This is a genomic window from Candidatus Pseudoscillospira sp. SGI.172, from assembly GCF_050313575.1.
Taxonomy (GTDB): Bacteria; Bacillota; Clostridia; order Oscillospirales; family Oscillospiraceae; genus Vermiculatibacterium.
This window is the reverse complement of record NZ_JBNPLQ010000001.1, coordinates 55097-232565: the sequence shown is the minus strand read 5'-3', so window position 1 is coordinate 232565 and position 177469 is coordinate 55097. Positions and strand designations below refer to the sequence as shown.

General features: G+C 60.2%; 194 protein-coding genes, 3 tRNA genes and 2 pseudogenes (1 of these 199 only partly in view). 105 read left to right on the top strand and 94 right to left on the bottom strand.

Features of this window, described 5'->3' with window-relative positions:
* Nucleotides 1-274: 274 nt before the first annotated feature.
* From metA to ACQRD3_RS01250, 8 genes are all read left to right on the top strand, one after another.
* On the top strand, nucleotides 275-1192 hold the full coding sequence (metA, locus tag ACQRD3_RS01285) for a homoserine O-acetyltransferase MetA (protein WP_080906071.1): 918 nt from the start codon (nucleotides 275-277) through the stop codon (nucleotides 1190-1192).
* A 520-nt stretch (nucleotides 1193-1712) separates the two neighbouring features.
* Nucleotides 1713-2051 (top strand): DRTGG domain-containing protein, encoded by a 339-nt coding sequence (locus ACQRD3_RS01280; RefSeq protein WP_427779316.1) that lies wholly within the window; start codon nucleotides 1713-1715, stop codon nucleotides 2049-2051.
* Nucleotides 2048-2785: a PHP domain-containing protein gene (locus ACQRD3_RS01275; protein WP_427779314.1), complete on the top strand. Its 738-nt coding sequence runs from the start codon at nucleotides 2048-2050 to the stop codon at nucleotides 2783-2785. The genes ACQRD3_RS01280 and ACQRD3_RS01275 overlap by 4 nt, the downstream gene beginning before the upstream one ends.
* Nucleotides 2786-2889: 104 nt before the next feature.
* Nucleotides 2890-3384 carry an NADH-quinone oxidoreductase subunit NuoE gene (nuoE, locus tag ACQRD3_RS01270; protein WP_080906074.1) on the top strand — a complete coding sequence of 165 codons (495 nt, stop codon included), beginning with the start codon at nucleotides 2890-2892 and terminating at the stop codon, nucleotides 3382-3384.
* Nucleotides 3381-3917, top strand: a complete 537-nt coding sequence (locus ACQRD3_RS01265) for an ATP-binding protein (protein WP_427779312.1) — start codon at nucleotides 3381-3383, stop codon at nucleotides 3915-3917. The genes nuoE and ACQRD3_RS01265 overlap by 4 nt, the downstream gene beginning before the upstream one ends.
* Before the next feature lie 13 nt (nucleotides 3918-3930).
* The gene (locus tag ACQRD3_RS01260) at nucleotides 3931-4299 is read left to right on the top strand and encodes a (2Fe-2S) ferredoxin domain-containing protein (protein WP_080906076.1); all 369 of its coding nucleotides are present in this window, start codon (nucleotides 3931-3933) and stop codon (nucleotides 4297-4299) included.
* A 13-nt stretch (nucleotides 4300-4312) separates the two neighbouring features.
* On the top strand, nucleotides 4313-6115 hold the full coding sequence (locus ACQRD3_RS01255; RefSeq protein WP_427779310.1) for an NADH-ubiquinone oxidoreductase-F iron-sulfur binding region domain-containing protein: 1803 nt from the start codon (nucleotides 4313-4315) through the stop codon (nucleotides 6113-6115).
* A gap of 15 nt (nucleotides 6116-6130) precedes the next feature.
* Complete coding sequence (locus ACQRD3_RS01250; protein ID WP_427779308.1) at nucleotides 6131-7897, top strand: NADH-dependent [FeFe] hydrogenase, group A6; 1767 nt, start codon at nucleotides 6131-6133, stop codon at nucleotides 7895-7897.
* A 107-nt stretch (nucleotides 7898-8004) separates the two neighbouring features.
* Here the strand turns inward: ACQRD3_RS01250 and ACQRD3_RS01245 are convergent, their stop codons facing one another.
* Nucleotides 8005-8433 carry a flavodoxin gene (locus ACQRD3_RS01245; protein WP_080906079.1) on the bottom strand — a complete coding sequence of 143 codons (429 nt, stop codon included), beginning with the start codon at nucleotides 8431-8433 and terminating at the stop codon, nucleotides 8005-8007.
* A gap of 34 nt (nucleotides 8434-8467) precedes the next feature.
* On the bottom strand, nucleotides 8468-9049 hold the full coding sequence (locus tag ACQRD3_RS01240) for a DUF3793 family protein (RefSeq protein ID WP_427779307.1): 582 nt from the start codon (nucleotides 9047-9049) through the stop codon (nucleotides 8468-8470).
* Between the two features lie 260 nt (nucleotides 9050-9309).
* Between ACQRD3_RS01240 and ACQRD3_RS01235 the strand changes: the two genes are divergently transcribed.
* From ACQRD3_RS01235 to ACQRD3_RS01200, 8 genes are all read left to right on the top strand, one after another.
* Nucleotides 9310-10032, top strand: coding sequence for a hypothetical protein (locus tag ACQRD3_RS01235; protein ID WP_080906081.1), 723 nt, complete (start codon nucleotides 9310-9312; stop codon nucleotides 10030-10032).
* A 73-nt stretch (nucleotides 10033-10105) separates the two neighbouring features.
* Nucleotides 10106-10342, top strand: coding sequence for an acyl carrier protein (locus tag ACQRD3_RS01230; protein WP_080906082.1), 237 nt, complete (start codon nucleotides 10106-10108; stop codon nucleotides 10340-10342).
* A 5-nt stretch (nucleotides 10343-10347) separates the two neighbouring features.
* Nucleotides 10348-11004 (top strand): MBL fold metallo-hydrolase, encoded by a 657-nt coding sequence (locus ACQRD3_RS01225; protein ID WP_080906083.1) that lies wholly within the window; start codon nucleotides 10348-10350, stop codon nucleotides 11002-11004.
* Nucleotides 10994-12064, top strand: coding sequence for an acyl-protein synthetase (locus ACQRD3_RS01220; protein ID WP_427779304.1), 1071 nt, complete (start codon nucleotides 10994-10996; stop codon nucleotides 12062-12064). The genes ACQRD3_RS01225 and ACQRD3_RS01220 overlap by 11 nt, the downstream gene beginning before the upstream one ends.
* Nucleotides 12054-13241 (top strand): acyl-CoA reductase, encoded by a 1188-nt coding sequence (locus tag ACQRD3_RS01215; RefSeq protein ID WP_427779302.1) that lies wholly within the window; start codon nucleotides 12054-12056, stop codon nucleotides 13239-13241. Before ACQRD3_RS01220 ends, ACQRD3_RS01215 begins: the two co-directional genes overlap by 11 nt.
* Before the next feature lie 75 nt (nucleotides 13242-13316).
* Nucleotides 13317-14750 (top strand): AMP-binding protein, encoded by a 1434-nt coding sequence (locus ACQRD3_RS01210; RefSeq protein WP_080906086.1) that lies wholly within the window; start codon nucleotides 13317-13319, stop codon nucleotides 14748-14750.
* Nucleotide 14751: 1 nt separating this feature from the next.
* Complete coding sequence (locus tag ACQRD3_RS01205) at nucleotides 14752-15879, top strand: iron-containing alcohol dehydrogenase (RefSeq protein WP_427779300.1); 1128 nt, start codon at nucleotides 14752-14754, stop codon at nucleotides 15877-15879.
* A 125-nt stretch (nucleotides 15880-16004) separates the two neighbouring features.
* Nucleotides 16005-16409 (top strand): NifB/NifX family molybdenum-iron cluster-binding protein, encoded by a 405-nt coding sequence (locus ACQRD3_RS01200; protein WP_080906088.1) that lies wholly within the window; start codon nucleotides 16005-16007, stop codon nucleotides 16407-16409.
* Between the two features lie 78 nt (nucleotides 16410-16487).
* Here the strand turns inward: ACQRD3_RS01200 and ACQRD3_RS01195 are convergent, their stop codons facing one another.
* From ACQRD3_RS01195 to ACQRD3_RS01185, 3 genes and pseudogenes are all read right to left on the bottom strand, one after another.
* On the bottom strand, nucleotides 16488-16832 hold the full coding sequence (locus ACQRD3_RS01195; RefSeq protein ID WP_080906089.1) for a DUF134 domain-containing protein: 345 nt from the start codon (nucleotides 16830-16832) through the stop codon (nucleotides 16488-16490).
* A 122-nt stretch (nucleotides 16833-16954) separates the two neighbouring features.
* Nucleotides 16955-17398: a stage V sporulation protein AC gene (gene spoVAC / locus ACQRD3_RS01190; RefSeq protein WP_080906090.1), complete on the bottom strand. Its 444-nt coding sequence runs from the start codon at nucleotides 17396-17398 to the stop codon at nucleotides 16955-16957.
* A 126-nt stretch (nucleotides 17399-17524) separates the two neighbouring features.
* A pseudogene (locus tag ACQRD3_RS01185) lies at nucleotides 17525-18903 on the bottom strand (TrpB-like pyridoxal phosphate-dependent enzyme).
* A 486-nt stretch (nucleotides 18904-19389) separates the two neighbouring features.
* On the opposite strand from ACQRD3_RS01185, the gene ACQRD3_RS01180 reads away from it, so the two are divergent.
* The gene (locus ACQRD3_RS01180) at nucleotides 19390-20592 is read left to right on the top strand and encodes a DNA polymerase Y family protein (RefSeq protein WP_427779297.1); all 1203 of its coding nucleotides are present in this window, start codon (nucleotides 19390-19392) and stop codon (nucleotides 20590-20592) included.
* Nucleotides 20593-20595: 3 nt separating this feature from the next.
* Here ACQRD3_RS01180 and ACQRD3_RS01175 read toward each other — a convergent pair whose 3' ends face one another.
* The 4 genes from ACQRD3_RS01175 to rpoB form a co-directional block, all read right to left on the bottom strand.
* Nucleotides 20596-21102, bottom strand: coding sequence for an O-acetyl-ADP-ribose deacetylase (locus ACQRD3_RS01175; protein ID WP_427779295.1), 507 nt, complete (start codon nucleotides 21100-21102; stop codon nucleotides 20596-20598).
* Nucleotides 21103-21118: 16 nt separating this feature from the next.
* Nucleotides 21119-22198 carry a DUF3048 domain-containing protein gene (locus ACQRD3_RS01170; protein WP_427779293.1) on the bottom strand — a complete coding sequence of 360 codons (1080 nt, stop codon included), beginning with the start codon at nucleotides 22196-22198 and terminating at the stop codon, nucleotides 21119-21121.
* 154 nt (nucleotides 22199-22352) lie between these two features.
* On the bottom strand, nucleotides 22353-26150 hold the full coding sequence (gene rpoC, locus ACQRD3_RS01165; protein ID WP_080906094.1) for a DNA-directed RNA polymerase subunit beta': 3798 nt from the start codon (nucleotides 26148-26150) through the stop codon (nucleotides 22353-22355).
* 18 nt (nucleotides 26151-26168) lie between these two features.
* Nucleotides 26169-29867: a DNA-directed RNA polymerase subunit beta gene (rpoB, locus tag ACQRD3_RS01160; RefSeq protein ID WP_427779291.1), complete on the bottom strand. Its 3699-nt coding sequence runs from the start codon at nucleotides 29865-29867 to the stop codon at nucleotides 26169-26171.
* A gap of 337 nt (nucleotides 29868-30204) precedes the next feature.
* Here rpoB and ACQRD3_RS01155 point away from each other — a divergent pair, with 337 nt between their 5' ends.
* Nucleotides 30205-31545: a glycosyltransferase 87 family protein gene (locus ACQRD3_RS01155; RefSeq protein ID WP_427779289.1), complete on the top strand. Its 1341-nt coding sequence runs from the start codon at nucleotides 30205-30207 to the stop codon at nucleotides 31543-31545.
* Nucleotides 31546-31600: 55 nt separating this feature from the next.
* On the opposite strand, the gene ACQRD3_RS01150 is transcribed toward ACQRD3_RS01155, so the two are convergent.
* Nucleotides 31601-32881 carry a glycosyltransferase family 39 protein gene (locus ACQRD3_RS01150; protein ID WP_080906097.1) on the bottom strand — a complete coding sequence of 427 codons (1281 nt, stop codon included), beginning with the start codon at nucleotides 32879-32881 and terminating at the stop codon, nucleotides 31601-31603.
* 160 nt (nucleotides 32882-33041) lie between these two features.
* On the opposite strand from ACQRD3_RS01150, the gene ACQRD3_RS01145 reads away from it, so the two are divergent.
* Together ACQRD3_RS01145 and ACQRD3_RS01140 are read left to right on the top strand one after the other, a co-directional pair.
* The gene (locus ACQRD3_RS01145; protein WP_080906098.1) at nucleotides 33042-33335 is read left to right on the top strand and encodes a hypothetical protein; all 294 of its coding nucleotides are present in this window, start codon (nucleotides 33042-33044) and stop codon (nucleotides 33333-33335) included.
* Nucleotides 33336-33381: 46 nt separating this feature from the next.
* On the top strand, nucleotides 33382-34293 hold the full coding sequence (locus tag ACQRD3_RS01140; protein WP_080906099.1) for a C40 family peptidase: 912 nt from the start codon (nucleotides 33382-33384) through the stop codon (nucleotides 34291-34293).
* A gap of 152 nt (nucleotides 34294-34445) precedes the next feature.
* On the opposite strand, the gene ACQRD3_RS01135 is transcribed toward ACQRD3_RS01140, so the two are convergent.
* Nucleotides 34446-34838 carry a serine proteinase gene (locus ACQRD3_RS01135; protein WP_080906100.1) on the bottom strand — a complete coding sequence of 131 codons (393 nt, stop codon included), beginning with the start codon at nucleotides 34836-34838 and terminating at the stop codon, nucleotides 34446-34448.
* 201 nt (nucleotides 34839-35039) lie between these two features.
* Here ACQRD3_RS01135 and ACQRD3_RS01130 point away from each other — a divergent pair, with 201 nt between their 5' ends.
* A complete protein-coding gene (locus ACQRD3_RS01130; RefSeq protein ID WP_427779286.1) occupies nucleotides 35040-35843 on the top strand; it encodes a CotA family spore coat protein in 804 nt (267 codons plus the stop codon).
* A gap of 30 nt (nucleotides 35844-35873) precedes the next feature.
* On the opposite strand, the gene ACQRD3_RS01125 is transcribed toward ACQRD3_RS01130, so the two are convergent.
* Nucleotides 35874-36761 (bottom strand): radical SAM protein, encoded by an 888-nt coding sequence (locus ACQRD3_RS01125; RefSeq protein WP_427779285.1) that lies wholly within the window; start codon nucleotides 36759-36761, stop codon nucleotides 35874-35876.
* A 160-nt stretch (nucleotides 36762-36921) separates the two neighbouring features.
* On the opposite strand from ACQRD3_RS01125, the gene ACQRD3_RS01120 reads away from it, so the two are divergent.
* Entirely contained in the window at nucleotides 36922-38142 is a 1221-nt protein-coding gene (locus tag ACQRD3_RS01120) for a dicarboxylate/amino acid:cation symporter (protein ID WP_080906103.1), read from the top strand.
* 54 nt (nucleotides 38143-38196) lie between these two features.
* On the opposite strand, the gene ACQRD3_RS01115 is transcribed toward ACQRD3_RS01120, so the two are convergent.
* The 13 genes from ACQRD3_RS01115 to ACQRD3_RS01055 form a co-directional block, all read right to left on the bottom strand.
* Nucleotides 38197-39573 carry an MATE family efflux transporter gene (locus tag ACQRD3_RS01115; protein ID WP_427779282.1) on the bottom strand — a complete coding sequence of 459 codons (1377 nt, stop codon included), beginning with the start codon at nucleotides 39571-39573 and terminating at the stop codon, nucleotides 38197-38199.
* A 4-nt stretch (nucleotides 39574-39577) separates the two neighbouring features.
* Nucleotides 39578-40453 carry a radical SAM protein gene (locus tag ACQRD3_RS01110; protein WP_427779280.1) on the bottom strand — a complete coding sequence of 292 codons (876 nt, stop codon included), beginning with the start codon at nucleotides 40451-40453 and terminating at the stop codon, nucleotides 39578-39580.
* 68 nt (nucleotides 40454-40521) lie between these two features.
* On the bottom strand, nucleotides 40522-40785 hold the full coding sequence (locus ACQRD3_RS01105) for an HPr family phosphocarrier protein (RefSeq protein WP_080906106.1): 264 nt from the start codon (nucleotides 40783-40785) through the stop codon (nucleotides 40522-40524).
* A 167-nt stretch (nucleotides 40786-40952) separates the two neighbouring features.
* Nucleotides 40953-43325, bottom strand: a complete 2373-nt coding sequence (locus ACQRD3_RS01100) for an endonuclease MutS2 (RefSeq protein WP_427779278.1) — start codon at nucleotides 43323-43325, stop codon at nucleotides 40953-40955.
* Between the two features lie 25 nt (nucleotides 43326-43350).
* On the bottom strand, nucleotides 43351-45408 hold the full coding sequence (gene feoB, locus ACQRD3_RS01095; protein ID WP_080907175.1) for a ferrous iron transport protein B: 2058 nt from the start codon (nucleotides 45406-45408) through the stop codon (nucleotides 43351-43353).
* Between the two features lies 1 nt (nucleotide 45409).
* A complete protein-coding gene (locus ACQRD3_RS01090) occupies nucleotides 45410-45625 on the bottom strand; it encodes a FeoA family protein (RefSeq protein WP_427779276.1) in 216 nt (71 codons plus the stop codon).
* A gap of 61 nt (nucleotides 45626-45686) precedes the next feature.
* On the bottom strand, nucleotides 45687-46445 hold the full coding sequence (gene recO, locus ACQRD3_RS01085) for a DNA repair protein RecO (protein ID WP_080907173.1): 759 nt from the start codon (nucleotides 46443-46445) through the stop codon (nucleotides 45687-45689).
* Between the two features lie 223 nt (nucleotides 46446-46668).
* Nucleotides 46669-47562, bottom strand: a complete 894-nt coding sequence (gene era, locus ACQRD3_RS01080) for a GTPase Era (RefSeq protein WP_080907172.1) — start codon at nucleotides 47560-47562, stop codon at nucleotides 46669-46671.
* A gap of 9 nt (nucleotides 47563-47571) precedes the next feature.
* The gene (ybeY, locus tag ACQRD3_RS01075; protein ID WP_427779273.1) at nucleotides 47572-48114 is read right to left on the bottom strand and encodes an rRNA maturation RNase YbeY; all 543 of its coding nucleotides are present in this window, start codon (nucleotides 48112-48114) and stop codon (nucleotides 47572-47574) included.
* On the bottom strand, nucleotides 48114-49085 hold the full coding sequence (locus tag ACQRD3_RS01070; protein ID WP_080907170.1) for a PhoH family protein: 972 nt from the start codon (nucleotides 49083-49085) through the stop codon (nucleotides 48114-48116). Before ACQRD3_RS01070 ends, ybeY begins: the two co-directional genes overlap by 1 nt.
* A 38-nt stretch (nucleotides 49086-49123) precedes the next feature.
* Nucleotides 49124-50323, bottom strand: coding sequence for a sporulation protein YqfD (locus ACQRD3_RS01065; RefSeq protein WP_427779270.1), 1200 nt, complete (start codon nucleotides 50321-50323; stop codon nucleotides 49124-49126).
* A gap of 12 nt (nucleotides 50324-50335) precedes the next feature.
* Nucleotides 50336-50614 (bottom strand): YabP/YqfC family sporulation protein, encoded by a 279-nt coding sequence (locus ACQRD3_RS01060; protein WP_427779269.1) that lies wholly within the window; start codon nucleotides 50612-50614, stop codon nucleotides 50336-50338.
* A 48-nt stretch (nucleotides 50615-50662) separates the two neighbouring features.
* The gene (locus ACQRD3_RS01055) at nucleotides 50663-51670 is read right to left on the bottom strand and encodes a tRNA nucleotidyltransferase (RefSeq protein ID WP_080907167.1); all 1008 of its coding nucleotides are present in this window, start codon (nucleotides 51668-51670) and stop codon (nucleotides 50663-50665) included.
* Between the two features lie 119 nt (nucleotides 51671-51789).
* Between ACQRD3_RS01055 and murC the strand changes: the two genes are divergently transcribed.
* Complete coding sequence (gene murC / locus ACQRD3_RS01050; protein ID WP_427779266.1) at nucleotides 51790-53166, top strand: UDP-N-acetylmuramate--L-alanine ligase; 1377 nt, start codon at nucleotides 51790-51792, stop codon at nucleotides 53164-53166.
* 96 nt (nucleotides 53167-53262) lie between these two features.
* Here murC and ACQRD3_RS01045 read toward each other — a convergent pair whose 3' ends face one another.
* The 12 genes from ACQRD3_RS01045 to pyrE form a co-directional block, all read right to left on the bottom strand.
* Entirely contained in the window at nucleotides 53263-53865 is a 603-nt protein-coding gene (locus tag ACQRD3_RS01045) for a hypothetical protein (RefSeq protein WP_143476619.1), read from the bottom strand.
* 92 nt (nucleotides 53866-53957) lie between these two features.
* A complete protein-coding gene (locus ACQRD3_RS01040) occupies nucleotides 53958-54983 on the bottom strand; it encodes a rod shape-determining protein MreB (protein ID WP_080907164.1) in 1026 nt (341 codons plus the stop codon).
* Between the two features lie 130 nt (nucleotides 54984-55113).
* Nucleotides 55114-55761, bottom strand: coding sequence for a ComF family protein (locus ACQRD3_RS01035; protein WP_427779264.1), 648 nt, complete (start codon nucleotides 55759-55761; stop codon nucleotides 55114-55116).
* Nucleotides 55748-55936 carry an Arc family DNA-binding protein gene (locus ACQRD3_RS01030; protein WP_080907162.1) on the bottom strand — a complete coding sequence of 63 codons (189 nt, stop codon included), beginning with the start codon at nucleotides 55934-55936 and terminating at the stop codon, nucleotides 55748-55750. Before ACQRD3_RS01030 ends, ACQRD3_RS01035 begins: the two co-directional genes overlap by 14 nt.
* 453 nt (nucleotides 55937-56389) lie before the next feature.
* Nucleotides 56390-58603, bottom strand: a complete 2214-nt coding sequence (gene recD2, locus ACQRD3_RS01025; RefSeq protein WP_427779262.1) for an SF1B family DNA helicase RecD2 — start codon at nucleotides 58601-58603, stop codon at nucleotides 56390-56392.
* A gap of 70 nt (nucleotides 58604-58673) precedes the next feature.
* The gene (locus ACQRD3_RS01020) at nucleotides 58674-59021 is read right to left on the bottom strand and encodes a hypothetical protein (protein WP_080907160.1); all 348 of its coding nucleotides are present in this window, start codon (nucleotides 59019-59021) and stop codon (nucleotides 58674-58676) included.
* 51 nt (nucleotides 59022-59072) lie between these two features.
* On the bottom strand, nucleotides 59073-59558 hold the full coding sequence (locus ACQRD3_RS01015; protein WP_427779261.1) for a COG2426 family protein: 486 nt from the start codon (nucleotides 59556-59558) through the stop codon (nucleotides 59073-59075).
* Nucleotides 59559-59635: 77 nt separating this feature from the next.
* Nucleotides 59636-62473, bottom strand: a complete 2838-nt coding sequence (uvrA, locus tag ACQRD3_RS01010; RefSeq protein ID WP_427779259.1) for an excinuclease ABC subunit UvrA — start codon at nucleotides 62471-62473, stop codon at nucleotides 59636-59638.
* 66 nt (nucleotides 62474-62539) lie between these two features.
* On the bottom strand, nucleotides 62540-63553 hold the full coding sequence (locus tag ACQRD3_RS01005) for an aldo/keto reductase (RefSeq protein ID WP_080907158.1): 1014 nt from the start codon (nucleotides 63551-63553) through the stop codon (nucleotides 62540-62542).
* A gap of 196 nt (nucleotides 63554-63749) precedes the next feature.
* Nucleotides 63750-65717, bottom strand: a complete 1968-nt coding sequence (gene uvrB, locus ACQRD3_RS01000; protein ID WP_080907157.1) for an excinuclease ABC subunit UvrB — start codon at nucleotides 65715-65717, stop codon at nucleotides 63750-63752.
* 74 nt (nucleotides 65718-65791) lie between these two features.
* Complete coding sequence (locus ACQRD3_RS00995; RefSeq protein ID WP_080907156.1) at nucleotides 65792-66469, bottom strand: JAB domain-containing protein; 678 nt, start codon at nucleotides 66467-66469, stop codon at nucleotides 65792-65794.
* A 26-nt stretch (nucleotides 66470-66495) separates the two neighbouring features.
* Entirely contained in the window at nucleotides 66496-67167 is a 672-nt protein-coding gene (gene pyrE / locus ACQRD3_RS00990) for an orotate phosphoribosyltransferase (protein ID WP_427779255.1), read from the bottom strand.
* 220 nt (nucleotides 67168-67387) lie between these two features.
* On the opposite strand from pyrE, the gene ACQRD3_RS00985 reads away from it, so the two are divergent.
* The 64 genes and pseudogenes from ACQRD3_RS00985 (at nucleotide 67388) to ACQRD3_RS00670 (ending at nucleotide 111321) form a co-directional block, all read left to right on the top strand.
* Nucleotides 67388-67648: a helix-turn-helix domain-containing protein gene (locus tag ACQRD3_RS00985; RefSeq protein ID WP_427779254.1), complete on the top strand. Its 261-nt coding sequence runs from the start codon at nucleotides 67388-67390 to the stop codon at nucleotides 67646-67648.
* A 1-nt stretch (nucleotide 67649) separates the two neighbouring features.
* Entirely contained in the window at nucleotides 67650-67865 is a 216-nt protein-coding gene (locus ACQRD3_RS00980; protein ID WP_427779253.1) for a hypothetical protein, read from the top strand.
* Complete coding sequence (locus ACQRD3_RS00975) at nucleotides 67862-68719, top strand: DNA-3-methyladenine glycosylase family protein (protein WP_427779251.1); 858 nt, start codon at nucleotides 67862-67864, stop codon at nucleotides 68717-68719. Before ACQRD3_RS00980 ends, ACQRD3_RS00975 begins: the two co-directional genes overlap by 4 nt.
* The gene (locus ACQRD3_RS00970; RefSeq protein ID WP_427779249.1) at nucleotides 68716-69105 is read left to right on the top strand and encodes a hypothetical protein; all 390 of its coding nucleotides are present in this window, start codon (nucleotides 68716-68718) and stop codon (nucleotides 69103-69105) included. The genes ACQRD3_RS00975 and ACQRD3_RS00970 overlap by 4 nt, the downstream gene beginning before the upstream one ends.
* A gap of 4 nt (nucleotides 69106-69109) precedes the next feature.
* Nucleotides 69110-69295: a hypothetical protein gene (locus ACQRD3_RS00965; RefSeq protein WP_427779248.1), complete on the top strand. Its 186-nt coding sequence runs from the start codon at nucleotides 69110-69112 to the stop codon at nucleotides 69293-69295.
* Nucleotides 69292-69462 (top strand): hypothetical protein, encoded by a 171-nt coding sequence (locus tag ACQRD3_RS00960; protein ID WP_427779246.1) that lies wholly within the window; start codon nucleotides 69292-69294, stop codon nucleotides 69460-69462. Before ACQRD3_RS00965 ends, ACQRD3_RS00960 begins: the two co-directional genes overlap by 4 nt.
* A complete protein-coding gene (locus ACQRD3_RS00955) occupies nucleotides 69459-69674 on the top strand; it encodes a hypothetical protein (protein WP_427779244.1) in 216 nt (71 codons plus the stop codon). Before ACQRD3_RS00960 ends, ACQRD3_RS00955 begins: the two co-directional genes overlap by 4 nt.
* Nucleotides 69671-70078, top strand: coding sequence for a hypothetical protein (locus ACQRD3_RS00950; protein WP_427779242.1), 408 nt, complete (start codon nucleotides 69671-69673; stop codon nucleotides 70076-70078). Before ACQRD3_RS00955 ends, ACQRD3_RS00950 begins: the two co-directional genes overlap by 4 nt.
* Nucleotides 70075-70389 carry a hypothetical protein gene (locus ACQRD3_RS00945; RefSeq protein WP_427779240.1) on the top strand — a complete coding sequence of 105 codons (315 nt, stop codon included), beginning with the start codon at nucleotides 70075-70077 and terminating at the stop codon, nucleotides 70387-70389. The genes ACQRD3_RS00950 and ACQRD3_RS00945 overlap by 4 nt, the downstream gene beginning before the upstream one ends.
* Nucleotides 70389-71117, top strand: coding sequence for a DUF6273 domain-containing protein (locus ACQRD3_RS00940; protein ID WP_427779238.1), 729 nt, complete (start codon nucleotides 70389-70391; stop codon nucleotides 71115-71117). The genes ACQRD3_RS00945 and ACQRD3_RS00940 overlap by 1 nt, the downstream gene beginning before the upstream one ends.
* 447 nt (nucleotides 71118-71564) lie before the next feature.
* Nucleotides 71565-72377, top strand: coding sequence for a hypothetical protein (locus ACQRD3_RS00935; protein ID WP_427779236.1), 813 nt, complete (start codon nucleotides 71565-71567; stop codon nucleotides 72375-72377).
* Between the two features lie 58 nt (nucleotides 72378-72435).
* The gene (locus ACQRD3_RS00930; protein ID WP_427779234.1) at nucleotides 72436-72759 is read left to right on the top strand and encodes a hypothetical protein; all 324 of its coding nucleotides are present in this window, start codon (nucleotides 72436-72438) and stop codon (nucleotides 72757-72759) included.
* A 16-nt stretch (nucleotides 72760-72775) separates the two neighbouring features.
* Nucleotides 72776-73381: an HD domain-containing protein gene (locus ACQRD3_RS00925; RefSeq protein ID WP_427779232.1), complete on the top strand. Its 606-nt coding sequence runs from the start codon at nucleotides 72776-72778 to the stop codon at nucleotides 73379-73381.
* On the top strand, nucleotides 73378-73929 hold the full coding sequence (locus ACQRD3_RS00920) for a DUF2786 domain-containing protein (protein ID WP_427779231.1): 552 nt from the start codon (nucleotides 73378-73380) through the stop codon (nucleotides 73927-73929). Before ACQRD3_RS00925 ends, ACQRD3_RS00920 begins: the two co-directional genes overlap by 4 nt.
* The gene (locus ACQRD3_RS00915) at nucleotides 73926-74522 is read left to right on the top strand and encodes a Holliday junction resolvase RecU (protein WP_427779229.1); all 597 of its coding nucleotides are present in this window, start codon (nucleotides 73926-73928) and stop codon (nucleotides 74520-74522) included. Before ACQRD3_RS00920 ends, ACQRD3_RS00915 begins: the two co-directional genes overlap by 4 nt.
* Before the next feature lie 109 nt (nucleotides 74523-74631).
* Nucleotides 74632-75309, top strand: coding sequence for a DNA-methyltransferase (locus ACQRD3_RS00910; RefSeq protein ID WP_427779227.1), 678 nt, complete (start codon nucleotides 74632-74634; stop codon nucleotides 75307-75309).
* A 130-nt stretch (nucleotides 75310-75439) separates the two neighbouring features.
* Nucleotides 75440-75739 carry a hypothetical protein gene (locus ACQRD3_RS00905; RefSeq protein WP_427779225.1) on the top strand — a complete coding sequence of 100 codons (300 nt, stop codon included), beginning with the start codon at nucleotides 75440-75442 and terminating at the stop codon, nucleotides 75737-75739.
* An 83-nt stretch (nucleotides 75740-75822) separates the two neighbouring features.
* Entirely contained in the window at nucleotides 75823-75981 is a 159-nt protein-coding gene (locus tag ACQRD3_RS00900; RefSeq protein WP_427779224.1) for a hypothetical protein, read from the top strand.
* Between the two features lie 2 nt (nucleotides 75982-75983).
* Complete coding sequence (locus ACQRD3_RS00895) at nucleotides 75984-76220, top strand: hypothetical protein (RefSeq protein WP_235255262.1); 237 nt, start codon at nucleotides 75984-75986, stop codon at nucleotides 76218-76220.
* A pseudogene (locus ACQRD3_RS00890) lies at nucleotides 76217-76333 on the top strand (DNA N-6-adenine-methyltransferase); the annotation flags it as partial. The gene ACQRD3_RS00895 and the pseudogene ACQRD3_RS00890, both read left to right, overlap by 4 nt.
* A gap of 85 nt (nucleotides 76334-76418) precedes the next feature.
* On the top strand, nucleotides 76419-76685 hold the full coding sequence (locus ACQRD3_RS00885) for a DNA N-6-adenine-methyltransferase (RefSeq protein ID WP_427779222.1): 267 nt from the start codon (nucleotides 76419-76421) through the stop codon (nucleotides 76683-76685).
* A complete protein-coding gene (locus ACQRD3_RS00880) occupies nucleotides 76682-77170 on the top strand; it encodes an ASCH domain-containing protein (protein WP_427779221.1) in 489 nt (162 codons plus the stop codon). The genes ACQRD3_RS00885 and ACQRD3_RS00880 overlap by 4 nt, the downstream gene beginning before the upstream one ends.
* On the top strand, nucleotides 77167-77634 hold the full coding sequence (locus ACQRD3_RS00875; protein WP_427779219.1) for a hypothetical protein: 468 nt from the start codon (nucleotides 77167-77169) through the stop codon (nucleotides 77632-77634). The genes ACQRD3_RS00880 and ACQRD3_RS00875 overlap by 4 nt, the downstream gene beginning before the upstream one ends.
* A complete protein-coding gene (locus ACQRD3_RS00870; RefSeq protein WP_427779217.1) occupies nucleotides 77550-78227 on the top strand; it encodes a hypothetical protein in 678 nt (225 codons plus the stop codon). The genes ACQRD3_RS00875 and ACQRD3_RS00870 overlap by 85 nt, the downstream gene beginning before the upstream one ends.
* Nucleotides 78208-78939 (top strand): DUF5131 family protein, encoded by a 732-nt coding sequence (locus ACQRD3_RS00865; RefSeq protein WP_427779216.1) that lies wholly within the window; start codon nucleotides 78208-78210, stop codon nucleotides 78937-78939. Before ACQRD3_RS00870 ends, ACQRD3_RS00865 begins: the two co-directional genes overlap by 20 nt.
* Nucleotides 78940-79068: 129 nt before the next feature.
* On the top strand, nucleotides 79069-79575 hold the full coding sequence (locus tag ACQRD3_RS00860; RefSeq protein ID WP_427779214.1) for a hypothetical protein: 507 nt from the start codon (nucleotides 79069-79071) through the stop codon (nucleotides 79573-79575).
* Between the two features lie 45 nt (nucleotides 79576-79620).
* Complete coding sequence (locus ACQRD3_RS00855) at nucleotides 79621-80391, top strand: ParA family protein (RefSeq protein WP_427779212.1); 771 nt, start codon at nucleotides 79621-79623, stop codon at nucleotides 80389-80391.
* Nucleotides 80388-80603 (top strand): hypothetical protein, encoded by a 216-nt coding sequence (locus tag ACQRD3_RS00850; RefSeq protein ID WP_427779210.1) that lies wholly within the window; start codon nucleotides 80388-80390, stop codon nucleotides 80601-80603. The genes ACQRD3_RS00855 and ACQRD3_RS00850 overlap by 4 nt, the downstream gene beginning before the upstream one ends.
* A 33-nt stretch (nucleotides 80604-80636) precedes the next feature.
* Complete coding sequence (locus tag ACQRD3_RS00845; RefSeq protein WP_427779208.1) at nucleotides 80637-81929, top strand: ParB N-terminal domain-containing protein; 1293 nt, start codon at nucleotides 80637-80639, stop codon at nucleotides 81927-81929.
* A 10-nt stretch (nucleotides 81930-81939) separates the two neighbouring features.
* On the top strand, nucleotides 81940-82293 hold the full coding sequence (locus ACQRD3_RS00840) for a hypothetical protein (RefSeq protein WP_427779206.1): 354 nt from the start codon (nucleotides 81940-81942) through the stop codon (nucleotides 82291-82293).
* 22 nt (nucleotides 82294-82315) lie between these two features.
* Nucleotides 82316-82795 carry a sigma-70 family RNA polymerase sigma factor gene (locus ACQRD3_RS00835; RefSeq protein WP_427779204.1) on the top strand — a complete coding sequence of 160 codons (480 nt, stop codon included), beginning with the start codon at nucleotides 82316-82318 and terminating at the stop codon, nucleotides 82793-82795.
* A 197-nt stretch (nucleotides 82796-82992) separates the two neighbouring features.
* Nucleotides 82993-83937 carry a phage terminase small subunit gene (terS, locus tag ACQRD3_RS00830; protein WP_427779202.1) on the top strand — a complete coding sequence of 315 codons (945 nt, stop codon included), beginning with the start codon at nucleotides 82993-82995 and terminating at the stop codon, nucleotides 83935-83937.
* Between the two features lie 153 nt (nucleotides 83938-84090).
* The gene (locus tag ACQRD3_RS00825; protein ID WP_427779200.1) at nucleotides 84091-84585 is read left to right on the top strand and encodes a hypothetical protein; all 495 of its coding nucleotides are present in this window, start codon (nucleotides 84091-84093) and stop codon (nucleotides 84583-84585) included.
* A complete protein-coding gene (locus ACQRD3_RS00820) occupies nucleotides 84566-86386 on the top strand; it encodes a phage terminase large subunit family protein (RefSeq protein WP_427779199.1) in 1821 nt (606 codons plus the stop codon). Before ACQRD3_RS00825 ends, ACQRD3_RS00820 begins: the two co-directional genes overlap by 20 nt.
* The gene (locus tag ACQRD3_RS00815) at nucleotides 86387-86623 is read left to right on the top strand and encodes a DUF6148 family protein (RefSeq protein WP_427779198.1); all 237 of its coding nucleotides are present in this window, start codon (nucleotides 86387-86389) and stop codon (nucleotides 86621-86623) included.
* 18 nt (nucleotides 86624-86641) lie between these two features.
* Nucleotides 86642-88186, top strand: a complete 1545-nt coding sequence (locus tag ACQRD3_RS00810; RefSeq protein ID WP_427779196.1) for a phage portal protein — start codon at nucleotides 86642-86644, stop codon at nucleotides 88184-88186.
* Nucleotides 88146-89288 (top strand): head maturation protease, ClpP-related, encoded by a 1143-nt coding sequence (locus ACQRD3_RS00805; RefSeq protein ID WP_427779194.1) that lies wholly within the window; start codon nucleotides 88146-88148, stop codon nucleotides 89286-89288. Before ACQRD3_RS00810 ends, ACQRD3_RS00805 begins: the two co-directional genes overlap by 41 nt.
* A 12-nt stretch (nucleotides 89289-89300) precedes the next feature.
* The gene (locus tag ACQRD3_RS00800) at nucleotides 89301-89624 is read left to right on the top strand and encodes a hypothetical protein (protein ID WP_427779192.1); all 324 of its coding nucleotides are present in this window, start codon (nucleotides 89301-89303) and stop codon (nucleotides 89622-89624) included.
* A gap of 16 nt (nucleotides 89625-89640) precedes the next feature.
* The gene (locus ACQRD3_RS00795; protein WP_427779190.1) at nucleotides 89641-90696 is read left to right on the top strand and encodes a major capsid protein; all 1056 of its coding nucleotides are present in this window, start codon (nucleotides 89641-89643) and stop codon (nucleotides 90694-90696) included.
* Entirely contained in the window at nucleotides 90696-91037 is a 342-nt protein-coding gene (locus tag ACQRD3_RS00790) for a hypothetical protein (RefSeq protein WP_427779188.1), read from the top strand. Before ACQRD3_RS00795 ends, ACQRD3_RS00790 begins: the two co-directional genes overlap by 1 nt.
* Nucleotides 91034-91600 carry a phage tail protein gene (locus tag ACQRD3_RS00785; RefSeq protein WP_427779187.1) on the top strand — a complete coding sequence of 189 codons (567 nt, stop codon included), beginning with the start codon at nucleotides 91034-91036 and terminating at the stop codon, nucleotides 91598-91600. Before ACQRD3_RS00790 ends, ACQRD3_RS00785 begins: the two co-directional genes overlap by 4 nt.
* 3 nt (nucleotides 91601-91603) lie before the next feature.
* Nucleotides 91604-92092, top strand: coding sequence for a hypothetical protein (locus ACQRD3_RS00780; protein ID WP_427779185.1), 489 nt, complete (start codon nucleotides 91604-91606; stop codon nucleotides 92090-92092).
* Nucleotides 92083-92832, top strand: a complete 750-nt coding sequence (locus ACQRD3_RS00775) for a hypothetical protein (RefSeq protein WP_427779183.1) — start codon at nucleotides 92083-92085, stop codon at nucleotides 92830-92832. The genes ACQRD3_RS00780 and ACQRD3_RS00775 overlap by 10 nt, the downstream gene beginning before the upstream one ends.
* Before the next feature lie 3 nt (nucleotides 92833-92835).
* Nucleotides 92836-94263 carry a phage tail sheath family protein gene (locus ACQRD3_RS00770; RefSeq protein WP_427779181.1) on the top strand — a complete coding sequence of 476 codons (1428 nt, stop codon included), beginning with the start codon at nucleotides 92836-92838 and terminating at the stop codon, nucleotides 94261-94263.
* Nucleotides 94264-94277: 14 nt separating this feature from the next.
* Nucleotides 94278-94796, top strand: a complete 519-nt coding sequence (locus tag ACQRD3_RS00765) for a phage major tail tube protein (RefSeq protein WP_235255268.1) — start codon at nucleotides 94278-94280, stop codon at nucleotides 94794-94796.
* Nucleotides 94797-94881: 85 nt separating this feature from the next.
* Nucleotides 94882-95292 carry a phage tail assembly protein gene (locus ACQRD3_RS00760; RefSeq protein WP_427779179.1) on the top strand — a complete coding sequence of 137 codons (411 nt, stop codon included), beginning with the start codon at nucleotides 94882-94884 and terminating at the stop codon, nucleotides 95290-95292.
* Between the two features lie 165 nt (nucleotides 95293-95457).
* A complete protein-coding gene (locus ACQRD3_RS00755) occupies nucleotides 95458-98766 on the top strand; it encodes a phage tail tape measure protein (protein ID WP_427779177.1) in 3309 nt (1102 codons plus the stop codon).
* On the top strand, nucleotides 98759-98968 hold the full coding sequence (locus ACQRD3_RS00750; RefSeq protein WP_235255276.1) for a tail protein X: 210 nt from the start codon (nucleotides 98759-98761) through the stop codon (nucleotides 98966-98968). Before ACQRD3_RS00755 ends, ACQRD3_RS00750 begins: the two co-directional genes overlap by 8 nt.
* Nucleotides 98947-99999: a phage late control D family protein gene (locus tag ACQRD3_RS00745; protein WP_427779175.1), complete on the top strand. Its 1053-nt coding sequence runs from the start codon at nucleotides 98947-98949 to the stop codon at nucleotides 99997-99999. Before ACQRD3_RS00750 ends, ACQRD3_RS00745 begins: the two co-directional genes overlap by 22 nt.
* The gene (locus ACQRD3_RS00740; protein ID WP_427779174.1) at nucleotides 99999-100331 is read left to right on the top strand and encodes a hypothetical protein; all 333 of its coding nucleotides are present in this window, start codon (nucleotides 99999-100001) and stop codon (nucleotides 100329-100331) included. Before ACQRD3_RS00745 ends, ACQRD3_RS00740 begins: the two co-directional genes overlap by 1 nt.
* Before the next feature lies 1 nt (nucleotide 100332).
* Nucleotides 100333-100734 (top strand): phage tail protein, encoded by a 402-nt coding sequence (locus ACQRD3_RS00735; RefSeq protein ID WP_235255283.1) that lies wholly within the window; start codon nucleotides 100333-100335, stop codon nucleotides 100732-100734.
* Between the two features lie 11 nt (nucleotides 100735-100745).
* Complete coding sequence (locus ACQRD3_RS00730) at nucleotides 100746-101072, top strand: hypothetical protein (protein WP_427779172.1); 327 nt, start codon at nucleotides 100746-100748, stop codon at nucleotides 101070-101072.
* The gene (locus ACQRD3_RS00725; protein ID WP_427779170.1) at nucleotides 101053-102183 is read left to right on the top strand and encodes a baseplate assembly protein; all 1131 of its coding nucleotides are present in this window, start codon (nucleotides 101053-101055) and stop codon (nucleotides 102181-102183) included. The genes ACQRD3_RS00730 and ACQRD3_RS00725 overlap by 20 nt, the downstream gene beginning before the upstream one ends.
* Nucleotides 102176-102859: a phage tail protein I gene (locus tag ACQRD3_RS00720; protein ID WP_427779168.1), complete on the top strand. Its 684-nt coding sequence runs from the start codon at nucleotides 102176-102178 to the stop codon at nucleotides 102857-102859. Before ACQRD3_RS00725 ends, ACQRD3_RS00720 begins: the two co-directional genes overlap by 8 nt.
* A gap of 3 nt (nucleotides 102860-102862) precedes the next feature.
* Nucleotides 102863-103744 (top strand): phage tail protein, encoded by an 882-nt coding sequence (locus ACQRD3_RS00715; RefSeq protein WP_427779166.1) that lies wholly within the window; start codon nucleotides 102863-102865, stop codon nucleotides 103742-103744.
* Between the two features lie 220 nt (nucleotides 103745-103964).
* On the top strand, nucleotides 103965-104393 hold the full coding sequence (locus ACQRD3_RS00710) for a hypothetical protein (RefSeq protein ID WP_235255293.1): 429 nt from the start codon (nucleotides 103965-103967) through the stop codon (nucleotides 104391-104393).
* A 375-nt stretch (nucleotides 104394-104768) separates the two neighbouring features.
* Complete coding sequence (locus ACQRD3_RS00705; protein ID WP_427779164.1) at nucleotides 104769-105890, top strand: reverse transcriptase domain-containing protein; 1122 nt, start codon at nucleotides 104769-104771, stop codon at nucleotides 105888-105890.
* On the top strand, nucleotides 105890-107608 hold the full coding sequence (locus ACQRD3_RS00700; RefSeq protein ID WP_427779162.1) for a DUF6273 domain-containing protein: 1719 nt from the start codon (nucleotides 105890-105892) through the stop codon (nucleotides 107606-107608). Before ACQRD3_RS00705 ends, ACQRD3_RS00700 begins: the two co-directional genes overlap by 1 nt.
* Nucleotides 107605-108093 (top strand): hypothetical protein, encoded by a 489-nt coding sequence (locus tag ACQRD3_RS00695; RefSeq protein ID WP_235255299.1) that lies wholly within the window; start codon nucleotides 107605-107607, stop codon nucleotides 108091-108093. The genes ACQRD3_RS00700 and ACQRD3_RS00695 overlap by 4 nt, the downstream gene beginning before the upstream one ends.
* Nucleotides 108090-108563, top strand: a complete 474-nt coding sequence (locus tag ACQRD3_RS00690) for a putative ABC transporter permease (RefSeq protein WP_427779159.1) — start codon at nucleotides 108090-108092, stop codon at nucleotides 108561-108563. Before ACQRD3_RS00695 ends, ACQRD3_RS00690 begins: the two co-directional genes overlap by 4 nt.
* A gap of 6 nt (nucleotides 108564-108569) precedes the next feature.
* Nucleotides 108570-108881: a hypothetical protein gene (locus tag ACQRD3_RS00685; protein ID WP_427779157.1), complete on the top strand. Its 312-nt coding sequence runs from the start codon at nucleotides 108570-108572 to the stop codon at nucleotides 108879-108881.
* Between the two features lie 15 nt (nucleotides 108882-108896).
* Nucleotides 108897-109265: a hypothetical protein gene (locus ACQRD3_RS00680; protein WP_235255305.1), complete on the top strand. Its 369-nt coding sequence runs from the start codon at nucleotides 108897-108899 to the stop codon at nucleotides 109263-109265.
* A 14-nt stretch (nucleotides 109266-109279) separates the two neighbouring features.
* Nucleotides 109280-110896 carry a glycoside hydrolase family 73 protein gene (locus ACQRD3_RS00675; RefSeq protein ID WP_427779155.1) on the top strand — a complete coding sequence of 539 codons (1617 nt, stop codon included), beginning with the start codon at nucleotides 109280-109282 and terminating at the stop codon, nucleotides 110894-110896.
* Nucleotides 110897-110910: 14 nt separating this feature from the next.
* Nucleotides 110911-111321 (top strand): hypothetical protein, encoded by a 411-nt coding sequence (locus ACQRD3_RS00670; RefSeq protein WP_427779154.1) that lies wholly within the window; start codon nucleotides 110911-110913, stop codon nucleotides 111319-111321.
* A 64-nt stretch (nucleotides 111322-111385) separates the two neighbouring features.
* Here the strand turns inward: ACQRD3_RS00670 and ACQRD3_RS00665 are convergent, their stop codons facing one another.
* The 3 genes from ACQRD3_RS00665 to ACQRD3_RS00655 form a co-directional block, all read right to left on the bottom strand.
* Nucleotides 111386-111574, bottom strand: coding sequence for a hypothetical protein (locus ACQRD3_RS00665; protein WP_235255310.1), 189 nt, complete (start codon nucleotides 111572-111574; stop codon nucleotides 111386-111388).
* 407 nt (nucleotides 111575-111981) lie between these two features.
* A complete protein-coding gene (locus tag ACQRD3_RS00660) occupies nucleotides 111982-112428 on the bottom strand; it encodes a hypothetical protein (protein ID WP_427779152.1) in 447 nt (148 codons plus the stop codon).
* A 49-nt stretch (nucleotides 112429-112477) separates the two neighbouring features.
* Nucleotides 112478-113035: a hypothetical protein gene (locus tag ACQRD3_RS00655; protein WP_427779150.1), complete on the bottom strand. Its 558-nt coding sequence runs from the start codon at nucleotides 113033-113035 to the stop codon at nucleotides 112478-112480.
* Between the two features lie 288 nt (nucleotides 113036-113323).
* Between ACQRD3_RS00655 and ACQRD3_RS00650 the strand changes: the two genes are divergently transcribed.
* Nucleotides 113324-113524 (top strand): hypothetical protein, encoded by a 201-nt coding sequence (locus ACQRD3_RS00650; RefSeq protein WP_235255314.1) that lies wholly within the window; start codon nucleotides 113324-113326, stop codon nucleotides 113522-113524.
* Between the two features lie 44 nt (nucleotides 113525-113568).
* Here ACQRD3_RS00650 and ACQRD3_RS00645 read toward each other — a convergent pair whose 3' ends face one another.
* Complete coding sequence (locus tag ACQRD3_RS00645) at nucleotides 113569-114264, bottom strand: hypothetical protein (RefSeq protein WP_427779149.1); 696 nt, start codon at nucleotides 114262-114264, stop codon at nucleotides 113569-113571.
* Nucleotides 114265-114424: 160 nt separating this feature from the next.
* On the opposite strand from ACQRD3_RS00645, the gene ACQRD3_RS00640 reads away from it, so the two are divergent.
* Nucleotides 114425-114673 carry a helix-turn-helix domain-containing protein gene (locus tag ACQRD3_RS00640; RefSeq protein ID WP_427779147.1) on the top strand — a complete coding sequence of 83 codons (249 nt, stop codon included), beginning with the start codon at nucleotides 114425-114427 and terminating at the stop codon, nucleotides 114671-114673.
* 122 nt (nucleotides 114674-114795) lie between these two features.
* A complete protein-coding gene (locus tag ACQRD3_RS00635) occupies nucleotides 114796-115839 on the top strand; it encodes an IS30 family transposase (protein ID WP_427779145.1) in 1044 nt (347 codons plus the stop codon).
* A 169-nt stretch (nucleotides 115840-116008) separates the two neighbouring features.
* On the opposite strand, the gene ACQRD3_RS00630 is transcribed toward ACQRD3_RS00635, so the two are convergent.
* Together ACQRD3_RS00630 and ACQRD3_RS00625 are read right to left on the bottom strand one after the other, a co-directional pair.
* Complete coding sequence (locus tag ACQRD3_RS00630; RefSeq protein WP_080907154.1) at nucleotides 116009-116476, bottom strand: hypothetical protein; 468 nt, start codon at nucleotides 116474-116476, stop codon at nucleotides 116009-116011.
* Nucleotides 116477-116495: 19 nt separating this feature from the next.
* Nucleotides 116496-116948: a hypothetical protein gene (locus tag ACQRD3_RS00625; protein ID WP_080907153.1), complete on the bottom strand. Its 453-nt coding sequence runs from the start codon at nucleotides 116946-116948 to the stop codon at nucleotides 116496-116498.
* Nucleotides 116949-117120: 172 nt separating this feature from the next.
* Here ACQRD3_RS00625 and ACQRD3_RS00620 point away from each other — a divergent pair.
* Both ACQRD3_RS00620 and ACQRD3_RS00615 read left to right on the top strand, forming a co-directional pair.
* Nucleotides 117121-117197: transfer RNA gene (locus ACQRD3_RS00620), tRNA-Pro, on the top strand.
* Nucleotides 117198-117246: 49 nt separating this feature from the next.
* A tRNA-Gly gene (locus tag ACQRD3_RS00615) sits at nucleotides 117247-117320 on the top strand.
* A 112-nt stretch (nucleotides 117321-117432) separates the two neighbouring features.
* Here ACQRD3_RS00615 and ACQRD3_RS00610 read toward each other — a convergent pair.
* Together ACQRD3_RS00610 and ACQRD3_RS00605 are read right to left on the bottom strand one after the other, a co-directional pair.
* A complete protein-coding gene (locus tag ACQRD3_RS00610; protein ID WP_080907152.1) occupies nucleotides 117433-118260 on the bottom strand; it encodes a hypothetical protein in 828 nt (275 codons plus the stop codon).
* Between the two features lie 98 nt (nucleotides 118261-118358).
* Complete coding sequence (locus ACQRD3_RS00605) at nucleotides 118359-118715, bottom strand: winged helix-turn-helix transcriptional regulator (protein WP_143476618.1); 357 nt, start codon at nucleotides 118713-118715, stop codon at nucleotides 118359-118361.
* A 130-nt stretch (nucleotides 118716-118845) separates the two neighbouring features.
* On the opposite strand from ACQRD3_RS00605, the gene ACQRD3_RS00600 reads away from it, so the two are divergent.
* Nucleotides 118846-119334, top strand: coding sequence for an NAD(P)H-dependent oxidoreductase (locus tag ACQRD3_RS00600; RefSeq protein WP_080907151.1), 489 nt, complete (start codon nucleotides 118846-118848; stop codon nucleotides 119332-119334).
* Between the two features lie 48 nt (nucleotides 119335-119382).
* Here the strand turns inward: ACQRD3_RS00600 and ACQRD3_RS00595 are convergent, their stop codons facing one another.
* From ACQRD3_RS00595 to ACQRD3_RS00435, 33 genes are all read right to left on the bottom strand, one after another.
* Entirely contained in the window at nucleotides 119383-119904 is a 522-nt protein-coding gene (locus ACQRD3_RS00595; protein ID WP_427779142.1) for a GNAT family N-acetyltransferase, read from the bottom strand.
* A gap of 12 nt (nucleotides 119905-119916) precedes the next feature.
* The gene (gene cls, locus ACQRD3_RS00590; protein ID WP_427779140.1) at nucleotides 119917-121458 is read right to left on the bottom strand and encodes a cardiolipin synthase; all 1542 of its coding nucleotides are present in this window, start codon (nucleotides 121456-121458) and stop codon (nucleotides 119917-119919) included.
* 28 nt (nucleotides 121459-121486) lie between these two features.
* Entirely contained in the window at nucleotides 121487-124972 is a 3486-nt protein-coding gene (locus ACQRD3_RS00585; RefSeq protein WP_080907149.1) for a DNA polymerase III subunit alpha, read from the bottom strand.
* Nucleotides 124973-124989: 17 nt separating this feature from the next.
* Nucleotides 124990-125430 (bottom strand): hypothetical protein, encoded by a 441-nt coding sequence (locus tag ACQRD3_RS00580; protein ID WP_080907148.1) that lies wholly within the window; start codon nucleotides 125428-125430, stop codon nucleotides 124990-124992.
* Between the two features lie 32 nt (nucleotides 125431-125462).
* Nucleotides 125463-126359 (bottom strand): DNA-binding protein WhiA, encoded by an 897-nt coding sequence (whiA, locus tag ACQRD3_RS00575; RefSeq protein ID WP_080907147.1) that lies wholly within the window; start codon nucleotides 126357-126359, stop codon nucleotides 125463-125465.
* Between the two features lie 64 nt (nucleotides 126360-126423).
* Nucleotides 126424-127434, bottom strand: a complete 1011-nt coding sequence (locus ACQRD3_RS00570) for a gluconeogenesis factor YvcK family protein (RefSeq protein ID WP_080907146.1) — start codon at nucleotides 127432-127434, stop codon at nucleotides 126424-126426.
* Entirely contained in the window at nucleotides 127434-128297 is an 864-nt protein-coding gene (rapZ, locus tag ACQRD3_RS00565; RefSeq protein ID WP_080907145.1) for an RNase adapter RapZ, read from the bottom strand. Before rapZ ends, ACQRD3_RS00570 begins: the two co-directional genes overlap by 1 nt.
* Nucleotides 128282-129226: a UDP-N-acetylmuramate dehydrogenase gene (gene murB, locus ACQRD3_RS00560; RefSeq protein WP_080907144.1), complete on the bottom strand. Its 945-nt coding sequence runs from the start codon at nucleotides 129224-129226 to the stop codon at nucleotides 128282-128284. Before murB ends, rapZ begins: the two co-directional genes overlap by 16 nt.
* 86 nt (nucleotides 129227-129312) lie before the next feature.
* Nucleotides 129313-131010: a DNA repair protein RecN gene (gene recN, locus ACQRD3_RS00555; RefSeq protein ID WP_427779138.1), complete on the bottom strand. Its 1698-nt coding sequence runs from the start codon at nucleotides 131008-131010 to the stop codon at nucleotides 129313-129315.
* A gap of 61 nt (nucleotides 131011-131071) precedes the next feature.
* Nucleotides 131072-131524, bottom strand: a complete 453-nt coding sequence (argR, locus tag ACQRD3_RS00550) for an arginine repressor (RefSeq protein WP_080907142.1) — start codon at nucleotides 131522-131524, stop codon at nucleotides 131072-131074.
* Between the two features lie 3 nt (nucleotides 131525-131527).
* On the bottom strand, nucleotides 131528-132394 hold the full coding sequence (locus ACQRD3_RS00545) for an NAD(+)/NADH kinase (RefSeq protein WP_080907141.1): 867 nt from the start codon (nucleotides 132392-132394) through the stop codon (nucleotides 131528-131530).
* Nucleotides 132391-133200 (bottom strand): TlyA family RNA methyltransferase, encoded by an 810-nt coding sequence (locus ACQRD3_RS00540; protein ID WP_080907140.1) that lies wholly within the window; start codon nucleotides 133198-133200, stop codon nucleotides 132391-132393. Before ACQRD3_RS00540 ends, ACQRD3_RS00545 begins: the two co-directional genes overlap by 4 nt.
* On the bottom strand, nucleotides 133166-135037 hold the full coding sequence (dxs, locus tag ACQRD3_RS00535; protein WP_427779135.1) for a 1-deoxy-D-xylulose-5-phosphate synthase: 1872 nt from the start codon (nucleotides 135035-135037) through the stop codon (nucleotides 133166-133168). Before dxs ends, ACQRD3_RS00540 begins: the two co-directional genes overlap by 35 nt.
* Nucleotides 135038-135070: 33 nt before the next feature.
* Complete coding sequence (locus ACQRD3_RS00530; protein ID WP_080907138.1) at nucleotides 135071-135532, bottom strand: divergent PAP2 family protein; 462 nt, start codon at nucleotides 135530-135532, stop codon at nucleotides 135071-135073.
* A 10-nt stretch (nucleotides 135533-135542) separates the two neighbouring features.
* Complete coding sequence (locus ACQRD3_RS00525) at nucleotides 135543-136385, bottom strand: polyprenyl synthetase family protein (protein WP_080907195.1); 843 nt, start codon at nucleotides 136383-136385, stop codon at nucleotides 135543-135545.
* Nucleotides 136386-136417: 32 nt separating this feature from the next.
* Nucleotides 136418-136654: an exodeoxyribonuclease VII small subunit gene (gene xseB, locus ACQRD3_RS00520; protein ID WP_080907137.1), complete on the bottom strand. Its 237-nt coding sequence runs from the start codon at nucleotides 136652-136654 to the stop codon at nucleotides 136418-136420.
* Between the two features lie 48 nt (nucleotides 136655-136702).
* Nucleotides 136703-137890: an exodeoxyribonuclease VII large subunit gene (gene xseA / locus ACQRD3_RS00515; RefSeq protein ID WP_080907136.1), complete on the bottom strand. Its 1188-nt coding sequence runs from the start codon at nucleotides 137888-137890 to the stop codon at nucleotides 136703-136705.
* 1 nt (nucleotide 137891) lies between these two features.
* A complete protein-coding gene (locus ACQRD3_RS00510; protein ID WP_080907135.1) occupies nucleotides 137892-138827 on the bottom strand; it encodes a DNA-binding protein in 936 nt (311 codons plus the stop codon).
* A gap of 2 nt (nucleotides 138828-138829) precedes the next feature.
* Nucleotides 138830-139324, bottom strand: a complete 495-nt coding sequence (gene nusB / locus ACQRD3_RS00505) for a transcription antitermination factor NusB (RefSeq protein ID WP_080907134.1) — start codon at nucleotides 139322-139324, stop codon at nucleotides 138830-138832.
* 201 nt (nucleotides 139325-139525) lie between these two features.
* Entirely contained in the window at nucleotides 139526-139918 is a 393-nt protein-coding gene (locus tag ACQRD3_RS00500; RefSeq protein ID WP_080907133.1) for an Asp23/Gls24 family envelope stress response protein, read from the bottom strand.
* A gap of 103 nt (nucleotides 139919-140021) precedes the next feature.
* Nucleotides 140022-140597, bottom strand: a complete 576-nt coding sequence (locus ACQRD3_RS00495) for a SpoIIIAH-like family protein (RefSeq protein WP_080907132.1) — start codon at nucleotides 140595-140597, stop codon at nucleotides 140022-140024.
* A 10-nt stretch (nucleotides 140598-140607) separates the two neighbouring features.
* On the bottom strand, nucleotides 140608-141120 hold the full coding sequence (locus ACQRD3_RS00490; RefSeq protein WP_427779131.1) for a stage III sporulation protein AG: 513 nt from the start codon (nucleotides 141118-141120) through the stop codon (nucleotides 140608-140610).
* Complete coding sequence (locus ACQRD3_RS00485) at nucleotides 141117-141596, bottom strand: hypothetical protein (RefSeq protein WP_080907130.1); 480 nt, start codon at nucleotides 141594-141596, stop codon at nucleotides 141117-141119. Before ACQRD3_RS00485 ends, ACQRD3_RS00490 begins: the two co-directional genes overlap by 4 nt.
* Nucleotides 141593-142684, bottom strand: coding sequence for a stage III sporulation protein AE (locus tag ACQRD3_RS00480; RefSeq protein ID WP_080907129.1), 1092 nt, complete (start codon nucleotides 142682-142684; stop codon nucleotides 141593-141595). Before ACQRD3_RS00480 ends, ACQRD3_RS00485 begins: the two co-directional genes overlap by 4 nt.
* Nucleotides 142685-142737: 53 nt before the next feature.
* Nucleotides 142738-143121: a SpoIIIAC/SpoIIIAD family protein gene (locus tag ACQRD3_RS00475; RefSeq protein ID WP_427779129.1), complete on the bottom strand. Its 384-nt coding sequence runs from the start codon at nucleotides 143119-143121 to the stop codon at nucleotides 142738-142740.
* Nucleotides 143122-143127: 6 nt separating this feature from the next.
* Nucleotides 143128-143322 carry a stage III sporulation protein AC gene (gene spoIIIAC / locus ACQRD3_RS00470; protein WP_080907127.1) on the bottom strand — a complete coding sequence of 65 codons (195 nt, stop codon included), beginning with the start codon at nucleotides 143320-143322 and terminating at the stop codon, nucleotides 143128-143130.
* 13 nt (nucleotides 143323-143335) lie between these two features.
* Entirely contained in the window at nucleotides 143336-143848 is a 513-nt protein-coding gene (locus ACQRD3_RS00465) for a stage III sporulation protein AB (RefSeq protein WP_080907126.1), read from the bottom strand.
* Complete coding sequence (locus ACQRD3_RS00460; RefSeq protein ID WP_080907125.1) at nucleotides 143842-144741, bottom strand: stage III sporulation protein AB; 900 nt, start codon at nucleotides 144739-144741, stop codon at nucleotides 143842-143844. The genes ACQRD3_RS00465 and ACQRD3_RS00460 overlap by 7 nt, the downstream gene beginning before the upstream one ends.
* 146 nt (nucleotides 144742-144887) lie before the next feature.
* Nucleotides 144888-145889, bottom strand: a complete 1002-nt coding sequence (locus ACQRD3_RS00455; protein WP_427779127.1) for an NAD(P)H-dependent glycerol-3-phosphate dehydrogenase — start codon at nucleotides 145887-145889, stop codon at nucleotides 144888-144890.
* Nucleotides 145890-145970: 81 nt separating this feature from the next.
* Entirely contained in the window at nucleotides 145971-146678 is a 708-nt protein-coding gene (locus tag ACQRD3_RS00450; protein WP_427779126.1) for a glycerol-3-phosphate acyltransferase, read from the bottom strand.
* A gap of 4 nt (nucleotides 146679-146682) precedes the next feature.
* Entirely contained in the window at nucleotides 146683-148011 is a 1329-nt protein-coding gene (gene der, locus ACQRD3_RS00445) for a ribosome biogenesis GTPase Der (RefSeq protein ID WP_080907123.1), read from the bottom strand.
* 191 nt (nucleotides 148012-148202) lie between these two features.
* The gene (rpmF, locus tag ACQRD3_RS00440; protein WP_080907122.1) at nucleotides 148203-148397 is read right to left on the bottom strand and encodes a 50S ribosomal protein L32; all 195 of its coding nucleotides are present in this window, start codon (nucleotides 148395-148397) and stop codon (nucleotides 148203-148205) included.
* Nucleotides 148398-148436: 39 nt separating this feature from the next.
* Nucleotides 148437-148958: a YceD family protein gene (locus ACQRD3_RS00435; protein WP_427779123.1), complete on the bottom strand. Its 522-nt coding sequence runs from the start codon at nucleotides 148956-148958 to the stop codon at nucleotides 148437-148439.
* Nucleotides 148959-149126: 168 nt separating this feature from the next.
* On the opposite strand from ACQRD3_RS00435, the gene ACQRD3_RS00430 reads away from it, so the two are divergent.
* The 12 genes from ACQRD3_RS00430 to ACQRD3_RS00375 all read left to right on the top strand — a co-directional run bounded on the left by ACQRD3_RS00430 (nucleotide 149127) and on the right by ACQRD3_RS00375 (nucleotide 162147).
* A complete protein-coding gene (locus ACQRD3_RS00430; protein WP_427779122.1) occupies nucleotides 149127-150101 on the top strand; it encodes an RluA family pseudouridine synthase in 975 nt (324 codons plus the stop codon).
* 130 nt (nucleotides 150102-150231) lie between these two features.
* The gene (locus ACQRD3_RS00425) at nucleotides 150232-151356 is read left to right on the top strand and encodes an ABC transporter ATP-binding protein (protein WP_080907119.1); all 1125 of its coding nucleotides are present in this window, start codon (nucleotides 150232-150234) and stop codon (nucleotides 151354-151356) included.
* Nucleotides 151346-152155 carry an ABC transporter permease gene (locus tag ACQRD3_RS00420; RefSeq protein WP_080907118.1) on the top strand — a complete coding sequence of 270 codons (810 nt, stop codon included), beginning with the start codon at nucleotides 151346-151348 and terminating at the stop codon, nucleotides 152153-152155. Before ACQRD3_RS00425 ends, ACQRD3_RS00420 begins: the two co-directional genes overlap by 11 nt.
* Nucleotides 152152-153006 (top strand): ABC transporter permease, encoded by an 855-nt coding sequence (locus tag ACQRD3_RS00415; protein ID WP_427779120.1) that lies wholly within the window; start codon nucleotides 152152-152154, stop codon nucleotides 153004-153006. Before ACQRD3_RS00420 ends, ACQRD3_RS00415 begins: the two co-directional genes overlap by 4 nt.
* Before the next feature lie 63 nt (nucleotides 153007-153069).
* Complete coding sequence (locus ACQRD3_RS00410) at nucleotides 153070-154137, top strand: polyamine ABC transporter substrate-binding protein (RefSeq protein ID WP_080907116.1); 1068 nt, start codon at nucleotides 153070-153072, stop codon at nucleotides 154135-154137.
* Nucleotides 154138-154421: 284 nt separating this feature from the next.
* Nucleotides 154422-157772, top strand: a complete 3351-nt coding sequence (locus ACQRD3_RS00405; protein WP_080907115.1) for an S-layer homology domain-containing protein — start codon at nucleotides 154422-154424, stop codon at nucleotides 157770-157772.
* A 118-nt stretch (nucleotides 157773-157890) separates the two neighbouring features.
* The gene (locus tag ACQRD3_RS00400) at nucleotides 157891-158286 is read left to right on the top strand and encodes a thioesterase family protein (RefSeq protein ID WP_080907114.1); all 396 of its coding nucleotides are present in this window, start codon (nucleotides 157891-157893) and stop codon (nucleotides 158284-158286) included.
* Nucleotides 158286-158759 (top strand): YbaK/EbsC family protein, encoded by a 474-nt coding sequence (locus tag ACQRD3_RS00395; RefSeq protein ID WP_080907113.1) that lies wholly within the window; start codon nucleotides 158286-158288, stop codon nucleotides 158757-158759. Before ACQRD3_RS00400 ends, ACQRD3_RS00395 begins: the two co-directional genes overlap by 1 nt.
* Before the next feature lie 13 nt (nucleotides 158760-158772).
* On the top strand, nucleotides 158773-159315 hold the full coding sequence (locus tag ACQRD3_RS00390; protein WP_427779116.1) for an HdeD family acid-resistance protein: 543 nt from the start codon (nucleotides 158773-158775) through the stop codon (nucleotides 159313-159315).
* Nucleotides 159316-159340: 25 nt separating this feature from the next.
* The gene (locus ACQRD3_RS00385; protein ID WP_080907111.1) at nucleotides 159341-160018 is read left to right on the top strand and encodes a TIGR00266 family protein; all 678 of its coding nucleotides are present in this window, start codon (nucleotides 159341-159343) and stop codon (nucleotides 160016-160018) included.
* Nucleotides 160019-160102: 84 nt separating this feature from the next.
* Nucleotides 160103-160176: transfer RNA gene (locus ACQRD3_RS00380), tRNA-Gln, on the top strand.
* 207 nt (nucleotides 160177-160383) lie between these two features.
* Entirely contained in the window at nucleotides 160384-162147 is a 1764-nt protein-coding gene (locus tag ACQRD3_RS00375) for a CvpA family protein (RefSeq protein WP_427779115.1), read from the top strand.
* A gap of 180 nt (nucleotides 162148-162327) precedes the next feature.
* On the opposite strand, the gene ACQRD3_RS00370 is transcribed toward ACQRD3_RS00375, so the two are convergent.
* The 16 genes from ACQRD3_RS00370 to ACQRD3_RS00295 all read right to left on the bottom strand — a co-directional run.
* Nucleotides 162328-162843, bottom strand: coding sequence for a hypothetical protein (locus ACQRD3_RS00370; RefSeq protein ID WP_427779114.1), 516 nt, complete (start codon nucleotides 162841-162843; stop codon nucleotides 162328-162330).
* The gene (coaD, locus tag ACQRD3_RS00365; RefSeq protein ID WP_080907109.1) at nucleotides 162843-163340 is read right to left on the bottom strand and encodes a pantetheine-phosphate adenylyltransferase; all 498 of its coding nucleotides are present in this window, start codon (nucleotides 163338-163340) and stop codon (nucleotides 162843-162845) included. The genes ACQRD3_RS00370 and coaD overlap by 1 nt, the downstream gene beginning before the upstream one ends.
* 32 nt (nucleotides 163341-163372) lie before the next feature.
* Nucleotides 163373-163924 carry a 16S rRNA (guanine(966)-N(2))-methyltransferase RsmD gene (rsmD, locus tag ACQRD3_RS00360; protein WP_080907108.1) on the bottom strand — a complete coding sequence of 184 codons (552 nt, stop codon included), beginning with the start codon at nucleotides 163922-163924 and terminating at the stop codon, nucleotides 163373-163375.
* Nucleotides 163921-165777 carry an excinuclease ABC subunit UvrC gene (gene uvrC / locus ACQRD3_RS00355; RefSeq protein ID WP_427779111.1) on the bottom strand — a complete coding sequence of 619 codons (1857 nt, stop codon included), beginning with the start codon at nucleotides 165775-165777 and terminating at the stop codon, nucleotides 163921-163923. The genes rsmD and uvrC overlap by 4 nt, the downstream gene beginning before the upstream one ends.
* A gap of 47 nt (nucleotides 165778-165824) precedes the next feature.
* Nucleotides 165825-166394, bottom strand: a complete 570-nt coding sequence (locus ACQRD3_RS00350; RefSeq protein ID WP_080907106.1) for a thymidine kinase — start codon at nucleotides 166392-166394, stop codon at nucleotides 165825-165827.
* A 28-nt stretch (nucleotides 166395-166422) separates the two neighbouring features.
* Complete coding sequence (mutY, locus tag ACQRD3_RS00345; protein ID WP_080907105.1) at nucleotides 166423-167457, bottom strand: A/G-specific adenine glycosylase; 1035 nt, start codon at nucleotides 167455-167457, stop codon at nucleotides 166423-166425.
* Nucleotides 167458-167638: 181 nt separating this feature from the next.
* Nucleotides 167639-168397, bottom strand: coding sequence for an NYN domain-containing protein (locus tag ACQRD3_RS00340; protein WP_427779108.1), 759 nt, complete (start codon nucleotides 168395-168397; stop codon nucleotides 167639-167641).
* Between the two features lie 11 nt (nucleotides 168398-168408).
* On the bottom strand, nucleotides 168409-169215 hold the full coding sequence (locus tag ACQRD3_RS00335; protein ID WP_080907103.1) for a M55 family metallopeptidase: 807 nt from the start codon (nucleotides 169213-169215) through the stop codon (nucleotides 168409-168411).
* Nucleotides 169212-169964, bottom strand: coding sequence for a sugar phosphate nucleotidyltransferase (locus ACQRD3_RS00330; RefSeq protein WP_080907102.1), 753 nt, complete (start codon nucleotides 169962-169964; stop codon nucleotides 169212-169214). Before ACQRD3_RS00330 ends, ACQRD3_RS00335 begins: the two co-directional genes overlap by 4 nt.
* A 245-nt stretch (nucleotides 169965-170209) precedes the next feature.
* Nucleotides 170210-170746, bottom strand: coding sequence for a ribosome hibernation-promoting factor, HPF/YfiA family (gene hpf, locus ACQRD3_RS00325; protein WP_080907101.1), 537 nt, complete (start codon nucleotides 170744-170746; stop codon nucleotides 170210-170212).
* Between the two features lie 113 nt (nucleotides 170747-170859).
* A complete protein-coding gene (locus ACQRD3_RS00320; protein ID WP_080907100.1) occupies nucleotides 170860-171702 on the bottom strand; it encodes a fumarate hydratase in 843 nt (280 codons plus the stop codon).
* 198 nt (nucleotides 171703-171900) lie between these two features.
* Nucleotides 171901-173232 (bottom strand): S1C family serine protease, encoded by a 1332-nt coding sequence (locus ACQRD3_RS00315; RefSeq protein WP_427779105.1) that lies wholly within the window; start codon nucleotides 173230-173232, stop codon nucleotides 171901-171903.
* Between the two features lie 25 nt (nucleotides 173233-173257).
* Nucleotides 173258-174706 (bottom strand): sensor histidine kinase, encoded by a 1449-nt coding sequence (locus ACQRD3_RS00310; RefSeq protein WP_080907098.1) that lies wholly within the window; start codon nucleotides 174704-174706, stop codon nucleotides 173258-173260.
* Entirely contained in the window at nucleotides 174703-175395 is a 693-nt protein-coding gene (locus ACQRD3_RS00305) for a response regulator transcription factor (protein ID WP_080907097.1), read from the bottom strand. Before ACQRD3_RS00305 ends, ACQRD3_RS00310 begins: the two co-directional genes overlap by 4 nt.
* Nucleotides 175396-175478: 83 nt before the next feature.
* Nucleotides 175479-176648 (bottom strand): cation diffusion facilitator family transporter, encoded by a 1170-nt coding sequence (locus ACQRD3_RS00300; protein ID WP_080907096.1) that lies wholly within the window; start codon nucleotides 176646-176648, stop codon nucleotides 175479-175481.
* A 168-nt stretch (nucleotides 176649-176816) separates the two neighbouring features.
* A protein-coding gene (locus ACQRD3_RS00295) for a sensor histidine kinase (RefSeq protein WP_427779103.1) crosses the window boundary here: on the bottom strand, nucleotides 176817-177469 show its 3' portion. 118 nt of this gene lie beyond the right edge of the window; only the last 653 of its 771 coding nucleotides appear in the window; its start codon lies beyond the right edge, outside the window; the stop codon is at nucleotides 176817-176819.

Below are 177469 nucleotides of genomic sequence, written 5' to 3'. Positions count from 1 at the left end.
AGCTTTCCGAATCCAGTCTTTGACGCTTCAGACGCAACTTTGATAGTCTATCACAGCTCGTCCGCTTTGTCAACTACTTTTTTCAGCCCTTCCGGACCCTTCCGATCCCTCGACTCGTTCCCGCCCTGCTCAACAGGTGCTCGAATAATATATCAAAACCACACCCGTTTGTCAACGCTTTTTTCGCATTTTCTCAAAAAACCCATTTTGCTTGCGCAGAACGTCGATATACATTATAATAGGAAAAATCTTTTCTCCAGGGAGGTCCGTTCCTATGCCCATCCGAATCCCAGACTCTCTTCCGGCCCGCTCGGTGCTGGACAGCGAAAACATCTTTGTCATGACGGAATACCGGGCCGTCCACCAGGACATCCGGCCGCTGAACGTGCTGATCCTCAATTTGATGCCCACTAAGATCGTCACGGAGACGCAGCTGCTCCGCAAGCTGTCCAACACGCCGCTGCAGATTCAGGTGGAACTGCTGCGGACCGCCAGCTACCAGTCCCAGCACACGGATGAAGATCACCTGGAATCTTTCTATACCACATTTCAGGCGGTCAAAGGACGGAATTTCGACGGTCTCATCATCACCGGTGCTCCTGTGGAGAATCTGGATTTTGACCAGGTGGACTATTGGGAGGAGCTGCTGGAGATCATGGAATGGTCCAAGCACCACGTTCACTCTACCCTCCATATTTGCTGGGGGGCCCAGGCCGGCCTCTACTTCCACCATGGCATTCCCAAATATGAGCTCCCCCGCAAACTTTCCGGCGTCTTTGAACACCGGGTGCTCAAGCCCTCTTCCCCGCTGTTTCGCGGCTTTGACGACCGCTTTTACGCCCCGCACTCCCGCTATACCGAGGTGCGCCGCAGCGACATTCTGGCTGTTCCCGGACTGGAACTGATCGCGGATTCCCCGGAAGCCGGGGTATTTGCAGTCAAAACCGAGGATTCCAGGCAGTTCTTCATCATGGGTCACCCAGAGTATGACCCCGACACCCTTGCCAGGGAGTACCGCCGGGATTTGGAGAAAGGGCTGGAGATTCCTGTCCCCGCCCATTACTTCCCAGACGACGATCCCGCTCAGGCACCCGTGGTGCGCTGGCGAAGCGCCGGACAGCTGCTCTACACCAACTGGCTCAATTACTATGTTTACCAAACCACGCCCTACGATCTGCGGACGCTCCTTTGAGCCGGGTTCCAAAACCGTCGCAAAAACACCAACCCCCCGGCCATCCGTTGTGACCGGGGGGTTACTGCTGAGTAGGGTCTACCAAATTGAATACCTCTTCTTTCTACAGGATGTTCGCTCCGCTGTGATCTGAACGCGGGATCAATTCTTCGCCTTGCAGTTACCTTGGAACCCTTGATGCGCTTCATTCTCCCTGCATCGACGAACCGTCGCTTCCGCAGGAGTGGCTGGAGCTGCGTTCTCACACGTGTGAGCCAGTTCGGAATCTGCTGTGCTGAATTGCCAATCCAGATCTCGCTTTGCCGAGAAGCCTTTGGCTTCCCCTTCCAGAAAGGGTTTCTGGCCGGACCTCCTAGCCCATTGGATTCACCTCTTTCTTTCTGTCTGTATTGTACAACGATGCAGCGTTTTTGTCAACTGTTTCTATGCAGATTTTCCGCTCTTTTTCTTTCCTCCTTTCTATTCCATTTGTTTTCACAATGTGTTATTATAAAAATAATTGGCGAAAGAAGGGGCTTTTATGACCGTAAGCGCGCTTATTTCCTCGCTCTCTCTCCATGTTTTCCACCTGGCCGATGCAGAGCGCTCCGTCACCGGCGGCTACTGCGGCGATCTGTTGTCTTGGGTCATGGGCCGAGCCCCGGCTGGGGCCGTATGGATGACCATTATGTCCAACGGAAACGTCGCTGGGGTGGCTTCTCTTTCGGATGTGGCCTGTGTCCTGCTCACCGAGGGGGTGGCCCCGGATCCGGATCTTCTGTCCAAGGCCAGCGAGCACGGCGTCACCATCCTGGGCTGTGCCGCCGGAACTTACGAGGCAGCCGGACGGGTGGCTGCCGCAATCGAGGGAACACGATGAGACTCTCCTTCGACCTGCATCTGCACTCCTGCCTCTCTCCCTGTGGCGGAGCGGAGAACACGCCTGCCGATCTGGCCGCCATGTGTGCGCTGGCCGGACTGGATGTTGTTGCGCTCACCGACCACAACACCGCAGGAAACTGCGGTGCTTTTCTCCGGGCGGCGGAGCGCCACGGCCTGCTGGCTCTTCCCGGAATGGAGCTGACCACCCGGGAAGAGGTACATATTGTCTGCCTCTTTCCGGACCTGCCCTCCGCTGTCGGCTTTGATGCCCGGATCAAACCGCTTCTCCCGCCCATCCCCAACAATCCCGGCTTTTTTGGCCCTCAGCTCCTTATGGACGACACTGACCGGATCCTGGGGGAAGAAAGCGCCTTCCTCGCCGGTGCCGCCGAGATTGGCATCTACGAGGTTGCAGGATTGACCGCGCAGTATGGTGGAACGGCGTTTCCGGCCCACATCGACCGCCCCGCCTTTTCCCTTCTGTCCAACCTCGGCTTCTGGGATGCAAACATGAACTTCCCTCTGGCCGAGCTGTCCCCGCACAGTCCCCCCGCGCTTCTTCTTCGGCCCGATTTATCAGGTGTAACACGAATCACAAACTCCGACGCGCACTATCTGGATCAGGTCATGGACGCCCACCAGTACATGGACCTGCCTCAGCGTTCCCCCAAGGCCGTAATCCACTGGCTGAAAACGGCCCAAAACAGCGATGTCTTTTTCAGACGCACTTGAAAAATTTTCGGACTGAAAGCGTATAAATCATTTATACTGGAGAGTTCATTTTCTCAAGGCGTGAGAGATCGTCTATTCCATTATTTGAAGGAGGAACCCCAGACATGCCCAATGTCAAAACCGCTGTCCCGTATTGCGGAACACCCGAGCAGGAGGAAAAGCTTCGTCAGGTGATCGCCGCGCACAAAGGCCAGCCCGGCGCCACTATGCCGGTGCTCCAGGCCGCCCAGGAAATCTTCGGGTATCTGCCGGAAGAGGTCCAGATCATGATCGCGGAGGGGCTGGATCTGCCTCTGTCCGAGATCTACGGCGTCGTATCCTTCTACACCCAGTTCAGCCTGAACCCCAAGGGCCGCTACCAGATTTCCGTCTGCCTGGGCACCGCCTGCTACGTCAAAGGCGCCGGCGACATTCTCCAGGCCGTAGAGCAGAAGTTGGGGATCGCCCCCGGCGGGATCACACCCGACGGGAAGTTCTCTCTGGATGCCTGCCGCTGCATCGGCGCCTGCGGTCTGGCCCCCGTCATGATGATCAATGAGGACGTCTATGGTCGTCTCACGCCGGCACAGGTCGCCCCCATTTTGGACATGTATAAATGAAAGAGCTCGCCCTTTACTTTTTGGATATTGTGAAAAACTCCACCGCCGCCGGTGCCCGCCATGTGAATCTGTCCCTCTCGGAATGTGAGGACGGAACGCTTACCGCGGTGATCTCCGACGACGGAAAAGGGATGTCCCCCGACCTGCTGGCTGCGGTATCAGACCCCTTTACCACCACCCGCACCACCCGGAAGGTCGGCATGGGGATTCCCCTCTACCGCATGGCCGCGGAGCAGACCGGAGGCTCGCTCTCCCTGGAGAGTACGCTTGGCGCGGGAACTACCATAACAGCGGTCTTTCATCGGGACCATCTGGACTGCCCTCCCCTGGGAGATCTGCCGGGTGCGGCAGCGCTGATGGTCCAGGGCAGTCCCCAGGTGGATTTCACTTTGGTCCATACCACAGTAAAAGGGAGCTATACCTTTCAAACGGAGCAGATTCGGGACCTGCTGGGGCCCGAGGTTCCCCTGGATACGCCGGAGGTCTTTCTCTGGATCAGGGAGTTCCTGGCCGAGCAGGAAGCCAACATTTGAAGGAGTGACAACTTTGAAGAGCCTGGAAGAACTGAAAGCCATCCGGGAAAAAATGAAGCAGCAGATGGACATCCGTGACCAGAGCGGCGACAACATCCGTGTGGTAGTGGGTATGGCTACCTGCGGCATCGCCGCGGGCGCGAAGCCCGTGCTGACCGCATTTCTGGATGAGATCCAGCGCCGCGGCCTGCGCAACGTCACCGTGGCCCAGACCGGCTGTATCGGCGTATGCCGTTTGGAGCCCATCGTGGAGGTCTATATCCCCGGTGAAGAGAAAGTCACCTATGTAAAGATGAAGCCCGATATGGTCCCCGTTGTGGTGAACGAACACCTGGTCAATCGCCGGGTCGTGACCGAGTACACCATCGGGGCCGCAGAATGAGGAGGCGGGGAACATGAGTCGAATTCGGTCCCATGTCATGGTCTGCTGCGGCACAGGCTGCACCTCCTCGGAAAGCCCCAAGATCGCCGAGGCTTTTGAAAAGCAGCTCAAGCTGTCGGATCTGGACAAGGAGGTCAAGGTGGTCCGTACCGGCTGCTTCGGTCTGTGCGCCATCGGCCCCATTGTCATGATCTTCCCGGAGGGGGCCTGTTACAGCCGGGTCACCGCTGAGGATGTCCCCGAGATCGTTCAGGAACACCTGGTCAAGGGCCGCATCGTCAAGCGCCTGCTGCATATGGAGAGCGACGCCGGCGATGCCGTCACCTCTCTCGCCGAGACCAAGTTCTATAAACATCAGCAGCGCATCGCCCTGCGCAACTGCGGCGTCATTGATCCCGAATCCATTGACGAATACATCGGCGTCGACGGCTATCTGGCGCTCAGCCGCATCCTGGAAAATCACGTGGACCCTCAAACGATCATCGATACGATCAAGGCGAGCGGTCTGAGAGGCCGCGGCGGCGCCGGGTTCCCCTCCGGGAACAAGTGGCAGTTCACCAAGGACGCGGTCAGCCCCGACGGGGTGAAATACGTCTGCTGCAACGCCGATGAGGGCGACCCGGGCGCTTTCATGGACCGCTCCGTGCTGGAGGGCGACCCCTTCTCCATACTGGAGGCCATGACCATCGCCGCCTATGCCATCGGCGGCACCCACGGTTACATCTATGTCCGCGCCGAGTATCCCATCGCCGTCAAGCGTCTGCAAAAGGCTATTGAGCTGGCCCGGGAGTACGGTCTGCTGGGCCAGGACATCCTGAACTCCGGCTTCTCCTTCGATATCGAGCTTCGGCTGGGCGCCGGCGCCTTCGTCTGCGGCGAGGAGACCGCTTTGATGACCTCCATTGAGGGGCACCGGGGCGAGCCCCGTCCCCGTCCTCCCTTCCCCGCGGTGAAGGGCCTGTTCCAGCGCCCCACCCTTCTCAACAACGTGGAGACCTACGCCAATATCACCTGGATTCTCAATAACGGCGCGGACAAATTTGCCGCCATCGGCACCGAGAAGTCCAAGGGCACCAAGGTCTTTGCTCTGGGCGGCAAGATCACCAACACCGGCCTTGTGGAGATCCCCATGGGCACCACCCTGCGGACCATCATCGAGGACATCGGCGGAGGCGTGCCCGGCGGCAAAAAGTTCAAGGCGGCCCAGACCGGCGGCCCCTCCGGCGGCTGCATCCCCGCCTCCCTCATTGACACCCCCATCGACTACGACTCTCTGCTCTCCATCGGCTCCATGATGGGTTCCGGCGGGCTGATCGTCATGGATGAGGACAACTGTATGGTGGATATCGCCAAGTTCTTCCTCTCCTTTATCGTGGATGAATCCTGCGGAAAGTGCACCCCCTGCCGCATCGGCACCAAGCGGCTCTACGACCTGCTGTGCAAAATTACCGACGGAGAAGGCACTTTGGAGGATCTGGACACCATTGAGGAGCTGTGCTACCACCTCAAGGATTCCGCCCTGTGCGCCCTGGGTCAGTCTGCGCCCAACCCCGTGCTCTCCACGCTGAAATACTTCCGGGACGAGTATGTGGCCCACGTGGTGGAAAAGCGCTGCCCCGCCGGCGTGTGCAAGAACCTGATCCGCTATATCATCACGCCAGACAAGTGCCGCGGCTGCACTCTGTGCGCCCGGAACTGCCCGGCCGGTGCCATTACAGGAGCGATCAAGGCACCCCACGTCATCGATACCACCAAGTGCATCAAATGCGGCGTCTGCCTGAGCAACTGCCGCTTTGACGCCATCGTGAAAATGTAAAGGGGGCGGAACACTATGGAAAAGAAAATGGTCCATCTCACCATCGACAGGATTCCCGTCACCGTCCCCGAAGGCACCACTGTGCTGGAGGCCGCCCGGAGCGCCGGAATCAAGATCCCCACGCTGTGCTTCCTGAAGGACGTCAACGAGATCGGCGCCTGCCGCATCTGCGTGGTGGAAGTCAAGGGTGCCCGGAGCCTGATGGCCTCCTGCGTTTACCCCGTGTCCGAGGGCATGGAAGTCCTCACCAACACCCCCAAGGTCCGCCATTCCCGTCAGCTGACCCTGGAGCTCATCCTTTCCAACCACCGCATGGACTGCCTCACCTGCTCCCGCAACGCCCACTGCGAACTGCGGCAGCTGGCCGCCGACCTGGGCATTGACGCGGTGCGCTACGCCAACGACAAACTGCCCCCCCGCCTGGAGACCACTGCGCTCCATCTGGTGCGGGACAACTCCAAGTGCATCCTCTGCCGCCGCTGTACCTCCATGTGCCGCAAGATCCAGGAAGTCGGCGTCATCGGCTGCAATGACCGCGGCTTCTCCACCCATGTGGGCTGCGCCTTCGACCGGGACCTGTCCGAAGTAGACTGCATCTCCTGCGGCCAGTGCATCGTGGCCTGCCCCACCGGCGCTCTGGCCGAGCAGGACAACACCGCTCAGGTGATGGCGGCCCTGATGGACCCCAGCAAGCACGTGGTGGTCGGCCCCGCCCCCTCCGTCCGCGTAACGCTGGGCGAGTGCTTCGGCCTGCCTGTTGGTACCAACGTGGAGGGCAAGATGGTCACCGCTCTCCACCGGCTGGGCTTTGACAAGGTTTTCGACGTGGACAGCGCCGCCGACTTCACCATCATGGAGGAGGGTACCGAGTTCCTCCACCGGCTGGAAAAAGGCGGACCTCTCCCCCTCATCACCTCCTGCTCCCCCGGATGGATCCGCTACTGCGAGCAGCACGCCCCCGAGCTGCTGCCCAACGTCTCCACCTGCAAATCCCCCCAGCAGATGTTCGGCTCCCTGGTAAAAAGCTACTACGCCCAGCAGGCGGGCATTGATCCCAAGGATATCGTAGTGGTATCCGTCATGCCCTGCACCGCCAAGAAGTACGAGGTTCAGCGCCCCGAACAGCGGATGTCCAACGGCTGCATGCCGGTGGATATCTCCCTCACCACCCGGGAGCTGGCCCGCCTCATCACCCAGTCCGGCATGATGTTCGACCATCTGCCCGACGGGGAGTTTGATCCCCTGCTGGGTATCTCCACCGGCGCTTCGGTCATTTTCGGCGCCACCGGCGGCGTCATGGAAGCCGCCCTGCGCACCGTCTCCGAGATTCTCACCGGCGGCGAGGTCAAGATGGTGGAGTTCACTCAGGTCCGGGGCATGAAGGGCGTGAAGGAGGCCAGCTACGAACTGGCCGGCCGTACCGTCCGGGTGTGCGCCGCCTCCGGCCTGTCCAATGTGAAGAAGGTCATCGACGGCTTGAAGGACGGTTCCCTCCAGTACGACTTCATTGAGTTCATGGCCTGCCCCGGCGGCTGCATCAACGGAGGCGGTCAGCCCCTCCACTCCTCCGACACCCGCTCCTTCACCGATCTGGCCGGGCTGCGCGCCAAGGCTCTGTATGACCAGGACAAAGAGATGCCCATGCGCAAAAGCCACGAAAATCCCGTGGTGAAAAAGATTTACGACGAGTATCTGGGCGAGCCCGGCGGGCGCAGAGCTCACCAGCTCCTCCACTGCACTTATGTCCCCCAGAAGCGTTACCGCACCGAAAACAACATCTGATCCAAGCCTGCGGCGAAGAGCCGGACACATGATGTGTCCGGCTCTTCGCCGTGTTTGAAGAAAGTCTGTGGAACAAGATGAAAGGTGAGTCTTTACAATAGAGCAGTTTAGCCGGCCAGCGCCGCGCCCAGATTCCGGCAGGCAGCCAGGCCGGCATCGTCGGGGACCTCATTGACCATGAGGCCCCCGGGGCCGCAGAGAGCGGCCCCGGCATTTTCCGCCCGCTCGTACCAATCCCGCATCCACTGCCCGTCCCCCCAGCCGTAGGAGCCGAACAAAGCGGTCTTTTTCCCGGAGATGCGGCGCTCCAGCGCCGAGAAGAAGGGCTCAAATTCCGCCTCCTCCAGCGTCTCAGCCCCCATGGCCGGGCAGCCCAGAGCCAGCGCGTCATACCCAAGCGCCGCCTCCGGTGTCATTTCTGAGACATTGAAGAGTTCCGCGGCGGCTCCGGCGGCTATGGCGCCTTCCGCCACCGCCCGGGCCATTGCCTCGGTGTTGCCGGTTCCCGACCAGTAAATCACAGCAATTTTGCTCATTGTGTTGTCCTCCTGTTTTTCATGTATTTTTTCTTCAGGCCGTTTTAGGTCCAGCCCCCATCATGCGGATCAGGGAATCTCCCCGTTCCAGCCTCGCCCACAGCAGGTCTCTGCACTGACGAAACTGACGAAACCTTCTCCGGGCCCCTTCCGCGTCGTGATAAACCTTCCAGCAGCCGCAGAGCCGGCATCCCCTACCGCCGGGGTCATTCAAGAAGCCCTCCACATCCTCCGGAGGGTAACCCAGAAAAAGGCCGATCTCGTGCGGAAACTCCTCGGCCGTCTCCATTCGCTCCATAAGCCGTCCCAGCAGGCGGGGTAGCGGTTCCCCCACCGGATACCCGGCCCTGTGCAGAATGGCACAGGCCGCCGGACACTCCAGGGCCCGCGCCAGGGGCTCCTCCCGGTAGACCAACAAAAGACGGCGGCTGCCACAGCGGCACAGAGGCAAAAAGCGCAGGCCATTTCCAGCCAGCAAAACATTGTATTTTCCCGCCATCTCGGGCAGCATTCCCCCATTCTCCATCGTCAGAGAGAGCAGCCCTGCCGCCTTCAGTCCCACCAAAACAGGCGCACAGTGCCAAACCAGCGCCCGCTCAAAGTCCGTCTGCCGCATTGCTCCACCCTCCTTTTAGTTAGCTAAGACTAACTCATTTTTAAAAAAACGGGCTCCTCGGCGGGAGCCGTATTTCAGTGCAGGAGTTAGTTATTGCTAACTCCTGCACAAAAGATACCACAGCCAGCTTCTTTTGTCAAGCCGTATTTTTTCCTGTCCTTCTCATTTTTCTACACTGATCCGTGGGGGAAAGTCTGGACAATGAACATACGGCATGTTAAAATGATACTAAACTCTGCGTATGGTAGGTGTTTGATATCATGTCCGAAAAGCCTCAGATCGGTGTGCGCTACTGCGGCGGCTGCAACCCCCGCTACGACCGGGTCTCTCTGGTCAAACGGCTCCAGGCCTCTCTGCCTGATCTGGAATTCGTTCCGGCGGAAGACGGCGTCCCCTACGCCGCGGCCCTCATTGCCAACGGCTGCACCAATCGGTGCACTACTGTCTCCGGGCTTGCGGTGCCGGAGGCCCGGCAGGTGGCCCTGTCCGGGGATATCGACTTTTTCCCCGCGCAGGAGAAACTGAAGGATCTGGTGTTTGGCGGCGAGGTCCGGAGTTTGACCCACGAAGAGGTACTGGGAGTTCTGCCCCACCGCCCTCCCATGCTGCTGATCGACACGGCCAGCCGGCTGGTTCCCGGACGGGAAGCGGCAGCCTCTCTCTACGTCGATCCTCAGTGGGATATTTTCCGCGGCCATTTCCCCGACCATCCGGTACTTCCCGGAGTCTATGCCCTGGAGGCCATGGCCCAGTGCGCCGACCTGCTGCTTCTCTCCGCAGAGCAGTACGCCGGGAAAGCGCCTCTCCTGGCCGGGAGCGACAAGGTCAGCTTCCGCCGCCCCATCGCCCCGGGAGACACCGTGGAGCTCCACGCCAGCCTGCTCAGTGAGCGGCCGGAATTCGGCATGGCCGTCTGCAAGGGCCGCGCCTTTGTGGGCGACGCCCTGTGCGCCGAGGCCGAGATCACGCTGGCCCTGCGGTAACGAAAACAGCGACCATCCGGGAGAACATTTCTCCCTTTGGAAATGAAAAGGATTATTGAAGGAGGCCCCCCCCATGAGCAATTTAGAGAAATATGACAAACTTTTTCTGAGCAGCTTTCGTGTCAAGCCCGAAGATCTCCCCACCCTGACCTACCGCGGCATCCCGGCCTGGGATTCCGTAGGACATATGGAGTTCATGAGTGAAATGGAAGAGACTTTTAAAATCAGCCTGAGCACCCTGGATGTGCTGGACTTCTCCTCCTATGAGAAGGGCAAGGAGATCCTTGCCAAATACGGCGTGACGCTGTAATTTCCATGATGGACATCCTGCGCTGGACCGATCCCCTTGCCGAGGGCAACTGCTACGTCTGCGCCGAAGGGGACAGGGCGGTGGTCATTGATCCCTGTCATCCCGAAGGCCCCGCTTCTCTTTTGGAGGAGCGGGGTCTTGTCCCGGAATGGATCCTACTCACCCATGAGCACTGCGATCACATGCTGGGCCTGGAGCCCCTGCGGCACAAATATCCCGAAGCCATCGTTCTCTGCTCCGCTCCCTGCGATGCCGGGATGCAGAACAAGTACCTCAACATGTCCGCCATGATGGAGGTCTACCTGACCTTCAAGGGCAAACCGGGCGCACACTACCCTCCGCTGGTCTGCTCCCCGGCGGATCAGACCTTTGCGGAAGAACACACCATGACTTGGCGGGGGCACACCCTCCGGCTCACCCCCCTGCCCGGCCACACGCCGGGCAGTACTTGTATCCTTCTGGACAGGGACACCCTTTTTACCGGCGACTACCTCATCCCCGGCGAGGCAGTCATCACCCGCCTGCCCGGCGGGAACACCGAGATCTACGAGCGCGTGGCCAGGCCCTGGCTGTCTGCCCTGCCGCCGGGGCTGCGCATCTGCCCCGGGCACGGCGAACCCTATGCACTCACTCAGGAGGTGAAAGATACCTATGGACTATGACACCCTGCTCACCAAAGAGCCCTTTTCCCTCTCCCGGGCGGAGAAGCGGACCGTCTTTTCCGACGGTCTCACCGAATTGACCCGCTATCACCGGGAGCACTGCCCGCCCTACGCTGCCCTGCTGGATCGGCTGGGCGTGCCTGACGGCCCTCTGGCTCCTGAGGACGTCCCCTTCCTGCCGGTCTCGGTCTTTAAGGATCTGGAGCTCAAAAGTGTACCGGACGGCCAAGTCTTTAAGACCATCACTTCCTCCGGCACCACCGGCCAGCGGGTCTCCCGGATCTTTCTGGACGCCGGAACCTCTGCCAACCAGCAGAAGACCCTCTTCCGCATCACCTCCGCGCTGGTGGGCAATGACCGGCTCCCCATGCTGGTCATCGACTCCAAAAAGGTGCTTCGGGACCGGGCCATGTTCTCCGCCCGGGGTGCGGGCATCCTGGGCTTCTCCATCTTCGGATCCCCCATGCGCTACGCCCTCAACGACGACATGGAACTGGATCTGGAGGCTGTGGAGGCCTTTCTGGAGCAGTACCGGGGCCGGAAGATCCTGCTCTTCGGTTTCACCTTCATGATCTGGAAGCACTTCTGTCAGGCTCTCCGGGAAAAGGGGATCACCCTGGACTTTGGGGACAGCGTTCTCATTCACGGCGGCGGCTGGAAAAAACTCGTCAATGAAGCGGTCTCACCGGAGGAGTTCAACCAGACCCTCCGGGAGGTGGCGGGCATTCGCCAGGTGGCCGACTACTACGGCATGGCGGAACAGACCGGCTGCATTTACCTGGAGTGCCCCCAGGGCCACCTCCACGCCAGTGCCTATTCCGACGTTCTCTTTCGCCGCCCCGCCGACCACGGGCTCTGCACCGTGGGAGAACCCGGCGTCATTCAGGTTCTCTCGCTCCTGCCCCGCTCCTACCCGGGCCACTCCCTGCTCACTGAAGACATGGGAGTTCTCCTGGGGGAGGATGACTGTCCCTGCGGCTGGAAGGGGAAATATTTCTCCATCACCGGCCGCATTCCAAAAGCTGAGGTAAGGGGGTGCAGTGATACTTATGGAGGCTGATACGCTGCGGGTTCTGGCCGGTTCCGCCCACCCGGAGGCCGCCCCCTGGCCGGTCTTTGACCCCCGGGTGCTGGATTTTCTTTCTGATCTCTCCACCGCACTGCGCGCTTCCCCCCTGGGAACCGACGCAGAGGCCGTCTCCTTCGCCTTTTGGTGCCGCCGTTCCCGGCTGGAGGCCCTGAAAAAACAGTATGAGGGTCCGATCCGCCTGGGCCGGGGCCTGCTCTTCCACATTCCCCCCGCCAACGTCCCCCTGCTCTTCGCCTACTCTCTGGCGGTGGGGATGCTCGCCGGATGCGCCAACCTGCTGCGGATGTCCTCCCGGCTGGAGGAGCGGGGGCGGATGTTCTGCGCCGTGCTGGACGAGGTGCTCTCCCGCCCCAAACACGCCGCGCTGAAGGCCCGCACCGGACTCATTTCCTACCCCCGGGAGGAGGAGGACCGCACCGCCGCCCTTCTCTTGGAGTGCGACGGCCGGCTGGTCTGGGGCGGCGACGCCACCGTGGAGGCCATGCGCCGGTTTCCCGCCCGTCCCGGCGGGGTGGAACTGGTCTTTCCCGACCGCTGGTCCCTGTGCCTCATGAGCGAGGCCCATGTGGCCGCCCTCTCCGCATCCGAGTTGGAGCTGCTGGCCCACCGGTTCTACAACGACACCTACCTCATGGATCAAAACGCCTGCTCCAGCCCCCGGTTGGTGCTGTGGGAGCAGGACTGCCCGGACGGCGCTTCCGCCCGTGATCGCTTCTGGGCCGCGCTCTGCCGGAAGGCAGAGGATACCTACGAGCTGACCCCCTACAAAGCGGCCCGGAAATATGAGGCCCTCTGCGAACTGGCCATGACCGAACCAGCTCTGGGTCCTGTCCGCCGGGAGGGGAACCTGCTCTATCGGGTGTCCCTCACCGCCCCCCCCGCCGACCCCGATGCCCTTCACCTGGCTTTCGGCTCCTTCCTGGAATATGAGATCACGTCTTTGGGGGAGCTTTCCGCCTTTGTCACCCGACGAACCCAGACTCTGACCTGCGCCGGGATCGCCCCGGATGAAGCGGCCCGGACTGTGGCGGCTCTGGGTCTGCCCGGGATCGACCGGGCGGTCCCCGTGGGGCAGGCCATGGAGTTCGACGTGGAATGGGACGGAAAAGACCTGATTGCCTCCCTCTCCCGGGTCATCCGCTGCTGACCCTCTCTATCCTGAACCTTCAAAACAGGCAAACACGCCGACTGCTGTGCGCCATGAGAAAAAGGAGTGACTGAAATGGCACTGTTTACCGCCGAATCCGGCTGGGCCGGGCGGACTCTGTGTATCTCCGACAGCGGTCTCACCCTCACCTACGGAGACCTGGACACCTTTGCGGACCGCTTTGCCGCCGGTGTGGGCGAGCGCTCCCTGGGCTTCCTCCTGTGTGAAAACATTCCCGGCGTTCTGATGGCCTATCTCTCCTGCCTGCGCTGCGGCGCAGTGCCGCTGCTGCTGGCCGCAGACATTGACCCCGCCCTTCTCTCCCAGCTCGTGGAGACCTACTCCCCCGCCTGGGTCTTCCGCCCTGACGCCCTCCCGGCGGAGACCTCCGCCGCCCTCGGCTCCACCGAACCCCTGCTGGCGGAATACGGCTGCACTCTGGAGCGCCGGATCGGCGCAGTCTCTCCTGCGCTCCACCCCGACCTGGCCATCCTCCTCACCACCTCCGGCTCCACGGGAAGCCCCAAGCTGGTGCGGCAGAGTCGGGCCAACATTGAAGCCAATGCCCGCTCCATTGTGGAGTACCTGGAGCTGAACGAGACTGAGCGCCCCATCACCACCCTTCCCATGAACTATACCTATGGTCTGTCGGTGATCCAGAGCCACGCCCTTGTGGGCGCAACGATCCTGCTCACCACCCGCGGTGTGCTGGAGGGCGACTTCTGGCGCTTCTTCCTGAAAGAAGGGGCCACCTCCCTGGCAGGGGTCCCCTATACCTACAAAATGTTCCACCGCCTGCGCCTGCCCACCATGGATTTGCCCACCCTGCGCTATCTCACCCAGGCGGGAGGCAAGCTCCCCGAGGAGCTCCACGAGACATTTGCCCGCTGGTGTGCCGAGAGCCGACGCCGGTTCTACGTCATGTATGGGCAGTGTGAAGCCACTGCCCGTATGGGGTACCTGCCTTACGCCCGCTCTGTGGAAAAACGGGGCAGCATGGGCATTGCCATCCCCGGCGGCTCCTTCACTCTGGAGGACGACGACGGCCAAGAGGTACCCGAGGGCGCCGTGGGCGAACTCATCTACCGGGGAGCCAACGTCACTCTGGGATACGCCACCTGCGCCGCCGACCTGGCCAAGGCCGACGAATGGCACGGTGTGCTCCGCACCGGCGACATGGCCCGCCGGGATGACGACGGCTATTATTACATCGTGGGCCGGAAAAAGCGCTTCATCAAGATCTTTGGCAACCGGGTGGGACTGGACGAATCCGAACGGCTGCTGGCCGCCCGCTTCCCGGAGGCAGAGTTTGCCTGTACCGGTCGGGACGACCTCATGACCATCTTCACCGACGGCAGGGACCCCGCCCTCCCTCAGGCCGCCGTGGACTATCTCTCCGGGGTGACCCGGCTCTCCCACACCGCCTTCTCTGTAACAGTGGTGGATGCCATCCCAAAGAACGATGCGGGAAAGACCCTCTATATCAAGCTCACGCCCAAGGAGGGATAACATGATCGGCTTTACCCACTACTTCCCCACAAAGCTGCTCTTCGGCGAAGGCCAGCTCCGGCGGCTGGGCCGTCAGACGCTCCCCGGCAAGCGCGCCCTGCTGGTAACCACCAAGGGACAGTCCCGACGGGGCGATGCCCTGCCGGAAACTCTGGCCCAACTGGAAAAAGCAGGGGTGACCGTCTCGATTTTTGATGCCGTCTCCCCCAACCCTACCGCCGCCCAGGCCTCCGCCGCCGCAGAGCAGCTCAAGGCCGAAGGCTGTGACTTTCTGGTGGCGCTGGGCGGCGGAAGCTGCATCGACACCGCCAAAGCCGCGGGACTCCTCGCAGTCAACGGCGGTGTCTGGAGCGACTACGTCGGCGGAAAGAGCTTCCCTGGGCCGGGCCTCCCGGTCGTCGCCATTCCCACCACCGCCGGCTCCGGCTCCGAGGTCAGCCCTTGGGCTGTGGTCACCGATGAAGCCACCGGGATCAAAGCTGGGCTGGGGCGGCAGGACGGGGCTCCCGTCCTGGCCGTAGTGGATCCCTCCCTCACCGTCTCTCTCCCGCCCCGGCAGACTGCTTTCCAGGGCTTCGACGCCCTGTTCCACGCCATCGAGACCGTCATCAACCGGGGCGGCAACCCCATGGCCGAGATGTACGCCCTGAAGGCCGTGGCGCTTCTGGCTCAGGGCCTGCCCCATGCGGTGGCGGACGGAGCCGATCCGGAGGCCCGGGCTCAGGTCTCTCTCGGAGCCGTCCTGGCGGGCTGTGCCATGCGCTCCTGCTCTGCCCACGCTCTGGAGCATGCGTTGAGCGGACACCACCCTTCCCTTCCTCACGGAGCCGGTCTGCTGGCTCTGGCCCTGCCCTACTACCAGCACTTCGCCGACCGCCATGCCTGTGACGACGCCTTTGCAAAGCTGGACACCGCCCTGGATCGCGGCCATTTCCCCAAGGCGCTGGGACGGCTGATGGATCAGTGCGGGATGGGAGCAATCAAGCTCAGCGACTACGGTGTGACCTTGGAGGAACTCCCCTCACTGGCTGCGGAAGCTCGGCAGACCGCCCCCCTCCTCTTCTTCAACGATCCTGTTTCCCTGACGGAGGAGGAGACCGTGGCGATCTTGCAGGCAGCCTATCGCTGATTTTCCCTTTCAAGCCGCGGCATCCTCTCCCTCTTTTGGAGAGAGGATGCCGATTCTTTTTATCTTATTATTGACATATGCCAATAATAAGATTAGAATAGATTCATAAAAAGGAGGCGCTTTCCATGAAAATTGCGGTAACTTATGAAAATAGCCAGGTGTTCCAGCACTTTGGCCATTGCGGACAGTTTAAACTGTATAAGATTGAAAACGGGGCGGTCCAGTCGGCGCAGGTCGTGGACACCATGGGCAGCGGCCACGGGGCCCTGGCCGGTTTTCTGGTCGGGCACGGCGTGGACACCCTGATCTGCGGCGGGATCGGCGGAGGCGCACGGACGGCTTTGGCCGAGGCCGGTATCCGCCTGTATCCCGGCGTATCCGGAGATGCCGACGCCGCGGTGACAGCGCTGTTGAGCGATTCCCTGATTTTTGATCCGGATACTGTCTGCGCCCACCACCACGAGGGCGGACACACCTGCAGCGACCATGCCTGCCACGAGGATAAGGCAGGCTGTTCCGGAAACCACTGATCTCCCAAAAAGCCGACGGCGGGAAGTGCATGCACTTCCCGCCGTCGGCTTTTGACCGTTTGTTTGAAACCGGGGCACTCAGATCCCCTCCCCCCGGCGGCAGCATTTCTTTCCCGGGCACTGTCTCCCCTTGGGGCAGATCTGGTACACCCCGCCCTCTACCCGCAGGCGCTTCCCCTCCACCAGGGCGGCGGCCAGCTTTTTCCGGGCCGCCTCATACATATTTTGGATGGTCGCCCGAGAAACTTCCATTCCCGCTGCCGCCTCCTCCTGAGACAGCCCCAGATAATCGATCAGTCGGATGGCCTCATACTCGTCCACGCGCAGCTCGATATACTCATCCCCGAGCATCCTGCCGGCGGGAATGAATTCCCGAAACTCGGGCATCGCGCATACCCGCCTGCATTTCACCGGACGTGCCATCTTCCTCACCACCTGGTTTTTTCTCCATTTTACCCAGTTTTTCTTCTCAAGTCAAGCATCCCCGGACAGCAGAGCGGCAGCCGGGAAATCCCCGGCTGCCGCTCCTGTCCGCCTTATCGCCTTCAGGTCAGGCCGAAAAGCACCAGGACAATTCCATAGAGTACGCTGGCCACAGTACCGAACACGATGACCGGCCCCGCCACCACAAACATTTTGGAGGCGGTGCCCATAATCAGCGTCTCGCTTTTGAATTCCAGCGCCGGAGATACCATGGCATTGGCAAAACCCGTGATCGGCACCAGCGTCCCGGCGCCGGCGTGTTTGGCAATGTTGTCGAAATAACCCAGTCCGGTCAGAAGGGCCGCCAGAAAGATCAGGCTCACCGAAACCGCCGTGGCGGCGTCCTCCTTTTCCAGACCCCATCCCCCGTAAAGGTTCATGAGCCCCTGTCCCAGTGTGCAGATCAGTCCCCCCACCAGGAACGCCCAGACGTCGTTTTTCCAGCAGGGCGAGGGCTTGGATTTGGAATTGACATACTTGCCGTATTCTTGGTTTGTCATGTCCATCCTTCCCACCTCCTTTTCCGAAGTAGTTTATCCGGTCCGGCACAAAAAATACACATGGCTTTTTGACAGAAAAACGGAGCCCATCCCCCAGGGACAAACTCCGCTTTTTTGCCTTTCCGGCGGCATTTATCGATTCTGAGGAATGTCCGGCAGCGAGTCAAACCCCTTTTGCAGCTCCTCGTCGGTGGGCACATGATCGGTCATTCTGCCATCCAGATAGGCCGCATAGGCCGTCATGTCAAAGTATCCGGTCTCGGTCAGACCGAAGAGGATGGTCTTGGCCTCACCTGTCTCCCTGCACTTGAGGGCCTCGTCCATCGCGCCCTTGATGGCGTGGGCCGACTCCGGGGCGGGCAGAATGGTCTCCAGCTTGGCAAACTGCACCGCCGCCTCAAATACCTCGGTCTGCTTATCACTCACTGCCTCCATATAACCCTCGTGATAGAGCTTGGAGAGAATGGGGCTCATGCCGTGGCAGCGAAGGCCCCGGCGTGATTGGCGGAGGGGATGAACCCGGCGCCCAAAGTATACATCCGCGCCATGGGGGTGACTTTTCCCGTGTCGCAGAAATCATAGGCGTAACGCCCTCTGGTCAGCGAGGGACAGGAGGCAGGCTCTACGGCCACAAACCGGGCCCCTGTATGCTTTCCCGTGAGCTTATCCCGCATGAAGGGCGCGATCAGGCCGCCCAGATTGGAGCCGCCGCCCGCGCAGCCCACCACAATGTCAGGGTACTCCCCCAGCTGCTCCATGGTGGTTTCGCTCTCCAAACCGATGATAGACTGATGGAGCAGCACCTGATTGAGCACCGAGCCCAACACATACCGGCTGTTTGGATGGGACACAGCCGACTCCACCGCCTCGGAAATGGCGCAGCCCAGGCTGCCGGTGGTCTCGGGATCCATCGCCAGGATCTTCTTTCCCACCTCGGTGGTCATGGAGGGAGACGGGGTCACCCGGCCGCCAAAGACCCGCATCACGTCTTTGCGGAAGGGCTTTTGCTCATAGGAGCACTTGACCATGAACACATCCAGGCCGGGGCCGAAATAGGAACATACCTCGCTCAGGGCCGTGCCCCACTGGCCGGCGCCGGTCTCCATGGTGAGCCGGGCGATCCCCTGGGTCCTGGCATAATAGGCCTGGGCCACGGCGGAGTTGAGCTTGTGGGAGCCGGAGGTGTTGTTGCCCTCAAATTTGTAGTAGAGCTTGGCGGGTGTGCCCAGCGCCCTCTCCAAATGATAGGCCCGGACCAGAGGAGAGGGCCGGTACATCTTGTAGACCTCCCGGATCTCCTCCGGGATCTCCACAAACTCGGTGCTTCCATCCATCTCCTGATGGGCCAGCGCCTCACAGAAAATAGGATAGAGTTCCTCCTCCTTCACCGGCTGGAGGATACCCGGGTTGAGCATGGGATCCGGCTGCTCCGGCATGGCGGAACGGAGATTGAAATAGTGTGTGGGGATCTGATCCTCGCTCAGGTACAGGCGATGCGGAATGGTTTTCATATCAAATGCTCCCTTTCTCGTTGAGATGGGTTTGAGAAAAGGGGTGCAAAAAAAGCCCCTGTATCCCAAACAATTTCTGTTTTGGGACAAAGGACTTGCCTCTGCGGTACCACCCAAATTGACGTCCCGCGACGCCCACTCGTCTCCACACATCCATCGAATGTGCGCTCCCCTGATAACGGGCGGAGTCCCCGTCTGACTACTCGGTCACCCTTTCGCCCTCGCCCTCGGAAGCCCATTCCCTGCACCGTTTCCTGCCGCGATCCCACCGCCCGCGGCTCTCTGAAAGAAAACATCTGTCCGGGTACTCCACTTCGTCATCGGTTTTTCCCTTTGAAATTGTGCTCATTATAGACCTCCCTCATTCCCATGTCGAGAAGATATGAGAAAATTTCCAATTTTTTATTGCTATTTTTTCTCACTATTTCCGTCTTGCTTTTGTGGAACAAACGTGCTATTCTTTTGTAAGAAGGGGGTGGGACCGGCATGGAACGGGTCATTTTACATTGCGATCTGAACAGTTTTTACGCTTCGGTGGAGCTGCTGGACCACCCGGAACTAAAGGATGCCCCCGTGGCGGTTTGCGGCGACCCCGAAAGCCGCCACGGCATCATCCTGGCCAAAAACGAAGGGGCCAAGGCCTTTGGCGTCAAAACCGCCGAGACCATCTGGCAGGCCCGGAAAAAGTGCCCGGGCCTGGTCCTTCTCCCCGCCCATCACGAGAAATACCACCGCTATTCCCGCCTGGTCAACGATGTCTATGAGCGCTATACCGACCTGGTGGAGCCCTTTTCCATCGATGAGAGCTGGCTGGATGTGACGGGGAGCCTCCATCTCTTCCGCACCGACGGAAAGGGGCTGGCCGATCGTCTGCGGCGGGAGGTCCGGGAAGCGTTGGGGCTGACCATTTCGGTGGGAGTGTCCTTCAACAAGATCTTCGCCAAGATGGGAAGCGATTACAAAAAGCCGGACGCCACCACCGTCATCACCCGGGAAAATTTTCAGGCGCTGCTGTGGCCCCTCCCGGTGGACGCACTTATTTTTGTGGGGGCCGCCGCCGCCCGGACGCTCAGCGGATACGGGATCCGCACCATCGGGGATCTGGCCCGTTTCGACCGCGCAGCCCTCATCACCATTCTGGGCAAGCAGGGGGCCGTGCTCCATGACTATGCCGTCGGGACCGAATGTGCTCCCGTAATCCCCGCCGGCGAGCTCCCCCCGCCCAAATCTGTGGGAAACGGTCTCACCTTCCCAAAAAACCTGCTGGGCTGGGAAGAGCTGGGGGCGGGCGTGGCCCTCCTCTCCGACGAGGTGGCCGCCCGTCTGCGGCGGCTCGACATGAAGTGCGGCACCGTTCAGATCACGGTGAGGGACCCGGCCTTTCATGACATCTCCCGCCAAAAGGGGCTGGAGATCCCCACCTATCTGGCCCGGGAGATCACCGGAACCGCCCTGGAGCTGCTGCGCCAGTCCTGGAATCCCAGATCCCCTGTGCGGGCGCTCACCGTGACGGCCCAGAATCTGCTTCCCGCCGGGGAGGCTGTGGAGCAGCTGGACCTGCTGTCGCCCCAATCCGCGCCGCGGCGGGAGAAAGTGGAGCGGCTGGAGCGCGCCGTGGATGGGATCCGTGGGAAATACGGAAAGGACGCCATTCTCTCCGCCCGGCTGAAAAAACCGCCTTCCCCCTGAGCGTCACAGTTCCGTCAGCGCCGCCTGATAGACAGCCCAGTCCGGCTCGGAAAAGCATACCATGGTGACTTCCTCCACCTGACGGCACTCCGGAAGTCTCTCCCGGAGCGTTTTCAGGGCAATGGCCGCGGCCCGGCGGATGGGAAAATGATAGACCCCTGTACTGATGGAGGGGAAGGCCACCGTTTTACAGCCGTGTGCTTCCGCCAGCAGGAGGCTGTTCCGGTAGCAGTTTGCCAGCAGCTCCGCCTCGCCGTGCCTCCCACCCCGCCACACCGGTCCCGGGGTGTGGATCACATATCGGGCCGGAAGGCGGTAGGCCTTTGTGATCCTTGCCTCCCCGGTGGGGCAGCCCCCCAGGCCGCGGCACTCCTTCAGCAGTCCCGGCCCCGCGGCGCGGTGAATGGCCCCGTCCACCCCACCCCCACCCAGCAGGGTGGTGTTGGCCGCATTGACGATGGCGTCGCAGGGGAACTGAGTGATGTCCCCCTGAATAATACGGATCGGCATACCGCTTCTCCCTCTTTCACGAAAATTCCACCGCGCTGCCGGTGGGCACGATACAGACATAGCTACGCCCCTGTCCCAAGAGAAGGGGCCGACCATCCTCCGTTTGATAGCGCAGCTGGCCGTCGGGCGCTTCTTTCTCCCAGCGGATGGGCACGGATCGGCCGCCGCAGGCAAACCACCCCTCGCCCCCCTCAAGATCCACGGTGATGCGGCCGTAAGCGTCCCCGGGAATATTGGAACAGCGGGTTCGAAGGATGAGAAGATTGGTGACCGCCACCTGTTCGCCGGTATTTCCGTCCACATAGGGCTTTCCATACTCAGAAACCAGATAGGTTCCGGTCTCCGGCTCATAAGTAAAGACTCCGGTCTTATACTGAGAAAAGGGAACCTTGACCTCAGCGGCCGTCCGTCCGCCCTTCGGTGTCCCGTCCTGGGAAAAGGACATTTCATAGGTGTAGCCGGAGGCATGCCGCTTTCGGAAGGCGTAACCGGGGAAGAGCGTGGTGATGGTCTCCCCGGAAGTGATGACGCTGTGCTCATAGCCCAGATTTCTTCTCCGCCAGGCGTCCCGCCAGAACAGGGTCCCCTCGTAGGGTCCGTTGACGCAGTCGAGGGCCGTGACGTTCCACGCCCGGATCTTGGCATAGGCATCCGGGCTCCCTCCGGCGTGGAGATAGACCGCATCATGTCCCAGTGCGAGCTCCAGATAATAGGGCCGGGAAGAGCGCACAGAGCCGATGTTCCCCACGCCCTCCACACTCTGATAGATCCCCAGCATCCGGGTGATCCCGCCCTCGGCCAGCAACTCATAGATGATGTCGGCCCGGGAAACGCCGAGCTGGGGCAGGGCCCCCTTCAAATTGTTCAGCATAATGGCAATGGGACGATCCTCCGGGGTGCCGGACAGCAGCGGCAGCCCGGTCAGCGGGTTGATCGGCCCGTCATAGGGTGTAGGAGTTGGCTCCGGGGTGGGGGCTGCAGTGGGCACAGGCTCCGGACTCGGGTCAGGCGCAGGGGACCCCTCTGCCGTTCCGCCTCCGCAGCCCGAGAGCATCAGGGTCAGTATCAGCAGCAGGGTCAGCTTTTTCCGGGACATCCCGATCCCTCCTTTTGTTCCATCATACCCCGGCAGCCGCAGGACTGTCAAGGCGGACCATCCCCACCTGCCGAATCCATCCTCGTCAAAAAACAGCGCCCCCCTGCCTGGCCGCAGCTTGCGGTTCGGCAGGGGGGCGCCATTTTAAAAACGCTTATTCTTCGGGCTCGTTGTAGTCGTCCAGCAGGCCCTCGGCCTCCACGGGCTCCGGGAGATCCTCAGGCAGGACGGCGGGCTGCTCCTCCACGGGCTCCTCGGGAGGCTGCACCTTGTCGTACTTGCGGTACTGGGTCAGGCCGGAACCGGCGGGGATGAGCTTACCGATGATAACGTTCTCCTTCAGGCCCAGCAGGTGGTCCACCTTGCCCTTGATGGCGGCCTCGGTGAGGACCTTGGTGGTCTCCTGGAAGGAGGCGGCGGACAGGAAGGAATCGGTGGCAAGAGATGCCTTGGTGATGCCCAGCAGCAGACGGGTGGCCACGGGCTCGATCAACTCGCTGCCGTCCTCCCGCTTCTCGCCAGCCGCAACGCGCTTGCGGACCGCGTCCCGAGCATCCAGGAACTCCACCAGCTCAACGGTGGAACCGGAGAGCAGGTCGGAATCGCCGGCTTCCTCCACGCGGACCTTGCGCATCATCTGACGGGCAATGACCTCAATGTGCTTGTCGTTGATGTCAACGCCCTGCTGGCGGTAAGGCTTCTGAACTTCCTGAATGAGGTAGTTGTAAACGGCGTGGATGCCACGCACCCGCAGGACGTCCTGGGGATAGAGCGCGCCGTCGGTGAGGGCCAGGCCCTTCTCCACCGTGTCGCCGCTCTGGACCCGGATGCCGGCGCTGTGGGGCAGCGCGTAAGTGACGGTCTCGCCGTCGTCGGCCACAATGGTGACGTTGTAAAGGCTGCCGCCCTTCTTGGCCTCCTCCACCGTGACCTTGCCGCTGATCTCAGCCAGCTGGGCCATCTTCTTGGGCCGGCGGGACTCGAAGAGTTCCTCGACACGGGGAAGACCCTGGGTGATATCGCCGCCGGCGACACCGCCGGTGTGGAAGGTACGCATGGTCAGCTGGGTGCCAGGCTCACCGATGGACTGAGCCGCGATGATACCAACGGTCTCGCCCTCGCCCACCGGCTCACCGATGGCCAGGTTCACGCCGTAGCACTTGGTACACACGCCGCTGCGGGCCTCGCAGGTCAGCACGGAGCGGATCATCACCTCGTGGATGCCGTGGGCCTCCAGCAGGTCGGCAGTGGCGGGAGTCATCATGGTGTCGTGGCTCACCAGCAGCTCGCCGGTGGCGGGATCCACCACGTCCTCCACGGGATAGCGGCCCTTGAGCCGCTCGCCGAAGGTCTCAATGACCTGGCCGTTCTCGCTGATCTCGGAGACCAGGATACCGTCGTGGGTGCCGCAGTCGTGCTCGCGGATGATGACCTCCTGGGCCACGTCCACCAGACGGCGGGTCAGGTAACCGGAGTCGGCGGTCCGGAGGGCGGTATCGGCCAAGCCCTTTCGGGCGCCTCTGGCCGAGATGAAGTATTCCAAAACGGACAGGCCCTCACGGAAGTTGGCCTTGACGGGGATCTCAATGGTACGGCCCGCCGTATCGGCCATCAGGCCGCGCATACCGGCCAGCTGACGGATCTGTGCAATAGAACCGCGGGCGCCGGAATCCGCCATCATCCAGATGGGGTTGTAGCGGTCCAGGTTCTCCATCAGCGCGTCGGCCACTTCCTTGGTGGTCTTTTCCCAGGCCTGGACCACCAGGCGGTAGCGCTCGTCGTTGGTGATAAAGCCGCGCTTGTACTGGCGCTCGATCTTCACGATCTCCTGCTCGGTGGCGGCGATCTTCTCCGGCTTGCTGGGGGGCACTGTCATATCGTAGATGGAGACGGTGAGGGAGCCCACCGTGGAATAGTGGTAGCCCTTGGCCTTGATGGTGTCCAGCACCCCGGCCGAGACGGTGAAGCCGTGCTTGGCGATGCACTTGTCGATGATCTTGCCCAGCTGCTTTTTGCCGGTGATGAAATTGATCTCGGGCTCAAAGACCTTCTCAGGATCGCTGCGGTCCACAAAGCCCAGATCCTGGGGGATCCCCTCGTTGAAGATCAGGCGGCCCACGGTGGTGCGCACCAGCTTGTGCCGCTCCACGCCGTCCACCACCGCCGTGCGGCGGACCATGATGGGCACGTGGAGATCCAACTCTCCCTCGTCATAGGCCAGACGGGCCTCTCCGTCGTCGGAGAAGGCATGGAGGATCTCACGGGGCAGCTCGCCCGCGGGGGTCTGGGCAGCCACGCCGGCATAGGTGGGGATGTCGTCCAGGCTGCCCGGGTTCTTCACCCAGATATAGCAGTCCTCGTCGATGTCCCCGGCGGCCAGGGCCTCCCGGACAGCGTCGCAGTCGTCATAGGTCTCGCCCTCGGTGTGATCGGCGTACTTCTCATAGGTGAGGTAGTAGGAACCCAACACCATGTCCTGGGTGGGGACGGTAACGGGGCCGCCGTCCTGAGGCCGCAGGAGGTTGTTGGCGGAGAGCATCAGGATACGGGCCTCGGTCTGGGCCTCGGCGGACAGGGGGACGTGGACGGCCATCTGGTCGCCGTCGAAGTCGGCGTTGAAGGCGGTACACACCAGGGGATGGAGCTTGATGGCGCGTCCCTCCACCAGCACCGGCTCGAAGGCCTGGATGCCCAGGCGGTGGAGCGTCGGGGCCCGGTTGAGCATGACCGGGTGGTCCTTGATGACAAACTCCAGGGCGTCCCACACCTTGGGGTTGCCCTTATCCACCATCTTTTTGGCGGACTTGATGTTGTTGGCGGTGCCGTCCTCCACCAGCTTCTTCATGACGAAGGGCCGGAAGAGCTCGATGGCCATCTCCTTGGGCAGGCCGCACTGGTAGATCTTCATCTCGGGGCCGACTACGATGACGGAACGGCCGGAATAGTCCACGCGCTTGCCCAGCAGGTTCTGGCGGAAGCGGCCCTGCTTGCCCTTGAGCATGTCGGACAGAGACTTGAGGGCCCGGTTGTTGGCGCCGGTCACCGCCCGGCCGCGGCGGCCGTTGTCGATGAGGGCGTCCACCGCCTCCTGGAGCATCCGCTTCTCGTTGCGGACGATAATGTCGGGGGCGTTGAGCTGGATCAGCCGCTTGAGACGGTTGTTGCGGTTGATGACCCGGCGGTAGAGGTCGTTGAGGTCGGAGGTGGCAAACCGGCCGCCGTCCAGCTGGACCATGGGCCGCAGCTCGGGGGGAATGACCGGCAGCACGTCGATGACCATCCACTCCGGCTTGTTGCCGGAGAGCCGAAAGGCATCCACCACTTCCAGGCGCTTGACCACGCGGGCCTTCTTCTGGCCGCTGGCGTCCTTGAGCTCGTTGCGCAGAGAGACGGACAGCTCTTCCAGATCGATCTGCTGGAGCAGTTTCTTCACGGCCTCGGCACCCATGCCGGCTTCAAAGTCGTCCTCGTACTTCTCCCGCATATCCCGATACTCCTTCTCGGAGAGGATCTGATTCTTGGCCAGCGGGGTATAGCCGGGATCGGTGACGATATAGGAGGCAAAGTAGAGCACTTTCTCCAGGATGCGGGGGCTGATGTCCAGCAGCAGGCCCATCCTGGAGGGGATGCCCTTGAAATACCAGATATGGCTCACAGGGGCGGCCAGGGCGATGTGGCCCATGCGCTCCCGGCGGACCTTGGCCCGGGTGACCTCCACGCCGCAGCGGTCGCAGACCTTGCCCTTGTAACGGATCTTCTTATATTTGCCGCAGTGGCACTCCCAGTCCTTGGTCGGCCCAAAGATGCGCTCGCAGAACAGTCCGTCCCGCTCCGGCTTCAGGGTGCGGTAATTGATGGTTTCCGGCTTCTTCACTTCGCCGTAGGACCACTCCAGGATCTGTTCCGGGGAGGCAATGCCGATGCGGATGGCGTCAAACTCAGCGTAACTCATAGTCTCGTCCTCCCTTTCTTATTCGTCGTCCTCGGACTCGTCATCGGTATCTGCCAGATCGGCGTCCTCGTCGCCGGCGTCCGCGGCCAGGTCATCCTCGTCGCTGTTCTCCTTGAGGGTGTAACCGGCGGAGGCGAACTCGTTCTCGTCCCGATACTGGTAGAAATCGTCGTCCTCCCGGACGCGGTCGGGGGGATAGGTGTCCTCATCATCTTCCTTGAGCTCGATGACGTCGCCGTTCTTGTCCAGCACCTGGATGTCCAGACAGAGGGACTGCAGCTCCTTGACCAGCACCTTGAAGGCCTCGGGCACACCGGGGGCGGGGACGTTATGGCCCTTGACAATGGCCTCATAGGTCTTGACACGGCCGGTGACATCATCGGATTTGACGGTGAGCATCTCCCGCAGGGTATAAGCCGCACCGTAGGCCTCCAGGGCCCACATTTCCATCTCGCCGAAGCGCTGGCCGCCGAACTGTGCCTTGCCGCCCAGAGGCTGCTGGGTGACCAGAGAGTAGGGGCCGGTGGAGCGGGCGTGGATCTTATCGTCCACCAGATGGTGGAGCTTGAGGAAGTAGACGTAGCCGGTGGTGACGCGGTTGTCGAACTTCTCGCCGGTACGTCCGTCATACATATCGCTCTTGCCGTCGGGAGCCAGACCGGCCAGCCTCAGGCACTCGGTGATGTCCTTTTCGTTGGCGCCGTTGAAGATGGGGGTGGCCACCTTCCAGCCCAGGGCCTTGGCGGCGTAGCCCAGATGGACCTCCAGAACCTGACCGATATTCATACGGGAGGGCACGCCCAGGGGGTTCAGCACGATGTCCAGGGGGGTGCCGTCAGGCAGGAAGGGCATATCCTCCTGGGGCATGATGCGGGAGACAACGCCCTTGTTGCCGTGGCGGCCGGCCATCTTGTCGCCCACGGAGATCTTCCGCTTCTGGGCGATGTAGACCCGCACCACCATATTGACGCCGGGAGAGAGCTCATCGCCGGCCTCCCGGGTGAACACGTCCACGTTGACGATGATGCCGCGCTCGCCGTGGGGGACCTTGAGAGAGGTGTCCCGGACCTCCCGGGCCTTCTCACCGAAGATGGCCCGGAGCAGCCGCTCCTCGGCGGTGAGGTCGGTCTCGCCCTTGGGGGTGACCTTGCCCACCAGGATGTCGCCGGCAGATACCTCGGCGCCCACGCGGATAATGCCGCGTTCGTCCAGGTCCTTCAGGGCATCCTCGCCCACGTTGGGGATATCGCGGGTGATCTCCTCGGGGCCCAGCTTGGTGTCACGGGCCTCGGTCTCGTACTCCTCGATGTGGATGGAGGTGAACACATCCTCCTTGACCATGCGCTCGTTGAGGAGGATGGCGTCCTCGTAGTTGTAGCCTTCCCAGGTCATGAAGCCCATAAGGATATTCTTGCCCAGGGCCACTTCGCCGTTGGAGGTGGACGGGCCGTCCACGATGACCTCGCCCTTCTTCACCCGCTGGCCCACGTTGACGATGGGTCGCTGGTTGATGCAGGTGGTGTGGTTGGAGCGCTGGAACTTGATGAGCTTATAGTCCTTGACCTCGCCGTTGTCGTAGCGGACGGAGACATAGTCGGCGGAGACCCGGGTGATCTCGCCGTCGGCTTCAGCCAGAATGACCACCTCGGAGTCGATGCAGTTCTTATACTCCTGACCGGTGGCCACGATGGGGGCCTCGGTCGTCAGCAGTGGCACGGCCTGCCGCTGCATGTTGGCTCCCATCAGGGCGCGGTTGGCATCGTCGTTTTCCAGGAAGGGGATCATGGCGGTGGCGATGGAGACCATCATCTGGGGAGAGACATCCACATAGTCCACCTGGCTGCGGTCCACATCGATGGTCTCGTTGCGGTGACGGCAGGTGATACGGGAATTGATCAGGCAGCCGTTCTCATCCACAGGCTCGGTGGCCTGGGCGACGGTGAACTGATCCTCCACGTCGGCAGTCATATAGTGGATCTCATCGGTGATCCTGCCGGTGGCCTTGTCCACCTTGCGGTAGGGCGTCTCGATAAAGCCGTAGCGGTTGACTTTGGCATAGGAGGCCAGGTAGGAGATCAGGCCGATGTTGGGTCCTTCCGGGGTCTCAATGGGGCACAGACGGCCGTAGTGGGAGTAGTGGATATCACGCACGTCGAAGGAGGCGCGGTCCCGGGACAAGCCGCCGGGGCCCAGGGCGGAGACACGGCGCTTGTGGGTCAGCTCGGCCAGAGGGTTGGTCTGGTCCATGAACTGGCTCAGAGGGGATGAGCCAAAGAACTCCTTGATGGCGGCGGTGACGGGCCGGATGTTGATGAGGGACTGAGGGGTGACGATATCCAGGTCCTGGATGGTCATCCGCTCCCGGATCACCCGTTCCATCCGGCTGAAGCCGATGCGGAACTGATTCTGGAGCAGCTCGCCCACGCAGCGCAGGCGGCGGTTGCCCAGATGGTCGATGTCGTCGGCGGTGCCCACGCCGTTGGCCAGACAGTTGAGATAGTTGATGGAGGCCATGATGTCGTCGACGATGATGTGCTTGGGCACCAGGTCATCCACATGCTCGCTGACCAGTTCCTTCAGGGTCTCCTCGTCGCCGGCGGCCTGCTCCAGCAGGTCCCGAAGCACGCTCCAGCGCACCCGCTCGGTGATGCCGCACTCTTCGGGATCAAAGGAGACGAAGTGCTCCATGTCCACCATATGGTTGGCAAAGACCTTGACCATCGTTCCCTCCACATCCAGGACGGCGTCGTTGACGCCCTTGTCCTGGAGCTCCCAGGCTCTCTCCCGGGTGAGGGTCTCCCCGGCCTCGGCCAGGATCTCTCCGGTGGCGGGATCCACCACTGGCTGAGCCAGCGTCTGCCCGGACAGGCGGGCGGCGATGGCCAGCTTCTTGTTGAACTTGTAGCGGCCCACGGCGGACAGGTCATAGCGCCGGGCGTCGAAGAAGAGGGCATTCATCAGGCTCTCGGCGGAGTCCACCGTGGGGGGCTCGCCGGGACGGAGTTTGCGGTAGATCTCCAGCATGGCCTCTTCATAGGTCTTGCAGGTGTCCTTCTCCAGGGTGGAGAGGATACGGGTATCCTCTCCGAAGAGCTCGAGGATCTCCCCGTCGGTGCGGGGTCCCACCGCGCGGATCAGGCAGGTGATGGGGATCTTGCGGTTCTTGTCGATCCGGACCCAGAACACGTCGGACAGGTCGGTCTCGTACTCCAGCCAGGCGCCGCGGTAGGGGATGACCGTGGTCGCGTAGGAGAGGTTGTCGGCCTTGTCGGCGTTCTTGGAGTAATAGATGCCGGGGGAACGGACGATCTGGGAGACAATGACCCGCTCGGCGCCGTTGATGACGAAGGTGGCCCCCTTGGTCATCAGGGGGAAGTCGCCCATGAAGATCTCCTGCTCCTTGATCTCCTCGGTCTCCTTGTTGCGCAGGCGCACCCGGACCTTGATGGGGGCGGCGTAGGTGGCGTCCCGGGCCTTGCACTCGTCCACGTCGTACTTGGGGGGCTCATCCATCGTGTAGTCGATGAAGGACAGCTCCAGATTTCCGGCGTAGTCGGTGATGGAGGCCACGTCCTTGAATACCTCCCGCAGTCCCGTGTCCAGGAACCACTGGTAGGAGTTCTTCTGGATCTCAAGGAGATTGGGCATCTCCAGAGGTACCTGGTGCCGGGCGAAGCTCTTACGCAGGGTCTTGCCGTAGTAGACGTCCTTGACCATGTAGAAATCACACCTCGTTTTCTGTATTTTTGGCAGTCCGGGCTCCCCGCCGGGGCCCCCTTCTCCGCCGTCTGTCGCACTTTTTTCGTCAAATCGCACAACCGTCGGCGCCTTTCATTTTTGAAACGCACGAGGCAGTTGTCATTTTGCGGCCCATTGGTCTTGCGCGCGGGCCCCGCCTGTGATAAACTGAATCCACCGTGGGAGGGTGGCAGAAAATGGTCTCCCGTGGATAGTAGCGTTTTAGTATACCATGTAAATAGCTGGAAGTCAACTGTAATTTTGTCTTTGATCTGGAGAAATCCAGATTTTTTTCATGTTCGGGGGGATTTCTGCCTTGAAAAAAGATCTGACGCGGCCCTGCGCCGTTTTGGGGCTCCTTCTGGCCGGTCTGGCCGCTCTGCGCTGCTTCACATTGCCGGGCAACACACTTTTGGGCCGTATCTTTCTCCCTCTGGCCCTGCTGGCTGTCGGGGCGCTGGCGGTGGTCCTTCTGGCGCGGACCGGATATAATCGCGACACCCTGGCCATCCTGCTGCTGCCCATCGGCCTGGCACTTTTTCTTCGGGCCTTCCTCCTCCCGCACTCCACCCTGGACTATCAGGACTTTCTCTCCCAATGGGTGGAGCATTTCCGGCAAAACGGCGGTTTTGCCGCTTTGAAAGACCCTGTAGGCAACTACAATATGCCCTATCTCTATCTGCTGGCTCTGATCTCCTATCTGCCCATTCCCGATCTTCCGCTCATCAAGCTCTTCTCCATTCTCTTCGACGTACTGCTGGCCTGGGGCGGTCTTCGGCTGACCCGGCAGCTGGCGGGGGCGGGCGGAAAAGCGCCGCTTGTCTGCTTCTGCGTTCTGCTCCTTCTCCCCACCGTTGTCCTGAACGGAGCCTGCTGGGGCCAGTGCGACGCCGTCTACACCGCACTGTGCCTCCACGCGCTGGCCTGCGCGCTGGAGAAGCGGCCCAAGAGCTCTCTGGCCCTGCTGGCCCTGGCTTTCTCCTTCAAGCTCCAGGCAGTCTTTCTTCTCCCCCTCTGGTGCGCCCTGTGGTTTTCCGGGCGGGTCAAGTTCCGCCATTTGTTTGTCTTCCCCGGCGTCTTTTTCCTCTCCATGGTCCCCGCCCTGCTCCTGGGCAAGCCCGTGGGCGACATTTTGAGCATCTACCTCACCCAGGCGGGAGATCCCAGCCAGCACCGATACCTCAACTTCAACTCCCCCTCCGTCTTCTCCCTTGTCCCCTACGGCATGGACGTGAATGCGGAGGCCGGCGCCCGAACAGGCATCCTGCTGGCGTTTTTGTTCACACTGGCCCTGCTGGCGGTCCTCTTCTTCCGGAAAAATGGTCTGTCCGACATGCAGCTTTTTCTCGCCGGAACCGCGCTCTGCCTGGGGATCCCTTTCTTCCTGCCCTATATGCACGAGCGATACTTCTTTCTGGGCGGCGTTCTCCTGGTAGTCCTGTCCTGCGTCTCTCCCCATTTTGCTCCTGCCGCGGCGGCGGCCGAGCTGGCCTCCCTGGGCGGTTATCACGCCTACCTGATGACCCGGTACGCCATGACCATTACCCTTCTTGGGGTCACCTGGGCCCAACTGGGAGAAGGCCTGCTGATGCTGGCGGCCCTGACTGCCACGGTGGTCCGCCTGTTCGACAGTTTATTCGGCGCCCCGGTCGATTAAACGATCCCGGCCGCAAAAACCCCCTGGCTCCACATTGGAGTCAGGGGGTTTCCGTTTACATCACCTGTCCCCAGCAGAGATACCGGTACAGGAATATCGCCTGCAAAACAGCCATCCCGGCCAGCAGAACGGCCGTCCGCCCAGGCTTGTCCTCCAGCTCGTCGGCGGCAAACAGGAAGCAGGGCACCGCGCAGGAGAGATACCGTCCCGCGCTGAGCAGCCAAGACAGGCAATAGCTGAGAATAAAATAGACAAAGCCATACAGCGTCAGCATACTGCGGTGCTTTTTCCAGCTTTTCCAAAGCAGCAGGGCAACGACAGGAAAAAGCACCAGCTCCGGGATCCACATTTCCCAGCGCGTGGAGAGTTTCGGCCAGGTCATCGCATTCCTGGCCAGATAGACCAGCACCTCCGAAAACCACTGAAATCCCTGGCTCCAGTGCTCCTGCATCCGGGTAAATGCAAATGCGTCCCCGGCAACAAAAAAATTAAGGGCCAGATAGACCAGACTGCCCAGCGCCGGGGCGCACAGCAGAGGAAGCTTTCTGCCCAGCACCCCAAACGCCTGACGCCGGGCCAAGCCGGTCCGGGCCAGCGGGCGGAGCTCACTGCCCAGCTCGGCCACCGCCGCCCCGATCAGGATCACGCCCTGCATCCGGGTCATGGCGGCCAGGATCCCCCATATCGCCGCCCTTCCCCACGCATGGCGCCGGATGGAATAGAGTCCCGCGGCGGTGGTGAGGAAAAACAGGCTCTCTGTCATAATGCCCCCAAAGAAAAAAGAAAAGGGGTAACATGCCAGCAGGAGCAGCGCCCGTCGGGCCGTCCGGGGGCCGTACTCCTCACAGCCCAGTCGATAGAGATACACGCACCCCCAGGCAAAGCAGAGGAAACTCACCGTCATCCCGGCCAGCGCGGCGTGTCCGAAAACAACGGTCAAAATCCGCATCAGCCAGACATACAGGGGAAAGAACACCAGGAAGAGCGGCTGTCCGCCTTCCAAATAGCCCCCATAGCCCAGCTCTGCCAGCTTGACATAGTGGGGCGCGTCCCACCGGCACCACAGCTCCGGAAGCTCGGCAAGGCCCAGCGCCGCCCCGGACCAGACGTTGTAGAGGACCAGGCTCCCCAGCGCCGCTGCACACCGAAAGAGCAGAGCCGCCAAAAAGACCTTCCCGAGCGTCATCCGGTCCGGCCTCTCTCCTCTCCGGGCGGGCAGCGGATCGGAAAAAGGCGCCGGGACATCCGCACCACAGGAATCCAGCCACCGCAGCACCAAAGCCCCAGCAGCCAGCAAAAACGCAAGTGTGGCCGCAACATTCCACAAAAAAGTCATTCACATCTCTCCCATTTTGCTTCAGTATAGCGTTTCCAAAGGGGTTTGGCAAATTTTTCTTTCCTCTTTCTTCCTGTCAAGCGTTGACACCCCGGTATCAATGTGTTACAATTCGGTTACAGCTTATAAAAAGTACGGCAACCGTCAAAGGAGGTATTCGATGGCTGACAAAAACGAATTTCCCCTGGTCTACAAGGGCCATCCCCTTCGCAGGAAGGACAACTTAATTTATTACGGCAGCATGGCCGACAAGTATATTATCGCCCTGCAGATCCTCTCTTCCAAAAAGGAAGGCGACATGGATGTGTCCACCAGGGTCTCCGTTCAGCTCCAGCTCACCGACCCCGATCTGAAAAGCCGGGACCGGGTGGTCAAAAAGAGCGAAAAGGACAGTCTCTACGCCGCCATGGACGTGGGCTGCATCTGGTTGGAGCGCGCACTCTCTGGGAAATAAAATTCCCGTCAATACAAATGAAATGCTGAAAGGAAGGACGAGTCCCATGCCTTTTTCCGGTAAATTTCTGCGTGCCGCCGTCATGACTGCCGCCCTGTCCACTCTGTGCATCGTAGGTGCTTCCGCTGCCAGCTTGGGCATCGGAACCGTCAACGCAGACGCCCTTCGCATGCGTGCCGAGGCCAGCACCGATTCCTCCATTCTCGCCACCGCCTCCAAGGGCACTTCCGTTGTCGTTTTGGAAGATGCCGGAAACGGCTGGTTCAAGGTGGACTATAAATCCGTCGAAGGCTATATGTCCGCATCCTATCTGGATGTCAGCACACAGGCCGATGTGACCATCGGCTACGGCCTGGTCAAGACCGGCGGCGGCACCCTCAACGTGCGCACCGGCCCCAATACCGGCTACACCCATATCTTTACCCTCAATGACGGTGATGTGGTCGAGATCACCGGCATCGATTCCGGTTGGTACAAGATTACATATAACGGCATGAACGGCTATGTCTCCAGCGACTTTATGGTCACCTGCAAGGACTCCGCCGGTTCCCGGGGAGACGGCACTGTTGCCGCCGCCTCGTCCAGCCTGGGCCAGCAGGTGGTGGATTATGCCAAGCAGTTTTTGGGCAGGCCCTATGTATGGGGCGGAAACGGCCCCAACAGTTTTGACTGCTCGGGCTTTACCAAGTATGTCTACTCCCATTTTGGCTACACGCTCAACCGTACGGCCAGCAGCCAGCTGAACAACGGCGTGTCCGTGGCCCGGGGCGAGTGGCAGCCCGGCGATCTTGTTTTCTTCTACAATGGCCGTGTTTCCACCCCTGTCTCCCATGTGGGCATCTATGTGGGCAACGGTCAGTTCATCCACGCCTCCACCAACAGCTACGCTGTGCAGTATGACAGCCTGTACTCCAATTATTACAGCAACACCTACGTCTACGCCAGACGGATCTTCTGATCTCCCGAATTTTAGAAAGCGCCGCCCTCCGGGGCGGCGCTTTTGCTTTTATGTGCGTCTTTTCAGCGCAAAAAATCCCGAACTGCTTTCAGCGGCTCGGGATTTTTTACGCTGCCGGTTTGATTTGCCTGCGCCCAACGCAATTCCGGACATTACGCCTGGGGCGGCTCCTCGGGAGGGACTCCGTCGTCGTCAGCGTTCCCATCGTGGAACACAGGCTCCTCGGGCTTGACCTCAACGATCACCGGGTCCTCTTCAGGAGAGAGCCCATCCGACTTCAAGTCCTCGATCCGCGCCTTGTTCTCCTCAATATTCACCTTGGCGGCAGTCACTTTTTCGCACAGAGCCGCATAGGCCGCCTCAGGGGCCATGCCCCGCTCGGCGTAGTAAAGCTTGCCCATTTCAATATATGCTTTCTTGATCTCATCCTCTTCGCTGGCGTTTGCCAGGTTCAGCTTGGCGATCTCAGCCAACTGTTTGGACTTTGCCACGCCGGTCTGAGCAAGGTCAATTGCCTTGTCCTTAAACGCGTCAAAAAAAGCCATAGAGTTTCCCTCCCGTTTCTTTTTGGATTTCTGAATTCATTTTATGCTTTTTTCTGCTCCAACGCAATACCAAACGCCTGAAATTAAAAATCTCTTTACAATTTGAAGTCCGCCTTTCCGGCACCGCTTGCCTTGCGGCGCCATACGATGAACCGGGCAGGTCTCACAGCCTGCTTAAACTGAGAATGGGAGTGGCAGCTTATGACCCCTGAAACCTATCTGCAGCTTTATCACAGCCAAACCCCCGCTTTATCAGACGCGCTCCGCGCCGGAACGGCGCCTGCCTGTCCTTTACCGGCAGAGAAGTTTTGTCCCTGCTCCCACCGCCCCGCCCCCCAGCCGTCCCAGGACTGCTGCTGCAAGCGTGCCATGGCAGAAGCCCTTCGGCTTCTCTGTGATCCTCTCCTGGCCGAGCTGGTGGACTTTAACACCTTTTTCTTCCTCACGGATTCCCTCACCGTTGGCGGCGCCTTGACCGTCCCCTCCCCGTCCACCACTCCGGCAGACAATATCGACAGCGCCGAAGCGTCCTTCCACCGCTTCTCCCCCTGCAACAACGACCTGCTGGAGATCGACGCAACCGCCTATTTTGCCACCCCGCTGGACGATGTGATCGCTCTGGAGGACGTAGACCAGCTCAGCATATGCGCTTTGAAGGCCGTGGCCTTTGACCTCATTGATCTGGAAGACACCGAAGAAAATTCCTCTGCCTACCGCCGGGCCATCCGGGCACTGCGCCGGACCCTGGATTCGGAGGGTGGGGACACTTCCGCCTGCGGCAGCTGTGCCGCCCACTGCGACACCCACGACTGCTGCTGCACCTCGGGGGTGCTCAACGAGCTCTCCGCCCGCAACCTCAGCCGGGTGGCAACCTTCACCGCAGGGCCGCTGGTCCTTCAAAATCTCTCCGTCCTCGGTTCCCTGGGCGGCGCCCTTCTACTGGGCAACGAGACTTTGCGCCGCTTCTATCTGGTCTGCGCGGAAACCATCGAGGCCCTGGGCTAAAAGCAAGCGGAGACGGCAGTGCCGTCCCCGCTACATATCAAAAAAGGTCAGCTGGCTGTCGGTATAAGGCCGTTTGGCCGCCGAAACGATATGCTTCATCTCATACAAAAGCCCCCGTTCCCGGCACCGCCCCGAAAACGTCTCCCACAGTGCTTTTCCCCATGGGCTGGGACAGCAATAGCGCGCCCCATACCGGCGTTCATATTTTTCCCGCAACCCAGGCCAAAGGCGGTCAAGCTGTTTATAATAATACCCCCTCTGCCGGTCTCGAAGGGTCATTCCAAACCCGGGATAGATGAATTTTGCCCCCGCATCCGCCGCTGCGTCCACCACATGCAGAACGTTCTCCTCACTGTCTTCCAGGAAGGGAAGCACAGGCATCAGAAGGACGCCGGAAAAGATCCCCTTTTGCGAGAGCCTTTCCACTGCCCCAAGCCGCCGGGCCGGGGACGGTGCTCCCGGCTCGATCCGCGCCGCCAAGGCTTCCTCCACAGTTGTCACAGTCACCTTGCAGATCACCGGGGCCTGGGTCTGCAGGTCCGCGTAAAGCCCGGCATCCCGAAGGATCAAATCAGACTTGGTTGCCACAGCCACTCCGCAGCCGTACGCATGGAGGAGCATCAGCGCCCGGCGGGTCAACTCCAGCTCCCTCTCAAAGGGATTGTAGGGATCGGACATCGAGCCCATCCCCACCAGGACCGGCCTCGTCTTTCTCCGCAGCTCGTCCCGCAGCAGTTCCAAAGCACCAGCCTTCGCCCGGACGGTGTCGAAATCCTCGTTGTGGTAACACTCGCTGCGGCTGTCACAGTAAATGCAGCCGTGACAGCACCCGCGATAAAGGTTCATGGTACAGTCGGTGCCAAACCACTGTGTGGATTTGTTCCGCACAAGAATCTGCCGGGCGGGCAAATACTCCATTTCTCTCACTCCTTCGTCCAATCATACCACGCGCAGACTTATTTCGCCACTCCCATCAAACTTCTTTTGGCAGCATTTGAATTCTTTTCTGTTTTTCTTTCCTTTTTCTCGTTAAAATGGTATGATAATAAAAACCACATGCAAGTAAGGAGGCCTCCTCATGCAAAAAAAGAAGCTGAACCTCTCCATCAAGATTTTAATCGGACTGGCCCTGGGAATCGTCGCCGGACTTTTTCTCCCCGCCGATTTCGCCACCGCCGTGGTCAAACCCTTCGGCACGCTTTTCCTCAACCTTATCAAAATGGTGGTTGTCCCCCTGGTCTTTGCATCCATCGTGGTAGGCACCTGTGGGCTGAACGACGCCAAATCACTGGGACGCCTGGGCGGCAAGACCATCATCTATTATCTGTTCACCACCGCGCTGGCCGTCACCATAGGCCTTGCGGCCGCCAACCTCTTCCCCGTGGGCCGGAACCTTGCCTTCCAAATGGAGGCGGTGTCCGGTGCGGAGCCCACCAGCGTGGTAGACACCCTGCTGAACATCGTCCCCACCAACCCCATCAAGGCGCTGGCGGAAGGTAATATGCTCCAGGTCATCTGTTTCGCCATCGCCCTGGGCATCGGCATCCTCCTGTGCGGCGAAAAGGGACAGCCCCTTTACCGCGGGATCAACTCTCTGGCGGAAGCGATGTACTCCCTTACAGGCGCCATCATGAAGCTGGCTCCCATTGCGGTCTTCGCGCTGGTGGCCCCCGTGGTGGCGATCAACGGCCCAAAGAGCCTGCTGCCTATGCTGGGGGTCATTCTCACCGTCTATGGGGCCTGCCTCTTTCACATGCTGGTGGTCTATTCGGCCAGCGTGGGCGGCTTCGCCCATATCAGCCCGGTCCGTTTCTTTAAAGAGGCTGTGCCCGCCATGATCTTCGCCTTCTCCTCCGCCTCCTCGGCGGCCACGATCCCCTTCTCCATGGATGCCAGCGATCGGCTGGGTGTTCCTCCGTCGGTGCGTTCCTTCATTCTTCCCCTGGGCGCCACCATCAACATGGACGGTACCGCCATCTATCAGGGCGTCTGTGCCCTCTTCATCGCCAATGCCTACGGCATCAGTTTGACCATGGGCCAGCAGCTCACCATCATCCTCACCTGCACGCTGGCCTCCATCGGCACCGCCGGCGTCCCCGGGGCAGGCGCGGTGATGCTCACCATGGTGCTCTCCTCCGTGGGTCTGCCCGCCGAGGGACTTGCCATGGGCATGGTACTGGGCATCGACCGAATCCTGGATATGGCCCGCACCACAGTAAACATCACCGGTGACATCGCCTGCTCCGTAGTGGTGGCCGCCTCGGAAAAACAACTGAAACAGCAGCACAAGAACACCTGACCAAAAAGCGCCCCTCTCCCAGCAGGGAGCGGGGCGCTTTTTCCCATTGTTCGTTCAGCTTTCCAGTCCGCACAGGCGGACCCATTTTCCCCTCTTCCAGCGGACGGCGCAGAGGATGCCCCGGAGGGTCAGATCCACGGCCATCGCTCCCCAGACCCCCTCCAGTCCGAACTCAAACCGGAGAACCAGAAGATAGGCCAGCGGCACCCGCACCAACCACATGCATACCAGGCCCACCGCCATAGGGAAGCGGACGTCGTCCCCACCCCGGAGAGCGTTGGTGAGAATGATGGATAGCGCAAAGAAGGGCTCAGCAAAGGCCACCACCCGGAGCGCCAGCGCCGCTTCCGCCACCACATTGGGATCGGTGTTGAAGAGGGAGGCCAGCGGGGGCGCAGACAGGAAGAGCGCGGTCCCGGTGACCAGGCACAGCAGAAAACCCAGCCCGGCGGTGAGATTCCCATAGGCCTCCGCGTCCTCCCGTTTTCCCGCACCCACCGACTGCCCCACCAGGGCAATGGCGGCGTAACCGATCCCATAGGCGGGCAGATAGCAAAGCCCCTCGGCGGTGGTGGCAATTTGGTTCGCCGCCAGAGCCACAGTGCTCATGTGGGCCACCAGAGCGGTAGTGGCGATCTGACCCAGGTTAATGGTAGCTCGCTCGGCGGCGGAAGGCAGGCCCAGTCCCACCGCCCGGCGAATGATACTCCGGTCGGGGCGGATGCCCTCCTTCAGGGAGGTGGTAAAGCGTCCCTGGCGGAATGCGGCGAAACCCGTGGCCGCGCCGGCCGCCGCGATGGAAATGGCGGTGGCAATGCCGGCACCCTCCACCCCCCACCCGGCACCGGGGATGGTGAATCCCCACCGCTCCCGGGTGGGGTAGATGAAAAAGAAGTTCAGCACTACGTTCAGCAGGTTGGCGGCAGTGTTGAACAGGAGAGGCGCTTTTGTATTGCCCATGCACCGCAGCACCGCGGAAAAAATGGCCAGGAAGGCGGCCAGAGGCAGGGCGGCGGCATAGATCCGCAGGTAGTTCACCGCGTGGGGAAACACCTCCGGCTTGGCCCCCAGCCACCGGGGAAGAGAGCCGGAGATGCCCTCGTAGATCAAACACGCAATCAGGCCGCAGACCAACGCGGCCAAAAAACTCTGGCGAATGACGCTCTTGGCCCTCGCCTCGTCCCCCGCACCCACCGCGTTGGAGACCTGGACCGAGTAGCCCACGCCCACCCCCACCAGGATGCCGTTGATGAGCCAGGTTGGGGCGGCATTCACCGACACGGCGGCGGTGCCTGCCGCGCCCAGGGTCCCCACCATGGCGGTGTCCACATAGCTGACCATGGTGCCCAGCACCTGCTCAATAATGGCGGGCCAGGACAGGTACCACAGGGTCTTTATCCGGCCCTTCTGATCCATTAAGGCGCCCTGCATCGGCTCACACTCCCGTCAAGTCAAAGTTTGGCACATAGCTCCCGCTGGCGGAATCCGGGTCCTGGACAAACCCCTCCAGCCCCAGGGCGGCCATATACGCCTCGGCGCTCCGCCGTTCGCTGGGGCGGAGCTTTCGGTTGATCTCCGCAAACTCCCCCGCACGGCCCAGGGGGACATACTGGCTCATCAGCGAGAAATAGATCTCACCCGGTGCAAAGGTCTCCGCCACGAAGTCCATCACCGCCTTGGCCTCGTTGAGCCCGCCGGGGAGGAGCAGGTGGCGGATGACCGTCCCCCGGCGCAGCAGGCCATCCCCGTCCAGCTCGCAGGGCCCGGTCTGGCGCACCATCTCCCGAAGAGCTGCAACGGCCGTCTCCGGATAGTCCGGGGCGGCGGAGTAGCGTTCCGCCCGGGCAGGATCCAGGTACTTGAGGTCAGGGAGGTAGATCTGCACCTTCCCCTCCAGCGCCCGCAAGGTCTCCACCCGCTCATAGCCGCCAGTGTTCCAAACCACCGGCACCGGGATCGGTTTCTCCAGTGCCCGGACAATGGCGTGGGCGAAGTGGGTGGGGGTCACCAGATTGATGTTGTGCGCCCCCTGGGCGATCAGTTCCTCAAAAATTTCCCGCAGCCGCTCCACCGTCACCGGCTTCCCGAACCCCTCCTGACTGATGACGCTGTTCTGGCAGAACACGCACCGGAGAGGGCATCCGGAAAAAAAGACGGTGCCGGAGCCCCGCGTGCCGGAGATGGGCGGCTCCTCCCAGAAGTGCAGCGCGGCGCGGGCCACCACAGGCAGAGCCGGCATGGCGCATATCCCTCCGGAAAGGGTCTCTTCCCGGACCGCGCCGCATCGACGGGGACAGTGTTGACAGATCATGGTTTCCTCTCCCAGCCGTCAAAAAAAGCGCCGCGACTGCGGCGCTTTTTTCGCGCATCATGTTCCGCTCAATCTCCGAAATTGCCGGAGATCAGCTCCACCAGGGCCTCGACGGCCTCTTTTTCATCGGCACCGTCGGCAATCAAATTGATTGCGGTACCCTTGACGATGCCCAGGGACAAAACGCCCAGGAGGCTCTTGGCGTTGACCCGCCGCTCGTCCTTCTCCACCCAGATGGAACTTTTGAATTCATTGGCCTTCTGAATGAAGAACGTTGCCGGGCGAGCATGGAGACCCACCTGATTGTTCACGGTAGCTTCTTTCATGTACATAGCAGTTTCCCCCCAAAATACATTGCGGTACTGTTCTTATAGCATAGCAAATTTCAGGCTGACAGTCAATGGCATTTTACACAAAAACCTGGGATCAGCCCTGCGCGTTCCACATTTTTCTCAGGCATATCTCCGAATGATTCGGCCCTTTTTCCCATGGATCCAACTCATTTCAGCTCTGCCACCGTCACGCCGTCCTCGCCCTCGCCGTAGCGGCCGGGGCGGAAGGTCCTGATATAAGGGCTGCGCTTGAGGTGCTCCCGCACCGCCCTGCGCACCGCGCCGGTGCCCTTGCCGTGGATGATGGTGACCTGCTGGAGCTTTCCCATGACGGCATTGTCCAGAAAGCGGTCCAGTTCCACCACCGCCTCGTCTCCGGTAAGACCCCGGAGGTCCACCTCAGGGGACGCCCCCAGGCTGCGGAGCTGGTGGGCGGCCCGCTCCACCACTTTTTTCACCGACTGCTGGGTCTCCCCCTCGGTCACCCGCACCTCGTCCTGACGGGCGGTGAGCTTCAAAATGCCCGCCTGGAGCCGGAGGGTGCCGTCTTTTTTGACCTCCAGCACCGTGGCGCGGGTCCCGCCCATCTTGACAAGCTCCACAGTGTCCCCCCTGCCCGCCGGGCGGGTGGGAGGGAGCTCGGGGCCCCGGGGCGCCGAGCCCAGCCTGTCCTCGGCCTCGTTGAGCTTGCGGCGCAGGCCGGCCCGGGCCTCGTTCACCCGCTGCCAGTCCTCCTCTTCCTTCCGGCGCTTCTTCATCTCGTCCAGCTCCCGGAAGGTGTCGTCGGCGGCCTGCCGGGCCTCATCCAGGATGGCCCGGGCCTCGGCGTTGGCCTTCTCCACCGCCTTGGCCCGCTCCTTTTCCAGTCCGTCCCGGTACTCCCGGGCCTGGCGGCGGTACTCCTCGGTCTCCCGCCGGAGCTGCGCCGCCGCGGACTTCTCCCTCTCCATCTCCTGGCGCTGGCGGTCGAGCTGGGTGAGCACGTCCTCGAACCGGACATTCTCAGCGCTCACCCTCGCCCCCGCGGCGTCAATGACATGGCCGGGCAGGCCCAGACGGCGGGAGATGGCAAAGGCGTTGGACTTGCCCGGGACGCCGATGAGCAGCTTGTAGGTGGGGGCCAGCGTCTCCACATCAAATTCGCAGGAGGCGTTCTCCACCCCGGGGGTGGTCATGGCGTATACCTTCAGCTCGGCATAATGGGTGGTGGCAGCCACCAGAGAGCCAAGACTGCGGGTCTCCTCAATGACTGCGGCGGCCAGGGCCGCGCCCTCCACCGGGTCGGTGCCCGCGCCCAGCTCGTCAAAAAGCACCAGACTCTTCTCATCCGCCTCCCGCAGGATCCCCACGATGTTCACCATGTGAGAGGAGAATGTGGACAGGTTCTGGGCGATGGACTGCTCGTCACCGATGTCGGCCAGCACCCGGCGGAACACCGGCATCCGGCTCTCCCCGGAGGCGGGGATGTGAAGGCCGCACTGGGCCATGAGGACCAGCAGCCCCAGCGTCTTGAGGGTCACCGTCTTGCCGCCGGTGTTGGGGCCGGTGACCACCAGAGTATCGAACTCCTCCCCCAGACGCAGATCGTTGGCCACCGCGGTATCCCGGTTGAGCAGGGGGTGGCGGGCCTTTTGGAAGAGAATGCCCCGCTCCACGATCTGAGGCGGCATCCCCTGCATCCGCAGGGACAGCCCCGCCCGGGCAAACACGCCGTCGAGAAGAATGAGAAAGTCGTAATCCTGCCGGATGTCCTCCCGGTGGGCGGCGCACTCCGCGGAGAGCTCAGCCAGGATGCGCTCGATCTCCTTCTTCTCCCGGGCCTCCAGCTCCCGGAGCTCGTTGTTGGCCTTCACCACCCCCATGGGCTCGATGAAGAAACTGCTGCCGCTGGCCGACACGTCGTGTACCAGGCCGGGGACATCGTTCTTGCACTCGGACTTCACCGGCACCACATAGCGGCCGTTCCGCTGGGTGATGATAGGCTCCTGGAGATACTTGGACTGGTTGGAGGAAATGAGCCGCTGGAGGATGTCCCGCACCTTCCCGGCCGTGGCGCGCTTGTGGCGGCGGATATCGGCCAGCTCAGGGCTGGCGGCGTCGGCGATCTCGTCCTCGGAGAGGATGGAGCCGGTGATCTTTTCCTCCAGAAAGCGGTTGGCGGTCAGGCCCCGAAACAGGGGGTCGATGGGGGTCTTTTTCTCGCTGCCGGAGGCGTACTCCATCGCCCCCCGGGCACAGCGGAGGACCGCGGCGATGTCCAGCAGCTCCCGGGTGTTGAGCGCGCCCCCCATGTCCGCCCGCTGGAGGGAGGCCGCCACCGGCCGCACCCCCGAAAAGGAGGGGGTGCCCCGCAGGCTCACCAGCTCCACGGCCGCGGTGGTCTCATCCAGCGCCCGGGACACGTCGTCGGCGTCGGTAAAGGGACGCAGGGCCAGAGCCCGGGCTTTCCCCTCCTCAGTCACCGCCTGACCCGCCAGTTGCTCCAAAACTTTGGGCAGCTCCAGGGTTTCAATGGATTTTTCAAACAATTCGTCCTGCATATCAGTTCCTCGATGATTCGATTGATTACAGCAGCAGTCTCCCCACCTGGTAGATGAGAAAGCTCATCACCCAAGCGGTGACCACCTGGAAGAGCACCGACCCCACCGTCCACTTCCAGCTCCCGGACTCCCGTCGGATGACGCCGATGGTGGCGGCACAGGGGATGTAGAGCAGGCAGAACACCATGAGGCAGTATGCGTTGAGGGGCCCGAAGCCCATGGCGGTCAGCCCCGCGGACACCGCGGCCATCCCGGCGGCGGAGTTGATGTTGTTGACGCCGAAGAGAATGGCGGTAGAAGATACCACCACTTCCTTGGCGGAAATTCCGGCGATCAGGGCCACGGCCACCGGCCAGAAGCCCAGACCTGCCGGGGTCAAAACCGGCACGATGGCTTTGCCCAGCAGGGCGGCGAAGCTCTCCCCCATCTCAGCAGTATACCCGCCCGGGCCGAAGTTCAGCAGGAACCACAGCAGAACGGAGGCCACAAAGATGACCGTGCCCGCCTTGGTGAGGTAGTCCTTCACCTTTTCCCACACATATACCGCCACCGTCCGGGCCGAGGGCATTTTATATTCGGGCAGTTCGATGAGCAGGTCGTTGGGCTCCACGCCCTTTCCCTGTTCCGCCCTGTGGATGACATAGGTCACCAGCAGCGCCACTAAAATTCCCACCAGATACATGGAATAGGCGGCCAGCATGGCGTATTTTCCGAAGAAGAGGCCGGAGAACAGGATGTAGATGGGCAGCCGGGCCGAACAGGACATGAACGGAGTCACCAGCATGGTCTTGAATCGGTCCCGCCGGTTCTCCAGCGCCCGGGAGGCCATGATGGCGGGCACTGTGCAGCCAAAGCCCAGCACCATGGGGAGAAAGGCCCGCCCGGACAAGCCAAGGCGGCCCATGATACCGTCCATGATATACGCAACCCGGGCCATGTAGCCGGTGTCCTCCAGAAAGGCCAGGGCCAGAAACAGGATAAAGATATTGGGCAGGAAGGTCAGAATACCCCCTACCCCCGCCAGAATGCCGTCGGTGATGAGGGCGGTGAGGAGTTCCCCCACCCCCCAGGCCGCCAGAGTGTTCCCCACCACGCCCGTGGCCCACTCGATGAGCAGCTCAAAATAGCCCTTGAGGAAGTCGCCCACGGTGAAGGTGAGGAAGAACACCATGGCCATGATCCCCAAAAAGATGGGCAGGCCCCATACCGGGTGTGTGAGGACCCGGTCCGCCTGTTCGGTGAGGGCAGCCTTTTCCTCCCGGTGGACCATGACCTCCCCCATGATCTCTTCGATGAAATCGTATTTCTGATTGATGATGTCGGTCTCATAGCTCCGGTCCAAAATATCCGGCAGTTCCACCGGGTACCCGGCCCGGATCTCCCCGTCCCCCTCCAGAAGCTTGATGGCGTGCCACCGGGGATTGTCCAAATCGGGCCACTTCCGTTTCAGGACGGTGGACACAGCGTCGATGCGAAACTCCATCATCTCGTCGTACACCATGACATACTCCGCGTGCTTGTCCGCCGGACCGGCCCCGCTATGTCCGTGCCACTCGTGCTCGTGGATGATGGGGTCATGGTGCTTCATCCCGGCGTGGTGGGCAGCGGCGTGCATCAGCACCTCCAGCCCCGTCCGCTTCCGGGCGGAGACCGGGATCACTGGCACGCCCAGCATCTCGGGCAGGCGGTGGAGGTCGATCTCCATGCCTCGCTTGGCCACGATGTCCATCATGTTCAGGGCCAGCACCACCGGCTTGCCCAGTTCCAGAAGCTGGAGCGTCAGATAGAGATTCCGCTCCAGCGCGGAGGCGTCCACCACGTCGATGATAACGTCCACCTCGTCTGAGAGGATAAACTGGCGGGAGACCTGCTCCTCCATGGTGTAGGAGGTAAGGCTGTACGTCCCCGGCAGGTCCACCAGCCGGATGTTCAGGTCGTGGTCCCTGAGGGTGCCCTCCACCCGCTCCACCGTTACGCCCGGCCAGTTGGCCACCTTCAGGTTGGCCCCGGTATAGGCGTTGAAAAGAGTGGTCTTGCCGCAGTTTGGGTTGCCGATGAAGGCCACGGTCAGCTGCTTTGCCATCTCACGCCACCCCGATCCTGCGGGTGATGCCCCGCCCCATGGCGAAGCGGGTGCCCCGCACCTTGAGAACCAGCGTCCCCCGGCTCTTGTTCCCCAGAACGGACACCCGGGTCCCCAGGGTCATCCCCAGGGCCTCCAGCCGGTGTGCCACCTGTTCCGGCAGGTCCATCCGGGAGACGGTGTAGCTCTCTCCCGCTTTTCCCTCGTCCAATGTCATTGAAAAATGCCTCCTGATCGGAATGATGCCGGTACGGTCTCCCGGAGCGAGACTTGCAGAATCATCCCGGCAATTTGATCTGCTTGTAAAAATCCAGTGTGTGAAATCCCCGCTCCAGCTGGGTGAGCAGGAAGCCCTCGCAGGCCCCCGCCATCCGCTCCAGCGAGGCAGGGGGGACCTGAACGGAGAAAAGCCGCTTTTCATCCCCATAGGCCACATGCCGCAGTGCCGCCAGAGAGGCCCCGTCCAGCGGCATGGAGATCCCCTCTTCCCCTGCTTCGCCCCGGCAGCCCCCACAGTGGAGCACGCCGGCGGAGAGGTTCAGCCTGGGCTCCTCCGGCATCTTCTCTCCGCATACGGCGCAGGCGTCCAGCAGCGGCTCATAGCCCGCCAGGCAGGCCAGCTTCAGTTCAAAGGCCGCCTTTACCAGCGCAGTGGGCTTGCGGAGCTTGTCCAGTGCGTAGAGGGAATTGAGGATGAGGGGCAGCAGGCCCGGGGTCTCCACTCCCTCCTCGGCCACCGCCTCGGTGACCTCGGCAAAATAGGAACCCAGGGCCAGCTTTTCCAGGTCGGCCCGTACCCCCCGGAATTCCTCCAGGGTGCTGGCCTCATTGAGGGACCAGTAGTCCCGGTAGTCAAAGAGCGTCATGTCCGACCAGACCAGAAGCTGGGCGGGCGCGGCCAGCGGGCTGTTCCGCCTCCGGCAGCCCCGGGCCTTCACCGTCCGCTTCCCCTGGCCCTGGGCCAGCACGGTCAGGATCTTGTCGCTCTCCTTGTAGTTGACCTCACGGAGCACCAGGGCCTTTGTCACAACGTGCATGGCTATGTATGGGGTCAGGCGCTCTGCGCCCGACCCTCTTCCTCCCTCAGCAGGCAATAGATACTGTACGCTTCCGGCAGTCCGGTGCGTGTGAAAAGTTCCCAGGCAGCTTCCGAGGTCATGGTCAGCCCTCCCTTTTCTCTCTGGGAATAGCTTGACCCTGTTTCCTCCAAACTATCAGCGCCAAATTTCGTCAGTTTCGCCGCAAAATGGCCGATGCGCTTTAATCGTCCCGATAGCCGAAGCTGTGGATGAGATTCAGATTGTCCCGCCAGTTCTCCTTGACCTTCACCCAGGTCTGAAGGAACACCTTGGTGCCCATGAAGCGCTCCATGTCCTCCCGGGCCAGGGTGGAGATCTTTTTCAGCATGGCGCCCTTTTTCCCGATGATGATGCCCTTGTGGCTCTCTTTTTCACAGTAGATGACGGCGTCGGCCTCGATGACCCCGTCGTCCCGCTCGGAGAACTTGGTCAGCTCCACCGCCGTACCGTGGGGGATCTCCTTGTCCAGACACAGCAGCAGCTTCTCCCGCAGGATCTCGGCGCACACCTGCCGCTCGGGCTGGTCGGTGACCATGCCCGCGGGGAAGAGATGGGGCCCCTCCTGGAGATAGCCCTCCAGCAGCCCCCAGAGCTCCTCCAAGCCCTCCCCCTCCCGGGCGGAGATGGGCAGCACGGCGGCAAAGGTGTGCTCCCTGGTGTAGGCGGCGATCACCGCCAGAAGCTGTTCCTTCTTCACCGTGTCGATCTTGTTGATGACCAGCACGGTGGGGGTCTTGGCAGCCTCCAGCCGGGCGATCAGCTCGGCCTCGGGCTCCCCCACGTTGGGGATGGGCTCCACCAGCAGCAGGGCGGCGTCCACATCTGCCGTGCTCTGGCGCACCACATTCACCATATAGTCCCCCAGCCGGGTGCGGGCCTTGTGGAGGCCCGGGGTGTCCAGGAACACGAACTGGTTCTCACCCCGGTCCACCACGGCGCAGATGCGGTTGCGGGTGGTCTGGGGCTTGTTGGTGACAATGGCGATCTTCTCGCCCACCAGGGCGTTGGTGAGGGTGGACTTGCCCACGTTCGGGCGGCCCACAATGGCGATCATGCCGGCTTTCTTCTTTTCCATAGGTGATCCTCAACTTTCTTGAGCCTTTTCATTGGCAGCCGCATTGGGTTTATCCTGATCTCTGACGATTCCCAGGCTTTCCAAAATGGCCTCTTCCCGCGCTCTCATCCGGGCCTTCATGGGCCCTTCGTCCAGGTGGTCGTACCCCAGCAGATGGAGCACTGAGTGGACCACCAGATAAGACAGCTCCCTGCGCTTGGAGTGGTTGTACTCCCTGGCCTGGGCCGAGACCCGTTCCATGGAAATGGCCATGTCCCCCAAGGGGACAAGCCCGCTTCCGGGATCAGCGTCCTCCGGGGAGGGAAGCTCCCCCGGCCGGAGCTCAAACTCCGGGAAGCTGAGCACGTCCGTGGGCGCGTCCACCTTGCGCATCTCCCGGTTGATGGCCTGGATCCCGGCGTCCCCGGTGAGAAACACGTCCACCTCGCAGGGGAAATCCACCCCCTGGGCCTCCAGCGCGGTGCGGATGACCTTGCGGATGAGGGCGCAGTTGCCCTGGGTGGCCGCACCCGGCACGTCGGCGGTGACGGGAATATAGTGACGCTTTGCCATCACTTTTTCCCCCTTCCCCGTCTTTCATCCGCCTCATAGGCCTTGATGATGCGCTGTACGATGACGTGGCGCACCACATCCGCGCCGGTGAGACGGCAGATGGCGATGTCCTCCACCCCGTCCAGCACCCGCATGGCCTCCTTCAGACCGGAGATCTTATCCGTGGGCAGGTCGATCTGGGTCACGTCGCCGGTGATGACGATTTTGGAACCGAAGCCCATCCGGGTCAAGAACATCTTCATCTGTTCCCGGGAGGTGTTCTGCGCCTCATCCAGAATAATGAAGCTGTCATCCAGAGTACGGCCTCTCATATAGGCCAGGGGGGCCACTTCGATATTCCCCCGCTCCACATACTTCTGATAGGTCTCGGGGCCCAGCATCTCAAAGAGGGCGTCGTAGAGGGGACGGAGATAGGGATCCACCTTGGACTGGAGATCCCCGGGCAGGAAGCCCAGCCGCTCCCCCGCCTCCACTGCCGGACGGGTGAGGATGATGCGGTTGACCTCTCCGGCCCGGAAGGCCGCCACCGCCGCCGCCACCGCCAGATAGGTCTTGCCGGTGCCCGCAGGGCCGATGCCCAGAGTCACCAGATTCTTCCGGATGGCGTCCACATACCGCTTCTGCCCCATCGTCTTGGATTTGATGGGCTTGCCCTTGGCGGTGACGCACAGCACATCGGCGGAAAACTGCCCGATCTTGTCCTCGTGGCCCGCCTTCACCAGGTTGAGGATATATCGCACATTCTGTTCGGTGATGGTCTCTCCGCGCCCGATCAGGGTGAGCAGGCCCTCCACCGCCTTGACGGCGTAAATGACCTTCTCTCCGTCCTCTCCTGTGATCTTGAGCCGGCCGTCCCGGCTCACCACAGCGACGCCCAGGTCTTTTTCAATGAGCTTGATGTTTTCGTCCAGGGAGCCGAAGAGGCTGACAGTCTCCTCCATCCGCTCCACGCTGATGGTCTGTTCGATCAAATTCCGATCTCTCCTTCGTATTCCGATGCGCATTTGAACTATCCCGCCGGCACGAACCGGCCCAGTTCCTCGCGGCACTCGGCGGTGAGGGTGACCGTGAGTGCCCCGTCCCGCCGGACGGCGGAAAACTGCTGACTGACCACCGTCCCGGTCTCTCCCAGCAGCTCCAGAAGCTGGTCGGCCAGGCGGCTCTCCAGCATGCTCTGCGCCGCGGCCTCCTCCACAGGGACGGCGGCCGCCCGATAGGCCCGGAAGGTCTCCCGCCGCACCGCAAAGGGGAGGACCAGGCCGCCGGGGAGGGTCAAATTCCATGTGTTTGCTATTTTATCATATCTGTCAAAGGGAATTCCACTGTTTTGGTAAAAATTGACCCTTTGCCCCAAAATCGTCAGAGAATAAACGCTTTTTTCGTCGCCTGTAAGTTCCTTGACCTCCGCTTCCAGCGGAATGGAGGCAGCCATCGTACGCCAGGTGCGTCCCTCCACCCGGCCCATGGCCCGCACCGGCATCCATTCGGGGGGATTCTCGCTGTAAAGGGGCGGGTCCATTTTCACCGAGCCCCGGATCAGCACATCCCCCGGCAGCACGGTCGCCCCCTCGGCCACCGCCGCATCCCCCGCCCAGACCTCCATCCGGGTGACGATCCCGGGGGCCTCGGCCACAATGTCCCCCAAGGCGCTCTCATCCACCATCTCGGGCTTCGCCACCTTCTCCCGCACCACCACCTGGGCCCGAATGCCGTGTAGATTCACCGCCATCCAGGCCAGATCATCCAGGTGGAGCATAGCCTCATTGGAGATGTCCCGGACGGACAGCCCCGGGCCGTAGACGCCGGGGCGCAGGCCCGCCCGCTGCAGCTCGGTGAGGATGACCTGAGCGGGCACCGTCTCGTTCCCCTCCACCTCCACCACCAGCACAAACCGGGAGAGCACGATCACCGCCGTCAGCGCCAGGGCCAGCCCAATGAGCAGCGCATACCGTTTCCGAAACCGCAGCAGAAAGGGCGGCACCCCCCGCTGTCCGGCCTCATCCAGGGTGCAGCCCGTCCGCCGGGCCAGATCCTCCAGCCCCTTTCGATCCTGCCAGGCCACCGTCAGGCGGAGCACATGCTCCTCGGGCCACTCCACCCGCCAAAAAGCCACGCCCCGCTGGGCGCACAGATTCAAAAAACGCTCCGGGAATGCGCCGGACACCTCCAGGCGCACGCTCCCCCGGAGCAGATTGACCACTCGTCCCACATCCCCGCCCCCTCACGTCAGCTCCACCGAGAGCAGCGTCCCGGTGATGAGCAGCTCCCCGGCGTTCATTGCCTTCAGCTCCAGGCCGGTCCCCCGCACCTTGATGATGAGCTTCCCGCCGCTGATGAGGATCTCTTCGGGCCCGTAGGCCAGGATGCCTCTGTGGTTCTCCATGCGCAGCTCCTGTCGCCCCACGATCTCCACCCGCGGAAGCCCCACCACCTCCCCCGGCAGATCCAGTGCCTGGGCGGTCTTCTCCAGCAGGCCCTCTTTTTTTGGTTTTCGCTCCATCGGCAAAGCCCTCCTCGTCCCGCTATCTATATGCGGAAAAAGGGGGTGTCATGAGTGGGAGCCGCTCTGCTCCGCCAGGATCTCCCTCAGACGCTGGGCCGTGTTGTCCTCCGGGCAGTCCAGCACATGTCGGGCCAGCCGCTTTTGCGCCGCGCTGATCTCCGGCCCGGTCAGCCCCAGCGCCATCAGATCCCCGCCGGAGAGCGCCAGTGTGGAAATGACCGCCCGCTCCGGGTGCTCCACCGCCCGGCGGAGCTTCCGCTCCACCGGGAGGGCCCCGATGGGAAAGCCGGTGGCCGCGCAGAAGCCCTGCCACCGTGCCTCGGGCAGAATGGGCAGCGCAGACAGGCCTGACAGATCCCATGGCCGGTCGAATGCATACAAATGATCCAGAAGGCCCAGCCGGATCATCTCTCCCGCCCACTGGGGCCGGGGAGAGAGAAGGGTCTTTTCCAGCTCCACACGGATGCGCTCCCGGGAGATCTGTGCCGTCCGAAAGGCGTTGCGGCCCATCGCCGCGGCAGTTTTTCCCTCCAGGGCGAAGCCCAGTTGGGCACAGAAACGGATCCCCCGGAGCATCCGAAGCGCGTCCTCGGAAAAACGCCGGTCCGGATCCCCCACGCAGCGAATGATCCCCCGCGCCAGATCCGCCCGCCCTCCGAAGCGGTCGATGACGGTCCCGTCGGGGCCAAGGGCCATGGCATTGACCGTGAAATCCCGCCGGGACAAATCCTCGGCAAGTCCCACGTCAAAGGTCACGGCGTCGGGATGGCGTCCGTCGGCATATCCCCCCTCCCGGCGGAAGGTGGTGATCTCCACCGGACCGTCCGGCGTGGGGACTGTGACCGTGCCGTGCTTCAGTCCGGTGGGAATTGCCCCCGGGAACAACGCCGACACCGTCTCCGGCCTGGCAGCGGTACAGATGTCCACATCCCCCGGCGCCCGGCCCAGCAGCAGATCCCGCACGCATCCCCCCACCGGATAGGCCGCCCAGCCCGCGGCCCGCAGCCGCTCCAGACATGCCGCCGGCCCGACGGGCAGTTCCTTCCATGCCATTTCAACCGCTCCTTTTCGTATAACTGCCCACTCTTTTGTATAGAATTACCTTGCCTATTTTCTCCTGCTGCCTTATAATAATATGTCAACCGACTAAAATGAAAAAGGGTGTGCGACCCATGACAAACATCGATATCACAACTTATCTGCATCCCGGACGCCGGGCCCACCTGGTGGGCATCGGCGGGGTGTCCATGGCCCCCCTGGCCGAAGTTCTCCACGGCATGGGCATGGTCATCACCGGCTCCGACACACGCCAGAGCGACACAGTGAAGCATCTGCGCTCCCTGGGCATCCAAGTGGAGATCGGCCAGAGCGCCGAGCATCTGGATCACTGCGAGCTGGTCATCCGCACCGCCGCCGCGCACGACGACAACCCCGAGATCTCCGGCGCCCGGGCCCGGGGCATCCCGGTCTTTGAGCGGGCCCAGGCCTGGGGCGCCATCATGAAGCGCTACCAGAACGCCCTGTGCATCTCGGGCACCCACGGCAAAACCACCACCACCAGCATGTGCACCCATATCATCATGGCTGCGGGCATGGATCCCACCGTGATGATCGGCGGCACCCTGCCCCTGCTGGGGGCGGGCCATCGGGTCGGGCGGGGGGACACCATCATCCTGGAGAGCTGCGAATACTGCAACTCCTTCCTGTCCTTCTTCCCCACCATTGCCGTCATCCTCAACGTGGACGCCGACCACCTGGATTTCTTCAAGGATCTCCAGGACGTGGAGCACTCCTTCCGGGCTTTTGCCGACCTGGTGCCGGAAAACACCGGCCTCATCGTGGCCAACCGGGACGACGCCAACACCATGACCACCCTGGCCGGGGAGACCCGCCGGGTACTCACCTTCGGCCTGAGCGAAGGGGACGTTCACGCAGAACATCTGACCTATGACCGAGGCATGCCGGAGTTCGACGTGTTCTGCCGGGGCGAGTTCTTCACCCATGCGGCTCTCCAGGTGCCGGGGGAACACAATGTCCGCAACGCCTTGGCCGCCACAGCGGCCTGTCTGTCCCTGGGCGTCCCCGCTGAAGCGGTCTCCCGGGGCCTGTCCCAGTTCCGCGGCGCCGGCCGGCGCTTTGAGAAAAAGGGCGTTTACCACGGAGCCGATGTCTACGATGACTACGCCCATCACCCCAGCGAGGTGCAGGCCCTGCTCACCACGGCCATGTCTCTGGGCTATCAGCGGGTCATCTGCGCCTTCCAGCCCCATACCTACTCCCGGACCAGGGCCCTGTTCGACGAGTTCGTCCATGTGCTCTCCGAGCCCGACGTGACGCTTCTGGCAGAGATCTACGCCGCCCGGGAGGACAACGACCTGGGGATCTCCTCCCGGGATCTGTCTGAACGCATCCCGGGCAGCGAGTACTTCTCCACGCTGAAATCCCTCACCCAGCGGCTGGGGGAGATGGCCCGGCCCGGGGATCTCATCCTCACGGTGGGCGCGGGCGATATCTACACGGTGGGCGAGGCACTGGTCGCCGGGGACTGATTCGCTGAAACAGAAAGCACAAACGGATGAGAGGACGTCGGGCCATGCCCATGACTGCCCCTCATCCGTTCTTTCGTTCGGTGTATACCAGACCGATCAGCCCTGCTGGCTCTTCTCCCCTTCGGCCGCTGCCGCGGGAATGGGGCCGGCCTCCGTCGGAGCCGCCGTTTCCTCCGGTGCATCCACCGCATCCACCGTCTGCGCCAGCACCTCTCCGGCAGCCTGACGGGCCTGCTTGGCCTGCTCCAGCTCACTCTCCTGACGCGCCGTCTCCGCCGCGGCTTCGATCCTGGCCCGTTCCTCCTTCCGGCGCGCCATGCGCTTCTTCATGCCCTTGCCCTCAAAGATCACGCCAAACAGGGTGAACACGCCGATCAGAAAAAAGGTGCAGATATTTCCGGCCGTAGGGGCGAACGCCCCTTTCAGCCCGGAGACGAACCAGCCCGCCGCCCAGCCCAGGGCGCAGCCCAGGTAGTAAAGCACAGTGAACCGCCGCAGCCGCAGCAGTACGGCGATCCCACCCACCAACGCCAGCACGGCATAGATGGCCGCCAGCTCGGCACTGACGAATTCCCCGACCACGATGTAGTAGCCGCCCAGGCCCACAGCCAGAAAGGCTGCAAAACAAAGCAGTGCGGCCGCCAGGTTGGATACGGTGAAAAAGGGGCGCTTTTTTCGGGTGCTCTCTGTCTCTTTCATTTTCATTCCCTCCAAAAAGGCCCCGCCTGCAAAGACAGGCGGGGCTTTTTCAGGGCGATCCCCGACCGTACGGCGGAGGACCGCCCTTTTCTTCATCCGTTGAGCTGCTTGCGGCGGGAGAGGTTGATGGTACCGTCCTGCATGCCGTCCAGGGAGTCCAGGCTCTTTCCGGTTCCGTAGGCCACGCAGGAGATGGCGTCGTCGGCCACCCGGGTCTCGATGCCGGTATGGGACTCGATAAGCTTGTCAAAGCCCTTCACCAGAGAGCCGCCGCCGGTCATAATGATGCCGTTGTTGGAGATGTCGGCCACCAGCTCGGGCGGCGTGCGCTCCAGCACCCCGTGGATGGCCTCCAGAATGCGGGCGGAGGGCTCCTCGAAGGCCTCGATCATCTCACTGGAGGTGACGGTGAACACCCGGGGCAGGCCGGTCATGAGGCAGCGGCCTTTGATCTCCACGCTCAGCTCCTCCTCGGGCGGGAACACGCATCCGATGCGCATTTTCAGCTCCTCGGCGGTGCGCTCGCCGATGAGCACGTTGTGCTTGCGGCGGATATACTTGATGATGGACTCGTCGAACTGGTCGCCGGCGATCTTGATGGAGGTGGACTCCACGATGCCGGAGAGGGAGATGACGGCGATGTCGGAGGTACCGCCGCCGATATCCACCACCATGTGTCCGTCGGGCTTGGCGATGTCGATGCCCGCGCCGATGGCGGCGGCCACCGGCTCCTCGATGAGGTAGACCCGGCGGGCGCCGGCCTGGATGCCCGCGTCAATGACGGCCCGCTCCTCCACCTCCGTGATGCCGGAGGGAACGCAGATGATGATACGGGGCTTAAAGAGCCGGAAGGAAGTCACCTTCCGGATAAACTCCTTGAGCATCCGCTCGGTCATGTCGTAGTCGGAGATGACGCCCTCCCGCAGGGGGCGGATGGCCACGATGTTGCCCGGGGTACGGCCCAGCATCTGCTGGGCGTCGGTGCCCACCTTCAGAAGCTTGCCTGTATTTTTGTCGATGGCCACCACGGAGGGCTCCTGCAAAACGACCCCTCTGCCCTTGACGTAAACCAGGATGGAAGCAGTGCCAAGGTCGATCCCAATGTCTTTACTGAACATAGCTGCACCTCAAATGTCTTTCCGTTTACAAGCTCTATTGTAGCCTGATGATCTTATCTTCAATCTCAATCATTATACCGACTTTTTTCCCGCATTTCAATCTTCTTAGACAAAAAAGCCGCAAAATATCTTAACGGGCCCGGGCCAGCACGGCGCAGGAGACCTCCGAAGCCCCCGCCAGACGCAGGATACAGGCGCATTCGGAGAGGGTGGACCCGCTGGTGACCACATCGTCCACCAGAAGCACCCGCTTGTCCCGGACCCGCTCCGGATCCAGGGCAGCATAGGCTCCCCGTACGTTGGCCCGGCGCTCCGCCTCTTCGGTCAGCCCTGACTGGGCCGGGACCTCCCGTTTGGTCAGCGTGGCCTCCACGGGCAGGCCCAGAGCTTTTCCAACCTCTTCGGCCAGCAGCCGGGCCTGATCGTAGCCTCTCTGCCTGAGCCGCTTCCGGGAGAGGGGCGGCCAGGAGATCAAATCTGCGCTCCCGCCGTGGTCGGACACACACTGGGCCACCAGTGCGCCGAGGGCCCGGCTCCGGGCGCTTTTTCCGCCGAATTTATAGGCGCAGACAGCATCCCGGACGCGGTCTTGATAGCGCAGGGGGGCCACACAGCCAGTGGTAAAGTCCACCGCCTTTTCCCCCTCCGGGCCGGTCAGCCAGGGAAGCTCCCGCTGGCAGTCGGGGCACAGAAGGTCTCCGCTCCGCTCCAGGATTCTCCCACAGAAAGGGCACTTGGGCGGAAACAGAAGATCCCAGAGGAAGTCAATCGTCGGCATCGGTGAGATCCCCCTGGGTAATGGGGCCGTGCTCCCGCTCAAATTCCCGGATGCTGGATGTGATCAGATAGAGAATCTGTCTGCTCATGGAACGACCTTCATAGGTCGCTACATACTGGAGCTTATCGTGGAGCTCCCCGTCCATGCGAATGCTCAAATGTTTCCGCGTTTTCATATCCTCTGCCTCCTGAGTTGTATAGGCAAAGGATATCTTGTTGCGGCAGTTTTGATGCAAAGTTAGTGCATTTTTACGGCATTAAATTTAAGGTATTTCTTTGGAAAAAGTGATTGCCCATTCTGCGTGTGCATCCTGCGAGGCCGCGCTTTTTAGGCGCTTCCCGCCGGTTTTCAACCCCTGTAAGGCCCTGCTCTCCAGGCGCTTCCCGGTTGGTCGCTGTCTCTGATGGATTCGTAGATCGGAGGCGGCAGTGGGGCAGACGATGCTATGAGTGCTGCTCCGTATCAGCCGGTCGCAAAAGCGCCGTCGGAAGACCGGCGAAAAGATTTTTCTTGGAGCGCTCGAGAGGCGATTCTTTTCTAAAAAGGAATCGTCGCTCGAACCACGCGCCTGAATGCCTGCAATCACGTTGCAGCCAAACGGATCCCGCCCCTCGAAACGCCGGACCCCTTACTCTCCTCCGGCCAGTCGGGCCCGCAGCCCGGAATACCGCTTAGACTGACGGCTGTTGGCGGTCATGCGGGCCACCACCCCCTCGTCCCCCACGATGACCAGCAGCTCCCGTGCCCGGGTGATGGCGGTGTAAAGCACTCCCCGGGTCAGGAGGCGGGGGGCCGTGTCCAGCGCGGTGAGGATCACCGCCCGGTATTCGCTCCCCTGGCTTTTGTGGACGGTGACGGCGTAAGCCGGTTCCAGTTCTCCCAGCATGTCGGGGGAATAGTCCACCAGATGGCCGTCAAAGTCCACCGTCACCACCTCCCGGCGGTTATCCACCTCCAGGATGCGGCCGATGTCCCCATTGAAGATGCCCATGCCCATCTCCAGCCCGTCGGGCGTTTTCCACATGATGTCGTAGTTGTTTTTCACCTGCATTACCCGGTCGCCCTGGCGGAAGATATAAGGGCCGAATCTCCGCTCTCCCTTCTCCTCCGAGGGGGGATTCACCGCGGCCTGGATAGCCCGGTTGAGGCTGGCGGTGCCCCCGGCATACTTCCGGGTGGGAGAGAGCACCTGGATCTGCTGGGGCTGGATCCCCATGTTCTCCGGCAGGCGCTGGCGCACCAGCTCCACGATGGTCTCCTCGGCAGCGGCGGGGTCGGGTCGGCGGAGGAAAAAAAAGTCCTGCCGGCTGTCGTTTTTCAGGCTGGGAGGCGTGCCCTCGTTGACCTGGTGAGCAGTGCGGATGATGGCGCTCTCGGCGGCCTGCCGAAAGACCTCGGTGAGCCGTACCGTGGGCACCCGCCCGCTGCGGATGAGGTCGGCCAGCAGATTTCCCGCCCCCACCGAAGGGAGCTGATCCGGATCCCCCACCAGCACCAGACGGCAGTCCTCCCGAAGTGCCGAGAGCAGGGCGGACATCAGCGTGATGTCCACCATGGAGGTCTCATCCACGATAACGGCGTCCGCCTTCAGAGGGTCGTTTTCATTGTGGGCAAAGACCAGCCGGCCCGTGCGGGCGTCGAAGCGGGTCTCCAGCAGGCGGTGTATGGTGACTCCCTCGGCCGAGCAGAGCTCCCCCAGCCGCTTGGCCGCCCGGCCTGTGGGCGCGGCCAGGGCGGTGTCCAGCCCCAAGGCCTCAAACAGAGCCAGCACGCCCCGAAGCGAGGTCGTCTTTCCGGTGCCCGGGCCGCCGGTGAGGAGCATCACCTGCCGCCGGGCGGCCAGTTCCACCGCCCGGCGCTGCTGGGGAGCATAGGTGATCCCCTGGGCCGTCTGGATCCGCCGGATCAGCTGGTCCAAATTCTCCGGCGGGCAGAGTTCCCCCCCGCTCATAGCGGCGATCCGGTCGGCCACCGCACACTCGGCCTCGTGGAGCTGAGCGAGATAACAGGCGTCCTCCCCCGCCACTTCCTCCTCCACCACCGTCCCCTGCTGAAGCAGGGCGTCCAGTGCCGAGGCCAGAGTCTCCGGTTCCTCCACGCCCCCCACCAGGGCGGCGGTGGCGGCGAGAAGCTTCCCCCGGGGCAGGAAGGTGTGCCCGTTGTCCAGATTGTGCCGGAGCGTAAAGGAGAGCCCCGCCTCCAGCCGCTGGGGATCCTCCCGGTCGAAGCCCAGCTCCAGCGCCAGGGCGTCGGCCTGCCCGAAGGGGATGGACAGCTCCCCCTCGGTGAGCAGATAGGGGTTGGCCCGAACGGCCTCCAGCGCCCGGTCTCCAAACCGGCGGTAGAGGGGCATCCCCAGCTGGGGGGGCAGGCCGTGGCCCGTGAGGAAGTCCAGCAGGCGGCGCATCCCCATCTGAAGGCGGAAAGCCTCTCCCATAGCCAGGGCCCGTTTCCGGGTGATCCCCTTGATGGCGGTGAGCTTTTCCGGCTGGTTTTCCAGCACCTCCAGCGCGTCGGAGCCAAACTCCTCCACCATTCGCCGGGCAGTGGCCATTCCAATGCCCCGCACCGCGCCGGAAGCCAGGTAGTCAAAGATCGCCTTCTCCCCCGTGGGCATTCCCCGCCGGGCCACCTCAGCCTTGAACTGCTCCCCGTAGGAGGCATGGCGGGCCCATGTCCCCTCCGCCGAGAGGGCCTCCCCCGGAGCCACACCGGGCATGCACCCCACCACAGTCACCAGATCCTCCCCCACATCCAGCTTCAGAACGGTGTAGCCGTTTTCCTCATTTTGATAGATGACGGTCTCCACCGTGCCCTCGATCCGGTTTTGGTTCTCTTCCACAGTCTCTCACCTCTTTCCCGGCGCATCTCCGCCCGGGCGTATCCATAGCATGAAAAAAAGCGGACATTTCTCAATGCCCGCCTTCCCGCAATCCCCGTATGTAGTCCGGCAGATCGGACACCGGGCAGAGGGCGACTCCCGGCTCCCGCAGCGTCAGAGCCGCTGCCACCGCCTTCCCCGCGGCGTTGAGGCCGCAGTCGGCGATCACCACCGTCCCCCGCATCAGCCCGCCGCCCCGCAGCCAGAGCAGTCCGGTCACCGCCTGCTCCAGGTCTCCGCCGTCCCCCTCGCCGGGGACCACGGCGCAGACTCTGCCGCCCCCCACCGGGGTCAGGATCTTTCCAAAGAGCAGCCAGCCCAGGCTGAGAAGGCCTACCACCGCCAGCAGCGCCAGCACGATCTCCGTAATTGCCCGCATCTTCACTCACCTCGGGCCATTCTACGCAGATACAGCGGGTTTGGTTCCCGCTCAGATCATGGCGGTGACCCCATAGGTGATACAGAAAACGATGATCCCGGCAATGCACACGCCCGCCACAATGGACGGCAGCGCCTTCCGCAGCGGCATGTCCAGAAAGGCCGCCGCCAGGGCTCCGGTCCAGCCGCCGGTCCCGGGCAGCGGGATCGCCACAAAAATCATCAGCCCCAGATATTTGTACTTGCTCACTTTCCGGCCCTTCAGATGAGCCTTGCGCTCCAGAGAATCCACCAGGCCGTCCAGCTTGGGGATCCGCCGGCGCATCCACTGGAAGATCCGGCGGATATACACCACAATGAATGGCAGAGGGATGATGTTCCCCAGGATGCTGGCCAGCAGAGCCGCCCATTGCGGCAGGCCCAGGGCCACCCCGAAGGGGAGCCCGCCGCGCAGCTCCACAACAGGGACCATGGACACCAGCATGGTGAACACAAATTCCCCCCAGGGCGTCCCGTTGAGCCATTGCAGTAAATCCAAACCGTCCATCCTCCTGTGGTTATGATAGAGTTATTGTACCATACCGCGCTGGTTTTGGGGATGAAGATTTTATGAAGTCAGCCCCCGGCGCATTCCAGAATCCGTTTCAGATACCGGCCCGTGTAGCTTGCCTCGCACCGGGCCACCTCCTCCGGCGTGCCGGTGCAGACGACGGTGCCGCCGCCGTCGCCCCCTTCGGGGCCCAGGTCAATAAGGTAGTCCGCCGTCTTGACCACATCCAGATTGTGCTCGATCACCACCACGGTATTCCCCAGGTCCACCAGCTTCTGAAGAACCTCCAGAAGTTTGTGGACATCGTAGCTGTGCAGTCCGGTGGTAGGCTCGTCCAGGATATAGATGGTGCGGCCGGTGGAGCGCTTGGCCAGCTCGGTGGCCAGCTTCACCCGCTGGGCCTCGCCGCCCGAGAGCTCGGTGGAAGGCTGGCCCAGCTTCACATAGGAGAGCCCCACCTCACTGAGCGTGAGGAGACGGTTATAAATCTTGGGCAGATTTTCAAAGAAGGGCAGGGCCTCATCCACCGTCATCTCCAGCACTTCGTAAATGTTCTTCCCCTTGTAGCGCACCTCCAGAGTTTCCCGGTTGTAGCGCTTGCCCTTGCACACCTCACAGGGGACATAGATGTCGGGAAGGAAGTGCATCTCGATCTTGATGAGGCCGTCGCCCGAGCAGGCCTCGCACCGGCCGCCCCGGGTGTTGAAGGAAAACCGGCCCGGCCCGTAGCCCCTTGCCCTGGCGTCTGGGGTGGAGGCGAAGAGCTCCCGGATGTCGTTGAAGAGTCCCGTGTAGGTGGCCGGGTTGGAGCGCGGGGTGCGGCCGATGGGAGACTGGTCAATGTCGATGACCTTGTCCAGGTACTCCTCTCCCTCGATGGCCTGGTGCTTACCCGGGCGGGTCTTGGCCCGGTTGAGGTCGGCGGCCAGCTTTTTATAGAGCACCTCATTGACCAGCGAAGATTTGCCCGAGCCGGACACACCCGTGACACAGGTAAAGGTGCCCAGGGGAATGGACACATCCACATCCTTCAGGTTGTTCTCCGCCGCGCCGCGCACAGTGAGGAACTGGCCGTTCCCCTTCCGCCGTTCGCTCGGAACCGGGATTTTTCGGACCCCCGAGAGATAGGCGCCGGTGATGGAGTTTGGATTCTCCATGATCTCCTCCGCCGTGCCCTGGGCCACGATGCGGCCCCCGTGGACGCCGGCCCCCGGGCCCACGTCCACGATATGGTCGGCGGCGCGCATGGTGTCCTCGTCGTGCTCCACGACCAGCAGGGTATTGCCCAGGTCCCGCAGGTGCTTGAGGGTCGCCAGCAGCTTGTCGTTGTCCCGCTGGTGCAGCCCGATGGATGGCTCGTCCAGGATATAGAGCACCCCCATCAGGGAAGAGCCGATCTGTGTGGCCAGGCGGATCCGCTGGCTCTCGCCTCCGGAGAGGGTCCCGGCGGAACGGGACAGGGTGAGGTACTCCAGTCCCACCGACTGCAAAAAGCCCAGGCGGGACTTGATCTCCTTGACGATCTGGGCGGCGATGAGCATCTTCTGTGGAGACAGCTCCAGCCGCTCCATAAAGTCCAGAGCGGCATTCACCGACAGGCGGCAGTAGGCGTCGATGTCCAGCCCGCCCACCGTCACCGCCAGCGACTCCCGCCGCAGCCGCTTGCCGCGGCAGTCGGGGCAGGGCTTCTCCGACATGCACTCCTCCAGCTCCCGGCGGACGGAGTCCGACTGGGTCTCCCGGTAGCGGCGCTCCAGGTTGTTGCAGATGCCCTCGAAGGCCTGCATCAGCGTGCCCTGGCCGTTGGCCCGGTCGTAGGTGAGCTTGAGCTTCTCCCCCTTGGTGCCGTAAAGGATCACGTCCAGCACCTCGTCGGACAAATCCCTCACGGGGGTGGTGAGCTTGAATTTGTAGCGCTTGGCCAGCGCCTCGAAGTACATCCGGGAGATGGAGTCCCCCTTGATGTTGTTCCAGCCCGAGGCCGTGATGGCCCCGTCCAAAATGGAGAGGTCCCGGTTTGGGATGATGAGCTCGGGGTCCACCTTGAGCTGAACCCCGAGCCCGGTGCAGGTGGGGCAGGCCCCGAAGGGATTGTTGAAGGAGAACATCCGGGGAGTGAGCTCCTCGATGGAAATGCCGCAGTCCTCACAGGCGTAGTTCTGGGAAAAGAGGATATCCCGGTCCTCCCCCGCCACGTTTACCACCACCAGGCCCCCGGCCAGCCCGGAGGCGATCTCCACCGAGTCGGTGAGCCGCTGGGTGATGTCCGCACGGATGACCAGGCGGTCTACCACGATCTCAATATTGTGCTTCTTGTTTTTGTCCAGCTTGATCTCCTCGGAGAGATCATAGAGGGAGCCGTCCGCCCGCACCCGGACATAGCCGGACTTTCGGGCGTCCTCGAAGATCTTCAGATGCTCGCCCTTCTTTCCCCGGATCACCGGGGCCAGGATCTGGATCCGGGTGGCCTCGGGCAGGCGCATGACCTGATCGATGATCTGATCGATGGTCTGCTGCCGGATCTCCTTGCCGCAGACGGGGCAGTGGGGCGTGCCCACCCGGGCCCACAGAAGGCGCAGATAGTCGTAGATCTCCGTGACGGTACCCACGGTGGAACGGGGGTTTTTGGAGGTCGTCTTCTGGTCGATGGAGATGGCCGGAGAGAGGCCGTCGATGGAATCCACGTCCGGCTTCTCCATCTGACCCAAAAACATCCGGGCGTAGGAGGACAGGGACTCCACATACCGGCGCTGACCCTCGGCGTAGATGGTATCGAAGGCCAGGGAGGACTTGCCCGAACCGGACACGCCGGTGAGCACCACCAGCCGGTCCCGGGGGATGGACACGTCCACGTTTTTCAGATTGTTGGCCCGGGCTCCTTTGACGGTAATGTGGTCTTGCATCGGTTTGAATCTCCTTTTTTCATTTGCAAAAGCGATTTGGGATGCGCCAAAGCGGGTCCAGCCTCATTATACCCCAAATTCTCCGGCAACGTCCTTGAGCATCTCCCGAATGGGCAGCTCATAGGGGCAGCGCTTCTCACACTCGCCGCACCCGATGCACTCCCCGGCGTGGTGGGCCATGCCGCTGTAACGGGCCCGGGCCCAGTCGGCCAGATCGTACTTCCGAAGGTAGTTCACCATGAGGAAGTTGGAGGGGATGTCAATGCCCACGGTACAGGGGGCGCAGTAGCCGCACCGGCGGCAGAAATGGTTGCCCAGCTCCCGACGGATGGTCTCGCAGGTTTTGAGCTCCTCCTCGGTCAGGGGCGTGAGCTCCTCGGCCGCAGAGGCGTTGCGCTCCACCTCCTCCACCGAACCCATGCCCGGGATGGAGATGTCGATGGCCCCCGAGGCCTCAATGAAGCGGAGGGCCAGCTTACCGTCGTCCAGATTGCCCCCGGCCATGGGCTTCATGGCAATGGTGGCAATGCCCCTGGCCCGGGCCTCCTTGAGTACGGCGTCTCCCTGGGTCTCCACGATGTTGTAGGGGAACATGACGGTCTCAATGCGCTCCCCCTGCTCCTCTATCATTTTCTTCAAGGCGTCCAGGCTGTGAGCAGTGACCCCGATGTGGCGGATCCTGCCCGCGGCCTTGGCCTCTGCCAGCGCCTCGTAGGCCCCGCCGGGGCCAAAGGCTTTGTCGTAATCCTTCAAAGCCAGATTGTGGAGCTGATAGACGTCGATGTAATCGGTGCGGAGATTCTTCAGGCTGATCTCCACGTCCTTCTTCATGCCCTCATAGTCCCGGGACATAGACTTAGTGGCCAGGATAAACTTCTCCCGGCGGCCCTCCAGCGCCGCGCCCAGGTACTCCTCCGAAACGGTGTAGCCCCGGGCGGTGTCGATATAGTTCATGCCGTACTTCTCCAGGGCGTCCACCACCGCAACGGTGTTGGCCGCGTCGCTGCGCTGGATGGGGATCCCGCCGAAGGAGATCACGGCACACTTGAGACCGGTCTTTCCCAACTCTTTGTATTTCATATGTCGTTCCCTCTCTTTCTGTCAATCCGTTCTACGCCCGAAAGGCTTCCGCTGAATGGGGACCCCGGAACCTTTCATTCGTTTGGGGGAAATCAATTCCCTCAAACGGAACTCTCCGCCGCCTTTGGCGGCTGCGAGATTCACGGCGCGAACCGCGCCGCCCCACCTGCGGCGGGGCCCGGAAAATGAAAGAAGCTCACCTCCCCCTCAGCTCGATGATCCGGTCCCGCAGCACCGCGGCGTACTCGAACTCCAGCCGCTTGCTCGCTTCTTTCATTTCCTTTTCCAGCTTCTCGATGGCTGCGTCCAGCTCCTTGCGGGTCATCTTGCGCTTGTCCCGAAGCGTACGGTCGGCCGCCTCCTCTGCCTCGGAGAGGTTCACCACATCCCGCACCGACTTGATGATGGTCCGGGGCGTGATCCCGTGGGCCCGGTTGAACTCATCCTGCTTGGCCCTGCGGCGCTCGGTCTCTCCGATGGCCGCCATCATGGAGGGAGTCATCTTGTCCGCATACATGATGACCAGGCCGTCGGCATTCCGGGCCGCCCGGCCGATGGTCTGAATGAGGGAGGTCTCACTGCGCAGGAAACCCTCCTTGTCTGCGTCCAGAATGGCCACCAGGGACACCTCGGGCAGGTCCAGGCCCTCCCGGAGGAGGTTGATGCCTACCAACACGTCGTAGGTACCCAGCCGCAGGTCCCGGATGATCTCCTGCCGCTCGATGGTGTCGATATCGTGGTGCATGTACTGCACCTTGATCCCCACGTTTTTCAGGTAGGCGGTGAGGTCCTCCGCCATCTTCTTGGTGAGCGTGGTCACCAGAACCCGCTCGCCCCGCTGGGTGCGGGCATTGATCTCCCCGATGAGGTCATCGATCTGCCCCTCCACCGGGCGCACGTCGATCCTGGGATCCAGCAGTCCGGTGGGCCGGATGACCTGCTCCACGATCTGTCCCGAGCGGCTCTTCTCGTACTCCCCGGGGGTGGCGGAGACATACACCACCTGATTGACCCGCTCTTCGAATTCCTCGAACTTCAGGGGGCGGTTGTCGAAGGCACAGGGCAGGCGAAAACCGTAGTCCACCAAGGTGGTCTTTCGGGCCTTGTCCCCGTTGTACATGGCCCGCACCTGGGGCAGGGTGACGTGGCTCTCGTCGATAAACAGCAGAAAATCCTTGGGAAAATAGTCCAGCAGCGTCATGGGAGCGGAACCCTCGGGCCGCCCGGCGATCACCCGGGAGTAATTCTCGATGCCGGAGCAGTGCCCCAGTTCCTGGAGCATCTCAATGTCGTACATGGTGCGCTGCTTGATGCGCTGGGCCTCCACCAGGAGATTGTTCTGTTCAAAGAAGGCCACCCGCTCCTCCAGCTCCCTGTAAATCTCCTGGATGGCTCCGGCCATCTTCTCCCGGGGCGTGATATAGTGGCTGGCAGGGTAGATGGGAATGTGCTCCAGCCGGCGGATAGGCGCTCCGGTGACCACGTTGATCTCACTGAGGCGGTCGATCTCGTCCCCAAAAAACTCCACCCGTATGGCGGTATCCTTCCAGTAGGCCGGAAAGACCTCTATGGTGTCTCCCCGGACCCGGAACATGTTCCGCTCAAAGGCGATGTCGTTGCGCTCGTACCGGTCCTCGATGAGCCGGCGCATGAACTCCTCCCGCCCAAGGGTCTGCCCCACCCGGAGGGTGATCATCATATGGGCGTAGTCGTCCGGCTCGCCCAGGCCGTAGATGCAGGACACCGAGGAAACCACGATCACATCCCTGCGCTCGATGAGGGAGGCGGTGGCGGAGAGCCGCAGCCGGTCGATCTCATCGTTGATCGCGGAATCTTTTTCGATAAAGGTGTCCGTATGAGGGATATAGGCCTCGGGCTGGTAGTAGTCGTAGTAGGATACAAAATACTCCACAGCGTTGTTGGGAAAGAACTCCTTGAACTCCGCGCAAAGCTGGGCGGCCAACGTCTTGTTGTGGGCCAGCACCAGTGTGGGCCGCTGGACCTTCTCAATGACCTTGGCCATGGTAAAGGTCTTACCGGAACCGGTGACGCCCAGCAGAGTCTGCTCATCCAATCCGTTTTCCACGCCCGCCGCCAGCGCCTCGATGGCCTGAGGCTGGTCTCCCGATGGTTCAAAGGGACTGACGACTTTGAATTCCGGCATAGGCACACCTCCGCAGATGATTTTTCACCATTGTATCAAAACATTTGTTCGATTGCAAGAGAAAAATCCATTTTTCACCCAGAAAAACGGAAGCCGCTCTCCCGGAGGGAGACCATGTCGTCGTCCACCACGATCAAGTGGTCGGCCAGAGTCACCCCCACTGTGCCGAGTACTTTTGCCAAATAGCAAGTGGTGGCGCGATCCTCCTCAGAGGGCAGGGCCAGCCCCGAGACGTGGTTGTGGGCCAGGATGACCTGCGTGGCGTTCAGAGAGAGCGCAGCCTCCACCACTCCCCGGGTGGTGACCTCGGCGGCGTTGACGTTGCCCTCGGCGATGAGCCGAACCCCCAGATTCTTCCCCTTGCCGTCCATGCACAGCAGGTAGACCCGTTCGGCCCGGGCGCCGAAGAAATAGGGCCGCAGGATCCGGTACGCCCCGGCAGAGCCGGTGACCACCTCGTCCGCCCGCGCCCGGGCCGTCAGGTAACGCCCGGAGGTCTCCTTCACGGCCTTGAGCAGGGTCACGGCGTGACCTCCCACCCCAGGCACCTTTTGCAGCTCCTCGGGCAGTGCGTCCAGCACCCCCGCCAGAGAGCCGAAGCGTTCCATGAGGGCGTGGGCAAGGGGGTTGGTGTCCCCCCGGGGATTGGCGTAGAAGAGAAGCAGCTCCAGCAGCTTGTGGTCGGGAAAGGAGTCGGGGCGGGCCAGGAATTCCTCCTTCATCCGTCCCCGGTGTCCGTCGTGTATGGACATGGTGCGCTCCCCCTCCCGCTTTTTCCTTATTTCCCGCCGTACTGGTTCAAATAGGCTTCCATCCGCTCCTTCATGGCATCGTCAATGTAAACTCTGCCGTCGATCTCCCGGTTGTAGAGGAGGTCGATGACCTGGCGGACCGTGACGATGGGAAACACCCGGATCCCATACTGTTCCCGAAGCTCATTGATGGTCGTCTTTTCCCCGGTGCCGCGCTCCATCCGGTCCACGGAGACAATGAGCGCGGTGAGATCCACGTCGGCCACATGCCGGAAGAGCTCAATGGTCTCCCGCACGGCGGTGCCCGCGGTGACCACGTCCTCCACAATGGCCACCCGGTCCCCGGCCTGGGGCTTATAGCCCACCATCACACCGCCCTCGCCGTGGTCCTTGGCCTCCTTGCGGTTGAAGCAGTACGGCAGATCCCGGTCAAAGTTCCGGTACAGGCTGGACGCGGCAGCCACCGCCAGCGGGATCCCCTTGTAGGCCGGTCCAAAGAGGCAGTCCACTCCATCGGGCAGATTTTGCTGAATGCAGGCCGCATAGTAGTCGCCCAGCTTGGCAGCCTGCGCGCCGGTCTTGTAGTTGCCGGTGTTGATAAAGTAAGGAGTCTTGCGCCCGGATTTGGTGGTGAAGTCTCCGAAGGTGAGTACGCCGGAGCGCACCATAAAGGTGATGAATTCCTCCTGATAGGTCATATCGTCCGCCTCCTTAAAAAATAAAAGAAATGTCGAAATATTATACCACTCCTGCCACAGTCCAGACAAGGGTAAATTGCTGTGAGAAAATCGGCTGCGGCTTGTAATATTAAGTGCGAAAGGACACGAAACACCCGAACACGGGTGAATCGGTTCTTCCGCACTTCTTTTTTTATATCACAGTACGCCACGAGAAGCAATAGAAACGGGGTGAAAAATGGTGCGGCAGTACAGATATATAAACTTTCAGGACCGCAAGCGGATTTCCGCACGATACCTGAACAACGACCGGGTGGCCGACATTGCGGCAGACCTTGGCGTTACTCCGGCGGCGGTGTACCGGGAGTTGAAGCGCGGCGAAACGGGAGAACTCGACCGCAACCAGCGGAGAGCATACAACCCCGTTCTTGCCCAGCAGAGACTTCAAGAGAGTTTCAAGCGGCGCGGGAAGCCCGCGGCAGACATTCAAGGAGGGTTATAAAGTGAACGCGTTTGAACAGATCACCAAAAGCCCGGAAGTACTGGGCGAATTCTTGCGGGGCCTGCCTGTCATTGAAGCGCCGTGGGACCGGGAGTTTCAAGAACGGTTTTGCGCCGATTGCCTTTATCTGAATTGCGACGGTTGCCCGCATGAGGAATACCGAAACAATCCGCTTTGGTGGCTGACCCTTGAAGCGGAAGAGAGGGCGGCAGAATGAGCGCGGCGGTTCTCCGGGTTTCCCATTTCGATTTAGACAAAATCGCCGCCAGCGGTCAATGCTTCCGATGGGAAAAACTCTATACCCGGAAATACAGAATCCCGGCGGGCGACGCTTGCGCCTACGTCACACAGATGGGCGACACCCTGACCGTTGACGATCAGAACGTTTTGACCTCTTCCGTGGAGTTTTGGGCGAACTACTTTGCCGTATATGACGACTACGCCGGAATGTGGCGGGAGATTAACCGATACGCGGCGGAGGATGGCCCGGAAGCCTATTTGACCCGCGCCGCCCGCGCTTCCGACGGGGTTGTGATTCTGAACCAGCCTATATGGGAAACGATAGTTTCTTTCATGGTATCGCAGAACAACAATATTCCCCGCATTCGGCGAAACATTCAGGCGATTTGCGCGGAGTGCGGCACGCTTCATACATCGATATACGACTATTGGTACGGATTCCCAACCCCGGACGCGCTGGCCTGCGCTGACCTCTCAAACGCCGGGCTGGGCTACCGCGAACCGTACATAAAGGACCTTGCCGCGGCGGTTGCCGCCGGGCGGTTCGACCTGAACTTTCTTCAAACGGCGGACTATGAAACCGCCCGCGCATACCTGAAAAGCGTTCGAGGTATCGGCGACAAGGTGGCGAATTGTATTTGCCTTTTTGCCTTGGGTCACAAAGCCGCATTCCCGGTTGACACGTGGATTCGGCGCGCGGTTGATCGTGAATTCGGCGGAGAATTCCCCGCCGCCCGGTACGCCGGGTATGCGGGCCTGATTCAACAATTCATGTTCTATTACGAAAAGAACGGCGACGTTCCGGCAGTTAGAAAGGCGGAATCGACATGACGAAGAAAAAGCAATACCCCGGCGGCGTGAAGCTGACCTTGAAAAAGGCCCGTGCGGTTGCGATTCAGGAATTCGGGACCGCAAAGGGACTGGCGAAAGAAGAACCCGCCCCGTTCGGTTATTTCACAATGGAAATCGGGAATCTGTACGTCAGAATTCACCCGGACACCTACGGCGAAACGGGGTGCATTGTGGTTTCTGCTGAAATGGCCCACGGAACCGGGCAAAGCCTGAAATTCCTTGACCCCGAAACCCTGCAAGACAATTTCGACGTGCTGGAGAAGCGCCGCCGGGAGGACGACCGCGAAGCCCTGAACGATTGGGTCAACAGCAACGGCCCGGAATTCTGCCACAAGCAGATTGACCGCGCGTGGGAAAGAGGGTGACGGCGTGAAAATCCGAATCACCCACGACACCAAAATTCCCCTTGTGGACGCGGGCAGAACCTTTGACGTTCGCGGCGTTTCGGAATCCGGCGACGGCGAAAAGGTCTATTTCATCCACCACGCCGGAAGCTGTATCGGCATTCGCGCCAGCGATTGCGAAGAGACCGGAACGGAGGGGGTGACAACGTGAAGCGTCAATTCTGCCTGCCCTGCTTCCTCGAACTGCAAAAGGCCGGAAAGCACGATATAAAGCGCGTCGGCGGCGGGGTCAATATGAAGATCACGTGCTGGCGGTGCAAACGCCGCCGCTACGGGGCCGAATATGAGATTTCCCGTAAGAAAGGCGGTGCGCAATGACCCACGCGGAAATAAAAGCCGCATTCATGGACGAATGCCCGGTGACGTTCAACGGCGTTCGGTATAGGCGCGTTTCCGCCCTGATTTACCGCAAGAACCCAACGGGAACGGGGCTGGTTATGCAGGCCGAATTGCTGGACCAAAATTACCGCGCCGTTGTGATTGTATCGCCGGAACGAATCGAACCCGCAAAGGAGGACAAGCCCGCATGACACCAAAATATGAGTTTGTCGCCGTCGATTTTGACGGAACGCTTTGCACCGACGCTTTCCCGGAAGTTGGAAAGCCGAAAACGCTTGTGATCGAATATGTGAAATTGCTGGCGGCGGAGGGGGCAAAGATTATCCTTTACACCAGCCGGGAGAATGGAACGCGGCCCCTGCTTGATGAAGCGGTGGCGTTCTGCAATGCGCAGGGAATCCCGCTGTATGCGGTCAACGAGAATCCGGGAAACCCGTATGCGGCCCGGTTTGGGCTGAAACCGTCGGACGGGCGCAAGGTGTACGCCGATCTTTACATAGACGACAAGGCCCAAAGCCCGGACGACATCGAGGACGTGATGGCTATTTTAGGGCCTGAATTAAAACGGAGAGCGGAACGGAGGGGGACACCATGACGCAGAAGATTATAACAATCACCGTCGGAGCGGGACAAGCCCGCCCGCGGCGGCGGCGGCGGACCCGGCGGCGCTTCCGGGTGAACCTTTGGACCGTTGCGAAGTATGCGGCCCTGACGGTTGCCGGAATCCTGCTTTTTCGAGCGGGCGCGGCCTACGCTTTCAGGTGCCGGGAATATGCGGCGGTGGGCGGCGAAATATTCGCCCTCTTCCTCCCGGCTATCTATTACACGGTTTCAACAACCGTCCGCGACGTGATCGAAGATTTGAAAAACGGCTTCAAGCCGAATTTTAAGGAGGACGAAGAATAATGAAAAAGCTTAGTACCTTGCAGGCCGGAACGCATTTCATGTACGGCGGCGTTGAATGGGTCAAGCTGGGAAAAGTGGTTTCCGGCGGCGTGCTTGCCCTGTCTGCGACCTGCATTTCTGAACAGGCATTCGACGCGGAGAACTGCAACGACTGGCGCAAGTCGTCTTTGCACCGCGAACTGAACGGCCCGTTCCTCGACGCGCTGGTTTCGGAGGGCGCGGACCGCGCCGCATTCATGGATTGGGAAAGCGACCTGACCGCCGACGACGGCATGACCGACTACGGGACCGCAACCGATAAAATCGCCCTGCTTTCCGACAGTCTTTACCGTCAATTCCGCGCCATTATTCCCATTTTGGACGGTTGGTATTGGACCCTTACGCCGTGGTCCTGCAAAGAGGAATACAAAGCATACGTCCGCAACGTCAATTCCTCCGGCGCGTTGTCCGACGACAGCGCGTACTACGGCCTCGGCGGCGTTCGCCCGCTTTGCTATCTGAACTCTGAAATCTTGGTATCTATCCCCGAAGAGGACAAGGAAGCGGAGCGCAACACCTACGACGAAGCGGTAAGCGCCGCCCGCGACGATATTTTGAATATGCTGAACGCGTACCCTGTCGAGGTTTGGGGCGACGCGCTGGGCGCGGCGGTTGCTTCCCTGTTCCGGGCGAAGCTGGACGCGGCAGAGATCAGCGAGGAAGAGAAAGCAAAGGCGGCGGAGGGCTGACACCCTCCCCGCCGCGTAAAAACTGCATAAGAAAAACCGCCCCGGACTTGCTTTGCAGAGCAAGCCGAAGCGGATTCCGCCGATGAAAATACATCAACTATCAACCTAACGTTAGTATAGCACAAAGCGGCGGAAAAGTCAATAATCAGCGCCGTTTTTAAGCGGCGTGGCGGGCTTGTAATGGGTATTAAGATTCCGGCGAAGCCTTGTCACGCAGACACAAAAGAACCGGGGATTTTCAAGGGCGGTCCCGCTCCATCCCCTCTTCTCTTTTCTTCTCTTTGCGCCGCCGAGGGTAAAGGGGGTTTGCAAAGGGGGAAGAGGGAGGGGGCGCAGGATAGGAACCCTCTTCCCCCTTTGCACCTATCGACATAGCACACGCTGGAACAGCAGAACACGCCCGCTTCATCATCCACAGAAAGAGGGTGAAGCATAGTGCGAAGCTTTATGCGAGAAAAAAAGATTTATTGCGGGAGCAATTACCGGGAGGTTGATATATTTTCCTACACCAACGGACAGAAAACAGCGGCAGGCCGCGGGAAGCGTTCAAAAAAGGTCAAGGAATCAGAGCCAAAGCAAAGGAACCTGAACGACAAGAACGCGCGCCGCTATTTCATCCAGCTTGGGAACCTGAATTTCGGGGACGACCCGGACGCGTTGCACGTGACGGCTACATACAGCGCGAAATATCTTCCGCAATCCATAGAGGACGCGGAGCGGGAAGCGACAAACTATTTGCGCCGGGTCCAGTACGCGAGGAAGAAAGCAGGGTTGCCGCCCCTGAAATATATTCTTGTCACCGCCTGCACCACAAAGAAGAACAGCGACAAGCCCGTTCGCATTCATCACCATATCGTTATGAACGGAGGGCTTGACCGTGACACCGTGGAAGAGTTGTGGCGCAAGCGGAAGCGAAAGGGCCAGAAACAGGGCGACCGAATCGGATTTTGCAACGCTGACCGCCTGCAAGCCGACGAAAACGGAATTGCCGCCCTTTGCAACTACCTTGTGAAGCAATCCGGCGGGAAAAAGCGGTGGACTTCTTCACACAACCTAAAAAAACCGTACAGCCGTGCGAACGATGGCAAATACAATCATCGGCAAGTTGAGAAATGGGCGCGGGAGCGTCCGGGCCGGGAATTTTGGGAAAAGAAATACCCCGGCTGGACCCTGACCGACGATGATTACGGCATTACCTACGAATACAACGACTACACCGGGTGGGCAATCTACCTGAAATTACGACGAAAAAAAGAATAGAAAGGGGGCGGAGGTCATGGGAACGCCTTTCCGAAAATGCCCGGATTGCGGCGCGCATTTGGACGCGAACGAAACTTGCGATTGCAGAAAGCCGGAACAGGAAGAACGCCCGGCGGCGGGCCAGCCCATGAAGTTAGTTGCCATTTGCCGGGAGGTTGACCGGGACACCGGGCGAATCGCGGTTTATCCGCTGAACGTGAAGATCGACGGGAACGTAATTACGCAATTACAGTTTCGGGCGAAACTCAACCCGGAATTGCGGTATTTTACCCTAACGTCGGGACGCTGGGAGCGGTACAGCGACGCGATCACGGGCATTTTGAAGCGCCGGACGGTTTCACGGGCAGACGTGGACCGAATCGGCGGAATTGTGGAATTGTGAAACGGAGGTTTTCAACATGACAAACGAAGAACGGTTGAAATTCGACACGGCGAACGTGGAACGGTTCAAAACTATTTACCGGGTGAAGATCAAGCGCCCCGGCGCGGAAGAACTGCTGGCGTGGCTTGAAAGCACGGACTTTTTCACCGCCCCGGCAAGCACGAAATATCACGGAGCATACCCCGGCGGGCTTGTCGATCACAGCTTGCGGGTGTACGGCGAAATGATGAATTTGGGAGAAATCGGGCGTTTGGACTATTACGCGGAACTGACAGGCACCAGCATTTCTGAACTGGAAGAATCGGCGGCAATTTGCGGCCTACTCCATGACGTTTGCAAGGCTGACTTTTACGAGCCGAAAAGCGGCGGCGGGTATCAGGTGAAAGACCGCTTCCCGTTCGGTCATGGTGAAAAATCCGTGTTCCTGATCGAGCGGCACATGAGGTTGACGGACGCGGAAGCCCTCGCAATCCGCTGGCACATGGGGGCGTTTGACGACGCGGCCCGCGGCGGAAGCCGGACACTTTCGGCGGCAAGGGCCTTTTCTCCCCTTGTTTATGAACTGTCCGCGGCGGATATGCGGGCGACGCATGATGAACAATGGAGGGAGCGGGACGAATGAACGAGCGGGAGCGGCTTTTGCAGAAAATCAAGCGCGTTCAGGCTTTGGCCCTGCACGGCGTAGGCGGTGAAAAGGAATCCGCCGCCGCTATGCTTGATAAGCTGATGAAGCAATACGGAATCAGCGAATCGGATATTGCGGAAGAACGCCGGGAAATGGCGTGGTTCAGGTTCAAAACCCCGCTTGAAGAAAAACTTTTGTTTCAAGTCATATATTCCGTGGTGGGAGATCGGAGCGTTTATGAGCGAAAGAACCGCAACACGAAGAAGAAGTACAAAATGCAGGGCGTAGAATGCACCCCGGCGGAGCGGCTGGAGATCGAATTAAGTTACGAATTCTTCAAAGCGGCTATGGAAAACGAAATTGAACGGTTCTTTCGCGCCTTTGTAAACAAAAATCACATATTCCCGTCGCCCGACAAGGTAAAACGGCAGGATTCAACGGAGGACCATCCCCCGGCGGCTGAACTCTTCAAAATGCAGATGATGATGGAGGGGATGGACGAACACACCCGCCGGGCGGCGCTTGAAAGCGGGGCGGCAGAATGACCGAACAGGAAAGAGTATTGCTGGCCCGGCGGTATCAAAACAAGATCAACAACGCGCAGGGGCATTCTTTCGAGGACTACATAAAGGCCGCGTGCGCGTTCTACAAGGACCGGGGCCGGGCTTCCGTGGACAAGACCCCGGAGCCGTTCAGAGTGCTGGAGAAGAGCCGCGACGGGATTTTCAAGGGACGGTTTACGGCCCGCGCCCAGCCGGACTTTCAAGGGACGCTTGCGGGCGGGCGCTCCATCGTCTTTGAAGCGAAGTACACCACCACGGACCGCCTGAAACGGGACGTTCTGACATCTGAACAGCAGGACGCGCTGGAAGATCACAGGCAGAAAGGCGCGGTTGCCGCCGTGTGCGCCGGAATCGGGAACGACTTTTTCTTTGTTCCTTGGGCCGTGTGGCGGGACATGAAAGAGCATTTCGGGCGAAAGTACGTCACCGCGGCGGACCTCGAACAATGGCGGGTCCGATTTAACGGCGCGGTCCTCTTCCTCGACTATACCCACGAAAGGAGCGGGAGCAATGAGCAAGGGAAAACAGCACACGCAGAAATTGACGGTCCGGGTCACACCGCAAACAGCCTATAACCTCGAACGGCTTATGCACATGAGCGGACAGAAAACGCCGGGCCGTGTCGTTGACAAGCTGGTTCGGGAGAAAATGCTGGCTTTGCGGGGCCGCGGCGGAGAATAACCCGTGTTCGACCTGAACCGCATTTATAACGCTGATTGCATGGAAGCAATGAAAGAAATCCCGGACAATTTCTTTCAACTTGCGATATGCGACCCGCCTTACGGAATCGGACACGACGGGCAACGGCAGAGGGTCCACAACAACCCGAAGCACAACCGCAAATATCACGCCCGGAAAGGCTGGGACAAGGAACCCCCGCCGCCCGAATACTTCCGCGAACTCGAACGGGTATCGGTAAATCAAATCATTTGGGGTGGAAACTATTTCGTCCCCTCCCTGACAAAAGGCACACGGGGCTGGATTGTTTGGGATAAAGGGCAACACGGCCTTTCAATGAGCGATTGCGAACTTGCCTATTCGTCGTTCGATTGCCCGACGCGGGTTGTTGTTATCAATCGCGCGGTTCTGCAAAGCGAGGGACAAACGATACACCCGACGCAAAAGCCCGTTCGCCTGTACGAATGGATTTTGAAGAACTACGCCCGGCCCGGTGATCGAATATTAGACACCCACGCCGGGAGCGGGTCAAGCTGTATCGCCTGTTACAACATGGGTTTTGAATTCCTCGCATTTGAAGCGGACCCGGACTATTGCGCGGCGGCGGTGGAACGTCTGGACCGGGAACGGGCGCAAATTCGCCTTTGCGATTACCTGAAAGAGAATCAAGAAACTTTATTTTGAACGGAGGAAAGAACATGAAGTACGAATGCGGAAAGCCCGAATGGGCCGAAAACGAAGATTGCCCCATTGAAACGGGCGAACTCGAAGATTGCGAGGGTTGCTATTACGCCAGAGAAACGGAGGAAGCCGAATGAACGCGGGATTTCTGATTACTACCGTCTTTTGGGTGGTCTACACCCTCCGAAAGCATTTCAGCCCGAAAGTCGCGGCGGGTATCAAAGCGGAAACGTACAACGTGAACGTCGGCAAAAACCCGCAAACGGTAAAACTTCACGTCCGGCGGCTGGACCTCTGGACCGCGGCAAAGTGGGCCTTGCGCGTCGCAGGATGGGCCGAAAACCTGCTTTCGGTTCTTATGATCGTTTGGCTGGTTTATCTGTTCGGCGCGATCATAACGGGAACCGTCGTCGTTTTGGGCCACCCGGTGTAAAGGGGGCGGCGGCGGTGAAACTCCAAAAGTGCGAACGTTGCGGGAAGCCCACCGCGGAGGGGTTGCCGCTCTGCCCGGCCTGCATGGAAGAATCCGGCGCGGCGGCGGAAGCTGTCACCGCGGCGGAGGAATTACGGGACATTGCGCGGGTCCTTTCGATCACGGCGGACACGGACGCAAACATTCAAGAAGCAATGCAAGGAATCTTGAACATTGCTGAAAGACTGGAAAGGAGATTTTAACGATGGAGTTTATCGAATTCGTGTTTTCAAGCTTTTGGATTTGGCTGGGGTTCGTCGTCCTGATTGTCGCGGCGGGCGAAGCTGTTTCCGGCATTGTGGCGGAGATCAGGCAGAAACGCAAGATTTCTGTTTACCGCACAGGCGACGTTGTGCGGGTGGAAGTTGAGAACGCAGGCCGCGGGGATATTTCGGCGGCGGTCAAGGCCGCGAACGAGCGGGCGGCGGAGGTTGAGGAATGAACGGCGCGCTTTTAAGCAGTAAGAAAATGGACTATTGCACCCCGCAAGAGTTTTTCGACCGCCTGAACGCTGAATTTCATTTCACACTTGACGCGGCGGCGACCGATAAAACCGCGAAATGCCCGGTCTACTACACCCCGGAAACCGACGGGCTGAAAAGCCCGTGGAACCTTGCGCGGGGGGGGGGGGGGGGGTGCTGTGTTCTGCAACCCTCCATACGGGAGGGAAACCGGGAAATGGGTTCGCAAGGCTTACGAAGAAGCCCAGAGCGGGACAACCGTTGTATTGCTGATTCCGGCCCGGACGGACACAACGTATTTTCACAACTACATATACGGGTGCGCCGAAATCCGATTTGTGCGCGGGCGGTTGCGCTTCACCGATGAAGAGGGCAACGCCTACCCTCCCGCCCCGTTCCCGTCAATGGTAGTTGTCTATAACAGCAAAAAGGAGGTCAAGACGTGAAAGCATACACAGTTTATCAGCCCTACGCATACGCCACCGTTGCCGGGCTGAAACATTACGAAACCCGCCCCCGGCGGACGAACATTCGGGGCCGCGTAGCGGTCCACGCCGGGAAAATGGATGAACGGAGGGCGACAAGGAGCCTTTCTGACCGGGACTTTTTGGGGGTTATGGAAGCAATCGGTGGAAAAACAGACCTACCGCGCGGCGCGGTGATCGGGTGCGTCGATATTGTCGATTGCGTCCCCGTGGAAGAAATCATGGACAAGCTGACCGAGCGGGAGCGGTTGCTGGGCGACTATTCGCCGGGGCGGTTCGCATGGGTGCTTGAAAACCCGGTCATGTTCGATACCCCGATTCCGGCCCGCGGTCAACAAGGCTGGTGGGAATGGCCTTTCGTCGTCGTAAAAAGCCCCGCGCAGATTGGGAAAACGGAATGCCTGAACATGAAAATTATTTGCGGAATGGACGGTGCAAACACATGAACTATCAACCGAAAGTTATTCGTTGCCGCCTGAAAACGGGCGGAAGAACCATTGAAGAAATCCGGGAGCGGTACAAGGGGCAGGGCCTTACTTACCGGGATTTCGAGAATATCCAACGGGCAAACGAGGAATTCAACGGCCTTGTCGTCCTGCTTTCCCTTTGGGCCTATGACAATCACGAAAGCTACCATCTGCATAATTGGGACCCCGTAGACGATGAACGCATGATGATGGCGCTTTATTACTCCGAACAGGTCCACCCGTACCCCCGGTATAAAAATGACCTCGAAAAATTCAAGACGGATTGGGCCGGGCAGACCTACGACCCCGGCGCGGTTCTCTGCTTCCCGCCGGAGGACGTGGAGGAAATCGAAGTTATGTGCGAAGAGATCATACCGCCGGACCCGCCGGAACCTCCGGCCCGGCCCCGGAAGAAGAAAAAGAAAGCGCGGCGGCGGAAGTGAAAACAGAGGAAACGAAGCGGCTTGAAAAGGCGATATGGAAAGCTACGAACAATCAAGGGACGTTCGGTTGCTTTGAAGTCACAATAGGGTGGTTCGGGAAAGAACGCGTCGATTATATGACCTACGACACGAAAGGGACATTCCGTTGCTACGAAATCAAGGTCACAAAAGCCGATTTCCATTCACCTTGTCACAACTCTTTCGTCGGACACCTGAACTATTATGTTTTGCCGCCGGAACTTTACGAAGAGGTCAAAGCAGAAATTCCCGATCACGTCGGCGTTTATATCGAACGCGGCGGGTTCGCTTACAGCGTCAAAAAGGCGAAGCGCCGCCCGGTTGAAAATGCGGACAAGCTGAAAGATTACATGATTCGGTCACTTTGCCGGGAGGTGACAAAGCAGATCAGAAGCGGCGACCCGCTTTATGTCGAAAGCGCAAACCGCGAAATCTCACAGTTAGAACGGCAATGCGACAGATACAGGCGCGATTATTGGGACTTGTTGCGGCGGGTTCAAGAGCGATTCGGGACGCGCTGGGATAAAGAACCACCGCCCGGCGGCGGAAGAAAGGATGAAAGCGAAAATGAATAAACCGATCTATGAACCCCGCGGGCGTGCCCGCGAATACGGAGAACTTGCGGTGAACATCTATACCGGGTGCAATCACGGCTGTTCCTACTGCTACGCCCCCGCCGTGCTTCATAAGGAGCGGGGAGCGTTTACGGAGGTACAGGCCCGCCCCGGTATCGTTGAAGCGGTCCGGCGGCAGTTGGAGCGGGAGAAAACCACAGGGAAAACGGTTTTCCTCTGCTTCACGTGTGACCCCTACCCCGCCGACATCGACACCGCGCCCACGCGGGAAGTGATAAAGGCAATCAAGGAAAGCGGAAACCATGTAAAAATCCTGACAAAAGGCGGTGACCGCGCCCGGCGGGACTTTGATTTGCTGGATTCCGGCGATTGGTTCGGGGTGACATTAACGGGAGTTGATGAAGAGGAACCCCGCGCGGCGGTATCGGCGGAGCGGTACGCGACCATAAAGGCGGCGCACGCGCAGGGCGTTAAAACATGGGCAAGCTTTGAACCTGTATTCAAACCCGCGCTTGTGTATGAATACATCGAGTACGCCGACGCAATCGACCTTTTCAAAATCGGCAAGCTAAACCACGCCGAAACGCCGCCGGACGTAATCAAGGCGGGCGGATGGGCGCACTTTGGGAAAGAAGCTGAACGCCTTTGCCGGGAACACGGACGGGAATTTTACATAAAGGACGACTTGCGGGCAGAAATGGGGCGTGCTTGATATGAACGGACATTACGCCCGGATAACAGAAGAAAAGCCCGGAACGTGCGGCGGGTGCGCTTATTTCGACCGGGGATGGAACGGCGGGTTTCCCGCCACGTCTGGAAAATGTAAAAAGAAGCCCCGGCGGTGGATGGTCTATCAAAATTTGCCCGCTTGCAAAAAGCACTACAAAGAACGGAGGAATTGAAAATGCAGTTGACGCAATTTAACGCCTATTGCCCCTTTGAGATCGGGGACAAAATCAAAAAGCGCCGCCGGGTTTCGCTGGCGGAAGCGGAATGCTTCAAACTCGACCCGGCGGCGGTGGTTGAAGAAGTCCACACGATCACCGACATTGTGTGCGAACATAGCGCGAAGTACGGAACCGTTACTTTCCTGTATGAACTGGACGACAGCGGAACGCTGGTGCATATCGTCGCCCCGCCCGCAAAGGAGCGGGCCGGGACCCCCGCGGCACAAAGCGGCACGACAGAGCCGTTCCCGCCACCCACATCGGGTCCGATTCGGAGAAAACAGCCGCAGGACCAACCCCGAAATGAACACGACGGGAAACGGGTTGAAATCCTGATTTGCGACGAATCAAGCCAGCTCCCCCCGGAATTCAAAGAGTTTATCAAAAAGCGGTTCGGATAATACCCGCCGCCGAGCGGGACAAATTCACAATAGGAGGTTTGCACGGTGAAAACTATATCAATTATCAACCTGAAAGGCGGCGTTGCAAAGACGCTGACCGCCGACAGCATGGCGCACGTTCTCGCGGTTTTCCACAACAAGCGGGTTTTGCTTGTGGATAACGACAAGCAGGGTAACACGTCAAAATCGTTCGGGGTTCATTCCTACGATGAAAAGAGCCTTTCCGACGTTCTGACCGCCCGGCGGATTGACGTTCACGAAGTTATCAGAAAGACCCGGTTTGAAAACATCGACGTATTGCCCGCAAATATGACCCTGATTCGCGCGAATCTCGAAGTAATGATGGACAGCACCCGTCCCCAGCAAACGCGCCTACGGGCCGCGCTGGACCCCGTAGCGGGCGAATATGATTATTGCATAATCGACAACGCCCCGGACATCAATATTTCGACCATAAACGCCCTTGTCGCGTCCGACGACGTGATTATTCCGATCAAGATTGACAAATACGCCTTTGACGGGCTGGCCGAACTGAAAGAGCAGATCGAGGACACACGGGACGACCTGAACCCGCGCTTGCGGCTTGCCGGGTGCCTGATTACCTGCTTTATTCGGGCCGACGCTGAAAAGCAGGGCGAAGAATGGTTACGCGCCCAGCCCGAATATCCCGTGTTCGACACCCGCATTCGGTATTCGGAGAAAGTCACCGAAAGCACCTTTTCAGAATCCCCCATTGCGGAATACAGCCGCCGGAGCGGGGCCGCAATGGACTATATCGCATTCGTGCGGGAATATTTGCAGAGGGGCCGGACATGAAAGAAAAAGAAGCCACCCCGGAATACTGCAAAAACAACAAAAAGAAAATCCGGGCGTATCAATGCGAGATTTGCGAACGGCTGGACGTGGACGACGCGACGGACAAGAGGTTTTGCCGTTGTGGGTTCTGGCCCGGTTGCGGCGACCCGGACGGGTGCCGCGAAGCGTTCAAACCGATAACGGGACGCGGACGCATAGGCGTTCACCGTTGATTTGTCCGATTCGGACAGAAAGGGGCGTACATAATGGCAAAAGGTAAATTCAATCTGAATCAGATTTTAAGCGACACTTCACGGGCCGCGGCGGGCGGCGGGGCCACAAAGCCCCGTCCCGCTGAAAGCGAGATTAAGAAAATCAGCGTCTTTGACCTTGTACCGTCGGAAGATAATTTCTATTCCATGCGGGAAATCGAAGAACTGAAAGTTGCAATCGAAATCGCGGGCAAGGTGCTTCAGAACCTTGTTGTCGTCCCGCTCGACGGCGGAAAATACAAGGTCATTGCGGGACACCGCCGCCGCCTTGCGTCGATTGCCCTTGTGCAAGAGGGAAAGCCGCAATATGAATTCGTCACCTGTTCCGTGGAACCGAACGAGGACGCGGCGGAAGATCAGGAAATCCGGGACGGCCTGAACCTGATTGTCACCAACTCCCAGCGAGAGAAAACCGCATGGGACAAAATCGAAGAAGTGCGGTATTTGCGGGACGTGCTGGAAAAGGCAAAGAGAAACCCCCGGTTCGTCGCCGTCCTGCAAAAGATCGTCGCAACCGTGTTCCACGGTGAAGAGGTACAAGCGGACGGAACCCGCGATTTTATCGCAAAAGTGCTTCACACCAGCCCGGCGCAGATTGGACGGTATGACGCGATCATTCGGAATCTCTGCCCGGCATTCATGGAAGAACTGAAAGAGGACCGCATAAACGTTTCGACCGCCTATGAACTGTCCGGGCTTTCGGAGGAAGAACAGAACGCCGCTTTTGCGGAATATCAGAGGACCGGGGAAATCTCCATCAAGGCCGCACGGGGCCGCAAGCCGCAGGCCGCGCCGCCTGCACAGACCGAACAGCCGCCGGAGAAACACGAAGCGCCGAAAATTGGATTTTGCGAAGAGCGGGAAACGGGCGCGAATGTCCCGGCGGCGGGACAGCCGGACCCGGCCCCGGAAAAAGAGCGGTGGGCCACCGCACCGGGCAGGACATGGGGAAACACTGCGGAGACACCGCCCGCGCCGCCGGAGCGCCCGGAAGCCGAAGAAACCCCCGCGGCGGCGGAAGATAAGCCCCCGGAGCGGGAGCCGGACACCGGGAGCAATGAACCACCCGCGGCGGAAGCCCCGAAACAGCCGGACCCGACAGAGGAAACACGGTGCATTGACGGCGGCATTTGCCCGCATTGCCGGGAGAAATTCGACGCGGCGGAAGCGGTCAATTATAACACCTTGGGAACGCAAGTAAGCGGCCCCGTCAACTGCCCGCATTGCGGAAGGCTAATCAAAATCTTTTGTTCGGTGGAATATTTCTGTTCCCCGGCGGAAGAGTGAGGGCGCGCCGATGGGTGAACACAACGCCTTTATCGTCGCCGCGTTTTCAACGGAGGAAGCCGCCCGTCTGCAAGAAGCCGCCCGCATACTCGCGGAAAGAACAACGCTTTCGTTAGAAGAAGCCACGGGGAAGATTTTACAGGCTTTGCAAGCGCTACGGGATGGCATTCAAAGCGCGTTCGATAAATTGACGGCGACTTTCGAGGAAATAGCCGAAGAATTAGAAGTGTTAAACATCGAACCCCGCGCCCGGCGGCGGAAACGTGATCGGGACCGCGCGCGAGCTATTGAACAGCGATACCGCGCCGAAATCAGGCGCGCAGAGAGCGAACGAATCTATCGGCGGATATACAAACCGCCTTAACGCACACTTGGGAGGACAGGCAATGAAACGCGAACACAAAAAGGTTATTGCGATTCTGCAATTTTACCGGGACGCAGATAAAACAATCAGGATGAACGAGCGGGTTATTAAAAACCTCGAAGATCAGTATTACACGTCGCTGGGGGCGGTCAATACGGACGGTATGCCGCACAGCAAAGGGAGCGTTTCAAGCCCCGTTGAACGCGTAGTGCTGAATATCCCCCGTTCGGTTACTGACACCATCGAAAAAATGAACCGTGAAAACGAAAAGCTGTTGAAAATCAAGGGGGAAATCTTGTCGGAGTTGAACCGCCTTACATACCACGAAAAAGCGGTTATTTTGGGGTTCTATATCGACGGCGAACAATGGGAACGAATTTCGGAACGGCTGAATTACAGCCCGCGGCAATGTCGCAATATTCGCGTTGCCGCCCTCGAACGGCTGGCGAAGCTGTTTCGGCAGAATAAGACCATTGCGCGCTATAAATTCCCGGAAAATTAAGATTGCCACCCATTGCCTGTTTTTTCTGCTAAAATTGGTATCGTGGAAAGTGAATACAACGAAGCGGGCGGCGTATTCCTCCGCGCCGCCCGGACAGCCAAAACGGACCATGTTTTGAACATGGCCCGTTTTTTACGCGCTTCCGGGGGAACGCCCGGAACGAAAAATGAAAAACAAACGAAAGGGGACGGCGGCGCATGGCAAGAGAGCGAAGCCCGGAGCGGGACAAAGCGCGGCAATTATGGCTTGATTCCGACGGGCAAATGTCGCCGAAAGAGGTGGCGGAAGCCGTCGGAGTAAAGCCCGAACAGGTCCGCAAATGGAAGAGTGTTGACCGATGGCAAGCGGCCCTTGAAGAACAACAGCCAAAGCGAAAGCGCGGAGGACAGCCGGGCAATAAAAACGCGGCTGGAGCGGGCGCGCCCCTTGGCAATAAAAACGCCGAAACGCACGGCGCATATTCGGCGGTTCGCCTTTGCGATCTTCCAGACGAACAGCGGCAATACATCGAAAGTATCACGCTTGATACAGAAACAAATATGCTTGCGGAATTGCAGTTGCTTATAGCGAAAGAAGCAGACTTGCAAAACAAGATTTCGGCAATCGAGAAAGGAAGCCCCGACGCGCTGTTTATTGACCGCGTTGTTGAAGTCCGCGTTCCCAAAGGCAAAGAGCGTTTAGAAAAACAGCAAGAGAAGCTGGAAGCCCTACGCCGGGAACATGACGATCTTTTGTGGGAAATGGACGCGGAGAGCGGAAAGCCCCCCACAAAGCGGCAGGAAAAGAAGCTGGAAACCCTGCAACGCGAAATTGCCGAATTGCAGGACACCACGGCAGACAAGGAAAGAGAGCTGGAGGAATCCGGCTATAATGTCAGCGCGCAAACCGTCATAAAGGCAAGCGCGTTTGAACGGGCAATGAAGCTTGAAGCCGAATTGAATAAAATTCACGGGCGAATCATCAAGCTTTTGGATTCGATAAAGGGTTACGAATTGGAGAGCCGCCGGGTGCGGCTTGAAGAGCGCAAATACAACCTTGCAAAGCAAAAGCTTTCGGGAGCATTTGACATCGACCCGGACACGGGAGAGATCAACGACGAAGCCGACGGCGGCGATTTGGGCGACGACGGCCCGGAATTGTAACGGGTCCTTTCAGCCGATTTTCCGGCCTGCGGGTCCGGCGAGGCCCGGCGTTTTTTTAGCTACAAAAATTTTTTGAACGCTTCCGGGCCGTCCCGGATTTTTTATAGGGGGGTGCCGATTTTGAGAAAAACGGGTTAGGAGGGGTGAAAAATCGTGAAACTTTACGACGCGAAAGCGATTGCCCGGTTCTTGGACGTGTCCGAACGCCGGGTGCGGCAGTTGCGCGACGAAAAAGTGATTGCGGAGGTCCGCCCCGGCCTGTATGACCTGATCGACACGAACCACCGCTATATAAACTACCTCCGAAAGAGGAACCCGGAAAGCGAAGAAACGATAGATTACAACACGGAGCGGGCAAAGCTGGTCCGGGCGAAACGGAAAAATGAAGAATACGAATTGCAGTTGAAAGAACAAAAGCTTCATTCGTCGGAGGACATCGAAGCCGTTATGACCGATATGCTGGTGAATTTCAAAACCCGCCTTATGGCGATTCCGTCAAAGCTTGCCCCGGTTCTCTGCAAGAAAACGGACAAGGCGGAAATATTCGCCCTGCTGAAAGAGCATATCGACGAAGCCTTGATGGAATTATCGGACTTCAAAACGACATTCGGTGAAAGGGTGAAAGACGATGAAGAAAGCAACGGTTGATTTATTCAGCCGGATTTTTTCGGTTTTGGCCCCTCCCCCGGACATGACAATTTCACAATGGGCCGACGAATACCGCCGTCTTTCCTCCGAATCATCCGCGGAGCCGGGCAGATGGCGCACGTCAAAGGCCCCGTACCAACGTGAAATCATGGACGCGGTTTGTGACAACAGGGTTCAGAAAGTTGTCATTATGTCGGCGGCGCAGATCGGAAAAACCGACGCGCTGATTCTAAACCCTATCGGCTACTATATGCACTACGACCCGTCGCCGATCATGGTAATGCAACCCACCATTCAGATGGCGGAAACATTCAGCAAAGACCGCCTTGCCCCTATGTTGCGAGACACCCCCGTTCTACGGGATAAGGTAAACGACAAGAGCCGGAACAGCGGAAACACGATCTTGCAAAAGATATTTCCCGGCGGTCATGTGACGATGGTGGGTGCAAACTCCCCGTCGTCCCTTGCGTCCCGCCCTATCCGCATTTTGCTGGCGGACGAAATCGACCGATACCCGGCGACGGCAGGTAACGAGGGCGACCCCCTGTTGCTTGCCGGAAAGCGCCTTGCAACCTTTTGGAACAAAAAAGAAGTGTGCGTGAGTACGCCGACAATCAAGGAAACGTCCCGAATTGCCGTTGAATTTGAACACAGCACACAAGAGGAATGGAACGTGCCTTGCCCGGTATGCGGCAAATATACACCGCTTTTATGGGCGAACATCATTTTTGACAAAGACAAGCTGGAGGACATCGGGTGCGCTTGCCCGGCCTGCGGCGTTGTTTCAAGTGAAACGGAGTGGAAAGAACAATTCGGAAAAGGAAAATTCGTCGCAAAATACCCCGATAGAAAGGTTCGGGGCTTTCATCTGAACGCCCTTGCTTCCCTTTTCGTTGAATGGCGGGAGATCGTCGAAAAGTTTTTGACCGCGAACGAAGAGAAGAAAAAAGGCAATATAGAACTTCTCAAAGTTTGGACAAATACCGAAATGGGCGAAACTTGGGAAGAAGAGGGCGAACAGATCGAAACGGACGACCTTTACAAGCGCCGCGAAAAGTATAATTGCGAAGTCCCGGAGGAAGTGCTGGTGCTGACCGCGGGCGTTGACGTTCAAGACGACCGTTTCGAGATGGAGGTTGTTGGATGGGGCGTTGACAAGGAAAGCTGGGGCATTCGCTATCAGGCAATTTACGGCGATTTGAAGTTAAAGCCCGTTTGGGACGAATTAGACCGCTTTCTTTCGCAGACATTCACCACGGCGGACGGGCGGCGGCTGAAAATCATTTGCACTTGCATAGATTCCGGCGGACACTTCACGAATCAGGTTTACCGATTCTGCAAAGAACGAACCGCCCGGCGCGTCTTTGCGATCAAGGGCAAAGGCGGCGCGGAAGTGCCGTATTTCAACAGGCCGTCAACGGCAAACAACATCAAAGCCCCTCTTTTCACCGTGGGCGTTGATACAGGCAAGGCCCTTTTGTATCAGCGGCTGGCGGTGCAGGAAGAGGGGCCTAATTATTGCCATTTCCCGCGCGAAAAGGACCGGGGATATACGCAAGAGTATTTCCGGGGCCTAACCGCTGAAAAAATGGTAATTACCTACAAGAAAGGCAAGGCACAGTATGTATGGACCTTAAAAGACGGGGGTTACAAGCGGAACGAACCGCTTGATATTCGGAATTATGCGACCGTCGCGCTGGAGATTGCGAACCCGGTTTTGAAAAAGCCGGAGCCGGAAGCGCCCGCGGTGCCGCCGAAACGACGCGGCAGGCGGTCAAGAACGAACGGAGGGATTCTATAAATGGCTGGCGTTACGCTTGAAATTGCAAAAAAGCACCTTGACGCATGGCTTACCGCCGAATTAGAGGTAACGACCCACCAAAGTTACACAATCGGTTCGCGGAGCCTGACGAAAGCGAATCTTTCGGAGATCAGGAAGCAAATTCAGTTTTGGGAAAACGAAGTTGCCCGGCTTGAAAATATCAGCAAGCGGGGCGGAAGAAACCGAGTATTCCGCGCGGTCCCGCGGGACCTATAAGAAAGGCGGTGAAGCGGATTGAACGTTTTTGACCGTGCGATTGCCGCGGTTGCCCCGCAAACGGCGGTGAAACGCGCCGCGGCACGAAGAAAGCTTGAAATACTCGACAGCGGTTACAGCAACTACGGCGCGTCGCATACCAAAAAATCCCTTGCCGGGTGGCTGTACGGCGGAGGAAGCGCGAAAGAGGACATCCAAGAGAATCTTTCAACCCTCCGCCAGCGTTGCCGCGATCTCTATATGGGCGTACCCCTCGCAACGGGCGCGCTGAAAACGTGCAGAACTAACGTTGTGGGGTCCGGCCTGCGCCTGAAAAGTCAGCTTGATTATGAGGTTTTGGGGATTCGAGAAGAGGAAGCCCGCGACCTCGAACGAAAAATTGAACGCGAATTTGCATTGTGGGCCGATTCCCCGGCCTGCGATTTGGAGCGGATGGACAATTTTTACGAACTGCAACAACTCGCGTTCTTGAACTGGCTTATGAGCGGCGACGTAATAGCAACCCTGCCCGTAACAAAGCGCCCGAATATGCCGTATGACTTGCGAATTTGCCTGATCGAAGCGGACAGGTTAAGCAACCCGAACGGAACCGTTGACCCGCACATTGTCGGCGGCGTTGAAACCAACGACGCGGGCGAAGTCGTCGCCTACCATATCAGCAAACACCACCCTTTGTCGTATGACGCAACAGAAACCGGGTGGACGCGCGTTGAAGCATGGGGGGAAAAGACCGGGCGGCGCAACGTGCTTCACATTATGAACCGGGAAAGAATCGGACAGCGCCGCGGCGTGCCTTTCCTCGCCCCGGTCATTGAATCGTTGAAGCAGTTAGGGCGATACACCGACGCGGAACTTGTCGCCGCCGTCGTTTCGGGTATGTTTACAGTTTTCATCGAAAAAGAATCCGCGTCGGACGGAAGCGGGTTCGGTGAAATCATCCCGGAAGAAGCACAGGTGGACGCAGGCGACGACAGCACGATTGAACTTGCGCCCGGCGCTATCGTGGATTTGAACGAGGGCGAAAAAGCCCACGACATGAACCCCGGACGACCGAACACGGCATTTGACGGGTTTGTAACTGCGATTTGCCGACAGATCGGCGCGGCCCTCGAAATCCCTTATGAACTGCTGTTAAAGCATTTCAACGCGTCGTACAGCGCGTCACGCGGTGCGCTATTGGAAGCATGGAAAATGTTTCGTATGTATCGGACATGGCTTGCGAACGATTTTTGCCAGCCGATCTATGAAGAATGGTTCGCGGAAGCCGTCGCAAAAGGGAGAATCCCCGCGCCCGGCTTTTTCGCCGACCCCGTGATTCGCAAGGCGTACACCGGGGCGGAATGGAACGGCCCAGCGCAAGGGCTTTTGAACCCGGTACAGGAAGTCACCGCGGCAGAAAAACGCGTGCAAAACGGTTTTTCCACCCGCGACCGTGAAGCTATGGAAATGAACGGGTCCGATTTCTACCGAAACGCCGCGCAACTGAAACGAGAAGAAAAAATGTTAAGGGAGGTCAAAGCAGATGGCACAGGAGAAAAAGCCGCAGGCCCAGCCGAAGAATAAACACTTTTGGAGTTTCCGGGCCGCGGCGGAGGAAAACGCCGCCCCGGAATTGATTTTGTACGGCGACATTGCTTCCGAAACGTGGTGGGGGGACGAAGTAACGCCCCGGCAGTTTTCGGACGAACTGACGGCGCTGGGTCCCGTACCTGAAATTATCGTAAGAATCAACAGCGGCGGCGGCGACGTGTTCGCGGCGAACGCGATTTATACTCGCCTGAAAGACCACGCCGCAAAGATCACCGTTAAGATTGACGGATGGGCCGCTTCCGCCGCAACAATTATTGCAATGGCGGGCGACGTGATCGAGATTCCCGGAAACGGCGTGTTTATGGTCCATAAAGCGAAAATGGGCCTTTGTGGTTACTACGGAGATTCCGACCTTTCAAAGATGATGGAGGAAATCACCGTCATTAACAATTCAATCGTGAACGGCTACGCCCTGAAAACCGGGAAAACCGCGGAAGAGATCACCGCTATTATGGCGGCTGAAACGTGGATGGACGGAAAACAGGCCGTCGAAGCTGGTTTTTGCGACAAGCTTATGTTTGAGGACGCAGAAACCACCGTTGAAAACGCCGGAAAGGTCATTGTAAACAGCGTCCCGCTGGACCTTGGCAGATACCCGAATATGCCGATTTCGTTGTTAAACCGCCTGACGGCCCCCGCGTCCGACGGTTTTACAAATACACCCACACCCCAAAATACCGAAAAGGAGCGTAAAAACATGGATGGAATCAAAGACATCAAGACCGTGGACGACCTGAAAGCGGCTTTTCCCGATCTCACAAAGCAGATCGAGGAGGCGGCGACCGCCGCAGAGCGCCAGCGCATTCGGGACATCGAGGAAGTGGCGTTGCCCGGCTTTGAAAACGTCGTGAACGAAGCGAAGTTTGAAAAGCCTGTTGCCGCGGGTGACGTTGCGAAAGCGATTGTCGCAGAACAGCGCAAGCAGGGCGGCAAGTACATTCAGGACCGCGACGACGACGCGAAAAACAGCGGTGCTGGCAACGTCGGCGGCGGCGGACACCATGAGGGAACGGGCGGCGACAGCACAAACGAGGTTGACGCGGCGATTGCCAAACTGTTCCCCGAAACGAAGTAAGGAGGAAAGATCATGTACGAGATTCAGAAAGACAGCCACACCCCCGTAAATGTGTTCGCGGGCGAATTTCCCGTTGTAACCGAAGCTGGGGACGTGAAGAGCGGCGCGACCGTCCGCAAGTATGCCCCCGTCATTAAGACCGCGGAGGGTATCAGCGAAGCAACTTCCGCCGGGATGGCGGATTTGCACGGCATTGCCGCCGACGATTCCACCGACGGCGGCGTTGTGTGCTACCTGTCCGGCGAATTTTTCGCTGACGCGCTGACCCTGCCTGACGGCGTGACCGTGGAAGCCCTGAAACCCGCTTTCCGCAAGCTGGGAATTTATTTGAAGTAAGAGGGAGGAAACAAGAATGTCTATCCAGACCGATATTTACACCCCCCGCACGCTGGGGAAACTCATTACCCGTATGCCGCCTGTGCATACCTTTTTCCGCGATACGTTCTTTAAGAACCGTCGCACGTTCAATACGAAGAGTATTGACGTTGATTTCAAAAAGGGCGGGCGCGCCCTTGCCCCGTTCGTCCATCCGAAAGTGGGCGGAAAAACCGTTCTCAACAGCGGCTATCAGACGATGACTTACACCCCCGTTCTGCTGGCCCCCAACAAGATCACGACCGTTGACGACCTGCTGGAGCGGGCCGCGGGCGAAAACCCGTACAGCGGCAGGACCCCCGCGGAACGCGCCGTTGAGAAGCTGGCCGACGACCTGCGCGAACTGAACGAAATGATCGTTCGCCGCGAAGAGTGGATGGCCGCAACCTCCATTTTCACCGGGCAGATTCCCATTATCGGCGAGGGCCTGAACGAAGTGATCGACTTCAATTTCACGAACACCGAAACCATCGTTACCCCCGGCCTGAAATGGAACGGCGCTGACGCTGACCCGCTGGCCGACCTCGAACGCTGGCGCGAAACCGTGCAGAAAGAGGGCTTTGTCAACTGCAATATCTGCATTATGGCAAAGAACGTCGCAAACGCGTTCGTCAACAACGCAAAGGTCAAGGACGTGCTGGACATTAAGGCTTATGACCTCGCGGTTATCAAGCCCCGCGAACTGCCCAACGGCCTTACCTACATCGGCACCATTCACAAGCTGGGAATGGATATTTACCAGTACAACGAATGGTATCTTGACGACTGGACCGCCCCCGAAGCCCCGGAGAACAAGCCTATTGTTCCCGACGGCGCGCTGGCCCTGCTGTCTACGGAAGCGGACTTCTCCATTTACTACGGCGCTATCACCATGATTCCCGAAGAGGGCAAAGCGTTTGCCACCGTGGAGGGCGACAAGGTGCCGCAGACTTGGGTGGAGCGCCGCCCCGACCGCCGTTTCTTGCAGATCAACAGCAAGCCGCTGACCGTTCCCCATGAGGTAAACAGCTGGTTTGTTGCCCACGTCCTGTAATGGGTTTCGGGTTCAAAGAACAGTTGGAGCGGGACTTAAAAGCAGTATTTCACAACAGCGCCGAACACGCCGACGTTTTGGAATTTTGGATTGACGGCATACGTTACAAAGGCCCCGTTATCATCGACGACGGCGGAGCGCAGGACAGAACCAAACCGTCTACGGACCATGTAGACGGTTTGGTTCTTGTCGATCTTGTCATGTATGCGCCGCTTTCCCTGCTGAAAACAATCCCCCGAAAGGGCTTGAATGTTGAGATCGGCGACCACATTTACCAAATCTCAAAGGTACACCCGGAAGCCGGGGAAGTTGTGCTTTATTTGGAGATGTTGACCGAATGATTGAGATAACAAACGAGCAAATCGAGCGGGTGAACCTGATTCTTTCCGGGGTCCCGAATGGCGTTGAAAAAGCCCTGAAAAGCGTTATCCAAAGGGCGAATAACACCGTAAGGGCGGAAGCAATCAAAGGAATTTCGGAGGTTTACGCAATTACGCGGCAGAATATCCGGGCCGAAACAACGATCAACGTTCGGACAAAACAAAGCGACGGCGGCATTATTGGGACCGTATCGTTTGCCGGGTATAAAATCCCGCTTTACCGCTTCAACGTTTCCCCCACCCTGCCTGTTCAGCACGCGACCGTTTCGGCGGCGGTGATGAAAGACAACGGGCGGACCCCGTTTGAACAAGCTTTCATTGCGAAGATGAAAAGCGGGCATACGGGAATGTTCGAGCGCGACGGAACGGCGCGGCTTCCGATCACGGAATTCATGGGGCCGTCTACCGCACAAATGGCGGCAAACAGTGTTGTTCTTGAACAGGTGGAGGAAAAAGCCCAAACCGTTGTGAATAACCGAATCGAGCATGAAATCACCCGAATTCTGAACGGGTACGGAGGATAAGAAATGACACCTTTGGAACTTTTAGACGCGCTGGAAGATTTCGTGAAGCGCGAAACAAAAGATATTCTTTTGCCCGTTCGAGTGGACCGCAAAAGCGGAGATCACAAAGAGCGCCCGGCGGAAGTCTATAAAATGCGGCTTCCCACCAAAAGCGCGAAGATTGAGCGAATCCCGTATTTGCTGTTGCAGTACATCAAAAGCACCGACACGCAGGAACCGGGGCAACGCCCGGAAAGCGCCTGTATGGTCCGCATTGTCGCCGCGACCTATTCGGAAGATGAAAGCGAGGGCGCAATGTGCGTTCTAAATCTGCTGACCCGAATTCGCGTCGCCCTTTTGCGTGATGGCATTATCGGGGAACGGTTCATGCTGAAACCGCCCCTTGAAATGATTGTGTACCCGGACAGCACCGCCCCTTACTATTTGGGGGAAATGATGACCGAATGGACTATGCCGATTATCGAAAGTGAGGTTCAAAAAATATGGCAGTAGTTTTCAAAACCAACATGACGAAAGCGGAGTTGCTGGAGATTGCCGCCGAAAACGGCGTTGAAGCCGACGACAGCATGACGAAAGCGCAGATCGTCGCCGCGCTGGAAGCATACAACGACGCAGAGCGAGAAGCGGAAGCCGCCGCCCTGACCGCCGACAGCGCGCCCACGGGCACCAACGACGGAACGGAGGGTAACAACACCACCCCCGCGGAGAACACCGCAGAGAGCGCCACAGACGGCGCAGGAAGCACCGACGACGGCGCGGAGGGTAACAACACCACCCCTGCGGAGAACGCCGCAGAGAGCGACACAGACGGCGCAGGAAGCGCCGACGACGGCGCGGAGGGTAACAACACCACCCCTGCGGAGAACGCCGCAGAGAGCGCCACAGACGGCGCAGGAAGCGCCGACGGCGGAGCCGGGGACGACAACACCACCCCCGCGGAGAACGCCGCAGAGAGCGCGCAGGAAGAGCCGCAGGGGTACGACCTGTTCGTTTATGCCGGGCCGTCCCTCCCCCGCGGACGGCTGAAAGAAAACGCGGTATTCAACGGCACGCGCGAGGACGTGAAAGCCTACCTTGCGGACGTGCTGGAGGAATACCCGCAAATCGACAAGCTGATTGTTCCGGCAAGCAAGCTGGCCGCTTTCTCCGTTAAGGTGAAAACGCCCGGCAACATTGCGCACAAGTATTACACCGACATTGTTTCGGCAATGCGCGGCAATAAGGAGGTCTAAAAAATGGCAAATTTCGAGCATGGCGTAACCACCAGACAGGCCGACACGTCGGTTACTACCCCGGTAGCGGCTGATTCCGGCGTTGCCTTTGTCGTGGGCGCGGCCCCCGCGCACACTGTAGGCGGGGCCGTGAATGAACCGATCATGTGCCAGAACTACGGGGAAGCCGTCGCCGCTTTGGGTTATAGCGACGATTGGGCGAATTACACCGTATGCGAAGCGATCTATTCGCAGTTTAAGCTTTACGGCGTTGCCCCCGTCGTGTTCGTAAACGTTCTGGACCCCGCAAAGCACAAGAAGAGCGTTGCGGAACAGAACTACCCGATCAACGACGGCAAGGTTCTTCTTCCCCTCGAAGCCCTGAAAGACACCGTCAAAGTGTCCACCTACACCGTCGGAACAGATTTCGACCTTTTCTATGAGGGCGAAAACCTGATTCTTGAAGTGCTGGAGGGCGGCAAAATCCCGGAGAACACGGGTGAACTGACGGTCACGTTTGACGCGGTGGACCCCTCCAAAATCACCGAAAACGACATCATCGGCGGTTTTGACACCAGCACGAAGAAGTATTCCGGCCTTGAACTGATTGACAAGGTTTTCCCGAAATATGGAATCGTCGCCGACCTGATTCTTGCCCCCGGATGGTCCGACAAATCCACCGTAGCGGCGGTCATGGCGGCAAAGGCCGCGAACATCAACGGCGTTTTCGAGGGAAAAGCCCTGATCGACGCGGACGCGGAAACCGTGAAGCACTATGCGGACGTTCCCGCGTGGAAGAAAGCTAATAACATCAACAGCAAAACGCAGATCGTCTGCTGGCCTTTGGTCAAGCTGGGCGACCGCGTTTTTCATTTGTCCACGCAGGCCGCGGGGCGCATGGGCGCGACCGATTCGGACAACGGCGGTTGCCCGGCGGAAAGCCCGTCGAACAAGTCCTTGCAGATCGACAGCGCCGTTCTTGCCGACGGTACGGTTATTCTGCTGGATCTCCAGCAGGCAAACTATCTGAACAGCAACGGCATTGTAACCGCGCTGAATCTCATTGGCGGTTATGTCCTTTGGGGCAATGAAACGGCCTGTTTCCCCGCCGATACGGACGTGAAGAATTACTTCATCTGCATTTCCCGTATGTTCGGCTGGGTTGCGAACACCCTTGTTCTCAGTTATTGGAGCAAGGTTGACAAGAAAATGACGCGCCGCCTGATCGACAGCATTGTTGATTCCGTGAATATCTGGCTGAACGGCCTTACCAACGAAGAAAAGTTGCTGGGCGGACGCGTCGAATTCAAGGAGGAAGAAAACAGCACGACCGCGCTTATGGCGGGCAAGGCTGTTTTCCATATCTACATGACCCCGCCCAGCCCCGCAAAGGAACTGGAATTCGTGCTGGAGTACGACGCGGAATACGTGTCCGCGGCGCTGGCGGCGTAAGGAGGTAAGCAGACATGAAAGTTGATAACGGTACTGTAAACTTTGCCGTCTACGAGGACGCGACGGAGTTTTACGGAATGGCGGAAGTGACGCTTCCCGAAATTTCGCAGATCACGGAAGAGGTCAAGGGCGCGGGCATTTCCGGCGCATTCAACGGCGCATTCGTGGGCCACATCGAAGCAATGACCCTGACGCTGAATTTCCGTTCTGTCACGGCGGACGCAATCAAGCTTGCGGAACCCCGCAATCACCAGCTTGATCTCCGCGCCGCCCAGCAGTATTGGGACAATTCCGCGGGCAAATTCGTTCAGCAGGCCGTAAAGCACGTTCTCATGGTTACGCCGACGAAGTTTGCCCCCGGCAAGCTGGCCCCCGCCGCTTCCGCGGAAGCTTCCGGCGAATACGCGGCAACCTATTTCGCAACCTACATCGACGGCGTGAAGAAGCTGGAAATTGATATTCTCAATTTCGTTTACTTTGTGAACGGCGTTGATTATCTGGCCGACGTGCGTAAGGCGTTGGGCAAGGCGTAAGGCCCGGCAGGGGTCCCCCCTGCTGGGCTTTCTTATGCCCTTTTCTGTATCTGCTTCATTCAAAAATAAGTCGGAGGAATTAAAAATGAGCGAGAACAAGAAATTTGACCGTCAGAACGACGCAGAGCGGCCCGCAGACAACGCGGAAACCGTCGAGCGGGTAAACACCGCGCAGGCCGCAGAACAGCCCACAGAGGGCGACACGGGCGTTTATACGCACGTTTTCAAAAAGCCTTTCGAGTATGCGGGCGTTACTTATACCGCCCTGACATTCGACTTTGAGCGTTTGACGGGCCGGGACATGGTTTCTATCGAAACCGAAATGCAGATGAACAACGAATACGCCCTTGCGCCCGAAATTTCCCGGAGTTTTCAAGCGAAGATGGCGGCAAAGGCCGCGGGAATCGGTAGCGACGTTATGGACGCTTTGCCGATTAAGGATTTCAACCGTATTACCAACGCGGCGCGGGGTTTTTTAATCGACACGGGCTATTAAGCGGCCCGGCCCGATGGTGGCGGCGTGAGTGCTTCAAACTCGCGCAGGCGACTTTTACACCCGTCAATTTTTGGCTTGATATGAACATGACGGAAATTACGGCGTGGATTCAGGACATAAACGCCGCCACCGCGGAGCAAAAGCGACAGAAAGAGGGGTGATGAATTGGCTGGGCGAAAAGAATATGAATTGCTTTTCAAACTGCAAGCGGCTTTGGGCGGCAATTTCAACGCGGCATTTAATACCGCACTGAACACCACAAAGCAAATGCAAAACAGCCTTTCAAAGCTGAATTCCATCACCGGGAAAATCGACGCTTATAAAAAGCAGGAAACCGCCCTTGAATCCAACCGCAAGAAGCTGGCGAACCTGACCGCAGAGCATGAAAAACTCCAAAAGGAGATCAGCGAAACAGAGGGACCGACAGACGAATTGCGGGAAAAGCTTGCAAAGAACGAAAAGCAGATTGCGGCAACCACCGCCAAAATCGAAACACAGGAAAAGCGGCTGGAATCGTTGGGTTCTGAACTCGCAGACGCGGGCGTTAATACCTCGAATTTGAGCGCAGAGAACGAACGGCTGGCCAAAACCTACGACAAGGTAAAGCAAAGTCAAGAGGAATTGGCAAAGGTCAACGCGGCGATTGAGAAGAACAACGAAGCGATTTCCAAAACGAAAACCCAGCTTGTCGGGACCGTCGGGACCCTTGCGGCGCTTGGAACGGCGATTTACGCCGGGCCTGTAAAAAAAGCGGCAGAGTTTGAAGCGCAAATGTCAACTGTTAAGGCCATTTCGGGGGCTACGGTGGCGGACATGACGCGGCTTGCAAACGAAGCTAAACGTATGGGCGCAACAACGCAGTTTACAGCCGTTGAAGCCGGAAAAGCCCTTGAATATATGGCTATGGCGGGCTGGAAAACCGATCAAATGCTGGGCGGATTGCCGGGCATTATGAACCTTGCCGCCGCTTCCGGTGAAGATTTAGGCATGGTTTCGGACATCGTAACGGACGCACTAACCGCTTTCAACATGACGGCGGAGGACGCAGGCCGATTTGCTGACGTTCTCGCGCAAGCTTCCAGCAACGCAAACACCAACGTTTCTATGATGGGCGCAACATTCCAAAAGGTTGCCCCCGTCGCGGGCGCTTTGGGGTATTCCGTGGAAGATATATCCCTTGGCATTGGCCTTATGGCGAACGCGTCCATTAAGGCGGAAACCGCCGGAACATCGCTGAAAACCGCCCTTGCGAACATGGCGAAGCCCACAAAGCAAATGAAAACCTATATGGATAAATACGGAATCAGTCTGACGAACGCGGACGGGAGCATGAAAACATTCCGCGAAGTCGTCGATAACCTCCGTAGCAGTTTGGGTGGGCTTTCCGAATCTGAACAGGTGGCGGCGGCAACGGCTATTTTCGGCAAAGAATCCTTTGCAGGTATGCTGGCAATCGTGAACGCAAGCGACGCGGATTTTCAAAAGTTGTCCGATTCGGTCAACAATGCCGCGGGCGCGGCTGAACGAATGGCACAGATCAAGCTGGACAACTTCAACGGCAAAGTTACCCTTTTGAAATCCGCTGTTGAGGGCCTGCAAATCGCGCTGGGCGACGCATTGTTACCGACATTCACGGAGGGAGCGGAAAAGGCCGCGGAACTTGTTTCAAAGCTGGCGGAATTTATCAACGAAAACCCGGAATTGGTCCGGCAGATCGTGAAAGTAACCGCCGGGCTTTTGGCATTTAAGGCGGCGACCCTAACGGCAAAGCTGGGATTCCTTGAACTGAAAGGCGGAGTGCTGACGATTCAAAAGGTGCTTGCCCTCTTCAAAGGGAAAACCGCGCTTGCAAGTGTGGAAGCAATGAGTTTTTCCAGCAAGGTCAAAGGCATTGCAAAGAGTATAACCGGGTATTTCGGAGGAATCGGAAGCGCGGCGGGCGGCGTAGGCCGCGCGTTCGGGCAGATGTTCAGCGGAACAAAAATCGGGAATCTGTTTGCAAAGGCAGGCGGCGCGGCGGGCGGCGTATTCTCGAAGCTGTTTTCGGGAATCGGCGGCGTTGCGACGCGGACATTTACCGGGGTGGCCGGGAAGATTACGGGCATATTCGGCAAGGCCGGAACCGCAATCGCGGCGGGACCCCTTGGGAAAATCGGGAGTGTGATCGGAAGCGGAATCGGAAAGGTAACATCCCTTTTCGGCCCGCTGAAAAAGCTGGGCGGCGCTATTTTGGGGCCGTTCGGTGGCATTCTTGGGAAGATTCTTCCCGTCGTCGGCGTAATTACGCTGATTATTTCGGCGGTGCAAATCCTCCGTGACAATCTCGACAAGGTACGCGAGGTTGTCGGACGGGTATTCGGAGAAGCCGGGCTGGTTGTCTTTGACAAGGTGGTTGCGGCGGTAACGAATATCGGAAACACTATCAAGGGCATTTTTACGGACGGCAATTTAGGCGGCGCACGTGACTTCCTGATAAACCTTTTCGGAGAGGAAGCGACGGGCGTTATTGATGGGGCAATCACAGTTATTCAAACCCTATGGAATATCCTTTCGGGGTTCATTGAGTTTGTGAACACCTACATTCGCCCGATTGTCGAACAGCTATTTACATTCATTGTTGAAACGGTGCTTCCGCAAATCGCGCAGGCGTTCGCGGAGTGGGCACCGACAATCGCGGAAGTGCTACAAGGAATCTGGACCGTTGTTCAGACCATTGCAACGGCGATCATGCAGGTAATTCAATTCCTTATGCCGACGATTCAAAACATTATCAGCGTAGGACTTGAAACCATCCGGGGCGTTGTCTCCGGCGTGCTGACCGCAATTAAAGGCGTTGTGGACATATTCGCGGGAATCTTTACCGGGGATTGGTCCCGTGTATGGGAGGGCGTGAAAAGCATATTCAGCGGCGTTTGGGAATCGCTGAAAAGCATTGCAAGCGGCGTATTGAATGGCATTATCGGCCTTATCAACGGGGTTATTTCCGGCTTGAACAAGCTGAAAATTCCCGATTGGGTCCCCGGAATCGGCGGAAAGGGAATCAATATCCCGCTGATTCCCACGTTTGCAAAAGGCACAAAGAACACGCCCGACACGTTCATTGCAGGCGAAGCGGGCGCGGAACTTGTGACGAATGCCCGGAACCGTACCGTCTTTAACGCGGCGGAAACGGGGAGCATTTTCCGCAATCTCGCAAACACAGTAAACACCATTCGAGCGGGGGTGGGTATTCCCTCCCTGCAACTCGCCTATGCAGGGGCCACGGCCCCCAGTGTTGCGGCCCCGTCGGTTGCGGCGGGTGCGCGTCAATCGTCAATCGTGGTTCACAGCGCGCCCGTTTTCCATGTGGGGAGCGAAGCACAGGCAGAGGACATTGAAGAACTGTTGCGGAAGCATGACGAAGAATTGCTGGACAAGATCGACGAAAAGCAACGGCAACAGGAGGACGACGAAAGGCGGCGGCAGTATGACTAAATACACCACGATTGCCGGGGATATGTGGGACGGAATCGCCTATAAAACGTTAGGCGACGAAGCTTACACCGACAAGATCATCAAGCAAAATCCGAAATACCGCCGTCTTTTTGTTTTCCCCGCGGGTATCGTGCTGGACATTCCCGACCCTGACACGCGGGTTTCGGCGGAGTTGCCGCCGTGGAAGAGGGGGACGGCATGAACGCGCGGAGAACCATTGTGCGCCTGATTTTTGAGGGCGTGGACATTTCGGCAGACATCAATAAACATCTTCTTTCGCTGACCTATACGGACAACGAAGAAGATAAAACGGATGATTTGCAACTATCCCTTGACGACCGGGAGGGCGTGTGGCTGGGAAACTGGCTTAACACGCCCTCCGCGTCAAAGGGCGCGGAAATTTCCGCGGTAATCGTTCAAAAGAATTGGGATTCAACAGGGAAAGACCGGGTTCTTGATTGCGGCGTTTTCGAGGTTGACACCGTGAACGGGAGCGGCCCACCCGCGAAAGCGACCATCAAGGCCGGGTCAATCCCCTATTCTTCCACTATTCGGACGCAGAAAAAAACAAAGGCGTGGGAAAAAATCACCCTTTCAGCCCTTGCAAATGAGATTGCAGGAACGAACGGGCTTGCCTGTATGTTTGAATCAGCGTTTGACCCGTTTTACACGCGGAAAGAGCAAATGCAGGAATCGGACATCACGTTTTTACAGCGCCTTTGCAAAAACGCGGGAATCTCCCTGAAAGTCACCGCAAAAATGATCGTTCTGTTTGACGCGGCGGCTTATGAGCAGAAAGACGCGGTACGGACGATCAAACGCGGCGCGGCGGACGTTTCCCGGTGGTCCTTTTCCACCAGCTTGCACGACGTATCATACAGCAGTTGCCACGTTTCCTATACGGACCCGACGACGGCGACGACCATTGAATATACTTACACGCCGCGGGACGCGGACGAAAGCGGGCAGGTGCTGGAGATCAACGAAAAGGTTTCGAGCCGCGAAGAAGCCCGGCAACTCGCAATGAAGCGTTTACGGCAGAAGAACAAAGAGGAATTCAAAGCGTCGTTCAGCCTTGCCGGGGACGCGCGGCTGGCCGCGGGAATCACGGTGCTGGTTTCCGGGTACGGCGCGTTTGACGGGAAATACATCATCGAAACGGCGACGCATACCGTGTCGCGGAGCGGGTACAAAACAGACATTACGTTGCGCCGGGTGCTGGAGGACTACTAATGAACGATCTTACAATTTTGAAAAATATTGTGCGAACGGGCTGGGTTTCGTCTGTCAATGCGGCGGCGCGCACGGCCCGCGTCACATTCAAAGATAAGGGGAAAACGATTGTTTCCGGCGAACTGAAAGTGATAAAAAGCCCGCCTTTTATCCCAGCAAAAGACGTAACACAGCAGACGGAAGAAAAGGGCGGCGGAAGCGGCGACGCGGCGTTTGAAACCCACGCGCACAACGTCACAATCAGCCCGTGGCTACCGTCGCCGGGTGATTACGTGCTTTGCATTTATATTCCGACGGACGACGGCGACGGGTTCGTGATTGGAGGGATATAGAGTGGCAACAATCGGAAGCTGGGGCGACTTCACCTTTTATGTTTCCCGGCAGGCGGTGAAAACCTTTGACGGCCTGAAATGGGACAGCGCGGCGAAGTATTCGACCCATGAACGGCACTTGAAAGAGCCGCTTTTGGAGTTTACAGGAACGGACGTTGAAAGCATGACTTTTACCATGTTCTTTTCCGTGTACTTGGGAGTAAACCCGATCAAAGAGGTATCGAAACTGCTTCAAGCTATGCGCCGCGGAGAGGTTCACCGCCTTGTGATCGGGCCAAAAGCCTACGGAACAAACAAATGGGTCATTACAAAGCTTTCAAATTCCTTGGAGCGGTACGACAACCGGGGAAACCTGCTTGTCGCGTCCGTGAACGTCACTATGCAATCATACGCGAGTAGATAGGGGGGCGAACAATGGCGTATATCGTGAAAGCCTACACGCCCGGAAAAATCAACCTTGCGCCGCAAAGCACCGTTGAAGAGGTATTGCAAAACGTCGCAATCATCGTGTCAACACCGAAATTTTCGGTCCCCCTTGAACGGGGGCTGGGGCTTGCACAGCGGTTTATTGACAAGCCGATTCCGGCGGCACAATCTATCCTGATTTCGGAGGTCTTGGACGCGGTAGAGGAATACGAACCGCGGGCGCAGGTTGAAAACGTAACTTTTGAATTGGGCAATCAACCGGGGGTTTTGATTCCTGTTTTGGAGGTGAGCATAATTGACGACGACAACGGTTAGAAACTACCCTGATATTTCCTTTGTGGAAACCGACACGGAAGCCATTAAAAACGCCCTGATTCGTTCGTATGAAATCTTCACGGGGCGCACACTTTACCCGGCAGACCCGGCCCGCCTGTTCGTTCTTTGGGTGGCCGACATCATCGTTCAAGAGCGGGTCAACATCGACTTTTCGGCAAAACAGAACGTCCCGCGGTACGCAGAGGGTGAATATTTGGATTCCCTCGCGGAACTATTCAAAGACGCTTACAGGCTGGAGCCGGAAAAGGCAAAGACGACGTTAAAATTCACGCTTTCAATCAAACTGGAGGTTGCGACCGTCATTCCGGCGGGAACACGGGTGACAGCCGACGGTGAAATTGTATTTGCGACGCTGGAAAGCCTGACTATCCCGGCGGGCGAATTGTCCGGGGAGGTCAAAGCGGAATGCCTGACGGCAGGAGAGAGCGGAAACGGCTTTGTTCCGGGGCAGATCAACCAGCCGATTGACATTTTCCCGTATTATCAGAGCGTGGAAAACACCACGGAAAGCGCGGGCGGCGCGGATAAAGAGAGCGACGCGGCGTTTTATGAACGTATGCGGGAGAGCGTCGAAACCTTTTCGACCGCCGGGCCGCTGGGCGGCTATGTGTACTTTGCAAAAACCGCGTCGCCACTGATTGTGGACGTGAAAGCGACATCCCCCACACCGGGCGTTGTAGACGTGCGGGTTCTGCTTCAAGATGGAGAATTGCCGGGAGAAGAGATTTTGAACAAGGTTTCCGAAATCCTTTCGGCGGCAAAGGTCCGCCCGCTGACCGACAACGTGCAGGTCAAGGCCCCGGAAGCTGTATCGTATGACATCGACTTTACATACTACACCACATCGGGCGGCGCTTTGAGCGATAGCGCGGCGGCGGCGAACGTTGCCGCGGCGGTTGCGGCCTACAAAGAGTGGCAGGCCGGGAAGATGGGCCGGGACATTGACCCGTCGGAACTGATTTACAGAATCAAGCAAACGGGCGTAAAGCGCGTCGAAGTACGAAGCCCCGTATTTACCGTCGTTGCCGACAATGCCGTTGCGCAATGCGGAGAAACCGCCATTGTAAACGGGGGTGCGGAGAGTGAATAACAACGACCTGTTTTCCGTTGACTTCACCCGTTCGCTCCCCCCGGCGTTGAAAAATGACCCGAATATGCTTGCGCTGGCGCGGGTTATCGCGGAGCAATTACAGATCAACGCAAAGGACATCGAAAAGAACATCATATACGCCCGCATTGATGAACTGGACGAACAAACCCTTGATATTCTGGCCTACGACCTCCACGTTGATTGGTACGACTATTCTTACCCTATCGACGTAAAGTGCCGGACCATTCGGGACAGCGTAAAGGTTCACCGACAGTTGGGGACGAAATACGCCGTCGAAACCGCGCTGGGGGCCGTATTCCCCGGAACGACCGTCAAGGAATGGTTCGAGTACGGCGGCGACCCCTATATGTTCAAAGTTATCATCGGTGCGACCGAATCGGGCATTTCGGCGGAGCGGCAAGCGGCGGTTTTGGAGCGGGTGCAGTTTTATAAAAATCTCCGTTCCCACCTTGAAGCGATCAGCTATCAGATTGAAAAGCGAACGACTGTGCAGGTTGCCGCCGTGCATTCCGTCGGAACCCGGCTGGAGGTTTACCCATATCTTGCGCACGGTATGGAATCGAGCGGCGGCGTGTTCTATGCGGGCTTTACGAAGTACGGGCGTAAGCTTGAAATTTTCCCGAACGAAGCGTTCGGCGATCATTGGGAGGTATAAAAGATGGCGGAAACTGAAAGAACATACGGGACCATTGTTACCGACGTAGGAACAAACCTTATCACGGCGGCGGTCATGGACGGAACGAAAGTCAACATCACCACGCTGGCCGTCGGCGACGGCGGCGGGGCGTACTATCAGCCCACCCCGAATATGACGGCCTTAAAGAACCCGTGCTGGAGCGGCCCGGTCAAGAGCGTTTCGGTCAATGAAGATTCCTCGAACATGATTGACGTTGTGGCAATCGTGCCGTCGTCCGTCGGCGGCTTCACCATCCGCGAAATGAGCGCGGAGGACGACGCGGGGAACATGATTGCAATTTGCAACACCCCGGACACCGAAAAAGTCGTGATTGCCAGCGGCGCGGCGGGAGAAATCGAATTGACAATGCACATTGAGATTTCAAACACCGGGGCAATCACCTTTATTGTTGACCCCGCCGTGATCTCCGCAACGAAAAAGGACCTTGAAGAGCATAACGCGTCGGCAAAGGCCCACCAAACCCTGATTGAGAAAAAGGCCGACATAATCGACCTGAACGCCCACGCGAACAACTCCGAAATTCACGTGAACCCCTCCACGATGGCGAACTATGACACCGCTATTGCTGGGCTGATTCAGCACACGGAGGACACCACCGTTCACGTGACGGCGGAAGAGCGGGCCGCGTGGAAAGGGGCCGCGGCTACGGCGGCGCAGGCGGCGGCAGACGCGGCGGAAGCCTTGAACAAGGTTGCCGCCCTCGAAAGCCGCGTTGCCCGCGTGGAAGATGGCCTTTTCAACAACATCACCGGGAACCCATATCTTGTGTCCTTTGATTCCCTCGACGGAATCGTTCTGACAAAGGGCGTATGGAACGCGGAGCGAAACAGAATCGAATGTTGACAGAATATGCGTGTACCCGGCGGGAATTATCCTGCATTATCGGGAATCTTTTTACAGAGATCGAACCGCCTTGCGAACGGTGCGGGGCCGCTGATGAATTGACGATCAGCGGCACCACCTACACCGGGAGCCGGGCGGTTCTGACTATTACCGAATACGGATTCAAATTCGAGGGCGACCCGTCAGAGGTTGCGAGAATCCGGGAAAGGCGGTGCCTGCAATGAACCAGCCGCCCGCAGAGGGTAAGCAAAACGAATTTATCATCATCACCAAAGCAAAGGATTTAGCCTTTCATACATACATGATGGCGACCGAAAGGCGATTTCCAAAGAAACACCGCAAATTAGCGGTTGACCTTATGGACTTTGCTCGCGAAATCGTGATTCACATTCAGGACGCGAACGACCTTGATATTTCCGACGCAGGGGAATTCAAGGAACGGCGTTACGAACAAAAGAAAGCCCTTTCGCGTTGTAAAGACGTTCTTTTCCTGATCGAGTTAGCCGAAAGGCGCAATCTTATTTCAAAAGAGCAATGCACCGCGTGGGCGCAATACGCTATTGAAGTAAAGCGCATGACGGCAAGCTGGAGAAAGAAAGACCGGGAGCGATTCGCAGAAATGCAAAGAGGAAACACGCCGCGGCGGTAACGCCCGGCGTTTTTCTTGGGGTGCGCTTTGTAGCGTCCAACTCGTACAACGTCCGCAACGTCAATTCCTCCGGCGCGTTGAACAACAACAACGCGTACAACGGCAACAACGGCGTTCGCCCGCTCTGATGGAACACCGCGATTGAGTACGCCGAAAGGCGGAAAACAGAGGACCATCATCAAAGGAAAGCGTATCCCTCCGCCGTGGTGACAGCACGACGGTAAATACAAGATTGGTGAAGCAAGGCCCACGGGAACCAGCTTCCGTCCCGCCACGGACGCGTGGCGGGGTCCGATGATGAAGCATTGCAACCGCAGGCGGCGACGCTTGCGGCCCCTACAAGGCGGATTCTATACACGGCAAGGAGTTTTTATAATGCAAACCGCAGATTTCGAGCGGGTCTATGATTTCGGCAACCTATACGCCGGATTCCTAAAGGCCCGCCGGGGCAAACGGGGCAAAGCCAGCGTCGCAAAGTTTGAAGCAAACTTGCTGGAAGCCCTTTGCCTGCTATCGGAAATGCTGAAAAATAAGACTTACCGCCCGTCTGATTATTTCGTGTTCCGTGTATACGAACCGAAAGAAAGAATCGTTATGACAAACGCATTCAAAGACAAGGTGGTTCAGCATTCCTTATGCGACAACATACTTGAACCCGCGTTCTCCCGTTCGTTTATTCGGGACAACTACGCTTCACAACCGGGCCGCGGGACCCATGACGGCCTATACAGGCTGGAAGAATTCATGCGGTCATATTTCTTTGAACGCAAAGCAAAGGCAGACGCGGAACAGAAAGCCGCCGGATTGCCGCCCGTTCCAACGCAGGACGGCGGGTACGCCGACGGCTGGGTTCTCAAATGTGACATTTCTAAATATTTTTACTCAATTCAGCACGAACCACTAAAACAAATGGTCCGGCATTACTTCCGGGACCCTGATCTTTTGTGGCTGATCGACCTTATCATTGACAGCACGGAGAATCCGGGAATCCCTATCGGCAACCAAACTTCACAATGGTTCGCCGTTATGTATCTTTCGGGGTTAGATCATTTTGTCAAAGAAAAGCTGGGCATTCGCTTTTATGGGCGGTACATGGACGACTTTTACTTGATACATGAGGACAAGGCGTATTTGCAGTATTGCTGGCGGGAAATCGAAAAATTCCTTGCCCCGCTGGGTCTGACCCTGAACAACAAAACAAACATTTTCCCGTTGCGGAACGGTATTGACTTCTTGGGATTCCATACGTATTTGACCGATTCCGGGAAAGTGATTCGCAAAGTTAGGAGGGTAAGCAAATGTAAGGAGCAAAAGAAACTACGGAAACAGCGGGTTTTACTGGACAAAGGCAAGATCACAATGGAGAAAATACGGCAATCATACGGAAGCTGGCGGAGCCACGCCGAAAAGGGTAACTGCTATCACCTTATCCGGGAAACCGACGCGCTGTTTGAGGAACTATTTTCAGACTATCTAACAAAGGAGCGTGTAGCATAATGGCACAGGCATTAAGCGCGCTGGCCGTCGGCGCACTCGTCAAGGACACGGGGACCCTCTACAACGGCAAGCCCATTGTTTGGAAAATTGCCGACAAAGGCCACGCGGGTTATCCCTCCAGGTCCGTGACGCTAATTACGGAAAAAATTATTTCGCTGAAATGCTTTGACGCTATCGAATCCGGCAACAGCGACAGCAACCGCAAATCCTATGGTAATAACCGATGGATTTATTCAAATATTCGGCAATGGCTGAATAGCGGCGCGTCAGCGGGCGCATGGTACAGCGCACAGCACAGCGCGGACGCGCCCCCCACGAATGCCAACGTTTGGAGCAACTACAACGAATACGACGCGGAAGCGGGCTTCCTTGCCGGGTTCTCTACGAACTTTGTTGCGGCCCTGCTTTCCACAACGCACACCGTCGGCAAAGCTTCCGTGGACGGCGGCGGCACCGAATCTTGCGTTGACAAGATTTTCCTTGCCACCTGTACGGAAGTTGGCTTGTCGGGCGACGTGACCGCGGGAAGCAAGCTGGCCTTGTTCAGCGACAACAATTCCCGTCTTGCGTACCCCACGGCGGAAGCTGTCAGCAAGAGCGAATACACATCATCCAGTTTGTCGGCAACGCAAGCTTGGTGGTGGTGGCTTGCCGACGCTTACGCGTCCAACTCGTGCAGCGTCCGCAGCGTCTATTCCTCCGGCGCGTTGAACCGCGACAGCGCGTACAGCGGCAACGACGGCGTTCGCCCGCTTTGTAATTTGTCCTCTTCAATCTTGGTATCTGATACCGCAGATTCGGACGGTGCATACACCATCATTTGGAACCGCGCCCCCTCTGCCCCTGCAAGTATCGACGTTCCGACCAGCGTCCGCGGCGGCGAAAGCCTGACCGTGACTTGGGGAGCCGCCACGGATGAAGATGGCAACCTTTCCGGCTACACCCTCGAAAGGCAGTACGACGGGGGTTCGTGGGCGCAGGTTTACAAGGGAATCAACAGGACGTACACCGACGCGATCACAAAGGGCTGGACAAGCATTGCGTACAGGGTCAAGGCTTACGACAGCGCGGGCGCAGAATCGGCGTACACCACCAGCGCGACCCGAACCGTAATCAACAACACCGCCCCCACCATCGACGGCGCAGATTCGGACCTCGGCACAAAGACCGGGGCGTTTGCGCAAGCCTACGTTGTGACCGACCCGGACAGCGGGCAGACGGTAACGGTTGTCGAGAAGATCGACGGCACGGAAAAACGAAGCTTCACCGCAACCAGCGGGCAAAGCTATTCGTTCAACGTCACCGCGGCGGAATGGGTGAAGCTGTTGAATGGGTCCCACACCCTGACGATCACCGCGACGGACGATTACGGCGGCACCGCCACCCGGACCTATACGTTCACGAAGAACGAAACCGAAATTGAATTGACCCTTGCGACCCCGCTTGCCGCCGACGACATGATTACAAAAGCAATTATGAGCGTCACCCGGCAGATTCCGGCGGGGGCAACGTTCACCGTTGAAGTGTGCAACAACGGCAACGACGCTTCCCCCACATGGGAGGACGTGACGCAGGCCGTCACCAGCGGGAGCAAATTTTTCCTTTCCAACACCACAAAGACGGCTGACGCGTGGGGCTATAACTTCCGAATCAAGGTGAAGCGTAACGACGCGACGGGCGATTGCTTTATTTCTTCCGTGGGAGGTAATTTTGAATGAGCGTACAGCACAGAGAAGATAGCATTCGTAATATGCGGCTGGAGCGGCTGGGAATTCAGCCGCCCGCCGACTGGAACGACGTTGAACAGGTCCGGGCGGTAAAGAAACAGGAGATCGGCGCGGAGTGTTCCGCGGCGATCTATGCCGGAATTGACGTGAACGGTTCGCATTACAGTTTGACCGAACACGATCAAACGGAGTTGCTGGCACAAGCGCAGGTGGTAAAAGAGGGCGCGGCGGCGGTCCCGTACCACGCCGACGGCGAACTTTGCCGAATGTACCCGGCGGAGGAATTCACCGTGCTGGCGCAGGCCGCGACCGCACACGTTTTTTACCATCGGACATACTGCAACCACGTGAACGCGTGGATTAAGCGGGCCGGGCTTGACGAACTCCCGGCGATCACCTACGGCGCAGAACTTCCCGCCGACCTTGCGGCAAGCATGGCGGCGATCATCGAAGCGGCGGGCGGTGGTGAAGCATGAAACGGATTTTGACGCTTTGGGCCGCGCTGGGAATGGTATATGTCGCCCTCGAAGTGCTGTTCCGCGGCAGGTCCCACCCCTCTATGCTGATCGTCGGCGGCTTGTGCGGGGTCCTTGTGGGGGCGATCAATCAAATTCCCCGGTTCTACCGCGCCCCGGTTGTCCTGCAAGCGGTAATCGGCGCGCTGATCGTCCTTGCCGTGGAATTTGTGAGCGGGTGCGTGCTGAACCTATGGCTGGGCCTGAACGTTTGGGATTACAGCAATCAGCCCGGCAACGTGCTGGGGCAGATTTGCCCGGCGTTCGGCCTGCTTTGGTTCTTTATTATGCCCCTTGCGATATGGGCGGAGGACACCGCCCGCTGGCTGATTTGGGCTTATGATTCCACCGTGTATGGGAGGGGCGGCAAACCTCCCGATACCCCGTATTCGCTGAAAAGCGTTTACGGGGATTTCTTTCATGGGAGGTAACAGGGAATGCAAGATTTCATAACCATTATCGGGATTTTAAGCCCGATTTGTGCAATCGTGTTCGGCTATGCCACCTTTACGCGGAATAAGAAGAGCGACACCACCGCGGACGCGAAGCAGGACGCGACCGTTCTTACGGAAATAGGCTATATCAAAGGCGGAATCGACGACATCAAAGCCGAACAGCGGGAGCAGAGAAAGACGAACACCGACTTTATTTCCCGGCTTACGGCGGTTGAACAATCCGCGAAGCAGGCACACAAGCGCATTGATCGGCTGGAGAACATCACGGACCACACGGACCACCCGGACGAATAAGAAAGGCGGCGCGGCATGGGCTATCTATTAAGCGCCGCCGCCGGGCTGATCGGCGGGCTTGCCGCCGTTTTGCTGTTCGGGGGCCGGAAGCCCCGCCGCCGTAAAGAGAATAAAGAGAAAAACCGCCCGAAGATCGAGTGTTCAAAGCTTGTTCTTTGGGCGGTTCTCTTAACCTATTTCGGCGGGTTCGTCGTGGGCGTTCGGGCTGTTGTCATTGACCCGTCGCAACTTGGGGTGTTTCTAACCTACGTCGGCGCGCCCACGGCAACGGTGATCGGCTTTTATTCGTGGAAAGCAAAATGCGAAAACGTTGTGAAGATCAAAAAGGCGAACCCGGAAGCAACGGAGGGAATGCCCGTTGACCTGAACAACATTCAGCCATAAGCGGAGGTCAAACAATGGCAATCACAAAAGAACAGAAAGATTTCATCGAGCGGGTGGGCAACCTTGCCGCCGCCGATATGCAGAAAAGCGGCGTTCTCGCGTCCCTTACGATTGCGCAAGCAATCCTTGAAAGCGGATGGGGAAAATCCGGCTTGACCGTCAAAGCAAACGCCCTTTTCGGCATTAAGGCCGGGGCAAGCTGGAAAGGAAAGGTTTACAGCGCACAGACACAGGAATGTTACGACGGCGCGACCTTTACCACCGTAACCGCCCTGTTTCGGGCCTACGATAGCTGGGCGGATAGCGTCGCCGATCATTCGGCGTTGCTGACCGGGGCCACACGCTACAAAGCCGTTATCGGGGAGCGAGACTATAAGGCCGCGTGCCGGGCTATCAAGGCCGCGGGCTATGCCACGGACCCGAATTACGCGGACAAGCTGATTCAGATTATCGAATCTTACGGCCTGACCGCCTACGACGGCGCAGGACAGGCCGGAACGTCCGGCGGGTCAAATATCACCACCGGGGCGCAAAGCCCCGTAGACGCGAAAGGAGCGGGCAAAATGAAAGCGTCTGAATTCATCAAGAAGTTGCAGAACATCGTGGACAATTACAAAACCCTGTATGTCATGGGCTGTTTCGGCGCGCCCTTGACCGGGGCGAACGTGTCCCGGTATTGCACGAACCACAGTTACAACAAGCAGACCGCGCGAACGGCAATGATTAAGGCCGCGGCAAATCAGAATCCGCCCGTTTTCGGGTTCGATTGCGTTTGTCTTATCAAGGGCGTTCTTTGGGGATGGAGCGGCGACGCGTCCAAAACCTACGGCGGCGCGGGCTATGCCGTCAACGGCGTTACCGACATTGGGGCCGATTCCATGATTCAGGTATGCAAGGACGTTTCAACCGATTTCGGGAAGATCGTTCCCGGCGAAGCGGTGTGGCTGTCCGGGCATATCGGCGTATATATCGGCGGCGGAAAGGTGATTGAATGCACCCCTGTTTTCAAGAACTGTGTGCAGGTTACGGCGTGCCTGAATATCGGCGCAATCTCCGGCATGAACGGGCGCAGATGGACAAAGCACGGTAAATTACCGTATATCACCTACGACACCGCCGAAACGCCCCAGCAGGGCGCGCAGAGCGGCGCAGGACAGGCCGGAACGTCCGGCGGGTCCTCCGATACCTCCGGCGCGCTTGCGTTCGCCGTGGGCGACGTGGTGCGCTTCACGGGCAGTAAACACTACACCAGCGCGAACGCCGCCAGCGGCCCCGCCTGCAAGCCGGGAACGGCAAAGGTTACGGCGGTATCAAAGGGAGCGAAGCACCCGTACCACCTTATCAAGCAGAGCGGCGGCGGGTCCACCGTTTACGGATGGGTTGACGCGGCGGACGTGCAGGCTGTCAGCACCACGCCCGGCGGGAGCGGGACCACAACGGCCCCGAAAATGCGCGTCGGCGCGCGGGTGAAGTATTCCGGCCCCCTGTACCGGGACAGCAACGGAAACGGGCAGGGAAAGACCGTGAACGGCACGTACACGGTCAAATATTACTATCCGGGCCGCAAATGCGGCGTACACATTGACGGGCTGGGCTGGGTCCCTGAATCCGCCTGTTCCGTCGTGGGCTGAAAGGAGAAAAAGACATGAACATTCTTGCGTTTCTTGCGGCGAATTGGGACAGCGTGCTGGTTGTCCTCGCGTTCCTTGTGGTGATCGTCGTTCTTATCAAGCGCGGCGAAACGAAGATTCTTGAAAAAATCCTGTTCAACCTCGTAACGCAGGCCGAAAAGCAATTCGGCGGCGGCACGGGTTCGCTGAAGTTTGCCGCCGTTGCGGACTGGATTTATCAGAGAATCCCCGCGGTGCTGAAACTGCTTTTCACCGAAAAGGACATTGCGAACATGATTGAAGCCGCGCTGGAGGAAGCAAAAAAGGCGTGGGGCGCGAACGACAATTTGAAAGGCTACATCGAAGCGCCGACCGTGGAAAACCTGCTGGCCGTCGGCGTGGAAGCAACGCTGGCGGAGGGCGCAGCCGAACCCGCGAAAAATTAAAAACCGTCCGATTCGGACAAAAACACAAGCCCGCCGGGGTCCCGGCGGGCTTTTTCTATTGCGGTCATTTCTTTACGGCGGCAAAAATCATGGTATCTTTCCCGATATGCTTTCCAAAAACGGAATATTCGGGGTTGTTATAGTACGTGGGTTCAACAAATCCGTATTTTACCGCAGTTTCAAGACTTCTAAATACCTTTTCAATCATTACGGAGCAGAAACGCGGGGTATATACATATTCACCTTTCTTCATCGTGATTGTCCTTTCTCTTTCGGTTAAAATAAATGACAGCGGAAACAATAAGTTTGACCCCGGCGGCGGCAATTAGGAATATTGCGAGTTTTACAAGCATAATTGACAGATCGGAAGAAAAAGTGTATTCTATGGGTGGGCGGTGAACCCGCCCATAGAATACGGGGTTAGCTTACGTGTGCTTGTCGATCAGCAGTAGCGCAAGCCCCACCAAAAAGTCTACGATTGCGGAAACAATGATGGTGCGAACATCAATCCGCGATTTCGTAGGCTTTTTCTTTTTCTTCTTCACCGTTTCACCCCCTTTCTGTCTCTTATTATATACTAACGTTAGTATATTGTCAAGAGGAAAAAGCAAAGTTTTTCAAGAAATTTGCGCCGCCGTGGGAGGTTCGGCGGCGCGTCGATCAATCAGACTTAACACGAACGTTTTTGAAGCGGGCTTTTGTTTCCGCTTGAATTTCGCTGATCCTGTACGGAATAAGATTATTTAGCATAAACGCCCTTTCTTCTTCAAACTCTGCTTGTGTACGAATGCGCCACAATCCGGGCTTGTCCGGGTCCTCGATACGCTGAAAACAGCCGTCGGATTCCGCTTCTTCCGGGGTTTGCCAACGGGTCCAGTTATCGCGCATTTCGTTAAATGCCTTTATACGGTCCGCCTGCTTCTTTAACAGCTTTGCGCCGTATTGGGTTAAATTGGTTTTCTTTATAAGCTTGTTGAAGCATTCGACACCGCATTTCAAAGAAAAACCGTCGTCGAAGTGGAGAACAAAAACGTTGCGAATGTACGTGCCGCAATGTTCACAGCAAATCCCCTGATCTTTGGGTAGTGTATAACAATCAATCCACATTTGAAACCCTCCATGAAGAGGGGCGGCGGGTCCACGCCGCCCCGGTAAATTATCCAGTTACGAACACACCCAGCGGGGAGCCGTTCGCAGACCGCCAGCCGCGGCGGTGAATATCGGACAGGCGGACCCGTTCGGGGACCGCCGGGCGGTCCTCCCAACGAATCACGGCATACACGCAAGAGGGAAAGAAACGGGTTGCCGGGGAAGATTCAAAGCCGATCACGGTTCCGGCCTGAACGGGATAGCAAGCGCCGCACACGCATTCGACGCGCTGGCCGACCATAACAACAACCGCGCTTTCGTCGGCGGGCTGGTCAATGTCAAAGCTGATCGAGCGGGCCGCGTCCTCCGTGGGAGCGGGTGCGGATTCTTCCGCGGCGGGTTCCTCTTCCGGCTGAACCTCACATTCAGCGCGGAAAACGGGGGCCATAGAATAGCGGTCAGGAATGATATATTCGCCGCGTTCGTCGCTGAACAGCTTTGCCCGGCGAGTTTTGCCGTTCCGCTCAAAAGTCACGGTTTTTTTCGGTACGCTTGACAATCTTGATAGTAAACACGCAATCGTAATTGCAAATGCTGTGATCGAAATATTCCTTGCCGATTTCAAACTTTTTCATTTGATTACCTCCCATATATTAAACCGAGGTTGAAGTGTTGTCGTTTACCGTGTCGGCCCCCTTTTCGTGTCGGCCCGTAAGGTTGGCCGTTGCCGAACTTTACGCCCCGGCAACCGGGCGGCTTTGTTTCCCTCTTTCTGATTATTATTATATACTAACGTTAGTATATCGTCAATCGGCAAAGTGAACAAATATACTTGCGTTAGTATATGCAATATTTATACTTGCGTTAGTATAAACGCCGTGGTAAAATAAAGAGCAGAAAAGGAGGGGTTCAAATGCCCGGAAAATACGAAACGCCCCGCGGAAAGACCGCGACGGACGCAAAAAGGCGGTACAATGAAAACAATTATGATCGTCTTTACCCGTCTGTAAAGAAAGGCAAAAAGGCGAAGTATCAGGCCGCGGCGGAAGCGGCGGGAATGTCCTTGAATGAATGGATTGAAACGACGCTTGATACGGCGGCGGGCGCTCAATAAGCAAAAAAGCGGCGGGCCTTTGCGCCCGCCGCTTTGCTTTCCTGTTATTCGGCTTTATCGTAAGTATAACCGCCGCTTTCGTTCAGCGTAATTGTTCCGTAGCTTTCCAAAATGGAGCCGTCCGCGTCCTGCTTGCCATAATCGGCGACATAATACATAGAGCCGGGGAAACAAATTCCCGTGCCGTCGTCGCAGAGAATCGACACCCAGTTGTAACCGCTGTCTTTCACGACAGATTCGGCAAACTCTTTATAATTTTCCTCCGTGATCTCTTCAAGCTGTTTTTTCATAATGCGAATATAAGCATATTCGCCGATCACGTCGCCGGAGCCGCTTTTAACATCTTTTACGATCAAATCATAGTCCATCAAAACATTGTGCTTTGAGAATTCCGGGTAAAGCGTGTCTTGCCCCTGCTGGACCGTATCAACCGCGCCGCCGTTCAACGTAACGTCGAGAGAATCGCCGCCGAAATTAACCGTATAAACGCCGCCGTTCTCATATATGCTGGTAATTTTTTCATCAAGGCCGCAGGACACAAGAATTATAAATACCTCGTCGGCCTGTTCGGGGGTGATCTTCATATCAGCCCGAATTGTGTTCATGGAATCCGCGTAATAATCATACTGCGCGGACAACTCTTTCGATTTGGGCGTGTCAAGATCGACCAGCCCGCCGCCACACCCCGCGAGAGATAACGCAAGGCAGGCCGCAAGACAAAGGGAAAGAAAGCGTTTCATAAATCCTCCGTTCCGCCGTCCGAAACCGGGCGGCTTTGTGTTTTTTCAAAGGCTGAACCGCTTGAAAATGCTAGGGTTCTGACCTTTAACACAATTATGCGTGCTTTGCGTGTTAAAGTCAAGAAAAATGCAGACCTTTAACACAAAGGGAGGAACGCCGATGAAGATATACGACTATAAAGGCCGGAAGAATCTTTGCGGGGACCGCGTAAAAGAAGCCCGCGCCCGCCGCAAAATTACACAAGAGGACCTCGCCGCCCGGTTGCAGATCGAGGGCGTAACGATGGAGCGGGACAGCGTAAGCCGAATTGAAATCGGAACGCGATTCGTGACAGATTACGAACTCGTTGTGCTTTCGCGGGTTTTAGGCGTGTCTATGGAATGGCTGACAGGGCAAGACGATAAATAATATACTTGCGTTAGTATAATAAATTTGTTAAAATGGCTTTGCGGGTACACCGCGTCCAGCAATAACGCACAAACCCGCCTTTGCATTACGCAAGGGCGGGTTTTGCTTTCGGAGGGTATAGCATGGGACATTATTACAGCCATTTGAGCAAAACAGACCGTTATAAAATCGAAGCTATGTTGAATTCGCATTGTTCAAAGAAAGAGATTGCCGCAGAACTTCACGTGCATATCAGCACGGTTTACCGCGAGATTAAGCGCGCCCGTTGGGTCCATCTGGACGGCGACACGTGGATTGAAGAAGAACGGTATAACCCGGACGGAGCAGAAAAGCGGTATCGGGACAACCTCGCCGCGAAAGGCGCGCCGCTGAAAATCGGAAACGACTTTGAATTTGCGGGCTACATCGAAAATAAGATTCTGAACGAAGATCGTTCGCCCGCCGCCGCCCTTGCTGACGCGAAGCTGGAGGGAAAGCAATTCAAAACAAGTATTTGCGTAAGCACCCTTTACAGTTACATTTCAAAGGGCGTTTTCCTGACGATCACAAATAAAGACTTGCCGGAAAAGCCGAAACGGAAGCGGCAGTATCACAAGGTAAAGACCATGAAGCGCCCGCCCCGCGGCGAAAGCATAGAGAAGCGCCCAGCGGAGGTTGACAGCCGAACCACGTTCGGGCATTGGGAAATGGACACCGTATATTCAAAGAAAAAGGGGTCAAAGGCCCTGCTGGTGCTGACAGAGCGATTGACCCGTAAAGAAATTATAGAGAAAATGCCGGACAGAACGGCAGAAAGCACCGTGCGGGCGCTTGATCGTATAGAACGCCGATTCGGGGCGCGCTTCCGCTTGATCTTCAAGACGATCACCGTTGACAACGGCGGAGAATTCGCCGACGTTGAGCGGCTGGAGCGGTCCGCAATCAGAAAGGGCAAGCGAACGAAGTTTTACTATTGCCACCCGTACAGCAGTTTTGAACGGGGTTCAAATGAATGTCAGAACAAAATGATTCGGCGGAAGTACCCAAAGGGAACAGATTTCGGAAAAGTCACCGCGGCGGCGGTAAAGGAAGTCGAAGAGTGGGTGAACAATTATCCCCGTGAAATCTTGGGGTGGAGAACGTCCGAAATCCTGTTTCAAGAGTGCGTCGCCGCCCTTGGGTTTTAGTCAAATATATTTTTTTATATTTTTTTCGCATTTACTATTGACATTTTCGTGTGAGAAAATCGGCCTTTCTCTCAAACATTTCCAGTCGTCCGTGAGGCCTCAGAAAAATCAACACCGCTCTCCGGCACAGACATATACTGTGCCAAAGAGCGGCGTTTTCCCCACAGGATCAGATCTGCTCCAGTACCGCACGGCCAAGGTCGGTCAGCGCCATACTCCCCTTTTGCAGATCCGGCGTATCAAAAAGGAAGCCGGGGCGCGCGGCCCCTTCGGCCACCGTCTCCCGAAAACGGGCATAAAGGCTGGACACCTCGTAATCCGCGTAATCGTAGTTGGACAGGGGAATATCGTAATCCAGCGTGATCAGGCCCAGCGACTCCAGGCGCTCCAGAAGCCTTCCGGTCTCTTTCACCTGATCGTCACCCGCGCCGTCTTCCAGAAAGACAGCGGACAGCCCCACCGCCTCCAGCTCGTCCTCCCGAGAAGAGCGGGCGAGGAACCGCGCCAGCGGAAGGTAGGGGCACTGGGCAAACCGGGCCAGCAGCGCGGCCTCCGCACGGCTGAGTGTGATCTCTACCGGCGCATGGCGCCCGCAGCCTCCGCAGCCGTGTTCATGGCAGCAGCAATCATGTTCCATGCAGTTTCCGTTCCTCCGTTCAGACTGGCCGCTGGAGTTTGTTCAGCGCCCGGTCCACATAGGCCCCCAGCAGAAAGTCCTGCCGCTGAATATCTTTTCCTCCGGCCTTTTTCCCCGTGTATGCGTAATAAAGCAACTGGAACAGATTCCCTGCCCCCAGCGCCGTCCCATCCTCCTGAAAAAATCCACCCGCCAAGCTGTGATCCGCTTTGGCCGCGTTGTAGCGCGACCGGATCTCCTCATTTTCCGCCTTGCGGATCGCGCCGTCCACCGTCACCCCGATCCGCTCCAGATAGCGGTTCATGATGGCCTTTGCCTCCTGAGAAAGATCTGTCTTGCCCGAGGCCTCGGCCTCATCCAGGAGCGCTCCCATTTCCCGCTGATAGGCCGGCAGCCCTCTGGCATACGCATCATCCAGCAGGCGGCTGATTTCCCTTTTCTCCTCTTTGTAGGACTGGAGAAAGTTAAACATAGGTTTTCCCCCATTCTGTGGATCGTATACGCCTATCTAACCATATTTTTGATGAGATTGCAAGATATCTCCGCCTTTTTCAGAAACAGGCAATTTTTTTTCAAAAAAGGCTTGCCTTTTTGCAGTGGCTATGATAATATAATTAAGCGCTTTGGGGCGCAGAAATGAATATCCGGGTGTGGCGAAGTTTGGTATCGCGCTTGAATGGGGTTCAAGAGGCCGCTGGTTCGAATCCAGTCACTCGGACCAAATGTGAGAGAGCCTCACGGCTGTGAGCCGCGGGGCTTTTCTCCACAACGCAGGTGTAGTTCAATGGTAGAATGTCAGCTTCCCAAGCTGAACACGCGGGTTCGATTCCCGTCACCTGCTCCAAAATCAGAAACCCCGCAATCCTTGTTGTATCAAAGGATTGCGGGGTTTCTGCACTGGTTTAGCGCGATGGAGGAGCACAGAAATCTGTGCTCCTCCATCCGATTGCCGGGGATCAGCCGCAGCAGCCGCAGCCGCCGCTCTGGCCGGGAATATGATTGGGCGGGAAGAACTCGTTGACGGGGAACTTGACATGGCGGAAGATCTCGCAGGGATCATCCTCGCAGCTGCCGCCGTCGCAGGTGCACTCCTTTTCCGGCATACAATAGTCGTAGACCGGAATGAGAAGCTGGGTATCGCGCTCCAGGCGGATGAGGGAGAACTGGCCAAGGGAGACATAGAGCCGCTTGCCCTCGCCGCAGAAGCACAGCTCACTGCCGAAGCAGGCGCAGATGCAGGGCGGCACGTCGGTGAGCTCGCAGTCGCAGGGACGGCACTCGCAGGGATCTACCAGCTTCAGGCCAAGGACCAGGGGATCAACGGCCTCCACCACGGCGGTGGGCTGGTTGGCGCGGGGCAGCGTGGGAATGTCCCCGCCCTCCATGACAGTCTCCGAGGAGAAAGTCTTGGAGGTGCCCTCGCTGCCAAAGAGAATGACCCGCTTGTCAAAGACAGCCAGGCCGCAGACCTCCACAGGGCGGGCCGCCCCCACAAAGGCATCCGCGGTGATGCGGTAGAAGTAGCGCACATCCACCGTATAGAAGCCCCGGTTAAAGCTGATGGGCTCCACATCGGTGGCGACGTAGATGAGCTCCGCTTTGCCGGCCTTCACGCTGATGGCGCGGTCGATGGCGCACTGGGAGCTCTGGGTGAGATAGACGCGAAGATCTTCGATACAATCCTTATCACGGCATGCGTCGATGATCTTCTTGGTGTGTACACATACGGCCTCACGAATGCCCGCGGCATCCGAGACAGGGCCGGGCATGACCTTTTCAGGCATGTTGGTTACCTCCCGAATCAAATTGGGGAAAGGCTGGGCCTTCCAATCCCATTGTATGACCGGCGGGCAAAAGGGTGCGGCTCTGTTCGCCCCGGAGCTCAGTCCGAAGGATTCAAAAGGGTTTCCCTCCCCCAGGCGGCGAGAATCTCAATGGCAGGGGCAAGTGCGTCGCTTCTCTCGGTCAAAGCATACTCGACCCGAACGGGCATCTCCAGATACTGTGTGCGGACCACCAGTCCGGCTCGCTCCATCTCTTTCAAAGAACTGGCCAGCATCGTGTTGGTGATCCCATTGATCTTCCGCTTCAACTCATTGTAGCGGGTCGGGCCGTCTTTCTTCAGTGCGCACCAAATGGGCATCTTCCACTTTCCACCAAGAATATCCAGCGCATGCCGGATGGGACACGGCTCCATGCAGGGACAAAAAGGGCGGTCACATGATTCAAAGCTGGTCATTTTTCCCTCACCTAGTTTCAAAAATCTCAGTTCTTGCTTTTTTCCTCAGTCGGTACTATGATCTTATCAGATAGCGGAAAAAGAGCAAGTCATTTTTTTATATCGAATTACAAAAGCAGGAGGCATCGCCATGAAATTGTCTGTCGTATATCATTCCAAGACCGGAAACACCAAAGAGATGGCTGAGGCTATTGTCACTGGCATGGAGCGCGTTGCCGGGGTAGCGGCAAAGGCCTTCCCCATCGACGGGGTCGACGAGGCCTGGATCAAAGAGAGCTGCGGGGTCGTGCTGGGCTCTCCCACTTACCTGGCCAGCGTCAGCGGAGAAACCAAGATCTGGCTGGATAACTGTGCCAGGAAATTAGGCCTGGCCGGTAAACTGGGCGGCGCTTTCGCCACCGCAAATTACGTCCACGGCGGCGGAGATCTGGCCATCCGGCTTATCCTGGACCACCTGATGGTGCTGGGTATGCTCACCTATTCCGGGGGCGGGGCCTATGGAAAACCTGTCATCCATCTTGGCCCTGTGGCCGTGGCCGGCCATCTGGAAGAATACCGGGAGACCTTTGAACTCTACGGCGAGCGCATGGCAAAAGAGGCCGCCGTCCTGTTCGGCTGATTTCATCCATAAAAGACCGCCCTTGTCCATCTGGACAAGGGCGGTCTTTTATCCGCTGATTTCCTTTTCAAGCTCTGTGAGCCTCCACCACAGGGTCCCCTCCTCACGCTCCAGGCGGAACCCGCATCGGCTCAGAATACGCTGGGACGGCCGGTTGTCCCGCTTGGTCTCCGCCACTACCGAGGTCACTCCGGGCTGGGACAGGGCCCAGCCGCACATGGCTCGGGCCGCTTCGGTCATATACCCGCGGCCCTCATAGTTCTTCCCCAGTCCGTAACCCAGCTCCACTGCGCCGTCCTCGTCCGGCACATTCTTGAAATCGGCCGAACCCACCACGATGCGGTCGCTCCGCCGGATCAGGAACCAAAAGCTGTGCCAAACGGTATTTTGCGGATCGGCCAAGGTCTTTTTTCCCTGCCCCTCCACAATGGTGCGAAACCCATCCTCCATCGGCTCTGCACAATAGGCGCAGTCCAGCTCCCCCTTCAGGGCGGGCAGATCCTCGGTCCACAACCCGAGCTGTTCTCCGGAGAGGAGTTGCAGTTCCAGGCGTTCCGTTGTCAGCGTCATACATTTTTCCTTTCACATGAGAGGTGCAAACATCCGCAGGATGGAGCGCAGAAGCTGCCGCGGCCAGGGATGACGGCGCACCGCCTCCAGCGTGATTTCCTCACTGATGGCCTGTGTCTCCAGGAAATCCCGCTTGACGTCCAGTACCGTGGGATCGCCGCACAGCCAAACGCCGTCCTCAAAGTGGAGGAACATACTCCGGTAATCCATGTTGATGGATCCGACCGTGGCGTACTGGTCGTCCACCGCAAAATTCTTGGCGTGGAGGAAGCCGGGGGTGTACTCAAAAATTCGCACCCCCGCCTCCAGGAGCGGCGGGTAATGGGCCCGGGTGACCTCGAAGATGATCTTCTTGTCCGGGATATGGGGGGTCAAAATGCGCACATCCACTCCGCTCTTGGCTGCGTTGCACAGGGCGGTGGTGACGCTGTCGCTGATGATAAGGTAGGGGGTCATGAGATAGACATACCGCTTGGCCTTGGTAATGAGGTTCAGATACACCGTCTCCCCCACCGGCTCCCCGTCCAGAGGGCTGTCCGCATAAGGCTGAACCCAGTGTCCGGCCCCCAGCTCCGCCTGGACGGGCAGAGACGCGGGCCGGTAGGCGGCGTAGTCCTCCGTCCTGCCGCTGATATACTCCCACATGGTGAGGAACATCACTGTCATGGACCAGGCGCCCTCTCCCTTCAGCAGAATGGCGCTGTCCTTCCAGCGGCCATAGCGAACCACTTTGTTGACATACTCGTCGGCCAGATTGATGCCCCCTGTGAAAGCGGTATGGCCGTCCACAATACAGAACTTCCGGTGGTCCCGGTTGTTGAGCCGCACCGACAGCACCGGCACGAACCGGTTGAACACCCGGCAGCGGATGCCCTTGGCCTCCAGCTCTTTGTCGTAGGTTTTGGGAAGGGTATACAGCGTCCCCACATCGTCGTAGATGACCCGCACATCCACTCCCTGACGGACCTTCTCCTCCAAAATCTCCAGGACGGCGTCCCAGAGCTTTCCGGGCGTAATGATAAAATATTCCAGAAAGATATAGTGCTCCGCCTTCCGCAGTTCCTCCAGCATGGGCTCCATCACATCGTCGCCCAGCGCAAAGTAGCGGGTAAAGGTGTTGGTGTAGAGTGGACAGTGGGCATACTCCTCCAGATAGTGGGACTGATTCACCGCGTCTTGGCCGAAGGGAGCCAGTGATTCCGCCTTCCGGTCCGGCCCCAGCACCTCCACCAGCCGCCGGTCCATCCCTTCCATCTTCCGCTGCACCCGGGCGGAAAGCCGATTGCCGCCGCACAGCAGATAGACCAGCCCTCCGAACACCGGCACCAGCAGGATGGGCACCAGCCACGCGATTTTGTACCCCGGGTCCCCCCGGCTGTTGATGATATGGAGCACCGCCAGCACCGAAAGCGCCACACAGATGAAGTAGAAATAGACGAAGTAATCGGAAAACCGCAGAATCATGGCCACCAGCAGCCCGATCTGGATCAGCAGAAGGACCGCCACCAGAACCGTCCGATGAAAGAGATAGGATGAGAGTTTTTTCAGCGTCATGCAGATACCTCCTTTCCGATGGGCCTGTTCATTTGACGACCACATTCTCCCCGCCGAAAAGCTCCCGGAGTTCAGCCACCAGTGCCGGGTGGATCTGGGCGGCCGCTCCCAGCCGCTTGCGGGTATCGGCGCAGTAGAGAACGATCTGCTGATTTCCGGGAAACATGTTGAGGATCAGGCCGAGCTTTCGCATCCGGGGGTCCTCCGCCGTGGGCAGCTTGACATAGAGCCTGCTGTTTTCCGGGATGGGCCGGGGCGCCGACGCGCCGTCCGAAGGCTCCGCCGTCTCCCCCTCCCCCGCCAGCGGGCGGGCCCGGTCGCACATGAGCTGGGGGGCCTTCTCGTCCCGAACGGAGAGCCGTCCCTCCGCCAGGAGAGCCATCCCCTCCTTCAAATAGGGGCCGCACTCTCCCAGTGTCCGGGAGAAAACCAGCATCTCCATGGCCCCCGTGTCGTCCTCCAGCCCCACATAGGCCATGAGCGTATTGTTTTTGGTGGTCTTGGTCTTGGAGGCGGTCACCACCCCCGCCAGGGTCACCCTCTGGCCGTCCCGGTAGGTCCGGGGCCCCTCCGGCTGGTCGAAGTCGGCCAGGATGGCCCCTATGGAGGCGGCCCTCAGCCGCTTGACCTGGGCCCGGTACTCATCCATGGGGTGGCCGGTGAGGTAGAGCCCCGTGGTCTCCTTCTCCATCTTCATCAGCTCCTGCCGGGTGAACTCCGGGATGCCCGGCAGGACGACCTGGGGCGCGGGCCCGGGGCCCTCCTCTCCACCGCCAAAGAGGTCGTACTGTCCCTCCAGGGTGTTTCTCCGGCTCTTGGCCACGGTGTCCATCACCTGCTCGCTCACCGCCAGAAGCTGGGAGCGGCGGGCGCCCAGGCTGTCAAAGGCCCCGCAGCGGATGAGGTTCTCCACCACCCGCTTGTTGCAGTCCATCCCGAACATCCGGGCGCAGAAGTCCGGGAAGGAGGCGAAGGGGCCGTTCTTCTCCCGCTCGCCCAGAAGCTGCACGGCAAACCCACGGCCCACGCCCTTCACCGCCGCCAGGCCGAAACGGAGCCCGTCCGCCGCCACGGTGAAGTCGGTCTCCGACTGATTCACGTCGGGGGGCAGCAGCTGGATGCCGCAGTTCCGGCACTCTCCGATGTACTCGGCCACCTTTTCGCTGGAATCCAGGACGGAGGTCAGCAGGGCGGCCATGTACTCCTTCGTGTAGTGGTATTTGAACCACGCGGTCTGATAAGCCACCACGGCGTAGGACACAGCGTGGGCCCTGTTGAAGGCGTAGTTGGCAAAATCGAAGATCTCGTCGTAGATATCCTGGCCGGTCTGCTCGGGGATCCCGCCCGCGATACACCCGGCGATCCCCCGTTCGGCGTCGCCGTAGATGAAGGCGTGGCGCTCCTTTTCGATCTCCTTGGCCTTCTTCTTGGAGATGGCCCGGCGCACCATGTCGGCCTGGCCCAGGGTATACCCCGCCAGCTTGCGGAAGATCTCGATGACCTGCTCCTGATACACGATGCAGCCGTACGTCACCGACAGGATGGGCTTCAGCAAGGGATGCTTGTACCGGATGAGCCGGGGATCCTGCTTGCAGGCGATGAACCGGGGAATGGAGTCCATGGGGCCGGGACGGTAGAGGGCGATGATGGCGGTGATGTCCTCGATGTCCTTGGGCTTGAGCCCCACGCACACCCCGGTCATCCCCGCCGACTCCATCTGGAACACCCCTGAGGTGCGTCCCTCCGAGAGCATCCGGTAGACCCCGGCGTCCCCGTCCGGGATGTCGTCGAGCGTGAAATCCGGCCTGCTTTTCCGCACCAGCTTCACCGCGTCGTCCAGCACCGTGAGGTTCCGAAGGCCCAGAAAGTCCATCTTCAAAAGGCCCAGCTCCTCCAGCACCGTCATCTGGAACTGGGTCACAACCGATTCGTCGTTTTTGGCCAGCGGGACGTAGTCGGCCACCGGCAGGCGGGTGATGACCACCCCGGCGGCGTGGGTGGAGGCGTGGCGAGGCATCCCCTCGATGGCCCGGGCAGTGTCGATGAGCAGCTTCACCTGCTCATCGCCGTCGTAGAGCTCCTTGAGGGGCTTGGAGAGCTTGAGGGCCTCCTCCAGGGTGATGTGGGGGGTGGTGGGCACCTGCTTGGCGATCTGATCCACCCGGTCGTAGGGCAGGTTCAGCACCCGGCCCACGTCCCGGATCGCCCCCCGGGCGGCCATGGTGCCGAAGGTCACGATCTGGGCCACGTGGTCGGCGCCGTATTTCTCCTGGACGTACTCGATGACCTCGCCCCGGCGGCGGATACAGAAATCCACGTCGATATCGGGCATGGTGACCCGCTCCGGGTTCAGGAACCGCTCGAAAAAGAGGCTGTACTTCATCGGGTCGATCTCCGTGATGGCCATGCAGTAGGCCACCATGCTCCCGGCGGCGGAGCCGCGGCCCGGGCCCACAGGGATCCCGTGGGACTTGGCAAAGCCGATGAAGTCGGAGACGATGAGGAAGTAGTCCACGAAGCCCATCTGCCGGATGACCCCCATCTCGTACTCCAGCTGGGTCTCATACTCCGGGGGAGGCGCGCTGTAACGCCGCCGGAACCCCTCCCGGCAGAGACGTTCAAAGTAGGCGTCCGGGTCGCTCTCCCCCTCGGGTAGGTGGAATTCCGGCAGGTGGTGGACGCCGAACTCGAAGTCCACCTGACACTGCTCCGCGATCTTCTGGGTGTTTTCGATGGCCTCCGGCCACTTGGGGAAGAGGGCGGCCATCTCCAATTCACTCTTGACATAGAACTCCTCGGTCTCAAAGCGCATCCGGTCGGGATCGTCCTCGGTCTTGCCGGTCTGGACGCACATGAGGATGTCCTGGGTGCGGGCGTCGGCCCGGGTGAGGTAGTGGGCGTCGTTGGTGGCGGCCAGGGGGATGCCGGTCTCCTCATGGAGCCGCACCAGCCCGGCGATCACCGCCGGGTCCTCCTCCAGGGCGTGGTCCTGAAGCTCCAGATAGTAATTCCCACGTCCGAACAATTCATCCATTTCCAGCGCGTGGGCCCTGGCCCCGGCGTAGTCCCCGGCGCGGATGCGCCGGGGCAGCTCCCCTGCCAGACAGGCCGACAGACAGACCAGGCCCTCGTGCCGCTCCCGCAGCAAGTCCAGATCGATGCGGGGCTTGATGTAAAAACCCTCGGTGTAGGACTGGCTCACCATGTGGGAGAGGTTGCGGTAGCCGGTCTCGTTTTTGCACAGCAAAATCAGGTGGCGGGCCTGGCTGTCCAGCTCGTGCACCCGGTCGAAGCGGGTGCGGGGGGCCACATAGACCTCGCAGCCGATGATGGGGTGGATGCCTTCGGCCTTGCAGGCGCGGTAAAAGTCGATAACGCCGTACATGTTGCCGTGGTCGGTGATGGCCACGGCGGTCTGACCCAGCTCCTTGACCCGCTGGACCAGCTTGGGGATCCGGCAGGCCCCGTCCAGAAGGCTGTACTCGGTATGGATATGTAGATGGGCAAAGGCCATGGTGGGACCTCCTTCTTTCAGCTGAACAGTATTTTCTGAATAAACTCACCCAATTCCGGGATTTGACCGCGCAGCCGGTTTGTGCTCCAGAGGAAGAAAACAGGCAGCCAAAGATAAGGAAAAAATTTCAGGATGCTCTCTCCCAAGAAAAACGTCAAAAGAATGCAGGATAAGATGATCAGGCACACCGCTGCATTAGCGGCGTAGATGGTCTGGGGAATCTTCACGGTCCCCTCGATTTCAGTTCCCTTCCCTGTGGGGACCACTGTCAAGTCCGCAAACACATAGCCACGGATTTTACCCGTCTGAATCAGCCTGATCTCCCCGCTCTTCAGGTTTCGGTGAAAGCGGGTATTCCGCGCCGTCCATAAATCTAATCTGGACCATGGCCTGGTTTTCTCACTGATTCGCGCAAAGATTTCTTCCCTGGATAGTGTGCTGAAATAGGACACCTTCATCCGTCGTCACCTCCGTGTCAGCGCAACCTCTGTCACATCTCTCCCGCCAGCTCACCCAGCTTTTTCAGCCGGTGGCTGAGGGAGGACTTGGTGATGGGCGGCTCGCACAGAGCCGCCAGCTCGGTCAGGGTCATCTCCGGGTTGTCCATCCGGAGCCGGGCGGCCTCGGCCAGCTTGGGGGGCAGCTCAGCCAGATCCATGCGCCCGGCCAGGCGGCGGATGTCCTCCAGCTGGGCCTGGGCGGCGTCCACCGCCTTGTCCAGATTGGCAGCGTCGCAGTTCACCCGGCGGTTGACCCCGCCCCGCAGGTCCTTTTCCGCTTTGGCATTCATCAGCTCCATGGCGGCCAGCGGCGCGCCGATGGCGGTGAGAAAATCGGTGATGGCCTCGCTCTGCTTGAAATAGGCCATGTGGTTGGCCCCCCGGGCGGCGGATTTGGGGGCAAAGCCCGCCTCCCGCAGAAGGGTGAGCAGCTCCCGGTTCACCGAGTAGTGGGAGGTGGCCAGCTCCAGATGGTAGCCCTTGGCCGGATCGGTCACCGATCCCCCCGCCAAAAAGGCCCCACGGAAGAAGGCGGAGCGGCAGTGCTCCTCCTCCAGTACGGCAAAGTTGATGTGATGGGCCACGGTGGAGCCTGGATCGTACCCAAAGGCCGCCGAGAGGGCGGAGAGCTTGTCCGGCGCGGTCAGAGAAAAGATGCGCTTGCCCTGCCCCGCCTCGGGGAGGCGGTCGAAGGTGATGTGAAAGGCCTTTTTGAACAGCGCCGGGAGCCGGGCGGCAAACGCCGCTGACTCAGTAACGATGCGGGCTTCCCCCCGATCGAACCGGTTGGCATAGAGGAGGATGCCGTAGCACTCCGCCTGGGCACAGCATCGGCGGGAGAGGGGCGCACGGCAGAGCTCCCGCTTTGCGTCGCTGGAAAAAGACATGGCGTTGCCTCCCTCTCAAAGAATCAGTCGGGGCGGAACGGCATCCCGCCGTCCCGCTCCGCCGTCAAAAGATCTTGGTGTGGGCCCGGTCCTCATAGAGCTCCATCACCGCCTGGGCCAGCCGGTCGATGGAGTGACGGGCAAAGGGGGACTCCTCCGAGGCGAGGGGCCGTTCCACCACGTCCACTCCCAGGGCCTTCAGCGCCGCCCGGTCCACGGCGATGGGCTCCGAGCCCTCCTCCCGGTAGCGCTCCAGCAGCTCCGGCCGAATGGGGGCGCAGTTGGCCAGACACACATCGATGAGCCCGGGGCCGGCGTGATCCAGCAGCGCCGCCACGTGCTCGGAGAGGGTCATCCCCTCGGTCTCCCCATCCTGGGTCATAATGTTGGAGATGTAGACCCTCGGGACGGCGGCGGCGCACACGGCCTCGGCCACCCCGTCCACCAGAAGGTTGGGGATGATGCTGGTGTAAAGGCTTCCCGGCCCCAGCAGAATGAGGTCGGCCGCCCGGATGGCCTCCAGCGTGGCCGGAAGGGCCGCCGGATGGCCCGGCAGGAGCGCCACCCGGCGGATGCGGCAGTCCTGTGCCTTTTTGAAGGCGGCGATCTTGGACTCTCCCACCACCCGGGCCCCGTTTTCAAAGGTGGCCTCCAGCGCCACGTTGGCGTTGGTCACCGGCAGCACCCGGCCTGTGATGGCCAGCACCTGGCTCATCCGGGCCACCGCCTCGTCAAAGGAGGCGGAGATGCCGTTGAGGGCCGCCAGCAGAAGATTTCCGAAGGCCTGACCGGTGAGGCTTCCCTCGGTAAACCGGTAGCCCAGCAGCCGCTCCATGACGGGCTCGGTGTTGGCCAGGGCCTCCATGCAGTTGCGGATGTCCCCCGGCGGGGGCATCCCCAGGTCGGCCCGGAGCATCCCGGAACCGCCCCCGTCGTCGGCCACGGTGACGATGGCGGTGAGGTTTTTGGTATACTGCTTCAAGCCGCGGAGCATGGTGGACAGGCCGTTTCCGCCGCCGATGGCCACCACCCGGGGGCCCTGCTCCCAGCGGCGTTCCGTCTTGAGGGTCTCCATCACTGGGCCCTCGTCATGTCCCGGTGGTTCTCCGCGGCGTCGTAGCCCTTCTGGCGAATGAAATCCGCCAGCGCCCGGGTCACGGCCACCGACCGGTGCTGGCCGCCGGTGCAGCCCACCCCGATCACCAGGGCGGCCTTCCCCTCCTCCACATACTGGGGCAGGAGGAACGCGATCAGCCGCTCCAGATAGGTCATAAAGTCCTTGGTCTGCTGATAGCCGAAGATGAAGTCGTAGACCGGCTTGTCCAGCCCGGTCTGGTGCCGCAGCTCGGCGATGTAATAGGGATTGGGCAGAAAGCGCACGTCGAACACCAGATCGGCCTCGATGGGGATGCCGTACTTGAAGCCAAAGGAGATCACGCTCACGCTCATCGCCTGCTGGGGCCCCCCCGAGCCGAAGAGCCGCAGCACCTCTCCCCGGAGCTTGGCGGTGGAGAGGGCGGTGGTGTCCACAATGTACTCCGCCCGGTCCCGCACCGGCTCCAGGATGGTGCGCTCCCGGTGGACCGCCTCGTCCAGAGAGCGGCCGTCCCGGGCCAGCGGGTGGAGCCGGCGGGTCTCCTTATAGCGCTTGATGATAGTCTCGGGGCTGGCCTCCACATACAAAATCTTGTAGTCGCAGCCCATCTCCTCCAGATCGGACAGGGCGGCGAACAGGCCGTCGAAGGTCTGTCCGCCCCGGATGTCACTGACAATGGACACCCGGTCGTATTTGGCCTGCCCCGCCATGCACAGCTCCGCAAATTTGGGTATGAGAGGGGCCGGCATATTGTCCACCACAAAGTAGCCGATGTCCTCCATGAAGGATGCCACCTGGCTCTTGCCCGCGCCGGAGAGACCGGAAATCACGATAAATTCCATCCTGCTCCCCCCTTCCCGATCCCCAGTGTTTTCACTTCCAGTTCCAGCGCCACGCCGGTCTGCTCCAGCACCCGGGCGCGCACCTGTTCAATGAGAGCCAGAATATCCCGGCAGGTGGCTCCGCCGGTGTTGACCACGAACCCGGCGTGCTTCTCCGAAACCTGGGCGCCTCCCACCCGCAGGCCCTTGCAGCCGCACTGCTCGATGAGGGCGGCTGCAAAATGCCCCTCGGGACGCTTGAAGGTGCTCCCGGCGCTGGGCAGTTCCAGGGGCTGTCTGGAGCGGCGCTTCTCGCCCAGCTCCTCCATCCTCGCCCGAATCGCGGCGGGATCGCCCGGAGCCAGGGCAAGCTCCGCCCCAAGGATCAGCCGTTTTCCGTCGGAAAACATGCTGCGGCGGTAGCCCAGGCCGCAGTCTGAGGCCGGAAGGGTCTCCACCCGCCCGGCCTCATCCAGAAAGGTGACCGAGGCGAGCACCTGCACCATCTCGCCGCCATAGGCGCCGGCGTTCATGGTGACTGCGCCCCCCAGCGTACCGGGGATGCCGTGGGCAAACTCCAGTCCGGTCAGCCCCGCCTCCAAAGCGGCGGCGGCCAATCGGGAGAGGAGCACCCCGGAATCGGCGGTCATTGCGGCTCCATCAACAGAAATGTCGTTCAGGCCCCCGAAGGTCTTGATGAGGAAGCCGTCATACCCCTCGTCGGACACCAACAGATTGGAGCCGTTGCCCAGGTAGACCGGGGTCACTCCCAGCTCCGCCGCGATCCGCACCGCCGCCGCGGCCTCTTCCCGGCTGGCGGGCAGCGCCATCAGCGCGGCGGGGCCGCCCACCCGAAAGGAGGTGTGGCGGAACAGGGGCTCCTCCCGCCGCAGATCCAGTGCGGGGCAGCTTTGATGCAGTTGTTTTTCCAGTGTGTCCCAGCGATCCATGCGCGTCCCCTCCTTTTGTCTCAAACAGCATATGAAGGAAAGGGCCCTTTCATCCGCCCCGGGCCTGCGGAACAAAGGGCCCTTTCTCAATTCGCCAGACTGCGCCGGTATTCGGCGGCCCCGTCCAGCAGCTCGCCCGCGCTGTCCAGCGCGGCGCGGGTGACGTGGTCTCCAGCCGTAAGGCGGGCCAGCTCGGCCTGGCGGCGGGCCCGGTCCAGCACCTCCACCGCTGTGAAGGTGCGCCCGTTCTTCTCCCCCTTCTCCACCGAAAAGTGGACGTCCGCCATGGCGGCCAGCTGGGGCAGGTGGGTCACGCAGAGCACCTGTTTGTGCCGGGCCACCTGGGCCAGCTTCTCCGCCACCTTCTGGGCCGCACGGCCCGAGACGCCGGTGTCCACCTCGTCAAAGACCAGGGTGCCCACGTCATCGTTCTCCGCCAGTACGTTTTTCAGCGCCAGCATGATCCGGGCCAGCTCACCCCCCGAGGCGATCTTCTGGATGGGCTTCAGGTCCTCCCCCACGTTGGCCGACATGAGAAAGCGCACCGTGTCCATTCCGGCGTCATCCAGCCCGGTTTCACTCTCCACCGGCGCGAAGGCCACCTGGAAGCGGACTTTGGGCATGTCCAGCTGAGCCAGTTCGGTCTGGATCCGGCGCTGGAGAGCCTCCCCGGCCCGCTTCCGCTCCGCCGAGAGGGCTCCCGCCCGGGCCTTCGCCTCTGTCAGAGCTTCCGCCCGCTCCTGTTCCAGCCGCAGGAGCGTGTCGTCGGCAAACTGGATCTCGTCCAGCTCCCGGCGGCACAGGTCCAGATAGTCCAGCATCTCTTCCTCGCTGGAGCCGTATTTCTTTTTCAGGCGGTAGAGCCGGTCCAGCCTTCCCTCCAGCTGATCCAGCTCCCCCGGCTCAAAGTCGAAGCTCCCCCGGGCCCCCCGGGCGGAGTCGGCGGCATCCTGAGCCAGGCAGCGGCACTCGGTAAGCCGCTGGTACAGCTCATCCAGCTCCGGGCTCACCCCGGACACCCGGCCCAGGGCCTCCTCCGCCTCCATCAGCAGTGCCACCGCCCCCACGCTGTCGTCGTCCCCGGAGAGGGCGTAGTGGGCCTCTTCGGCGGCCTGGGCCAGGTCGGCGGCGCTGCGGAGCAGCTCCCGGCGGGAGAGCAGTTCCTCCTCCTCCCCCGGCACCAGCCCGGCCCGCTCCAGCTCTCCGATCTGAAACTGGAGACTGTCCACCTTCCGGGCCTTCTCGGCCTCGTCCATGCGGAGGGAGGCCATCCGCTGCTCCAGCGCCCGCAGCGCCCCATAGGCCTCCCGGTAGTTCTCCAGCAGGCCCCCGGTCCCGCCGAAGCGGTCCAGATACCCCAGGTGACAGCCCTCATCCAAAAGCTGCTGGCCGTCGTGCTGGCCGTGGATGTTCAAAAGCTGGCGGCCCAGGGCCCGCAGCTGAGTGACCGTCACCGGCAGGCCATTGACCCGGCAGAGGTTCTTGCCGTCGGCCATGATCTGGCGCTGGAGCAGGACCTCGCCGCCCTCATCCGGCTCCAGGCCGTTTTCGGCAAACCACGGCAGCGCCCCCACGCCCGAGAAGGCCCCTGTGACCAGGGCGGACTTGGCTCCCGTGCGGATGAGATCCCGGCTGGCCCGCTCCCCGGTGACCGCCCCCATGGCGTCCACCACAATGGATTTGCCCGCGCCGGTCTCGCCGGTGAGGGCGTTGAAGCCCCCGCCGAACGTGATGTCCGCCGACTCAATGACGGCGATATTCTCGATATGAAGAACTGAAAGCATCCGCTCCACCTCCGACAATCGATCGCGAAAACAGCCGGGACCCGCTCCTGCTTTGAACTGTTCAGGACAGCATCTCCCGGATCTCCTCGCAGAATTCCTCCGCAGAGCCGTTGGTCCGCATGATGAGGATCACCGTATCGTCCCCGGCCAGGGAACCCACCAGCTCCGGGATCTCCATGGCGTCGATGGCGGCGGCCGCCGCCGAGGCAAGGCCCGGCATGGTCCGGAGCACCACGATGTTCTGGGCCATGTCATAGGAGGTGACCCCCTGCCGGAAGATGGTCTGGAGCCTGCCCACGTTGTTGAGGGCGGTCTTGCGCTGGGAAACGGCGTATTTATAGATGCCGCCGGCAGTCAGCTCCTTGACCAGATGGAGCTGCTTGATGTCCCGGGAAATGGTGGCCTGAGTCGTGGAGACCCCCCGCTCCTTCAGCGCGTCCAGAAGCTGCTCCTGGGTCTCAATATCCCGCTGCGCCACGATGTCCAAAATCTCCTGCTGCCGTTTGCTTTTCATAGGTCACATCCTCCCCAGTTTCTGATTGACGATGGTGTAGAAGCTCCGATTGGTCAGCTTGGCCAGCCGGGCCTTGGATCTGGAGCGGCGCAGCTCCACCTGATCGCTCCCTCCAAGCCGGAAGGCCTTGCCGCCGTCCACGGACAGATAGGCGGTCTTGCGGGAGAGCTTTCCCATCCGCACCGCCACCAGACGGCTCCGATCCAGCACAAAGGACCGGGCGTGGAGGGCATGGGGACAGATGGGGGTAACGATGATATTCTCCGCGGTGGGCTCCACGATGGGGCCGCCGGCGGACATGGAATAAGCGGTGGAACCGGTGGGCGTGGCAATGACCACGCCGTCCCCGGAAAACCGGCTGATGAGCACGCCGTCGGACTTCACGTCCAAATCGATGATCCGGGCCACCGCGCCCTTGGTGATAACCGCGTCGTTGAGCGCCAGATCCCGGAAGATGGTACGCCCCTCCCGCCGGATGGAGACATCCAGCATCATCCGCTCCTCCAGGGCATATTCCCCCTTCGTCAGGCGGGACAGCTCCCCCAGTTCGCTCACTTCCAGTTCCGCCATGAAGCCAACGCTACCCAGGTTCACCCCCAGCACGGGGATGTGGTGGGCGTCGGCGTCCTTGGCGGCGTGAAGAATGGTGCCGTCTCCGCCAAAGCACACCAGCAGATCGGCGCCCTGAAAGGCCTCTTCCATGGAGACAAATTTCAGATGAGCGGGCAGCTCCAGGCCGCTCCCCTTCTCCAGGGAAAAGGGGAGGCTCATGCAGGTCTCCGCTCCGGCCTCCCGCAGCACCCGCTGAGCGGCCTGAGCCGCCTTCAGGCCCTTGTCCCGATAGGGATTGGGGCTGAGCACAATCTTCACGGCATTCCCTCCTCCAGTTTGGCGTGAGACGCCTCCACCAGCTCTTTCAGATCCCACGATCCTGCCATCCCGCCTTCGGCGGAGAGCCAGCCCAGGTACTCGATATTGCCCTCCGGGCCCCGGATGGGGGACCAGGTCAATCCCCGTACGCCGAAACCGGCGGAGGCGGCGTGCTCCAGAAAATGCTCCAGCACCTCCTGATGGACCGCCTTGTCACGGACGACCCCCTTCTTCCCCACCTTGTCCTTTCCCGCCTCAAACTGAGGCTTGATGAGGCACACCGCCTGACCGGACCGCTTCATCAGTCCCCGCAGGGGGGGGAGGATCAGATTCAGCGAAATAAAGGACACATCGACACTTGCAAAATCCAGCTCGTCGGGAATCTGCTCATGGGTGAGGTAGCGGGCGTTGGTGCGCTCCATGCACACCACCCGGGTATCGCTGCGCAGCTTCCAGGCAAACTGCCCGTAGCCCACATCCACGGCATAGACTTTCGACGCCCCGTTTTGGAGCATGCAGTCGGTAAACCCGCCGGTGGAGGCCCCGATGTCGGCGCATACCGCGCCGGCGAGGGAGATGGGCCAGGTCCCCATGGCCTTTTCCAGCTTCAACCCGCCCCGGCTGACGTATTTCAGCCCGCCTCCCCGGACTTCGATGGGTGCGTCCGCCGGTGTAGGCGTCCCCGCCTTGTCCACCTTCTGTCCATTCACATAGACCTGGCCGCTCATGACGACGGCCTGTGCCTTTTGCCGGCTCTCCGCCAGGCCCCGCTCAAAGAGCAGGACGTCCAGCCGCTTTTTCTCCATGTGTACAAACCTCCCAGGCGATCTTGGCCAGGCTCTCCGCATCCAGGCCGGCCAAACGCCTCAACTCGTCGACTTTTCCCTGCGGGATAAACTGGCGGTCCAGATTGCGGAGCAAAATATCCCGAATGGCACCCGCGCATCCATAGCGGGCCGCGGCCGAAGCCAGCCGCTCCCCCACACAGTTGGCCTGTGCACACTCCTCCGCCACGATCAGCCGCCCGGTACGCTCCGCCGAGCGCAGGGCCGGGCCGGGATCCAGGGGCGTGATGATATTATACTTGATGACTTCCGCCGAAACCCCTCGGCGCGCCAAGCGCTCCGCGGCCTCCAGCAGGGCATTGACCTGGGTGCCGTAGCCCGCCAGGGTCAGGTCCCGGCCCTCCCGCAAAACCGTGGCGGGAGCCGGCCAGGAAGATGTCTGATACGTTCCTTCCCCACCCCGGGGATAGCGGATCGCCACAGGGCCCCTGCACTCCTTCACGGCGTATTCCAGCATGTCGGCCAGCTCCGCGTAGCTGGCCGGGCAGAGGACCTTCATCCCGGGCACCGTGTCCAGAAATCCCACGTCGAAAATCCCGTGGTGGGTCTCTCCGTCCGCTCCCACCAGTCCGGCCCGGTCCACGCAGAACACCACGTGGAGGCCCTGAATGGCTACATCGTGGAGGAGCATATCATAGGCTCGCTGCAAAAAGGAGGAGTAGACGGCGAACACGGGGATCAGGCCCTGCTTGGCCATGCCCGCGCACATCGTGACGGCGTGGCCCTCGGCGATCCCCACATCAAAAAACCGCTCGGGGAACTGTCCGGCAAATTCATCCAGGCCGGTCCCCGGCTGCATGGCGGCGGTGACGGCGCACAGACGGGGTTCCCGTCGGGCCAGGGCGCATACGGCCCGGCCGAAGGCGCCGGAAAAATCCCGACCGGGCAGGGCCAGAGACTGTCCGGTGGCGGGATCAAACTGCCCTACCCCGTGGAACCGGCCCGGATCGGCCTCGGCGGGGGGATAGCCCTTTCCCTTCACCGTCCGCACGTGGAGGAGCACAGGCCCCTCCAGATCCCGGGCATAGCGCAGCAGCCGGGTCAGCCCCCGCACATCGTGCCCGTCCACCGGCCCAAGATAGGTAAAACCCATGTCTTCAAAGAGGCTGCACGGCAGCAGCGTCTCCTTGACGGCGGTCTTGATCTTGTGGGTCACCTTGTAGATGCGGCGGCCCAGTGAAAATGAATTCATCACCCGGCGGTAAGCTTTTTTGAAACTGAGGTACTGGGGCTTCAAACGCTGGCGGGCCAAATGCTCCGCCACGCCGCCCACGCTCTGGGTGATGGACATCCCGTTGTCGTTTAAAATCACGATGAGGGGCTCTCCGCTGTCCCCGGCGTCGGACAGGCCCTCATAGGCCAGGCCGCCGGAGAGCGCGCCGTCCCCCAGCAGGGCAACCACCCGGTAGTCCTTGTGCAGGATGGTCCGCGCCCTGGCCATTCCCACCGCCACCGACACGGAGGTGGAGGCGTGCCCCACGGTAAAGGCGTCGCAGATGCTCTCCCCCGGCTTGGGAAAGCCGGACAGCCCCCCAAAGGTGCGCAGGGTGTCCATGGCTCCGTCCCGTCCGGTGAGCATCTTGTGGCAGTAGCATTGGTGCCCCACGTCAAAAACGATGCGGTCCCGCTCTGGTGTAAAGACCCGGTGGAGCGCCACAGTGAGCTCCACCGCCCCCAGGTTGGAGGCCAGATGCCCCCCCGTTTTGGAGACCACCTGGATCAGTCGCTCCCGCAGCTGGACGCAGAGCTGCTCGGCCTCTGCGTCGCTCATCAGATGTAATTGATTTGGAAGATTCAACAGGGCCTCTGCCCCCTTTTTTCAGTTCCCCGCTCAGCGGGTAAAAAACCAGGCCCCGCCCCAGCCGATTCCGATCCCCAGCAAAGCGCCCATGAGGACCTGCAGGGGAGTGTGTCCCAGCAGCTCCTTGAGTTCCTGGCCGAACATGGCGGGTTTCATCTCCGTCCAGTGCTCCATGATATAGTTCAAAATTTTGGCCTGCTCCCCTGCCGCCCGGCGGACATTGGAGGCGTCGTACATCACCACCACGGCCACCACGGCGGCAATGGCAAAGAGGGGGGAGGACCAGCCGTACAGGTAGGCCACCGACGATGCGCAGGCGCAGACGAAGGAGGAGTGAGAGCTGGGCATGCCCCCGCTGGAGAGCATGGATCTCCAGTTCATACGTCCCTCGCTGATCAGGACCACGATAAACTTGAGAATCTGGGCGATCGCCCAGGCCAGGATGGCCAAATTCAGGATGAGGTTTCCCGTGAGAAAATCCACAAAATTCATCGGCAGCCTCCTAATTCATCCGGCCGGCCAGAGAGCGGGCCAGAGAAATCAGGAACTCCGGGTGTGCAAAGCCCTCCAGGGCCGCCGCAGCCTCTCCGGTGAGCTTTTCCACCAGCGCAGCGCAGCCGTCCAGCCCCTTGAGGGTGACAAAGGTGGTCTTCTCCCCCCGGGCGTCCGAGCCGGTGGGCTTGCCCAGCAGGGCGGCGTCCCCGGTCACATCCAGCATGTCGTCCCGGATCTGGAAGGCCAGCCCCAGACGGGAGGCATAGCGTCGGACCGCCTTGCGCTCTTCCGCGCCCCCTCCGGCCAGGATGCAGCCCATCTCGGCGGCGGCGGCGATCAGCGCGCCGGTCTTGAGCCGCTGCAGCTCCTCCACATCGGCCTGGTTGAGGGCCCTCCCCTCCCCAGCCATATCCAGGGTCTGTCCGCCCACCATTCCGTCGGCGCCGGCGGCGCGGGCCAAAACGTCCAGAGCTTCCAGCACCCGCTCCGGTTCCAGCCCGGCCCGTCCCGCCAGCGCCGTCTCAAAGGCCGCGTTCAAAAGGCCGTCCCCGGCCAGTACCGCCGTGGCCTCCCCGTAGACCTTGTGGTTGGTGGGTCTGCCCCGGCGCAGATCGTCGTCATCCATGCAGGGCAGATCGTCATGGATGAGAGAGTAGGTGTGGATCATCTCCACCGCGCAGGCAAAGGGCATCACGGCCATGGGGTCCCCGCCGCACAGGCGGCAGGTCTCCAGGGTGAGGATGGGCCGCAGCCGTTTTCCCCCCGCCAGGAGGCTGTAATTCATGGCGTCATAGATGTCTCCCCGGGGCGCACGGTCCCGGAAGGCACCCTTGAGCGCCTCCTCCACCATGGCCTTGTCCGCCTCGTACTGCTCCCGGTAAGTCACGGCTCCATCACCTCCATGGGCTGCTCCGCCGGAGCCCCGTCCGGACCGGGCAGCAGCTTCGCCACCTTCTGTTCCGCCTTGTCCAGGGCGGTGGAGCACTGTTTCATGAGAGAGGTCCCCTCTTCAAAGAGGGCAAGGGCCTCCTCCAGCGGGGCATCCCCCCGCTCCAGCCGGGCCACGATCTCCTCCAGCCGGGCCATGGCCTGCTCAAAGGTCAGTTTTTTCTGTGCCATCGCGTTTCCTCCTTTGAGAAAAATGGGACAGGCGGGTCCTCCCCGCCGTTATAACACTTCACAGGCGATCTCGCCGTCAGAGAGGCGGAGCTTCAGCTCGTCCCCCGGCATCACATCCTCCGTGGACTTCACCACCCCGCCGGGGCCACGGGCAATGGCGTAGCCCCGCCCCAGCACCTTCAGGGGGCTGAGGGCATCCAGGGAGGCGGCCAGCCGGGCGAAGCGCTCCCGGTCCTTCCCCATGGCGGCGGTCAGGCCGTGGGCCAGCCGGTCCCGCTGGTAGTCCAGCAGCATCCGCCGGTCGTCCACCCAGCTCATGGGGTTTTGGAGCATCCGGCTGCGCCCCGCCTGTTCCAGCGCGCTGCGGGCCCCGGCCAGCTCCCGCTCCATGGCCCGGCCCATCCGCCGGCTCAGGTGGGCCAGCAGGGCGTACTGTTCATTCTGGTCCGGCACCGCCAGCTCGGCGGCGTTGGAGGGTGTGGCCGCCCGAAGGTCGGCCACATAGTCGGCGATGGTCACGTCGGGCTCGTGGCCCACGGCGGAGATCACCGGGATCCGGGAGGCGTAAATGGCCCGCGCCACGCCCTCGTCGTTGAAGCACCAGAGGTCCTCCATGGACCCGCCCCCCCGGCCGGTGATGATGAGGTCGGCCAGCGCGTGGGCGTTGACCCAGGCGATGGCCCCGGCGATCTCCCCGGGGGCCTCCGCCCCCTGGACCCGGCAGGGTACCACATATACCTCGCTCTGTGGCCAGCGGGCCCCCAGGATACGGAGCATATCCCGCACCGCCGCCCCCGCCGGAGAGGTCACCAGGGCGATACGCTTGGGAAAACGGGGAAGGGGCTTTTTATGGTTTTCGTCAAACAGCCCCTCGGCGGCCAGCCGGGCCTTGAGCTGTTCAAAGGCGGCGTGGAGATCCCCCACCCCGTCGGGGGAGAGGGCGCTGACATAGAGCTGATACTGCCCGTCCCGCGGGAAAACCGCCACCCGGCCGAAGGCGATCACCTTCATGCCGCTCTGGGGCCGAAACCGGAGGGTGGACGCCTCCCGGCGGAACATGACGCAGCGGATGGCGCCCCCCTCATCCTTGAGGGAAAAATAGTGGTGCCCGGAGGGATACATTTTATAGTTGGACACTTCGCCCCGGACGAAGAGCCCGGAGAGGAGCGGATCGCCGTCCAGCAGGCCCTTGATGTGTCCGTTGACCTGAGAGACCGAAAGTACGTTCTGGGCCATGTCACTCCCCCCTCTCCAGAAGCCGGTGCGCCAGGATGGCCACCCCCATGGCGTTGTCGGTGGAATAGCGAGGCTCGGCAAAGAGCGCTCCGCAGGATGCGGTAAGCATCTGCCGCAGCCCGGAGTTGGAGGCCACGCCCCCGGAGCAGAGCACCGGCAGGCCGGGATACCGTTTCCGGGCTTCCTCCGTGGTCCGACGCACCACGTCGGAGACGGTGTCCAGCGCAAAGCGCGCCACAGCGGCAGGCTCCACGCCCCCCGCCGCCAGCGCCCGGACCTGATTTTCCATCCCGGAAAGGGAGAACTCCAATCCGTCCATTTTCACCTTAAATCGCTTCGGGCCCTTCTCCGCCCCGGCGGCCAGGGCGTCCAGAGCCCGCCCGGCGGGAAAGTCCAGCCCCAGCAGCACACCGGTGCGGTCGATGAGCTGTCCGGCCGAGATGTCGGCGGTGCCGCCGATGCGCCCGGCTTTGACATTAGCCCCTTCGGGCTGAACGTACAGCAGCTCGGTGGTGCCTCCGGAGAGATGCCAGGCCAGAAAGGGGGCGTCCAGCAGCTCCATCCGCCCGGCGGACCAGGCGGCAGCGGCCAGGTGCCCCTGCTGGTGGGAGACGGCAAAAAACGGCACGCCCAGCGCGGCGGCCAGGGCCCTGCCCTGGCTCTCCCCTGCCAGAAAACAGGGCATGTAGGAACCCTCTACCGCCCGGGGACGGGCGGAGGCGGCCACGGCGGCGACGTCCCGGAGGACGCCGGACTCCGCCAGCTCCGCCATCCGGCCGGGCAGGGCTTTCACATGCTGGAAAAGGGCCTCCGACTGTCGGAGACCCAGCTGTCCGGGGCGCACCTCCAGCAGGCGGCCGGCATTGACGCCGTCCGCCCCGTCAAAAACCGCCGCCGAAGTGGTGTAGTTGCTGGTATCCAGCCCCAGGGTGACCATGGTCACTCCCCGCTCTCGGGCTGGACCGCGCCGGGGCGGCTCATGGGGTCGGGAAGGTTTTCCGTCCGGACGAAGGAGCCCAGGATACCGTTGACAAAGGCCGCCAGCTCCTGCTCCTCATAGTGTTTGGTCATCTCCACCGCCTCGTTGATGGCGGCGGCGTTGGGGATGTCCTGCATGTAAAGGATCTCATACATGCACACCCGGAGAATGGCCGTGACCACCCGGGGGATGCGGGAGAAATTCCAGCCGATGGCGTACTTGGTGATGTAGCCGTCCAGCTCCGCGCCGTGATGGTACACGCCCCGCACCAGCCGCTCTATGTATTCCCGCTGCCCGGCGTTGGGATACTCGGCGTACAGGGGCTCCTCCTGCCCGATCTGCTCAAAGGAAGTGCGGGTCAGTGCGGCGGAGAGCAGCTCATCTGCGCTCTGGTTGGAAAAGCCCAGTTCAAAGACAAAGTGGACGGCGATCTCACGGGCGTTGCTTCTGGTCATGCGGTTCCCTCCATCAGGGCCTAACGGCCCAGGTTATCCATTGTATACGCATTAGTATACACAATCTTGGGGCAAAAATAAACCCCTAATTCACACAAAAACGGCAAAAAGCCCGCCGGCGTCTTTAGCCGGTCCAAAGCAGACAAAACGAGGTCTTTTCCGGCGGACCCCCGCCGGAAAAGACCTCGTTCCCCACCCCTTTTACACCTGATGGGATTTTGGAGTGTGATGGAAGGTGATCCCCGCCACATGGACGTTGACCCCCGCCACAGTAAATCCGCTGGCGTTCTCGATGGCGTTGAACACCGCGTCCTGCACCCCCTTGGCCACCTCCTGGATGGAGGAGCCGTATTTCACCAGGATGGAGATATCCACCGTGACGCTGTTCTCGGCAACGGTCACCCGCACGCCCTTGCTGAGGTTTTTGCGCCCGGCCAGCATTTCCACAATATCGCTGCCCAGATTGGCGGCCAGGCTCCCGACCCCTTCCACCTCCAAGGCGGCAGCCGCGGCGGTCACCGCCAGCACATCTTCCGAAATATGGATGCAGCCCAGCTCATCCGGGCAGGAAATGTATTCTTTCCCTTCGGCCATTGGCTTCACGCTTCCTTTCCTGTGGGACAAAAGTCTTATGCTTACATTGTACCACAAAAAAGGGAAATTACAAATAGAATTTTTCTCTGAAAAATAGGTCTGTTCACCCTTCTGCCTCGATGATCTTGATCTGGCTGGCGGGCACGCCGGTCTCGCCGGTGACGATCTCCGTGATGCGGGCCACATCGGCGTCCTGGAGTCCGTTCTCCGTGGCCGACACCACCACCGACACGCCGCCGTCGCTGATGAAGGCCACACAGTCGGCATAACCCTTGGCGATGACCAGATTCTCGATCTGGGCTTCAGAGACGGTGGCGGTGGCCAGCGTCTCTATGGCGGTCCCGGCCTCCGTCTTGGCCGCCGCGTCGGCGGCGTCGCTGTTCACCGTGTCCTGGAGCATGGTCAGGGCACTGTCCCGGGCCTGCTGGCGGTTGAGCCGGGCCGAGGCAAAGTATCCGGTGGAGGCCCCTGCCGTCTCGGCCGGCTTCCCGCTCTCTCCCGGGGCCGCCGAGGCTGCCGACAGCAGGGGGTCTTTGGTTCTTCCATCCACCAAAGTCGCCTGTCCCAGAGTCTTTCCGGTGTCGGCGGCCTCCTGCTGATAAGACCAGTTCAGGTAGACCGCCACACACACGAAGAGGACGATGGCGGCCACCACCGCATTGCGCTTCCAGAGTTTCATACTGTTTTCCTCACTTTCCCTTACAGATCGAAATTTTATCGGCCCCCAGCCCGGTGAGGGCAGAGACCGCTTCGCTCAATGCCAGCCGCACCTGGGGATCCCCCGCCCCCGGCGCCACCACCAGCGCACCCCGGTAGCAGGGCCCCAGCTCCTGGAGGGCCACCGGCTCCTGGGTGCCGGAACCCTTGGAGGCCATGACCGTGGAGGTCTCCCGGGTGGTCTGACTGTCTCCTTCGCTGGCGCTGCCGTCCTGGGCCAGCACCTGACGGGGGCCGTCCTTCAAGGTAAGCACCACCGTCACCTCACCCGCCCCCTCCACCCGGGAGAGCGCCGTCTCCAGGCGGCGTTCCATGCTTTCCACCTGAAAGAGGTCGGCCTCGGACGCTGCGGCCGGAGCAGTCTGCCCGGTCTTTTCTCCGGTGGGCAGCAGCAGGAGCACCGCTCCCACCAGCCCAACCAGCAGGACATATTTGCACTTTCCCAGGGCCAAGCGCAGCTTTTCGCCCCACTCTTTTCCGCTCATGGCACATCCTCCTGAAAATTCTGCCGCTCCGCTGGGATGGACAAATCCTCCGCCACCGCCCGGGAGAGCGCCCTCTTCTGCTCCGCCGTCCAGCTCCCGCTGATTTGGACCGCCGTGGGCACCGGCCAGCCGGAGTCGTCCTCCTGTACCTCCACCACAGCAGTGCATGCGCATCCCAGAGCCGTTCCCTTGTCCTCAATGTATGCGCCCGCCTTCCGGGCTATGAGCGTTTTCATCACTTCTTCCCCGCTCCGCTCCCCCGCCTCCGCTTCCAACGGGGCATACGCGGCGGCCGTTACGGCCAGATCCTCCGGATCCAGCCGCCCCAGGGGACCGACGACTGCCAGCAGGAGGACCAGCCCCCCCACCAGTCTCCCCACCTTTTTCACCGTGCCCTCCGGGGTGAGGGCCTGAGCCAGCGCCACCGCCAGCGCGGCGGCCACCACGCCCATGAGCCATTCCTTTAAAAAGGTCATCCCACACTCACCGCCTTCAACGACGTGATCAGGGCCACATACAAAATGAGGGCGCTGCCGCCGGTCATGCCCAGCACCAGAGCAAAGGCCGAACCAATGGAATCGATGAGCCCCGCCACCGGTCCCGGCGTCACCGTGGCCGAGAGGGCGGCCGCCACCTTATAGACCAGATAGTGCGCCCCCAGCTGGAGAAAGGGGATCAGACAGATGGCCAGCACCGCCAGCAGGCCCACTACGCCCACCGTCCCCTTCAGCACTCCGGCCCCGGCCACCACGGTCTCGGCGGCATCGGCAAGGATGCCGCCCACCACCGGCACCATGCCGGAGAGCACCGTCTTGGCCGCCTTCTGGGTCATGGCGTCGGCGTTTCCGGCCACGGCCCCGCTGACGGTGAGGTAGAACACGAAGAGCATCAGCAGGGAGGAGAGCAGGCCCGTCACCGCCCACTTCACCAGTCCCGCCACCCGCTTGAGGCCGTCGTTGTTCAGTGCGGCCTGGGCCGCCGAAGCCGCCACATAGGCGTAGATCAGGGGCATCAGCACCCGGTCGGCCACCGTGAGGAGCAGGGCAAAAAAGAGCAGGCTCGCCCCCTGACGGGCCACAGCGGCCGCGGGGGCTCCGGCGGCCGCGCAGGCCGCCGTGACTGTGGGCAGCAGCACCTTGGAAAAGGCGTCCATCTGCTCCATGGCCTGCCGTCCCAGCCCCATGAGGGAGCAGACGTCCGCGGCAGCGATGGCGGTCACAGCCGCCGTCCCAGCCAGCCGCACCGGATCCAGCCCTCCGCCTCCCAGCTCGTCCTTCATGGTCTCGGCCAGACCGCAGAGGAGAGCCACCGCCAGCAGCAGGACCCCGCTCCGCCCAGCCCGCCGAAGCGCCCCGGACAGCTCGCCGCTGCCGGTGTTCAGGATGGCCTGCGCCCCGGAAGCAAAGTCCCCTCCGTCCACGTCCTCCACATCCAGATAGCCGTCTAAGTACTCCTCCGCCGCACCGCTGAGCTTGTCCATCCCCACGGCGTCCTCCAGCTCGCCCGCCCATGCGGCGGGCAGCAGCAGGAGCAGGAGGAACAGGCAGAGGCACCCCTTTATCATACCTCCGATCCGATGGCGATTGCCGTCCCAACGGCTCGAAGGCCCCCTCCGCCTCACAGCAGATCCCCCAGAGTGTCGAACACCGTCTCTACCAGCGGCAGAGCGGCGAAGAGAGCCAGCGCCCCGCCCGCCGTCTCCAGGAAGGCGGCCACGCCGCCCTCCCCGGCATCCTTGCACACCGCGGCGGAGAGCCGGGTGACGACCCCGATCCCCACGATCTTCACCACCGGCTTCCAGACCTCCGGGGAAACTCCCGCGGTGCGGGCCAGAGCGTCCATCAGCCCCCGCACCCCGGCAAGGGCTTCCATGGCCCTGCTCAGCAAAAGGATTCCCGCCGCCAGCGCCAGCACCACGGCCAGCTCCGGGACCCGCTTTCGGAGCACCAGAGCGCAGAGGGCGGCGGTGACCGCCAGGGCGGCCAATTTTAAAATATCCATCGCCCGTCACAGCCCAAACAGCCCCTTCACCAGCACGAAGAGGTCGCTGATCTTCTGCACCACCAACATCAGCACCACCACCAGCCCGGCCAGCGTGGTCATCATAGCCTGCTCGTCCCGCCCGGAGCGGGAGAGCACCTGATTGAGCACCGCCACCAGAATTCCGATGGCCGCAATGCGAAAAATAAAGTCCACGTCCATATCCGTTCCCCCGTCACAGCAGTAAGATGGTGAGAAAAGCCCCCATGGCCAGTCCCAAAGTGCCGTAGGCCCGACCCTCCCGGCGGCGGCGCTCCCGCACCCGCTCCGCCGCGGCCTCCAGCCGTCCCCGGGCGGCCTCCGCCGCCCGGCGCTGGTCCTCCGGGCCGTAGCGGCCCAGCACCGGGCCCAGCTCCCGGAGGACGGCGCGGTCCTCCTCGCAGAGCCCCATGGGTTCCTCCGCCAGCGCGTCATTCCAGATGGTCTCAAAAGGCCGCTCCCCCAGATGCTCCATGCCCCGTCCGCAGGCGGCAAAAAAACCGGCCGCCGGCTGAGCTGCCCTGCGCGCCAGGGTCTCCAGCAGGTCGGGCATGGGGGGCAGGCGGAAGGCCAGCTCCCCCTCCAGCAGGTTGAGCGCCGCCGCCATGGCGGCCAGCCCCCGGGCCCGGGCGTCCAGTTCCTTCACCGCGCCCAGGCCCAGGGCCAGTCCGCCGCCCAGAAGAAGCAACGTCCCCAGCAGTTTTAACATGGCAGCTCCTCCACCCGGTAGTCGAAGCCCGCTCCCCGGCGGTCGATGGTCACCACGACCTCGAAGAGCCGCCGGGCCAGCAGCTCCCGATAGAGGGGGCGGCGTTCCAGATCCTCCGGCCCCGCCCCGTGGGCGGTGGCCAGCAGCTTCACACCACAGTTGGCGCACTGTTCCAGCGCGGCGCAGTCAGCGGGGGCGGTGATCTCGTCGCAGGCCAGCGCCTGGGGATTCATCCCCCGCAGGAGCATCATGAGCCCCTGGGCCTTGGGACAGCCCTCCAGCACATCGGTGCGCCCTCCCACATCAAACTGGGGCACCCCGTTCCAGAGGGCGGCAACCTCCCCCCGTTCATCGGCCAGCCCCACCCGCATCGGGGGACAGACCCCGCCGTCGGAGACCAGCCGGACCAGGTCCCGGAGCAGGGTGGTCTTTCCCGCCCCCGGGGGGGCCAGGAGAAGGGTATTGGGGAGGCTTCCCGAGGCGCAGAGCGTCCGGAGCACCCCTTCCCCGCAACCGGGGACGGTATGGGCGACTCTGATGTTGAGGGAGGAGAGGGTCCGCAGGTTCCGCACCTGCCCGCCTTCAGCGGCCGCACTGCCGCACAGCCCGATCCGATGCCCGCCCCGGACGGTGAAGTAGCCCTGCCGCACCCGTTCCAGGGCAGCGTGGGCGCTGGCCTGGGTGGCGATCTCCACTGTCAGCTCCAGATCCCGCACTGTCACCGCCTCCCCGCCGGGAAGGGGGAGCTCGTCCGCTCCCACACTCACCGTGGGAGGCCTCCCCGCCCGCAGGCGGATCTCCTCCGCCCTGCGCCGCACCGTGCCCGGCAGAGCCTCCGCCCGTTTTCGAAGGGCCGGGGGCAGCAGAATCGCCGCATCGTCAAAACCTTCCATAGGTCATCCCTCCTCTTTGGTACTGACCCATGTCTATGAGGGCTTGGCCCCGTTTATGAGCGGACGCATGAAAAAAACGGACAGGCTTTCGGCCTGTCCGTTTTCATTCTTTTGAGCCTATTGTCTCCGGAGGAAAGGAGCGGGGCTCAAACCCAGCTCTCTTCGCTCTCGTGCTTCTTCTTCCGGGTCATCAGTTCCGCAATGACCGCCCGGGGATCCTTGTTCTCGTAGAGAACCTGGTAGGCCGCCTGGGCAATGGGCATCTCCACCCCCAGCTTGTCGGCCAGGTTCTTGGCATTGGCGGCGGCGTAATAGCCCTCCACCACCATGCCGATCTCCCTGACCGCCTCCGCCGGAGCGGCGCCCTGCCCGATGAGGATGCCGCATCGGCGGTTTCTCGAGTGCATGGAGGTGCAGGTGACGATGAGGTCGCCCAGCCCCGCAAGGCCCGCGAAGGTCTCCTTTCGGCCGCCCATGGCCTCCCCCAGCCGGGCGATCTCGGTGAGCCCCCGGGTCATGAGGGCGGCCTTGGTGTTGTCGCCGTAGCCCAGGCCGTCGCAGACGCCCGCACACAGGGCGATGATGTTCTTCAGCGCCGCGCCCAGTTCCACGCCCACCACGTCATCGGTGGTGTAGACCCGGAAGCGCCGGCTCATAAAGAGGTCCTGCACCAGTTCGGCGGCGGCGCGGTCTTTGGACGCCGCCACCACCGCCGTGGGCACGCCCCGGCCCACTTCTTCGGCGTGGGAGGGCCCGGAGAGCCCCACCACGGGGTGGGCCTCCCCCACCTCCTGGGCGATGACGTCGGTGAGGGTGAGGGAGGTGTCCTTCTCCACACCCTTGGACACGCTCACCAGCACAGCCCCGGGGTCCAGCAGCCCCCTGACCTGAGCGGCCGTCCCGCGCACCGCAAAGGAGGGGGTGGCGATGACCACGGCTCCGCAGCCCCGGACGCAGTTCATGTCGGCGGTGAGCTTCAGCTCCTCCGGCAGCGGGACTCCCTTCAAAACGGGATTCTCCCGCTTCTCCCGAAGATTGGCACTCTCCGCTTCCTGATAGGACCAGAGCGTCACATCGTGGCCGTTTTCCAGCAGAAGCAGGGCCAGCGCCGTCCCCCAGCCGCCGGAACCCAATACGGTGATCTTCATATCAATTGACCTCCATTTCGGTGGGACCATGCCCGCCCTGTTGACCGGCTCTTCCGGCCGCCCCCGGACCCCGGGAGCCTTTTATTCCTTTTTTTTATGGAAGGAGAGCTTGTTCTCCTCTCCCTTGAGCAGCCTTTGGATATTCCCCCGGTGCTTCCAGAGGATCAGCCCGCCCAGCAGGATCGACAGCGTCATCACGATGGGATCATGGCTGACAAAAAGCCAGGTCCCCACCGGGAAAAAGGCGGCGGCGTACACCGAGCCCAGGGAGACATACCGGGTGAGGGCGGTGAGCAGAGCAAACCCCCCCCACACCAGCAGCGCCAGCCGCCAGTCGATCAGCCAGGCGATGGTGCCCCCGGAGAGAATCCCCTTGCCGCCCTGAAAGCCGAACATACAGGGGAACATATGCCCCAGCAGGCAAAAGAGCCCGGCCCAGTATTTGACCTCCAGGCTCAGGCCCGGCCAGCCCGTCAGCCACACCGCCAGCAGGCCGAAGCCCACGGCCAGGATGGCCTTCACCACATCGGACAAAATAACCACCAAAGTGAGCGGCCCGCCGAAGGTGCGAAAAAAGTTGGTCAGTCCGGCGTTGCCGCTGCCGTGGCTGCGGACATCGTCCCGCAGGATATATTTGGAGACCAGAATGGCCCCGTTGGAACAGCCCAAAAAGTACGCGGCCACTGCGGTCACCGCCATCAGTCCGGTCAGGAGCACGGGGTTGGGGACGGACCACATCACGGCCCAGTCCTCCCCGCCGTTGACCAGCGCACGAAAGGATTCCAGCATCCTCTTACCCCTCCTTGTCGCCCTTCTGACGGATCGTGATCTTAATGGGGGTGCCCTCCAGGCCGAAGGTGGCCCGGATCTGATTCTCCAGATAGCGCCGGTAGGAGAAGTGGAACAGCTCCCGATCATTGCAGAAGATGACAAAATGGGGCGGCTTGATACCCACCTGGGTCATATAATAGACCTTCAGGCGGCGGCCCTTGTCCGTGGGGGGCTGCACCCGGGCGGTGGCGTCGGCCAGCACGTCGTTGAGCATTCCGGTGGTGATGCGCATGGCCGCCTGGTTTGCCACGTCGTTGATGGCGTCAAAGAGCTTCTCCACCCGGGCGCCGGTGAGGGCAGAAATGAACAGGATCGGGGCATACTCCATATAGGCCAGATCCCGGCGGATGTCCTTGCACATCCGGTCCATGGTCTTGTCGTCTTTCTCCACCGCGTCCCACTTGTTTACCACGATGATGCAGGCCTTGCCCGCCTCGTGGGCCAGGCCTGCCACCTTGGTGTCCTGCTCGGTGACGCCCTCGCCCGCGTCGATCAGGATGAGGCACACGTCGGCCCGCTCGATGGCCATGGTGGCCCGAAGGACGGAGAACTTCTCCACCCGGTCGTCCACCTTGGACTTCTTCCGCATGCCGGCGGTGTCGATGAGCAGGTATTTGCCCTTGCTGTTTTCAAAATAGTTGTCCACCGCGTCCCGGGTCGTACCCGCCACGTTGCTGACAATGACCCGCTCCTCCCCCAGGATGCGGTTGACCAGAGAGGACTTGCCCACATTGGGCTTGCCGATGATGGCCACCTTGATGACCTCGTCGTCGTCCTCCTCCTCGTCCTGGGCCGGGAAATACTTCAGGCACTCGTCCAGCAGATCGCCGGTGCCGTGGCCGTGGACGGCGGAGACGGCCACGGGGTCGCCCAGGCCCAGGTTGTAAAACTCGTAAATGTCGGGGTTCGTGTGCCCGGTCTGGTCCATCTTGTTCACCGCCAGCACCACCGGTTTGCCCGACTTCAGCAGCATGGCGGCCACCTCCTGGTCAGAGGCGGTCAAGCCGGTCTGTATGTCGCACAGGAACACGATGACCGTGGCGTTCTGGATGGCGATCTCCGCCTGCTGGCGCATGAACTGGAGGATCTCGCTGTCGGTGCCCGGCTCGATGCCGCCGGTGTCCACCAGATTGAATTTCCGCCCGCACCACTCGCAGGGGGCGTACAGCCGATCCCGGGTGACACCCGGGGTATCCTCCACGATGGACAGCCGCTGGCCCACCAGTTTGTTGAAAAGCATGGATTTGCCCACATTGGGCCGGCCCACAATGGCCACCAGAGGTCTCGCCATGGAAAACCCCTCCCTTTTTCCTCATTTTATACTCGCAAGTATTATGGCACATCCCGCTTCGGAAGTCAACGAAAGACCCGATCGCACAGGCCGGATGCCCTCTTATTCTGCGCTGTTTTTCAGTCTCTTCCCCTTTCCGGGCAAAAAGAAAGAGGGGAATCATCCCCTCTTGCTCTTTCCGGAACCGCTTTTTACTTCGCGGCGGGCGCCTCGGCCTTGTTGAAGTCGTGACCGTTATAGGTCAGGCAGGACTTGCACATCCGATGCGGCAGGCGGTAAGCCCCGCACTTGGGGCAGGTGGTGACGCCGGGGGTCTCCAGCTTCCACACGGCGCTGCGGCGCTTGTTGCGGCGCTGCTTGGACACTTTACTCTTAGGGACTGCCATCTATGACACCTCCTTAACGTGACAGGGGCATTTGATTGCTCATGTTTCTTCATCGGGCTCCGAAGAGTCCTTATCCAAAAGCTTCGCCAGAACGGCGAGGCGAGGATCCAATTCCTTTTTGCAGCCGCAGGGCCCCTCGTTGAGGTCCGCTCCGCAGGCCCCGCACAGGCCCTTGCACGTCTCCGCGCACAGGTGCTTGCCGTCCAGGGCCAGGATACAGGCGGTGGAGAAGATCTCTTCCAGATCCGCGGTCCCGTTTTCCAGCAGGACGATCTCGTCGCTCTCCTCGTCCTCCAGTTCCTCGGCCAGCAGCGTGACCACGGGAACGTCCAGCGCCACGGTGATGGGTTTGAGGCAGCGGTCGCAGTGGGTGTCCAGCTCGCTGACCGCTCTGCCCTCCAGCTGAAGGGCCCCCGCCATGTTCCGCACAGAGCCGGAGACGTGGATGGGGTGGTCAAAGGGCTTCTCCCCGTAGAGAGTGACCTGGGACAGATCCAGTTCCCAGGCAAAGTCCCGACTGGCACCGGGGGTACGGATGATGTCTCTTAAATCTAAACGCATCTTGTTCTCCTCGTAACGGTACAGCGGACATTATATCGAAAATTTTGTCCTGTGTCAAATACTTTCTTCATTTTTTCCGAAAATATGATACAATAGCAGCAGTCGCCGCTTTCATGCGGCGGACGCCTGAAATCCAAGGGTTTCGGGCGGACGGAGGAGGATCTGAATATGAAGGAATTTACCATAGGGAAAAATGACGCCGGGCAGCGGCTGGACCGCTGGCTGGGCAAGGCAGTGCCCCTCCTCCCCGCGCCTCTGGCCCAGAAATACATCCGCCTCAAGCGGGTCAAGGTCAACGGGAAAGGCTCGCAGCGGGATACCCGGCTCCAGGTGGGCGATCTGCTTCAATTATACATCAACGACGAGTTTTTTGACACCCCCACCGAAGAAAATGCGTTTCTTTCCATCTTCAAGCCGCAGCTGGACATTCTCTACGAGGATGAACATCTGCTGGTGTGCAACAAGCGCCCCGGCCTTCTCTGCCATGCCGACCAGCACGAATATGTCTCCACCCTCATCACCCACATCCAGGCCTACCTCTATCAGAAAAAGGAGTGGAGCCCCCGGTGGGAAAACGCCTTCGCCCCCGCTCTGTGCAACCGTATCGACCGGAACACCGGCGGGCTGGTGATCGCCGCCAAGACCGCCGAGGCCCTGCGGGTGATGAACGACAAAATCCGGGACCGGGAGATCTCCAAATTCTATCTGGCCGCCGTGGTGGGTAAGATGTCCCCGCCCCAGGGGGAGCTGCGTGGCTTTTTATTAAAGGATGAGGCCAAAAAACAGGTGAGCGTCTATTCCCGGCCCGTCCCCGGCGGCAAGTCGGCCGCCACCCGCTACCGCACCCTGACGGCGCGGGGGGGGCTCTCCCTGGTGGAGTGCGAACTGCTCACCGGCCGGACGCACCAGATCCGGGCCCAGTTTGCCGCCGCCGGACATCCCCTGGCGGGAGACGGAAAATACGGCCGGCGGGAGGACAACCGAAATGTGGAGCGCAGAGGGCAGGCCCTCTGGTCCTACAAGCTGGTCTTTGATTTTCCCACTGACGCAGGGTGCCTGGAGGGACTGCGGGGCCAGACTCTGACGGTCCCGGTGGACCAGATCGACTTCGTCTCCGATTGGTTCCCCGGGGTTCGGCTGTGACCCCATTTTTCTCCTCCCTTTTTTCCCGAAACTTTTTACGGAAAAGACGTTGACTTTTGGGGGGACAGCATATATATTGTAAGCTGTTATCTTCTATACTAAAACAAAGAAATGGAATGGGGGAGGATACATGTCCAAAGAGCTGATCCGCTTGACGGACTGCGTCGTAAAGTACGACGACGAGGTGGTTCTGGACCGCCTGAATCTCTATATCAATGACAAGGAATTCCTCACGCTCCTGGGTCCCAGCGGGTGCGGCAAGACCACCACGCTTCGGATCATCGGCGGGTTTCAAAAACCCACCTCCGGGGACGTGTTTTTTGACGGAAAGCGCATCAACGACCTGCCCCCCCACAAGCGGAAGGTCAATACTGTCTTTCAGAAGTACGCCCTGTTCACCCACATGAATATCTTTGAAAATGTGGCCTTCGGTCTGCGCATCCAAAAGCGCCCGGAAAAAGAGATCGAACAGCGGGTGGAAGAGGCTCTTGAGCTGGTCAATCTGCCCGGCTACGGCAAGCGGAGCGTGGACTCCCTCTCCGGCGGCCAGCAGCAGCGGGTGGCCATCGCCCGGGCCATCGTCAACCGCCCCCAGGTCCTCCTGCTGGACGAGCCCCTGGGCGCGCTGGATCTGAAGCTTCGGAAGGACATGCAGGTGGAGCTGAAAAAGATCCAGCAGCAGGTGGGCATCACCTTTATCTATGTCACCCACGATCAGGAGGAGGCCCTCACCATGTCCGACACCGTGGTGGTCATGGACAAGGGAAACATCCAGCAGATCGGCACTCCGCAGGACATCTACAACGAGCCGAAAAACGCCTTCGTGGCCGACTTCATCGGCGAGAGCAACATCATCGACGGGACCATGCCGGAAGACCGGGTCGTCCGGATGTACGGCAAGAAGTTTGCCTGTCTGGACGGCGGCTTCGCCCCGGGAGAGGCGGTGGATGTGGTCATCCGCCCCGAGGACATCGACATCGTCCCCGTGGAGCAGGGCCAGCTCACCGGCACGGTCACCGAAGTGACCTTCAAGGGGATGCACTACGACATCATCGTGGACTTCCAGGGCTTCAAGTGGCTCATCCAGACGACGGACTACTCCCCGGTCGGGGCCAGGATCGGGGTGAAGATCGACCCCGACGGCTTCCACATCATGAAGAAGAGCCGGTACTCCGGCATGTTCGGCGATTACAGCTCCTATTCCTCTGAATATGACGAGCTCAACGAGGATACGGAGGCGGACGATGAAGAATAAGGCCATCTCTTACCCATATATTGGGTGGATGGGCATTTTCGTGGTCGCGCCCATCCTCATCATCACGCTCTACGCCTTCACCGCCGATGCCGGCGGCTTCACCCTGGCCAACTTCCGGGACATGGCCCAGTACGCCTCGGCGTTCGGCCGCTCCTTCCTGCTGGCCGCCGTGGCCACCGTCATCTGCCTGCTGATGGGCTATCCCCTGGCTTACTATCTGGCCCGGGAAACCGGCTGGCTCCGCCGCATGGCCACCATGCTCATTATGCTGCCCATGTGGATGAACTTTCTGCTGCGCACCTACTCCTGGAAGTTCCTGCTGGAGCGCAACGGCCTTTTGAACGCCTTCTTCGGCCTCTTCGGCCTGGGTCCCTTTCAAATGATCGACACTCAGGGCGCCATCGTCCTGGGTATGGTCTACAACTTTCTTCCTTATATGGTCCTGCCCATCTTCTCCGTCATTGAGAAGATCGATCCCAAGGTCATCGAAGCCGCCCAGGATCTGGGGGCCGACAGCTTTACCGTCTTTCGCCGGGTGACCTTTCCCCTGTCACTCCCCGGCGTGCTCTCCGGCATCACTATGGTTTTCATCCCTTCGGTGTCCACCTTTGCCATCTCCCGGCTGCTGGGCGGCAGCAAGACCCTGCTGCTGGGCAACCTCATCGACATGCAGTTTTTGGGCAGCGCCTACAACCCCCATCTGGGCAGCGCCATCTCCCTGGTAATGATGGTCATCGTCATGGTGTGCATGGCGGTCATGAACCACTTCGGCGACGGAGAACAGGGGGTGACCCTGTGAAAAAGAACGGACTGTTCAGCCGGCTGCTTATCCTGCTGTGCTTCCTCTTTCTTTACGCCCCCATTCTGGTGCTGGTAGTCTTTTCCTTCAACGCCTCCAAATCCAAGGCAGTGTGGGCTGGCTTCACCCTGGACTGGTACGTGGAGCTGTTCCACAACGGCATGATTTTGAACGCCCTCTGGGTCACGCTGGCGGTCTCCGCTCTGGCGGCGGTCATCGCCACCGTCATGGGCACCGCCGCGGCCATCGGCTTCCGCAACCTCCGCCGCCGCACCCGCAGCGTGTGCATGACGGTGAACAACATTCCTCTCACCAACGCCGACATCATCACCGGCGTCTCCATGATGCTGCTCTTCCTGCTGGCGGTGAGCGCATGGAACGGCTCGCTGGGCCGGATGCTGGGCATCAAGTGGAACATGGGCTTCTGGAGCCTGCTCATCGCCCACATCACCTTCGACGTGCCCAACGTCATTTTGTCCGTGACCCCCAAGCTCCGGCAGCTCGACCCCAATATCTACGAGGCCGCCCAGGACCTGGGCGACCACGGTTTCCACGCCTTCCGGAAGGTGATCCTCCCCGAGATCATGCCCGGGGTGGTCAACGGCCTCATCATCGCCTTCACGCTCTCCATCGACGATTTCGTCATCAGCTACTTTACCGCCGGGGCTCAGACGCAGACCCTGTCCATGGTCATTTACTCCATGGCCAAAAAGCGGGTCAGCCCGGAGATCAACGCCCTGTCCACCCTCATGTTCGCCGCCGTGGTGGCCCTGATGGTGATCGTCAACCTGCGCCAGGCCCGGCAGGACCGTCAGGCACGGAAGCGGCGGGAGACCCTCTCCGCCCAGTGATCTGTTTTTCCGGCCTTTCGGCCTGAAAATATTCAACACCTGAAAGGAGCAAACTGAATCGAATTGAAAAAGAAGCTGATCTCTCTTGCGCTGGCCTCCGCCAGCCTCCTGGGCCTGGCCGCCTGCGGCGGCTCCAACGCCGGCTCCGCCGCCAACGGCGTGGTAAACGTCTACAACTGGGGCGAATACATCGACCAGTCCGTCCTGGATGACTTTACCGCCCAGACCGGCATCAAGGTCAACTACCAGACTTATGACTCCAACGAGTCCCTCTACGGCAAGCTGGCCGGCGGCGCCACCGGCTACGACGTGATCATCCCCTCCGACTATATGATCGGCCAGATGATCGAAGAGGATATGCTGGAGCCCCTGGATTTTGACAACATTCCCAATTTTGAAGATATCGACCCCACCCTGAAAAATCCGGAGTACGACCCGGAAAACCTCTACTCCGTCCCCTATATGTTCGGCACGCTGGGCATCATCTACAACACCACCATGGTGGATGCCGGCGAGGACATGGAAACCTGGAACGTTCTCTGGGATGAGAAGTACGCCGGGGACATCCTCATGTTCGACAATCCCCGGGACACCATCGGCATTGCTCTGAAAAAGCTGGGGTATTCCTACAACACCACCGACCCCGCTCAGGTCGTGGCGGCTGTGGATGCGCTGGTCGCCCAGCGCCCCCTGGTGCAGGCCTACGTCATGGACGACATTTTTGAAAAACTGGAGGGCGGCAACGCCGCCATCGGCGTCTACTACTACGGCGACTTCCTGACCATGAAGGAGAACAACTCCGACCTGGCCTTTGCCCTGCCCCGGGAGGGCACCAACCGCTATGTGGACGCCATGTGTATCCCCAAGGGCGTGGAGAACAAGAGCAACGCCGAGGCCTTTATCAACTTTATGTGTTCCACGGATGCCGGACTGCGCAACTGCGAGGAAACCTGGTATTCCTCCCCTCTGCTCTCCGTCCGGGAGGCCCTGGACCCCGAGGTGGTGGAGGACCCCTTCGCCTATCCCGACGAAACCTTCGCCACGGAGCAGTGTGAGACCTTCGCCTGCCTTCCCGCCGACATCCGCACCCTCTATAACGACCAGTGGGTGCGCCTGATGAACGAATCCTGAACTGAAAAAAACGCGTGTCCCCGCCGGCGTGTGGGGACACGCGTTTTTTTCAGTTCATTATTATTTTGTCTGACCAATTTTAGGTCCTCTGAAAAGCAATATTCAGATCATAATTTTGTAAATAATATTGATTTAATATTACCGTATGCTATAATGATGCCAGCAAAACAGCAGTTCCGCCAGCGGCCTCCAAAGTTTTGGACAACAGCCTTTCTCCAAAGCGGCGGCAGACGGCGTTACGGGGCGATTTGTCTGTTTTAAATTTGCGAAAGGGAGTCGATTCTATGAAGCGAAAATTGCTGTCACTGGTTCTTTCTATGGCAATGCTCTGTTCACTGGCCGTTGTACCGGCTCAGGCCACAGGAGCCGAAGAAAACTGGTATGACGAAGCTATGAATCTCTGGGCAGAGCGGAATGTGCTCAAGGGAGACGCCCAGGGGGACCTCCATCCCACCGCCCCCATCACCCGGGCCGAGTTGGCTGTGATGCTGGACCGGATCATGGGGTATCAAACCAAGGCTGAAAATACATTCTCCGACGTTGCCGAGGGCGCTTGGTATACCGACGCCGTCCTCAAGGCCAATGCGGCCGGTATTCTGAAAGGCGATACCGGCTCTGCCGGCGTCACCGCCACCGCCCGCCCGGAGGCCACCATCACCCGCCAGGAGGCCATGGTCATGCTGGCCCGGGTCATGGAGCTTACCGGCGGCAGCGCCGTGACTTTCACCGATGCCGGCGAGATCGCCCCCTGGGCCCTGGATGCAGTGAAAGCCATGACCGCCCTGGGATATGTCCAGGGCAGCGACGGGCGGCTCCGCCCCAACGACACCATTACACGCGCTGAGGTCGCCACCCTCCTGAAAAACCTCTTCCCCGGCTATTACAGCGTTTCTGGGACCTACACGGAAAATGTGACCGGCTCCGCTGTAATCAGCGCTGACGGCACGGTCCTGAAGGATCTGTCCATCTCCGGCGACCTGATCATTGCCGAGGGAGTTGGCGAAGGCCACGTGGAGCTGGACGGTCTGACTCTGGGCGGACGGCTCATCGTTCGGGGCGGCGCCAACTCCGTCATCATCAAGGGCAATTCCTCCATCGCAAGCGTGCTCCTCTCCCGTCAGGACGGGGCGGTCCGTCTGTCGGTGGAGGGCAACGCGGATGTGTCCGCCGTGGTGATCGACGACGGCTCCGATTCCGTCAAGATCGAGGGCTCCGTGGGCTCGGTCACCGTAGATGCCCCTAACGTCACTGTGGCGATCACCGGCACCGTAAAAAACCTCTCCGTCACTGACGCCGCCACCGGTGCCGCCCTGACTACGGAGAAGGGCTCCAATGTGTCCACCCTCACCGTGGCCGGTGAAAACACCTCCGTCACCGTGGGCGGCACCGTGTCCAAGGTGGAAATCGCGGACACCGCCGTCTCCACCACCCTCACAGCGGAAAAGGGCTCCAAGGTGAGCACCCTCACCACGGCAGGCACCGGCACCACCGTCCAGGGCGCCGGCACCGTGTCCAAGGTAGAGGCCGCCGCGGGCGCCACCGACACAACGGTCAACACCAGCGGCACCAAAGTGCAGAACAGCAGCAGTGAGGCCGTCTCCTCCGGCACCGGCACTGTGGCCCCGGGCAAGACGGGCACCTCCACCGGCGAAACCTCCAAGCCTACGACCGGGAACACCGGCAGTTCCTCTTCCGATGACGACAGCGGCCCCAGCTACACCATGGCCGGCGATGAGGCCGCTCTCCGCGCCGCCGCCGCCAACGGCGGGCACATCCGCCTGGGGAGCGATATTACCCTGAATCGGGCGGCACTGGAAATTGCCGCCGGGAAAAACGTAGTTCTGGACCTCAACGGCAAAACGCTGACGGCCACAACGTATAAAGACAACAAGGATTCCAGCGCCGCCGTCACCTCCACCAACGCCATTCTCGTTCAGGCCGCCGGTTCTCTGACCCTGAACGACACGGTGGGCACCGGCAAGGTGACCCTTTCCCTGTTGGATGAGTCCGTGGAAAACCAGACCTTCCAAAGCTATACTACAAGACCCGTCATCCAAAACGATGGAACACTGGTATTGAACGGCGGTACCATCACTGTCCCTGTAAATGCCTATTATGGCCTGGGAATTGACACACCCACCTCCTTCACCACCATTAACACAGGCGCCACGATTGATTGCGCCTGGGGCGCCAATGAAGGGGAGGGCGTCGCCATCGCCTCCAACGGAAAGGTCAAAAACAACGGATATACTCTGACCATTAACGGCGGTACCATCCGGGGCGGCGAGCAGGCCATGTATCTGCCCAGTGCCGGTACCGTCACCGTCAACGGCGGCATCATCTCCGGCACCAAGGAGGGCATCGAGCTCCGTTCGGGTACCCTCATCATCAACGACGGCACGATCACCGCTTCCGCCGCACGGAAAACCGACGTCTCCGCCAATAATGGTGCTACCGGCAACTACACCGGCGCCCTTGTGGTCGTGAAGCCCGCAAGCGCAAAACCGACCGGCTACCATGGCGACATCAATGTCTCCGTCAACGGCGGCTCCCTGGTAAACAACGGCGGAGACGCCCTGTGTGTGTCGCACGAAGGCACTGTAGACTACGACATCAAGGTGGCCCTCAAGAGCGCCGCAGCCATCACCGGCGGCATGAACATCCAGGACGGTTTTGGAGCACAGGAGGGCGACTCCCTGACCCTGGACGGCGCAGCGTATGTCTTTTCGGCCGACAGTCTGCGTGCGGCGGCCAGATCGGCCGGTACAATTATCCTCGCCGCTGATATTACCAGTCCCTCCGCCATTACGTTCTCCGGCAAAGAAAACACCTTGAATCTCAACGGTAAAAAGCTTTCCATCACCAATGTCACTGCTATTGAAGTAGAGAACGGCGCAAACCTGACGATCTGTGACAACAGCGGATCTACATCCGGTGAAGTCAACTCCGACGGCAACCACGCTGTCATGGTGAGCGGGAATGTCACCCCCGGCGGAGCTGCTGTGGCGAGTACCCTGACGGTAAGCGGCGGAACGCTGACCGGCAAGGAGTGCGGCGTATACATCCGCGGCAGCGGCGCTGTCCTGACGGTCAACGGCGGCACCATCATCGGCAGAGATAACGCCGGCGTATCCGGTAACGGAACCAAAAATTCCACCAACGACTTTGGCGGAACCCGCATTGTAATCAACGACGGCACCATCACCGGCCAAACACAGACCGACGGTTATCGCAACTGCGGCCTGTACCATCCTCAGGCCGGCGAACTCATGATCCATGGCGGCACCATCACGGGTGAAAGCGGCGCCGGCATCGTAATCCGCAGCGGCTCCCTGACCATGGATGGCGGCACTGTGGCAGGCAATGGGACCGGCGGTGAAGATTGTAAGATGGGAGATGCTGTCCCCACCTACTGCGGCGGCATCGAAGTCGGATATAGTTCCAATTATCCCGGCGGCATGGGAAATATCACCATCTCCGGCGGCACCATCACCAGTGAGCGCGATCAGTCCTTCCGGGTCCTCGGCACCCCCACTTCTGAAAGTGTGATCAGCATCACCGGCGGCACCTTCACGCCCGCGAACACCTATTCTCCTGATGAGCCCGCTCCCAGTGCTGCTCCTTCCGCCGAATAATTTCTCCATTGTCTTCCCCGCGTCCCCCGGGAATTTTCCCGGGGGACGCTTTTTTCTTGCTCTATGGCCCACATTGGTGTAAAATAGACCCAAACTGATTCCGAAAGGAGCTCTACCCATGTCTATTTCTGTTGGCCTCAAGGGCCGCTGCGAAACCGTCGTCGCCCAGGAAAACACCGCCGCCGCCGTGGGCAGCGGTCTGCTCCCCGTGTTCGCCACCCCCATGATGGTCGGCCTGATGGAAAATGCCGCCGTCAATGCCGTTTCAGATCATCTGGCTGAAGGAGAGGGTACTGTTGGCACCCATTTGGACGTCTCCCACGACGCCGCCACCCCCATCGGCATGAAGGTCTGGGCCGAGGCGGAGCTCACCGCCGTGGACGGACGGGCCCTCACCTTTGCCGTCACCGCATATGATGAGCGCGGCCCCATCGGCAAGGGTATCCATCACCGTTTCATCATCCAGAACGAAAAATTCATGGCCAAAACCCTCCGGAAGCTGGAGAACAACTGATGTCCATCGAGAAGGTACGCTCCTTCTTCGCCGGGCTGGGGCGGGAGGACGACATTCTGGAGTTTGCAGTCTCCTCCGCCACCGTGGAGCTGGCCGCCCAGGCAGTTGGCTGCTCTCCAGGCCGCATCGCCAAGACCCTCTCCTTTGCTGTGGACGAAGGCTGTGTCCTCGTGGTGTGCGCGGGGGACTCCAAGATCGACAACTCCAAATTTAAGGCTCAATTTCACACCAAGGCCAAAATGCTCTCCCCCGATGAAGTGCTCTCTTTTACCGGCCACGCCGTGGGCGGGGTCTGCCCCTTCGCCATCGAAAATCCCGCCGTCACGGTCTATCTCGATGAATCCATGCGCAGATTCGACACGGTCTATCCCGCCGCGGGGAGTTCCAACTCCGCCATTCGACTCACCCCGGCCGAACTGGAACGTTTTTCAAAAAGTGCCGGCTGGATCGACGTGTGCAAACTTTCTGGCTGAAAGGAGCCGTTTTATGAAAGGGAAAAACAGTCTGCTCATTGCTTCGGTGGTCTACCTGATCCTTGGCCTGATCCTTCTCTTTTTCCCGGGTCTGACCACAAGCCTGTTCTGCACCGCTGTGGGCGCTCTGCTGCTGCTCTACGGAGCCGTTACCATCATCAGCTTTTTTGTGCACCGGGACGGCGGTCGGGGCTTCAGTCTCCAGGCAGAGCTCATCTTAGGTGTGATTTCCGCCATCGTGGGCATTTTCTTCCTCACCCGGCCCAGTGTCATTCTTTCCATTCTGCCGGTCATTCTGGGCCTCTATATTCTGATCGACGCTCTGGTCAATCTCAAGCGGGGGCTGGATCTGCGCGCCTGCGGCTATGCGGGCTGGACCACCGCCCTGATCCTCTCTCTCGTCTCCCTGGTCCTGGGGGCGATCATCCTCTGGAACCCGTTCGCCACCCAGCTTCTTCTGGTGCGGGTGATCGGCGCTGCCTTCCTCTATCAGGGCGGCTCCGACCTGTGGTCCATCCTCACCCTCAATCAATATACCCGGGATCCCCGGGACTGACCTCAACCGAAACGGAGGACATATCATGGAATATCGGATCATCGGCGAACCCATGCCCGTGGTGGAATGCCGGCTGGCGCCCGGCGAAAGCATGATGACAGAGCGCGGCTCCATGTGCTGGATGAGTCCCAATCTGCGCATGGAGACCGGCGCCGGCGGGTTGGGGAAAGCCTTCGGGCGCATGTTTGCGGGAGAGTCTCTCTTTTTAAACCGATATACCGCCCAGGGTGGGTCCGGCATGATCGCCTTTGCCTCCAGCTTCCCCGGCTCCATTCGAGCCCTTTCCATTTCCCCGGACCGTCCCATGGTGGTGCAGAAGGCCGGATTTCTGGCCTCGGAGGAAGGCGTCGAGCTTTCCGTCTTTTTCCAGAAGAAGCTGGGCGCCGGGTTCTTCGGCGGCGAGGGATTTATTCTGCAGAAGCTCTCCGGCTGCGGAACCGCCTTTGTTGAGGTCGACGGTTTTGCCGTCGAATATGACCTGGCCCCAGGCCAGCAGATCGTGGTGGACACCGGCAACCTTGCCATGATGGATGCCACCTGCTCCATTGATATTCAAAGCGTAAAGGGCGTTAAAAACGTTCTTTTCGGCGGTGAGGGACTGTTCAACACCGTCATCACCGGCCCCGGCAAGGTAGTCCTCCAGACCATGCCGGTGAACAACTTTGCCGCTGCCATGGCGCCTTTCTTCAACACCGGAAATTAAAACAGACTTTTTTCGCAGAAAGACTTGACATCCCGTCATTATTTGATATAATAATTCTTGCGCTTGCGGCCGCGAGTGCAAGATAGCGGGTTTGTGTAAAGGTAGCACAGCAGACTCTGACTCTGTATGTGAGGGTTCGAATCCTTCACCCGCTGCCAGATCCCGAGGCTCTGAGAAATCAGGGCCTCGGATTTTTTTGTCATTCAGCCAAATAAATGAAATGAAAAAACATCACAGCTTTTTTCGTACCCCCCAGCAATAAGTTTACAAACTGTTCAACTCTCTTTCCCGTTCTTCGGTTGCTAAACAACGTTTTTTAGGCTATAATACCATTATCTTTCAAGAAAAACGAAGGAGAGGTTATTTTGAGTAACGAAACAGGTAAAGCGGGCCACGGTCCGAAAAGCAAGTCGGGCAAAATCCTCATCAACCTACTGGTCATGCTGGTGGTAGGCGCCATCTATTTCTACGTCTCCCTTCCTGCCCTCAACCTGCACTCCGGGGATTTTTATGCGTTTGTCCTGCTGCTGTGCGTGGTGTACATTCTCTCCGCCCTGGTGACCTCCGGTTTTGATCTCAAGGGCACGAACGGACTCAAAGAATATTTTCGCTTCATCAAATCCCAGTGCCTGCCCATCGGGATCCTGCTGGCCGGACTGGTGATTGTCGCGGTGTTGGGCGAGATCATCTCCATGCCTCTGTTTCGCGCCGGAGCCTACCGGGACCTTTTGGAAGTCCCCAACGGCGACTTTGCCACCGACATCACCGAGATCTCCTTTGATGAGATCCCCCGTCTGGACAGGGACTCCGTCAAGATCCTGGGCGACCGTCAGATGGGCACTCTCTCCGACATGGTCAGCCAGTTCGAGGTATCCGACACCTACACCCAGATCAACTACCAGGGACAGCCCGTGCGGGTGGCGCCCCTGGAGTACGCCGACCTCATCAAGTGGTTCACCAACCGCGGAAACGGCCTGCCCGCCTACGTCATCGTCAACATGGTGACTCAGGAAGCCACCGTGGTCCGGCTGTCCGACGGTCAGGGGATCAAGTACTCCCCCTCCGAGCCCCTGAACCGCAATATTCTGCGCCACCTGCGCTTCCAGTATCCGACCTATATGTTCGCCACCCCGGTCTTTGAGGTGGATGAGAGCGGCAATCCCTGGTGGATCGCCCCCAAGGTGGTCAAGACCATCGGCCTGTTCGGCGGCACCGATATTCAGGGCGCCGTACTGGTCAACGCCATCACCGGCGAGTGCGAATACTATGAGGAAGTGCCGACCTGGGTGGACAACGTCTACACCCCCGCCCTCATTGCCGAGCAGTACAACTATCACGGCACCCTGGTCCACGGCTTCATCAACTCCGTCTTCGGCCAGCGGGACGTGACGGTCACCACCGACGGCTCCAACTATATCGCCCTCAACGATGATGTGTATATGTACACCGGCATCACCTCGGTGAACGCCGACCAGTCCAACCTGGGCTTCCTGCTGTCCAACCAGCGGACCAAGGAGACCAAGTTCTACGCCGCCCCCGGCGCCACCGAGAACTCGGCGCAGCGCTCCGCCATGGGCGTGGTCCAGGACCTGGGCTATGTGGCCACCTTCCCCATCCTGCTGAACATCTCCGGGGAGCCCACCTACTTCATCGCCCTCAAGGATTCCAGCAACCTGGTCAAGCAGTACGCCATGGTCAATGTCAAGCAGTATCAGCTGGTGGCCACAGGCGCTACCGTGGCGGCCACAGAGCAGGAGTATATCCGTCTGCTGGGCGACCTCGGCATCACCGCTCCCGAGGCCCTGCCCCAGACCACGGCCAGCGGCGTGATCGCCGAGCTGCGCTCCGCCGTACTGGAGGGCAACACCTATTACTTTCTCCGTCTGGAGGGGGAAGAGGTCTTTTACTCGCTCTCGGCCGCCGACAACAATGTGGCGGTCATCCTCAATGTGGGGGACACGGTCACCGTGGAGCACGCCCCCGCCGGGGAAACTCCGTCCTCTATTCTCAGCGGCTACACGGTAAGGCTGGATCGGAAGGCTGATGGAGCCGCCGTTCCCTCCTCCGAGCCGGTGATCGATCTGCCTGAGGCCGCCGAGTCTCCCGCCCCCATCCCCGCCGCTGAATGATCCAAACAAAAAGCGCCCCCGCACGGCCGGTGAGTCCGTGCGGGGGCGCTTTTTTATCTGCCTGGACGCTGTCCCCTCTTCCGAAGCGCGGACACCATGGGTCCCCGGCTCCCTTCTGCCCAGAGAAACAAAGGGGTGTGACCTTTTCTCGTCACACCCCCTTTGGAATTTCGGATCCGCTTACTTCTCCTGCGCGGCATCGTAGACCTGGCCCTGTCCGGCGGCGGGGCCGGTCACTCCGGCAACCGCAGCCCGGAACCGGGTGCGGGACTTCTTGATCTCGTCGTAGGCCTCGGCAACAGCCTCCTCCGTGCGGCGCAGGGCATCCTCACAGTAGTCGTTGGCCGCCTTCTTCAGGTCTCTCGTCAGATCTTCCGCCTGCCGGAGGATCTCATTGCCCCGCTGCTTGGCCTGCGCCAGCAGTTCGTCCTCAGCCAGCATCTGCTTGGCCTTCTCCTCCGCCTGCTGGATAATAAGGTCGCCCTCCCGCTTGGCCGAGGCAATGTAATCATTGCGGGCCGACAGCAGCTTTTTTGCCTCGGCCAGTTCCATGGGGAACTGCCCCCGGATCTCATCGATCAGATCCAGCGCCTTGTCCCGCTCCAGCATACACTTGTCGGAAGAAAGGGGCACGTTCTTTGCTTCATCGATCATCTCAAACAGCATGTCCAACAGTTCATTGACCCCGGTCGCCATCATCGATTCCTCCTGCTCTTCATTTTTTCATTCACATCCCCGATGATCTCCCGGGGCACAAAGTCGCTCAGCTCGGCCCCATAGGCCGCCATTTCCTTTACCACGCTGGAACTGACATAAGTATATTTGGCGCTGGACGGCAAAAACATGGTGTCCAGGCGAGGATTCAGCTTCCGGTTGATGAGGGCCATCTGGAGTTCCTTTTCATAATCGGACATCGCCCGCAGGCCCTTGACCAGAGTGCATGCCCGCTTCTGCCGGGCGTATTCCGACACCAGCAGGGAGGACTGGTCCACTTCCACGTTGGGGAGCTTGCTCACCACCCGTCGGATCAGCTCCACCCGCTCGTCCGGGGGAAAGAGCCCGGTGTTCACCTTTTCGGAATTCACCATCACGCAGACGATCAGCCGGTCGAAACACATGGACGCGCGCTTGATGACGTTCAGGTGTCCCAGCGTAATGGGATCAAAGCTGCCGGGGTAAATGGCTGTTTTCATAAAAACACATCCTTGCCCGCCAGGGGCCTGCTTCACAGTAAGGCCCGGCGGTGGTAAAGGGTCAGTTTGATCTTGCCGTAGCGGTATTCCCGCCCCTTCTCATAGGGGCCCGGAAGCTGAGGCAAAACCTTTTCCAAGGAACTTTCGCAGATAATTATACCATTTTCAGTCATAATGTCAATCGCGGCCATCTGTTTCAAAGCCTGATCCATCAAATCCGCGGCATAGGGCGGGTCCAGAAAGGCCAGGCCAAATTTCTCCCGGCAAGACCCCAGAAAGGAGAGGGCGTCGCCGCGGACCACCCGTGCCTGCCGGGAAAAACCCGTCATCTCCAGGTTTTCCTGAATGATCTTGGCCGCCTCCCGCCCCGCATCCACAAAAACCGCCCGCTCCGCGCCCCGGGAGAGCGCCTCGATCCCCAGTTGTCCGGTGCCGCCGAAGAGATCCAGCACCCGGCGGCCCTCCACATCGAACTGGATGATATTGAAAATGGACTCCTTCACCTTGTCGGTGGTGGGTCTGGTATCCAGACCCGGCAGTTCCTTGAGCCTGCGGCCCCGGGCCGTTCCGCTGATGATCCTCATGGTGATCCTTCCTCTCCCTGTGGGGTGATTTCCCGCGATGCGCGGAAGTAGTCGTATACCGCCTTCCCGGCGGCCTTTCCCACCGCCTCCTCCAGCTCGGCCGGAGAGGCGGCTTTGATATTTTTGAGGCTTTTGAAGTGCTTGAGAAGCGCCGCCTTCCGGCTCGGCCCCACCCCCGGCACCTTGTCCAGCTCGGAGCCCTTCAGGTGGGCCGACTGCTGCTGGCGGTGGAACTCGATGGCAAAGCGGTGGGTCTCCTCCTGGATCCGGCCCACCAGGGCAAAGACGGCGGGGTAGCGCTGGATGCCGATCTCCCGGCCGTCCGGGGTCACCAGAGCCCGGGTGCGGTGCCGGTCGTCCTTCACCATGCCGAACACCGGGATGGAAAGCCCCAGCTTCTCTTCCACACCCACCGCCACCCGGGCGTGCTCCTCGCCGCCGTCGATGAAGAGGGCGTCTGGGAGGTCGGAAAACTTCTCGTCCCCGTCCAGATACCGCCGGAAGCGCCGGGTGAGCACCTGCTCCATGGAGGCATAATCGTCGGGGCCTTCCATGTTCTTGAGCTTGAAGCGCCGGTAGTCCCGCTTGAGGGGCTTGCCCCCCGCGTAGACCACCATGGAGGCTACAATGTCGCTGGCGCCCTGGTTGGAAATATCGTAAGACTCGATGCGCTGGGGCGGCTTCTCCAGATCCAGCAGCCTGCCCAGCAGCTCCAGCAGCTTGGACTGCCGCTCGGAGCGGGAGGTGGCCCGTTCCACCTCCTCCACGGCGTTTTTGTTGGCCAGACGGATGAGGTCGGCCTTCGCCCCCCGCCGGGGCGTGAGCAGCTCCACCCGCCGTCCCGCCGCCTCGGAGAGCATCCGGGCCACTGAGACCTCATCCTCCAGCTCGCAGGGGAGCAAAATCTGCCGGGGCAGCCGGGCGCGCCCGGCGTAATACTGGCGCACCAGGGCGGAGACCGCCTCCCCCTCCTCCCCCTCCATCGGGGTCTCGATCAGGTCCATGTCCTTGGCGGCCAGATCCCCCTCCACATAGTGGAGGATGACAAAACAGCTCTTGGCCTCCCCCCGGAAGTAGCCCGCCACATCGGTGTCGGCCAGAGAGCCCGCCACCACCTTCTGCCGCTTGCCCAGCAGCTCAATGGCCCGGATGCGGTCCCGGAGTTCGGCGGCCTTTTCAAAGCGCAGCTCCTCCGCCGCCCGCTCCATCTCGGCGGCGAGGTCGCCCTGCACCTCCTGGAACCGCCCCTCCAGCAGGCGCACCGCCTGGCCGATGGCCTCCCGGTGGCGGCTCTGATCCATCTCCCTGCGGCAGTAGCCGTCGCACAGGCCCATGTGGTAGTTGAGGCAGGGCCGCTCCTTCCCGATGTCCCGGGGAAACTGCCGCCGGCAGGAGGGCAGGCGCAGCGCGGCGCGAAGGGCCTCGATGATGCCCTGGGTGGCCCCCCGGCTGCCGTAGGGGCCGAAGTACCGGGCCCCGTCCTCGGCCACCCGCCCCGCCAGGGAGAACCGCGGGTATTCGGCCTTCTCGTCCAGCCGGATGTAGGGATAGCCCTTGTCGTCCTTCAGGAGGATATTATAACGGGGCTGGTGGCGCTTGATGAGAGAGTTTTCCAGCACCAGAGCCTCAAATTCCGAGTCGGCCACGATGACGTCGAAGTGGTCGACGGCGGACACCATGGCCCGGGTCTTTTCCGTATGGGAGGCCAGGTTGGCGAAATACTGGGAGACCCGGTTTTTCAGCGCCTTGGCCTTGCCCACATAAATGACAGTATTGTGCTTGTCCTGCATAATATACACGCCCGGCTTCAGCGGCAGCGCGTGGGCTTTTTCCTTCAGCTCGTCAAAGGTCATTGGCCTCTCCCCTCCTTCCCCGCAGTTCCTTTCTCCGGTCCACCCCCTTATTTGGGGCCCAGGCTGCCCTCTTTCCAGTGCTTCCGGCACAGGCCGATATAACGGTCGTTGGCCCCCAGCACCACCTGCTCGCCCTCCTTGAGAACCGTTCCGTTCTCGTCGAAGCGGGCGTTGCAGGTGGCTTTTTTCCCGCACCAGCAGATGGTCTTGACTTCCTCTATGATGTCCGCCCAGGCCAGCAGGGCCTCAGAGCCGGGGAAGAGATCTCCCTTGAAGTCGGCCCGCAGGCCGTAGCAGATCACCGGCACGCCGAGGTCGTCCACGATCTCGGTGAGAAAGCCGACCTCCTCCCGGCTCAGAAACTGGGCCTCATCCACGATGACGCACTGATAAGTGCGCAATTCCGAAGCAGACATGGCCCGCAGCTCATCGAACCAGATACAGGGATAGCTCAGGCCGATGCGGGAGTTGACGATGGCCTTGCCCTCCCGCTGGTCGATCCCGGACTTCACCATCAGCGCCTTCTGGCCCCGCTCCTCATAGTTGTAGCGCACCATCAGGGCGTTGGCCGACTTGGACGAGCCCATGACCCCGTAACGGAAATACAGCTTTGCCATCCTTCATTCCACCTAATCTCTTTTTCTTTTACTGTCCCCCGCCGGCCAGATGCTCCTCCACCAGGTGGGAAAAGCTCTGAAAGGCGCTTGGGACCGCGTAGACGCCCGCCAGCTCGGTCCGGTCGGCCCACACCCATCCCTCGGGCAGGGCGTCGGTACCGGCCTCCACGACATACGCCCTCATCCGCCACTCCATGTGGGTGAAAATGTGTTTTCCTTCTCCGCCGAAGGCCGCCGCACCCTCCACGGGGGGCGGCCAGGGAGAAAGCTCGTTGGGATATTCCCACAGCCCGGCCAGAAGGCCCTTTTCCGGGCGGCGGCGCAGAGCGATTTTGCCCATTCGGACAATCAGATACACCGTCCGCTCCTCGATCCGGCGCTCCTTTTTCTTCGGCTTCACCGGAAGCTGGTCAATGGTGCCCTCCCGGAGGGCGGCGCAGAAACCAGCAGCGGGGCAGCGGCCGCACAGAGGCGCGCCGTTGGGAAGGCACACGGTGGCGCCCAGCTCCATGAGCGCCTGATTGTAGTCCCCCGGAGCAAAGCGAGGCATGGTGTCCAGCAAAGCCTGCCGCAGAGCGTTTTTGGTCTCGGGCCGGGTCACATCCCGGTGGTCGTCGGTGAGACGGCTCACCACCCGGAGGACGTTGCCGTCCACCGCCGGGACGGGGATCCCGAAGGCGATGGAGGAGACGGCCCCCGCGGTGTAGTCACCCACCCCGGCCAGGGAGCGGATGGCGTCATAGTCCGACGGGAATGTACCCCCGAACTCCTCCATCACCTGCCGGGCGGCCTTTTGCAGATTTCGGGCCCGGCTGTAATAGCCCAGGCCCTGCCAGAGCTTCATAAGCTCGTCCTCCGGGCAGGCGGCCAGATCAGCCACCGTGGGCAGCGCCTCCAGAAATCGGCGGTAGTATTCCAGCACCGCCGCCACCCGGGTCTGCTGGAGCATGATCTCCGACACCCACACATGATATGGCGTGGGGTCGCTCCGCCAGGGCAGCACCCGGGCGTTTTCCCGATACCAGGTGAGCAGAGGGATCGGCAGCTCTTCCAGTTCGTTCACCCGTTCTCCCTCCTCCCAAAAAGTCTGTTTTATTATACTGTGTCTGTGCGCAAATTTCAATGGCGGCAGACGGCAAACTGCCGCTGGGCAGATTTTCCCTCCGCGCACCCCGCATAAAATTCAGGCAGGTATCTGCAGCGCAGATACCTGCCTGAAGCTGTTCGGACCCTGAAAGCGCCCCTCAGCCCCCCCGGGCCTTTTTGTCCCGGACGTAGATATGCTTGACATGGGGCGCACTGGTGGGCCGGGCGTCGATCTCAAAGCGATCAATGGACTTCACCAGATTGGTGAGCTTTTCAAAGCCGTAGTTCCGGGGGTCGAAGTCGGGCCGCTTCTTGGAGAGGGCCGTCCCCAGCTCTCCCATAAAGGCCCAGCCGTCCTCGTCGGAGACGTCCTGCACCGTGGAGGCCAGCAGGCGCACGATCTTCTGCGGGATGGGCTTGCGGGCGGCGGGGGCGGGCACCGCAGCCGCCGCCTTCTCCTCCTGCTTCTCCACCGGTTTGTTCCGGATGACCTCCACATAGATGAACTTGTCGCAGGCGGCAATGAACGGAGAGGGGGTTTTCTTCTCCCCGATGCCGTAGACCCGCATCCCGGCCTCCCGCAGACGCAGGGCCAGGCGGGTGAAGTCGGAATCGCTGGACACCAGTACAAAGCCGTCCACACGCTGGGAGTAGAGGATGTCCATGGCGTCAATGATCATGGCCGAGTCGGTGGAGTTTTTGCCGGTGGTGTAGCTGTACTGCTGGATGGGGATGATGGCGTTTTCCAGCAGCAGAGGCTTCCAGGAGTCCATGTTGTTCATCGTCCAGTCCCCGTAGATCCGCTTGACGGTGGGGGTGCCGTACTTGACGCACTCCTCCAGGATCTCACACAGGGCAGTTCGGGGCGCGTTGTCCGCGTCGATCAGCACCGCCAGTCGGGATTCGTTTCCTTCCATACTCACCGCCCTCAGTCGCTGAGCACGAAGTGGCTGAAGCGGAGCATCTCAAACCAGTCGTCGGAGGAGAAGCAGACGTTCTTCTCCTCCTCCAAAATGGCCCCGGGGTAAAAGCTCTTGGAATAGGCCATGGTATGCTCCTTAAAGCGCACTGTCATCTCGAAGAAGTCCGGCATGGACACCATGCAGTTCCTGGCGTTCTTCACGCCCCGCTTGGCCCCTTCCCTGATGGCCTTCACCGCCGCGTCCGGATGCATGGACACCACCGCGCCGCCCCGGCCCTCGTTCACGGGCACGGTGACGATGCCGGGAATAAACTCCTCGGCAAAATCGCACAGTGCCTTGTCCCCGGAGAGAAACACCACGGGGACCCCGTAGTAGCCGGCGGTATAGGCGTTCATCATGAACTCGCTCATCCGAACGCCGTTGAGCGTGACGTATTCGTTGCGCAGGTTCATGGTGTGGGAGAGGGGGTTGCCTCCGCTGGAGGCCCATGCGTGGTAGCCGGTGAAGAGCACCGCGCCGTAGTCCCCGCCGTCCAGGCCGCTCATCATGGACAGGGGATCCCCCGTCCAGCCCCGCATCATCCGGGCGCACTCGGGGAGGGCGGCCGGGTCAATGTTCCGGGCGGAATCATGGGCGTCCTTGATAAAGATCTGCCCGGCTCCCCCGGCGACGGCCCCGTCGCAGGCCGCCCGGACCTCCCGGGTCATCTGCTTCTGGAAGGGCACATAGTCCCGGGGGGTGGAGCGCTCGGTCTCCGACCAGTCGGTGATGCCGCAGGTCCCCTCAATGTCGGCACTGATAAATACGTTCATCTCATTTCCTCCCGCTGTTTCAAGATGGCCTCCACCTGGCTGAGCTGCTCGGGGGTATTGACTCCCAGCATCTCCTCCGGGGTGCAGGCCGCGCAGACGCCGACCTTCTCCCCCTGGCGCAGCAGCCAGGCCGGGGCGTCCGTCAGGTAGTATTCCCCCTGGGCATTGTCGGGGCGCAGGGTGGTCAGCGCCCGCCACAGCTCCCGGGCGTGGAAGATGTATACCCCCGCGTTCAGCTCCTTGACCTCCCGTTCCGCCGGGGTGCAGTCCTTGTCCTCCACAATGCGGGCAAAGCCACCGTTCTCGTCCCGGAGGATACGCCCGTAGGGCAGGGGCTGATCGGCCACACCCGCCATCAGGGTGCAGGCGTTGCCCTGGGCCAGATGAGTCTCCCACAGCTTTTCATAGGCCGCCCGGCCCATGAGCGGCATGTCTCCGCAGCAGATGAGCACATGGCCCTCAAAGCCCTCCAGCGCCCCCTGAGCGCACTGCACGGCGTGTCCGGTGCCCAGTTGGGGGCTCTGGTGGGCATGGGGGTAGCCGGGAAACGCCGCAGTGACCTTATCACCCTCATAACCCACCACCAGCACGGTGTCCCGCGCCGGCAGGAAGGACAGGGCATCCAGAACATAGCTCAGCAGGGGCCGCCCGCCCGCCAGGCGAAGGACCTTGGGCAGATCCACACCCTCCGTGCGCAGCCTGGTTCCCTTGCCCGCCGCCAGAACAACGGCTTTCAAGCATTCACTCATAGTTTTTTCCCCTTTTATCCTTTGATCTCATTTTGACCGCCCCGCAGTCAAACACGGGGGCCAAAGCACTCATATCCCTCCGCAGCGTCGGCGGTGAAACGAGACGTGTAAAAACAGCTTGAATTTATCTTTAGTATAGCACAGCACAGGGTATTTGCAAACGGTGGATCTGGAACTTTTCCCCCAAAAACAAAACAGCGGGCCGTGGGAGACTTCCCACGGCCCGCTGTCTTGCTGTCATTCAGTCAGGTGTCGTCCTCAATCAGTCCGTAGCCGCCGTTGTCTCTCCGGTAGACCACAGAAAACGCGCCTCCGGCATCCTGATTTTTAAAGGCAAAGAATGCGTGTCCCACCAGATTCATCTGGAGGACCGCCTCATCCACCGTCATGGGCTTGATGGGGAACCTCTTGGTGCGCACCACATCATAGACCTCTTCCGGCTCGTCGGGGACAAAAGAGGTCTCATCCGGCGTGCGGACAAAGGCGTCTTTGCGCAGGCGCTTTTCCAGCCGGGCCTTATTTTTCCGGAGCTGCCGCTCAATGTCGGCCACAGCGGCGTCGATGGTCGCAAACATATCGGCAGTGCTCTCGGAGACACGGAGGATCGTGCCGCCGGAGCGAATGGTCACTTCGGCGCAGTTGCGTCCCTTTTCCACGCTGAACACCACGGCGGCATCTGCCTCCGCCGGGAAGAAGCGATCCAGTTTGCCCACCTTTTTCTCCGCATACTCATGGACCTTTTTGGGCAGGGTGACCTTCTTGTCGGTAAACGTGAACTTCATAAACTGTCAGCTCCTTTCTTCCGGGGGAGCCGGGGAAGTCCTCTGCTCCCCTTGCCGCAAGTATATCACAAGTCCACAAAAATTCCAACCGTTTTTCCGTTTTTTGGGGTGTTTTATAAAAGAATCTCCGCATGGCGGGTCACATGGCAGCCCAGGCTGACGGCACAGGGCAGCCCGGCAATGTGAGTCGGCCCCGCCAGGATCGCCACCGAGAGAGCGGTGGTGGAACCCCCCAGGCCCTGAGGGCCGATCCCCAGCGCGTTGATCCGCGCCAGGGCCTCCCGCTCCATGTCGCGGTAAAAGGGATCTTGGGCAGTCTGGTCCACCGGGCGAAGAAGCGCCCGCTTGGCCTGCTCGGCCGCCCACTCGGCCGTTCCGCCCAGGCCCACCCCCACCACAACGGGCGGGCAGGGATTGGAGCCGGCGGCATCCACTGAGGCGGTGATAAAGTCCAGAACGTCCTCCCGTGACGCTGAGGGCTTGAACATTTTCAGCGCAGTCATGTTCTCGCTGCCAAAGCCTTTTGGAGCAACGATGAGCCGCAGTCCGTCTCCCGGCACCAGCCGCAGGTGGAGGATGGCCGGGGTGTTGTCCTCCGTGTTGACCCGGCGCAGCGGGTCGGCCACCACCGAACAGCGGAGGTGGCCCTCCACATAGCCTCGGGCCACTCCCTCGTTGACCGCATCCTCGAACGCGCCGTCCGTGATATGGACCTCCTGACCCAGCTCGGCAAAGATCACCGCCATACCGGTGTCCTGACAAATGGGAAGGCCCCGGTCCCCGGCAAAACGGAAATTCTCCGCGATATCTCCCAGGATGCCCCGGCCCACCGGGGATTCCTCCGTCTCCGCGGCCCGCTCCAGCGCCTGCCGCAGGTCTCCGGGCAGCTGAGTGTTGGCCTCGATGCACAACTGCCGCACCGCCTGAGTCACCTCGGCACAGGAAATTTCACGCATACTGTCTCCTCCTCATGTCAGTCGACCGGGTTCGACAAAACCTTTGTTTGACATTATTTTGCAAATATGGTATAAAATATCTCGTAAGCCGATGTGCGGTCTGAAAGCATCCGTGTTCATTCCATTCTCCCCGTGCCACACTTTGGGCGTCCCTTCCTGCGGAGGGGACGCTCCTTTTTTATGCCCCGGCGCAGCCGCTCACCGGCTCAGCAGCGCCTGCTCCATCAGGCGCACGGAGACCGCCTGCTTTTCCCCGCCCCGCCGGAACTCCAGGGTAATGGCGTCCCCCGCCTCATATTGTGCGATGATCTCCCGCAGATCCTCTGTGGTGTCCACCGGCTCCCCCTGGGCGGAGACGATCACATCCCCCGCCCGGAGGCCCTGGGCCTCTGCGTCGCTCCCGGCTGAGACCGAGACGATCCGCGCGCCGGCGTGGGCCTCCGCGCCGCCCGTCTGGTTGACCACCGTCACGCCCAGCACCGGCCGGCCCGAGACATAACCCCGGGAGATCAGCTGATCCACCACCATTTTCGCGGAAACGGTGGGAATGGCAAAGCCCAGGCCCTCGATGGTGTCATAGTCCGACATCATCTTCATATTGGTGATCCCCACCACCTGGCCGTATTGATTGATCAGCGCGCCGCCGGAGTTCCCCGAGTTGAGGGCGGCTGTGGTCTGGACCAGGGTCATGTCCCAGCCCTCCACCGCCACCGTGCGGTCGATGGCGGAGACGATCCCCTCTGTCATGGTCCCCCGCAGCTCCTCACCCAGAGGATTCCCGATGGCATAGACCCCGTCTCCCACCCGGAGCGCGGAGGAGTCTCCGAACCGTGCTGTGGGAAGTCCGCTTCCGTCGATCTTGAGGACCGCCAGATCGGTCTGGCTGTCATACCCCACCAGCAGCGCCTGCCGGGTGGAGTCGTCGGAGAGCGTCACGTCCACGCGCAGACTGCTCTCGATGACATGGGCGTTTGTGATGAGATATCCGTTAGAGGACATCATGACTCCCGTGCCCAGTGACTGACCGTTTCGCAGAGTGGCCCGGACACTGACCACCGCGGGACTCACCTTGATGTAGATGTCCTGGGGCGTCAGAAGCTCTCCCTCCGCCGTCTCCAGCATCAGCACAGTTCCGTCCCCGGCAGGATAGCGCTCCACCAGTGTCTCTCCGGAAGGTTCCTGCCACTCTCCCCAAAGGCCGGGCTCCTCCCGCCCGGAAAAGGGCGGCTCCGCCGCGGGGATCCGGGCGTTCCAAAACGCCCCCGCCGCGGTGAGCGCCAGAATGGCAGCCAGAAATGCGGCAAAGATCACCCGGGCCCTGTGTCCGGCGGCATCTTTCTCCCGGCGGGGCTTCCAGGCCGGGGGCGTGCGGTGAGGCTTTTTTTCCGGATCGGGCGCTCCACCGGGTGCGGCTCCACCCGTCGGCCCCCCTCCGAAGGGCACAACAGGATCCCCCACACTCCAGGCGGTTCCGGGGATCACCCGGTCGCCGTGGGGCCAGCCCACGGGATCATAATAGCTGCGGCGCATGGGCCCCTCCTTATCCTTGCACGGCTCAGGCAATGGTCAGGGTAAAGGTAAACTCCGTTACCCCGTTCTCGCTGGTCACCGTGATATCTTCCTTGTGGTTATTCATAATAGTCTTGACAATATAGAGTCCCAATCCCACACCATCCCGGTCCTCGCTGCGGGAGTGATCGGTTTTGTGGAATCGGTCAAACACCTTGCCCAGCTCCTCGGGCGGGATGGTGTCCCCCTGATCGCGCACCGAGACGTAGGCTTTCTCCCCCTTGACCTGGATCCCCAGGCCCAGAGCGGTCCCCGGCCGGGCGAACTTGATGGCGTTGTCCAGGAGGTTGTAACACACCTGGGTAATGGCGTCCGGGTCGCCCCAGACCATCACCGGCCCGTCGGGCAGCTGGGTCTCCACATCCAGCCCCCGGCCGTTGATCTTCCCCTCCAGGCTCACCAACACCCGGATCAGCACCTCGGAGACATCGAAGCGCTCCTGGGCCGTGACGTTCTCGCTGGACTGGAGCCGGGACAGGTCCAGCATCCGCCGCACCAGCCGGGACAGCCGCCGGGTCTCGGAAGAGATGGTCTTCAATGCCTCGACCTCCTTCTCCGGTGGGATGGTCCCGTCCAGAATGCCGTCGGCAAAACCTGCGATGGTCGTCATGGGCGTTTTCAGTTCATGGGAGACGTTGGCGATAAACTCACTGCGCTGGGCCTCGTCCTCGGCCAGGGACTCGGCCATGGCGTTGAATGCCTCGGCCAGCTCTCCCATCTCATCTTTCCGGTTTTCGCAGCCCTCCACCCTGGCGTCAAACTCCCCTTTGCCGAACTTCCGGGCCGCCTCCGCCATGTCTTTCAGGGGCTTGGTCTGCCGGAGGGAGGTCACCGAGCTGGCCAAGGCGGACAGCAGGAACACCACGCCCGCAGACAACAGGAAGATGGAGGCAAAATCCCGCCACATGCGGATGAGGCTGGAGGTATCGCTGGCCACCAGAACCACGCCCCGCTGATAGGTCTGGCCGCTGATAAAGGAGTTTTGGACGATGGGCCTGGCGGCCACATAGCATTTGTCAGACAAAAGGCCCCCCAGCCCGGTGATCCCGGCGTAGCTTCCCTCGCCGGCAATGCGGTTCATCAGCTCGGCGGGCACCGTGCCGCTCAGCAGGCTGTTCGTGCCCATGCCGGAACCCGAGGCGGCATAGACGATCTCTCCGTTGTTTTCCGCCAAAATCACGGTGGAGCCGGAGATGTTGGCCAGGGAGGCCACATAGAGCTGGTAGGCCGGCTCCTGAATGCTGGAGCCGATCCCGCTGGCCAGATAGGTCCCGGTAAAGGAGGCCACGTAGCTGGCGTTGCGCTCCATAGATTCTTTTTTGTCCTGAATGGTGTATTGATAGCTCAAGGCGGCAAACGCGCCGCCCAGCAGGGTGAACGCCAGCAGCAGCACCCCCGCCATCATGGCGAACTGCCGCTTGTAGATGCTCTTCACGGCGTGCCGACCTCGAACTTATAGCCCACGCCCCAAACCGTTTTCAGGCTCCACTGGTCGCTGATCCCCTCCAGCTTCTCCCGCAGGCGCTTGATGTGTACGTCCACGGTGCGGGAGTCTCCGAAGTAATCGAAGCCCCACACCTCGTCCAGCAGCTGATTACGGGTGAACACCCGGTTGGGCGCGGAGGCCAGGTGATAGAGGAGCTCCAGCTCCTTGGGCGGCGTGTCCACCCGCTTGCCGTCCACCAGAAGCTCATAGGCGTCCAGATTGATGACCAGCCTGTCAAACGCCAGCTTTTTCTCCCCGCCGCTCTCGCTCTCTCCGCCGGTCCGGCGGAGCACGGCGTGGATGCGGGCCAGCACCTCCTTGGTCTCAAAGGGCTTGACGATGTAGTCGTCCGCCCCCTGCTCCAAGCCGGTGACCTTGTCGCCGGTCTCGCCCTTTGCGGTAAGCATGATCACCGGGGTCTTGCTCTCGGCGCGGATCTTCTTGAGCACCGACCAGCCGTCCATGACAGGCAGCATGATGTCCAGCAGTACCAGATCGGGGGCGAAGGAGCGAAACAGCTCCACAGCTTTCCCGCCGTCCGGCGCGGTCTGGGTCTCGTAGCCCTCTTTCTCCAAGTACAGATGGAGCAGCTCGGCAATATTGACTTCGTCCTCTACAATCAGAATCTTTTGTGCCACGCCAGGTTCCCCCTTTTCCAATTTGCGTTTCCATTATAACGAAACGGAAGCATTTTCGGTGAATGAACTGTAAATTTTCCACTCTATTCCGTGTAGGGATGGTCGATTTGGATCACGGTGAGATAGCGGCTGTTCCGCACCCGGGCCAGTCGGGCCATCTCCTGCCGGACCTCGCCGTCGGACATCGGGCACTTCCGGGGGACCACCAGATCAAAGATCAGGTTGGTGTGGGTCGGCCCTTCGGTCATCCGGAAGTCGTGGAGCGTGATCTCCGGGTCGATCTGCCGGGCCAGTTCCAGCATCTCGTCTCTCCGGGCGTTGACCAGGCTGTCGTCGGTGGCGATGGGGTCCATGTGTATGGTTGCCATGATGTGGTACTTGGAGCCCAGTTCCCGCTCTATGTTGTCGATCACGTCGTGGGTGGCCGCCATATCCGCGTCGATGGAGACCTCCGCGTGAAGCGAGGCCATGATATGTCCCGGCCCGTAATCGTGAACGATGAGATCGTGCACCCCCCTCACCTCCGGATGCTCCAGAACGGTCTCCCGGATCCCGGACACCAGCGCCGGGTCGGGTGGCTGCCCCAGCAGAGGGCTGATGGTGTCCTTGGCGGCCTCCCAGCCGGTTTTAAAGACAAAGGCCGCCACCACCACCCCGACCCAGCCGTCGATGGAGAGATCGGCAAAGTGGCCCGCCAGCAGGCCCAGCAGTACCGCACTGGTAGCCACGCAGTCCGAGAGAGAATCGGCCGCGGTGGCCGCCATGGCGGCCGATTCGATGCGCCGGCTCAGTGTTCGATTGAATACATACATCCAGAGCTTCACCAGAATGGAGGCCGCCAGGATCCCAGCCGAGAGCGGGGAAAAAGACACCGCTTCCGGGTGAAGGATCTTCCCCACAGCGCTCTTTGCCAGCTCTACCCCCACCAGCAGGATGGCCACAGATACCGCCAGACCCGCCAGATATTCGATCCGCCCGTGTCCAAAGGGGTGATCGTCGTCCGCCTTCTGCCCCGCCAGGCGGAAGCCCACCAGCGTCACCAGAGAAGAGGCTGCGTCGGAGAGGTTGTTGAAGGCGTCGGCCGTGACCGCCACCGAAGAAGTGATGACGCCTGCGGTAAATTTTCCCAGAGAGATCATCAGGTTGAGAAAGATGCCCACAGCGCCGGACAGGGTTCCGTACCTCTCCCGCACTGCGGGGTCCTTTACATTTTGGTAATCCTTTACAAACTTTCGCAGCAAAAACTCGATCAAAAGGGCTCCTCCCTCCCCTTCCGGCCGGTTTCCCCGTCCGGAATTTGGGTATTTTATTATTATCCCACGAACGGCTTTCATCGTCAAGGGCAGAACCGATTCCATGCCCGGGCAAAAAAGGAGAGATCCTGTCCATCCGGACAGAACCTCTCCCTCTGCTGCGTTTTCTCACTCCACATCATCCGGCAAAAATGCCTCCCGGGGCAGGATCTGGGACAGCTCCACCAGCGCGGTGGAAAACCCGCCGAAGCGGTCGTATCCCATCTGCGGGGACCTTACCAGACCGCCCTCGTCCCGGCTTACCGGCAGGGAGAGCACCGCCCGCACCCCGCACTCCTCCCGGTTTTCCAACACCAGAACCCCGCCGTGAAGCGCTGCAATCTGCCTGGCCGCCGTCAGACCCAGCCCCACTCCGCCCGGCTGCTTGAGCAGCGGGTCTTTGGGGCGTTCCTCCCCGCGAAGGCCGGGGCCGTCATCCCCAACAGATAAAAGAGCCCTGGTGCCTTTCCGGCTGAGCCGGAGCACAACATGCCCCCCTGCCCCGACCGCCTCCAGGGCATTGGCGATCAGGTTCAGGACAGCCTGTTCCAGCAGGGTGCCGTCGGCCTCGGCCAAAAGGTTCTCGCTTTCCAACTCGCACCGAAAGGATACGCCCATACGCTCAGCCAGCGGCTCCACCTGTCGGGCCAGATTCCGGCACAGACCCGCCAGATCCAGTTTCTCCTTCCGGCAAAGGGGAGGCCTTTCCCGGCTGAGTTCCAAATGGGCGACAGTGCGCAGAAGGCGGTAAAGATTTTGGTTCATCACCGCCAGGTACTCCA

Bases quoted from the DNA above. Each gene is read 5' to 3' on its own strand.
- metA (WP_080906071.1), top strand. From the start codon at position 275: ATGCCCATCCGAATCCCAGACTCTCTTCCGGCCCGCTCGGTGCTGGAC.
- ACQRD3_RS01280 (WP_427779316.1), top strand. From the start codon at position 1,713: ATGACCGTAAGCGCGCTTATTTCCTCGCTCTCTCTCCATGTTTTCCAC.
- ACQRD3_RS01275 (WP_427779314.1), top strand. From the start codon at position 2,048: ATGAGACTCTCCTTCGACCTGCATCTGCACTCCTGCCTCTCTCCCTGT.
- nuoE (WP_080906074.1), top strand. From the start codon at position 2,890: ATGCCCAATGTCAAAACCGCTGTCCCGTATTGCGGAACACCCGAGCAG.
- ACQRD3_RS01265 (WP_427779312.1), top strand. From the start codon at position 3,381: ATGAAAGAGCTCGCCCTTTACTTTTTGGATATTGTGAAAAACTCCACC.
- ACQRD3_RS01255 (WP_427779310.1), top strand. From the start codon at position 4,313: ATGAGTCGAATTCGGTCCCATGTCATGGTCTGCTGCGGCACAGGCTGC.
- ACQRD3_RS01250 (WP_427779308.1), top strand. From the start codon at position 6,131: ATGGAAAAGAAAATGGTCCATCTCACCATCGACAGGATTCCCGTCACC.
- ACQRD3_RS01245 (WP_080906079.1), bottom strand. From the start codon at position 8,433: ATGAGCAAAATTGCTGTGATTTACTGGTCGGGAACCGGCAACACCGAG.
- ACQRD3_RS01240 (WP_427779307.1), bottom strand. From the start codon at position 9,049: ATGCGGCAGACGGACTTTGAGCGGGCGCTGGTTTGGCACTGTGCGCCT.
- ACQRD3_RS01235 (WP_080906081.1), top strand. From the start codon at position 9,310: ATGTCCGAAAAGCCTCAGATCGGTGTGCGCTACTGCGGCGGCTGCAAC.
- ACQRD3_RS01230 (WP_080906082.1), top strand. From the start codon at position 10,106: ATGAGCAATTTAGAGAAATATGACAAACTTTTTCTGAGCAGCTTTCGT.
- ACQRD3_RS01225 (WP_080906083.1), top strand. From the start codon at position 10,348: ATGATGGACATCCTGCGCTGGACCGATCCCCTTGCCGAGGGCAACTGC.
- ACQRD3_RS01220 (WP_427779304.1), top strand. From the start codon at position 10,994: ATGGACTATGACACCCTGCTCACCAAAGAGCCCTTTTCCCTCTCCCGG.
- ACQRD3_RS01215 (WP_427779302.1), top strand. From the start codon at position 12,054: ATGGAGGCTGATACGCTGCGGGTTCTGGCCGGTTCCGCCCACCCGGAG.
- ACQRD3_RS01210 (WP_080906086.1), top strand. From the start codon at position 13,317: ATGGCACTGTTTACCGCCGAATCCGGCTGGGCCGGGCGGACTCTGTGT.
- ACQRD3_RS01205 (WP_427779300.1), top strand. From the start codon at position 14,752: ATGATCGGCTTTACCCACTACTTCCCCACAAAGCTGCTCTTCGGCGAA.
- ACQRD3_RS01200 (WP_080906088.1), top strand. From the start codon at position 16,005: ATGAAAATTGCGGTAACTTATGAAAATAGCCAGGTGTTCCAGCACTTT.
- ACQRD3_RS01195 (WP_080906089.1), bottom strand. From the start codon at position 16,832: ATGGCACGTCCGGTGAAATGCAGGCGGGTATGCGCGATGCCCGAGTTT.
- spoVAC (WP_080906090.1), bottom strand. From the start codon at position 17,398: ATGGACATGACAAACCAAGAATACGGCAAGTATGTCAATTCCAAATCC.
- ACQRD3_RS01180 (WP_427779297.1), top strand. From the start codon at position 19,390: ATGGAACGGGTCATTTTACATTGCGATCTGAACAGTTTTTACGCTTCG.
- ACQRD3_RS01175 (WP_427779295.1), bottom strand. From the start codon at position 21,102: ATGCCGATCCGTATTATTCAGGGGGACATCACTCAGTTCCCCTGCGAC.
- ACQRD3_RS01170 (WP_427779293.1), bottom strand. From the start codon at position 22,198: ATGTCCCGGAAAAAGCTGACCCTGCTGCTGATACTGACCCTGATGCTC.
- rpoC (WP_080906094.1), bottom strand. From the start codon at position 26,150: ATGAGTTACGCTGAGTTTGACGCCATCCGCATCGGCATTGCCTCCCCG.
- rpoB (WP_427779291.1), bottom strand. From the start codon at position 29,867: ATGGTCAAGGACGTCTACTACGGCAAGACCCTGCGTAAGAGCTTCGCC.
- ACQRD3_RS01150 (WP_080906097.1), bottom strand. From the start codon at position 32,881: ATGACTTTTTTGTGGAATGTTGCGGCCACACTTGCGTTTTTGCTGGCT.
- ACQRD3_RS01145 (WP_080906098.1), top strand. From the start codon at position 33,042: ATGGCTGACAAAAACGAATTTCCCCTGGTCTACAAGGGCCATCCCCTT.
- ACQRD3_RS01140 (WP_080906099.1), top strand. From the start codon at position 33,382: ATGCCTTTTTCCGGTAAATTTCTGCGTGCCGCCGTCATGACTGCCGCC.
- ACQRD3_RS01135 (WP_080906100.1), bottom strand. From the start codon at position 34,838: ATGGCTTTTTTTGACGCGTTTAAGGACAAGGCAATTGACCTTGCTCAG.
- ACQRD3_RS01130 (WP_427779286.1), top strand. From the start codon at position 35,040: ATGACCCCTGAAACCTATCTGCAGCTTTATCACAGCCAAACCCCCGCT.
- ACQRD3_RS01125 (WP_427779285.1), bottom strand. From the start codon at position 36,761: ATGGAGTATTTGCCCGCCCGGCAGATTCTTGTGCGGAACAAATCCACA.
- ACQRD3_RS01120 (WP_080906103.1), top strand. From the start codon at position 36,922: ATGCAAAAAAAGAAGCTGAACCTCTCCATCAAGATTTTAATCGGACTG.
- ACQRD3_RS01115 (WP_427779282.1), bottom strand. From the start codon at position 39,573: ATGCAGGGCGCCTTAATGGATCAGAAGGGCCGGATAAAGACCCTGTGG.
- ACQRD3_RS01110 (WP_427779280.1), bottom strand. From the start codon at position 40,453: ATGATCTGTCAACACTGTCCCCGTCGATGCGGCGCGGTCCGGGAAGAG.
- ACQRD3_RS01105 (WP_080906106.1), bottom strand. From the start codon at position 40,785: ATGTACATGAAAGAAGCTACCGTGAACAATCAGGTGGGTCTCCATGCT.
- ACQRD3_RS01100 (WP_427779278.1), bottom strand. From the start codon at position 43,325: ATGCAGGACGAATTGTTTGAAAAATCCATTGAAACCCTGGAGCTGCCC.
- feoB (WP_080907175.1), bottom strand. From the start codon at position 45,408: ATGGCAAAGCAGCTGACCGTGGCCTTCATCGGCAACCCAAACTGCGGC.
- ACQRD3_RS01090 (WP_427779276.1), bottom strand. From the start codon at position 45,625: ATGACATTGGACGAGGGAAAAGCGGGAGAGAGCTACACCGTCTCCCGG.
- recO (WP_080907173.1), bottom strand. From the start codon at position 46,445: ATGCACGTTGTGACAAAGGCCCTGGTGCTCCGTGAGGTCAACTACAAG.
- era (WP_080907172.1), bottom strand. From the start codon at position 47,562: ATGGAAAAGAAGAAAGCCGGCATGATCGCCATTGTGGGCCGCCCGAAC.
- ybeY (WP_427779273.1), bottom strand. From the start codon at position 48,114: ATGGCAAAGCGTCACTATATTCCCGTCACCGCCGACGTGCCGGGTGCG.
- ACQRD3_RS01060 (WP_427779269.1), bottom strand. From the start codon at position 50,614: ATGGAGCGAAAACCAAAAAAAGAGGGCCTGCTGGAGAAGACCGCCCAG.
- ACQRD3_RS01055 (WP_080907167.1), bottom strand. From the start codon at position 51,670: ATGGCATGGAAGGAACTGCCCGTCGGGCCGGCGGCATGTCTGGAGCGG.
- murC (WP_427779266.1), top strand. From the start codon at position 51,790: ATGACAAACATCGATATCACAACTTATCTGCATCCCGGACGCCGGGCC.
- ACQRD3_RS01045 (WP_143476619.1), bottom strand. From the start codon at position 53,865: ATGAAAGAGACAGAGAGCACCCGAAAAAAGCGCCCCTTTTTCACCGTA.
- ACQRD3_RS01040 (WP_080907164.1), bottom strand. From the start codon at position 54,983: ATGTTCAGTAAAGACATTGGGATCGACCTTGGCACTGCTTCCATCCTG.
- ACQRD3_RS01035 (WP_427779264.1), bottom strand. From the start codon at position 55,761: ATGCCGACGATTGACTTCCTCTGGGATCTTCTGTTTCCGCCCAAGTGC.
- ACQRD3_RS01030 (WP_080907162.1), bottom strand. From the start codon at position 55,936: ATGAAAACGCGGAAACATTTGAGCATTCGCATGGACGGGGAGCTCCAC.
- ACQRD3_RS01020 (WP_080907160.1), bottom strand. From the start codon at position 59,021: ATGCGGGCAATTACGGAGATCGTGCTGGCGCTGCTGGCGGTGGTAGGC.
- uvrA (WP_427779259.1), bottom strand. From the start codon at position 62,473: ATGCAAGACCACATTACCGTCAAAGGAGCCCGGGCCAACAATCTGAAA.
- ACQRD3_RS01005 (WP_080907158.1), bottom strand. From the start codon at position 63,553: ATGAAATACAAAGAGTTGGGAAAGACCGGTCTCAAGTGTGCCGTGATC.
- uvrB (WP_080907157.1), bottom strand. From the start codon at position 65,717: ATGCCGGAATTCAAAGTCGTCAGTCCCTTTGAACCATCGGGAGACCAG.
- ACQRD3_RS00995 (WP_080907156.1), bottom strand. From the start codon at position 66,469: ATGTCCATACACGACGGACACCGGGGACGGATGAAGGAGGAATTCCTG.
- pyrE (WP_427779255.1), bottom strand. From the start codon at position 67,167: ATGACCTATCAGGAGGAATTCATCACCTTTATGGTGCGCTCCGGCGTA.
- ACQRD3_RS00975 (WP_427779251.1), top strand. From the start codon at position 67,862: ATGAGCGCGGCGGTTCTCCGGGTTTCCCATTTCGATTTAGACAAAATC.
- ACQRD3_RS00970 (WP_427779249.1), top strand. From the start codon at position 68,716: ATGACGAAGAAAAAGCAATACCCCGGCGGCGTGAAGCTGACCTTGAAA.
- ACQRD3_RS00955 (WP_427779244.1), top strand. From the start codon at position 69,459: ATGACCCACGCGGAAATAAAAGCCGCATTCATGGACGAATGCCCGGTG.
- ACQRD3_RS00950 (WP_427779242.1), top strand. From the start codon at position 69,671: ATGACACCAAAATATGAGTTTGTCGCCGTCGATTTTGACGGAACGCTT.
- ACQRD3_RS00945 (WP_427779240.1), top strand. From the start codon at position 70,075: ATGACGCAGAAGATTATAACAATCACCGTCGGAGCGGGACAAGCCCGC.
- ACQRD3_RS00940 (WP_427779238.1), top strand. From the start codon at position 70,389: ATGAAAAAGCTTAGTACCTTGCAGGCCGGAACGCATTTCATGTACGGC.
- ACQRD3_RS00935 (WP_427779236.1), top strand. From the start codon at position 71,565: ATGCGAGAAAAAAAGATTTATTGCGGGAGCAATTACCGGGAGGTTGAT.
- ACQRD3_RS00925 (WP_427779232.1), top strand. From the start codon at position 72,776: ATGACAAACGAAGAACGGTTGAAATTCGACACGGCGAACGTGGAACGG.
- ACQRD3_RS00920 (WP_427779231.1), top strand. From the start codon at position 73,378: ATGAACGAGCGGGAGCGGCTTTTGCAGAAAATCAAGCGCGTTCAGGCT.
- ACQRD3_RS00915 (WP_427779229.1), top strand. From the start codon at position 73,926: ATGACCGAACAGGAAAGAGTATTGCTGGCCCGGCGGTATCAAAACAAG.
- ACQRD3_RS00905 (WP_427779225.1), top strand. From the start codon at position 75,440: ATGAACGCGGGATTTCTGATTACTACCGTCTTTTGGGTGGTCTACACC.
- ACQRD3_RS00900 (WP_427779224.1), top strand. From the start codon at position 75,823: ATGGAAGAATCCGGCGCGGCGGCGGAAGCTGTCACCGCGGCGGAGGAA.
- ACQRD3_RS00895 (WP_235255262.1), top strand. From the start codon at position 75,984: ATGGAGTTTATCGAATTCGTGTTTTCAAGCTTTTGGATTTGGCTGGGG.
- ACQRD3_RS00875 (WP_427779219.1), top strand. From the start codon at position 77,167: ATGAACTATCAACCGAAAGTTATTCGTTGCCGCCTGAAAACGGGCGGA.
- ACQRD3_RS00865 (WP_427779216.1), top strand. From the start codon at position 78,208: ATGAAAGCGAAAATGAATAAACCGATCTATGAACCCCGCGGGCGTGCC.
- ACQRD3_RS00850 (WP_427779210.1), top strand. From the start codon at position 80,388: ATGAAAGAAAAAGAAGCCACCCCGGAATACTGCAAAAACAACAAAAAG.
- ACQRD3_RS00845 (WP_427779208.1), top strand. From the start codon at position 80,637: ATGGCAAAAGGTAAATTCAATCTGAATCAGATTTTAAGCGACACTTCA.
- ACQRD3_RS00840 (WP_427779206.1), top strand. From the start codon at position 81,940: ATGGGTGAACACAACGCCTTTATCGTCGCCGCGTTTTCAACGGAGGAA.
- ACQRD3_RS00835 (WP_427779204.1), top strand. From the start codon at position 82,316: ATGAAACGCGAACACAAAAAGGTTATTGCGATTCTGCAATTTTACCGG.
- terS (WP_427779202.1), top strand. From the start codon at position 82,993: ATGGCAAGAGAGCGAAGCCCGGAGCGGGACAAAGCGCGGCAATTATGG.
- ACQRD3_RS00820 (WP_427779199.1), top strand. From the start codon at position 84,566: ATGAAGAAAGCAACGGTTGATTTATTCAGCCGGATTTTTTCGGTTTTG.
- ACQRD3_RS00815 (WP_427779198.1), top strand. From the start codon at position 86,387: ATGGCTGGCGTTACGCTTGAAATTGCAAAAAAGCACCTTGACGCATGG.
- ACQRD3_RS00805 (WP_427779194.1), top strand. From the start codon at position 88,146: ATGGCACAGGAGAAAAAGCCGCAGGCCCAGCCGAAGAATAAACACTTT.
- ACQRD3_RS00800 (WP_427779192.1), top strand. From the start codon at position 89,301: ATGTACGAGATTCAGAAAGACAGCCACACCCCCGTAAATGTGTTCGCG.
- ACQRD3_RS00795 (WP_427779190.1), top strand. From the start codon at position 89,641: ATGTCTATCCAGACCGATATTTACACCCCCCGCACGCTGGGGAAACTC.
- ACQRD3_RS00790 (WP_427779188.1), top strand. From the start codon at position 90,696: ATGGGTTTCGGGTTCAAAGAACAGTTGGAGCGGGACTTAAAAGCAGTA.
- ACQRD3_RS00785 (WP_427779187.1), top strand. From the start codon at position 91,034: ATGATTGAGATAACAAACGAGCAAATCGAGCGGGTGAACCTGATTCTT.
- ACQRD3_RS00780 (WP_427779185.1), top strand. From the start codon at position 91,604: ATGACACCTTTGGAACTTTTAGACGCGCTGGAAGATTTCGTGAAGCGC.
- ACQRD3_RS00775 (WP_427779183.1), top strand. From the start codon at position 92,083: ATGGCAGTAGTTTTCAAAACCAACATGACGAAAGCGGAGTTGCTGGAG.
- ACQRD3_RS00770 (WP_427779181.1), top strand. From the start codon at position 92,836: ATGGCAAATTTCGAGCATGGCGTAACCACCAGACAGGCCGACACGTCG.
- ACQRD3_RS00765 (WP_235255268.1), top strand. From the start codon at position 94,278: ATGAAAGTTGATAACGGTACTGTAAACTTTGCCGTCTACGAGGACGCG.
- ACQRD3_RS00760 (WP_427779179.1), top strand. From the start codon at position 94,882: ATGAGCGAGAACAAGAAATTTGACCGTCAGAACGACGCAGAGCGGCCC.
- ACQRD3_RS00750 (WP_235255276.1), top strand. From the start codon at position 98,759: ATGACTAAATACACCACGATTGCCGGGGATATGTGGGACGGAATCGCC.
- ACQRD3_RS00740 (WP_427779174.1), top strand. From the start codon at position 99,999: ATGAACGATCTTACAATTTTGAAAAATATTGTGCGAACGGGCTGGGTT.
- ACQRD3_RS00730 (WP_427779172.1), top strand. From the start codon at position 100,746: ATGGCGTATATCGTGAAAGCCTACACGCCCGGAAAAATCAACCTTGCG.
- ACQRD3_RS00715 (WP_427779166.1), top strand. From the start codon at position 102,863: ATGGCGGAAACTGAAAGAACATACGGGACCATTGTTACCGACGTAGGA.
- ACQRD3_RS00710 (WP_235255293.1), top strand. From the start codon at position 103,965: ATGAACCAGCCGCCCGCAGAGGGTAAGCAAAACGAATTTATCATCATC.
- ACQRD3_RS00705 (WP_427779164.1), top strand. From the start codon at position 104,769: ATGCAAACCGCAGATTTCGAGCGGGTCTATGATTTCGGCAACCTATAC.
- ACQRD3_RS00700 (WP_427779162.1), top strand. From the start codon at position 105,890: ATGGCACAGGCATTAAGCGCGCTGGCCGTCGGCGCACTCGTCAAGGAC.
- ACQRD3_RS00695 (WP_235255299.1), top strand. From the start codon at position 107,605: ATGAGCGTACAGCACAGAGAAGATAGCATTCGTAATATGCGGCTGGAG.
- ACQRD3_RS00690 (WP_427779159.1), top strand. From the start codon at position 108,090: ATGAAACGGATTTTGACGCTTTGGGCCGCGCTGGGAATGGTATATGTC.
- ACQRD3_RS00685 (WP_427779157.1), top strand. From the start codon at position 108,570: ATGCAAGATTTCATAACCATTATCGGGATTTTAAGCCCGATTTGTGCA.
- ACQRD3_RS00680 (WP_235255305.1), top strand. From the start codon at position 108,897: ATGGGCTATCTATTAAGCGCCGCCGCCGGGCTGATCGGCGGGCTTGCC.
- ACQRD3_RS00675 (WP_427779155.1), top strand. From the start codon at position 109,280: ATGGCAATCACAAAAGAACAGAAAGATTTCATCGAGCGGGTGGGCAAC.
- ACQRD3_RS00670 (WP_427779154.1), top strand. From the start codon at position 110,911: ATGAACATTCTTGCGTTTCTTGCGGCGAATTGGGACAGCGTGCTGGTT.
- ACQRD3_RS00665 (WP_235255310.1), bottom strand. From the start codon at position 111,574: ATGAAGAAAGGTGAATATGTATATACCCCGCGTTTCTGCTCCGTAATG.
- ACQRD3_RS00660 (WP_427779152.1), bottom strand. From the start codon at position 112,428: ATGTGGATTGATTGTTATACACTACCCAAAGATCAGGGGATTTGCTGT.
- ACQRD3_RS00650 (WP_235255314.1), top strand. From the start codon at position 113,324: ATGCCCGGAAAATACGAAACGCCCCGCGGAAAGACCGCGACGGACGCA.
- ACQRD3_RS00645 (WP_427779149.1), bottom strand. From the start codon at position 114,264: ATGAAACGCTTTCTTTCCCTTTGTCTTGCGGCCTGCCTTGCGTTATCT.
- ACQRD3_RS00640 (WP_427779147.1), top strand. From the start codon at position 114,425: ATGAAGATATACGACTATAAAGGCCGGAAGAATCTTTGCGGGGACCGC.
- ACQRD3_RS00635 (WP_427779145.1), top strand. From the start codon at position 114,796: ATGGGACATTATTACAGCCATTTGAGCAAAACAGACCGTTATAAAATC.
- ACQRD3_RS00630 (WP_080907154.1), bottom strand. From the start codon at position 116,476: ATGGAACATGATTGCTGCTGCCATGAACACGGCTGCGGAGGCTGCGGG.
- ACQRD3_RS00625 (WP_080907153.1), bottom strand. From the start codon at position 116,948: ATGTTTAACTTTCTCCAGTCCTACAAAGAGGAGAAAAGGGAAATCAGC.
- ACQRD3_RS00610 (WP_080907152.1), bottom strand. From the start codon at position 118,260: ATGCCTGAAAAGGTCATGCCCGGCCCTGTCTCGGATGCCGCGGGCATT.
- ACQRD3_RS00605 (WP_143476618.1), bottom strand. From the start codon at position 118,715: ATGACCAGCTTTGAATCATGTGACCGCCCTTTTTGTCCCTGCATGGAG.
- ACQRD3_RS00600 (WP_080907151.1), top strand. From the start codon at position 118,846: ATGAAATTGTCTGTCGTATATCATTCCAAGACCGGAAACACCAAAGAG.
- ACQRD3_RS00595 (WP_427779142.1), bottom strand. From the start codon at position 119,904: ATGACGCTGACAACGGAACGCCTGGAACTGCAACTCCTCTCCGGAGAA.
- cls (WP_427779140.1), bottom strand. From the start codon at position 121,458: ATGACGCTGAAAAAACTCTCATCCTATCTCTTTCATCGGACGGTTCTG.
- ACQRD3_RS00585 (WP_080907149.1), bottom strand. From the start codon at position 124,972: ATGGCCTTTGCCCATCTACATATCCATACCGAGTACAGCCTTCTGGAC.
- ACQRD3_RS00580 (WP_080907148.1), bottom strand. From the start codon at position 125,430: ATGAAGGTGTCCTATTTCAGCACACTATCCAGGGAAGAAATCTTTGCG.
- whiA (WP_080907147.1), bottom strand. From the start codon at position 126,359: ATGTCTTTTTCCAGCGACGCAAAGCGGGAGCTCTGCCGTGCGCCCCTC.
- ACQRD3_RS00570 (WP_080907146.1), bottom strand. From the start codon at position 127,434: ATGGAGACCCTCAAGACGGAACGCCGCTGGGAGCAGGGCCCCCGGGTG.
- rapZ (WP_080907145.1), bottom strand. From the start codon at position 128,297: ATGGAATTTATCGTGATTTCCGGTCTCTCCGGCGCGGGCAAGAGCCAG.
- murB (WP_080907144.1), bottom strand. From the start codon at position 129,226: ATGGATCGCTGGGACACACTGGAAAAACAACTGCATCAAAGCTGCCCC.
- recN (WP_427779138.1), bottom strand. From the start codon at position 131,010: ATGCTTTCAGTTCTTCATATCGAGAATATCGCCGTCATTGAGTCGGCG.
- argR (WP_080907142.1), bottom strand. From the start codon at position 131,524: ATGAAAAGCAAACGGCAGCAGGAGATTTTGGACATCGTGGCGCAGCGG.
- ACQRD3_RS00540 (WP_080907140.1), bottom strand. From the start codon at position 133,200: ATGGAGAAAAAGCGGCTGGACGTCCTGCTCTTTGAGCGGGGCCTGGCG.
- ACQRD3_RS00530 (WP_080907138.1), bottom strand. From the start codon at position 135,532: ATGAATTTTGTGGATTTTCTCACGGGAAACCTCATCCTGAATTTGGCC.
- ACQRD3_RS00525 (WP_080907195.1), bottom strand. From the start codon at position 136,385: ATGGTGGAGGAGGCGCTCAAGGGTGCCTTCCGGGACCGTGCGCCCCGG.
- xseB (WP_080907137.1), bottom strand. From the start codon at position 136,654: ATGGCACAGAAAAAACTGACCTTTGAGCAGGCCATGGCCCGGCTGGAG.
- xseA (WP_080907136.1), bottom strand. From the start codon at position 137,890: ATGGCCCAGAACGTACTTTCGGTCTCTCAGGTCAACGGACACATCAAG.
- ACQRD3_RS00510 (WP_080907135.1), bottom strand. From the start codon at position 138,827: ATGGTCACCCTGGGGCTGGATACCAGCAACTACACCACTTCGGCGGCG.
- nusB (WP_080907134.1), bottom strand. From the start codon at position 139,324: ATGACCAGAAGCAACGCCCGTGAGATCGCCGTCCACTTTGTCTTTGAA.
- ACQRD3_RS00500 (WP_080907133.1), bottom strand. From the start codon at position 139,918: ATGGCCGAAGGGAAAGAATACATTTCCTGCCCGGATGAGCTGGGCTGC.
- ACQRD3_RS00495 (WP_080907132.1), bottom strand. From the start codon at position 140,597: ATGAAACTCTGGAAGCGCAATGCGGTGGTGGCCGCCATCGTCCTCTTC.
- ACQRD3_RS00490 (WP_427779131.1), bottom strand. From the start codon at position 141,120: ATGAGCGGAAAAGAGTGGGGCGAAAAGCTGCGCTTGGCCCTGGGAAAG.
- ACQRD3_RS00485 (WP_080907130.1), bottom strand. From the start codon at position 141,596: ATGACCTTTTTAAAGGAATGGCTCATGGGCGTGGTGGCCGCCGCGCTG.
- ACQRD3_RS00480 (WP_080907129.1), bottom strand. From the start codon at position 142,684: ATGATAAAGGGGTGCCTCTGCCTGTTCCTCCTGCTCCTGCTGCTGCCC.
- ACQRD3_RS00475 (WP_427779129.1), bottom strand. From the start codon at position 143,121: ATGGATATTTTAAAATTGGCCGCCCTGGCGGTCACCGCCGCCCTCTGC.
- spoIIIAC (WP_080907127.1), bottom strand. From the start codon at position 143,322: ATGGACGTGGACTTTATTTTTCGCATTGCGGCCATCGGAATTCTGGTG.
- ACQRD3_RS00465 (WP_080907126.1), bottom strand. From the start codon at position 143,848: ATGTTAAAACTGCTGGGGACGTTGCTTCTTCTGGGCGGCGGACTGGCC.
- ACQRD3_RS00460 (WP_080907125.1), bottom strand. From the start codon at position 144,741: ATGGAAGGTTTTGACGATGCGGCGATTCTGCTGCCCCCGGCCCTTCGA.
- ACQRD3_RS00455 (WP_427779127.1), bottom strand. From the start codon at position 145,889: ATGAAGATCACCGTATTGGGTTCCGGCGGCTGGGGGACGGCGCTGGCC.
- ACQRD3_RS00450 (WP_427779126.1), bottom strand. From the start codon at position 146,678: ATGCTGGAATCCTTTCGTGCGCTGGTCAACGGCGGGGAGGACTGGGCC.
- der (WP_080907123.1), bottom strand. From the start codon at position 148,011: ATGGCGAGACCTCTGGTGGCCATTGTGGGCCGGCCCAATGTGGGCAAA.
- rpmF (WP_080907122.1), bottom strand. From the start codon at position 148,397: ATGGCAGTCCCTAAGAGTAAAGTGTCCAAGCAGCGCCGCAACAAGCGC.
- ACQRD3_RS00435 (WP_427779123.1), bottom strand. From the start codon at position 148,958: ATGCGTTTAGATTTAAGAGACATCATCCGTACCCCCGGTGCCAGTCGG.
- ACQRD3_RS00430 (WP_427779122.1), top strand. From the start codon at position 149,127: ATGAAGGAATTTACCATAGGGAAAAATGACGCCGGGCAGCGGCTGGAC.
- ACQRD3_RS00425 (WP_080907119.1), top strand. From the start codon at position 150,232: ATGTCCAAAGAGCTGATCCGCTTGACGGACTGCGTCGTAAAGTACGAC.
- ACQRD3_RS00420 (WP_080907118.1), top strand. From the start codon at position 151,346: ATGAAGAATAAGGCCATCTCTTACCCATATATTGGGTGGATGGGCATT.
- ACQRD3_RS00405 (WP_080907115.1), top strand. From the start codon at position 154,422: ATGAAGCGAAAATTGCTGTCACTGGTTCTTTCTATGGCAATGCTCTGT.
- ACQRD3_RS00400 (WP_080907114.1), top strand. From the start codon at position 157,891: ATGTCTATTTCTGTTGGCCTCAAGGGCCGCTGCGAAACCGTCGTCGCC.
- ACQRD3_RS00395 (WP_080907113.1), top strand. From the start codon at position 158,286: ATGTCCATCGAGAAGGTACGCTCCTTCTTCGCCGGGCTGGGGCGGGAG.
- ACQRD3_RS00390 (WP_427779116.1), top strand. From the start codon at position 158,773: ATGAAAGGGAAAAACAGTCTGCTCATTGCTTCGGTGGTCTACCTGATC.
- ACQRD3_RS00385 (WP_080907111.1), top strand. From the start codon at position 159,341: ATGGAATATCGGATCATCGGCGAACCCATGCCCGTGGTGGAATGCCGG.
- ACQRD3_RS00370 (WP_427779114.1), bottom strand. From the start codon at position 162,843: ATGGCGACCGGGGTCAATGAACTGTTGGACATGCTGTTTGAGATGATC.
- coaD (WP_080907109.1), bottom strand. From the start codon at position 163,340: ATGAAAACAGCCATTTACCCCGGCAGCTTTGATCCCATTACGCTGGGA.
- rsmD (WP_080907108.1), bottom strand. From the start codon at position 163,924: ATGAGGATCATCAGCGGAACGGCCCGGGGCCGCAGGCTCAAGGAACTG.
- uvrC (WP_427779111.1), bottom strand. From the start codon at position 165,777: ATGACCTTTGACGAGCTGAAGGAAAAAGCCCACGCGCTGCCGCTGAAG.
- ACQRD3_RS00350 (WP_080907106.1), bottom strand. From the start codon at position 166,394: ATGGCAAAGCTGTATTTCCGTTACGGGGTCATGGGCTCGTCCAAGTCG.
- ACQRD3_RS00340 (WP_427779108.1), bottom strand. From the start codon at position 168,397: ATGGAAGGAAACGAATCCCGACTGGCGGTGCTGATCGACGCGGACAAC.
- ACQRD3_RS00335 (WP_080907103.1), bottom strand. From the start codon at position 169,215: ATGAACGTATTTATCAGTGCCGACATTGAGGGGACCTGCGGCATCACC.
- ACQRD3_RS00330 (WP_080907102.1), bottom strand. From the start codon at position 169,964: ATGAGTGAATGCTTGAAAGCCGTTGTTCTGGCGGCGGGCAAGGGAACC.
- hpf (WP_080907101.1), bottom strand. From the start codon at position 170,746: ATGAAGTTCACGTTTACCGACAAGAAGGTCACCCTGCCCAAAAAGGTC.
- ACQRD3_RS00320 (WP_080907100.1), bottom strand. From the start codon at position 171,702: ATGCGTGAAATTTCCTGTGCCGAGGTGACTCAGGCGGTGCGGCAGTTG.
- ACQRD3_RS00315 (WP_427779105.1), bottom strand. From the start codon at position 173,232: ATGCGCCGCAGCTATTATGATCCCGTGGGCTGGCCCCACGGCGACCGG.